At 72.0% G+C, this 192,759-nt stretch carries 174 protein-coding genes, 1 pseudogene and 3 riboswitches (1 of these 178 cut by a window edge); of the genes and pseudogenes, 69 read left to right on the top strand and 106 right to left on the bottom strand.

All coding sequences use genetic code 11. The features are described from left to right. Window positions 1–423 precede the first annotated feature (423 nt). Both KV557_RS03965 and KV557_RS03960 read right to left on the bottom strand, forming a co-directional pair. Window positions 424–924 (bottom strand): NUDIX domain-containing protein, encoded by a 501-nt coding sequence (locus KV557_RS03965; protein WP_218198181.1) that lies wholly within the window; start codon window positions 922–924, stop codon window positions 424–426. A gap of 30 nt (window positions 925–954) precedes the next feature. Further along, a complete protein-coding gene (locus KV557_RS03960) occupies window positions 955–2,307 on the bottom strand; it encodes a tetratricopeptide repeat protein (RefSeq protein WP_218198180.1) in 1,353 nt (450 codons plus the stop codon). Window positions 2,308–2,499: 192 nt separating this feature from the next. Here KV557_RS03960 and KV557_RS03955 point away from each other — a divergent pair, with 192 nt between their 5' ends. The 5 genes from KV557_RS03955 to KV557_RS03935 all read left to right on the top strand — a co-directional run bounded on the left by KV557_RS03955 (window position 2,500) and on the right by KV557_RS03935 (window position 6,576). Next, window positions 2,500–3,222: an ATP-binding protein gene (locus KV557_RS03955; RefSeq protein ID WP_218198179.1), complete on the top strand. Its 723-nt coding sequence runs from the start codon at window positions 2,500–2,502 to the stop codon at window positions 3,220–3,222. A gap of 145 nt (window positions 3,223–3,367) precedes the next feature. Further along, window positions 3,368–4,486, top strand: a complete 1,119-nt coding sequence (locus KV557_RS03950; RefSeq protein ID WP_308129757.1) for a radical SAM protein — start codon at window positions 3,368–3,370, stop codon at window positions 4,484–4,486. A gap of 2 nt (window positions 4,487–4,488) precedes the next feature. After that, complete coding sequence (locus KV557_RS03945) at window positions 4,489–4,686, top strand: hypothetical protein (protein WP_218198222.1); 198 nt, start codon at window positions 4,489–4,491, stop codon at window positions 4,684–4,686. An 84-nt stretch (window positions 4,687–4,770) separates the two neighbouring features. Next, window positions 4,771–5,616 (top strand): GNAT family N-acetyltransferase, encoded by an 846-nt coding sequence (locus KV557_RS03940; RefSeq protein ID WP_218198178.1) that lies wholly within the window; start codon window positions 4,771–4,773, stop codon window positions 5,614–5,616. A gap of 177 nt (window positions 5,617–5,793) precedes the next feature. Further along, window positions 5,794–6,576: a VOC family protein gene (locus KV557_RS03935; protein ID WP_218198177.1), complete on the top strand. Its 783-nt coding sequence runs from the start codon at window positions 5,794–5,796 to the stop codon at window positions 6,574–6,576. Window positions 6,577–6,645: 69 nt separating this feature from the next. Here KV557_RS03935 and hisF read toward each other — a convergent pair whose 3' ends face one another. From hisF to hisD, 8 genes are read right to left on the bottom strand one after another with little or no spacing between them, the layout of a single operon-like run. Further along, entirely contained in the window at window positions 6,646–7,416 is a 771-nt protein-coding gene (gene hisF, locus KV557_RS03930; protein ID WP_218198176.1) for an imidazole glycerol phosphate synthase subunit HisF, read from the bottom strand. Beyond that, a complete protein-coding gene (locus KV557_RS03925) occupies window positions 7,413–7,853 on the bottom strand; it encodes a RidA family protein (RefSeq protein ID WP_218198175.1) in 441 nt (146 codons plus the stop codon). The genes hisF and KV557_RS03925 overlap by 4 nt, the downstream gene beginning before the upstream one ends. Then, the gene (gene priA / locus KV557_RS03920; RefSeq protein ID WP_218198174.1) at window positions 7,850–8,575 is read right to left on the bottom strand and encodes a bifunctional 1-(5-phosphoribosyl)-5-((5-phosphoribosylamino)methylideneamino)imidazole-4-carboxamide isomerase/phosphoribosylanthranilate isomerase PriA; all 726 of its coding nucleotides are present in this window, start codon (window positions 8,573–8,575) and stop codon (window positions 7,850–7,852) included. Before priA ends, KV557_RS03925 begins: the two co-directional genes overlap by 4 nt. A 17-nt stretch (window positions 8,576–8,592) precedes the next feature. Next, complete coding sequence (gene hisH / locus KV557_RS03915; RefSeq protein WP_218198173.1) at window positions 8,593–9,228, bottom strand: imidazole glycerol phosphate synthase subunit HisH; 636 nt, start codon at window positions 9,226–9,228, stop codon at window positions 8,593–8,595. A 30-nt stretch (window positions 9,229–9,258) separates the two neighbouring features. Next, window positions 9,259–9,411, bottom strand: coding sequence for a hypothetical protein (locus KV557_RS03910; protein ID WP_218198221.1), 153 nt, complete (start codon window positions 9,409–9,411; stop codon window positions 9,259–9,261). Further along, window positions 9,408–10,001 carry an imidazoleglycerol-phosphate dehydratase HisB gene (gene hisB / locus KV557_RS03905; protein WP_218198172.1) on the bottom strand — a complete coding sequence of 198 codons (594 nt, stop codon included), beginning with the start codon at window positions 9,999–10,001 and terminating at the stop codon, window positions 9,408–9,410. The genes KV557_RS03910 and hisB overlap by 4 nt, the downstream gene beginning before the upstream one ends. 6 nt (window positions 10,002–10,007) lie before the next feature. Then, complete coding sequence (locus KV557_RS03900; RefSeq protein ID WP_218198171.1) at window positions 10,008–11,108, bottom strand: histidinol-phosphate transaminase; 1,101 nt, start codon at window positions 11,106–11,108, stop codon at window positions 10,008–10,010. Continuing rightward, window positions 11,105–12,412 carry a histidinol dehydrogenase gene (gene hisD / locus KV557_RS03895; RefSeq protein WP_218198170.1) on the bottom strand — a complete coding sequence of 436 codons (1,308 nt, stop codon included), beginning with the start codon at window positions 12,410–12,412 and terminating at the stop codon, window positions 11,105–11,107. Before hisD ends, KV557_RS03900 begins: the two co-directional genes overlap by 4 nt. A gap of 93 nt (window positions 12,413–12,505) precedes the next feature. Here hisD and KV557_RS03890 point away from each other — a divergent pair, with 93 nt between their 5' ends. The 3 genes from KV557_RS03890 to ybaK are packed head-to-tail and all read left to right on the top strand — an operon-like array spanning window position 12,506 to window position 15,382. Beyond that, a complete protein-coding gene (locus tag KV557_RS03890; protein ID WP_218198169.1) occupies window positions 12,506–14,080 on the top strand; it encodes an oxidoreductase in 1,575 nt (524 codons plus the stop codon). Between the two features lie 42 nt (window positions 14,081–14,122). Continuing rightward, on the top strand, window positions 14,123–14,860 hold the full coding sequence (locus KV557_RS03885; RefSeq protein WP_218198218.1) for an LON peptidase substrate-binding domain-containing protein: 738 nt from the start codon (window positions 14,123–14,125) through the stop codon (window positions 14,858–14,860). A 27-nt stretch (window positions 14,861–14,887) separates the two neighbouring features. Continuing rightward, window positions 14,888–15,382: a Cys-tRNA(Pro) deacylase gene (ybaK, locus tag KV557_RS03880; RefSeq protein WP_218198168.1), complete on the top strand. Its 495-nt coding sequence runs from the start codon at window positions 14,888–14,890 to the stop codon at window positions 15,380–15,382. A gap of 103 nt (window positions 15,383–15,485) precedes the next feature. Here the strand turns inward: ybaK and KV557_RS03875 are convergent, their stop codons facing one another. From KV557_RS03875 to KV557_RS03850, 6 genes are all read right to left on the bottom strand, one after another. After that, on the bottom strand, window positions 15,486–16,286 hold the full coding sequence (locus KV557_RS03875; protein WP_218198167.1) for a hypothetical protein: 801 nt from the start codon (window positions 16,284–16,286) through the stop codon (window positions 15,486–15,488). A 108-nt stretch (window positions 16,287–16,394) separates the two neighbouring features. Then, window positions 16,395–17,210: an ABC transporter permease gene (locus tag KV557_RS03870; protein WP_218198166.1), complete on the bottom strand. Its 816-nt coding sequence runs from the start codon at window positions 17,208–17,210 to the stop codon at window positions 16,395–16,397. Continuing rightward, on the bottom strand, window positions 17,207–18,205 hold the full coding sequence (locus KV557_RS03865) for an ABC transporter ATP-binding protein (protein WP_308129755.1): 999 nt from the start codon (window positions 18,203–18,205) through the stop codon (window positions 17,207–17,209). The genes KV557_RS03870 and KV557_RS03865 overlap by 4 nt, the downstream gene beginning before the upstream one ends. 83 nt (window positions 18,206–18,288) lie before the next feature. Next, window positions 18,289–19,569, bottom strand: coding sequence for an NYN domain-containing protein (locus KV557_RS03860; RefSeq protein ID WP_218198165.1), 1,281 nt, complete (start codon window positions 19,567–19,569; stop codon window positions 18,289–18,291). A 271-nt stretch (window positions 19,570–19,840) separates the two neighbouring features. Continuing rightward, entirely contained in the window at window positions 19,841–20,869 is a 1,029-nt protein-coding gene (locus KV557_RS03855) for an aspartate-semialdehyde dehydrogenase (protein WP_218198164.1), read from the bottom strand. Window positions 20,870–20,978: 109 nt separating this feature from the next. After that, window positions 20,979–21,881 carry a dihydrodipicolinate synthase family protein gene (locus KV557_RS03850; RefSeq protein WP_218198163.1) on the bottom strand — a complete coding sequence of 301 codons (903 nt, stop codon included), beginning with the start codon at window positions 21,879–21,881 and terminating at the stop codon, window positions 20,979–20,981. Between the two features lie 72 nt (window positions 21,882–21,953). Between KV557_RS03850 and KV557_RS03845 the strand changes: the two genes are divergently transcribed. Then, a complete protein-coding gene (locus tag KV557_RS03845) occupies window positions 21,954–22,841 on the top strand; it encodes a LysR family transcriptional regulator (RefSeq protein ID WP_218198162.1) in 888 nt (295 codons plus the stop codon). Between the two features lie 128 nt (window positions 22,842–22,969). Here KV557_RS03845 and dnaE read toward each other — a convergent pair whose 3' ends face one another. The 7 genes from dnaE to KV557_RS03810 form a co-directional block, all read right to left on the bottom strand. Beyond that, on the bottom strand, window positions 22,970–26,503 hold the full coding sequence (gene dnaE / locus KV557_RS03840) for a DNA polymerase III subunit alpha (RefSeq protein ID WP_218198161.1): 3,534 nt from the start codon (window positions 26,501–26,503) through the stop codon (window positions 22,970–22,972). A 135-nt stretch (window positions 26,504–26,638) separates the two neighbouring features. After that, window positions 26,639–27,289: a hypothetical protein gene (locus tag KV557_RS03835; RefSeq protein ID WP_256176857.1), complete on the bottom strand. Its 651-nt coding sequence runs from the start codon at window positions 27,287–27,289 to the stop codon at window positions 26,639–26,641. Window positions 27,290–27,774: 485 nt separating this feature from the next. Further along, on the bottom strand, window positions 27,775–28,632 hold the full coding sequence (locus KV557_RS03830; RefSeq protein WP_218198159.1) for a hypothetical protein: 858 nt from the start codon (window positions 28,630–28,632) through the stop codon (window positions 27,775–27,777). Beyond that, window positions 28,629–29,105, bottom strand: a complete 477-nt coding sequence (locus KV557_RS03825; protein ID WP_218198158.1) for a hypothetical protein — start codon at window positions 29,103–29,105, stop codon at window positions 28,629–28,631. Before KV557_RS03825 ends, KV557_RS03830 begins: the two co-directional genes overlap by 4 nt. Window positions 29,106–29,290: 185 nt before the next feature. Next, complete coding sequence (locus KV557_RS03820) at window positions 29,291–29,704, bottom strand: hypothetical protein (RefSeq protein ID WP_308129754.1); 414 nt, start codon at window positions 29,702–29,704, stop codon at window positions 29,291–29,293. Between the two features lie 130 nt (window positions 29,705–29,834). Continuing rightward, window positions 29,835–30,683, bottom strand: a complete 849-nt coding sequence (locus KV557_RS03815) for a helix-turn-helix domain-containing protein (protein ID WP_218198157.1) — start codon at window positions 30,681–30,683, stop codon at window positions 29,835–29,837. Next, window positions 30,680–31,264: a DUF6879 family protein gene (locus tag KV557_RS03810; protein WP_218198156.1), complete on the bottom strand. Its 585-nt coding sequence runs from the start codon at window positions 31,262–31,264 to the stop codon at window positions 30,680–30,682. Before KV557_RS03810 ends, KV557_RS03815 begins: the two co-directional genes overlap by 4 nt. Window positions 31,265–31,685: 421 nt before the next feature. Here KV557_RS03810 and KV557_RS03805 point away from each other — a divergent pair, with 421 nt between their 5' ends. Then, window positions 31,686–32,153: an NUDIX hydrolase gene (locus tag KV557_RS03805; protein WP_218198155.1), complete on the top strand. Its 468-nt coding sequence runs from the start codon at window positions 31,686–31,688 to the stop codon at window positions 32,151–32,153. 14 nt (window positions 32,154–32,167) lie between these two features. Here KV557_RS03805 and KV557_RS03800 read toward each other — a convergent pair whose 3' ends face one another. Both KV557_RS03800 and KV557_RS03795 read right to left on the bottom strand, forming a co-directional pair. Beyond that, entirely contained in the window at window positions 32,168–32,563 is a 396-nt protein-coding gene (locus KV557_RS03800; protein WP_218198154.1) for a DUF3052 domain-containing protein, read from the bottom strand. Window positions 32,564–32,574: 11 nt separating this feature from the next. Further along, entirely contained in the window at window positions 32,575–33,180 is a 606-nt protein-coding gene (locus KV557_RS03795) for a dienelactone hydrolase family protein (protein ID WP_218198153.1), read from the bottom strand. A gap of 172 nt (window positions 33,181–33,352) precedes the next feature. Between KV557_RS03795 and KV557_RS03790 the strand changes: the two genes are divergently transcribed. Next, the gene (locus KV557_RS03790) at window positions 33,353–33,985 is read left to right on the top strand and encodes a hypothetical protein (RefSeq protein WP_218198152.1); all 633 of its coding nucleotides are present in this window, start codon (window positions 33,353–33,355) and stop codon (window positions 33,983–33,985) included. Between the two features lie 35 nt (window positions 33,986–34,020). Here the strand turns inward: KV557_RS03790 and KV557_RS03785 are convergent, their stop codons facing one another. Together KV557_RS03785 and KV557_RS03780 are read right to left on the bottom strand one after the other, a co-directional pair. Then, window positions 34,021–34,890: an ABC transporter permease gene (locus KV557_RS03785; RefSeq protein ID WP_374106588.1), complete on the bottom strand. Its 870-nt coding sequence runs from the start codon at window positions 34,888–34,890 to the stop codon at window positions 34,021–34,023. Between the two features lie 41 nt (window positions 34,891–34,931). Then, window positions 34,932–37,835, bottom strand: a complete 2,904-nt coding sequence (locus KV557_RS03780; protein WP_218198151.1) for an alpha/beta fold hydrolase — start codon at window positions 37,833–37,835, stop codon at window positions 34,932–34,934. Between the two features lie 216 nt (window positions 37,836–38,051). Here KV557_RS03780 and KV557_RS03775 point away from each other — a divergent pair, with 216 nt between their 5' ends. Continuing rightward, on the top strand, window positions 38,052–39,068 hold the full coding sequence (locus KV557_RS03775; protein ID WP_308129753.1) for a mechanosensitive ion channel family protein: 1,017 nt from the start codon (window positions 38,052–38,054) through the stop codon (window positions 39,066–39,068). Between the two features lie 124 nt (window positions 39,069–39,192). Here KV557_RS03775 and KV557_RS03770 read toward each other — a convergent pair whose 3' ends face one another. The 4 genes from KV557_RS03770 to KV557_RS03755 form a co-directional block, all read right to left on the bottom strand. Further along, window positions 39,193–39,660 carry a GNAT family N-acetyltransferase gene (locus tag KV557_RS03770; RefSeq protein WP_218198149.1) on the bottom strand — a complete coding sequence of 156 codons (468 nt, stop codon included), beginning with the start codon at window positions 39,658–39,660 and terminating at the stop codon, window positions 39,193–39,195. 1 nt (window position 39,661) lies between these two features. Continuing rightward, window positions 39,662–40,600: an RluA family pseudouridine synthase gene (locus KV557_RS03765; RefSeq protein WP_218198148.1), complete on the bottom strand. Its 939-nt coding sequence runs from the start codon at window positions 40,598–40,600 to the stop codon at window positions 39,662–39,664. Between the two features lie 95 nt (window positions 40,601–40,695). Beyond that, window positions 40,696–41,403, bottom strand: a complete 708-nt coding sequence (lspA, locus tag KV557_RS03760; protein WP_308129759.1) for a signal peptidase II — start codon at window positions 41,401–41,403, stop codon at window positions 40,696–40,698. Window positions 41,404–41,554: 151 nt separating this feature from the next. After that, a complete protein-coding gene (locus KV557_RS03755) occupies window positions 41,555–42,022 on the bottom strand; it encodes a TraR/DksA family transcriptional regulator (protein ID WP_308129752.1) in 468 nt (155 codons plus the stop codon). 621 nt (window positions 42,023–42,643) lie between these two features. Between KV557_RS03755 and ileS the strand changes: the two genes are divergently transcribed. Beyond that, window positions 42,644–45,790 (top strand): isoleucine--tRNA ligase, encoded by a 3,147-nt coding sequence (ileS, locus tag KV557_RS03750; protein ID WP_218198145.1) that lies wholly within the window; start codon window positions 42,644–42,646, stop codon window positions 45,788–45,790. 178 nt (window positions 45,791–45,968) lie between these two features. Here the strand turns inward: ileS and KV557_RS03745 are convergent, their stop codons facing one another. From KV557_RS03745 to rsmH, 16 genes are all read right to left on the bottom strand, one after another. Further along, on the bottom strand, window positions 45,969–47,339 hold the full coding sequence (locus KV557_RS03745) for a DivIVA domain-containing protein (protein WP_218198144.1): 1,371 nt from the start codon (window positions 47,337–47,339) through the stop codon (window positions 45,969–45,971). 59 nt (window positions 47,340–47,398) lie between these two features. Then, complete coding sequence (locus KV557_RS03740) at window positions 47,399–47,680, bottom strand: YggT family protein (protein ID WP_218198143.1); 282 nt, start codon at window positions 47,678–47,680, stop codon at window positions 47,399–47,401. A 92-nt stretch (window positions 47,681–47,772) separates the two neighbouring features. Next, window positions 47,773–48,378 (bottom strand): cell division protein SepF, encoded by a 606-nt coding sequence (locus tag KV557_RS03735; RefSeq protein WP_218198142.1) that lies wholly within the window; start codon window positions 48,376–48,378, stop codon window positions 47,773–47,775. Between the two features lie 227 nt (window positions 48,379–48,605). Further along, complete coding sequence (locus KV557_RS03730) at window positions 48,606–49,415, bottom strand: YggS family pyridoxal phosphate-dependent enzyme (RefSeq protein ID WP_218198141.1); 810 nt, start codon at window positions 49,413–49,415, stop codon at window positions 48,606–48,608. Beyond that, window positions 49,415–50,146: a peptidoglycan editing factor PgeF gene (pgeF, locus tag KV557_RS03725; RefSeq protein ID WP_218198140.1), complete on the bottom strand. Its 732-nt coding sequence runs from the start codon at window positions 50,144–50,146 to the stop codon at window positions 49,415–49,417. Before pgeF ends, KV557_RS03730 begins: the two co-directional genes overlap by 1 nt. Beyond that, window positions 50,143–51,369, bottom strand: a complete 1,227-nt coding sequence (gene ftsZ, locus KV557_RS03720; protein ID WP_218198139.1) for a cell division protein FtsZ — start codon at window positions 51,367–51,369, stop codon at window positions 50,143–50,145. Before ftsZ ends, pgeF begins: the two co-directional genes overlap by 4 nt. Before the next feature lie 365 nt (window positions 51,370–51,734). Further along, window positions 51,735–52,511 carry a cell division protein FtsQ/DivIB gene (locus KV557_RS03715; RefSeq protein ID WP_218198138.1) on the bottom strand — a complete coding sequence of 259 codons (777 nt, stop codon included), beginning with the start codon at window positions 52,509–52,511 and terminating at the stop codon, window positions 51,735–51,737. Continuing rightward, complete coding sequence (gene murG, locus KV557_RS03710; RefSeq protein WP_218198137.1) at window positions 52,504–53,610, bottom strand: undecaprenyldiphospho-muramoylpentapeptide beta-N-acetylglucosaminyltransferase; 1,107 nt, start codon at window positions 53,608–53,610, stop codon at window positions 52,504–52,506. The genes KV557_RS03715 and murG overlap by 8 nt, the downstream gene beginning before the upstream one ends. A gap of 6 nt (window positions 53,611–53,616) precedes the next feature. Continuing rightward, window positions 53,617–54,954 (bottom strand): putative lipid II flippase FtsW, encoded by a 1,338-nt coding sequence (gene ftsW, locus KV557_RS03705; RefSeq protein WP_218198136.1) that lies wholly within the window; start codon window positions 54,952–54,954, stop codon window positions 53,617–53,619. Window positions 54,955–55,028: 74 nt separating this feature from the next. Next, window positions 55,029–56,477, bottom strand: coding sequence for a UDP-N-acetylmuramoyl-L-alanine--D-glutamate ligase (murD, locus tag KV557_RS03700; RefSeq protein ID WP_218198135.1), 1,449 nt, complete (start codon window positions 56,475–56,477; stop codon window positions 55,029–55,031). Further along, window positions 56,474–57,535, bottom strand: a complete 1,062-nt coding sequence (gene mraY / locus KV557_RS03695) for a phospho-N-acetylmuramoyl-pentapeptide-transferase (RefSeq protein ID WP_218198134.1) — start codon at window positions 57,533–57,535, stop codon at window positions 56,474–56,476. Before mraY ends, murD begins: the two co-directional genes overlap by 4 nt. Further along, on the bottom strand, window positions 57,535–58,938 hold the full coding sequence (locus KV557_RS03690) for a UDP-N-acetylmuramoyl-tripeptide--D-alanyl-D-alanine ligase (protein WP_218198133.1): 1,404 nt from the start codon (window positions 58,936–58,938) through the stop codon (window positions 57,535–57,537). Before KV557_RS03690 ends, mraY begins: the two co-directional genes overlap by 1 nt. Next, on the bottom strand, window positions 58,935–60,587 hold the full coding sequence (locus tag KV557_RS03685) for a UDP-N-acetylmuramoyl-L-alanyl-D-glutamate--2,6-diaminopimelate ligase (RefSeq protein ID WP_218198132.1): 1,653 nt from the start codon (window positions 60,585–60,587) through the stop codon (window positions 58,935–58,937). The genes KV557_RS03690 and KV557_RS03685 overlap by 4 nt, the downstream gene beginning before the upstream one ends. Before the next feature lie 6 nt (window positions 60,588–60,593). Next, complete coding sequence (locus tag KV557_RS03680; RefSeq protein ID WP_218198131.1) at window positions 60,594–62,831, bottom strand: peptidoglycan D,D-transpeptidase FtsI family protein; 2,238 nt, start codon at window positions 62,829–62,831, stop codon at window positions 60,594–60,596. A 73-nt stretch (window positions 62,832–62,904) separates the two neighbouring features. Then, window positions 62,905–63,366, bottom strand: coding sequence for a septum formation initiator family protein (locus tag KV557_RS03675; RefSeq protein ID WP_308129750.1), 462 nt, complete (start codon window positions 63,364–63,366; stop codon window positions 62,905–62,907). 156 nt (window positions 63,367–63,522) lie between these two features. Next, on the bottom strand, window positions 63,523–64,497 hold the full coding sequence (rsmH, locus tag KV557_RS03670) for a 16S rRNA (cytosine(1402)-N(4))-methyltransferase RsmH (RefSeq protein WP_218198130.1): 975 nt from the start codon (window positions 64,495–64,497) through the stop codon (window positions 63,523–63,525). A gap of 523 nt (window positions 64,498–65,020) precedes the next feature. Between rsmH and KV557_RS03665 the strand changes: the two genes are divergently transcribed. The 4 genes from KV557_RS03665 (at window position 65,021) to KV557_RS03650 (ending at window position 70,613) form a co-directional block, all read left to right on the top strand. Continuing rightward, window positions 65,021–65,563, top strand: coding sequence for a beta-class carbonic anhydrase (locus KV557_RS03665; protein ID WP_218198129.1), 543 nt, complete (start codon window positions 65,021–65,023; stop codon window positions 65,561–65,563). Between the two features lie 346 nt (window positions 65,564–65,909). Continuing rightward, window positions 65,910–66,854 (top strand): AAA family ATPase, encoded by a 945-nt coding sequence (locus tag KV557_RS03660; RefSeq protein ID WP_218198213.1) that lies wholly within the window; start codon window positions 65,910–65,912, stop codon window positions 66,852–66,854. Window position 66,855: 1 nt separating this feature from the next. Continuing rightward, window positions 66,856–68,178 carry a DUF58 domain-containing protein gene (locus KV557_RS03655; protein ID WP_308129749.1) on the top strand — a complete coding sequence of 441 codons (1,323 nt, stop codon included), beginning with the start codon at window positions 66,856–66,858 and terminating at the stop codon, window positions 68,176–68,178. Continuing rightward, window positions 68,175–70,613 (top strand): transglutaminase family protein, encoded by a 2,439-nt coding sequence (locus tag KV557_RS03650; protein ID WP_218198128.1) that lies wholly within the window; start codon window positions 68,175–68,177, stop codon window positions 70,611–70,613. The genes KV557_RS03655 and KV557_RS03650 overlap by 4 nt, the downstream gene beginning before the upstream one ends. 83 nt (window positions 70,614–70,696) lie before the next feature. Here the strand turns inward: KV557_RS03650 and KV557_RS03645 are convergent, their stop codons facing one another. The 3 genes from KV557_RS03645 to KV557_RS03635 form a co-directional block, all read right to left on the bottom strand. After that, window positions 70,697–71,086 carry a DUF3040 domain-containing protein gene (locus KV557_RS03645; protein WP_218198127.1) on the bottom strand — a complete coding sequence of 130 codons (390 nt, stop codon included), beginning with the start codon at window positions 71,084–71,086 and terminating at the stop codon, window positions 70,697–70,699. Between the two features lie 419 nt (window positions 71,087–71,505). Further along, window positions 71,506–72,258: a methyltransferase domain-containing protein gene (locus KV557_RS03640; RefSeq protein WP_256176854.1), complete on the bottom strand. Its 753-nt coding sequence runs from the start codon at window positions 72,256–72,258 to the stop codon at window positions 71,506–71,508. Between the two features lie 79 nt (window positions 72,259–72,337). Next, complete coding sequence (locus KV557_RS03635) at window positions 72,338–72,889, bottom strand: SAV_6107 family HEPN domain-containing protein (protein ID WP_218198126.1); 552 nt, start codon at window positions 72,887–72,889, stop codon at window positions 72,338–72,340. A 506-nt stretch (window positions 72,890–73,395) separates the two neighbouring features. Between KV557_RS03635 and KV557_RS03630 the strand changes: the two genes are divergently transcribed. Both KV557_RS03630 and KV557_RS03625 read left to right on the top strand, forming a co-directional pair. Continuing rightward, on the top strand, window positions 73,396–74,016 hold the full coding sequence (locus KV557_RS03630) for a DUF4126 domain-containing protein (RefSeq protein ID WP_218198125.1): 621 nt from the start codon (window positions 73,396–73,398) through the stop codon (window positions 74,014–74,016). Between the two features lie 23 nt (window positions 74,017–74,039). Then, a complete protein-coding gene (locus KV557_RS03625; RefSeq protein ID WP_218198124.1) occupies window positions 74,040–75,482 on the top strand; it encodes a phytoene desaturase family protein in 1,443 nt (480 codons plus the stop codon). 7 nt (window positions 75,483–75,489) lie between these two features. Here the strand turns inward: KV557_RS03625 and KV557_RS03620 are convergent, their stop codons facing one another. Together KV557_RS03620 and metF are read right to left on the bottom strand one after the other, a co-directional pair. Next, on the bottom strand, window positions 75,490–76,350 hold the full coding sequence (locus KV557_RS03620; RefSeq protein WP_218198123.1) for a hypothetical protein: 861 nt from the start codon (window positions 76,348–76,350) through the stop codon (window positions 75,490–75,492). A gap of 173 nt (window positions 76,351–76,523) precedes the next feature. Further along, window positions 76,524–77,438 carry a methylenetetrahydrofolate reductase [NAD(P)H] gene (gene metF, locus KV557_RS03615; protein ID WP_218198122.1) on the bottom strand — a complete coding sequence of 305 codons (915 nt, stop codon included), beginning with the start codon at window positions 77,436–77,438 and terminating at the stop codon, window positions 76,524–76,526. Window positions 77,439–77,613: 175 nt separating this feature from the next. Between metF and KV557_RS03610 the strand changes: the two genes are divergently transcribed. Next, window positions 77,614–78,720 carry a polyprenyl synthetase family protein gene (locus KV557_RS03610; protein ID WP_308129748.1) on the top strand — a complete coding sequence of 369 codons (1,107 nt, stop codon included), beginning with the start codon at window positions 77,614–77,616 and terminating at the stop codon, window positions 78,718–78,720. Window positions 78,721–78,760: 40 nt separating this feature from the next. On the opposite strand, the gene thiE is transcribed toward KV557_RS03610, so the two are convergent. From thiE to KV557_RS03595, 3 genes are read right to left on the bottom strand one after another with little or no spacing between them, the layout of a single operon-like run. After that, window positions 78,761–79,411: a thiamine phosphate synthase gene (gene thiE, locus KV557_RS03605; RefSeq protein WP_218198121.1), complete on the bottom strand. Its 651-nt coding sequence runs from the start codon at window positions 79,409–79,411 to the stop codon at window positions 78,761–78,763. After that, entirely contained in the window at window positions 79,411–79,776 is a 366-nt protein-coding gene (locus KV557_RS03600) for an Rv2175c family DNA-binding protein (protein WP_218198120.1), read from the bottom strand. Before KV557_RS03600 ends, thiE begins: the two co-directional genes overlap by 1 nt. Before the next feature lie 42 nt (window positions 79,777–79,818). Further along, the gene (locus KV557_RS03595; RefSeq protein ID WP_218198119.1) at window positions 79,819–81,015 is read right to left on the bottom strand and encodes an NAD(P)/FAD-dependent oxidoreductase; all 1,197 of its coding nucleotides are present in this window, start codon (window positions 81,013–81,015) and stop codon (window positions 79,819–79,821) included. Window positions 81,016–81,118: 103 nt separating this feature from the next. Further along, a riboswitch (TPP riboswitch) is annotated at window positions 81,119–81,231 on the top strand. 1 nt (window position 81,232) lies between these two features. On the opposite strand from KV557_RS03595, the gene thiO reads away from it, so the two are divergent. The 4 genes from thiO (at window position 81,233) to pknB (ending at window position 85,311) form a co-directional block, all read left to right on the top strand. After that, a complete protein-coding gene (gene thiO / locus KV557_RS03590) occupies window positions 81,233–82,408 on the top strand; it encodes a glycine oxidase ThiO (RefSeq protein ID WP_218198118.1) in 1,176 nt (391 codons plus the stop codon). After that, on the top strand, window positions 82,405–82,614 hold the full coding sequence (gene thiS, locus KV557_RS03585) for a sulfur carrier protein ThiS (RefSeq protein WP_218198117.1): 210 nt from the start codon (window positions 82,405–82,407) through the stop codon (window positions 82,612–82,614). The genes thiO and thiS overlap by 4 nt, the downstream gene beginning before the upstream one ends. 3 nt (window positions 82,615–82,617) lie before the next feature. Beyond that, window positions 82,618–83,436: a thiazole synthase gene (locus KV557_RS03580; protein ID WP_218198116.1), complete on the top strand. Its 819-nt coding sequence runs from the start codon at window positions 82,618–82,620 to the stop codon at window positions 83,434–83,436. Window positions 83,437–83,532: 96 nt separating this feature from the next. Next, entirely contained in the window at window positions 83,533–85,311 is a 1,779-nt protein-coding gene (gene pknB / locus KV557_RS03575) for a Stk1 family PASTA domain-containing Ser/Thr kinase (RefSeq protein ID WP_256176915.1), read from the top strand. Window positions 85,312–85,353: 42 nt separating this feature from the next. Here the strand turns inward: pknB and KV557_RS03570 are convergent, their stop codons facing one another. Further along, entirely contained in the window at window positions 85,354–85,983 is a 630-nt protein-coding gene (locus KV557_RS03570) for a sulfite oxidase-like oxidoreductase (RefSeq protein ID WP_218198114.1), read from the bottom strand. Between the two features lie 219 nt (window positions 85,984–86,202). Here KV557_RS03570 and bfr point away from each other — a divergent pair, with 219 nt between their 5' ends. Further along, window positions 86,203–86,682: a bacterioferritin gene (bfr, locus tag KV557_RS03565; RefSeq protein ID WP_218198113.1), complete on the top strand. Its 480-nt coding sequence runs from the start codon at window positions 86,203–86,205 to the stop codon at window positions 86,680–86,682. 16 nt (window positions 86,683–86,698) lie between these two features. On the opposite strand, the gene KV557_RS03560 is transcribed toward bfr, so the two are convergent. Next, window positions 86,699–86,980, bottom strand: coding sequence for a (2Fe-2S)-binding protein (locus KV557_RS03560; protein WP_218198112.1), 282 nt, complete (start codon window positions 86,978–86,980; stop codon window positions 86,699–86,701). Window positions 86,981–87,195: 215 nt separating this feature from the next. Next, window positions 87,196–88,530 (bottom strand): class II 3-deoxy-7-phosphoheptulonate synthase, encoded by a 1,335-nt coding sequence (locus KV557_RS03555; protein WP_218198111.1) that lies wholly within the window; start codon window positions 88,528–88,530, stop codon window positions 87,196–87,198. Window positions 88,531–88,835: 305 nt separating this feature from the next. Here KV557_RS03555 and KV557_RS03550 point away from each other — a divergent pair, with 305 nt between their 5' ends. Continuing rightward, on the top strand, window positions 88,836–90,794 hold the full coding sequence (locus tag KV557_RS03550; protein ID WP_218198110.1) for an anthranilate synthase family protein: 1,959 nt from the start codon (window positions 88,836–88,838) through the stop codon (window positions 90,792–90,794). Window positions 90,795–90,856: 62 nt separating this feature from the next. Here KV557_RS03550 and KV557_RS03545 read toward each other — a convergent pair whose 3' ends face one another. The 3 genes from KV557_RS03545 to KV557_RS03535 form a co-directional block, all read right to left on the bottom strand. Beyond that, on the bottom strand, window positions 90,857–91,549 hold the full coding sequence (locus KV557_RS03545; RefSeq protein WP_218198109.1) for a response regulator: 693 nt from the start codon (window positions 91,547–91,549) through the stop codon (window positions 90,857–90,859). After that, on the bottom strand, window positions 91,527–92,693 hold the full coding sequence (macS, locus tag KV557_RS03540; protein WP_218198108.1) for a MacS family sensor histidine kinase: 1,167 nt from the start codon (window positions 92,691–92,693) through the stop codon (window positions 91,527–91,529). Before macS ends, KV557_RS03545 begins: the two co-directional genes overlap by 23 nt. Window positions 92,694–92,782: 89 nt before the next feature. Then, on the bottom strand, window positions 92,783–93,619 hold the full coding sequence (locus KV557_RS03535) for a lysophospholipid acyltransferase family protein (protein WP_256176852.1): 837 nt from the start codon (window positions 93,617–93,619) through the stop codon (window positions 92,783–92,785). A gap of 247 nt (window positions 93,620–93,866) precedes the next feature. Between KV557_RS03535 and KV557_RS03530 the strand changes: the two genes are divergently transcribed. Together KV557_RS03530 and KV557_RS03525 are read left to right on the top strand one after the other, a co-directional pair. Continuing rightward, complete coding sequence (locus KV557_RS03530) at window positions 93,867–94,661, top strand: alpha/beta hydrolase (protein ID WP_218198107.1); 795 nt, start codon at window positions 93,867–93,869, stop codon at window positions 94,659–94,661. Beyond that, entirely contained in the window at window positions 94,654–95,355 is a 702-nt protein-coding gene (locus tag KV557_RS03525; RefSeq protein WP_256176851.1) for a hypothetical protein, read from the top strand. The genes KV557_RS03530 and KV557_RS03525 overlap by 8 nt, the downstream gene beginning before the upstream one ends. Here KV557_RS03525 and KV557_RS03520 read toward each other — a convergent pair. The 5 genes from KV557_RS03520 to KV557_RS03500 form a co-directional block, all read right to left on the bottom strand. Continuing rightward, a complete protein-coding gene (locus KV557_RS03520) occupies window positions 95,352–96,119 on the bottom strand; it encodes an endonuclease/exonuclease/phosphatase family protein (RefSeq protein ID WP_256176850.1) in 768 nt (255 codons plus the stop codon). The two genes, KV557_RS03525 and KV557_RS03520, sit on opposite strands and share 4 nt — an antisense overlap. Before the next feature lie 167 nt (window positions 96,120–96,286). Beyond that, window positions 96,287–97,231 carry an ROK family glucokinase gene (locus KV557_RS03515; protein WP_218198105.1) on the bottom strand — a complete coding sequence of 315 codons (945 nt, stop codon included), beginning with the start codon at window positions 97,229–97,231 and terminating at the stop codon, window positions 96,287–96,289. A gap of 192 nt (window positions 97,232–97,423) precedes the next feature. After that, the gene (locus tag KV557_RS44370) at window positions 97,424–97,810 is read right to left on the bottom strand and encodes a DUF5304 family protein (RefSeq protein WP_218198104.1); all 387 of its coding nucleotides are present in this window, start codon (window positions 97,808–97,810) and stop codon (window positions 97,424–97,426) included. A gap of 138 nt (window positions 97,811–97,948) precedes the next feature. Beyond that, on the bottom strand, window positions 97,949–99,121 hold the full coding sequence (locus KV557_RS03505; protein ID WP_218198103.1) for an ArsA family ATPase: 1,173 nt from the start codon (window positions 99,119–99,121) through the stop codon (window positions 97,949–97,951). A gap of 27 nt (window positions 99,122–99,148) precedes the next feature. Continuing rightward, complete coding sequence (locus KV557_RS03500) at window positions 99,149–99,613, bottom strand: SRPBCC family protein (RefSeq protein ID WP_218198102.1); 465 nt, start codon at window positions 99,611–99,613, stop codon at window positions 99,149–99,151. Window positions 99,614–99,947: 334 nt separating this feature from the next. Here KV557_RS03500 and KV557_RS03495 point away from each other — a divergent pair, with 334 nt between their 5' ends. Continuing rightward, window positions 99,948–101,741 carry an AMP-dependent synthetase/ligase gene (locus KV557_RS03495; protein ID WP_218198101.1) on the top strand — a complete coding sequence of 598 codons (1,794 nt, stop codon included), beginning with the start codon at window positions 99,948–99,950 and terminating at the stop codon, window positions 101,739–101,741. Between the two features lie 66 nt (window positions 101,742–101,807). On the opposite strand, the gene KV557_RS03490 is transcribed toward KV557_RS03495, so the two are convergent. Further along, window positions 101,808–102,944 (bottom strand): glycosyltransferase family 4 protein, encoded by a 1,137-nt coding sequence (locus KV557_RS03490; protein ID WP_218198100.1) that lies wholly within the window; start codon window positions 102,942–102,944, stop codon window positions 101,808–101,810. A gap of 222 nt (window positions 102,945–103,166) precedes the next feature. Between KV557_RS03490 and KV557_RS03485 the strand changes: the two genes are divergently transcribed. Further along, the gene (locus KV557_RS03485) at window positions 103,167–104,528 is read left to right on the top strand and encodes a glycosyltransferase 87 family protein (RefSeq protein WP_308129747.1); all 1,362 of its coding nucleotides are present in this window, start codon (window positions 103,167–103,169) and stop codon (window positions 104,526–104,528) included. Here the strand turns inward: KV557_RS03485 and KV557_RS03480 are convergent. From KV557_RS03480 to KV557_RS03455, 6 genes are all read right to left on the bottom strand, one after another. Further along, window positions 104,525–105,544, bottom strand: a complete 1,020-nt coding sequence (locus tag KV557_RS03480) for a hypothetical protein (RefSeq protein WP_218198099.1) — start codon at window positions 105,542–105,544, stop codon at window positions 104,525–104,527. The two genes, KV557_RS03485 and KV557_RS03480, sit on opposite strands and share 4 nt — an antisense overlap. A 173-nt stretch (window positions 105,545–105,717) precedes the next feature. Beyond that, on the bottom strand, window positions 105,718–106,764 hold the full coding sequence (locus KV557_RS03475; protein WP_218198098.1) for a C40 family peptidase: 1,047 nt from the start codon (window positions 106,762–106,764) through the stop codon (window positions 105,718–105,720). A 228-nt stretch (window positions 106,765–106,992) separates the two neighbouring features. Beyond that, window positions 106,993–108,102, bottom strand: coding sequence for a C40 family peptidase (locus tag KV557_RS03470; RefSeq protein ID WP_256176849.1), 1,110 nt, complete (start codon window positions 108,100–108,102; stop codon window positions 106,993–106,995). A gap of 61 nt (window positions 108,103–108,163) precedes the next feature. Continuing rightward, a riboswitch (cyclic di-AMP (ydaO/yuaA leader) is annotated at window positions 108,164–108,317 on the bottom strand. A gap of 351 nt (window positions 108,318–108,668) precedes the next feature. Further along, window positions 108,669–109,706, bottom strand: a complete 1,038-nt coding sequence (locus KV557_RS03465; RefSeq protein ID WP_218198096.1) for a C40 family peptidase — start codon at window positions 109,704–109,706, stop codon at window positions 108,669–108,671. Between the two features lie 211 nt (window positions 109,707–109,917). After that, window positions 109,918–111,366, bottom strand: coding sequence for an NYN domain-containing protein (locus KV557_RS03460; RefSeq protein WP_374106585.1), 1,449 nt, complete (start codon window positions 111,364–111,366; stop codon window positions 109,918–109,920). A gap of 136 nt (window positions 111,367–111,502) precedes the next feature. After that, a complete protein-coding gene (locus KV557_RS03455; RefSeq protein ID WP_218198094.1) occupies window positions 111,503–111,781 on the bottom strand; it encodes a hypothetical protein in 279 nt (92 codons plus the stop codon). Between the two features lie 202 nt (window positions 111,782–111,983). Here KV557_RS03455 and KV557_RS03450 point away from each other — a divergent pair, with 202 nt between their 5' ends. Further along, window positions 111,984–112,766 (top strand): rhomboid family intramembrane serine protease, encoded by a 783-nt coding sequence (locus KV557_RS03450; RefSeq protein ID WP_218198093.1) that lies wholly within the window; start codon window positions 111,984–111,986, stop codon window positions 112,764–112,766. Between the two features lie 41 nt (window positions 112,767–112,807). Continuing rightward, entirely contained in the window at window positions 112,808–113,089 is a 282-nt protein-coding gene (locus tag KV557_RS03445) for an Lrp/AsnC ligand binding domain-containing protein (RefSeq protein ID WP_218198092.1), read from the top strand. A 6-nt stretch (window positions 113,090–113,095) separates the two neighbouring features. Here the strand turns inward: KV557_RS03445 and KV557_RS03440 are convergent, their stop codons facing one another. The 3 genes from KV557_RS03440 to KV557_RS03430 all read right to left on the bottom strand — a co-directional run bounded on the left by KV557_RS03440 (window position 113,096) and on the right by KV557_RS03430 (window position 116,395). Continuing rightward, entirely contained in the window at window positions 113,096–114,463 is a 1,368-nt protein-coding gene (locus tag KV557_RS03440; RefSeq protein ID WP_218198091.1) for an aminotransferase class V-fold PLP-dependent enzyme, read from the bottom strand. A gap of 52 nt (window positions 114,464–114,515) precedes the next feature. Further along, window positions 114,516–114,633, bottom strand: a riboswitch (SAM riboswitch). Window positions 114,634–114,774: 141 nt separating this feature from the next. Continuing rightward, complete coding sequence (gene trpD / locus KV557_RS03435) at window positions 114,775–115,851, bottom strand: anthranilate phosphoribosyltransferase (RefSeq protein ID WP_218198090.1); 1,077 nt, start codon at window positions 115,849–115,851, stop codon at window positions 114,775–114,777. A 118-nt stretch (window positions 115,852–115,969) separates the two neighbouring features. Then, window positions 115,970–116,395, bottom strand: a complete 426-nt coding sequence (locus KV557_RS03430; RefSeq protein WP_218198089.1) for a hypothetical protein — start codon at window positions 116,393–116,395, stop codon at window positions 115,970–115,972. A 396-nt stretch (window positions 116,396–116,791) separates the two neighbouring features. Between KV557_RS03430 and ctaE the strand changes: the two genes are divergently transcribed. The 5 genes from ctaE to KV557_RS03405 all read left to right on the top strand — a co-directional run bounded on the left by ctaE (window position 116,792) and on the right by KV557_RS03405 (window position 121,601). Next, the gene (gene ctaE, locus KV557_RS03425; RefSeq protein ID WP_218198088.1) at window positions 116,792–117,412 is read left to right on the top strand and encodes an aa3-type cytochrome oxidase subunit III; all 621 of its coding nucleotides are present in this window, start codon (window positions 116,792–116,794) and stop codon (window positions 117,410–117,412) included. 187 nt (window positions 117,413–117,599) lie between these two features. Then, on the top strand, window positions 117,600–118,409 hold the full coding sequence (gene qcrC / locus KV557_RS03420) for a cytochrome bc1 complex diheme cytochrome c subunit (RefSeq protein WP_218198087.1): 810 nt from the start codon (window positions 117,600–117,602) through the stop codon (window positions 118,407–118,409). 8 nt (window positions 118,410–118,417) lie between these two features. Then, window positions 118,418–119,470 (top strand): cytochrome bc1 complex Rieske iron-sulfur subunit, encoded by a 1,053-nt coding sequence (qcrA, locus tag KV557_RS03415; RefSeq protein ID WP_256176848.1) that lies wholly within the window; start codon window positions 118,418–118,420, stop codon window positions 119,468–119,470. Next, entirely contained in the window at window positions 119,467–121,125 is a 1,659-nt protein-coding gene (qcrB, locus tag KV557_RS03410) for a cytochrome bc1 complex cytochrome b subunit (protein ID WP_218198085.1), read from the top strand. The genes qcrA and qcrB overlap by 4 nt, the downstream gene beginning before the upstream one ends. A gap of 104 nt (window positions 121,126–121,229) precedes the next feature. Next, window positions 121,230–121,601 carry a GntR family transcriptional regulator gene (locus KV557_RS03405; RefSeq protein ID WP_218198084.1) on the top strand — a complete coding sequence of 124 codons (372 nt, stop codon included), beginning with the start codon at window positions 121,230–121,232 and terminating at the stop codon, window positions 121,599–121,601. Between the two features lie 33 nt (window positions 121,602–121,634). On the opposite strand, the gene KV557_RS03400 is transcribed toward KV557_RS03405, so the two are convergent. The 4 genes from KV557_RS03400 to ctaC form a co-directional block, all read right to left on the bottom strand. After that, complete coding sequence (locus KV557_RS03400) at window positions 121,635–122,891, bottom strand: L,D-transpeptidase (RefSeq protein ID WP_218198083.1); 1,257 nt, start codon at window positions 122,889–122,891, stop codon at window positions 121,635–121,637. A gap of 170 nt (window positions 122,892–123,061) precedes the next feature. Next, on the bottom strand, window positions 123,062–123,478 hold the full coding sequence (locus KV557_RS03395; RefSeq protein ID WP_218198082.1) for a cytochrome c oxidase subunit 4: 417 nt from the start codon (window positions 123,476–123,478) through the stop codon (window positions 123,062–123,064). Then, window positions 123,478–125,253, bottom strand: a complete 1,776-nt coding sequence (gene ctaD, locus KV557_RS03390) for an aa3-type cytochrome oxidase subunit I (protein ID WP_218198081.1) — start codon at window positions 125,251–125,253, stop codon at window positions 123,478–123,480. Before ctaD ends, KV557_RS03395 begins: the two co-directional genes overlap by 1 nt. After that, window positions 125,250–126,104, bottom strand: coding sequence for an aa3-type cytochrome oxidase subunit II (gene ctaC, locus KV557_RS03385; protein WP_218198080.1), 855 nt, complete (start codon window positions 126,102–126,104; stop codon window positions 125,250–125,252). The genes ctaD and ctaC overlap by 4 nt, the downstream gene beginning before the upstream one ends. A gap of 362 nt (window positions 126,105–126,466) precedes the next feature. On the opposite strand from ctaC, the gene KV557_RS03380 reads away from it, so the two are divergent. Continuing rightward, a complete protein-coding gene (locus KV557_RS03380; RefSeq protein ID WP_308129746.1) occupies window positions 126,467–127,990 on the top strand; it encodes a cysteine desulfurase/sulfurtransferase TusA family protein in 1,524 nt (507 codons plus the stop codon). Here KV557_RS03380 and KV557_RS03375 read toward each other — a convergent pair. After that, window positions 127,983–128,960, bottom strand: coding sequence for a carbohydrate kinase family protein (locus tag KV557_RS03375; RefSeq protein WP_218198078.1), 978 nt, complete (start codon window positions 128,958–128,960; stop codon window positions 127,983–127,985). The two genes, KV557_RS03380 and KV557_RS03375, sit on opposite strands and share 8 nt — an antisense overlap. 290 nt (window positions 128,961–129,250) lie before the next feature. Between KV557_RS03375 and KV557_RS03370 the strand changes: the two genes are divergently transcribed. Beyond that, a complete protein-coding gene (locus KV557_RS03370) occupies window positions 129,251–129,460 on the top strand; it encodes a hypothetical protein (protein WP_218198077.1) in 210 nt (69 codons plus the stop codon). Between the two features lie 115 nt (window positions 129,461–129,575). Beyond that, complete coding sequence (locus KV557_RS03365) at window positions 129,576–130,280, top strand: hypothetical protein (protein WP_218198076.1); 705 nt, start codon at window positions 129,576–129,578, stop codon at window positions 130,278–130,280. 79 nt (window positions 130,281–130,359) lie between these two features. Here the strand turns inward: KV557_RS03365 and erpA are convergent, their stop codons facing one another. Beyond that, window positions 130,360–130,713, bottom strand: a complete 354-nt coding sequence (gene erpA / locus KV557_RS03360; protein ID WP_218198075.1) for an iron-sulfur cluster insertion protein ErpA — start codon at window positions 130,711–130,713, stop codon at window positions 130,360–130,362. Window positions 130,714–130,958: 245 nt separating this feature from the next. On the opposite strand from erpA, the gene KV557_RS03355 reads away from it, so the two are divergent. After that, the gene (locus KV557_RS03355) at window positions 130,959–131,819 is read left to right on the top strand and encodes a GNAT family N-acetyltransferase (RefSeq protein WP_218198074.1); all 861 of its coding nucleotides are present in this window, start codon (window positions 130,959–130,961) and stop codon (window positions 131,817–131,819) included. Window positions 131,820–131,903: 84 nt separating this feature from the next. Here KV557_RS03355 and KV557_RS03350 read toward each other — a convergent pair whose 3' ends face one another. The 3 genes from KV557_RS03350 to KV557_RS03340 all read right to left on the bottom strand — a co-directional run bounded on the left by KV557_RS03350 (window position 131,904) and on the right by KV557_RS03340 (window position 135,010). Beyond that, on the bottom strand, window positions 131,904–133,271 hold the full coding sequence (locus tag KV557_RS03350) for a pyridoxal phosphate-dependent decarboxylase family protein (protein WP_308129745.1): 1,368 nt from the start codon (window positions 133,269–133,271) through the stop codon (window positions 131,904–131,906). 221 nt (window positions 133,272–133,492) lie between these two features. Then, window positions 133,493–133,957, bottom strand: a complete 465-nt coding sequence (locus KV557_RS03345; protein ID WP_218198073.1) for an Lrp/AsnC family transcriptional regulator — start codon at window positions 133,955–133,957, stop codon at window positions 133,493–133,495. A gap of 135 nt (window positions 133,958–134,092) precedes the next feature. Beyond that, on the bottom strand, window positions 134,093–135,010 hold the full coding sequence (locus tag KV557_RS03340) for an NADP-dependent oxidoreductase (protein WP_218198072.1): 918 nt from the start codon (window positions 135,008–135,010) through the stop codon (window positions 134,093–134,095). A 191-nt stretch (window positions 135,011–135,201) separates the two neighbouring features. Here KV557_RS03340 and nadA point away from each other — a divergent pair, with 191 nt between their 5' ends. Beyond that, the gene (gene nadA / locus KV557_RS03335; RefSeq protein ID WP_374106584.1) at window positions 135,202–136,434 is read left to right on the top strand and encodes a quinolinate synthase NadA; all 1,233 of its coding nucleotides are present in this window, start codon (window positions 135,202–135,204) and stop codon (window positions 136,432–136,434) included. Window positions 136,435–136,512: 78 nt separating this feature from the next. Here nadA and pspAA read toward each other — a convergent pair whose 3' ends face one another. Together pspAA and KV557_RS03325 are read right to left on the bottom strand one after the other, a co-directional pair. Further along, the gene (gene pspAA / locus KV557_RS03330; RefSeq protein ID WP_218198071.1) at window positions 136,513–136,806 is read right to left on the bottom strand and encodes a PspA-associated protein PspAA; all 294 of its coding nucleotides are present in this window, start codon (window positions 136,804–136,806) and stop codon (window positions 136,513–136,515) included. A gap of 37 nt (window positions 136,807–136,843) precedes the next feature. Then, window positions 136,844–137,644 (bottom strand): PspA/IM30 family protein, encoded by an 801-nt coding sequence (locus KV557_RS03325; protein WP_218198070.1) that lies wholly within the window; start codon window positions 137,642–137,644, stop codon window positions 136,844–136,846. Between the two features lie 299 nt (window positions 137,645–137,943). Between KV557_RS03325 and KV557_RS03320 the strand changes: the two genes are divergently transcribed. Together KV557_RS03320 and KV557_RS03315 are read left to right on the top strand one after the other, a co-directional pair. Beyond that, a complete protein-coding gene (locus tag KV557_RS03320) occupies window positions 137,944–138,543 on the top strand; it encodes a DUF3043 domain-containing protein (protein ID WP_218198069.1) in 600 nt (199 codons plus the stop codon). 188 nt (window positions 138,544–138,731) lie between these two features. Next, on the top strand, window positions 138,732–139,472 hold the full coding sequence (locus KV557_RS03315) for a class I SAM-dependent methyltransferase (RefSeq protein WP_218198204.1): 741 nt from the start codon (window positions 138,732–138,734) through the stop codon (window positions 139,470–139,472). Between the two features lie 17 nt (window positions 139,473–139,489). On the opposite strand, the gene KV557_RS03310 is transcribed toward KV557_RS03315, so the two are convergent. After that, window positions 139,490–139,690 (bottom strand): hypothetical protein, encoded by a 201-nt coding sequence (locus KV557_RS03310; protein WP_218198068.1) that lies wholly within the window; start codon window positions 139,688–139,690, stop codon window positions 139,490–139,492. Between the two features lie 96 nt (window positions 139,691–139,786). Between KV557_RS03310 and cobU the strand changes: the two genes are divergently transcribed. From cobU to KV557_RS03275, 7 genes are all read left to right on the top strand, one after another. Then, complete coding sequence (gene cobU / locus KV557_RS03305; protein WP_218198067.1) at window positions 139,787–140,359, top strand: bifunctional adenosylcobinamide kinase/adenosylcobinamide-phosphate guanylyltransferase; 573 nt, start codon at window positions 139,787–139,789, stop codon at window positions 140,357–140,359. A 28-nt stretch (window positions 140,360–140,387) separates the two neighbouring features. Beyond that, on the top strand, window positions 140,388–141,503 hold the full coding sequence (locus KV557_RS03300) for a nicotinate-nucleotide--dimethylbenzimidazole phosphoribosyltransferase (protein ID WP_218198066.1): 1,116 nt from the start codon (window positions 140,388–140,390) through the stop codon (window positions 141,501–141,503). Between the two features lie 163 nt (window positions 141,504–141,666). Next, window positions 141,667–142,458 carry an adenosylcobinamide-GDP ribazoletransferase gene (locus tag KV557_RS03295; protein ID WP_218198065.1) on the top strand — a complete coding sequence of 264 codons (792 nt, stop codon included), beginning with the start codon at window positions 141,667–141,669 and terminating at the stop codon, window positions 142,456–142,458. 261 nt (window positions 142,459–142,719) lie between these two features. Continuing rightward, entirely contained in the window at window positions 142,720–144,222 is a 1,503-nt protein-coding gene (locus tag KV557_RS03290; RefSeq protein WP_218198064.1) for a leucyl aminopeptidase, read from the top strand. A 403-nt stretch (window positions 144,223–144,625) separates the two neighbouring features. Beyond that, window positions 144,626–146,032 carry a dihydrolipoyl dehydrogenase gene (gene lpdA, locus KV557_RS03285; protein WP_256176846.1) on the top strand — a complete coding sequence of 469 codons (1,407 nt, stop codon included), beginning with the start codon at window positions 144,626–144,628 and terminating at the stop codon, window positions 146,030–146,032. Window positions 146,033–146,088: 56 nt separating this feature from the next. Beyond that, window positions 146,089–147,855: a 2-oxoglutarate dehydrogenase, E2 component, dihydrolipoamide succinyltransferase gene (gene sucB / locus KV557_RS03280; RefSeq protein ID WP_218198062.1), complete on the top strand. Its 1,767-nt coding sequence runs from the start codon at window positions 146,089–146,091 to the stop codon at window positions 147,853–147,855. 168 nt (window positions 147,856–148,023) lie between these two features. Continuing rightward, on the top strand, window positions 148,024–148,539 hold the full coding sequence (locus KV557_RS03275; protein WP_218198061.1) for a DUF4240 domain-containing protein: 516 nt from the start codon (window positions 148,024–148,026) through the stop codon (window positions 148,537–148,539). Window positions 148,540–148,554: 15 nt separating this feature from the next. Here the strand turns inward: KV557_RS03275 and KV557_RS43990 are convergent, their stop codons facing one another. Together KV557_RS43990 and KV557_RS03265 are read right to left on the bottom strand one after the other, a co-directional pair. Continuing rightward, window positions 148,555–149,625: a DUF2510 domain-containing protein gene (locus tag KV557_RS43990; protein WP_218198060.1), complete on the bottom strand. Its 1,071-nt coding sequence runs from the start codon at window positions 149,623–149,625 to the stop codon at window positions 148,555–148,557. Between the two features lie 111 nt (window positions 149,626–149,736). Further along, the gene (locus tag KV557_RS03265) at window positions 149,737–150,234 is read right to left on the bottom strand and encodes a GNAT family N-acetyltransferase (RefSeq protein WP_218198059.1); all 498 of its coding nucleotides are present in this window, start codon (window positions 150,232–150,234) and stop codon (window positions 149,737–149,739) included. A gap of 63 nt (window positions 150,235–150,297) precedes the next feature. On the opposite strand from KV557_RS03265, the gene KV557_RS03260 reads away from it, so the two are divergent. Both KV557_RS03260 and KV557_RS03255 read left to right on the top strand, forming a co-directional pair. Continuing rightward, window positions 150,298–151,203, top strand: coding sequence for a TIGR01777 family oxidoreductase (locus tag KV557_RS03260; protein WP_218198058.1), 906 nt, complete (start codon window positions 150,298–150,300; stop codon window positions 151,201–151,203). Window positions 151,204–151,548: 345 nt separating this feature from the next. After that, complete coding sequence (locus tag KV557_RS03255) at window positions 151,549–152,880, top strand: NAD(P)/FAD-dependent oxidoreductase (protein ID WP_218198057.1); 1,332 nt, start codon at window positions 151,549–151,551, stop codon at window positions 152,878–152,880. 407 nt (window positions 152,881–153,287) lie between these two features. Here KV557_RS03255 and KV557_RS03250 read toward each other — a convergent pair whose 3' ends face one another. Continuing rightward, window positions 153,288–155,126, bottom strand: a complete 1,839-nt coding sequence (locus tag KV557_RS03250; RefSeq protein ID WP_256176845.1) for a regulator — start codon at window positions 155,124–155,126, stop codon at window positions 153,288–153,290. 310 nt (window positions 155,127–155,436) lie between these two features. On the opposite strand from KV557_RS03250, the gene KV557_RS03245 reads away from it, so the two are divergent. Beyond that, window positions 155,437–156,198: a 3-hydroxybutyrate dehydrogenase gene (locus tag KV557_RS03245; protein WP_218198056.1), complete on the top strand. Its 762-nt coding sequence runs from the start codon at window positions 155,437–155,439 to the stop codon at window positions 156,196–156,198. Window positions 156,199–157,614: 1,416 nt separating this feature from the next. Here the strand turns inward: KV557_RS03245 and KV557_RS03240 are convergent. Both KV557_RS03240 and KV557_RS03235 read right to left on the bottom strand, forming a co-directional pair. Further along, window positions 157,615–158,766 carry a damage-control phosphatase ARMT1 family protein gene (locus tag KV557_RS03240; protein WP_308129744.1) on the bottom strand — a complete coding sequence of 384 codons (1,152 nt, stop codon included), beginning with the start codon at window positions 158,764–158,766 and terminating at the stop codon, window positions 157,615–157,617. A gap of 462 nt (window positions 158,767–159,228) precedes the next feature. Next, on the bottom strand, window positions 159,229–159,492 hold the full coding sequence (locus KV557_RS03235) for a hypothetical protein (protein WP_218198055.1): 264 nt from the start codon (window positions 159,490–159,492) through the stop codon (window positions 159,229–159,231). Between the two features lie 317 nt (window positions 159,493–159,809). On the opposite strand from KV557_RS03235, the gene KV557_RS03230 reads away from it, so the two are divergent. Next, window positions 159,810–160,103 (top strand): hypothetical protein, encoded by a 294-nt coding sequence (locus tag KV557_RS03230; RefSeq protein WP_218198054.1) that lies wholly within the window; start codon window positions 159,810–159,812, stop codon window positions 160,101–160,103. A gap of 421 nt (window positions 160,104–160,524) precedes the next feature. Here KV557_RS03230 and KV557_RS03225 read toward each other — a convergent pair whose 3' ends face one another. Further along, on the bottom strand, window positions 160,525–160,671 hold the full coding sequence (locus KV557_RS03225) for a hypothetical protein (protein WP_218198053.1): 147 nt from the start codon (window positions 160,669–160,671) through the stop codon (window positions 160,525–160,527). A gap of 288 nt (window positions 160,672–160,959) precedes the next feature. Between KV557_RS03225 and KV557_RS03220 the strand changes: the two genes are divergently transcribed. The 6 genes from KV557_RS03220 to KV557_RS03195 all read left to right on the top strand — a co-directional run bounded on the left by KV557_RS03220 (window position 160,960) and on the right by KV557_RS03195 (window position 167,581). Further along, window positions 160,960–162,339: an MFS transporter gene (locus KV557_RS03220; RefSeq protein WP_218198052.1), complete on the top strand. Its 1,380-nt coding sequence runs from the start codon at window positions 160,960–160,962 to the stop codon at window positions 162,337–162,339. Window positions 162,340–162,397: 58 nt separating this feature from the next. Continuing rightward, the gene (locus tag KV557_RS03215; protein ID WP_218198051.1) at window positions 162,398–164,305 is read left to right on the top strand and encodes a helix-turn-helix domain-containing protein; all 1,908 of its coding nucleotides are present in this window, start codon (window positions 162,398–162,400) and stop codon (window positions 164,303–164,305) included. A gap of 161 nt (window positions 164,306–164,466) precedes the next feature. Then, complete coding sequence (gene lipB, locus KV557_RS03210) at window positions 164,467–165,237, top strand: lipoyl(octanoyl) transferase LipB (RefSeq protein WP_374106587.1); 771 nt, start codon at window positions 164,467–164,469, stop codon at window positions 165,235–165,237. A 144-nt stretch (window positions 165,238–165,381) separates the two neighbouring features. Continuing rightward, window positions 165,382–166,335, top strand: a complete 954-nt coding sequence (lipA, locus tag KV557_RS03205) for a lipoyl synthase (RefSeq protein WP_218198049.1) — start codon at window positions 165,382–165,384, stop codon at window positions 166,333–166,335. Window positions 166,336–166,554: 219 nt separating this feature from the next. After that, window positions 166,555–166,737, top strand: coding sequence for a hypothetical protein (locus KV557_RS03200; RefSeq protein ID WP_218198048.1), 183 nt, complete (start codon window positions 166,555–166,557; stop codon window positions 166,735–166,737). A gap of 145 nt (window positions 166,738–166,882) precedes the next feature. Beyond that, window positions 166,883–167,581, top strand: a complete 699-nt coding sequence (locus KV557_RS03195; RefSeq protein ID WP_374106586.1) for a DUF4191 domain-containing protein — start codon at window positions 166,883–166,885, stop codon at window positions 167,579–167,581. Between the two features lie 86 nt (window positions 167,582–167,667). On the opposite strand, the gene KV557_RS03190 is transcribed toward KV557_RS03195, so the two are convergent. Next, window positions 167,668–168,135 (bottom strand): RDD family protein, encoded by a 468-nt coding sequence (locus tag KV557_RS03190; RefSeq protein ID WP_218198046.1) that lies wholly within the window; start codon window positions 168,133–168,135, stop codon window positions 167,668–167,670. Between the two features lie 265 nt (window positions 168,136–168,400). On the opposite strand from KV557_RS03190, the gene glnA reads away from it, so the two are divergent. Both glnA and KV557_RS42165 read left to right on the top strand, forming a co-directional pair. Continuing rightward, a complete protein-coding gene (gene glnA / locus KV557_RS03185; protein WP_218198045.1) occupies window positions 168,401–169,813 on the top strand; it encodes a type I glutamate--ammonia ligase in 1,413 nt (470 codons plus the stop codon). 80 nt (window positions 169,814–169,893) lie between these two features. Then, window positions 169,894–170,082 carry a hypothetical protein gene (locus KV557_RS42165; RefSeq protein ID WP_256176843.1) on the top strand — a complete coding sequence of 63 codons (189 nt, stop codon included), beginning with the start codon at window positions 169,894–169,896 and terminating at the stop codon, window positions 170,080–170,082. Here KV557_RS42165 and KV557_RS03175 read toward each other — a convergent pair. Beyond that, a complete protein-coding gene (locus KV557_RS03175) occupies window positions 170,063–171,100 on the bottom strand; it encodes a PP2C family protein-serine/threonine phosphatase (RefSeq protein WP_218198044.1) in 1,038 nt (345 codons plus the stop codon). The genes KV557_RS42165 and KV557_RS03175 overlap by 20 nt on opposite strands. Before the next feature lie 326 nt (window positions 171,101–171,426). After that, complete coding sequence (locus tag KV557_RS03170; RefSeq protein ID WP_218198043.1) at window positions 171,427–172,644, bottom strand: cytochrome P450; 1,218 nt, start codon at window positions 172,642–172,644, stop codon at window positions 171,427–171,429. A 121-nt stretch (window positions 172,645–172,765) separates the two neighbouring features. On the opposite strand from KV557_RS03170, the gene KV557_RS03165 reads away from it, so the two are divergent. After that, window positions 172,766–173,122, top strand: a complete 357-nt coding sequence (locus tag KV557_RS03165; RefSeq protein ID WP_218198042.1) for an arsenate reductase family protein — start codon at window positions 172,766–172,768, stop codon at window positions 173,120–173,122. Between the two features lie 26 nt (window positions 173,123–173,148). On the opposite strand, the gene KV557_RS03160 is transcribed toward KV557_RS03165, so the two are convergent. Continuing rightward, window positions 173,149–173,619, bottom strand: coding sequence for a pyridoxamine 5'-phosphate oxidase family protein (locus tag KV557_RS03160; protein ID WP_218198041.1), 471 nt, complete (start codon window positions 173,617–173,619; stop codon window positions 173,149–173,151). A 123-nt stretch (window positions 173,620–173,742) separates the two neighbouring features. Here KV557_RS03160 and KV557_RS03155 point away from each other — a divergent pair, with 123 nt between their 5' ends. Together KV557_RS03155 and KV557_RS03150 are read left to right on the top strand one after the other, a co-directional pair. Further along, window positions 173,743–174,291: a DUF1697 domain-containing protein gene (locus KV557_RS03155; RefSeq protein ID WP_218198040.1), complete on the top strand. Its 549-nt coding sequence runs from the start codon at window positions 173,743–173,745 to the stop codon at window positions 174,289–174,291. A gap of 120 nt (window positions 174,292–174,411) precedes the next feature. Then, the gene (locus KV557_RS03150; protein ID WP_218198039.1) at window positions 174,412–174,957 is read left to right on the top strand and encodes a DUF1707 and FHA domain-containing protein; all 546 of its coding nucleotides are present in this window, start codon (window positions 174,412–174,414) and stop codon (window positions 174,955–174,957) included. 50 nt (window positions 174,958–175,007) lie between these two features. Here the strand turns inward: KV557_RS03150 and KV557_RS03145 are convergent. Next, a pseudogene (locus KV557_RS03145) lies at window positions 175,008–175,963 on the bottom strand (DUF1152 domain-containing protein). 89 nt (window positions 175,964–176,052) lie between these two features. On the opposite strand from KV557_RS03145, the gene KV557_RS03140 reads away from it, so the two are divergent. Beyond that, a complete protein-coding gene (locus KV557_RS03140; protein WP_218198038.1) occupies window positions 176,053–176,673 on the top strand; it encodes a DUF6891 domain-containing protein in 621 nt (206 codons plus the stop codon). A gap of 117 nt (window positions 176,674–176,790) precedes the next feature. Here KV557_RS03140 and KV557_RS03135 read toward each other — a convergent pair whose 3' ends face one another. Together KV557_RS03135 and KV557_RS03130 are read right to left on the bottom strand one after the other, a co-directional pair. After that, window positions 176,791–177,525 (bottom strand): hemerythrin domain-containing protein, encoded by a 735-nt coding sequence (locus KV557_RS03135; protein ID WP_218198037.1) that lies wholly within the window; start codon window positions 177,523–177,525, stop codon window positions 176,791–176,793. A gap of 282 nt (window positions 177,526–177,807) precedes the next feature. Beyond that, a complete protein-coding gene (locus KV557_RS03130) occupies window positions 177,808–178,869 on the bottom strand; it encodes an alpha/beta hydrolase (RefSeq protein ID WP_308129743.1) in 1,062 nt (353 codons plus the stop codon). A gap of 402 nt (window positions 178,870–179,271) precedes the next feature. Between KV557_RS03130 and KV557_RS03125 the strand changes: the two genes are divergently transcribed. Next, window positions 179,272–180,015, top strand: coding sequence for an SDR family oxidoreductase (locus KV557_RS03125; protein ID WP_218198036.1), 744 nt, complete (start codon window positions 179,272–179,274; stop codon window positions 180,013–180,015). Between the two features lie 11 nt (window positions 180,016–180,026). On the opposite strand, the gene KV557_RS03120 is transcribed toward KV557_RS03125, so the two are convergent. The 4 genes from KV557_RS03120 to pulA form a co-directional block, all read right to left on the bottom strand. Beyond that, window positions 180,027–180,248 carry a hypothetical protein gene (locus KV557_RS03120; protein ID WP_218198035.1) on the bottom strand — a complete coding sequence of 74 codons (222 nt, stop codon included), beginning with the start codon at window positions 180,246–180,248 and terminating at the stop codon, window positions 180,027–180,029. A 127-nt stretch (window positions 180,249–180,375) separates the two neighbouring features. After that, window positions 180,376–182,112, bottom strand: a complete 1,737-nt coding sequence (locus KV557_RS03115) for a carbohydrate-binding module family 20 domain-containing protein (RefSeq protein WP_218198034.1) — start codon at window positions 182,110–182,112, stop codon at window positions 180,376–180,378. Window positions 182,113–182,354: 242 nt separating this feature from the next. After that, the gene (locus KV557_RS03110; protein ID WP_218198033.1) at window positions 182,355–184,691 is read right to left on the bottom strand and encodes a M4 family metallopeptidase; all 2,337 of its coding nucleotides are present in this window, start codon (window positions 184,689–184,691) and stop codon (window positions 182,355–182,357) included. A 535-nt stretch (window positions 184,692–185,226) separates the two neighbouring features. Next, the gene (gene pulA, locus KV557_RS03105) at window positions 185,227–190,761 is read right to left on the bottom strand and encodes a pullulanase-type alpha-1,6-glucosidase (RefSeq protein WP_218198032.1); all 5,535 of its coding nucleotides are present in this window, start codon (window positions 190,759–190,761) and stop codon (window positions 185,227–185,229) included. 317 nt (window positions 190,762–191,078) lie between these two features. Between pulA and KV557_RS03100 the strand changes: the two genes are divergently transcribed. Beyond that, complete coding sequence (locus tag KV557_RS03100) at window positions 191,079–192,041, top strand: phosphatase PAP2 family protein (protein ID WP_218198031.1); 963 nt, start codon at window positions 191,079–191,081, stop codon at window positions 192,039–192,041. 52 nt (window positions 192,042–192,093) lie between these two features. Here the strand turns inward: KV557_RS03100 and KV557_RS03095 are convergent, their stop codons facing one another. Continuing rightward, window positions 192,094–192,759, bottom strand: the 3' end of a protein-coding gene (locus KV557_RS03095) for a bifunctional [glutamine synthetase] adenylyltransferase/[glutamine synthetase]-adenylyl-L-tyrosine phosphorylase (protein ID WP_218198030.1). Its footprint extends 2,367 nt past the window's final position; only the last 666 of its 3,033 coding nucleotides appear in the window; the start codon falls outside the window, past its right edge — the gene reads right to left on this strand; the stop codon is at window positions 192,094–192,096.

The raw sequence follows: 192,759 nt of genomic DNA, 5'->3' as shown, positions 1-192,759 counted from the left end.
CGGCTGGGGTGCAGAGATAGAGGGCGAAAAGAAAGTCTCAAAGATTGCTTGCGCGTCTCGCTGGGCGGCGAGACGCGCAAGCAATCAAGAAGAAGGCAAATGAAAGAGAAAGTGGTGCCGACCTCCTCTGACGAGGAGACCGGCATCAAAACCAGCGACACAACCAGCGAGGCGTGACAGCAGGTTGCGATGCCCCCTCGGAACACCGAGGGGGCATCGCCAAAGCAAAAGATTGCCAAAGGGACGCCAGAACATCAGAGGGGCTTTGAATCTGCTCGCCCGCCTCGCCTGGGCGGCGAGGCGGGCTCGCTTACCACCCGTAGCATCCGTCCGCCCACAAGGACGAAGAGGAATTGAAGCAGGGATGTGTTGAAGGCAGGGGCACCGAGGCACAGGAACCGTGTTGGCAAACCCAGCCTGCGACTAACCCTGCCACGAGTCGAGGGAGATGCTCGGACCGTTGTTGAGATAGCTGATCAGAGCTCCCTTGGTGGTGGAGACGAATTCCTCTGGTACAGCGTCGACGCCGACCCACGCAACTTCCGAGTGCTTGGCGGGTTCCCCGTTCGTGAGTTCACCGGACCAACGGTGGGCGGTGAAAACGACAGTCAGGAAGCCGTTGGGCGCCTCGACGCCCCGGGCCCCGTGGATGACATGGGCCAGGCGCAGGTCGTCGGGAGTGACGACGAGCCCGGTCTCCTCCTTGAGTTCGCGAACTGCCGTCTCGGTGATCGGTTCGCCGGGTTCGCTCTTACCGACGGGCAGATCCCACATGCCTTGCGCAAACTTGGCCTTGGGCCCTCGACGGAGGAGAACGACACGCCGGGCTTCGAGGTCGTGGACGATGATGGCAGCGACCAACAGGGTCATCGACTCCGTGGCGGGCTTGAGAACGGTGGTCTGATCAGTGGTCGGCTGAGCCACGTCGATCGGGTCCTTCCTGCGGTGCGGCGGTCATGTCAGTGCCTCGCGTGTGCGGCGCTCCAAGTCGATGGCTCCCGGAACACCGCGTCTACGGTAGATCGCCAGGCAGGGGCGGATTGAGGAGATCGCTTTTCTCGTCCGATCCGAGGTCATGCCATCCATGAGGTCGAGCGCGCGCCCCCAAGTCGCCACCGCCTCGTCCGCTCGGGCTTGAGCAGCCAGGCTGTCACCGAGATCTGCGTAGGTGAGGGCGTGAACGCGCTTGTACTTCTCGGCATCCCAACGGATCAGCGCAGCGCGGTGCTCCTGTTCGGTTCCTGCATGGTCTCCGAGGTCAGTCAGGGTGCGGGCCGTGTGGCTGGCGACGGTACCGGCCGCTGGGCCGGTGGCGAGTGAGAAGCTGGGCTGAGGATCGCCGTCACGGGTAAGGGCGTTCTCCGCGGCGAGGAGTGCCTTCGCTGCGGCGGGCTTGTCGCGGGTGGCAGCGAAAGCACGGGCGTGGGTGATGTGGAGAAGCGCCTCGGTCTTTCCGTCCACACGACCGACGCTTCGGGCGAGCGCGTTCTCGATCAGTGCCACACAGTGGTGGGGCTGTTTGAGGCTGAGCGCCTGGTGGGCCAGGGCACGCATCATCCATCCGGCGTGGCCGTGGGGGTCCGCCTCCACAGCAAGCTGGTAGCCAACCTGGTAGTAGTGCTGGGCCGCGCCTTCCTGGCCGAGGTCGTGGTGCTTCCACCCCGCGAGGTAGGCAAGTTCGGCGACCGCTCCGAACGCTCGACGCCGTGTGCTTTCGTCGGGAAAGCGACCGTTGAGCATCGGGGCTGCCGTGTCGGCGAGGTAGGCGGTCACGGTGGTCAGCCCGTGCCCACCGCCGAGTCGTTCATCCGCCGCGCTGAACACGGCAGTGATCTGTCGGACGACTTCGACCTCTTCCGCACCGACACGAGTCATGCCGGTCCGAGCCCGAATCAGGCGTGAGATCGGCTCGGGGTCGTAGAGCAGCGGCATGGCCACACCTGCGGTGGTGAATGCGGCAACGGCCAGGAAGGTGCGGCGCTCGACGTCTGCGCGGCCGAGGTTGGCAGCCACCTCGACCGGATCACTACTCACCGCCAAGGACTCTTCCGGGGTGGCGAAGCCGAGTTCGGCCAGCGTGATTCGGCGCCCGGAGCGGCGGGACAGCGCCTCGGCGATGTACTGGCCGACCTGCCCCGCCGGCTGTGCGCCGTTGATCCAGTGGGCCACGGCGGACTTGTTGGTGAGCAGCGTCTCGCCGTTCTCCGCACCGATTCGCCGCACGGCGCCGGCCAACGCCTCGTAGGTCCATCCGGCGGTCGAAATCGCCTCCCTGAGGCGCTGGTTGGGCTCCTTGCGCGTGGCCACGATCAATCCCCTGAGGTGGAGCCGTAAACCGCATAAACCACTCTACGTGTCGACAAGCATACCGATCGTGCTGTTCGGCCGGTTCACTGAGTGTGAGCTGCCCCGGAGCACTGCGCCCCGGCTCTCTCAAGGCGAACCGCCGAGCGGCTGCTTTACCGCCGCGCCGATCAACTCCTCAGTCTGGGAGGGCTGATGAACACCAACGACTGCACCATGCTCCCGATGCGGGAGACCTGGGAGGCGCAGCCGGCAACGGCCACAGTGCGATCCGCCCGGCTGTCGGTGGTACACACGGCTCGATCTTGGTCAGTACCGCTCTCCGAGGAGTCGCTGCGCGACGTAGAGCTGTGCGCCGCCGAGTTGATCACCAACGCCGTTGCGCACACCGGAAAGCCCTCCCGTGTCACGGTCCAGTGGACCGGCATGCGCCTGCGGGTCGAGGTCGCGGATTCGAGTCCGCGGCTTCCGGACAGGATCACCGACGAGATGTCCACCGGCGGGCGTGGGCTCCTCCTGGTGGAGGCGCTGTCGCACTCCTGGGGCTGGTACCCCGGTAGAGGCGGGCAAGGTCGTGTGGTTCGAGGTGGCGCCCGACCAGGTCGTGACGGGAGACGCACGGCTCGCCGTACTTGTCTTCGCGACTCAGGTTCACGCAGCAAAAGCCCGGGCAAAGGTCTGGGTTCGCAAGAACGAGCCGAAGGCGAAGGTCGCGCGGTGACCGCTCCCTCCACGTTGTCTCGGTACGAGATCCGCCTGATCGACTCCCAGAGCCCCCATTTCGTCCTGCTGGAGTGCTGGGGGATCTATGACCGCGAGCAGCACGAGTACGTGCGCGTTCCGGGCTCCTCGGACCGAATCAGGCGCTTCTACACCGTGTCGGCCGCCGAGGCGTACCTGCGCCACTCCGGCACCTGACGGCCTGGGTTCGTCAGGCAACCCAACTTTGGCCGGCCTCCACCCTCGTGAGACCAGTCAGAGCATCCCCGAGGACGGTCAGGTGCCCTCGGGGAGCTGCCGCCACTCGCGGCACTTCTCCGAATTGCTCAGCAGAGGAGGGAAAGTGCACAACCTCATCGCCAGTTCGTTCCTGGACGAGTACATGTTGGTACGACCCGGTAGCCGTGGCGGCCTCCGGCTGCCGCAGTCCAACTACGAAGAGCTGCGCGTTCACGACCCTGCCCAGGTGGCTCCCTCTTGGCTCTTGGACGCCGTGGGCGCGCAGTGGGCCGACCTGGAGGTCGACGGACGGCCGGCGGGCGAGTTTCTGCTCGTACGGCAGCCCTCCCAGTGGGGTTACTCCCGGGCGTCGTGGGAGATCAACCTCGGCTGCAACTACACGTGCAAGCACTGCTACCTGGGGCTCAAGGTCAACTCGGGCATGTCGTTGGCGGACAAGCTGACGTGCTTGCGGATCATGGCCGAGGCCGGTGTGCTGTGGCTCCAGATCACCGGCGGTGAGCCCACCGTGGACAAGGACTTCATCGCGTCGTACCGGGCCGCGTTCGAGCTGGGCATGATGATCACGGTCTCGACGAACGCCTCGCTGCTGTGGCGCGAGAACCTGCTTGGTCTCTTCCGGGACTGTCCGCCCTACCGGGTCACGGTGTCGATGTACGGCGCCGCGAAGGCCAGCTACGACAAACTTACGCAACGTCCGGGCGCCTGGGACCTGTTCGTCCAGGGGATGAACGCCGCCCGCCACGCCAAGCTCCCCCTGCGGATGAGCATCGTCGTCACCGAGGACAACGCGCACGAGGAACAGGCGATGATCGACCTGTGCCGGTCGTGGGGGCTGGAGTACAACGTCTTCACCAACATGACGCCGACGATCTACGGCGGCGCCGAGTCCCTGACCGCGCAGTCCAAAGAGCACCTGCGAATGCGCAAGCCGTTCGCCGGGTGCAACGCGGGCCACACCTTCTTCCACACCGACCCGCACGGTCTGGTGTCCATCTGCAAGATCGGCCGTGACGATCAGATCAGCCTGCCCACCGAGGGGATCAACGGCCTCGCCCGGCTCGGCGCCATCGCCGACCGCCTCATGCTTCGCACTGGTGGCTGCTCCGGCTGTCAGCTCTCGGGGTCGTGCACCGTGTGCCGGCCCCTGGCCAAGCACTACCAGGAGGCGAAGGCACCACTCGCAAGTTACTGCCGGCACGGAACCAAGAAAGCAGGATGAACATGACCGCTGTCGCTGTCGAAATCTCCCCGAGGCGGCCGCTGCCGGGCGACGACCTGGCTCAGCGTCTGCCGTACCTGACGCGGCCCATCCAGACCCCCGGCCGGCCCGTCACCGAGATCGCCGTCGTCGCCGACCTGGACGACGTCATGGAGTCGATCAAGTGCTCGTGCAACGCGGGCGACGACAACCCGCACTGATCACAGTCGGTCACTAACGCTCAGGCCCTGGCGCGGTTCGCATCAGGGCCTGAGCCCTGCGTGGGAGCCGAGTAGCGTGGATCCATGGGATTCCACTGGGACTGGATGTGCCCCCGTATCTCCGTGCCGTACCTGCCAACACTTGGCCCCCTTCACCCCGAAGTATTGAGCCCGGAGCTACTGGAAGACGTTTTCGCCGTCGCCGGCACCGGTGACTTTCTGCCCCATGACAAGGACCGGCGATGGTCGGACCGCAAGGACGAGTGGGTCGTGGTGGACGACATCGTCCAGGATCGGGAACGCACCCTGATCCCGACGATCACTGGCCGCGGAATCCTACGGCTCCACCTCTATGGGGCCCCCGGGCACCTGCTCGAAGCCCAGGAAACAGCAGCCAAGCTCGCCGCTCTCCACGGAGCCACGAAGGCCCGCGTCGTGTGGTTCCAGGAGCTCCCGAACGCCCTTGCCGCACCCACCCGAGTCCAACTCAGGACCTTCGACAATCCCGCTCCCGCCGTCGACGGGGTCGAGGTCTTGTCCGAGACACCCGCAGCCGTGGCGAAGACCTTCAATGCCTTTTCCGAGGAGCTGGCCGGCGAAGGGTTCGCCTTCCTGAACTCCAGGCTCGAAGCCGTAGGCCCCGTGCTGGTCGCGGTGCAGAACGGGCGGGTCGCCGGTGCCATCGGCCCGATGGAAACGATGCCCGACCCGATTGGGCGAGCTCGGCTCCTGCCCCAGTACTTCGGAGTCCTGCCGGAGTACCGAGGGCTCGGACTCGGGCGGCAACTGTGGTGGGCGGCAATGCACTGGGGTCAGGAGCACGGTGCCGACTACCAGTTGCTGCAGACCACGGCCGGTGGCGCGTCCGACCGCCTCTGTCGGAGTGAGGGGCTCATCGACCTCGGGTTCGTCTGCACCTCTGGTGTCTGAAGCCACACAGCTTGGGGAGCACAAAGGCACCCCCCGACACGCCGAACCCGCAGCTCAGCCGTGTCCCGGCTGCGGATGTCAGTGCCCGGGTGCAGACTCTCAGATGGCCGGGGAGGGGGCGTGTGCGCGCCCAGCGGAAACCGCCCCGGTCACCTCACCGTCGAAGGGGCACCACCTATGCTCACCACCGACTTTCCCACCGGCTCGCCCTGCTGGATCGACCTCGGCAGCCCGGACATCCCCGCCACCGCCGACTTCTACAACAAGGTCTTCGGCTGGACCTTCCAGTCCGCCGGCCCCGAGACGGGCGGCTACGGATTCTTCCAGCTGAACGGCAAGGCCGTCGGCGCCGTCGGCCCGCTGAACGAGGGCGACCCGTCCACCTGGACGACGTACTTCCGCGTCACCGACGCGGACGTCACCGTGAACGCCGCCGAGAAGGCCGGCGGCATGGTCCTGGTCCCGCCCATGGACGTCATGGGCGAAGGCCGCTTCGCCCAGCTCGCCGACCCGCAGGGCAGCCGGTTCGCGATCTGGCAGGCCGGCTCGACCACCGGTCTGGACGCCGTCTCCGAGGACAACACCCTGGTCTGGTCCGAGCTGCACACCACCGACCAGGACGCCGGTTTCACCTTCTACCAGACGCTGTTCGGCTGGCGGGTGGAGAACTTCGAGCCGTCCCCGGGCATGTCCTACCGGGTGATCTCCACCTCCGAGGGCGACCAGCAGGCCACCAGCTTCGGCGGCATCGCCCCGACGGTGCAGCCGAACCAGCCCCCCGCCTGGACGCCGTACTTCGCGGCCGCCGACGTGGACGCGCTGGTCGCGAAGGCGACGGCGGCCGGCGGCTCGGTGCTGATGCCCGCCGAGGACGTCCCGAACGTCGGCCGGATCGCCTGGCTGGCGGACCCGCACGGCGCGCCGTTCGCGCTGATCAAGGGCGAGCCGCGGGAGTCCTGAGCACGCAGGAGTCCTGAGCACGCGAGAGGGCCCGCCGAAACGGCGGGCCCTCCCAGCTGCCGGAAGAACTCAGCGCACCGGGTGCCCGGCCTCCCGCAACGCGTTCTTGACCTCGCCGATCCGCAGGTCGCCGAAGTGGAAGACGCTCGCGGCCAGCACCGCGTCCGCGCCCGCCTCCACGGCCGGCGCGAAGTCGGCGAGCTTGCCGGCCCCGCCGGAGGCGATCACCGGCACGGAGACGGCCTTGCGGACGGCCCGGATCATGTCCAGGTCGTAGCCGTCCTTGGTGCCGTCCGCGTCCATCGAGTTGAGCAGGATCTCGCCCGCGCCCAACTCGGCCGCGCGGCCCGCCCATTCGACCGCGTCGAGGCCGGTGCCGCGGCGCCCGCCGTGCGTCGTGACCTCGAAGCCCGACTCGGTCTCCGTACCGGGCGGGCAGCGCCGGGCGTCGACCGAAAGCACCAGCACCTGCCGCCCGAACCGCTGGGCGATCTCGCGGACCAGCTCCGGCCGGGCGATGGCCGCGGTGTTGACGCCGACCTTGTCGGCGCCGGCCCGCAGCAGCTTGTTGACGTCGTCGACGGCGCGGATGCCGCCGCCGACGGTGAGCGGGATGAACACCTGCTCGGCGGTGCGACGGACCACGTCGTAGGTGGTCTCCCGGTCGCCGGAGGAGGCGGTGATGTCGAGGAAGGTCAACTCGTCGGCGCCCTCGGCGTCGTAGAGCTTGGCCATCTCGACGGGGTCGCCGGCGTCGCGCAAGTTCTGAAAGTTGACGCCCTTGACCACCCGCCCGGCGTCCACGTCCAGACAGGGGATGACACGTACTGCGAGGGTCACGGCTGTTTGCCTTCCGGGGCTTCCAGGGTCTTTGCCAGCCCGGCACGATAGGCGTCGAGCTCGACCTCGACCATCATCCGGGAGTCGATCAGTCCCTCGACCACCACCATGGTGGCCACCGGGCGGGCGGCGGCGAAGAGTTGACGGTGGGCGCGGCCCACCTCCTCGGCGTCGCGGACGTGGGTGATGTACATCCGGGTGCGGACCACGTCGTCCGCCGTCAGACCGTACGCGGCCAGGGCCTGGAGCCCGACGCCGAACGCGGCGAGGGTCTGCCGGTACGGGTCGCCCTCGTGCTCGATCCGGCCGTCCACCCAGGCGGTGGAGCCGGCGACGTGCACGTGGTCACCCGCGGCGACCGCCCGCGAGTAGCCGAACTCGTCCTCCCAGGGGGAGAATCCGGCGACCCGGCCGCGTACGATCCGACGTTCGGTCATCCTGAAACCGCCTCCAGGGCCTCTTCGAGGGTGAACTTCTGCTCGTAGAGTGCCTTGCCCACGATGGCGCCCTCGACACCCTCGCCGACCAGACCGGCGATGGCGCGCAGGTCGTCCAGCGAGGAGACGCCGCCGGAGGCGACGACCGGGCGGTCGGTGGCGGCGCAGACGTCGCGCAGCAGCTGGAGGTTGGGGCCGGTCAGGGTGCCGTCGCGGTTGACGTCGGTGACGACGTAGCGGGCGCAGCCCTCCCGGTTGAGCCGGTCCAGCACCTCGAAGAGCTGGCCACCGTCGCGGGTCCAGCCGCGGCCGCGCAGGGTGGTGCCGACGACGTCCAGGCCGACGGCGATCTTGTCGCCGTGCTGGGCGATGGCCTTGGCGACCCACTCGGGGGCCTCCAGAGCGGCGGTGCCGAGGTTGACCCGGGTGCAGCCGGTGGCGAGCGCGTTGGCGAGCGACTCGTCGTCGCGGATGCCGCCGGACAGCTCGACCTTGATGTCGAGCGCGCCGGTGACCTCGCGCAGCAGCGCGTAGTTGGAGCCGGTGCCGAAGGCGGCGTCGAGGTCCACCAGGTGCAGCCACTCGGCGCCGGCGTTCTGCCAGGCGAGGGCGGCGGCCAGCGGCTCGCCGAAGGAGGTCTCGGTGCCGGAGGCGCCCTTGACCAGGCGGACGGCCTGGCCGTCCCGGACGTCGACGGCGGGAAGCAGTTCGAGGCGACTCATCAGTAACTCTCAGACGGTCAGAGGGTGTTGACCCAGTTGGTCAGCAGGGCGGCGCCGGCGTCACCGGACTTCTCGGGGTGGAACTGGGTGGCCCACAGCGGGCCGTTCTCGACGGCCGCGACGAACGGCTGCCCGTGCGTGGCCCAGGTGACCAGCGGGGCGTGCAGCCGGTCGCTGTGGATCTCCAGCTCCCAGTGCCGCACGCCGTAGGAGTGCACGAAGTAGAAGCGGGTCTCCGGGTCCAGTCCGGCGAACATCCGGCTGCCCTCGGGCACGTCCACGGTGTTCCAGCCCATGTGCGGGACGACCGGGGCGTCCAGCGGCTCGACGGTGCCCGGCCACTCGTCGCAGCCGGCCGTCTCCACGCCGTGCTCGACCCCCCTCTCGAAGAGGATCTGCATGCCGACGCAGATGCCCATGACCGGCCGGCCCCCGGCGAGCCGGCGGTCGATGATCCAGTCCCCGCGGACCGACTTCAGCCCGCGCATGCAGGCCTCGAAGGCGCCCACGCCGGGCACGAGCAGCCCGTCCGCGGCCATCGCGGCGTCGTAGTCGGCGGTCACGGTGACGTTGGCGCCGGTGCGCTCCAGGGCGCGCTGCGCGGAGCGGAGGTTGCCCGAGCCGTAGTCGAGGACGACGACGTTCTTGCCCATGTTCAGGTGTCCAGTCTCTCTGCTACGGGTCTAGAGGCGCATGACGCCGGCGGCCAGGCACATCACCGAGCCGAACGCGAGCACCAGGATGACGCCCTTGGGCAGCTTCTGCTTCCAGAACGAGATCACCCCGCCGGCCAGGAAGAGCCCGACGAAGAGGAGGATCATCGCGGTCTTGCTCACAGCGCACCCTTGGTCGACGGGAGGATGCCGGCCGCGCGCGGGTCGCGCTCGGAGGCGTAGCGCAGGGCCCGGGCGAGCGCCTTGAACTGGCACTCGACGATGTGGTGGGCGTTGCGGCCGTACGGCACGTGGACGTGCAGCGCTATCTGCGCCTGGGCCACGAAGGACTCCAGGATGTGCCGGGTCATCGTGGTGTCGTAGCTGCCGATCATCGGCGCCATGTTCTCCGGCTCGGTGTGCACCAGGTAGGGGCGGCCGGAGAGGTCGACGGTGACCTGGGCGAGCGACTCGTCCAGCGGCACCGTGCAGTTGCCGAAGCGGTAGATGCCGACCTTGTCGCCGAGCGCCTGCTTGAAGGCGGCACCGAGCGCGAGGGCGGTGTCCTCGATGGTGTGGTGGGTGTCGATGTGCAGGTCGCCGTCGGTCTTGACGGTGAGGTCGAACAGACCGTGGCGGCCGAGCTGGTCGAGCATGTGGTCGTAGAACCCGACGCCCGTGGAGATGTCGGTCCTGCCGGTGCCGTCGAGGTCGATCTCGACCAGGACCGAGGTCTCCTTGGTAGTGCGCTCAACGCGTCCGATACGGGACATACGGGGTTACAGCTCCTTGATCACAGTGGAAACGGCGTCCAGGAAGGCGTCGTTCTCGGCGGGGGTGCCGGCGGTGACGCGCAGCCACCCGGGGACGCCGTTGTCGCGGACCAGGACGCCCTGGTCGAGGATGGCCTGCCAGACCGCGTGGGTGTCGGCGAAGCGGCCGAACTGGACGAAGTTGGCGTCCGAGTCGGTCACCTCCAGGCCGAGCCCGCGCAGCGCGTCCACCAGCCGGTCGCGCTCCTGCTTGAGCCGGCCGACGTACCCGAGCAGGGTGTCGGTGTGCTCCAGGCAGGCCAGCGCGGTGGCCTGGGTGACGGCCGACAGGTGGTACGGCAGCCGGACCAGCTGCACCGCGTCCACCACGGCCGGGTCGGCCGCGAGGTAGCCCAGGCGCAGCCCGGCCGCGCCGAAGGCCTTGGACATGGTGCGGCTGACCACCAGGTTGGGGCGGCCCTCGATCAGGGGCAGCAGCGAAGCGCGGTGCGAGAACTCGACGTAGGCCTCGTCGACGACGACCAGGCTGGGCCGGGCGGCCTGCGCGGCCTCGTACAGCTTCAGCACGGTGTCGGCGTCCACCGCCGTGCCGGTCGGGTTGTTCGGCGAGCAGACGAAGACCACGTTCGGCCGGTGCTCGGCGATCGCGGCGAGGGCGGCGTCCACGTCGATGGTGAAGTCGTCGTTGCGCGGGCCGGAGATCCACGCGGTGCCGGTACCCCGGGAGATCAGGGCGTGCATCGAGTAGGAGGGCTCGAAGCCGAGCGCGGTGCGGCCGGGGCCGCCGAAGGTCTGGAGGAGCTGCTGGAGCACCTCGTTGGAGCCGTTGGCCGCCCAGACCTGCGCGCGCTCGACCGGGAAGCCGGTGGTACGGGCCAGGTACGCCGCCAGACCGTCGCGCAGCTCGACCGCGTCCCGGTCGGGGTAGCGGTTGAGGCCGCGGGCGGCCTCGGCGACACGCTCGGCGATCCGGGCCACCAGCTCGTCGGGGAGCGGGTACGGGTTCTCGTTGGTGTTCAGCTGGACGGGCACGTCCAACTGCGGTGCGCCGTACGGGGACTGGCCCCGCAGCTCGTCCCGGATGGGGAGGTCGTCGATACGAGTCACGAGCCGGGCACCGTCCAGTCGAAGCGAGCCTTGATGGCGTCCCCGTGACCGGGCAGGTCCTCGGCGTTCGCCAGGTTGACCACGTGCGCGGCGACGTCCGCCAGCGCGTCCCGGTCGTACTCGACGACCTGGACGCCGCGCAGGAAGGTCTGCACCGACAGGCCGGCCGAGTGGCAGGCGCAGCCGCCGGTGGGCAGCACGTGGTTGGAGCCGGCCGCGTAGTCGCCCAGCGAGACCGGGGTCCAGCGGCCGATGAAGATCGCGCCGGCGTTGCGGACCTGGGCGGCCACCGCGTGCGCGTCCCGGGTCTGGATCTCCAGGTGCTCGGCGGCGTAGGCGTTGACGACGTCAAGGCCCTGCTTCAGGTCGTCGACCAGGATGATGCCGGACTGCTTGCCGCCCAGCGCCTCGGCCACCCGCTCGCTGTGCTTGGTCCTCTCGACCTGCACGGCCAGCTCGGCCTCGACCGCGTCGGCCAGCGCCGGCGAGTCGGTGACCAGCACCGAGCCGGAGGTCGGGCCGTGCTCGGCCTGGCTGATCAGGTCGGCGGCGACGTCGCTCGGCAGCGCGCTGTCGTCGGCGAGGACGGCGATCTCGGTCGGGCCGGCCTCGGAGTCGATGCCGATCCGGCCGGCGAAGTAGCGCTTGGCGGCGGCCACGTAGATGTTGCCGGGGCCGGTGACCATGTTCACCGGCGCACACTCCTCGGTGCCGAGCGCGAACATCGCGACCGCCTGGGCACCGCCGACGGAGTACACCTCGTCCACGCCGAGCAGCGCGCAGGCCGCCAGGATGGTCGGGTGCACCCGGCCGTCGAACTCTCTCTGCGGCGGCGAGGTGACCGCGATGCCCTGGACGCCCGCCTCCTGCGCCGGCACCACATTCATCACAACGGACGACGGGTACACCGCCAGCCCGCCCGGCACGTACAGGCCGACCCGGTCCACCGGCACCCAGCGCTGGGTGACCGTTCCGCCCGGCACCACCTGCGTGGTGTGCCCGGTGCGGCGCTGGTCCGCGTGCACGGCGCGGGCCCGGCGGATCGACTCCTCCAGCGCGGCCCGCACCTTCGGGTCCAGCGTCTCCAGGGCCTCGGTCAGCTGCTCGGCCGGGACCCGGGTCGACTCCAGCCGCACGCCGTCGAAGCGCTCGGTGATCTCGATCAGCGCCGCGACCCCACGATGGCGTACGTCCTCGGCGATCGGCCGTACCTTCTCCAGGGCGGCCGCCACGTCGAACTCGGCACGGGGCAGCAGGTCACGCGGGTCGTCCAGCGAGCCGCGGAGGTCGATTCGAGAGATCACGCCACCCAGTGTAAGGAGTGGCCGGAAGCACTGGTCCCGCATTTCAGTCCGTGATACGAAGGGCGAGACGACCGGGGGACGGGGGAAACCGTGGTGGAACAGGCGCCAGAGGACTGGACGGACACCGAGCAGGAGCTCTGGGAGGCCTTCCGCCAGGGCAACGTGTTCGACTGCCGCTGCCGCGACAGTGACGAGGACGACCCCTTCGGCGACGCCGCCTGGGGCCCCGACCGCACCGTCCGCGCCGACGTGCTGGCCCGCCTGCTGCTGGCCGGGCCGACCGCGGCCCCGGGCCGGGTCTCCTCCCTGCGGATGAACGGCGTCAACGTCACCGGCGCGCTCAACCTCGCCGGCGGCCGGATCAACCAGTACGTCGAGCTGTACGGCTGCCGCTTCGACCACAAGATCCTGATCTCCGAGGCCGAGGCCAGCACCCTGCGCCTCGTCGACTGCCTGATACCGCGGATCGAGGCCTCCCGGCTGAACACCACCGGCGACCTCCACCTCGCACGCTGCCGGATACCCGAGGGCATCCGGCTCACCGACGCCAAGATCGGCACCGACCTGCTGCTCAACCAGACCGTGCTCGGCGCCGACCGGTTCGGCCGCGCGGTCTCCGCCGACGGGATGGCCGTCCACCAGGACTTCGAGGCCGACCGGATCGAGGTCCACGGCGAGCTGAGCCTGCGCACGGCCCGGATCGGCGGCCGGTTCTCCCTGCGCGGGGCCCAGTTGTACGCCGTCCCGCAGAACCGGATCTGCCTCAACGCCGTCCGGATCACCGTCGGCCACACCTGCTACCTCACCAGCTCCCCCGACGGCGGCTGGTTCGGCTCCCGCAGCTACTACGGCTCCGGCTACGGCCAGAACCCGCCCCCGGGCGCCCCCGGCACGCCGTTCCGCGCCCACGGCCAGGTGCGGCTGTCCGACGCCCGCTTCGAGGGCGCCTGCCTGATCTCCGGCGAATTCCACCTGGAGGATGACGACGAGCTCTCGCTGCGCCGCATCCACACCCCCGAACTGCGCTTCACCTGCCGGGTCCGGCCCACCGGCCCGGTCTCGCTCTCCCGCGCCCGGATCGGCAACCTCGTCGACACCCCGGACGCCTGGCCGCGCGGCAAACACCTGGGCCTCACCGGCTTCGTCTACGAGTGCCTGCGCCCCGTCGCGCCGTTCACCGTCCAGCAGCGCATCGCCTGGCTGGAGGGCTCCACGGTGGAGTACCAGCCCGAGTCCTACGAGCAGCTCGCCACCGCACTGCGCCGCGACGGCGCCGACGACGACGCCCGCGAGGTGCTGTACGCCAAGCAGCGCCGCCGCTACGCGACCCTCCCGCTGCCCGCCCGCGCCTGGGGCAGGCTCCAGGACGTCACCGTCGGCTACGGCTTCCGCCCCGGCCGGGCCGCCCTGTGGCTGCTGCTCGCCTGGGCCCTCGGCAGCATCTACTTCGCCACCCACCCGCTGGAACCGCTCAAGCACGACGAGATGCCGCACTGGAACCCGGTGCTGTACACGCTCAACCAGCTGCTGCCGATCGTCGACCTCAACCAGGGGGCCTGGAATCCGGGCGGCCTCACCCAGTGGATCTCCGCCGGCCTGGTGATCGTCGGCTGGGTGCTCGCCAGCACCGTCGTCGCCGGCGCCACGAGGATGCTCCAGCGCGGATAACCCCGTTAACCGCGCGACAAGCGCAGGGCCCGGGGAACTACGCTGTCCGCCGTGACAGAACGGCTGCCGCTCCTCCCGCTGAACATCGTGCTCTACCCGGGCCTCGTGCTGCCCCTGAACGTCTTCGAGGAGCGCTACCGCCGTCTCGTCGCCGACCTGCTCGAACACCCCGAGGACGAACCGCGCCGCTTCGGCGTGCTCGCCATCAAGGACGGCCGCGAGGTCGCCCCGGTGCGCCCCGAGGAGGGCCCGGCCGGCCCGCTCGACGGCCTCGGCACCTTCACCGGGGACCCGCTGGAGGCGATCTTCCACATCGGCTGCGTCGCCGACATCGCCTCCGTCGAGGAGCAGCCCGACGGCCGGTACGAACTCCTCGTCACCGGCACCACCCGCTTCGTGCTCCGCTCCGTCGACACCTCAGGTCCGTACCTGACCGGCGAGATCGAGCCGATCGAGGAACGCCCGGGGGAGGGCTCCGGCGCCCTCGGCTCCGAGGTCGAGCGGGCCTTCCGCGCCTACCAGAAGCGCCTCGCCGGCGCCCGCGAGGCCAGCACCGTCGGCCGCCAGGAGCTCCCGGACGACCCGCAGGTGCTCTCCTACCTGGTCGCCGCCGCCTCGGTGTTCGAGACCCCGGTCAAGCAGCAGCTGCTCGCCTGCCCCGACACCGCCCAGCGGCTGCGCACCGAGCTCGACCTGCTGCGCCGCGAGACCGCCGTCCTCACCTGGCTGCCGTCACTGCCCGCGGTCGACCTCACCCGCCAGTCGTTCAGCCCCAACTGACCCCGCCCGACCGATCCCGGAGCCCCCGTGGCGAAGAAGCCGAAGAAGGGCGGCCAGGGCACCCCCGCCACCGTCGCCCTGGAGACCGCCGCCGTCCCGTTCACCGTGCACGCCTACGAGCACGACCCGGCCGCCGCCTCCTACGGCGGCGAGGCCGCCGAGGCCATGGGCGTCCCGGCCGACCGGGTCTTCAAGACCCTGGTCGCCGACGTGGACGGCGTCCTCACCGTCGGCGTGGTCCCGGTCGCCGGCCAGCTCGACCTCAAGGCCCTCGCCGCCGCGGTCGGCGGCAAACGCGCCGCCATGGCCGACCCGGCCGCCGCCGAACGCAGCAGCGGCTACGTCCGCGGCGGCATCTCCCCCCTGAGCCAGCGCCGCCCCCTCCGCACCGTCATCGACATCGGCGCCCTGGCCCACCCCACCGTCTACGTCTCCGCCGGCCGCCGAGGCCTGGAGGTAGAGCTCACCCCCAGCGACCTCATCACCCTGACGAACGCCAAAACCGCCCCCATCGCCCGCTAGCCCTACTGACCCCGGGTCTCTCCCCAGGGGCGCGGGGAACTGCGCGAACCGGAAGGCCCCGACCCGATCTTGGACCGCCGACCTTCCGCCCCACCCCGGTCCCTCAGCGCGGTGCCTCGTCCTGCCCGTTCACCGGCGCCGGCCGCTCCCCCGCCGCATCCCCGTCCACCGAAGCCAGCTGCACGGCCCCCTCCGGAGGAGCCTGCAGCTGCCCGTACGCCCCCGCCCAGTACGGCGGCGGGTCCTCCTCCCGCTTCCCGAACGCTGCTGACAGCGCGAGCAGCACCACCATCGCCGCCATCGGCCAGGCCAGCAGCGCCCCGTGCGCCCCCAGGTCGATGTCCGCGTTGAAGTGCCCCCCGGTGCCGACCCGCCGCGCCTCCGCGATGAGGTTGTCACTCGGCCCGAGCCACCGCCCCAGCCGCCAGGCGCCGAGCGACCCGAGCAGCCCGCCGATGGCCAGCCCCGCCGCGACCGCGACGCCGCCACCCCGGCGCCGGGTGACGAGGAACGCCCCGAGCGCCGTCACGGTCCCCATCCCGAGTCCGAGCAGGACGAACACCGCGTCGGCCCCGGCCCGCTGTTCCCCCTCCGGGTCGGCGTACAGGATCCGGTCCCGGTCCACGACCAGTGGCACCTTGGGCGCCAGCCACGCCCACAGCCCGGCCATGACCAGTCCCAGCAGGATGCACGCGAGCACCGTGCCCGCCCCGAACCGCAGCTCCGGCAGGAGCCGGTGCATCGCCGAGCGCTCGGTCTGGACGGCTTCCCCGAGCTCCGCCGGGAGCGGCGGGAGCTCCCCCGCGTCCGGGGCCGGCGGCGGCGCGAACGGGTCGGCGGCGGCGTCCGGCACCGCGTGCACGTCGGCGCGGGTGGGATCCGGAGGTGTGTTCGGTACGGTCACAGGCCCCATCGTTTCACGATCGCGGCCCGGACGGGCCGCCGCCCATGGGTCCCGGCAGCGGCTCCAGGGTCCGTCCTCGAACTCCCGCCTGCCGCGCGGCGACGGACCCTAGCGCGAGACGGCCCGCCGGTACGCCCAGGTGGCGATCGCCAGCGACACGACGCCGACGCCCGCACAGACCGCGAGGTCGCCGGCCACCAGCGCCCAGTCCGGGTCGGGCGTGAACGTCCGGGCGAAGGCCTCGACGCCGTACGTGGACGGCAGCAGGTCGCGCAGCCACAGCACCGGCTGCGGCAGGTGGTCGACGGGCAGGACGCCGAGCAGCAGCGCCGCCGACATGCCGAGCTGCCCGAGCATGGTGGCGATCTCCTGCCGCGGCGCGAGCAGCCCGCAGGCGGCCCCCAGGCCGGAGAGCGCGGCCCCGGCGAGCGGGACGACGGCGAGCAACACCCACAGCTGCCCGAGCGGCAGCCCGAACATGACCGCGCCGACGGCCGCCGTCACCACCGTCCCCGGCAGCGTGAACGACGCGTACGCGCCCGCCGCGCCGAGCACCACGGACGCGGCCGGGACGGGCAGCGTCGCGTAGTGGTCGAGCCCGCCGGTGGCCCGCAGCTTCCCGAAGTACTGCGCGAGCAGGTTCAGCGCGACGAACGCCACGACCAGCACGCTCGACCCGGCGACGACCGACCGCGCCGCCGACGTCTGCCCGGAGTCCACGACGCCCCGCATCATCACCAGGATGCCGACGGACTGGAAGGTCGCCACGAACAGCAGCGGAATCCGCGCCACCCGGGCCCGGGCGAGCTGCGCCCGGTAGACGGCGGCGAGGGCGGGCAGCAGCCGGGCCGCGGGGGCGAGCGGGGCGGGCCCGCAGGTCGCGCCGGGGGCGGCGGCCTGCGGCGGCACCGAGAGCAGCGTCACTTGGCCAGTCCTCCGTGGCGGCCGCCCAGCTTGAGGTAGGCGTCCTCAAGGCTCGGGGTGGCCAGGGTGAAGTCGTCGAGGGCGGCGAAGGCCGGGCCGGTGGTGACGGCGGCGACGAGTTCGCGGGCCTGTTCGGGGGTGGTGCGGACGGTCCAGCGGCGGCCGGTGCGTTCGGCCCGTTCGGCGAGTTCGGCGACGGCGGGCACCCCGACCGGCGCCTCGTCCCGCCAGACCAGGTCGAGCCGGACGTCGCCGTCCACCAGGGCCTTCAGCCCGCCGGGGGTGTCACAGGCGATCACCCGCCCCTCGTCGATGACGGCGACCCGGTCGAGCACGGTCTCCGCCTCGATGACGTTGTGGGTGACCAGCAGCACGGTGGTGCCGCGCTCGGCCCGGCGCCGGTCGACGGCGCTCCAGACGGCGCGGCGGGCGACCGGGTCCATGCCGGTGGTGGGTTCGTCGAGGACGAGCAGCGGCCGCTCCCCCACCAGCGTGGCGGCGAGGCAGGCGAGCCGGCGCTGGCCGCCGGAGAGCTTGGCGAGCGGCCGGTGGGCGATCGGCTCCAGCCCGAGTTCGGTGAGCACGTCGGCGGCCTCGGCCCGGGCCTGGGCACGGCCGAGCCCGCGCAGCCGTCCGGTGGTCTCGGCGGCGAGGGCGACGGTCAGCTCGTCGAGGGCGGTGGATTCCTGCCCGAGGTAGCCGAGCAGGCGGGCGGCCCGTTCGGGGTGGCGGACGATGTCGTGGCCGAGGAGTTCGATCGAGCCGGCGTCGGGCCGCAGCAGCCCGGTGAGCTGACGGACGAGCGTGGACTTGCCGGCGCCGTTGGGTCCGAGCAGCCCGAAGATCTCGCCCTGCCGGACGGTCAGAGCGACTCCGTCGTTGGCCCGGATCTCGGTGGCGGCGGCGCCGCGGCCGGTGCGGTAGGTCTTCACCAGGCCGCTTACGGCACAGCACGGCAGGGGGTCCTGGGGTGCGCGCCCTGCCGTCTCGTTCACGACCGAAGACTTTACGCGCTCACACGGGCGAACCGGACAAGGGGTCCTGATCCCCGACAGCCACCTCGGGCTCGGCGCTGACCTCAGTCGTCCACGACCATCGACCCGCCCGGCACCCGGGTGGCGAGCTCCTTCCAGAACCCGGCCCGGATCGCGTACCGGTCGTGCTCGTCGATCTGGTCGTCCTTGTGCGCGAGCAGCCCGAAGCGGGCCGCGTAGCGCAGCAGTTCGCCGTCGACGCGGTGCGGGATGCGCGGGTAGTCGGGCCAGAGCGCGGTGAGCCGTTCGACGTCACCGAGGCGTTCGCTCCAGCGCCGGGCGAAGACCTGCCCGACCTCGTGAGCGTCGCCGCCGATGGAGGTGATGTCCTCCTCGCGGTCGGCCCAGCGCTGTTCCGCGGTGGTGAGCTGGGCGAGGGTGGGCAGGCTGTCCCCGGCGGTGACGGCGGGTTCGGGGACGGGCCGGTCGACCCAGCCCCGGTCGGAGGACCAGCGCAGCACGGGGCCGGTGTGCACACCGCCATTGACGCCGGCCTGCCCGCCCGCCTGGCCGTTGGCGCTGACGGACGGGAGGGCGGCGGTACGCCCGGCGAGGTCCTTGGGGGTGGGCACCACCTTGAGTGCGGCGGCGGCCGACTGCGCGCGCCCGTTCGCGGCGGGGGCGACGGGCTCGGACGCGACGGCGGCCGGGCGGGCGGGCACGGTCACCGGCACGGCCGGGGGCACCACGGCGGGGGGCGCGGCGGGCGGCGCGGCGAGGATCTTGGCGATCTCCTGGCGCGGGCCCTGTCCGGGGGCGGGGAACACGCTGGCGGTCTCGCGGAGGCTGAACGAGCCCTCGATCCACTCTCTGTCGAGCACCCGCCGCTCGTCCGCCTCGCCGACCAGGTCCTCGGACTGGTTGAAGTCTCCGTCGGCGGCCTGGAGCGCCCAGAGGTGGACGACGACGCCGTGCTCCTTGGCGGACATCATGCCGGGCAGCAGGTCGCCGTCACCGGTGATCAGCACGACGTCGGCGCAGGCCCGGTTGCGGGCGAGCTCGGAGAGTTCGGCGTGCATGGCCGCGTCCACACCCTTCTGCACCCAGCGGCCCTCGGCCCGGGTGAGGGCGCCGAGCCGGACGGTGACCCGGGGCAGCACCCGCAGCCGGCGGTGTTCGGGCATCGGGCGCCGGTCGGGGGCGGCGTCGAACCAGTAGATCCGCAGCAGCGGCAGCCCGGTCTCGGCCTCGGCGCGTTCGCGCAGCGCGGTGATCAGCGCGGTGTGGTCGACGGTGACCCGGGAGCGGGACGGGTCGCCGGCGAGCAGGCTGGCGGCGGCGCCCAGCAGGTATCCGGCATCCACCAGGACGACACAGCGATCCATCGCGCACCTCTTTCCGCTCGCCCTCGGGGTCAGGCCAGGTGGGCGCGGTACGCCCTCGATCCGGGCGTGGTGGTGAGGGGTCTCCCGCGACCGCCCGATCGTTGGCTCACCTTTTCCCCCTGGTTCGCGCGCCGAACCTCGGGAGATGTCGCGGTAACGCAACAGCCCTCTCAACGGAAAGCAAAGGCGGACCCCGTTCAACGACGGGGCCCGCCTCCGGTCACGCCCGGGCTCGCGTCCGGGTGTCAGCCCTTCAGCTCAGCCCTTCGACTCAGCCCTTCAGCTCGGCGGCGACCAGCTCGGCGAGCTGGACGGCGTTGAGCGCGGCGCCCTTGCGCAGGTTGTCGTTGGAGACGAACAGCGACAGGCCGTTCTCCACCGTCTCGTCGACCCGGATGCGGCCGACGTAGCTCGGGTCCTGACCGGCGGCCTGGAGCGGGGTGGGGATGTCGGACAGCTCGACGCCGGGGGCTCCGGCGAGCAGCTCGACGGCGCGCTCCGGGCTGATCGGGCGCTCGAAACGGGCGTTGATCTGCAGCGAGTGGCCGGAGAAGACCGGCACGCGCACGCAGGTGCCGGCGACCTTCAGGTCCGGGATGCCGAGGATCTTGCGGCTCTCGTGGCGGAGCTTCTGCTCCTCGTCGGTCTCGTTGGAGCCGTCCTCGACGATGGAGCCGGCCAGCGGCACCACGTTGAAGGCGATCGGCCGCTGGTAGACCTTGGGCTCGGGGAACTCGACGGCCGAGCCGTCGTGGGCGAGCGCGGAGGCACCGTCGACGACCTTGGCGGCCTGGTCCTGCAGCTCGGCGACACCGGCGACGCCGCTGCCGGAGACGGCCTGGTAGGTGGAGACGACCAGGGCGGCCAGGCCGGCCTCCTCGTGCAGCGGGCGCAGCACGGGCATGGCGGCCATGGTGGTGCAGTTCGGGTTGGCGATGATGCCCTTGGGCCGGTCGGCGATGGCGCCGGGGTTGACCTCGGAGACGACCAGCGGGACCTCGGGGTCGCGCCGCCAGGCGGAGGAGTTGTCGATGACGACCGCGCCGGCCGCGGCGACCTTGGGGGCGAGGGCCTTGGAGGTGGCGCCGCCGGCCGAGAAGATCACGATGTCCAGGCCGGTGTAGTCGGCCGTGGCCGCGTCCTCGACGGTGACCTCGGTGCCCTGCCAGGGCAGGGTGCGCCCGGCCGAGCGGGCCGAGGCGAACAGCCGCAGCTGCTCCACCGGAAAGCTACGCTCCGCCAGGATCTCGCGGACCACGCCGCCGACCTGGCCGGTGGCCCCGACAATGCCGATCTTCATTCCGACTACTCCTCTGGATGGTGCTGTTCACAGCCGCACTCTGCCCATCATGCCTTGTCACGCGGGCCGGGCGACCTGGTATTCCACGGTGTGAGAGGCCTCGACCCGTCTAGTGGTCCAGACCACTCACAAGTTCCGTTGCCAGCCGGTGCGCTGCGGCCACCTCGGCAGCCCCCGCCGGCAGCAACGGCAGCCGCACGTCCGCCGTGGGGATCCGCCCCTGGGCGTGCAGCACCCCCTTCACCACCGCCGGGTTCGGCGCCGCGAACGCGGCCAGCGCCAGCCCGGTCAGCCGGTGCCCCAGCGCCCGGGCCCGCACCGCGTCCCCGGCCTGCCACGCGGCGGCCAGCTCGACGAACCGGGCGGTGGCCAGATGGGCCGAGGCGAGGATGCCGCCGGCCGCGCCGAGCGCCAGCATCGACGCGAGGAAGGCGTCCTCCCCGGCCAGCACCGCGAAGCCGTCCGGGGCGGCGGCGAGCAGCTCGACGGCGGCCTGGTCGAGCCCGCCGGTCGCGTACTTGACGCCCACCACGCCGTCCACGGCGGCGAGTTCGGCCAGCGCGGCCCCCGACAGCTGCTGCCCGGTGCGGTACGGGATGTGGTAGACGATCAACGGCAGCGGGCTCGCCACGGCGAGCGCCCGGAAGTGCGCGACCGTCCCGGCCTCTCCCGGCCGCAGGAACGCCGGGACGGTGACCAGCGCCGCCGCGGCCTGCGGCACCTGCGCGCCGAGCGCGGCCAGCGACTCGGCGGTGGCCCGGGTGTCGCCGCCGTGCGCGCCGACAATCAGCTGCGCACCGCGCCCGGCACAGGCGGCGGCGCACACCTCGACCACCGCCCGCCGCTCCTCCGGGCTCAGCGCGGCGGGCTCGCCGGTCGTGCCGAGCGCGACCAGCCCGGCCGCGCCGGCATCGAGCACCTCATGGGCGAGCTTCTCCAGTGCCTCCAGCGCAACCGAGCCGTCGGCGGCGAAGGGCGTGATCAGTGGGACGTAAATACCCGCAAGTTCCATGCCCACGATCCTGCGACCCGCCGATCATCCAGGTCCAGTTCACATTTCCGACGCTTCTCGTAAGCTGAGCCGATGCTCGACGTCCGACGCCTGCGCCTGCTGCGCGAACTGGCCCACCTCGGCACCATCGCCGCCGTCGCCGAGGCGCTGTCCTTCAGCCCTTCGGCGGTGTCCCAGCAGCTGTCCGTCCTGGAGAAGGAGGCCGGCGTCCCGCTGCTGGAGCGCACCGGACGCCGGGTCGCGCTCACCCCGGCCGGGCGCAACCTGGTCCGGCACGCCGAGGCGGTGCTCGCCCGGCTGGAACAGGCGGACGCCGAACTCGCCCACGCCAAGCAGGGGTTGGCCGGCCAGCTGCGGATCGGCACCTACCCGTCGGCGGCCCGAGCGATCATCCCGGCGGTGCTCGCCGAACTCGCCGGCTGGCACCCGGGCCTGGAGCCGATGGTCACCGAGGTGGACCCGGCCGCCGTCGGGGCGGCCCTGCGCGCGGGCGAACTGGACGTCGCCCTGGTCCACGAGTACGACCTCGTCCCGGCCGACCCGGAACCCGGCCTCGCGGTGACCCGCCCGGTGTTCACCGAGCCGATGTACCTGGCCGCCCGCACGGCGGGGACGGTCGCCGAACAGCGCACCGCGCCGTGGATCCTGGCCCCGCGCGGCACGCTCTGCCACAGCATGGCCGTCCGGGCCTGCGAGTCCGCCGGATTCGCGCCGCGGATCCGGCACCAGATCGACGACTTCGCCACCGTCCTGGCCCTGGTCGCGGCAGGCCAGGGCGTCGCCCTGGTCCCCCACCTCGGCACCGCCCAGCCCCCGCCCGGCGTCGTCCTCACCCGCCTGCCCATGTACCGCCGCACCCGCGCCGCCTTCCGCGCGGGCGCCGGCTCCCACCCGGCGATCTCCGCCTTCGTCTCCGCCCTGCACACGGCAGTGCCCCCAGGCCTGGGCGGCCAGACCTGATCCGCCCCCCGTGCCCCATCCCTCCCCCAAAAGCACAAATCCCCGCGCCCCGAAAGGGGCGCGGGGAACTGCGCGAAGCGGAAGGCAACCCACCCGCACCCGGCCTCAAAGCCCGGCTGCCTCCGGCGTCACCCCGCCAGACAGCTCGGCCCGAGCAACTGCTTCAGGTCCCCGAACAACGCCGGATCCGACTTCACCCGGTGCCGGTCCAGCCGCAGCACCGTCGTCGTCCGCGAACCCTCCAGCCGCAGCCGCACCTCCGTCGTCCCCCGGTGGCTGCTCAGCACCTCGCCGAGCCGCGCGACCAGCGGCGGCGTCACCTTCACGCTCGGGATGTTGATGACGATCGGCGCCTCGGCATGCGCGTTCGACAGGTCGGGAACCGACAGCTCCATCCCCATCAGCCGCGGCACGTCCTCCCGCTTGTCGAGCTTGCCGCGCACGAACACCACGGCGTCCTCCACCAGTTGCGAGGACACCAACTGATAACTCGCCGGGAAGAACATGCAGTCGATCGAGCCGGCCAGGTCCTCGACCGTCGCGATCGCCCACGCGTTGCCCTGCTTGGTCATCTTCCGCTGCAGGCCCGAGATGATGCCGCCGATGGTGACGATCGTCCCGTCCGGCCGCTCCGCGAGGTCCGCGACCGCGCAGTCCGCCTTGTCGGCGAGCACGTGCTCGATGCCGTGCAGCGGGTGCGAGGAGACGTACAGGCCGAGCATCTCGCGCTCCTGGGTGAGCAGGAAGGCCTTGTCCCACTCCTCCTCGGAGAAGACGACGTCCAGCCCGAAGCTCGGCTCGTCGGACACGGAGTCCCCGCCGAACAGGTCGAACTGGCCCTCCGCCTCCTTCCGCTTCACCCCGACGACGTTGTCGATCATCGGCTCGAACTGCGCGCTCAGGCCCTTGCGGGTGTGCCCGAGCGAGTCGAACGAGCCCGCCTTGATCAGCGATTCGACGGTCCGCTTGTTGCAGACCACCGACTCCACCTTGTCCAGGAAGTCCGGGAAGGAGGCGAACTTCCCCTTCGCCTTTCGCGTGCGGATCATCGACTCGACCACCGGCCCACCGACGTTGCGGATGGCCGTCAGACCGAAGCGGACGGTGTCGCTGCCGTGCGGCGTGAAGTCGGAGTCCGACTCGTTGACGTCCGGCGGCAGCACCTGGATGCCCATCTTGCGGCACTCGTTGAGGTAGACCGCCGACTTGTCCTTGTCGTCCTTCACCGACGTCAGCAGGCCGGACATGTACTCGGCCGGGTAGTTCGCCTTGAGGTAGGCCGTCCAGTAGGAGACCAGCCCGTACCCGGCGGTGTGCGCTTTGTTGAACGCGTAGCCGGAGAAGGGGACCAGGACGTCCCACACCGCCTGGATGGCCGCGTCGGAGTAGCCGCGTTCGCGGCAGCCCTTCTGGAAGGGCACGAACTCGGCCTCCAGGATCTCCTTCTTCTTCTTACCCATGGCCCGGCGCAGCAGGTCTGCCTGGCCGAGCGAGTACCCGGCGAGGATCTGCGCGGCCTTCTGCACCTGCTCCTGGTAGACGATCAGGCCGTACGTCGGCCGGAGCACCTCCTCCAGGGGCTTCTCCAGCTCCGGGTGGATCGGCGTGATCTCCTGCTGGCCGTTCTTGCGCAGCGCGTAGTTCGTATGGGAGTTGACGCCCATCGGGCCCGGCCGGTACAGCGCCAGCACGGCCGAAATGTCTTCGAAGTTGTCGGGCTTCATCAGCCGCAGCAGCGAACGCATGGGGCCGCCGTCGAGCTGGAAGACGCCCAGCGTGTCGCCGCGCGCCAGCAGTTCGTAGGTCGGCTTGTCGTCCAGGGGCAGATCAAGCAGGTTGATCGTGACGCCCTTGTTCTTCTCGATCGCCTTGACGGCGTCGTCCATGATCGTCAGGTTGCGCAGGCCGAGGAAGTCCATCTTGAGAAGGCCGAGGCCCTCGCAGGTCGGATAGTCGAACTGCGTGATGGTGACGCCGTCGGTGTGCCGGGTCCAGACCGGGATGTGGTCGGTCAGCGGCTCGGCGGACATGATGACACCGGCCGCGTGCACACCGGGCTGGCGGATCAGGCCCTCGATACCGCGCGCGGTGTCGATGACCTTCTTCACGTCCGGGTCGCTCTCGTACAGCCCGCGGATCTCACCGGCCTCGCTGTAGCGCGGGTGGCTGCTGTCCGTGATGCCGGAGAGCGGGATGCCCTTGCCCATGACGTCCGGCGGCATCGCCTTGGTGATCCGGTCGCCCATCGCGTACGGGTAGCCGAGGACGCGCGAGGAGTCCTTGATGGCGGCCTTCGCCTTGATGGTGCCGTACGTGACGATCATGGCGACCTTGTCGGATCCCCACTTCTCGGTCACGTACCGGATCACGTCACCGCGCCGGCGCTCGTCGAAGTCGATGTCGACATCGGGCATGGAGATGCGCTCGGGGTTGAGGAAGCGCTCGAAGATCAGCCCGTGCGGGATGGGGTCGAGGTCGGTGATGCCCATCGCGTACGCGACCAGCGAACCGGCCGCCGAACCACGGCCGGGGCCCACCGCGATGCCCTGGCTCTTGGCCCACATGATGAAGTCCGCGACCACGAGGAAGTACGCCGGGAACCCCATCTGGATGATGGTGTCCATCTCGTACTCGGCGAGCTTCTTGTGCTCCTCGTCGTACCCGCCCGGGAAGCGCCAGTCCATGCCCTCCCAGACCTTGGACTTGAAGAAGTCCGACTCGGACTCGAAGCCCTCCGGGATCGGGAAGCGCGGCATGAGGTTCCTGAACTTGAACATGCCCTCGGTGTCGACCCGCGAGGCGACCAGCAGCTGGCTGTTGCGGCAGCCCTCCTGCCAGGCGTCCGAGGAGTCCAGCGCGTACATCTCGGCGGCCGACTTGATGTAGTAGCCGGTGCCGTCGAAGCGGAAGCGGTCCGGGTCGGAGAGGTTCTTGCCGGTCTGCACGCAGAGCAGCAGGTCGTGCGCGCCGGCGTCGGCCTCGGTGGTGTAGTGCGAGTCGTTGGTCACCACCGGGGGGATGTTCAGCTTCTTGCTGATCTCCAGCAGCCCGTCGCGGACCCGCTTCTCGATGTCGAGGCCGTGGTCCATCAGCTCCAGGAAGTAGTTGTCCTTGCCGAAGATCTCCCGGTAGTCGGCGGCGGACTTCAGCGCCTCGTCGAACTGGCCCAGCCGCAGGCGGGTCTGCACCTCGCCGGACGGGCAGCCGGTGGTGGCCATCAGACCGCCGGACAGCTCGGAGATCAGCTCCTTGTCCATCCGGGGCCACTTCACCAGCCAGCCCTCGGAGTAGGAGCGCGAGGTCAGCTTGAAGAGGTTGTGCAGGCCCTCCTTGTTACGGGCCCAGATGGTCTTGTGGGTGTAGGCACCGGACGCGGAGACGTCGTCCCGCTTCTGGTGCGGCTGGCCCCACAGGATGCGCTTGGTGTTGGACCGGGACTCCGGCGCGACGTACGCCTCGATGCCGATCACCGGGGTGATCCCGGCGGCGGTCGCCTGCTTGTGGAACTCGGCGGCGCCGTACATGTTCCCGTGGTCGGTCATCGCGACATGGGTCTGGCCCAGCCGCTCGACCTCCTTGAACATCTGCTTCAGCCGGGCGGCACCGTCCAGCATCGAGTACTCGGTGTGAACGTGCAGATGCGCGAACGGCTGGTCGCTCAAGGCGGGGCCTCCGGAGGCTCGGTGCTTGTCTGGTGGGCCGGCGAACGCGCAGGTCACAGGGGGTCCCTGGAAACAGATGTGGCCCGAACCACCTCCCGGGGTCCGGACCATCCCTCACACGTTCACGCGTCCACTCTAGCTTCCCTCTCCCCCACCGAGTCGCACCGCGGCAGCCTCCCGCACCTCCGATTCCTCCATCGGATCGTCGCGGAGGTACGCCAGCCGCTCCCTGACCTCGGCCCGTTCCGGAGCGTGCTCGACCCCCAACAAACGAGCCTCCGCCTCGCAATCCCAGAGGCACTCCACGTACACCTCGTCCACGCCAGCAGGCGCCACAGCGGCGAGCGCCTCCAGATAAGCAGCCCGCTCGTACGAGTGCGGCGTCCAGAGCCAGAACCGCCGCAACAACGAAGCCGCCCCTGCCGCCTTCGCCCCGAACCTGGCCAGCCCCCGAGCGAGAACGTCCGGCCCACACCAGTCCTGCTCCACCCAGCACCGCTCCAGCGCATCCAGCAGGACCGGCAGATCCCGCTCATCCCCGTGCTTCGGGAGCGGATCCATCGAACCCTGGCGATTCGACACCGGCTCGGCCGCGCGCTCGCCCTCGCGGATATATCCCCGTAGTGCCTCCCGCGCCTCGACCGACCCACCGAGCGCCAACAGCTCCAGCACCCCAGCGGCCCGCTCGCAGACGTCCTCACCCCCCGCCAGCAGCTCCACCACCGGCCCGACCGGCAGCGCCAGGTCCCGGATCAGCCGAGCCAGATACAAGTGCCGATGATCCACCTGCGAGTCCCACCGCCACTCCCACCGGACACACCCGTAAACCAGCTCTACAGCAGCGGCAGGGTCCTCCGCCGCCATCCGCGCACCCAGCCCGCGCCCCCGCTGCAACAACCCCGGCAACGTCCCCGCCGGCGCGTACTCGTATCTCCGCTCTACCACGCCCCCATCGTCCCTCAGCCCCCGATGCCCGGGCGTCGGGGGCTGAGGGTCACCGGTTCCGCCACCCTCTGAGCACCATGGGCCGCCGATCTTCCTCCGCCGCGACAACCCCTCGCGAGCGAGCGGCCGGATCCCACCTCCAACCGAGCACCCACAGCGCAGGAAGTCGGCCAGCCCGACTTCCCACGCCACGCAACCTGCAGGTCACGCCCACCACCCATCTCCCCTGCGGCCCCTCGCTCTCCCCGAGCGAGGGGCCGGATCCTCCGCCGCCATCCGCGCACCCCCTCGCGCTCCTTCGCGCGAGGGGCCGCCACACTGCCGTCCTACAGTGCGCCCAGCGACCGGGCCAGCTCGTCAGCCGTCGGCCGGTTGTCCGGATGCGGGTCGAGTGCGGGAGCCAGGACTCCCAGCAGCGATGGCACCGCAGTCCCTGCCCTGTTCAATGGCACTCGTCCCTCGGCAATCACGGCCCGCAGCTCGCTCAAGCTCGCGGCCTGCGGGTCAACACCAACAGCCGAGTAGTCCAGCGGCCACTGCCCACTGGCCGCCACCCACAACGACCCGCCGAGTGCATACACATCGCTCGCCGGAGTGGGCGTTGCACCACCGCCGGCCGCAAGTTCTGGCGCCTCCAGATGAGCCAGGCCGCCACTGAAAGGAGTGTTCAACTCCCCCTCCGGCAACGGACTTTCCCCCTGGGCATTGGCGAAGTCGATCAACCGAGGCCCAGTCGCCGCATGAACGCAATGCGCCGCCTGCAAGTCGCCGTGCGACCAACCGATCTCATGCAGCTCGGCAACCGCCCGACAGAAGTCCACCCCGGCTACCAGCATGCGTCCTCGCTCCTCCGCACTGGGCACCCGATCACCCCGTGCGGCCCTGAACACCTCCCACGTCGACGAGCCGTCGAACCACGGCGTCACAGTGAAAACGCCGCCGTCGACGAGAGGTACGCGAGGACTCAAAGTCCGTTGCCCGATCGCACGCAGAACGGAAACTTCGCGGCGGGGGCCGAGGGCTCGGCCCCCGCCGCTGTCGGCCGTGGCGATCTTGACCGCCAACCGCTGCCCGGCCCCGGCTGTCACCCGCCACACCTGGACACCCCGACGGTCGGTGACCAACTCGGCCTCGGCGAGGACCCCGACCCGCTCCTCCAACCCGCCTCGAATGGACTCGATCAACGGAAGCCCTCTCGCTCAGGTCTCGCGGCCCATGCCCTTACGACAGACCAGTTCAGCGCCGCCGATCGGGCAGTTGTCGACGTGCCGATCACAGGTGCCAAGACATCACGGCCATCATCGTGAGCGACGGCAATCGTCTCGGCCAGCTCCGGCGTGTCCTCCAGGAACCGCGGGTCGAGCGGCCTCACCGCTGGCTGGACCGACAAGAACGTCACTGGCGGCACTGGCAGTCGACCGCCCTGCCGACTCTCGTCGACTTCGCCCGCCCAGAACTTTCCGATCATCAGACCAACAGGCCCATAGAGATTCTTGAGAGCCCAGTGGGGCCAATCGATCTCGCGTCGCCCGGCGCCGTCGATCACCACGTTCTCGCACACCAGGTGCCCACGCGGCCGGGGCGCCAGCGAGCGCACGTACTCGGCTGCCTGGACGCCGGCTGCGAACACTGACGCTTCTATGTCGGCCAGGGCCACGCCCGGCTGGATCCGGTACGTCGTCCAGCCCGTCATCCGGTAGCGGACAGACGGACCCAAGTAGGGGCAGTGTCCACTCGTGGTCTCGACGTAGCCCGCCACTGGCTGCAATGGGCCCGTCGTACGAGCCCCGTGAAGGCGCAGAGCCCCCGCCAGGAGCGGGGGCTCTGCGCGTACCGTGCTGGTCACTCCGAAGGCTCCGGGCAAGAGTCGTCCCCGCCGCCCACCGGACCGCACTTCCACGATGCCCACACCTGCCCGGCGTCCCGATACCGATGCCACGCAGCAGTGTCGACAACGCCGCTCTCGTTGGTGAACCACACCATCGGCAACGGCCCGTACGCGTTCTCGTACTCGGCGACCCACGCCACGTCCCCCGACCCGGCATCCTCGACATGGGTAAGGGCGAAGCCGGCATGGGCGGTGGTGAACGCGATGTGCGCCGCCTTGTCACCGGCGAGCCGGTGCCAGGCGGCATCGATCGCGCCCGAGAACATCTCCGGCGCGCGATCGCCGGCCGCCAGGCGGCGCCCGGCGATCGCGAAGAACCGACCGAGCTCGTCCAACTCAGTCGTGGTAACGGTGATGGTGGTGTTCACGTACTCCTCCTGCTGTGGTCAGGTGGCTGAACCTCAACGCTCGCGGCTGCTCAGCGCATCCGCTCGTGTCGCCTGAGTCACCACGGTGGCGGAAGCCACGAACATTGGCGAGCAGATTTCTGAAGATTTCTCAGACCCACTGCTGCGCAGCTGCGCTGAGCAGTCGGCGCGCGTCCGCGTCGTACAGCGCGCTCGGCGCGAGCAGATCGAAGACCTTCCGGTACTGCACTACTTCCTCGGGCAGGGCGAGCCGCAGTTCCGCGCTGATGACCTCCACGATTACCTGCTGGTCGTCGAAGATCCAGAAGCCGTGCGCCGGCGAGACGGGCAGACGGGTACGGAAGGGCACGACACCAAGACGGAGAGCTGGCAGAGCCGTTGCCGACACCAGACGCTCGATCTGTGCGCGCATCACTCGCGCGGACGCGACGCCGTACATCAACGCGGCCTCGGTCAACAGGATGTGCCACCGCTTGCGGCCCGGCACGTACAGCACCTCCTGCCGAGCCAGGCGCGCGGCGACGGCCGCCTCGGTGTCGGGCGGGCTGTCGTTCAGCCGGGCGTGCTCGCGAAATCGTGCGGCGGCGTAGTCCGCAGTCTGCAACAGGCCGGGAATCCAACACGGTTCGAACACGCGGATGATCTCAGCCGCGGCCTCCGTCTCGGCCCACGACCGCTGAACAACGGCGTGGCCCTCCCGGAGCTGACGCCGCCACTCGGCATACCGGCTGTCCAGATCCCGCAGCAGCACCAGCAGTTCGCCGGCGGCCGCGGGGCAGCCACATGCAGCGGTCCACTCCCGGATGTCACTCGCGGTCGGTGCCTGGCGGCCGAGCTGGATCTTGGAGACCTTGCTCGGCGGCCAGCCCAACCGGCGCGCCAACGTGCGGCCGTCGATCTCGGCGGCCGCACGAATCGCGCGAAGACGTCCACCCAGCTCTTCCCGGGCCTCGTGGACGCCCTTTCTGTCAATGCTCAACGCGGCGGATGCTCCTGGACGAACTCTTGGTACGGCTGGGCGTGGTGGAACGCGGCGTCCAGCCATCGGGCGTGCTCGACGACGATAGCCGGGTCGGTGATGATCTCGGCACCCAGCAACTCCCCCACCTCCGTGAAGTGCAGGATGGCCAGCGTGTGGGAGTCGAAGAGCCAGAAGTCGCGGTCCGGCAGGCACAGGCCGTTGGCGGTTGCGCGGTCGAGGTATCGGATGTCCTCACCGGCAGTGGTGTTGCTCTCGGCGAGGTGAAGTTCGTAGCGGAGGTAGTCGGTCAACTCCGGCGGCACGACACGGACCCGCGCCACGGTCTTGCCCGCTCCGGTCTGCGTCCGCATCGTGTCGAGCCAGGGAGCGAACCAGCCCAGATCGACCGCCTCGCCGTTCAGGAACTGGTCGAACGATTCGCGCTCGTTCTCGATGTCGTAGTGCGTCCGGGTCTCCAGCCGCCGCGCGGTGTGCGCGAACCCGCTGAACAGCGCGTCGAACGCCGCACCGGTGACCAACTCGGACACGGCAGGCGCGGACTTCCGCGGCACGAACCGCTCCAGCAACTCCCGGGGCACTTCGAGAATGTCCTCGTCGTCCGCCAGGTCGCGGACATCGCCGTACGCCTCGTCCGCCGGGTCGATCTTCCAACCCTGGACTACGACGGTGTCCCGATCGGTCTCGTAGACCGCCGGGCACCCGCCCCACCGCTGTTGCTTCCAACGAACCGCAGCCGCATGGGATCCTCCTCAGGATCGTGATTTCTCAGAGTTTCTTCCCATGCCATGCCGCACCATAAGACTTGTTTCCAGCCGATCCCGAGAGATCGAGATGCCCGAATCAGTCTCCCCAGGTGCGCAGGAAGTCGGGCCGACCGACTTCCTGCGCAGGTGGAGAGAGCGAACGCCACCGGCTGGTTCGCCAACTACGCTCGGAGCTTCGTAGCCGTCTGGGCCTGCGCACGGCCCTGGACGCCCGACCACGAGGGGACCGCCGCACATGGGCAGGACTGAGTACTACAACGACCCCGACGCCCCCAAGGCCAACACCCTCATCCCTGCCAGCAACCTGCTCGTGGTCGACGACGACGGCGCCATCCTGCTCCAGCGCCGCCGCGACACCGGCCAGTGGGCCCTGCCCGGCGGCGCCCAGGACATCGGCGAAACCGCCGCCGAGTGCGCCATCCGCGAGTGCCTCGAAGAGACCGGCATCCGAGCCGAGATCACCGGATTCCTCGGCGTCTACACCAACCCGAACCACATCGTCGCCTACACCGACGGCGAGATCCGCCAGCAGTACGAGAACACCTACATCGGCCGCCCGGTCGGCGGGGAGCCGACGATCAACGACGAGGCCGACGGCGTCCGCTACATCCAGCCCGCCGACCTCGACCAGTACGACATCCACCCCAGCATGCGCCGGCAGATCGGCGACTACCTCGCCGGCACCTACCCCTACCTCGGCTGAGCCGCCACCACCGCTCAGCCCCGCAGCTCCCGCCGGATCACCAGCCGCAGCCCCGACCACACCTCGTCGATCGCGCACACCTTGTTGTCCACCAACCCCGTGGGCAGCGCGACCTCCCGCACCCCGTCCTCGTCCAGGTCGCTCACCACCCCCGAGGACTTCTTCGGCCAGGCCACCCACAGCCCCGCCGCCGGTCGCATCCGCGCACGCAGCCCGGCCAGTCCGGCCTCGTACTCGGCACGCCCGGCCGGGAACCACACACAGACGTCGAACATCGAGTCCACCACTACGGAAACGCCCTCCGGCAGCCCCGGCACCGCGAACCCCGCCGGCGCGTCCACCAGCAGCAGCGCGTCCCCGGCCCGGATGCCGAGCTTCCGCGCCGGCGGCGTCCCCGAGTACCCGGCCACGGCGGCGCCCGTCAGCCGTCCAGCTCGGACAGCTCGGCGAGGAAGTCCAGCGCGACGGCCCAGGCCCGCTCGGCGGCCTCGGCGTCGTAGTCGGCCAGGTCGGGGTCGGTGAACAGGTGCCCGGCGCCCCGGTAGCGGTGCACCTCGACGTCGGCGCCGGCCTTCCGCATCCGCAGGTACCAGGCGTTCAGCCAGTCCTCGGTCTCGAACGGATCCGGCTCCGCAACGTGCAGCTGAACCGGGATCGACGTGGCCGCGTCCTCCCGCAGATCCGACGTCCCGTGCAGGAGCAGCAGCCCGCGCGCCTTCTCGTCCGCCAGCGCAAGGTTCTGCGCGAGCGAGCCGCCGAGCGAGAACCCCGCGTACACCAGTTCCGGCACGACCCCGTCCACCGGCGCAAGCAGCGGCGCGACCGCGCCGACGGCCCGCCGCAGCAGTTCGTCACTGCCCCCGGCCTCTTCCTGGTACGCCATCCCGGCCTCGATGTCCTCGAACACAAGCCCGTCAAAAAGGTCCGGCGCGTGCACAGTGTGCCCAGCAGCACGCAACCGGTCAGCGGCAGCGTGCACGGCGGGCCGCAGCCCGTAGGCGGAGTGGAAGAGGACGATCTGGGCCACGGTCGGGTCCTTCAAATCAGAGGTCGGCTACCCACCCATGATCCCGCATCGTCACCCGCCCGCCGGTCAACGCCCGAGCAGCGACAGCCGCGTGCGGGTGATCAAGAGCCACACCCCGCCCTGCCCCTCGTTGGTCCGGGCGGAACTCCCGACAACCCCAAGGACATTCGCCATGCGCCGCACCGCCCTGACCATCGCCGTCCTCGCCCTCGGCCTGGCCGCCCCAGTCGAGGCCGCGTCGCCGGCGGGCGCCATCGGACCGCAGGTCCCGGTCAAGGGCGCGACGACCTTCTGCCTCACCCCCGCCGCCGACCAGGCCCTCAAGGCGCAGCACGTGGACCTCCGGGCCACCGCCCCGGCCACGCTGGACACCACCGGCCCGACCCCGTGCGTGAGCTTCCCGATCACCTCGGGCGCGGTCGCCCTCGACCTGATCTCCGGCGGCGCCCCGCTGGACGGCGCGATCGCCTTCGTCCGGACGACCGACGGCAGCCGCGCCGACTTCACCCACCTGTTCAGCAACGTGACCCGGCGGACCGTGACGGCCGTCGCCCGGGTGAACTACGGCCCGGCCGCCGAGATCGACTTCCTGACGTACACCGTCTCCACCGACCACGTCCGGCTCGGCCTGGACGGCATCGACGCGGCCGGCCTGCCGCTGAACCTGGCCCCGGCCGGCGCGCAGACCTTCCGGCAGGCCCTCGGTACCTCCCCGTTGGCCGCCGGTCAGCAGCTGTTCGCCGGCGACGGCCACGTCGACCTGGTGCGCAGCGTCCTCGCCGTCCCGGTCGGCCTCACCAACTGACCGACCAGGCCTACCTCCTCACGCCCGAACCACGGTCAGGACACGACGTCCTTCCGCCCGAACCCCCGGAAGGCCAGCGCAAGCAGCACCACCGCGTACGAGAGCGACAGCGAGACGCCCTGCACCATCCCGCCCCACTCCAGCTGGGGCTGCAGGGCGTCCGCCCACGCGTACTGCCAGTGCGCGGGCAGCCACTCCCGCAGGCCGCCGAGCGCCGTGACGGCGTCCAGCACCCCGGTGATGATCGACGCGAACACCGCGCCGCCCACCGCGCCCAACGGAGCATCGGTCGCCGTCGACAGCCAGAACGCCAGCGCCGCGATCACGATCTCGCTCAGGAACACGAACGCCACCGCGATCGCCAGCCGCGGCAACGCCTGCCCGGCCGACAGGCTGACGCCGGCCGGCAGCTTCAGGTCCCCCCACCCGTACGCGATCGTCCCTACGACCAGCCCGATCGCGGGCAGCATGACCACCGCGACCGCCGAGAACGCCAGCCCGACCGCGAACTTGCGCGCGAGCAACCGGGCCCTGGGCACCGGCGCGGCCAGCAGGTAGCGCAGCGAGGACCAGCTCGCCTCCGACGCCACCGTGTCGCCGCAGAACAACGCGACCGGGATCACCAGCATGAAGCCGGTGCCCACGAACAGCATCGTGGTCGCGAAGTTGGGCCCGGACGCGGTGGCCAGATCGATGAACGTCGTCCGGTCCGGACGGCTCGGAGTGCCGCCGATCTGGAACGCGGCCAGGAGGACGAACGGCATCGCCGCCAGCACTCCGCCGATGACGAGCGTGCGGCGACGCCTCAACTGCCGCATGGCCTCGACCCGCAGCGGCAGCGTCCGCCCCGCCCGGTACCCCTCGGCATGGTCCGTCGAGGCGTGATCCATCGAGTCGTGGTCCATCGGGGTGTGGTTCATCAAGGCCTGGTCCGTCGAGTCGGCACTCACGCCGCACCTCCGATCAACGACAGGAACGCGTCCTCAAGCCGCCGCTGCGGCCCGGCACTCTCCACCGGCACCCCGAGCCGCACCAGCTCGGCCACCAGCTCACTCGCCGCCAGCCCGTCCAGCCGCACCAGCAGCCCGCCCTCGACGGCCTCCGCCGAACCGACGCCGGCCAGCGCGCCCACCTTCTCGACGACCGACGCCAGTGACTCCGACGCAACTGCCTCCGCCATAACGGACCCCACCTCAACCGCCCCGGACGCGTACGAAGCGGCCACGCCGATCAGCACCAGCTCACCCGCCCCGACGATCTCACCGACGGCGCCGGCAGTAACCAACCGCCCACGATCCATGACCACCAGGTCCGTACAACTCTGCTCCACCTCGGAGAGCAGGTGGCTGGAGACGATGACGGTCCGCCCGGCCGCCGCGTACCGGATCATCACCTCGCGCATCTCACGGATCTGTGGCGGGTCGAGCCCATTGGTCGGCTCGTCCAGGATCAGCAAGTCCGGCATCCCGAGCATCGCCTGGGCGATCGCGAGCCGCTGCCGCATGCCCTGCGAGTACGTCCGCACCGCGCGGTCGAGCGCCTCGCCGAGCCCGGCGATGGCCAGCGCCTCGTCGAAGCACGCGTCCTGTTCGGGCCGCCCGGTGGCCTGCCAGTACAGCCGCAGGTTGGCCCGCCCGCTGAGGTGCGGCAGGAAGCCCGCGCCCTCGACGAACGCGCCGACGCGCGAGAGCACCGGCGCACCGGGCCGCACGAGGTGCCCGAAAATCCGGATCTCACCCACATCCGGCCGAATCAACCCCATCAACATCCGCAGTGTGGTGGTCTTGCCCGCGCCGTTCGGCCCGAGCAGGCCGAGCACCTGCCCCTGCTCGACCCGGAAGCTCAACTCCCGTACCGCGTACCGATCCGCCGAGCCCTTGTAGCGCTTGCTGAGGCCACTGATCTGCAGCGGCACGTCGCCCAGCGCCGGGTCGTACGCGGCTCCCCGCGCAGCCCGGCGTCGCCGCAGCCGCGGCAGCAGCACCAACCCAAGCGCCACCCCAACAGCGACCAGCGGCAGTACCCAGGTGCGCGCGGGCAGCGGCGCAGCCTCGGTGACGAGTTCGTCGACGGTCGGCGCGGTGAGCGCCCCGGCCACCGCCACCCGGTAGGTGGCCGGTTCGGCGGGCGACGCGTACGCCAGGTCGGTGCCGGCCAGGACGAGCCGCAGCCTGTGCCCGGCGGGGAAGGTGTGGTCGACGGCGGGCAGCGCAACGGTGACGGTCCGGCCCGCGTCCGCGCCGGTGACCCGCAGCGGGGCGGCGAGCTGCTGCGGCAGCACGGCCTTGCCGTCCGGCCCGACGTCGTACAGCTTCGCGAAGAGCACCGCGTCGGCCCGGTCGGCCTGCACCCGGACGGGCACGGTGGGCTGCCCGGTGAGGTGCAGCGGGCTGTCGAGCGGCGCGGAGTCGAAGGCGGCGTGCTGCCCGGGGAAGTCCAGCGACAGCCCGGCGCCGAGCGAGGCGGCCTGGCTGAGCGCACCGATGCCGGGCAAGGTGGAGATCCCCGGCGGGGCACCACCGGGCGGGTTCGCAAACGTCTTCTCGCCACCACCCGACGCCCCACCACTCACCGCGCCACCATTCGACGCCCCACCATTCGACGCCCCACCACCCGACGCCCCACCACCCAGCTCCACCGACCGCGATCCCGTCCCCCCGAGCCCCGGGTACCGGTCGGCCGTGGCCCCACGCAGCACGGCCTGGAACCCGGTGGAGTCGACACCGCCGGTCCGGGTGACCCGGAACGCCGGCCCGGTGTCGTTGCCACGCCCCCGCAGGTAGTGGTCGAACCAGGCCGTCACCCGGTCGTCCACCCGCGCACTGGTGTCCGTACCGCCGTCGTGTCCACCCGCGAACCAGTCCACCGCAACCGGAGCTCCGTTGGCGGCCACCGCCCGGGCGATCCGATCCCCCTGGTCGAGCGGGAACAGCGAGTCCTGCTGCCCCTGGACGACCAGGGTGGGCGCCTTGAGCTGCGCGGCCACCGAGGACGGGCTGGAGCGCTCCAGCAGCGCGACGGCCTCCGGGTCGGCGTGCCCGGCGGTGGCGACCCGGTCGTACATCTGGCAGAGCGAGTCCAGGAATCGTCCACACCCGACCGGCCCGCCCTCATCCGTCTTCGGCCCGCCGCCCTCGCGCGGCGCACCGCCGGACGGCCCGAGGTCGCCGGCCGCGCCGGTGGTGAAGAAGATCCCGGCCCACAGCTTCTTGAACACGCCGTCCGCCGCGTCGGAGCCCTGCACGCCCTGCGGGAACAGCGCGTCGGCCAGGTTCCACCAGGTGATCTGCGTGGCCACCGCATCGATCCGATGGTCGTACGCGGAAGCCAGCAGCGAGATCGCGCCGCCGTAGGAGGCGCCGGTGATGCCGACCCGGGGGTCGCCGGGGGCGTCGAGCTGCACCTCGGGCCGCTGGGCCAGCCAGTCCACCAGGTGTTTGACGTCCTCGACCTCGCGGTCGGGCGCGTTGAGGCCGATCTTCCCGCCCGAATGCCCGAAGCCACGCGCCGACCAGGTCAGCACCGCGTAGCCCTGCCGGGCGAGTTGCTGAGCGCGGTCGCGCTCGCCCTCCTTGGAGCCGCCGAAGCCGTGCGCGAGCAGGACGGCCGGGCGCGGCGTGGAGCCGGCGGTGAAGAAGGAGGTGTCCAGCTGGACCTGCTGGTCGCTGCCGGGTGTCTCGGGCATGCTGAGGAAACGATCCTCCTGATGGACCGCCTGCTCACTGCCGGACGCCACCGCCGCCGTGCCGACACCGGCGACGGCCACCAGGGCCACCACGCCGGCCAACAGCCTCCGCCGCGTCACCGTCCCGCGACCGCGCCACCGGCGCCACGCCCCACCGAACTCCATGGCCGCTGATCGTATCCGCCGTGCGAGTAGGCGTCCGATAAAGCCACCGCCCGTTTCGCCCGGTTCACCCCACTAAGCCCAGGTATCGTACGACCGACCCGCTCCCAACCTTGACCGACCCGCTCCCAACCTTGACCGACCCGCCTCCGCTCCCGACTGCCCCACCTCCAACCCCGACCGACCCGCCCCCAGCCCCTCCCGCCCGACGAGGTGCCCGTGCTCTGGCCGCTGATCACCCTGCTCGCCACCGTCGCCGCCACCCTGGCGATCGGCTGGATCGTCGACCAGGTGCTCCAGCGCATCGCCGCCGGCCACCCCGGGGCGCCGGTCTGGCCGCTGCTCCGCGGCTGCCGCATCCCGCTCCAACTCGCCATCGTCGCAGCCCTGTTGCTCGCCGCGAACCCGCTCAAGCGGATCTTCCACCTGAAGAACGACAACGGCGCGCACCACGCGATCCTCCTGCTCCTGCTCGCCTCGCTCGGCTGGCTCACCGTCCGCGTGGTCGCGGCCCTCCTGGAGGCGCTGCTCAGCCGCTACGAGACGGTCACCGACGACCCGGCCCGGGTGCAGCGGGTGCACACCCAGATCAGCATGCTGCGACGGGTGGTCAGCGCGGTCATCGTCGTCGTGACGATCGCCGTGATGCTGCTGACCTTCGCCGCGATGCGCACCATCGGCGCCAGCCTCCTCGCCTCCGCAGGCATCATCGGCATCGTGGCCGGCATCGCCGCCCAGAGCACCCTGGGCAACTTCTTCGCCGGCCTGCAGATCGCCTTCGGCGACACCGTACGGATCGGCGACACGGTGGTGGTGGACGGCCAGCAGGGCACGGTCGAGGAGATCACCCTCTCCTACCTGGTGGTCCGGCTCTGGGACTACCGCCGCCTGATCGTCCCGGTCTCCTACTTCGTCAACAGGCCCTTCGAGAACTGGACCCGCCGCCACCCCGGCCTCCTGGCCGCCGTCCTGCCCCACCTCGACCACACCACTCCGGTCGACGACCTGCGCACGGCCCTGCGCAACCGCCTCGACCACAACCCCCTGTGGGACGGCGCCGAATGGGCCCTCCACGTCACCGACACCACCCCCAGCACCATCGTCGTCCGCGCCACCATGACCGCCCGCACCCCCGACGACGCGGCCCAACTCCGCTTCGACATCCGCGAACAACTCATCGCCTACCTACGCGACGAACACCCCGAATCCCTCCCCCGCCTCCGCACCACCGACTGACTGCACAAAACCCATCCCCCGAAAGCAAAATTCCCCGCGCCCCGAAAGGGGCGCGGGGAACTGCGCGACCAGCCACCCACTCGGCCGCAGGCCCGTTCCCAACGGTTCCCACGGCCCCGAAGGGCTACAGCACTCGCGTCATCGTCCGATGCGGAATCCCGGCATCGTCATACACCGGCCCCTCCGCCACGTACCCCAGCCGCTCGTAGAACCCCAGCGCCTGCACCTGCGCATGCAGCTCCAGCTCGACGGCCCCGCGCGCGACCCCCGCCGCCTCGATCGCCCGCACCAGCTCGGCCCCGAGCCCGGTCCCCCGGGCAGCCTTCACCACCGCGAGCCGCCCCAGCAGCACCCGCCCCTCGACACCCCCGGTGAGCGCCAGCGCCTGTTCCCCGAAGATCAGCCGCCCGGTCCCGAGCGCAGCGCCGTCCGCCCCCACCGCCAGCAGGTGTTCCGACGTGGCGTCGAGCTCGTCGTACTCCAGCTCCTCCGGCACGTTCTGCTCGACGACGAACACCTCGCGCCGCACTTCCCGCACCAGCGCCAGGTCCGCCTCGCCCACCGCAACCCGGATACCGACCGCCACCGCCACCTCAGCTCTCCGCCGCGATGATGTCGAGCGCCTTCCGCAGGTCGGCCGGGTACTCGCTGGAGAACTCGACCCACTGCCCGTCCGCCGGGTGCTCGAACCCGAGCGAAACGGCGTGCAGCCACTGCCGGGTCAGCCCGAGCCGCTTGGCGAGCGTCGGGTCGGCGCCGTACGTCAGATCGCCCACGCAGGGGTGCCGCAGCGCGGACATGTGCACCCGGATCTGGTGGGTGCGGCCGGTCTCCAGCTTGACGTCAAGCAGCGACGCCGCCCGGTAGGCCTCGATCAGGTCGTAGTGCGTGACGGACGGCTTGCCCTCGCGGGTGACCGCCCACTTCCAGTCCGAGCTGGGGTGCCGTCCGATCGGCGCGTCCACGGTCCCGCTCAGCGGGTCCGGGTGCCCCTGGACGAGGGTGTGGTACCGCTTCTCGGTGATGCGGTCGTGGAACTGCCGCTTCAGGTCGGTGTACGCGCGCTCGGACTTGGCGACGACCATCAGCCCGGAGGTGCCGACGTCGAGGCGGTGCACGATGCCCTGGCGCTCGGCGGCACCCGAGGTGGAGATCCGGTAGCCGGCCGCGGCGAGCCCGCCGATGACGGTGGGGCCGGTCCAGCCGGGGCTGGGGTGCGCAGCGACGCCGACGGGCTTGTCGACGAGCACGATGTCCTCGTCGTCGTGGACGATGCGCATGCCGTCGACCGGCTCGGCGACGATCTGCACCGGGGCCGCGGGGGCGGGGATCTCGACCTCCAGCCAGGAGCCGGCGGTGACCCGGTCCGACTTGCCGGCCACGGCGCCGTCGAGCGTTACCTTGCCGTCGGCGGCCAGCTCGGCGGCCTTGGTCCGGGAGAAGCCGAACATCCGGGCGAGGGCGGCGTCGAGTCGCTCGCCCTCCAGGCCGTCGGGAACGGGGAGGCTGCGGTGCTGCGCTGCGGTACTCACCCGTACGAGTATGCCGGAAACCCGGCACGCGCCCGCCGCCGTCCCGCGCTACTCCGGCTTCTCGCCCTTTCCGGACTTCTCGCCCGTACTCACCCTTACTCGCCCTTCTCGGACTTCTCGGACTTCTCGGACTTCTCCGCCTGCTGGTGCACGGTCCCGTCCGGGTTGCTGCCCCGGAAGGAGAGCAGCACGACGAGGATCCCGCCGCAGACGATCGCCGAGTCGGCGAGGTTGAAGACCGCGAAGTGCTGGACGGAGATGAAGTCCACCACGTGCCCGCGGAAGACGCCCGGCGCACGGAACAGCCGGTCGGTGAGGTTGCCGAGCGCCCCGCCGAGCAGCAGCCCGAGTGCGATCGCCCAGGGCAGGCTGTACAGCCGGCGGGCGATCCGCCAGATCACCACGATGACGGCCGAGGCGATCATGGTGAAGACGACGGTGAGCGCCTGGCCCATGCCGAAGGCGGCGCCGGAGTTGCGGATCACCTGGAAGGTGACCACGTCGCCGATCACCTTGATCGCCGCGTGGTTCTCCAGCCGGGCGACGATCAGCAGTTTGCTGCCGAGGTCGATCAGGAACGCGAGCAGGGCGACGACCAGCAGGACGCCGACCCGCCGTCGGCCCTTGGGCGCCTCCGTCACGACCGAAGCGCCGGTCGAAGCACCGGCCGATGCACCGGCCTCGGCGCCATCAGAAGTGGGCCCAGCGGCTTCGGCGGGCTCGGCCACGGCCACCTCCACGGCATCGGCGGGGGTCGGGACGGCGTCGTCCCGGGTCTGGGGGGAACCTTGCGTACTGATGATCCGCTCCGCTACCGATGGAGCTCCCCCGGCCGGAGGTGGGGGAGGATGGGCCGGTGACGACCTGGACGCGTCCGCTGCGGACGTGTCAGGCGACGTTACGGGGTCGAGCGTACGGCAAGCCCGACCCCCCGCGCCGCGTCGGTCGACTCGTTCAGCGGCGTTCCTGCTTGGCCTTGCACTGCACGCAGAGCGTCGCCCGCGGGAAGGCCTGCATCCGGGCCTTGCCGATGGCCTGCCCGCAGGACTCGCAGACGCCGAAGCCGACGCCCTCCAGCCGGGCCAGGGCGTGCTCGGTCTGGGCGAGGCTGTCCCGGGCGTTGTTGGCGAGGGCCACCTCGCTCTCCCGCGAGATGTTCTTCGTACCGGCGTCCACCTGGTCGTCTCCGGCTCCGTCGTTGGAGTCACGCATGAGCCCGGAGATGGCGGCCTCGGCGGCGTCGATCTCGTTCTGCAGTCGCTCCAGCTCGCTGATCAGCTCGGTGTGCAGCTCGTGGACCTCCTCCGAGGTCCAGGGCTCCTCGCCGAGGCGGACCGGCAGTGTGGCCGGGTCCACGGATTCGGCGCCGCGCGGCACGGTGACGGTGTCGATGCTGGTGTTCTGCCGTGCGGTAGTGGTCACGGTCCCCTCCCCTGGATCGGCCGCCACGGCCTTGCGTGCCCGCTTGGTGGCGGTACCCGCGCCGGTTGCCTTCTCAGCCATGGCTTCGACCCCATCTACGAACGAATCGAGCCGCCGGTTCCCGGCGGCTTCCAGTGCCGGAACGATAATCCCGATCAAAACCGGTCACAACATGACATACCGGCGCCTCATCATGATCCCACCCAGCCAGCCGCCCCAATCGCCCCGCCCCGCGCGCTGCCATTCATGTGCCCAGATCACCCCCTCCTAACCACCCCCGCGCACTGGACGAACCACCGCAGCAGCACCGGACAAAACCGACTTGCGGCAGCCGATACACTGAGCCTGCAAGGCGCAGATGGGACGAGTACCGACGTACGCAGCCACCAGCGACCCGGGGACGGTGTGAGCCCGGGGGGCGTGCACGGCGGGAAGATCACCCCGGAGCCGCCGGAAGAACAGCCGCCCGCCCCGAGCGACGGCCCACTAGACCCGGCAGCAAGCCCAAACAAGAGGGCCGCACGCAGCACCGCGGCCAAGGAGGGTGGTACCGCGGGACGGCTCGCCGTCTCGTCCCTCCGTCGGATTCCGTCCACATCCGCCGGAGGTATGACGCCCGCGATGAGTACCTACAACTCCGTCCCCGCACAGGTGGATCTCCCCGCCCTGGAGCACCGGATCCTGTCCTTCTGGCAGGACAACAAGGTCTTCCAGCGCAGCCTGGAGCAGTCCGAGGGCCGTCCCGAGTGGGTCTTCTACGAGGGCCCGCCGACCGCCAACGGCATGCCCGGCGCCCACCACATCGAGGCCCGCGTCTTCAAGGACGTCTTCCCGCGCTACCGGACGATGAAGGGCTACCACGTCGCCCGCAAGGCCGGCTGGGACTGCCACGGCCTCCCGGTCGAGCTGGCCGTCGAGAAGGAGCTGGGCTTCTCCGGCAAGCAGGACATCGAGGCGTACGGCATCGCCGAGTTCAACGCCAAGTGCCGCGAGTCGGTCACCCGCCACACCGACGCCTTCTCCGAGCTGACCACCCGCATGGGGTACTGGGTCGACCTCGACGAGGCCTACCGGACGATGGACCCGTCGTACGTCCAGTCCGTCTGGTGGTCGCTCAAGCAGATCTTCGACAAGGGCCTGCTGGTCCAGGACCACCGGGTCGCCCCCTGGTGCCCGCGCTGCGGCACCGGTCTGTCCGACCACGAGCTGGCCCAGGGCTACGAGACCGTCGTCGACCCCTCGGTCTTCGTCCGCTTCCCGCTGACCGGCGGCCCGCTGGCCGGCCAGGCCGCGCTGCTGGTCTGGACGACCACCCCGTGGACCCTGGTCTCCAACACCGCCGCCGCCGTCCACCCCGAGGTCACCTACGTGGTGGCCACCGACGGCAACGAGAAGCTCGTGGTCGCCGAGCCGCTGGTGGCCAAGGCCCTCGGCGAGGGCTGGGAGACCACCGGCGAGTCCTTCACCGGCGCCGAGATGGAGCGCTGGGCCTACCGCCGCCCCTTCGACCTGGTCGAGATCGAGAACGCGCACTACGTCCTCAACGCCGACTACGTCACCACCGAGGACGGCACCGGCATCGTCCACCAGTCCCCGGCCTTCGGCGCGGACGACCTCGTGACCTGCCGCAAGTACGGCCTGCCGGTGGTCAACCCGGTGCTGGCCGACGGCACCTTCGCCCCCAAGGTCCCGCTGGTCGGCGGCCAGTTCTTCAAGAAGGCCGACGAGGCCCTGGTCGCGGACCTCAAGGAGCGCGGCCTGCTCTTCCGCCACCTCCCGTACGAGCACAGTTACCCGCACTGCTGGCGCTGCCACACCGCGCTGCTCTACTACGCGCAGCCGTCCTGGTACATCCGGACCACCGCCGTCAAGGACGCGCTGATCCGCGAGAACGAGGCCACCAACTGGTACCCGGAGACGGTCAAGCACGGCCGCTTCGGCGACTGGCTGAACAACAACATCGACTGGGCGCTCAGCCGCAACCGCTACTGGGGCACCCCGCTGCCGATCTGGCGCTGCGAGGAGGGCCACCTCACCTGCGTCGGCTCGCTGGCCGAGCTGTCCGAGCTCACCGGCACCGACCAGAGCGAGCTCGACCCGCACCGCCCGTACATCGACGCGGTCACCTTCGCCTGCCGCGAGTGCGGCGGCACGTCCACCCGGGTGCCCGAGGTGATCGACGCCTGGTACGACTCGGGCTCGATGCCGTTCGCCCAGTACGGCTACCCGTACCAGAACAAGGAGCTGTTCGAGAAGCGCTACCCGGCGCAGTTCATCTCCGAGGCGATCGACCAGACCCGCGGCTGGTTCTACACGCTGATGGCGGTCGGCACCCTGGTGTTCGACAAGAACAGCTACGAGAACGTCGTCTGCCTGGGCCACATCCTGGCCGAGGACGGCCGCAAGATGTCCAAGCACCTGGGCAACATCCTGCAGCCGATCCCGCTGATGGACCAGCACGGCGCCGACGCGGTCCGCTGGTTCATGGCGGCCGGCGGCTCGCCCTGGTCGGCCCGCCGGGTCGGCCACGGCACGATCCAGGAGGTGGTCCGCAAGACCCTCCTCACCTACTGGAACACCGTCGCCTTCCAGGCCCTGTACGCCCGCACCTCCGGCTGGGCCCCCTCGGCGAGCGACCCGGCCCCGGCCGACCGCCCGCAGCTGGACCGCTGGGTGCTCTCCGAGCTGAACACCCTGGTCCGCGAGGTGGACGAGGCCTTCGAGGCGTACGACACCCAGCGCGCCGGCAAGCTGCTCTCCGGCTTCGTCGACGACCTGTCCAACTGGTACGTCCGCCGCGGCCGCCGCCGCTTCTGGCAGGGCGACGCCGCCGCACTCGCCACCCTGCACGAGGCGCTGGAGACGGTCACCCGCCTGATGGCCCCGCTCACCCCGTTCATCACCGAGCGGGTCTGGCAGGACCTGGTCGTCCCGGTCGCGCCGGACGCCCCGGCCTCGGTGCACCTGGCCACCTGGCCGGAGGCGGACGAGACGCTGATCGACGCCGACCTCTCCCGGCACATGGCGCTGGTCCGCCGGCTGGTCGAGCTCGGCCGGGCCACCCGCGCCGAGTCCGGCGTCAAGACCCGTCAGCCGCTGTCCCGCGCGCTGATCGCCGCCCAGGGCTGGGAGGAGCTGCCCGCCGACCTGCGCGCGCAGATCGCCGAGGAGCTCAACGTCTCCACCCTGGAATCGCTGGCTGCATCGTCCCCTTCCGGGGCGGGCGGCGGCTCGCTGGTCGACACCAGCGCCAAGGCCAACTTCCGTGCGCTGGGCAAGCGCTTCGGCAAGGGCGTGCAGGACGTCGCCAAGGCGGTCGCCGCCACCGACGCCGCCCGCCTGGCCGCCGAACTGCGCGCCAACGGCGAGACCAGCGTCGAGCTGAACGGCGAGACGGTCACCCTGTCCCCGGACGAGGTGATCATCACCGAGACCCCGCGCGAGGGCTGGGCCGTCGCCAACGAGTCCGGCGCCACCGTCGCCCTCGACCTGGCCATCACTCCGGAGCTCAAGCGGCTCGGCATCGCCCGCGACGCCATCCGCCAGATCCAGGAGGCCCGGAAGAACTCCGGCCTGGACGTCGCCGACCGCATCGTCCTCCGCTGGCGCGCCACCACCGAGGAGACCGCCGAGGCCATCGCCGAACACGGCCCCCTCATCGCCGAAGAGGTGCTCGCCACCGACTTCGCCGCCGGCGCCGCCGACTGGGACTCCGAGACCTTCACCGACGAGTCCCTCGGCCTGGCCTTCCAACTCCGCAAGGCCTGACCAACCCCCACGAAGCCGCCGGAACCCCCAGGTCCCGGCGGCTTCGCCATACCCCCTTCCTCCCCTCACCCCTCACGCCCTCCCCCAATCCGGCCCCACCCCCGGACACCAAAAAGGACGCCCCCTCCCCGACCCGAAGGTCAGAAAGGGGACGCCCTCAAAAGGCCCTGCTACAACCTCAGTTGTCGCCGTCCTCGTCGATCAGGAAGCCCCGCATCGGCGCCGGCGCCTGCTGCATCGGCTGCGGCGGCTGCGGTCGGACGGCCGCCATCGGCTGGGTCATACCGGCCGGCTGCATCTGCGGAGCCCCGGTGTTGCCACCGTTCGACTGCCCGCCGAAGCTCGGCGCCGGCGAGTTCCCGCCGAACGAGCTCTGCCCACCGAAGGACGGCGAGTTACCGCCGAAGGACGGCTGGTTCCCACCGAAGCTCGGCCCGCTGCCCATCGCACTCGCACCGGCCGGAGCCATCGACGAGGCCGCCGGCGGCAGCGACGCGGTGGCGGGGATCCGCGGCGGGGCGAGCGAGTCGTCGGCCTGCGACTCCAGCTGACGGAGCTGGGTCTCCAGGTACGACTTGAGGCGCGTACGGTACTCGCGCTCGAACGCCCGCAGGTCCTCGACCTTGCGCTCCAGCGTGGCCCGCGCGGACTCCAGCGACCCCATCGCGACGCGGTGCTTCTCCTGCGCGTCCCGCTCCAGGGCGTCGGCCTTGGCCCGGGCGTCGCGCTCAAGGCCCTCGGCCCGGCTGCGCGCCTCGCCGACGATCTTGTTGGCCTCGGAACGGGCCTCGGAGATCGCCTGGTCGGCGGTCTGCTGGGCGAGCGCCAGCACACGGGCGGCGCTGTCGCCGCCGGGGCCCTGCTGCTGCATCGGGCCGCCGAGCGGGCCGCCCATCTGCTGCGGACCGCCCATGGGGCCGCCCATCGGCTGCATCTGCTGCTGGCCCATGCCCTGGCTCATGCCCTGACCCATGCCTTGGCCCATGCCCTGGCCCATCGGGTTGCCCATCTGCTGCGGGCCACCGGGGCCGCCCATGGGCTGGAGCATCTGGCCACCCATCGGCTGGACCAGCTGCTGCTGGCCGCCCATGGTCTGGTTCATCTGCTGCTGCGGGCCGCCCATCTGCTGCGGACCGCCGGGGCCGGCCGGGAGCTGCGGGGCGCCGGACGGCAGGCCGAGGGGCTGGTTGCCCATCTGCTGCTGCTGCGGACCGCCGGGACCCATCTGCTGGGGACCGCCGGGGCCCATCTGCTGCGGGCCGCCCGGGCCCTGCTGGCCGGGGACCGGCGGGCCGGATATGGCGGCCGGGACGGGCGCTCCGGGACGGGCGTCCTGCGGCGGCTCCTTCCGCATGTTGGCCTGGTTCTGCGCGGCGGCACGAGTCGCGGCGGCCAGCTTGGCGCGCAGGTCCTCGTTCTCGCGCAGAAGGCGGGTCAGCTCCGCCTCGACCTCGTCGAGGAAGGCATCGACCTCGTCCTCGTCATAGCCTTCGCGCAGGCGGACGGTCGTGAACTGCTTGTTCCGAACGTCCTCGGGGGTCAATGGCATCTCTTCACCTCAACGTGATCGTCGGCACACCGGCATCCTGTCGCATCGCTCACCTACGACTAGGGCCGCACAAGCGAGATCAGGACATACACAATGATCATCAGTACGAAGAAGGACAGGTCGAGCGCCACGCCCCCGAGACGCAACGGCGGGATGAACCGCCGAAGAAGCTTGAGCGGCGGATCCGTGACAGTGTACGTGGCCTCCAGGACCAGGACCATGGCCTTGCCGGGCCGCCACGAACGCGCGAACTGGAAGACCCAGTCCATCACCAGCCGCACAAGCAGGAACACCAGGAAGACGGTCAGGGCGTAATAGGCCACCGCCCACACGATATCCATCGCGTATCCCTCTCCCCGGTCCCGGGCCCTGGGGCCCGCTGCCTGTCGCTAACCCACTGTTGATCAGATCCACACGTAAAGTCGTGGCCGGGTCAGCTCTGGTTGAAGAACCCACCCTCGGCGATCCGAGCCTTGTCCTCCGCCGTGACATCGACGTTAGCAGGAGACAGCAGGAACACCTTCTGCGTCACGCGCTCGATACTGCCGTGCAGACCGAAGACGAGTCCAGCGGCGAAGTCTACGAGTCGCTTCGCATCAGTGTCGTCCATCTCGGTCAGATTCATGATCACCGGGGTCCCGCCACGGAACTGTTCCCCGATGGTACGGGCCTCGTTGTAGGTCCGGGGGTGCAGCGTGGTGATGCGGTAGGGCTCTCGTTCGTTCACTACCTTGGGCATGATCACCGGTGCGCTCTTCTCCAGGTTGTGGCGGCGTTCGGGTGTGATGGACGACACTGGGGCCATCCTCGGGGGCTCCTGCCGGATCGGGACCGCGGCCGGCACCGGTTGCGGGGTGATCGAGGAGACCGGGGAGGGTGCCGCGGCCGGCCGGGGGATGTCCTCCGTCCGCACCGCCCCCGTGCGAATCGGCTCGGGGTCCGCGTCGTAGTCGTCGTCGGGGTCGTACCCCTGGCCGTCGTACGTCTCGTCCTCCACGAGGCCGAGGTAGACCGCCATCTTGCGCATTGCGCCGGCCATGCTCCTGTCTCCTCCGCTTGTGGTGGACCGGCTCCGTCCCGGCGGCCGGGCCGGGCGGCCCTGCCTGCGGATTCCGCGGTCCGCCCACGACAATTCATCAGATCGACATATCGTCAGATTACGTGAGTGGGGGCCGCGGAGCTGCGATCCACGGTTCGCTAGCGCTCTGGAAAGCTGCTAGTTTCTGTCCTATTTTGTCCTGCAGTCTGATCTACTACCCGGTGACGTTACCTGAGGGGTGACCTCACTCCGAGTACCGCCGTTCCGACGCGCACATGTGTCGCTCCGGCGGCAATGGCCTGCTCAAGGTCGCCGCTCATCCCTGCGGAGACCATGGTGGCAGCAGGATGGGCCGTCCGTACGGCGGTTGCGATTTCCGCCAGTCGATCGAAGGCCCGGGCCGGATCTCCGGCGAGCGGGCCGGACAGCGGAGCGACGGTCATCACACCGTCCAGCCGCAGCCCGGGCGTGTCGGCGATGGCGTCGGCCAGCTCCACGACGTCCGCCGGGGCGACCCCGGCCCGGTGCTCGCCCTCGCCGTGCTCCTTGTCCAGCGCCACCTGCACCAGGCAACCCAGCTCCGGCCGCTCGGACTTGAGCACCGCCGCGGAGAGCGACCCGACCAGCCGCAGCCGGTCCACCGAGTGCACATGGTTCGCGTACCGGACGACCGAGCGGACCTTGTTCGTCTGCAGCTGTCCGACGAAGTGCCAGTCGAGCGGAAGGTTTCTGCACTGCTCCGCCTTGGGCGCGGCATCCTGGTCGCGGTTCTCCGCGACATCCGTCACACCCAGCGCGGCCAGCAGCGCGGTGTCCTCGGCGGGGTAGGTCTTGGTGACGACGACCAGCCTGACCTCGTCCCGGGCCCGCCCGGCCGCCGCACAGGCGTCGGCGATCCGGCGCTCGACCACGTCGAGGTTGGTGCCCAGTTCTTCGTACCGGGCCCGCTGGCCCTCCGTCAGCGTCTTGAGCCAGCCTGAATCAGGAAAGAAAGGGCCGGGGCTGCCCGGGAACGGTCCGTAGATGTCGTTCGTCATCAGTGTTCAGAGCCCAACCAGACATAGCTCGCGAGCCGGCCCGTGCGCTGCTCACGGCGATAGGAGTAGTGATCGGCGGATTCGAGGGTGCAGACCGATGATCGCACCAGCTCGGTGACACCCGCGGCGGCCAGCTGGGCCGCCACTCCCTCCGGCACGTCCAGCGCCGGCGTTCCCCACGAAGTCTCGGCAAAAGCGGCGGGCACCACCGAGGCGACTTCGGCGCGCAGTTCGGCCGGCACCTCGTAGCAGCGACCGCACACCGCGGGGCCGGTGGCGGCGACGATCCGACCGGGCTCGGCACCCAGCCCGGTCATCGCCCGGACCACCGCGGGCACCACTCCGGCCGCGAGCCCGGGCCGGCCCGCGTGGGCCGCGCCCACCACACCCGCCACCGGGTCGGCCAGCAGCACCGGGGTGCAGTCGGCTGTCAGCACCGCGAGTGCGAGCGGCCGGTCGGTGACCACCGCGTCCACCGTCGGGGCCTCCCCCATCGGCTGGCGCTCCGTCACCACTGCGACGTCCGCGCCGTGCACCTGGTTCATCCAGACCACGTCGGCCGGGTTCAGCCCGAGTTCACGGGCCGCGATCGCCCGGTTCTCCCGGACGGCCTCCGGGTCGTCCCCCACCGCACCACCGAGGTTGAGCTCCCCGTACGGCGAAGTGCTCACCCCGCCCCACCGATCGGTGAAGGCGAAGTGAGCACCGTCGCGTACCGCGCGATCGATCACTTAAGGAAGTCCGGGACGTCGAGCTCCTCGGCCGGGCTCTCCACGAACGGCTGCCGGGCCGGCTGCACCTGCGGCGGCACCGGGGCGGCGGTCGCGGTGGCCGGGGTCTCGGCCGGGCGGGACGGCGCGGCCGAGGTCTCCCCCTCCGAGCGGGACGTCACCGAGCCGATGGTCCCGTACGACGGCCGGGAGACCGGGCGGTCCGGGGTGGCCGACGGCGTGGCCGGGGTGGCGGGAGTCGACTTGACCACCGGGTCGCGGACGATGGCCGGCGGCTGCCCGCCGTCGAAGCCGGCCGCGATGACGGTGACCCGCACCTCGTCGCCGAGCGCGTCGTCGATGACCGCACCGAAGATGATGTTGGCCTCGGGGTGCGCGGCCTCGCTGACCAGCTGGGCGGACTCGTTGATCTCGAACAGGCCGAGGTCGGAGCCACCCGAGATGGAGAGCAGCACACCGCGGGCGCCGTCGATCGAGGCCTCCAGCAGCGGCGAGGAGATCGCCATCACGGCGGCCGCCTTGGCGCGGTCCTCGCCGCGGGCCGAGCCGATGCCCATGAGCGCCGAACCGGCCTCCGACATGACGGACTTGACGTCGGCGAAGTCGAGGTTGATCAGACCCGGGGTGGTGATCAGGTCGGTGATGCCCTGGACACCGGAGAGCAGGACCTGGTCGGCCGAGCGGAACGCGTCCAGCACGCTGACCTGGCGGTCCGAGATGGACAGCAGCCGGTCGTTGGGGATCACGATGAGGGTGTCGACCTCTTCGCGCAGGCTCGCGATGCCGTCCTCGGCCTGGTTGGCACGGCGCCGGCCCTCGAAAGTGAAGGGGCGGGTGACCACGCCGATGGTCAGTGCGCCGAGCGAGCGGGCGATGTTGGCGACGACGGGCGCGCCGCCCGTGCCCGTGCCACCACCCTCGCCCGCGGTGACGAAGACCATGTCGGCCCCCTTGAGGACCTCCTCGATCTCCTCGCGGTGGTCCTCGGCGGCCTTGCGGCCGACCTCGGGGTTGGCGCCGGCGCCGAGGCCCCGGGTGAGTTCACGGCCCACATCGAGCTTGACGTCGGCGTCGCTCATCAGGAGGGCCTGCGCATCGGTGTTGATCGCGATGAACTCGACGCCCTTGAGACCGACCTCGATCATCCGGTTGATGGCGTTGACACCACCGCCGCCGATGCCGACGACCTTGATGACTGCGAGGTAGTTCTGCGGTGCTGCCACGTCGAAGGCCTCTCGCCTCGAATTTCCGGGTCGGTGCGGCCCGGTGACCGGAGCCGTACCGACGGATGTCGATGGGTAGGGAGCCTGGTTTCTGACTGAATGTCCGAAATGCCGACCGCCGACCCCAACCCTAAACTTGACCTTTAGGGTTAGTCCTGTGCCTCCGTCACATCACCAGGAAACACAGTCTGGTGACACAGGACACTAGGTGGCTCCGGGCACGTGTTTCAACGAACACGCCGAGCTTCCCTTTTTCTTTTGAGCCTATGTGATCATCGACCGGCATATGAAACCGGGGTGACCACCAAGGGTCGGGCCGACACTCGAAGGCGTCAACCCCTCCCCACGGCACAGAACCTACCGGATCATCCCGACACCGCCGGCGCGTCCGGAGCACTCACGTCGTAGTTCGTACCCTTCTGATTCATCAGCGCCACCAGCACCCGGGCCTTCCGGTCGTTCTGCTCCGGACTCCCCCAGCGCACCGTCGCACCCCCGCTGAGCTGCAGTTCGATGTCGTCGTACGAGTGCACGAGCAACCCGCCCGCCCGCTGGGCGACCTCGGTCGGCAGCCCGGCGGCCACCCCCACCGCGCCCTGCACCAGCTGCGAACGGGAGATCACCCCGTCGGCGTCCTTCGCCTGCTGACTGAGCCGCAGCTCCACCACCGGGACCCCGGCCGGCGGGGCCGCCTCGGTGGCGAAGCTCACGCCGCCGGCGTCCACCTGGGTGAACTGACCGTCATCCCCCTTGACAGCGGCGACCGCCTTGCGCTGGACGACCTTCACCTGCAGTGTGTGCGGCCAGCCCCGCCAGACCTCGGCCTTGGCCACCCGCGGGATGGCCTCGACCCGGTGCTGGACGACGTCCAGGTTCACCCGGGCCAGCGGGCCGTCGCCGACCCCGCCGATCGCCTCGCGGACCTGGTCCGCCGTCAGCTTGTCGTCGGTGACCCCCTGAACGGCAACGTCGCGCACGTCCAGCACCGAGGAGAAGAAGACCAGCCAGGCCAGCCCGCCGACCACCGCGGCACCGAGCACGCTCAGCACCACGATGCCCCGCCGGGAGAGCCGGAGCCGGGGAGCGTGCTCCTCGGCCTCCAGCTCCTCCTCCAGGGGGTCGGCGAGCCGGCCGTCAGCCACGGCGGCGACCGCCGCGGGACGCCTCGATCGCCTCGTAGACCATGCCGACCAGCAGCTCGTCGGCGTCCCGGCGGCCGAACTCGGCGGCGGCCCGGCTCATGTCCCAGAGCTTCTGCGGGTCGGTGAGCACCGGCAGCACGTTCTGCAGCACCCAGTCCGGGGTCAGCTCGGCGTCGTCCACCAGCAGACCGCCGCCGGCCTTGACCATCGGCTGGGCGTTCAGCCGCTGCTCACCGTTGCCGATCGGCAGCGGGACGAAGGCGGCGGGCAGCCCGACGGCCGCCAGCTCGGCCACCGTCATGGCACCGGCCCGGCAGAGCATCAGGTCGGCGGCGGCGTAGGCCAGATCCATCCGGTCGACGTACGGCACCGGGCGGTACGGCGGCATCCCGGGGATGTCGTCCACCTGCGGCAGCTCGTTCTTCGGGCCGACCGCGTGCAGGATCTGCACGCCGTACTGCTGGAGCCGCGGGGCGATCGCGGTGACGGTCTCGTTGAGCCGGCGCGCCCCCTGGGAGCCGCCGGAGACGAGCAGGGTGGGCAGCCGCTGGTCGAGGCCGAAGTAGTGCCGGGCCTCCGGGCGGGCCGCGTTGCGGTCCAGGGTGGCGATGGTCCGGCGCAGCGGGATGCCGATGTACCGGGAGTCGCGCAGCTTGCTGTCCGGAGTGGAGACGGCGACGAAGTCGGTGTAGCGGGCGCCGATCTTGTTGGCCAGGCCCGGGCGGGCGTTGGCCTCGTGCACCACGATCGGCACGCCGGCCCGCTTGGCGGCCAGGTAGGCCGGCATCGCGACGTAGCCGCCGAAGCCGACCACGGCGTCGGCGTTGACCCGCTCGATGATCTCCTGGGCGGCCCGGACGGTGCCGCGCAGCCGGCCCGGGACGGTGATCAGCTCGGGGGTGGGCTTGCGGGGCAGCGGGACGGCCGGGATGAGCTCCAGCTGGTAGCCGCGCTCGGGCACCAGCCGGGTCTCCAGACCGCGCTCGGTGCCCAGGGCGGTGATCCCGATGGACGGGTCGTGCCTGCGGAGGGCGTCCGCGAGGGCCATGGCCGGCTCGATGTGACCGGCGGTCCCCCCGCCGGCGAGTACGACATGCACCGAAATTCACCGCTCCCTGCGTGCCGGCCCGGGGGCCGGGCGCGCTGTGGTTCGTCGTCGTGGCAGCACCCGGGCCAGTCGCTTCCTGAGCCGGGAGTTCTTGGTCCGGGCGGCCAGGGCCGCCTTCGCGCCGGAGGTGCTGCGTGCCAGGCAGAGCAGCACACCGATCGCGGACATGGCCGACAGCATGGCGGAACCGCCGTAGGAGAACAGCGGGAGCGGGACGCCCGCGATGGGCAGCAGTCCCAGCGCCGACCCCAGGTTGATCACGGCCTGCGCCGAGATCCAGGTGGTGGCGGCTCCCGCGGCGTACCTGACGAAGGGATCCTTCGTACCGATGGCCACACGGATACCCGCGTAGCCTAGTGCCGCGAAGAGACCGATCACCGACAGCGTCCCCACCAGGCCCAGTTCCTCGCCGGTCGCGGCGAAGATGAAGTCGGTGTGCGCCTCGGGCAGCTGGCCCCATTTCTCGACGCCGGCGCCGAGGCCGGTGCCGAAGCCGCCGCCGAGCGCGAACGAGTAGACGCCGTGCAGGGCCTGGAAGCAGGTTCCGTCGGGGTCGAGCTTGGTGATCCCGATGCAGCCCAGGCGTTCCGCCCGGTGCGGGACGGTGATCACCAGGGCGGTGCAGACGACGACGGCCACGCCGAGGGTGGCGACGAACAGCCGCAGCGGCGCGCCGACCATCCAGAGCAGCGCGAACAGCATGGCCACCAGGATCATCGAGGTGCCCATGTCGCCGCCGAGCATGATCAGCGCGAGCAGCAGCAGGGCGCCCGGCACCAGCGGGACGAGCAGGTGCTTCCACGAGGTGAGCGTGCCGGCCTTCTGCTTGCGGGCGAGCAGGTCGGCGCCCCAGAGCACCAGCGCGAGCTTGGCGAACTCGGAGGGCTGGAACTGGAAGAACCCGAAGTCCAGCCAGTTCTGGTTGCCGTTGATCCGCACCCCGATGCCGGGCACCGCGACCAGCGCGAGCGCGCCGATCACCCCGAACATCACCGGGTAGACGATCACCCGCAGCACCGCCACCGGGACGGCGGCGAAGCCGATCAGCAGGACCAGCCCGAGGATGGCCGCGATCAGCTGCTTGAGGAAGTAGTACTGCGCCGAGTGGTGCTGGCCCAGGGCGAGGATCTGCGAGGCCGAGAAGACCATCATCAGGCCGAGCACCACCAGCAGCAGCGTGGTGCCGACGATCAGCAGGTAGGGCGTGAGCGGCCGGTCCAGCCAGTACCTGACCCGGGCGCGGAAGGCGCTCAGGCGGCCCAGCGGACCGGCCGACTTGTACTTCGTCGTGGTGGCGGAGATCACGCGCCACGGGTCGGCGGTGCCTTCCGGCACGCCGGAATCCGCCCTGCCCTGCCCCGCCACCACTCCCCGCTCGCTCTCTTCGTACAACGCCCTCGCCGGGCCGGTCAGCTGTCCGCCAGCTCCCGGACGGCGGCGGCGAACAGGTCGCCGCGCTCACCGTAGTTGGTGAACATGTCCATCGAGGCGCAGGCCGGGGCCAGCAGCACCGTGTCACCCGGCCGGGCGAGCGACGCGGCCGTCCGGACCACCTCGGTCATCGCCATCGCGCCAGTCTGGCCCTCGGCCGCCTCGATCACCGGGACATCCGGCGCGTGTCGGGCCAGCGCCTCCCGGATCAGCGCGCGGTCCTCGCCGATCAGCACGGCCGCGCGCAGCCGCCCGGCCGCGCCCTGGACCAGGTCGTCGAAGGTCGCGCCCTTGGCCAGGCCACCGGCGATCCAGACGATCGGCCGGTAGGCGGCCAGCGAGGCCGCGGCGGCATGGGTGTTGGTGGCCTTGGAGTCGTCGATGTACGTGACCTCGCCGACCACGGCGACCTCGGCGATCCGGTGGGCGTCCGGGCGGAAGGCGCGCAGGCCCTCCCGGACGGCCTTCGGCTCGACCCCGTAGGCCCGGGCCAGCGCGGCCGCGGCGAGCGCGTTGGTGATGTTGTGCGGGGCCGGCGGGTTGACGTCCTCGACGGAGCCCAGCTCGGCGGCGTTCTTGGCCCGGTCGGGCACGAACGCGCGGTCCACCAGCAGCCCGTCCACCACGCCGAAGTTCGACGGGCCGGGCGAGCCGAGGCCGAAGCCGATCGCCCGGCAGCCCTCCTCGACGTCGGCCTCCCGGACCAGCGCCTCGGTGGCCGGGTCGGCCAGGTTGTACACGCAGGCGACGACGTTGCCCTCGTAGATCCGGCCCTTGTCGGCGGCGTACGCCTCCATCGAGCCGTGCCAGTCGAGGTGGTCGGGCGCCAGGTTGAGCACGGCCGCCGCGTACGGGCGCAGCGAGGGCGCCCAGTGCAGCTGGTAGCTGGAGAGCTCGACGGCGAGGACGTCGTACGGCTCCTCGGCGAGGACCGCGTCCAGCACCGAGACGCCGACGTTGCCGACGGCGGCGGTGCGCTTGCCGGCCGCGGTGAGGATCGAGGCGAGCATCTGGACGGTGGTGGTCTTGCCGTTGGTGCCGGTGACGGCCAGCCAGGGGGCGGGCTCGCCGGTGGCCGGCAGCGGCCGGCGCAGCCGCCAGGCCAGCTCGACGTCGCCCCAGACCGGGACGCCGGCCGCGTCGGCGGCAGCGAACAGCGGGCTGCTCGGCGCCCAGCCGGGCGAGGTGACGATCAGCTCGGTGCCCTCGGGCAGGCTGTCGCCGTCGCCGAGGCGGACCGCGATGCCCTGGGTCTCCAGCTCGGCGGCGCGGGCCGTCAGGCCGGCGCCGCTGCCGCCGTCGACCACGGTGACCCGGGCGCCGAGGCCGTGCAGGACCCGGGCGGCGCTGATGCCGGAGACGCCGAGCCCGGCAACGACGACCCTCAGTCCGTTCCACTGCGGCTCGGTCGGTTGGGGATTGGTCATCCGGTCACCCATCCCGCGTAGAAGAGACCGAGCCCGGTGGCCACGCAGAGGCCCTGGATGATCCAGAACCGGACCACGATCAGGACCTCGGTCCAGCCCTTGAGTTCGAAGTGGTGCTGCAGGGGCGCCATCTTGAAGACACGCTTGCCGGTCATCCGGAACGAGCCGACCTGGATGATCACCGACAGGGTGATGATCACGTAGAGGCCGCCGAGCAGCGCGAGCAGCAGCTCGGTGCGGGAGCAGATCGCCAGACCGGCCAGGGCGCCGCCGAGGGCGAGCGAGCCGGTGTCGCCCATAAAGATCTTGGCGGGCGAGGTGTTCCACCAGAGGAAGCCGAAGCAGGAGCCCATCAGGGCGGAGGCGACGACGGCGAGGTCCAGCGGGTCGCGGACGTCGTAGCAGTTGGCGGTCGCGGTGATCGCGTAGGCGCAGCTCTGGGTGTACTCCCAGATGCCGATGAAGGTGTACGCACCGAAGACCATCACCGACGCGCCGGTGGCCAGGCCGTCCAGGCCGTCCGTCAGGTTCACGCCGTTCGACATCGCGGCGATCATGAAGTACGCGAAGATGACGAACAGCACCGGGCCGACCGCCCACTTGAAGTCCCGGACGAAGGACAGGCTCTGCGACGCCGGGGTGAGCCCGCGATCGTCGTGGAACTGCATCGCCAGGACGGCGAATCCGAGGCCGACGATCGACTGGCCGGCCAGCTTCGCCTTGGCCCGCAGGCCGAGGGAGCGGCGCTTGACCACCTTGATGTAGTCGTCCAGGAAGCCGACCAGGCCGAGGCCGGCCGTCAGGAAGAGCACCAGCAGCCCGGAGGCGGTCGGGCTCTCGCCCGTTATCGCCTTGGTCGCGAAGTACGCGATCAACGTCGCCAGGATGAAGGCGATGCCGCCCATGGTGGGCGTGCCCTTCTTGCTGTGGTGCGCCTTGGGGCCGTCGTCGCGGATGTACTGCCCGTAGCCGTGCTTGGCGAGCAGCTTGATCAGGGCCGGGGTGCCGAGCAGCGACAGGACCAGGCCGATCATGCCGGAGAAGAGGATCTGCTTCATCACTCGGCCACACCGTCCGCGAGGAGGGTCTCGGCCACCTTCTCCAGCCCCACCGAGCGGGACGCCTTCACCAGGACCACATCCCCCGGCCGCAGCTGACTGCGCAGCAGTTCGACCGCCGCGTCCGCGTCGGACACCAGCACCGACTCCTCACCCCACGAACCTTCGTTCCTCGCGCCCAGTTCCATGCAGGCCGCCTCGCGCCCGCCGACCGCCACCAGCTTGGTGACGTCCAGCCGCACCGCGAGCCGCCCGATGGCGTCGTGCTCGGCCAGGCTCTCCTCGCCGAGCTCCCGCATCTCGCCGAGCACCGCCCAGGTGCGGCGGCGCTCCGGGCCTCGGCCCCCCATCGAGACCAGCGCCCGCAGCGCGGCCCGCATCGAGTCGGGGTTCGCGTTGTAGGCGTCGTTGACGACGGTGACACCATCGGCCCGGTCGACGACCTCCATACGCCAGCGGGACAGCGCACCCGCCTCGCCCAGGGCTGCCGCGGTGTCGTCGACGGACATCCCGAGCTCCACCGCCACCGCGGCGGCGGCGAGGGCGTTCGAGACGTGGTGCTCACCGTACAGGCGCAGCTGCACGGGCGCGGAACCGGCCGGGGTGGTGAGCGTGAACGATGGCCGTCCGGTGGAGTCCAGGCGAACGTCGGTCGCCCGGACGTGGGCCTCCGGGGATTCCCCGAACAGGACCACCTTCGCCCTGGTACGGGCGGCCATCGCGCGGACCAGGCGGTCGTCCGCGTTGAGGATCGCCGCGCCGTCCGCGGGCAACGCCTCGACCAGCTCGCCCTTGGCCTCGGCGATCGCCTCCTGGGAGCCGAACTCGCCGACGTGCGCGGTGCCGACGTTCAGCACCAGGCCGATCCCGGGCGGGGTGATCGAGGTGAGGTACTCGATGTCGCCCTTGTGCCGGGCGCCCATCTCCATGACCAGGTGCCGGGTGCCGGGCTCGACCCGCAGCGCGGTCATCGGGTGGCCGATCTCGTTGTTGAGCGAGCCGGGCGGGTAGACGGTGTCGCCGAGGCGCTGGAGCAGCTGGGCGATCAGGTCCTTGGTGCTGGTCTTGCCGGCCGAGCCGGTCAGCGCGACCACGGTGGTGGACTCGGCGCGGGCGACCACGGTGCGGGCCAGCTTGCCGAGGGCGTCCACCACACTGTCGACCAGGACGGCGGGCACGCCGACCGGGCGGGAGGCCAGCACCGCGACGGCGCCGGCCTCGACCGCGGTGGCCGCGTAGTCGTGGCCGTCCACGTGCTCGCCGACGAAGGCCGCGAAGAGGCCGCCGGGGCACACCTTCCGGGAGTCCACCTCGACCGGGCCGGTCACCGGGGTGTCGGGGTCGGCGCCGTCCAGGGTGCCTCCGACTGCTGCGGCCACCTCGGCGAGGGTCAGTGCGATCACTGCTGCTCTACTCCTCGGTCGCCCCGGGCGGCCGTGGTCTGCGTGATGGATTCGCGCAGCACCTCCCGGTCGTCGAAGGGGCGGATCTCGTCTCGTACGTACTGGCCAAGTTCGTGGCCCTTGCCGGCCACCAGCACGGTGTCGCCGACGTGCGCGCGGGCCACCGCGAGGCGGATCGCCTCGGCCCGGTCGGGGACGACCAGGACGTCGCCGCGCTCGGCCTCGGGCACCGCGGCGGCGCCAGTCAGCATGCTGGCGAGGATCGCCAGCGGGTCCTCGCTGCGCGGGTTGTCGCTGGTCAGCAGGGCGGTGTCGGCGAGCCGGGCGGCGATGGCGCCCATCGGGCCGCGCTTGTGCGGGTCGCGGTCGCCGCCGCAGCCGACGACGACGTGCAGCCGGCCCTTGGTGACCTCGCGCAGCGAGCCGAGGACGGCCTGCAGGGCGTCCGGCTTGTGCGCGTAGTCCACGACGGCGACGAACGGCTGTCCGGCGTCCACCCGCTCCAGCCGGCCCGGCACGCCGGGCACGGCGGCGACGCCGGCGACGGCCTGCTCCAGCGGCAGCCCGGCGGCGACCAGCAGGGTGATCGCGGCCAGCGCGTTGGACACGTTGAACGGTCCGGGCAGCGGGACGGCCGCGTCGGCCTCGGCGCCGTCCGGGCCGAGCACCCGGAAGGTGGAGCCGACCGGGCCGAGCTGGACGTCGACCGCGCGCCAGTCGGCCTCGGGGGCACCGGCGGCGGAGAAGGTGGTCACCGGGATCTTGGCCTCGGCGGCCAGCCGGCGCCCGTACTCGTCGTCCACGTTGACCACCCCGCGGCGGGACTTGCCGGGCTGGAAGAGCCGGGCCTTCGCCTGGAAGTAGTCCTCCATGTCCGGGTGGAAGTCGAGGTGCTCGGGCGTGAGGTTGTTGAACAGGGCGACGTCGTAGGTGACGCCGTCGGTGCGCCCGAAGACCAGGGCGTGGCTGGAGACCTCCATGGTCACCGCGTCCGCGCCGCGCTCGGCCATCACGCCGAGGATCGCGTGCAGGTCGGTGGCCTCGGGGGTGGTCCGCTCGCTCTTGATCCGCTCGGTGCCGACCCGCATCTCGACGGTGCCGATCACCCCGGGGTTGCGCCCGGCGCCGCGCAGGCCGCCCTCGACCAGGTAGGAGGTCGTGGTCTTGCCGTTGGTGCCGGTCAGCCCGATCATCAGCAGCCGCTCGGACGGGTGGCCGTAGACGGTCGCGGCGAGCTCGCCCATTCTGGCCCGCGGCCGGTCGACGACCAGCAGCGGCAGGCCGGTGCCGGCCGCCAGTTCGGCGCCGGCCGGGTCGGTGAGCAGCGCCACCGCGCCCGCCGCCGCGGCCTGGGCCGCGAAGGCCGCGCCGTGGTGGTTGGCGCCGGGGAAGGCCACGTACACGTCGCCCGGGCGCACCGCGCGGGAGTCGTGGGTGACGCCGGTCACGGCACCGCCCTCGACGGGGTCGAGGCCCAGCCGACGGGCCAGCTCGGCGAGCGGCAGGGCGGCGGCCTCGGCCGGGCGGGGCGGACTCACGGTGGTTTGATCGGGTTTCGGCACGGCGGGAAGGCTATCCGCCGAAGGGTGTCCAGGGCCAAACCGGTCCTGCGCCGCGCCGCCGTCCAGCGCGGCCCGCTCGTTCCTCATGCTTGCTCACGGCTTCCAGTCGACGGGCAGGTTGGGCGCCTCGCTGTTGCTCGGCGGGACCTGGAGGGTCTTGAGGGTGAACTCCATCACCTGCTTGAACACCGGGCCGCACAGCTGGCCGCCGAAGTGGCCGTTGACCGGGCCCTGGAGGGTACAGGAGACGGTGACCCGGGGGGCCTCGGCGGGAGCGAAGCCGATGAAGGAGGCGGTGTAGCCGTCGTAGCCGACGCCGTTGGCGGCGCCCCGGTTGGCGGTGCCGGTCTTGCCGGCGACCCGGTAGCCGGGGATGGCAGCCTTGCCGCCGGTGCCCTGCTCGTCGTCGACGACCGACTCCAGCATCTGGGTGAGGGTCTTCGCCGTCTGCTCGCTGACCACCCGGGTCTGCTCGCCGGGCGGGGTCGGGGTGTACTTGCCGTCCGGGTTGGTGGTGCCCTGGACGATGCTGGGCGCCACCCGGACGCCGCCGTTGGCGATGGTCGAGTAGACGGAGGTGGCCTGCAGCGCGTTCATCTGCAGCGGGCCCTGGCCGAAGGAGATGTTGTACTTCTCCGAGGCGACCAGGTCCTCCGGCTTCTTGAGCTTCCCGGCGGTCTCGCCGGGGAAGTTCAGGCCGGTGGGCTGGGCCACGCCGAACTTGCGCATGTAGCCGTCCAGCACCTTGTTGGCCTCGGTCTGGTCGGCGCCGAGCGTCTCGACGGCCTCGATGGTGCCGATGTTGGAGGACTTGGCCAGCACCCCGGCCAGGGTCAGGTACCAGGTGTCGTGGTCGATGTCGTCCTTGAACTGCTGCCCGGCGCGGACCAGCCGGTTGGGGACGGTGACCTTGGTGTCCCAGGTGGCCTTGCCGGAGTCCAGGACGGCGGCCATGCTCATCAGCTTGGCGGTGCTGCCCGGCTCGTACGCGTCACCCAGGGCTGCGTTGCCCAGCTGGGACTGCTTGGCGGTGCTCAGGTCGTTCGGGTTGTAGCCGGGCGCGGTGGCCATCGCGAGGACCTGGCCGGTCTTCACGTCCTGGACGACTACGTAGCCCTTCTCCGCGCCGGAGTTGGCGACCTGGTCGGTGATCGCCCGCTGGGCCGCCCACTGGATGTCCCGGTTGACGGTCAGCTTCACGTCGCTGCCGGGCACGGCGGGCTCCAGCGAGCCCCCGGCGGTGGGCACCAGCCGGCCGCCCGCCTGGGCGTAGCTGTTGTGGCCGTCCTTGCCGGCCAGCATCTTCTGGTACTGCAGCTCCAGGCCGCCGGCGCCCTCGCCCTCGCCGTTGACGAAGCCGACCAGGTTGGCGGCCAGCCCGTCCGAGGGGTAGACCCGCTTCTGGGTCTCCCGGTTGAACACCCCGGCCAGCGGGTTGGCGCACTCGTTGTCGACCCGGGTGCGCCCGCCCTGCTCGGCGGGCTTGCCGAGCAGCCGCTTCTGGGCCTGGCAGGCGCGCGAGCCGGCCTGCTTCTCCAGGCTCGACTTGAGGTCGCTGATCTGGTTCTTGGCGCTCGGGCTCCGCTGGGCGGCGAGTCGCTTGTAGCGGGTCTTGGGGGTGTGCAGGTCGGCGGCGATCTTCTCCTTGGGCACGCCGAGGATCGGCGACAGCAGCGCTGCCGCCTGCTCCGGGGCGTCCGGGATGCCGGTGGCGTCCGGGGTGAACATCACCGGGTCGGCGGTGATGTCGTACGCGTCGACGGTGGCGGCCAGCGCCACGCCGTCCGCGGACGTTATCGACCCGCGTTCGGCGGTGATCGGGATGTTCAGGTAGCGGTTGGTGTTGGCGTCGGCGGCCAGGGCGTCGGCGTCCAGCAGTTGGAGCTGGACCAGGCGGCCCGCGAACACCGAGAAGACCAGCGACATCACCACGGTGATCACCCGCAGCCGGCGGCGCGGGTCGGCCAGCCGGAGTGCCTTGGGGCGCTGCGGCGGACGGGACTTCGGACGCGGCCGGGCCGCCGCCTGGGCGCGGGCCGGCGGGCGGCCCTCGGGACTGCGCTGCTGCGGCGCGCGGGGCGTCCGGGCGGCGGCGGCCTTCACGGGCTGGCCCTTGGCGGGCTGCTTCGAGCGGGCGGGCTGCGATTTGGCTGGCTGTGGCTTTGACGTCTGCGGCTTGGCCGCCTGCCCCCGGGCGGGCTGGCCCTTCGCGGGCTGGGCCTTCCCCGCCGACTGCCCGCGCGGGGCGGCCTGGCGCGGCGCGGCGCCCTTGGCCACGGGACGGCGGCCGTTGCCGGACCCGCCGGATGACGGCTGACGCGGAGTACTCATGCGCCCACCTCGCTTCGCTCGGCAGGGGCATTCGCCCACACGCACCTTCTGATGGCTCGCTCGTTCCACTCGCTCATCGAGCTGCACCCCCAGTCGGCGCCGACGCGGCCGGGGAAGCGGCAGGCGCGCCCGGGTTGATCTGGACGACGGAGTCACCGGCCGTCGCCGTCGGCGCCGGGGCGCTCTGCTGGGCGCTCGGCGACGGCTGCTGCTTCATCGGCCACGGCTCGACCGTGGACCGCTTCACCGGCGGGCTGTCCTGCGCCGGACCGGGCTTGCCGAGCACCTTGCCACCGTTCTGCACGTCCAGGAACGCCATCCCGCCGGACGGGATCATGCCCAGCCCCGCGGCCCGCTTGGCCAGCGCGTCCGGGGCGGAGCTCTGGTCGATCTGGTGCTGGAGGCCCTGCTGCTCGTCGGTCAGCACGGTGGTCTGCTTCTGCAGCCGGGACAGCTCGAAGGAGCCCTCGTTGAGCGCCGTGTTCAGCGCCAGCAGGCCGAGCAGCCCCGCCGCCAGCAGGACCACCACCAGCACGGCGAAGGGCGTACGCCCCCGGACGGGGCGCCGCCCCGGCCGGACCGTGATCCGCGCCCTGCCCTGCCCCGGGAGTGCTCCGCTCCCCGCCCGGACCCCACCGGCCACCGGCCCCACTGCTTTCCTCCGCCCTTCGGACCGCCCCGGGACCTGTTCTCAGCCCCGCTTGTTCCGGTCCCTGATCCTCTCCGCCACCCGCAGCCGCACGGGCGCGGCACGCCGGTTCTCCTCGATCTCCGCCTCAGTGGCCAGCTCGGCACCGCGGGTGATCAGCTTGAGCCAGGGCTGGTGCTCCTCGGGGATGAACGGCAGCCCCGGCGGCGCGGTGCTGGTCGCCCCGGCGGCGAAGTACTGCTTCACCAGGCGGTCCTCCAGCGACTGGTAGGACATCACGACCATCCGCCCGCCGATCGCGAGGACGTCCAGCGCTCCCGGGATCGCCCGGTCCAGCACTTCCAGTTCGCCGTTCACCTCGATCCGCAGGGCCTGGAACGTCCGCTTGGCCGGGTTCCCGCCGGTGCGCCGGGTCGCCGCCGGGATCGCGTTGCGCACCAACTCGACCAGACGCGCGCTGGTGGTGAACGGTTCCTTCGCGCGCTCGCGCAAAATCACCGAGGCGATCTTCCCGGCGAACCGCTCCTCGCCGTAGACCTTGAGGATCCGGGCCAGGTCGCCGTGGCTGTAGGTGTTGAGCACCTCGGCCGCGCTGATCCCCCGGGTCTGGTCCATCCGCATGTCCAGCGGGGCGTCCTGGGCGTAGGCGAAGCCGCGGTCGGCCTCGTCCAGCTGCATCGAGGAGACGCCGAGGTCGAACAGGATGCCGTCCACCCGGTCGATGCCCAGGCGCTCCAGCACCTCGGGGATCTCGTCGTAGACGGCGTGCACCAGGGTGGCCCGGTCGCCGAAGGGCGCGAGCCGCTCGCCGGAGAGCTTGAGCGCCTGCGGGTCGCGGTCCACCGCGATGAGGCGGACCTCGGGGAACTGGGTGAGCAGCGCCTCGCTGTGCCCGCCGAGGCCGAGGGTGGCGTCCACCACCACGGCACCTGGCCGGGAGATCGCCGGGGCCAGCGCGTCCATGCACCGCTGCAGCATCACGGGGACGTGCTTGGGGCCCGGATCGTTGGTGGTCATGCGCGGTGGCGCCCTTCCTCGGTGCGGAGCAGCCCGACGTCCGGGAGCTCCGTCCATTCTCGCCCACCGCCCGTGGCAGACACGACGCGGCCCGTGGTCCCCGCCCGCTCAAGGGGAAGGACGTGACCGCCCGGCGCCGGGGAAGGTGCGCCAGGAGGGCACGGAGCGGGAGGAGGCCACGGGCCGCATCGACCGGAAACACCGGCCGGAGAGGCCCAGTTGACGGGCTCCGGCGGGTGTGCTCCACTGCGCCGCAACTCTATCGCCCGGGCCCCGCCAGTCAATCGTCCGCTCCGGCGCACCACCCGGGCGGCGGTACGGATCACCGCAGGTCGCGGCCGTCCGGCGGCCGGCCGGGGGCACCCGGCGGGGGCCACCGTGCCCGCTCGCGCGCCCCGGCCGGGCCCAGTCCGGGACCAGCCCGGACAAACCCGCTCGTTGTGGCTATGCGCTCGGTCACAGCGGCCTGTTCTGTAGCTCTCCACCCCACCGCGGAGACCCGAATCGCACTAACGTCTCCACCATGACAGTGACCCCCGACCGGCCCACGCCGACCGCCGCTGCCGATTCCGAAAGCCCCACCATCATCGACCGCTTCGTGGCGGCCAACCGCGAGTACGCGGTGACCTTCCGCGACGGCGGCATGGACGCCCGCCCGGTGCAGCGGATCGCCGTGGTGGCCTGCATGGACGCCCGCCTCGACCTGTTCGCGGCGCTCGGCCTCGAACTGGGCGACGCGCACGTCATCCGCAACGCCGGAGGCGTCGTCACGGACGACACCATCCGCTCCCTCACCATCAGCCAGCGCGCCCTGGGCACCCGCTCGATCGCGCTGATCCACCACACCGGCTGCGGCCTGCTCGGGCTCACCGAGGACTTCCGCCGCGAGCTGGAACTGGAGGTCGGCCAGCGCCCGCAGTGGGCGGTGGAGGCCTTCGTCGACCTGGACGGCGACGTCCGCCAGTCCATGCAGCGGGTCCGCACCTCGCCGTTCCTGCTGCACACCGACGACGTCCGCGGCTTCGTCTTCGACGTCCACACGGGTCTGCTCCGCGAAATCCACTGACTCCGGACCGTCGCCCGGCCTCCCGCCCCCTGGGTGCGTCCGGGCCCGAAGGGTGACTTCCGGCCCACCGGCAGGGGAGAATGCGCCTGCCGGTTGACCTCGAACCACCTGGGGCGGCCGGGCCGCAGGCCGCTACCCCGGCGCCGGATCCGCGACGGAACCGCCCCCGGAACGGTCGCGTCAAGCATGGGGTGGGGGCCGGCCTCGGGGTGAGGCGGGCACAGTGTGCCAGGGAGCGTAACGGGTGACGAGCTACAGCGATCAGGCCGGTCTCGGCAGTCCTTCGGGGGGCGTCCAGGGGGCGGACGGGTACCACCGGGTCGGCCTTCCCGAACTCGCCGCCGTCGTGGACCGGGTCCGCGCCAACATCGAGAGCGTGATCGAGGGCAAGCCGGAGGCCGTCCGGATCGCCCTGACCGTCCTGCTCGCCGAGGGCCACCTGCTGCTGGAGGACGTGCCGGGCGTCGGCAAGACCATGCTGGCCAAGGCGCTCGCCCGCTCGGTCGACTGCACCGTCCGCCGGATCCAGTTCACGCCCGACCTGCTGCCCTCGGACGTCACCGGCACCAACATCTACGACCAGCACCGGCGCGACTTCGAGTTCCGCCCGGGCGCGATCTTCGCCCAGATCGTGGTCGGCGACGAGATCAACCGCGCCTCGCCGAAGACCCAGTCCGCGCTGCTGGAGTCGATGGAGGAGCGTCAGGTCACCATCGACGGCACCAGCTACGAGCTGCCCTCGCCGTTCATGGTCGTGGCCACCCAGAACCCGGTCGAGATGGAGGGCACCTACCCCCTCCCGGAGGCCCAGCGGGACCGCTTCATGGCCCGGATCTCGATCGGCTACCCCAGCCCCGAGGCCGAGTTCGCGATGCTCGACGTGCACGCCGGCGCCAGCCCGCTGGCGGACCTCCAGCCGGTCGCGCACGCCGCGGACATCCTCAAGCTGATCGACCTGGTCCGCACCGTGCACATCGCCGACCCGGTCCGCCGCTACGCCGTCGACCTGGTCGGCGCCACCCGTACCAGCCACGAGCTGCGCCTCGGCGCCTCGCCGCGCGCCACCCTGCACCTGGTCCGGGCCGCCCGCGCCGCCGCCGCGCTGGACGGGCGCGACTACGTCACCCCGGACGACCTCCAGCGCCTCGCCGTCCCGGTCCTCGCGCACCGCCTGATGCCGACCGCCGAGACCCAGCTCAGCCGCCGGACCTCCGAGCAGATCGTGACCGACCTGGTCGCCCGGCTGCCGCTGCCGCGCCCGCAGGGCGGCCCGGCCGTCCGGAGGGGCTGAGGTGACGTCGGCCGACTCATCGTCGGGCCTGCGGGCCGGCCTGCACGGCCTCACCACCCGGGGCCGTTCCTTCCTCGCCGCCGGTCTCACCGCCGTGGTCTGCGCGTACCTGCTCGACCAGGACGCGCTGCTGCGGGTCGGCGTGCTGCTCGCGGCGCTGCCGCTGGCCGCCGCCCTGGTGCTGGCCAACACCCGCTACCGGGTGGCCAGCGGGCGCCGGCTGAGCCCGCGCCGGGCGATCGCCGGCCAGGAGGCACGGGTCCACCTGCGGGTCGACAACGTGTCCCGGGTGCCCACCGGGCTGCTGCTCCTGGAGGACAAGGTCCCGTACGTGCTCGGGCCGCGCCCGCGCTTCGTGCTGGACCGGGTCGAGCCGCGCGGCCACCGCGAGGTCTCCTACCGGGTCCGCTCCGACCTGCGCGGCCGCTACCCGCTCGGGCCGCTCCAGCTGCGGCTGTCCGACCCGTTCGGGATGTGCGAGGTGAATCGTTCGTTCACCGCCTCCGACGTGCTCACCGTCGTCCCCCAGGTCCAGACCCTGCCGTACGTGCGGCTGAGCGGCGAGTGGGTCGGGCAGGGCGAGAGCCGCACCCGCACCCTCGCGCTGGCCGGTGACGACGACGTGATCCTGCGCGAGTACCGGCCCGGCGACGACCTGCGCCGGGTGCACTGGAAGTCCACCGCCCGCTACGGCGAGCTGATGGTCCGCCGCGAGGAGCAGCCGCAGCGGGCCCGGGCCACCGTCCTGCTGGACACCCGGGAGGTCGCCCACCGGGGCAGCGGCCCCGCCTCCTCCTTCGAGTGGGCGGTCTCCTGCGCCGCGTCCCTCTCCGCGCACCTGCTGGAGCGCGGCTACCAGACCCAGCTGCTCACCGACACCGGCCAGTGGGTCCCCGGCCCCGGCACGGGCGGCACCAACAACGCAGCCGACGCCTCCGGGCTGATCCTGGACGCGCTCGCGGTGGCCGACCTGTCCGACGGCGGCGGGCTCTCCCGTGCCGAGGAGCCGCTGCGGGCCGGCGGCGAGGGCCTGCTGGTCGCCGTCCTCGGCGACCTGGACGAGGCGCAGGCCGCCCGGCTGGCCCGGCTGCGCAGCCGCACCGGCGGCGCGATCGCCTTCCTGCTCGACACCGGCACCTGGGCCGGTCTGCGGATGCTCGCCCCCGAGACCGGCGGCGACGAGTTCCGCGCGCGCGTCCGCCAGCTCCGCGAGGCGGGCTGGACGGTCCTGCCGGTGCGCGCCGGGGACTCCGTCCCCGACCTGTGGCGGGCCGCGGACGGCGCCAAGACCACCGCCCACTACCGAGAAGGGGCCGGCGCGTGACCACCCGGGCCAAACTGACCGTGTACTCGGCGCTGGCCACCGCCCTCGCCTCGCTCTGCCTGACCCCGCTGCTCACCACCAAGAGCTGGATCACCCACGCCTTCCTCGTGATCGCGGTGATCGCCGCGGCCGGCGCGGGCCTGCGCCGCACCCCGCTGTACCGCTGGACGGTGCCGATCGGGCAGCTGCTCGTCCTGTTCCTGATGCTGCTGATCGGCTTCGCCGGCTCCGGCTCCACGTGGGGCGGCCTGGTGCCCGGGCCGGACTCGCTGCACGCCCTCGACAAGGTGCTCTCCTCCGGCCTGGACGACATCCAGCAGTACGCCATCCCGGCCCCGCCCAACGCGGGCCTGCGGCTGATCCTGGTCGCCTCGGTCGGCCTGGTCGCCCTCGTGGTGGACACCGTCGCCGTGACGTACCGCCGCTCGGCGCTGGCCGGGCTCCCGCTGCTGGCGCTGTACTCGGTCGGCAACGGCCTGGCCGGCGAGCGCGGCAGCTGGATCTGGTTCGGCCTCGCGTCCGCGGGCTACCTGGTGCTGCTCTTCGCCGAGGGCCAGGACCGGGTCTCCCGCTGGGGCCGGGTCTTCCGCGGCACCTCGCGCGGCACCGAGAGCACCGGCGCGGTCGGCCTGGGCGGCCAGCAGGTCGGCATCCTGGCACTCGCGGTGGCCCTGCTGCTGCCCGTCTTCCTGCCGCACTGGGACTCCGGCCTGCTGCACTCCGGCCCCAGCGGCAGCGCCGGCAAGGGCGGCGGCGCGGTGACCAGCCTCGACCCGCTGGTCAGCCTGCAGGCCGAGATCACCAAGCCCACCGACACCGAGCTGCTGCGCTACACCCTGGACAGCGACATCGCCGACCAGACGTACCTGCGGACCGGCTCGCTCGACCAGTTCGACGGCACCAACTGGAAGCTCGGCTCCCCCACCGTCAGCGACCTGCCGAGCACCTTCCCCTCGCCGGAGGGCCTGCGCGACGCCAACGTCCCCCAGCTGAAGGGCGACTTCACGGTCAGCGACCGGCTGGAGAAGAGCTGGCTGCCGATGCCGTACCCGATCCAGTCGGTCCAGCTCCCCAACCGCGGCGACTGGAAGCTCGACCCGCTGACCCGCACGGTCATGCCCACCAGCGACAAGGCGATCAAGGGCCTGCACTACCAGGCCACCGCGCTGGACGTCCGGCCCACCGCCAACGACCTGCGCACCGCGCCACAGGCGCCGCAGGACATCCGGGACCGCTACACGGCCCTGCCGGCCGACCTGCCGCCGGTGGTCGCGGACAAGGCACGGTCGGTCACCGCCAAGGCGTCGACCGACTACGACAAGGCGGTCGCGCTGGCCGCCTGGTTCAACGGCCCGGATTTCAAGTACGACACCTCCGTCACCGGCGGCACCGGCAACAACGCGATCGTCAGCTTCCTGAACGAACGCCGCGGCTTCTGCGTCCACTTCGCCTCCACCATGGCGGCGATGGCCCGCACCCTGAAGATCCCGGCCCGGGTGGCCGTCGGCTTCACCCCCGGCGACGCGCAGGGCGGCAGCGTCTACTCGGTGACCGGCCGGATGTACCACGCCTGGCCCGAGCTGTACTTCGCGGGCTACGGCTGGACGCGCTTCGAGCCCACCCCGAGCCGCGGCGTGCAGCCGCGGTACACCGAGCAGGCCAGCACCGCGACCACCGCGCCCACCCAGCAACCGACCGCCGCCGCCCAGAGCGACGCGCCGGTGCCGCTGCCGTCCACCAGCAAGGACTGCGACCCGAAGCTCCGCCGGATGGGTGAGTGCGGCGGCAAGAACACCGCCGCCGGCGACACCGGGCAGGACTCCTGGCTGCTCTCCGGTCAGGTGCTCGGCACCCTGGCCGTGGTGGTCGCGCTGATCGCGCTGCTGCTCGTCCCGATGCTCTGGCGGACCGCCTTGCGCCGCCGCCGGCTCGGCGGCGGCGGGCGGCGCAGGCCCGGCGGGGCCGGCCCGGCCGAGCTCACCGACGCGCAGGTCCTGGCCGCCTGGGACGAGCTGATCGACTCCGCCTGGGACCTCGGCATCCCGCCCGACGAGTCGCGCACCCCGCGCTCGGCCGCCCGGCGGATCACCGAGACGGCGGAGCTGGACGAGAACGCGGCGGCCGCCGCCGGACGGCTGGCGCTGGCCACCGAGCGGGTGCTCTACGCCCCGTCCGGCCGGGTCACCGACGCCCCGCTGGCAGCCGACGTCCGGACCGCCCGGGCGGGCCTGCGGGCCACGGCCAGCAGGGGCGACCGGACCAGGGCGGTGCTGCTGCCACCGTCCTCGGCACAGCTGTGGTGGCGGATCTCCGACGCCGTGCTGACCGCCCGGACGGCGGTCGGTACCCAGGGCCGGCGGATGTCCGACGCGGTCACCGGGCCGGTGCGCCGGGTGTTCACCCGGCGGAAGCGGACCCAGGACCCGGAATCCTGAGCCGCGGAGCGCACGAACGCGGGGGGCGGGCAGTCGGATCGACGGCCCGCCCCCGGCGTTTCAGGCTCTGTGGGACCGTGCGCTCAGAAGCCGCCGGTCTGCTCGTCCCGACGGCGCTGCCAGCGCTGCTCCACCCGGTCCATCATCCCGGCCTTGCGGCGCGGCGCGGCGGCCGGCCGGGGGCCCGAGCCCTGGCCCGCGGGCCCGCGGCGCCAGCCCGTCACGGCGAACACCGCGCACCCGAGCATCACCAGGAACCCGACCACGCTGACCCAGATCTGGTTCGGGACGACCATGCCACCCATCAGCAGGCCGACGCCCACCACGAAGCCGGCGACGGCCAGGTACACCCGCCGGCGGGTGTAGGTGCGCAGCCCGGTTCCCTCAAGCGCCGACGCGAATTTGGGATCTTCGGCATACAGCGCTCGCTCCATCTGGTCGAGCAGTCGCTGCTCGTGCTCCGAGAGCGGCACGGAGTCCTCCTACTCGTCGGTCGCGGATGCGACCGGTCCGCCGCCCCGGTCGGGGAGGCAAGTCCAATCAGCCTTCGGGACACGCGGTCGGACGCCTGTGCGGGGGACCCGGCCCGTGTCGTCCATATGCCCCATGCATCCGGCTGTCATGCTTTCCGGCTTTACCCAGATCATACGGTCCGTGGGCCCGTTCCGGGGTGGTCTGCGCCGCGTGGGCCGGGCCACTTCGACCGGGCCCGGCCGCACCCCGATCAACGCGGCAGGGGCGGCACAAGTGCCCGATCCGGTGGAATCGGTCCGGACCTGGGGAGCTTTGTGGATCACGGCCGTGCGGCCGGGAGAAGGCGGGGAAACGAACCGCCGCCGGACGGCGTGCGAACCGTACGGCGGCGGGGTCGGCCGGATCTGCCGGGGACGGCTCAGGCCAGGGTGGCGAGCAGGTGCAGCTGGGTCGCCACGGCGTGGAAGGCGGGCTGCGCGGCGGCGGCCTCCTCCAGCTTCAGCAGCGCGTCCATCGCGCCCGGCTCGGTGTCCACGAGGACGCCGGGCACCAGGTCGGCGAAGACCCGGATGCCGTGCACCGACTGCACCTGCAGCCCGGCGCCCTCGGCGAGCCGGCCCAGCTCCTCGCCGGTGAAGCGGCGCGGCATCGGGTCGTGCTCGCCCCAGCGGCCGTCGGCGGCCGACAGCGCGGTGCGGGCCTCGGTGAAGTGGCCGGCCAGCGCGCGGGCCAGCACGGCGCCGTTGCGGTTGGCGGCCAGCAGGCTGACCAGGCCGCCCCGGCGCAGGGTGCCGGCCAGGCTGCCGAGCGCCTCGGCCGGGTCGTCCACGACCTCCAGCACGCCGTGGCAGAGCACCGCGTCCACCGTGCCGGGGGCGATCACCTCGGGCAGCGTCTGGGTGTCGCCCTGGACGGCGCGGACCAGGTCGGTGACGCCGGCCTCGGCGGCCCGCCGCTCCAGCGCGAACAGCGCGTCCGGGCTGGGGTCGACCACGGTGACCCGGTGGCCGAGCTTGGCCACCGGCACGGCGAAGTTGCCGGTGCCGCCGCCGGTGTCGACCACGTCGAGCACGGGCTGGTCCAGCTCGGCGGCCCGCTTCTCCAGGGCCGCCCGCACCACCTCCCACACCACGGCGGTACGCAGGGCGCTGCGGGGACGCGTCGGGTACAAGGCGGGACTCCTCGGCACGTGCAGATGGGTCAGGATGCCTCCACCTTAGACCGGGCGGGTGCCCCCGCTGCGCCGCCGGTCACCCCGCGAGAGGCGGGTCGTCGTTGTCCAGGGGCAGCCGTGGGGCGGGCGGGGCGGAGTGCAGGCCGAGGAGGCGCTCGACCAGGCGGAGGAAGAGGGCGGAGTTGCGGATCAGGTCGTCGGCGTCGCGGGCCGAGGCGGCGCCCCGGATCCCGGCCTCGGCGGCGGCCCGGCGGCGGGCGCCGGCGCCGTAGTAGACGGCCCATTCGGCCAGCTCGGGCGCCACCTCGGGCAGCACCTCCCAGGCGCTGCGGATCGCTTTTCGCCGGCGCGGGTTCTTCTCCGGCCGCCCGCGCACGGCGAGCACGGCCGCCACCGTGCGCAGCGCGGCCAGGTGGGCGGTGGCGTACCGCTCCAGCGGGTCCTCCAGGACGCGGGCCCGGGCGAGGGTGCGGTGTGCGTCGGCGAGCAGGTCGAGGGCGGCCGGCGGCGCGGCGATCCGGCGCAGCACGGGGTGGACGTCCCCGCCACCGGGGCGTCCGCCCGGGGAGTGCGGCAGGGCGGCGGAGTGGAGGCGGGCGGTGACGTGCTCAGGGTGACTGATGGTCATGGTCTCCCCCGTTCCGAGGCAGCGCGCGGACCGGGTGGTCCGTGCTCCCCCATCGTGAACGGGACCACTGACAATTCCGCCCGGGACCGTACGGCCCGGGCCGCCGGACCGCCGCCCCCCTCGGCGGCGGTTCCGGGCTCCCCCCGGCGACCGGCTCCCCCCCCTTGCCCCGCTCCGCCGCCCCGTGTCGGCGGTGCGCGGCGTCCGGCCGGCACCGGTGGCGGACCCTCCGCCGCCGCCCGCCGGCTCCCCATGGGCCGGTGGACGGACGGGTCCGCCGTCCCGGGAGCGGGCGCCCGACGCGCCCGGCCTCCCGGGTGCCACCACTGTGCCGTCCGGGCAGGTCGGCGGGCCATCCGCGCAGGTACTCAATCGCGGATCTGAGTATCTGTACTCAGTTCCGTCCGCCCCGCCGGGCGACGGAACCGGCGGGCCCGCCCTCCGCGTCCCGGTACGGTACGGCGAGGCCGGGCGGACCCGCCCGGCCGCTTCGAGGAGGGGAACCGATGACGATCCTGCCGCTGATCTTCACCAGCGGACTGGCCAGTGGCATCAACGCGTACGCGGTGGTGCTGCTGCTCGGGCTGCTGGGCCGGTTCGGGGGCGCGGAGTCGGTCCCACCCGTGCTGGAGCGCACCGACGTCCTGATCGCGGCGGCCGTGCTGTTCCTCCTGGAGGCGGTGGCCGACAAGATCCCGTACGTGGACAGCGTCTGGGACGTCGTCCACACCGTGATCCGGCCGATCGCGGGCGCCACCGTCGGCGCGCTGATCGCGAGCACCCACCCGGGCTCGCTCGGCGAGGTCGCGGCGGGCGCGATGGGCGGCACGACGGCGCTGGTCAGCCACCTGGTGAAGGCCTCGCTGCGGATGGCCGTCAACACCTCGCCCGAGCCGGCCAGCAACATCGCGGTGAGCCTGGCCGAGGACCTGTCGGTGGCCGGCCTGGTCACCCTGGCGATCTTCCACCCCTGGCTGGCCGCCTCGATCGCCGCCGTGCTGCTGGCGGTCGGCCTGCTGCTGGTCTGGTTCGCGATCAACAGGATCCGCGCGTTCCGGGCCCGCCGCCGCGAGCGCAAGGCCGCCCGCGCCCGGGCGGCGGAAGGGGTGTACGCCGGTCAGGCCTAGGACCAGCCATAGGATCGGGTCCCATGGCACGGATCGTCATCATCGGCGCAGGAATGAGCGGGCTCGCGGCGGCCTCCCGGCTGGCGACCCTCGGACACCGGGTGACGGTCTGCGAGGCGAGCGGCACGTACGGGGGCATGGTCGGCCGGTACGAGCGCGACGGCTTCGCCTTCGACACCGGCCCGGGCCTGCTCACCCTCCCCGCCGTCTACCGCGACCTCGCGCTGAAGACCGGCAAGGAGCCGCTGGAGCAGCTGGTCGACCTGGCCCCGGTGGACCCGGAGAGTCGGCACCTGTTCCGGGACGGCACCGGCCTCACCCTGCCCAACGCCTCGCGCGGCGGCGTCAGCCAGGCCCTGGACGCCACCTTCGGCGCCGGCTCCGGCGCCCTCTGGAACGCGGTGATGAACCGCGGCCGGACGGTCTGGGAGGCCACCCGCCGCCCGCTGCTGGAGGAGCCGCTCCCGGCCGACACCAAGCCGCTGCGCACCGACCCGTACCCCGGCCCGCCCCGGCGCGGCCTCGCCCGGCTGCGGCCGTCCGGCCGCTGGACGCTCGCCGACGTCGCCGCCCGCGAACTCGGCGGCCACCCCGGCCTGACCGCCCTGCTGCACGAACACGCGCTGCGCTTCGGCTTCGACCCGCGCACCGCCCCGGCCGGGGCCACCGTGCTGCCGTACATGGAGCAGTCCTTCGGCGTCTGGTACGTCAGGGGCGGCCTGCGCGCGCTGGCGGACGCGGTGTACCGGCGCTGTGAGCAGCGCCGGGTGGAGTTCCGCTTCGACACCCGGTTCGAGACGGTGCTCGAAAAGGACGGCCTGGTGTGCGGGATCGACACGACGGCCGGCCCGATCGAGGCGGACGTGGTGCTCTCCGCTGTGCCCGCCAAGGCGCAGAACCCCACCGAACCGGTCCCCGGCCGCGTCGTGGTGCTGCTCGCGCTGCGCGGGGAGCGCCCGGCGGGCACCGTGCACCGCACGGTCGTCCACGCGGCGGACCCGGCCGCCGAACTCGCCGGCATCTTCGGCGAGGGCGCCCCGCTCGCCGACCGCCCGACCGTCCAGGTGCTGCGCCCGGACGACCCCTCGCTGCACCCCGCGGGCCACGAGACGGCCGTCCTGACCGCGACCGCCCCGGCCGGGGGCTTCGACTGGACGGAACCCGGAGTCGCCGACCGCTTCGCCGACCGGATGATCGCCCACGCGGACGCGGCCGGCCTCGGCCTCGCCGACCGCGTGCTGTGGCGGGTGGTCCGCACCCCGGCGGACACCCGGCGCGAGACCGGCTCCCCGTTCGGCTCCGTCCCGCGCCCCGCCCTGGCCGGCGCCCACGGCACCTTCCTCCAGGCCCCGACCGAGGACGCCCCCGGCCACTACCTGATCGGCGGCGCCGCCCACCCCGGCGGCGGACTCGCCCGCGTCGGCATGTCGGCCTGCATCACGGCCAACCTGATCGGCCCGGCGTAGAGGCGCGTCAGCCCTGGTGCCAGGTGTTCTGCTGCTGGTAGCCGTAGCCGTGCTCGTAGGTCGGCTGCTGCGGGATGCCCTGCTGGTGCTGCTGCTGGTGCTGCTGGTCGGGGTGCTGCCATTGCTGCTGCTGGACGTTGGGGTCCCAGGCGGGCTGCTGTTGCTGCTGCTGGTAGCCCGCGTACTGGTCCTGCTGCTGGTAGCCGCCGTACGGGTCGGGCTGCTGCTGGTAGGTGCCGTAGCCCTGGTCGTACGCGAAGGCGGGCTGCTGCTGCGTCTGCCACTGCTGCTGGTCGTAGGACGGCTGCTGCTGCGCGGTGTCGTAGCCGGACTGGTAGGCCTCGGCGTACGGGTCCTGCGGCTGCTGCTGCTCGTAGTACCCGGGCGTGTAGACGCCGTCCGCAGCGAGCTCCTGCATCTCGAAGGCCGCGGTCTGCTCGACCTCCGGGACGGCCTCGGCGGCCGGGGCGGGCGCCGGGGGCTCCTCGACGGCGCTGACCTCGCCGATCCGCTTGTCGGCGGCCCCGACGGCGGCCACCACTGCGGCACCGCCGGTGAGCGCGCCGAGCAGCGGCACCTTGGCGAGCGGGCCGGGCAGGCTGCCGTCGGCCTTGCGCAGCGACCAGCCGCCCGTGTAGCCGCGCTTGACCGAGAGGGTGACGAAGGTCTGGCCGACCGCGAACATCGCCGCGCCGGTGCCGATCACCGGGACGGACCCGAGGACCATCCCGCCGGCCACCCCGAGGAAACCGACCAGCGCGAGGCCGCGCCAGTGCAGCGGGGCCCGGTTCTGGAGCAGCAGCTCGGCCACCAGCCAGAGCGCCACCACCGCCAACGCGGCGTACAGCAGCAGGTATCCGATGCCCATCCGCCCGCTACCTCCAGTCGCGTGCCCGCGCGCGCCGCGCGTGTGCGGCGACTGTACCGGTTCAACGGCCGGGGCACCGCATTGCGTTCCCGCAGTCCGTGACCCCGGGGGCACACGACCGAGCCCGCCACCGTCGGGACGGTGACGGGCCCGTGAACACCCGGGACGGACGCTCAGCGCCGGTGCAGGCCGAGGTTCTGGTAGATCTCCAGCGTCGCCGTCGAGTGGTTGAGCGTGATGAAGTGCAGGCCGGGCGCGCCCTCGGCGAGGAGGCGTTCGGCCATCGCGGTGGCGTGCTCCATGCCGATCGCGCGCAGCGCCGCCGGGTCGTCGATCGCCGCCCGCAGCCGGGCCTCCAGCGCGGGCGGGAAGGCCGAGCCGCTGAGCTGCGGGAAGCGCTCCAGCTGCTTGGCGTTGGTGACCGGCATGATCTCCGGGATGATCGGCGTCTCGCAGCCGGCGGCCGTCACCCGGTCGCGCAGCCGCAGGTAGTCGTCGACCTCGAAGAACATCTGGGTGATCGCGTAGTCGGCGCCCGCGCGGACCTTCGCGACGAAGTGCCGGATGTCGTCGTCCCAGTCGGTCGAGCGCGGGTGCATGTTCGGCGAGGCCGCGACGCCGACGCAGAAGTCGCCGATGCCCTTGATCAGCTCGACCAGCTCGTACGCGTAGGTGACGCCCTCCGGGTGCCTGACCCACTCGCCCATCGGGTCGCCGGGCGGGTCGCCGCGGACCGCGAGGACGTTGCGGACGCCCTGGTCGGCGTACTGGCCGATGATGTTGCGCAGCTCGGCGACGGAGTGGTCGACCGCGGTCAGGTGGGCGACCGGCGTCAGCGTGGTCTCGGTGGCGATCCGGCCGACCATGTTGACGGTGCGCTCGCGCGAGGAGCCGCCGGCGCCGTAGGTCATGCAGACGAAGTTCGGGTCGAGCGGTTCGAGCCGCCGGATGGCGTCCCAGAGCTTCTGCTCGCCGACCTCGGTACGCGGGGGCATGAACTCGAAGGAGAAGGACCGCTTTCCGGCCGCCAGCAGCTCGCGGACCGTCAACGCGCGGTCCGGCCTGGTGGAAGCGATGCCGAGTGCCATGCTGGCAGGTTATCCGGCGGTCGAAGCACGGCGACAACTCGGTTCCACGGATTGAGACAAGCAGTGGACGGCCTTCCGCTTCCGCCCCGGCGGCCCCGGCCGCCCTGCTCGCACGGGTGTTCCCGGCTGCCCCGCTACGCTTGCTGCACCCCCAGCGAACCAGCGGAGCCTCATCGTGACCTCGTCCAGCAACCGGCCGGCCAACCCCATTGACGTGGAGGACGTCCGCGCGCGCGTCAACGCCGCCCTCGCCGCGTTCATGGACGGCCAGTCCGTTCTGCTCGGCAAGATCTCGCCCCAGCTGGTGCCCGCCGCCGACGCCCTGCGCGACTTCCTGCTGGACGGCGGCAAGCGGCTGCGCCCCGCCTTCTGCTACTGGGGCTGGCGCGGCGCCGGCGGGGCGGCCGGCGGCGAGGGGATAGCCAACGCGGCGGCGGCCCTGGAGCTGCTCCAGGCGAGCGCCCTCGTCCACGACGACCTGATGGACCGCAGCGACACCCGCCGCGGCCTGCCCTCCATCCACCGCCGCTTCGAGGCGCTGCACCGCACGAGCGGCTGGCGCGGCGACCGCGAGCAGTACGGCGCCTCGGCCGCGGTCCTGCTCGGCGACCTGCTGCTGATCTGGTGCGACGAGCTGTTCCTGCGCTCCGGACTGGAGCCGGCCGCCGTCCTGGCCGCCAAGCCGGTGTTCGACCTGATGCGCACCGAGGTCATGGTCGGCCAGTACCTGGACGTGCTGGAGCCGGTGGCCGGCGACTCGGCGGACGAGGGCGCGCTGGACCGGGCGCAGACGGTGCTGCACTACAAGTCGGCGAAGTACACGATCGAGCGCCCGCTGCAGGTCGGCGCGCTGCTGGCCGGCGCCGGGCCGGACCTGGTCGAGGCGTACGGGGCGTTCGGGCTGCCGCTGGGCGAGGCGTTCCAGCTGCGGGACGACCTGCTCGGCGTCTTCGGGGACCCGGCGGTCACCGGCAAGCCGGCCGGGGACGATCTGCGCGAGGGCAAGCGCACACTGCTGGTCGCGCACGCGATGCGCGGGCTGCCGGCCGCCGACGCGCGGCACCTGGACGAGCGGCTCGGCGCGCCCGACCTGGCGACGGAGGAGGTCGCCGGGCTGCGCGAGCTGGTCGCGCGGAGCGGGGCGCCGGAGCTGGTGGAGCGCCGGATCGACGAGCTGATGCGGCAGGCGCTGGCCGCGCTGGCGGCGGCGCCGCTGGCGGACGAGCAGGCCCGCGCGGTGCTGCTGGCGCTGGCCGAGGCCGCCACCGTCCGCAAGTACTGAAGCACCGGAGTACTGGGAACGGCGGCGGCCCCGGACAGGGTCAGGCCGAGCGCAGCCGCCGGGACAGCTCGGCGGCGGCCGCCCGCGGGTCCGCCGCGGCGGTGATGGCGCGCACCACGACGATCCGGCGGGCACCGGCCGCCAGCACCTCGTCGAGGTTGCCCAGGTCGATGCCGCCGATGGCGAACCACGGCCGGTCGGTGGGCTGCTTCGCCGCGTACGAGACCAGGCCGAGGCCCGGCGCCGGGCGGCCCGGCTTGGTCGGCGTCGGCCAGACCGGGCCGGTGCAGAAGTAGTCCACACCGGGCTCGGCGATCGCCGCGTCCACCTCGGACTCGGCGTGGCAGGACCGGCCGATCAGCACGTCGTCGCCGAGGATCGCCCGGGCGGCGGGCACCGGCAGGTCGTCCTGCCCGAGGTGCAGCACGTCCGGCCGGGCCGCGTGGGCGACGTCGGCGCGGTCGTTGACCGCCAGCAGCTTGCCGTGGCGGCGGCAGGCGTCCGCGAAGACCTCCAGGGCCTCCAGTTCCTGCTTCGCTTCCAGGCCCTTGTCGCGGAGCTGGACGATGTCCACCCCTCCGGCCAGCGCCGCGTCCAGGAACTCGGCGAGGTCGCCCTGCTCCCGGCGGGCGTCGGTGCACAGGTAGAGCCGGGCGTCGGCGAACCGCTGACGCGGCGTGTCCGCCGCCATCAGATCAGCATCGCCTGGGCGCGGCGCTTGACCTCGGTGCCGCGGTTCTCCCGCAGCGCCTGGATCGGGCTGCCGGGCAGCGACGGGTCCTCGGTGAAGAGCCACTCCAGGATCTCCACGTCGCTGTACCCGCAGTCGCGCAGCACGGTCAGGGTGCCGGACAGGTGCTTGACCAGCCCCTGGCCGTCAATGAACGCCGCAGGGACCTGCAGCGACTTGTTCGGGCCCCGCCGGACGGCGATCAGGCCCCCGCTGCGGACCAGGTCGCGCACCTCGGTGACGCGCACCCCCCACTGCTCCGAGATGTCGGGCAGGTACATCCACTCGGGGACCAGGGCTTCAATCTTGCTTTCGATCTCACTCACGCCACCAGACTGCCACTTCCACAGCCCGCCGCGCACCAGCCGCTACCCCGCGACCGCCGATTTCAGCGGCACCGACGGGTCCGCCGCCCGGACCGGGTCCAGCGCGGTGCCGCGCTCGATCAGCCGCCGGCCCTGGGTGAGGTCGCGCGGGCGGTCCACGGCCAGCAGCGCGCTCGGCACGCCGTCGCGCAGCCAGAGCGCCGACCAGGACGGGTCCTGCGGTGAGCCGCGCCACAGCAGCTCGTCGCCCTCGGCGTGCCGGCCGGCGTACTGCACCATGCGGCCGAACTGCTCCGACCAGAAGTACGGCACGGGGTCGTACGGCGCGTCCGCCCCGAGGACGGAGGCGGCCACCGCCTCGCCGGACTGCAGCGCGTGGTCCCAGTGCTGGACGGCCAGCCGGGCTCCGGCGCGGACGGACGGGTAGCTGACGCAGTCGCCCGCCGCGAACACGCCCGGCAGGGTGGTGCGCAGACGCTCGTCCACCAGGACGGCGCCGGCTGCGTCCAGCTCGACGCCCGAGCCGTCCAGCCACCCGGTCGCGGGCCGGGCGCCGATGCCGACCACCACCTCGTCGGCCGGCAGGTGCGAGCCGTCCGCCAGCAGCACCGCGCCCGGCTGGACCGCGGCGACGCCGACCCCGCAGCGCAGGTCCACGCCCGCCTCGGCGTACCAGGCGGCCATCGCCGCACCGATCTCGGTCGGCAGCGCGCCGGGCACGGGCGCGGGGCCCGCCTCGACGACGGTCACCTCGCAGCCGGCCGCGCGGGCGGCGGTGGACACCTCCGCGCCGATCCAGCCCGCGCCGACCAGCACCAGGCGCAGGCCGGGCCGGAGCAGGGCGCGCAGGACCAGCGCGTCGTCCAGGGTGTGCAGCAGGTGCGCGCGCTCGGCGCCGGGCAGGGCGCGCGGGGCGGCGCCGGTGGCGATCACCAGCGCGGTGTACGGCAGGTCGCCGTCGTCGGTGTGCAGCACGCCCGGGGTGAGGCCGGTGGCGCGGCGGCCGGTGAGCAGCTCGATGCCGAGGTGCGGGAAGTCGATGTCGAGGGTGGTGGCGTCGGTCTTGCCGAGCAGGACGTCCTTGGAGAGCGGCGGCCGGTCGTACGGCGCGTGCGGCTCCTCGCCGACCAGGACGATCCGCCCCTGCCACCCGCCCCGCCGCAGCCCCAGGGCACACTGCGCCCCCGCCAGCCCGGCCCCGACGACGACCACCTGATCCGTTCCGCTCTGCTCTGCCACGTCGTCACTGTACTCAGCGGCCCCTCCACCCCTCCGACCCCGGCCGGTGCTGTCCACCCTTCGTGCACGCCTTCGGCCGGGCCAACCCCCGGAGTTAAGGTGGGGACACCATCACGGGAGCCCGGCGTACCGGGCTGAGAGGCGGGCTGACACGGCCTGCGACCGTCCGAACCTGATCCGGGTCATACCGGCGAAGGGAGAAACAGCTTTGACACGCATGGCACCAGGCGCCCACGCCGACGTGCTGGTGATCGGCGGGGGCATCATCGGCCTCGCCGTCGCCTGGCGGGCGGCGCAGCGCGGGCCGGGGAACGTCGTCGTGGTCGATCCCACCCCCGGCGGCGGGGCCGCCCGGGTCGCGGCCGGGATGCTCGCCCCGGTCACCGAACTGCAGTACGGCGAGGAGCCGCTGCTGCGCCTCGGCATGGCCTCGAACGAGCGGTACGCGGCATTCGCCGCCGAGCTCACCGAGGCGAGCGGCGGCCTGGACACCGGCTACCGGCAGTGCGGCACGCTCGCCGTCGCACTGGACTCCGACGACCGCGAGGAACTGCGCGAGCTGCACGCCTTCCACCAGCGGCTCGGCCTCAACTCGACCTGGCTGACCGGCCGGGAGGCCCGCAAGCTGGAGCCGATGCTCGCCCCCGGCGTGCGCGGCGGCCTGCACGTGGCCGACGACCACCAGGTGGACGGCCGCCGCCTGCTCAAGGCACTGCTCGCCGCCTGCGAGCGCGCGAACGTCGCGCTGCACCGCACCGAGGCCGTCGAGTTGCTGGTCGAGGACGGCCGGGCGGTCGGTGCCCGCCTCGGCACCGGCGAGACCCTGACCGCCGAGCAGGTCGTCCTCGCCGCCGGCCCGCACAGCCACCTGCTACCCGGCCTGCCGGAGGGCGTGCTCCCGGCGATCCGTCCGGTGAAGGGGCAGATCCTGCGGTTGCGGATCCCCGAGGCGTACCGGCCGTTCCTGTCCCGCAACGTCCGCGCGGTGGTGCGCGGCCGGCACCTCTACCTCGTGCCGCGCGAGGACGGCGAGCTGGTGATCGGCGCGACCACCGAGGAGCAGGGCTACGACACCACCGTCACCGCCGGCGGGGTGTACGAACTCCTGCGGGACGCCCACGAGTTGGTCCCGGGCATCACCGAACTTCCGCTGGTGGAGACCTCGGCCGGGCTGCGGCCGGGCTCGCCGGACAACGCCCCGCTGCTCGGGCCGACCGGACTCCCCGGACTGGTCGCCGCGACCGGCCACTACCGCAACGGCGTGCTGCTCGCCCCGGTGACCGCCGACCTGGTCGCCGAGTACCTGGCGACCGGTGAAGTCCCCGAGCTCGCAAGGCCGTTCGCGCCCACTCGATTCTCCCCCGCCCGCTCCACCACGAAGGCCGTCGCATGACCGACATCGCACTGACCGTCAACGGCGAGCCCCGCCAGGTGGCCGCCACGGCCACCCTCGCCGAGGTGGTGGCCACCCTCAGCAAGGCCAACTCGGGCGTCGCCGCCGCACTCAACGAGGCCGTGGTGCCGCGCAGTTCGTGGTCGGACACCCGGCTGTCGGCGGGCGACCGGATCGAGATCCTCACCGCCGTGCAGGGAGGCTGAACGATGGCCGACGACAGCTTTTCCAACGACAAGGACAGCCTCACCATCGCCGGGACGACCTTCTCCTCCCGCCTGATCATGGGCACCGGCGGCGCGCCGAGCCTGGAGATCCTGGAACAGGCGCTGCTGGTCTCCGGCACCGAGCTGACCACCGTCGCGATGCGCCGGGTCGACGCCGGCACCCAGGGCTCGGTGCTGGACGTGCTGACCCGCAACGGCATCCGCGTACTGCCCAACACGGCCGGCTGCTTCACCGCCGGGGAGGCCGTGCTGACCGCCCGGCTGGCCCGCGAGGCGCTCGGCACCGACTGGGTGAAGCTGGAGGTGATCGCCGACGAACGGACCCTCCTGCCGGACCCGATCGAGCTGCTGGACGCCGCCGAGACCCTGGTCGACGACGGCTTCACGGTGCTCCCGTACACCAACGACGACCCGGTGCTGGCCCGCAAGCTGGAGGACGTCGGCTGCGCGGCGATCATGCCGCTGGGCTCGCCGATCGGCTCCGGCCTGGGCATCCGCAACCCGCACAACTTCCAGCTGATCGTGGAGGGCGCGAACGTCCCGGTGATCCTGGACGCCGGCGCCGGCACCGCCTCCGACGTCGCGCTGGCGATGGAGCTGGGCTGCTCGGCGGTGATGCTCGCCTCCGCGGTGACCCGTGCGCAGGACCCGGTGCTGATGGCCGAGGCGATGCGGCACGCCACCGAGGCCGGCCGCCTCGCGTACCGGGCCGGCCGGATCCCGCGCCGTTTCCACGCCGAGGCCTCGTCCGCGATGGCCGGCCGGGCGGACCTGGACACCCGCGAGCGCCCGGCCTTCTAGGACTCGTTCCCGTGTCACAAGCCGGGCACAGCCGGTCCCGGGGCGATGTCCTCCGGGACCGGCGCGCGGCTACGCCACTACACTCGCCGGGTGGATATGGCGCTGCACGACCCTCTGATCGGTACCCTGCTCGACGGCCGGTACCGGGTCGAGCAGCGCATCGCGACCGGTGGGATGTCCACGGTCTACAAGGGCACCGACACCCGCCTCGACCGCGTGCTCGCACTCAAGGTGATGCACCCCGACCTCGCCGGGGACGAGGGCTTCACCGCCCGGTTCATCCGCGAGGCCAAGGCGGTCGCCCGGCTCAGCCACCCCAACGTGGTCAACGTCTTCGACCAGGGCGCCGACGGCGGGAACGTTTTTCTCGCCATGGAGTACGTGCCCGGCCGCACCCTGCGCGACCTCCTGCGCGACCGCGGCGCGCTGTCGGTCCGGGCCGCCCTGGACGTCCTGGAGCCGGTGCTCGCCGCGCTCGGCGCCGCCCACCGGGCCGGGCTGGTCCACCGGGACGTCAAGCCGGAGAACGTGCTGATCACCGACGGCGGCCTGGTCAAGGTCGCCGACTTCGGCCTGGTGCGGGTGCTCAACGCCGCCGACGGCTCGCCCACCTCGACGTCCACCGCGACCGGCGGCACCGTCATGGGCACCGTCTCCTACCTGGCGCCCGAGCAGATCCTCCCGGACGCCCCCACCGACCAGCGCGTCGACGTCTACGCCGCCGGCATCCTGCTGTACGAGATGCTCACCGGCCGGCGTCCGCACACCGGCGACAACCCCGTCCAGGTCATGTACAAGCACCTGCACGAGGACGTCCCCGCGCCGTCGCTGGCCGTCCCCTCCGTCACCCCGGCGCTGGACGCGATAGTGGTCGGCGCCTGCGCCCGCACCCCGGACGCCCGCCCGTACGACGCGGTCGAGCTGCTGGCCGCCCTCCAGCGGGTCCGCCGCACGCTCACCCCGGCCGAACTGGACGCCGAGCCGCCGGCCTCCACCCGGCCCAGCCCGCGCTACCCGACCAGCGAGCCGACCTCGGTGATCCAGCCGCTGCCCCAGCCGGCCGACCCGCCGCCGGCCGAGCGCACCAGCGTCCTGGACGTCCCGCCGGACCTGATGGACCAGCTGCTGGCCGAGCCCCGCCCGTACAACGAGCCGACCCCGGTGCGCCCGCGCCGCCCGAGCCGGCTGCGCCGGGTCCCCCGCAAGCCGCTGATCTGGGGGGCCGTGCTGGCCGCCCTGGTGCTGGTGGTCGGCGGCGCGACGTACGGGCTGTCCGAGGCGCTGTACGGGCCGGTGCCCGGGGTGCTCGGCAAGGACCGGGCCGAGGCGCAGCGGATCCTGGACAAGGAGGGCATGCACGGGCGGTTCGTCGACGCGTACAGCGAGACCGTCCCGTCCGGCCAGGTGATCTCCACCGACCCCGGGGTGGGCACCCGGGCCCGCAAGAGCGACGCCGTGACGGTGACCGTCTCCAAGGGCCCGAAGCGGATCGCCGTGCCGGACGTCACCGGCAAGCCCGCCGACCAGGCCGCGGCCGCGCTGACCGGCGCGCAGCTGGCCAAGGGCTCGGTGACCGGGACGTACAACGACACCGTCCCGGAGGGCACGGTGATCAGCAGCTCGCCGGCCGCCGGTCAGCAGGTACCGGAGAACACCCCGGTCTCGCTGGTGGTCAGCAAGGGCATGGTGCCGGTCCCGGACGTGACCGGGATGACGAAGGACGCCGCGGAGAAGGCGCTGGCGGCGGCCGGGTTCACGATGCAGACCACCGGGGTCAACCTCTTCGGCAACGGCAAGGCGACCAGCCAGTTCCCCGCGGCCGGCGAGCGCCGCCCGCAGCACACCTCGGTGATGGTCAACTTCCCGTTCATCTGAGGCGATTCGGCCACTCAAGGTGGTTCACCCGGGCAGGGCGATTCAGCGCAGCGGGCCTTCGCCGGGCTCCTCCTGGTAGGAGTAGCGCTGCTCACGCCACGGGTCGGCGAGGTTGTGGTAGCCGCGCTCCTCCCAGAAGCCGCGCCGGTCGGCCCGCATGTACTCGATCGCGCGGACCCACTTGGGGCCCTTCCAGGCGTACAGCTGCGGGACGATCAGCCGGACCGGGAAGCCGTGTTCGGCGGTCAGCGGCTCGCCGTTGCGGTGGGTGGCGAAGATCGTGCGCGGGTCGGCAAAGTCGGCCAGCCGGAGGTTGGCGCTGTAGCCGTACTCGGCCCAGACCATCACGTGGGTGACGCCGGGCTCCGGGGGCACCAGGTCGAGGAGGGCGGCGGCCGGCACGCCCGTCCACTCGTTGCCGAGCATCGAGAACTTGGTGACGCAGTGCAGGTCCGCGCGGACGGTGGTGCGGGGCAGGGCGCTGAAGGCGGCGAAGTCCCAGCTGTGCTTCTCCGCCGAGGCGGTCGCACCGAACACCTGGAGGTCCCAGGTCAGCGGCTTGAAGCGGGGGACGGGCCCGTAGTGCAGGGCGGGCCAGCCGCGCTGGGCGCGCTGCCCCGGGGGGAGCCTCGGGTCAGACGGCGGAAGCGGTTCTTGTTCGGACTGACCCATGGCTCCATGGTGACAGACGGCGGTCAGGCCCCGGTGCGCGCCCCTTTGCGTGGTCGTGCGCCCCGCTCGTACGGGCCAAGGAAGGCACCACACTCACCCAAATCGGATATTCCGACACATGTCCTAGTGAGTGTGAACTTACTGGAATTTCTTCCCATCACGGTGCCAGGATGCGCAGCGCAGGACTCACAGCAGGACGTAGCGCAGGGAGGCAGCGCCATGCAGGGCGATCCAGAGGTCATCGAGTTCCTCAACGAGCAGCTCACCGCCGAGCTGACCGCGATCAACCAGTACTTCCTGCACGCCAAGATGCAGGAGAACTTCGGCTGGACGAAGCTCGCCAAGTACACCCGGCACGAGTCCTTCGACGAGATGAAGCACGCCGAGGTGCTCACCGACCGGATCCTCTTCCTGGAGGGTCTGCCGAACTACCAGCGGCTGTTCCACGTCCGGATCGGGCAGACGGTCAAGGAGATGTTCGAGGCGGACCGCCAGATCGAGGTCGAGGCGATCGACCGGCTCAAGCGCGGGATCGTGGTGATGCGCGCCAAGAACGACGTCACCTCGGCGAACATCTTCGAGGACATCCTGGCGGACGAGGAGCACCACATCGACTACCTCGACACCCAGCTGGAGCTCCTGGAGAAGCTCGGCGAGGCGCTCTACATCGCCCAGCTGATCGAGCAGCCGGAGTCCTGAGCCCCCTCGCGGCCGGTCAGGCCGCGCGCAGCGGGACGACCGGGGCCGGACCAGGCAGGGCCGGGGCGGGCGCGGCCGGGGCGTCCGGTTCGGCCAGGCCGAGCCTGGCGGCCAGCCGGGCGGTCGGGCAGGGCCGGGCGCCGTGCTCGCCCAGCAGCGCCTGGATCCGGCGGACGCAGGACCCGCAGTCGGTGCCGGCCTTGCAGCCCTTGGCGATCTGGCGCGGGGTGTTGGCACCCGTGTCGATCGCCTTCTTCACCTGGTCCTCGGTGACCGCATGGCACATGCACACGTACATAGCGGTCTCTCCTGGGGTGGTGCGGCGCCGTTCGGCGAAACGATCTTGACTAAGGCTTGCCTTAGTTCACTGAGCCTCACCTTACCTGGCGATCCGGGCGTGAAAAAGCCCCTCCGGGCTCGGGAATCCCGAATCCGGAGGGGCCTTCGTCACATTCGGTGCCTCGGCGCCGGTGATCCTGATCCCTACTGGCCTGATCCCTACTGGCCTGATCCCTACTGGCCGCGGTACATCTCCGCCACCAGGAACGCCAGGTCCAGCGACTGGCTGCGGTTGAGCCGCGGGTCGCAGGCCGTCTCGTAGCGCTGGTGCAGGTCGTCGACCAGCACCTCGTCGCCGCCGCCGACACACTCGGTGACGTCGTCGCCGGTCAGCTCCACGTGGATGCCGCCCGGGTGGGTGCCGAGCGCGCGGTGCACCTCGAAGAAGCCCTTGACCTCGTCGAGCACGTCGTCGAAGCGGCGGGTCTTGTGGCCGCTGGAGGCCTCGAAGGTGTTGCCGTGCATCGGGTCGCAGATCCACACCGGCTGCGCGCCGGACGCGGTGACCTTCTCCACCAGGGTGGGCAGGTGGTCGCGGACCTTGCCCGCGCCCATCCGGGTGATGAAGGTGAGGCGGCCGGGCTCGCGCTCCGGGTCCAGCTTCTCGATCAGGGTCAGCGCCTCGTCGACCGAGGTGGTCGGGCCGAGCTTGACCCCGATCGGGTTGCGGATCTTCGAGGCGAACTCGATGTGCGCGTGGTCCAGCTGGCGGGTGCGCTCACCGATCCACACCATGTGGCCGGAGACGTCGTACAGCTCGCCGGTGCGCGAGTCCACGCGGGTCAGCGCGGTCTCGTAGTCAAGGATCAGCGCCTCGTGCGAGGAGTAGAACTCGACGGTCCTGAACTCCTCCGGCGCCACGCCACAGGCGTTCATGAACGCCAGGGCGTTGTCGATCTCCCGGGCGAGCTGCTCGTACCGCTGGCCGGCCGGCGAGTTGCGGACGAAGTCCTGGTTCCAGGCGTGCACCTGGCGCAGGTCCGCGTAGCCACCGGTGGTGAACGCGCGCACCAGGTTCAGCGTCGCGGCGGACGCGTTGTACATCCGCTTCAGGCGCTCCGGGTCCGGGATGCGGGACTCGGGGGTGAAGTCGAAGCCGTTCACCGAGTCGCCCCGGTAGACCGGCAGGGTCACGCCGTCGCGGGTCTCGGTCGCCTTGGAACGCGGCTTCGAGTACTGGCCGGCGATCCGGCCCACCTTCACGACCGGCACCGAGGCCGCGTACGTGAGCACGGCGGCCATCTGGAGCAGGGTCTTCAGCTTGCTGCGGATGTGCTCCGCCGAGACGCCGTCGAAGGCCTCGGCACAGTCACCGCCCTGAAGAAGGAACGCTTCCCCACGCGCCACGGCACCGAGCCGGGCGCGCAGCTGGTCGCACTCGCCGGCGAAGACGAGCGGCGGATAGGAGGCGAGCTCGGCAAGGGTCTTGCGCAGAGCCTCTTGGTCCGGCCATTCAGGCTGCTGCGCCGCGGGCAGGGACTGCCAGGTGTGGAGATCTGTCACGGTCACATCGCCAAGGCTACGGGGTGCCAACGCCGATTCGTGACCATTGCCCGAGGGGTGAGACACAACTCGGACAAAGGCGTGACCGGCCTCACCCGTCCTGCCCAATCCGCTACGCTCGGCCCATGCACGCGCCCCACACCTACTCCTGGTGGTGGGCCTCCCCCAAGGGTGGCCCACCGATCGCGCGTTCCTAGACGAACACGACGGCCGCCCCTCGGGGCGGCCGTCGGCGTATCGGCAGACGGCCCTCCGGGAGCGGAACTCCAGCACCGCACACCTGCCAGTCCACCCCGGAAGGAAGCCGCCCCGTGACCACGCCCGCCGACCTGCTCGCCCGCCTCACCGGCCCCGACGCCCCCGCCTTCGCCCTGCTGCACCGCCGCACCCCCCGGCTCGCCCCGGACACCGTCGAGGTGCTGCTGGGCACCGTCGACAGCTACGAGCGCCTCGCCGACCTGCCGGTCCGCTCCGGCGCCCCGGCCGCCGGCCCGGTCCACGACCTGCTCGCACTCGTCCCGTACCGGCAGATCCGCGAGCGCGGCTTCCAGGCGCACGACGACGGCACCCCGCTGCAGGCCCTCGCGGTGACCGAGCAGTACACCCTGCCGCTGGCCGAATTCGCCTCCGCACTACCGCAGTTGCCGGTCTCGCTGTCCGGCGGATCGTTCGACGTGGACGACGAGGCGTACGCCGCGATCGTCCGGCGGGTGATCGAGGACGAGATCGGCAACGGCGAGGGCGCCAACTTCGTGATCCGGCGCGACTTCAGTGCCACCCTCGACAACTACTCCCCCGCGCTCGCGCTCACCCTGTTCCGGCGGCTGCTCGACCAGGAGCGCGGCGCGTACTGGACGTTCCTGGTGCACACCGGGGACCGTCCTGCCGGAGGCGAGCCAGGCCGCTGTTTGGTCGGCGCCTCGCCCGAGGTGCACGTCCGGCAGAGCGGCGGCACCGTCGTGATGAACCCCATCTCCGGCACCTACCGTTATCCGGCGGGCGGCGCCGACCTCGACTCGCTGCTCCAATTCCTGCACGACCCCAAGGAGTTGGAAGAGCTCACGATGGTCGTCGACGAAGAGCTGAAGATGATGTGCACCGTCGGCGACCTCGGCGGGCAGGTGCTCGGCCCCCGGCTCAAGGAGATGTCCCACCTCGCCCACACCGAGTACGAGCTGCGCGGGCGTACCTCGCTCGACGTCCGCGAGGTGCTCAAGGAGACGATGTTCGCGGCGACCGTCACCGGCAGCCCGGTCCAGAACGCCACCCGCGTCATCAAGCGCTACGAGCGCGGCGGGCGCGGCTACTACTCCGGCGCGCTCGCCCTGATCGGCCGCTCCGCCAGCGGCGGGCAGCTGCTCGACTCCCCCATCTGCATCCGCACCGCCGACATCGACCCGGCCACCGGCCGCCTCGTCGTCCGGGTCGGCGCCACCCTCGTCCGGCACTCCGACCCGGAGTCCGAGGTCGCCGAGACCCACGCCAAGGCCGCCGGGGTGCTCACCGCGATCGGCGCCCGGACCGTACCCGCCCGGCTGCCCAGCCCGAACGGGCCCCGGCTCGGCGACGACCACCGGGTCCAGGCCGCGCTCGACGCCCGGCGCGGCGGCCTCGCGGCGTTCTGGCTGCGGATGCAGACGCCGGCCGAGGTCACCGAGCCCGTGCCGACCCTCGTGGTCGACGGCGAGGACACCTTCACCGCGATGCTCGCCCACCTGCTCACCTCGCTCGGCCACCGGGTCTCCGTCGTCCGCTACGACGAGCCCGGCCTGCGCGCACTGGTCGCCGCCCACCGCGGGCCGCTGGTGCTCGGGCCCGGGCCGGGCGACCCGGCGCTCGCCGACGACCCCAAGATGGCGCTGCTCCGGCCGATCGTGGCGGACGCGCTGGCCGCCGTCCGGGCCGGCACCCGGACGGCGCCGCTGCTCGCGGTCTGCCTCAGCCACCAGCTGCTCGCCGCCGAACTCGGGCTCGCGCTCGGGCGCAAGGCCGTCCCGTACCAGGGCGCGCAGGAGACCGTCGACCTGTTCGGCACCAAGCGCACGGTCGGCTTCTACAACACGTTCACCGCGCGCTGCTCGGACGCCGACGCGGCCCGGCTCGCCGCCGAGGGCGTCGAGGTCGCCCGGGACGCCGTCACCGGCGACGTGCACGCGCTCCGCGGCCCCGGCTTCGCCGGCCTCCAGTTCCACCCCGAGTCGGTGTTGACCCGCGAGGGCGTGGACATCGTGGCCGGGCTGCTGCGCGAGGCGACGGCCGTCCGCGGCTGACGAGGGACGACGGGATCCGGGCGGCGCCCCGCTCGGATCCCGTCGTCTCAGATCTCGTCGTCTCAGATCTCGTCGTCCAGCCCCTGCTCGATCGCGTACCGGACCAGCTCCACCCGGTTGTGCAGCTGAAGCTTCCCCAACGTGTTCTGCACGTGGTTCTGCACCGTGCGGTGCGACAGCACCAGCCGGTCGGCGATCTGGCGGTAGGACAGGCCCTTCGCCACCAGGCGCAGGACCTCGGTCTCCCGGGCGGTCAGCTGGGGGACGGCCGGGGCGGAGGCCGGGGCCGGTTCGGCGGCCAGCCGGCGGAACTCGCCGAGCACCAGGCCGGCCAGGCCCGGGGTGAAGACGGCGTCGCCGACGGCCGTTCGCCGCACCGCGTCCAGCAGCTCCTCCCGCCCGGCCGACTTGACCAGGTAGCCGGTCGCGCCGGACTTCACCGCCTCCAGCACGTCCTGGTGCTCGCCGCTCGCCGAGAGCACCAGCACCCGGACCGACGGATCGTGCGCGACCACCTGCCGGCACACCTCGGCGCCGGGCAGGGCGGGCAGGTTGAGGTCGAGCACGACCACCTGCGGCGAGCAGGCGCGGGCCCGGCGGACGGCCTCCTCGCCGTCGCCGGCGGTGGCCACCACGTCCAGCCCGGCCTCGGCGAGGTCGCGCGAGACGGCGTCGCGCCACATCGGGTGGTCGTCCACGACCATCACCCGCACCGGCCGCTCGGCCGTCGGGTCAGTCGTCGGCTGGTCGGTCATCAGAGCCCTTCCTCGGGACGCGGAGTTCGACCTCGACGCCCTCCCCGGGCGCCGAGTACAGCTCGGCGGTGCCGCCGAGGTCCAGCAGCCGGCCGCGGATCGACTGGGAGACCCCGAGCCGGCCGGCCCGCTCCGCCTCGCCGAGCCGGCCGGGGGCGAAGCCGGGCCCGTCGTCGCGGATGCTGACCGTGACGGCCTCCGGCTCGTCCTCGACCAGGATCCAGGCGTGCGCCCGCTCCCCGGCGTGCCGGCGGACGTTGTCGACGGCGGCGCCGACGGCGGCGGCCAGTTCGGCGGCGTCGGGCGCGGGCAGTACGACCGGGGTGCCCGGGGCGGAGAGGGTGATCCGCTCGTCCGCGTACGGGCGCAGCAGCGCGGTGAGGTCCCGCGGCTCCTCGGCGGCCTGCGGCGAACGCTGGGCCGGGAGCGGGCCGCCGGTCATCAACGCCCGCAGCGCGCGCTCCTGTTCGCCGGCGAGGCGGCCGAGTTCGGCGAAGTCGGCGCTGCCACCGGCGTGTTCGGCCTGCTCGGCGCCGCGGCGCTGGACCAGGGCGAGCACCTGGAGCACGCCGTCGTGGATGTCCCGGGAGAGCCGTTCGCGCTCCCGGGTGGCGGCCTCGACCTGGAGGGCGCGGGTGAGCGCGGCCTCGCTGGCGCGGGCGAGTTCGATGACGTAGCCGATGGCGCAGCCGGCCACCATCAGCAGCACGATGTTGTGGATGTTGTCGCCGGTGGGCCCGCCGTGGCCGAGGATGTTGGCCACCCCGATGACCGAGCCGACCGCGGCCGCCCAGCGCCAGCCGCCCTTGCCGGCGAAGCCGAGCACCGTCCCGGCGGCCCAGATGGTCGGCAGGGTGGGCGCGCCGTGGCTGATCCGGGCCGGGTCGTCGGTCTGGCCGCTCATCACGATGCCGGTGACGGCGAGGGCGAGGTCGGTGCCGAGGACGTACCAGGTGCAGCGCTGCGGGCCGGCGAAGGCGCGGGTGCTGGCGAGGGTCCAGAGGGTGAGCGCGCCGAGGTAGATCCAGCCCGCGACGGGGTGCAGGAAGTGCAGGTAGGAGTTGAAGTAGCGCAGCAGGGCGTAGCAGAGGGCCAGCACCCGAAAGTAGGACATGGCCCGCCAGAGCGGGAGTTCGACGGACATACCCCCCGCCGCGACCGTCCCGCCGACCGCCCCGGTTCTACCGCCGTCCGTCATCCGTCTGCCCCTCCCCTGGGCGCCCGGGTGGTCCGTCAGGCCGACCCGGTGTCCTTCTGCTCCTGCTTCGGCTCTTCGGCCGCGGCCTTCTCGGCCTCGGCCGCCTTCTCCGCTTCGGCCGCCTTCTCGGCCTCGGCCTTCTCCGCCTTGGCGGCGGCCTTGCGCTCGGCGTCGGCGCGCTTCTTGTCCTCGGCGATCTGCCGCTTGGCGGCGGTCGCGTAGACGTCGACGTACTCCTGGCCGGAGAGGCGCATGATCTCGTACATCACCTCGTCCGTCACCGAACGGAGGATGAAGCGGTCGTTCTCCATGCCGTGGTAGCGGGAGAAGTCCAGCGGGCGGCCGATCCGGATGCCGGGGCGGATACCGAAGTTCGGGACGACCTGGCCGGGCGGCTGCACCTTCTCGGTGTCGATCATCGCGACCGGGATGACCGGCGCGCCGGTGGCCAGCGCGACACGGGCCAGGCCGCCGACCTTGCCGCGGTACAGCTTGCCGTCGGGCGAGCGGGTGCCCTCGGGGTAGACGCCGAAGAGCTCGCCACGGTCCAGCACCGCGATGGCGCTGCGGATCGCGGCCTCGCCGGCGCCGCGCACGCCCGAGCGGTCCACCGGCAGCTGGCCGACGCCCTTGAAGAACGCGGCGGTCAGCCGGCCCTTGAGGCCCGGGGTGTTGAAGTACTCGGCCTTCGCGATGAAGGTGACCCGGCGTTTGATCAGCGCGGGGAAGAAGAAAGAGTCCGAGAAGGACAGGTGGTTGCTCGCGATGATCGCCGCACCTTCGGTGGGGATGTTCTCCTCACCCTCGATCCACGGCCGGAAGAAGATCCGAAGCAGTGGCGCGACGATCAACTTCATCAGTCGGTAGAACAACCCGGGCCTCCTGTATTGCGGACCGGACGATCCTAATGCCCCGTGAGCGCCGCCCGCGCCCCGCCCCGCTCGGCGGGCCGTGGCCGGGCGGTCGGCGGGGCCTTCGAGGGGGCCGTCGACCGGGTCGTCGAAGGGGCCGTCGCCGGGGGTGTACGACCCGGCGGGATGCGTGGGACGATGCGAATTCCGCAGCCTCACGTTCCAGCGTCCCCTCCCCCAGCGCCGCCCGCCCGCGAAGGAGCCCGCCATGCCGCTGCTGCCCGGTGCCGAGCCGTACCACCACCAGGGCGGACCGGTGGGGGTGCTGTTGTGCCACGGCTTCACCGGTTCGCCGCAGTCGCTGCGCCCCTGGGCGGACGAGCTGGCGGCGGCCGGGTTCACCGTCTCGCTGCCGCTGCTGCCCGGGCACGGCACCCGTTGGCAGGACATGCAGGTCACCCGGTGGGAGGACTGGTACGCGGAGGTCGAGCGCGAGCTGCTGGCGCTGGCCGACACGTGCGAGCAGGTCTTCGTCTGCGCGCTGTCGATGGGCGGCGCGCTGGCGCTGCGGCTGGCGGCGGTGCACGGCCCGGCGGTGTCCGGGCTGGTGCTGGTCAACCCGTCGGTGCGCTCGGACAACCCCGCGAGTGTGCTGCTTCCGGTGCTGCGGCACCTCGTGCCGAGCGTGCGCGGGATCGGTGACGACATCGCCAAACCCGGTGTGTCGGAGAGCGGCTACGACCGGACGCCGCTGAACGCCGCCTGGTCGCTGGGCCGGCTCTGGCGGGACGTCCGGCGCAGGCTCCCGCAGGTGACCCAGCCGGTGCTGCTGTTCCGCAGTCCGCAGGACCACGTCGTCTCGCCGGCCAACTCGGAACTGGTGCTGGCCCGGATATCCTCGACCGATGTGACGGAGCGGCTGTGCCAACGCAGCTTCCACGTCGCGACGCTGGACCACGACGCGGCGGAAATATTCACGGCGAGCCTGGACTTCATCCGACGGCTGGCTCCCGCGCACGCGGCGGGCGTCACCCGGGTCGAATCCGATGATCACCATGGCTGAAGGGCCGGAAGTGCACGAGAGCAGCACGGCGGGCGGCGGGGACGAGGCACCCCGCGAGGACGGCGCGACCGAGGACGTGACCAAGGACGGTACCGGCGGTGGTCCGGCGGCGGACGGCCCCGCCGAGCGGGACGCCGCCGCCCCGGCCGAGCCCCGGCCGCGGCGCGCGCCCGAACGCAGCCAGGCCGAGCAGGACGAGATCTTCGCGGCCCTGGTGGCCCAGTTCGACGACCCCGTCGACCTCAACAACCCGAACTGGCCGGAGATCGAGAACCTCCGCGCCCGCGGCGAGCTGAAGGGCGGCTTCAAGGACGGCGCCGACCAGCACAGCCCGGACGAGCTCGCCGACCTGGCCCCGCAGCCCCGCCCCCGGGCGGGCGGCCCGGTCCTGCCGGCCGGCGGTGCGGGCCCGCGCGACTTCGAGCTGGCCGAGGAGACGGACGAAGGCCACTACATCCCGCCGGAGCCCCCGCCGCTGCCGGCTGCCGACGTGACCGCCAAGTTCGCCTGGCTCGCGGTGCTCGGCGGCCCGGCGCTGCTGCTGTTCGACGCGGTGGTGTGGCGGGAGATCGCCGGCTGGCCGGCCTGGGTCGGGTTCACGGCCTTCCTGGCCGGCTTCGTCACCCTGGTGGTGCGGATGAAGGACCGCGACGAGGACGATCCGGAGGACCCGGACCACGGCGCGGTGGTCTAGCGGTCGTCCAGCTCCTGGCCTTCCGGCAGCTCCAGCACCGCGAGCACCGGCAGGTGGTCGGTCGCGGCCCGCAGGTCCGCCTCGGTGACACCGGGCAGCCCGTGCGGCACCCCGCAGGCGAGCACGGTGATCCCGGGCGTGGCGAAGACGGCGTCGATCCGCTGGTACGGGCGCTCCGGGACGGACGTGAACTCGCCGCCCCAGGGCGCGGCGAGGTGTCCGTCCTGGAGCCGCGAGGCCAGCAGCCGCCAGCCCGGGCCGTCCGGGTGCTCGTTGAAGTCGCCTGCCACGATGCCGAGTTCGGCGATCCCGAGCTGATCGAGCAGCAGCTCGAACTGGCCGTGGCGCTCGTCGGCGTCCAGGCTGAGGTGGCAGCTGGTGACGGTGAACGGCGCCGAGCCGGGCAGCCGCAGCAGGGCGGTGGCGAAGCCGCGGGCGTGCAGGCCGCGGGTCTTGGGCAGCAGCCGGTCGTGCACGCCGAGCACCTCGACGGCGCCGGGGCGGCCGAGCAGCAGCGGGCCGGCCGCCGTCCGGCCGCCGCCGGCGAGGACGGTCGTCCCGGTCCGCCGGGCCAGCCAGGCGGCCTGGCCCCCGGGCCGCCAGTAGCGCGGCGACTCCTGGATGCAGACCAGGTCGGGTGCGCAGGCCCGGATCACCCGGACCAGCGCCTCGCGGTCGTCGCGCAGCGAGCGGATGTTGTAGCCGAGCAGGCGCAGCCGGCGCGGGCCGGGCGCCGGCAGCGGGCCGGCGGGTGGCGTGGTCATGATCCCCCTCATGGCGTGGTCCGGGCATGATCCTGTGCGTGATCCGCACGACCGACCGTACGACAGGGCCGGGGCATGCGACGGCGGCGGCGCGTCCGGGGCTGGTCGGGGTCCGGTCGCACCGCCGCCGGCGGGCTTGAGGGGGTACTGCTCGGGGGTGCTGAGGGTCAGGCGGTGCGGGCGAGGTCGGCCGCACCGGCGATGCCGGCGGCGGAGCCCATCGAGGCCAGCACGACCTCGGCGCGCGGGCGGTGCACCCCACCGGTCAGGTAGTGCTCGAAGGCCTTGGCGACCGGGTCGAGCAGCAGGCGCCCGGAGTCGGAGACGCCGCCGCCGAGCACGAAGGCGCCCGGGTCGAAGAGCGCGGCGAGGTCGGCCATGCCGCGGCCCAGCCAGTCGGCCAGCTCGGCGTAGCACTCCAGGGCGAGCGGGTCGCCCTCCTCGGCGGCCTCGGTGATGTGGATGCCGCGGATGGTCTCGGCGACGCCGTCGTTGAGCTCCAGCATCCGCCGGCCGCGCACCGGGTCGGCGGCGGCCTTCTCCCGGCCGTAGCGGCGCAGCGAGCGCCCGGAGCCGTACTGCTCCCAGCAGCCCTTGCCGCCGCAGCCGCAGGGCAGGCCGTCGGGGACCATGTTGAGGTGGCCGATCTCGCCGGCCACGCCGAAGCGGCCGCGGTGCAGCCGGCCGTCCAGGACGATGCCGCCGCCGATGCCGGTGCCGACGGTGATCAGGACCATGTCCTCGTGGCCGGCGGCGGCGCCGAAGCGGAACTCGGCCCAGGCGGCGCAGTTGGCGTCGTTCTCGACGACGGTGTCCAGACCGGTGAGCTCCTCGATCCGGCCGCGCAGCGGCTCGTTCTCCCAGTCGATGTTGGGGGCGAAGATCACCGTGGAGCGGTCGCGGTCCACGAAGCCGGGGGCACCGACGCCGACCGCGGTGACGCCGGGGTGCTGCTCCTTGAGCTCGCGCACGGCCTGCGCGATGGCGTCGACGGCCCACTGCGGGTCGGCCGGGGTGGGCACCCTGGTCCTGGCCAGGATCTCGCCCGCCTCGTCGACCACGCCTGCCGCGATCTTGGTCCCGCCGACATCGACGCCGATGGTCAGAGCCATGTGTCCCTCAGCTATTCACTCGTTCCCGCTGGACGGAACGGTACCGCCCAACTCAGCCCCCGTACACAGCCTCGCATACATTAACCGAAGACAATCCGGGACCAACCCGGCCGTCACACTTCAAAAGTCGTACATATATTCCCGCTTCGTCACGCACGGGGATCGCGGAGTGACAGCTCAGGAGCTACGGATTCACTGCTTGGCGGACGGCCCGTCAGGGGTGTCGAGGTCGATCCGCTCGGCGGGGGCGCTCTCGCCGGCGGTCCAGCGGCGCTCGTGACCGGCCACGGCGGCACGGTAGGCGGCCAGCAGCTCGGCGCCGGCGGAGACCAGCCCGGAGCCGGCGGCGGCGAGGTGGGTGTAGACCTCCGGCTGCTGCTCGCGCAGCCGGTCGGCCAGTCCGGCCAGGGTGATCAGGGTGTCGGCGCTCGCCTCCTGGGCCTTCTGGCCGACGGTGTCGGCGAACCGGCGGACCTCGTCCACCAGCGGGCCCAGTTCCGGCCCGAACGGGTGGGCCTGCGGACCGCCCGGCTCGTCGGCGGGCCCGCTGGTCGGCTCGGTCCGGTCGGTGCTGGTCATCGCGGGGCCTCCTCTGCTGGGGCCGCACCCCGCGGCCACCGGCCCCGACGCTACCCGAGGTGCCGGGAAAGCCTTCAGCCCCGAAAGCCTTCAGCCGCGAAAGCCTCCAGCCCCGAGAGCCGTCAGCCCTTGGAGCCGTCAGCCCCGCGGCCAGAGCGCCGGGTCGGGCGCGAAGCGCACCGCGAGCGCCCCGTCGTGCAGGCCCGCGCCGGCGACGGTGCAGCGGCGCAGCGCGGACGGCAGGGTGAGCACCCGGCGGTGGGCGCCGAGGCCGACCACCAGCTCGTCGCCGCGCCGGACCAGGTCGAGGTCGGCACGGTCGGCGCCGGGCAGCACGAGGTGCCAGACCAGCAGGCCCTCCTCGGCCAGCCGGTCCTCGACCGGCCAGGGCTCGGGCGCGAGCCGCTCCGGGCCGGGCCCGTCCCCGTAGAGGCGGTCGGCGACGGCCTCCAGGGTGGCGTCGGCCTGCCCGGTGACCAGGACGGGGGCGTCGGTCGCCGCGGCCAGCTCGGTCAGCTCCTCGCGGCGGCGGCCGGCCAGCGCGGCCAGCCACGGGTCGGGCGAGTGCAGCGCGGCGTCCGGCAGCGCGCCGTGCACGACGACCGCGTCCGGCCGGTGCCCGTGCAGGGCGAGCCCGGCGCGGATCCGGCGCAGTTCCTCGTACGGGTGGCCGTCGGCCGCGGTGACCAGGCGGACGCTGGTGCCGGGCGCGGTGATCGCGGCCCGGGACTCGGCGAGCACCCCGGCGGCCCTGGACCGGCTCTCGTACAGCCAGTCGGCGGGCATCGGGACGCCGGCCAGGCCGGCCAGCAGCGGGCGCAGCGCCCGGGCGGCCTGCCGCTGCTCGGGGACGAGCCGGTCCAGGTAGCGCTCCAGCTGCTCGGGCAGGGCGAGGGCGGCGATCAGCTCGGCGGGCGGCGGGGCGAGCACCACCAGGACGTCCTGGTCGGCGGCGGGCAGGGCGCGCAGCAGGGCGATCCGGGCGATGCCGGGGAGGGCGGTCAGCTCCTCGGGGTCGAGCGGTTCGGCGCCGAGCAGGTCGAGGGCGGGCTTGAGCCGGCCGCCGAGCTCGCCGAGGGCGTGCCGGAAGGCGGCCTGCTCGTCGATCCGGGAGACGGTCAGGCCGGGCGCGTACCGGGCCGGTTCGGGCTCCAGCCGGGTGCCGAGGACGCCGTCCAGGGCCCGGTGCGGGTCGTCGGCGGCGAGCAGCCAGGTGCGGTGCCCGCGCCGGGCGGCGTGCAGGGCGGTGGCGGCGGCCACCGTGGGCGCGCCCGCGTCGCCGCTGACCAGGATGGTGCGTGTCGCCGTCATGCCGTGTCCGACCCCCGTTCCGCGCTGTCAGCCCTGGACGGGCTTCTTGCCGTCGGCGTCCTCGACGCGCTTCTTCAGTCCGGCCAGGGCGCGGTCGATGATGACCTTCTCGGCCTTGCGCTTGATCATGCCCAGCATCGGGATCTTGACGTCCACGGCGAGCTGGTACGTCACCTCGGTGCGGTCGCCGCCGCCGAGCGGGGCCAGGGTGTAGGAGCCGTCCAGCGAGCGGAGCATCTGGCTGCGCACCAGGGTCCAGCTCACCTCGCGGTCGCCGTCCCAGGTGTAGGCGAGGACGTGCTCGTCGCGGATGGCGCCGGCGTCCAGCAGCAGCCGCACCTGCGAGGCGCGGCCGTCCTCACCGGTCTCCAGGACCTCGACCTCCTTGACCTCGCCGGTCCAGGCCGGGTAGTCGGCGAAGTCGGCGATCACGGCCATGACCGTGGCCGGGGTCGCGTCGATGGTGATGCTCGACCTGGTGTGCTCCGCCATGGAATGGCCCTCCGCCTCGTCCCTCTGCCTGCCGCTCCGGCCGAGCGTGCTCGTCCGGGTGTGCCCGGAGCAGGCTATCGCGACCGGCGATCCGCTCGGCCGCACGGGCACCGGGCGGCGGACGGCCGGCGCCCGGTGGCGCCGGGGGGCGGGGCATGCTACCGGCAGGTCACCCCCGGCCTGCCGTAGGGTGCCATTCGAACGACCCGGTCACGGCCTGGTCCGACCCGGCCGGGTGTGACACTTCGAACACCGGGGCCGACCCCCCTGGTCGAAGCTGCCTACCGGGCAGTAACGTCCTGCCGTCCCGCAGCGTCGCGAACGAGGAGCAGTCTTGCTCGACTTCAGCCTTCCGGCCCTCTATCAGGTACCGAGCGGCGGTAACCTCTCCGACCTCGTGCACCAGAACGCCGAGCGGCACCCGGACGTCGCGGTGCTCAGCCGGAAGGTGGACGGCCGCTGGCAGGAGTTGACCGCGGCCCAGTTCCAGGTGGAGGTGCACGCCGCCGCGAAGGGCCTGATCGCCGCAGGCATCGCGCCCGGCGACCGGGTGGGCATCATGTCCCGCACCCGGTACGAGTGGACGCTGCTGGACTTCGCGATCTGGACGGCCGGCGCGATCACCGTGCCGGTGTACGAGACCTCCTCCGCCGAGCAGGTCGAGTGGATCCTCGGCGACTCCGGCGCGGTCGCCGTGCTCACCGAGACCGACCAGCACGCCAAGGTGGTCGAGAAGGTCCGCGGCCGGCTGCCGGAGCTGAAGCACACCTGGCAGATCGAGGGCGGCGCGATCGCCGCGCTGGCCGAGGCCGGTCAGAACGTCGAGGACGCCACCGTCGCCGAGCGCCGCTCGATCGCGACCGCCGACTCGGTCGCCACCATCGTCTACACCTCGGGCACCACCGGCCGTCCGAAGGGCTGTCAGCTGACGCACGGCAACTTCATGGCCGAGTGCGGCAACATCGTGGAGCGGCTGACCCCGCTGTTCCGCACCGGCGAGAGCTCCGTCCTGCTCTTCCTGCCGCTGGCCCACGTGCTCGGCCGGATCGCCGAGATCGCCCCGACGATGGCCCCGATCAAGCTGGGCCACGTCTCCGACATCAAGGACGTCACCGCCGAGCTGGCCGCCTTCCGGCCCACCCTCATCCTGGGCGTGCCCAGAGTGTTCGAGAAGGTCTTCAACACCGCCCGCGCCAAGGCCCAGGCCGACGGCAAGGGCAAGATCTTCGACAAGGCCGCCGACACCGCGATCGCGTACAGCCGGGCGCTGGACGCCGGCGGCGCGGGCCTGGTCCTGCGGATCAAGCACGCGATCTTCGACAAGCTCGTCTACAGCAAGCTGCGCGCCGCCCTCGGCGGCCGGGCCACCCACGCCATCTCCGGCGGCGCGCCGCTGGGCGAGCGGCTCGGCCACTTCTACCGGGGCATCGGCTTCACCGTCCTGGAGGGCTACGGCCTGACCGAGACCTGTGCGGCCACCGCCTTCAACCCGTGGGACAAGCCGAAGATCGGTACGGTCGGCCAGCCGCTGCCCGGCGCCGCCGTCCGGATCGCCGAGGACGGCGAGGTCTTCTTCAAGGGCCCGCAGGTCTTCACCGGCTACTGGAACAACCCGCAGGCCACCGCGGACACCCTCAAGGACGGCTGGATCGCCACCGGCGACCTCGGCTCGCTGGACTCCGACGGCTACCTGACCATCACCGGCCGCAAGAAGGAGATCATCGTCACCGCGGGCGGCAAGAACGTCGCCCCGGCGGTGATCGAGGACCGGATCCGGGCCCACGCGCTGGTCGGCGAGGTCATGGTGGTCGGCGACCGCAAGCCCTTCGTCGCCTGCCTGATCACCGTCGACCCGGACTTCTTCCCCAAGTGGAAGGAGCTGAACGGCAAGCCCACCACCGCGACGGTCGCCGAACTGCGCGAGGACCCGGACCTGCTGGCCGCGCTCCAGGCCGCGGTGGACGACGGCAACGCGGCCGTCTCGCACGCCGAGGCGGTCAAGAAGTTCCGCCTGCTGGACACCGAGTTCTCCGAGGAGAGCGGCCACCTCACGCCGTCCCTCAAGCTCAAGCGCAACGTCGTGCTGAAGGACTTCGCGGCCGACGTCGAGGCGATCTACCAGAAGTAGCCGTACCAGCGCTGACGCACAAGGACGGGCCCGCCCCCCTTCCCGGGGAGCGGGCCCGTCCGCACGCTAGGCGGCCAGCAGCGAGGTCAGCCGCCCGGCCAGCAGGTCCCAGCGCCACGAGCGCTCCACCCAGCGCCGTCCGGCCTCGCCCATCTGCCGCCGCAGCTCCTCGTCGTGCAGCAGCCGGACGATCCGCTCGGCCGCCGCCGCGGGCGAGCCGCCCGGCACCACGTACCCGGTCTCGCCCTCCAGCACCGCGTCCGGCGCGCCCCCGGAGTCCCCCGCGACGACCGGCAGGCCCGTCGCCGAGGCCTCCAGGTAGACGATGCCCAGGCCCTCGACGTCCAGCCCGCCGCGCCGCGTCCGGCAGGGCATCGCGAAGACGTCCCCGGCGCCGTAGTGCGCGGGCAGCTCCTCCCACGGCACCGAGCCGGTGAAGCGCACCGAAGCCCGCACGCCCCGGGCGTCCGCCAGCTTCTCCAGGTCAGCCCGGTAGGGGCCGCCGCCGACGATCAGCAGGACCGCGTCCGGCACGTCGGCCAGGATCTGCGGCATGGCCTCGATCAGGGTGTCCTGGCCCTTGCGCGGCACCAGCCGGGAGACGCACACCACCACCGGCCGGTCCGCCAGCCCCAGCCGGCGGCGGACCTCGGCGCCCCCGGACTCCGGGTGGAAGGTCGTCTCGTCCACGCCCGGCGGCAGCTGCACCATCCGGGCCGCCGCCTCCGGCCCGACCGCGCCCGCGATCCGGGAGCGGGTGTACTCGCCCAGGTACGTCAGCACGTCGGTGCCCGCGCCGATCCGGCGCAGCAGCTGCCGGGCGGCGGGCAGCTGCGCCCAGGCGGCCTCGTGCCCGTGTGTCATGCCGAGCAGCCGCCCGGCCCCGGCCCGGCGCAGCGTGGGCGCCATCAGCCCGAGCGGCGCGGCGGCGCCGAACCAGACCGAGTCGCACTTCTCCGCCCGGAGGATCTCCGCCGCCCGCCGGGTGACCCGGGGTGTGGGAACCATCACCTTCGTCCGGTCGCGGATCACCGGGAACGGCTGCTCGGCGTCGAACCGGGCCACCTCGGTGCCGTCGCGCCAGGTCGAGGCGTACACCACGACGCTCCCGGCGGGCTGACGGACGGCCATGTTGTGGACGAAGGCCTGGATGCCGCCCGGGCGGGGCGGGAAGTCGTTGGTGACGATCAAGGTTCTGTGCATCAGGCCACGGCTCGTTCGGTCGGGGGGTGCGCGGTGTACCGCTGGGTGATCCGTACGATAGGTCAACACCACGACCCGCCGGGAACGGATCCGCGCACGGCAACCGTTGGACCCCCGGGTCAGTCCTAGAACGTAGACCTGGAACGTAGACAGCCGACGGCGGCCCGGGCGTCCGTCGCACGGCGCTTCGGTGGGGACGTCCGAGACGAACGAGGGAGCGCAGTGGAGTTGGCCCCGGCCATCGAGTCCGGTTCTTCGCGCGCCCGCCCGGGCCGCCCGCTCGGCGCGCTCGCGGCGCTCGGTGCCACCTGGGTGGCCACCCGGACGGTGCTGGTGCTGCTGATGACCGGCGTGCTGAAGGGGCCCGGCGGGGACATCACCGCGGACGTCTGGCTGGTCTACCACGCCTGGTACGGCGTCCTGCAGACCGGCACCTTCCCGTTCGACGACGTGACCTGGCAGTACCCGCCCGGCGCGGCCCTGGTGATCCTGCTGCCGGGCCTGCTGCCCTGGTCGTACCTGGTCTCGTTCTGGGTGCTCTGCGGGGTCGCCGACGTCGCCGCGACGGCCCTGCTGGTCCGCACCGGCCTGCGCCGGGGCCGGGCGCTGACCGGCGCCTGGATGTGGATCGTCGGCGTGCCGCTGCTCGGCCCGATGGTCTACAACCGCTTCGACATCATCGTCACCGCGATCGCCCTGGCCGGGCTGCTCGCGCTGATCCGCCGACCGGCCATCGGCGGGTTGCTGCTGGGCCTGGGCGGGATCATCAAGATCTGGCCGCTGCTCGGCCTGATCGGCACCCCCTCCGGCCGCCGCACCCGCCGCTCCTGGACGCTCGCCGCCGCCACCGCCGTCTCGGTCGGCTTCCTGCTCGCGGCCGGGATGAACGGCGCGTTCGGCTTCCTGGCCTTCCAGAAGGAACGCGGCATCGAGGTGGAGTCGCTCGGCGCGCTGCCGCTGCACTACGCCCGGATCGCGGGGGCCTGGGACGGCAAGGTGACGATGAACTACGGCTCGCCGGAGATGCTCGGGCCGTGGGTCGGCGTCATCAGCAAGGTGATGATGGCCGGCACCGTCCTGGGCTTCGCCTGGCTGCTGCTGTGGCGCTTCACCGCCAAGCGCCGCAACGCCACCACCATGTACGACGCGGCGCTGACCGCGCTGCTCATCTTCACGGTCACCAGCCGGGTGATCAGCCCGCAGTACCTGGTCTGGCTGGTCGGCGTCGCGGCGGTCTGCCTGACCGTGCGCGGCAGCAGCCAGCGGCCGGTGGCGGTGTTGATCCTGCTGGCCTGCCCGCTGACGCTGGCCGAGTTCCCGCTGATGTTCAGCCACATCCTCGCCAGCGAACCGTCGGCCGTCACCGTGCTGAGCGCGCGCAACCTGCTGCTGCTGGCCGCCACGGTGCTCTCCTGCGTCCGCCTCTGGCGCTCCACCCGCGGCGCCGACCGGCTCCCGCCGACGGTGGTCCTGGCCAAGCCCGAGCCCGTCCCGGCCGGCGCCTACCCGGTCCGCCCGGGCATCGCCTACGAGCAGGACCTCCTCGACGGCATCGACCGCCCCAACACCCCGGCAGGCCGTTAGCCGTTCAGGGCCGCCACCTCGGCGAGCCACAGCCTGGTGAGCTCGGCCTGCCCGATGCCCAGTTCGGCGCGGAGCAGCCGGTCCAGGCGCTGGTCCCGGTCCGCCCCCTCCCCGTCGGGCGCGCCGACCGCCCGGTAGAAGGCCACCAGGCGGTCGGGGCCGTAGCGGTGGGCGATCAGCTCGCAGGCGAGCCAGGCCTGCTCGTAGGCCTGGGCGATGCCGGTCGCGCCCGCGGTGAAGTCGCGGTCGGCCGGGAGCCCCGTGGGCAGCCTGCCGGCGGCGACGTCGCGGGCCAGTTCGGGGGCGATCTGCCGCGGCTGACGGCCGGAGTCCCGGTACGCCGTCCAGTCGGCGACGCCCTCGGAGAGCCACAGCGGCGTCCAGGCGCGGGTGTCGGCCCGGGTCGCCACGTGGGTGGTCTCGTGCGTGACGACGACCTGCCGGCCGAAGTCGCTGAGCCGCCCGTACGCCTCGGGGTTGATCAGCACCCGGTCCGCCGGCGTGTGCCGGGGTGCGCCGGGAGCTGCCACGGTGACCGCCGCCATGCCCGTCCAGCCGGCCGGGTCGGCCCCCAGCAGCCGGGCGAACTGTGCTTCCGTGGCGGGCAGTTCGAGCAGGACGCGGCCGGCCCAGCCGGCGCCCCAGACCGCGCTGACCGCAGGGGCGGCCCGCTCGCCGACCGCGAGCAGCCCCGCCGGGTCGGGCCCGTCGGCCAGCCCCAGCACCAGGCAGTGCGCGCCCTGCGCGGCCTGTCCGCCCCCGAAGTCCCACAGCGCCGGCGGCCCGCTCGCGCTCTCCTCCCGCTCGACCCGCCGGCCGTCGGCCCGCGCCAGCGTGAGGCGGCGCGGATACACCACGGGGTACTCGTCGTACCCGGCGACCCGCACGGCCAGGTCGGCCGCGACGGTCAGCCGCCCGGGTCCGCCGCCCGGGGCGAGCACGAGGTTGCGGTAGCCGGCCTCGGCCAGCGGCAGCCCGGACGTCCCGGGCAGCTCCCGCGCGCGTGCGTCCAGCACCGCCGCCACCTCGGCGCGCTCGTCCGCCGCCGTCCGCCCCCGCGCGGGCACCGCGGGGGCGGCGGGCGGCAGCGACAGCTGGGCCAGCCCGCCGGCGGCGAGCAGCAGCGCGCCGCGCCGGGACAGCGCGCAGCGCCGTATCGCGGCCGGTTCGGACGGGGCCGGGGTCGGGCTCAGAGCCGGACCACCCCCGCGACCGGCATCGCGTTGACGCTCTCGTAGCGGACCTTCGCGCCCGGGTAGGGGGCGTGCACGATCACCCCGCCGCCGGCGTACATGCCGACATGGTGCATGTCCCGGTAGTAGATCACCAGGTCTCCCGGTCGTGCTTCGGAGAGGCTGACCCGCTGCCCGGCGTACGCCTGGGCCTGCGAGGTGCGCGGCAGGGTCACTCCGGCCTGCCGCCAGCTGTAGTACATCAGACCGGAGCAGTCGAACGCGCGGGGCCCGGTGGATCCGTAGAGGTACGGGGATCCGATCATCCGCACCGCCGCGGCCAGCGCCGCCGCCCCGCGCTCGGAGGCGGGCGGGGCGTCGCCGAGGTCCAGCCGGTCGGTGCCGCGGGTGGCGCGCTCCTCGGCCTCCCGGGCGTCCTGCGCGGCCATCCGGGCGCGCTCCGCGACGCCCAGGCTGTTGAGCAGCCGCTGGGCCGTGGCCAGCCGCTGCTGGATCTGCTGCTTGCTGTCGGCGAGCGAGCGCCGGGCCTGGTCCAGCTCCGCAAGCTTGGCGGAGGTCTCGGTGCGGCGCTGGTCGAGCCGGCGCTGCCGGGTGACCAGCTCGTGCAGCGTCTCGTTCTGCCGCTCGGCCGCCTGGTCGAGGGCGCGGGCCCGGGTGAGGTACCCCTCCGGGTCGCTGGAGAGCATCAGCTGGACGGTCTGCGCCATGCCGCCGCCGCGGTACTCGGCGCCGGCCACGGTGGCGAGGTCCCCGCGCAGCTGGTTGAGCTGGTCCTGGGCCACGGCGATGTCGCCCTGGAGGATGGTGGTCTCGCCCTGCAGCCGCTGCTGGGCATCCTGGGCGGCGTTGTACTTCTCCGACGCCTGCTCGGCCTCGTTGTACAGCTGCTCGACCTGGGCCTTGACGTCCTTGCGGTTCGGTGTGTCCGGCGCGCCGGGGGCGGCCTGGGCGCTGCCGCCGCTCGTCACGCCGAGGGCGGTGGTGGCGGCCGCGGTCAGTACCAGCGCACGGGCGAGCAGTTGGGAACGGCGGTGCACGAGCATGGCGGCAGCGGCTCCAATCCTGCGGCACGGACCCCGCTGCCGCACCGGACCGGGCGGCTTGTGAGCGGGAGTCCGGTGGCAGACGTTAGCGAGTCCGGGCAACCGAGTCCAAACCCCTCCCAACCCGAATATTTGACACCTAATCGGACATCAGTCCGACTTCGAGGGAAAAGCCGCAGGCCCGGCCTTCCGGGAGGAAGACCGGGCCTGCGAGGGCTTGGTCGGGGATCAGACCCGCACGATGGAGGACAGCGGCATGTTGCTGACCGCCTCGTAGCGAACGAAGGCCCCCGGCTTCGGCGCGTGCAGCACCTGGCCGTTGCCCGCGTAGATGCCGACGTGGTGGGCGTCGCCGAAGAAGATCAGCAGGTCGCCGGGCTGGGCCTGGGAGAGGTCCGTGCCGATCCGGGTGCCGGCGCCGGCCTGCGCCTGCGAGGTGCGCGGCAGGGTCGCACCGGCCTGGTCGAACGCCCAGACCATCAGGCCGGAGCAGTCGAAGGAGTTCGGACCGGTGTCGCCCCAGCCGTACGGGCTGCCGACCTTGGTGGCGGCGTACGACAGCGCGGCGGCACCGATCGAGCTGCCGGGGGCGGGCTTGGCGACCGGCGAGGAGGACGGCGACGAGGACGGCTTCGACGAGGACGACTGCGAGCCCAGGTTGGCGCGGCTGCTGTCGCGGGAGGCGCGGTCGGCGGCCTGCTGAGCGGCCTGCTGGGCGGCCTGCGCGGCGTCCGCCTTGGCCTTCGCGTCGGCGGCGGCCTTCTCCTCGGCGGCGCGGAGCGCCTGGCGCTCCTGCTCGGTCAGGGAGTTGAGCAGGTCCTGGGCGGCCTTGAGCTTGCCCTGGACCTCGTCCTTGGCGGCCTTCAGCTGGGTGGTGGTGGCGTCCAGCTCGGCGAGCTTGCCCTGGGCCTCGTTGCGGTCCTGGTCCAGCTTGCGCTGCTGGTCCTGGAGCTGCTTCAGCTGGCCCTTCTGGGTGCTGCCGGCCTGGTTCAGGGCGTCGGCCTGGCTGAGGAAGTTGTCCGGCTTGGAGGAGAGCATCAGCTGCACGGTCGGGGATATGCCCCCGTTGCGGTACTGTTCGCCGGCGATCTCGGCGAGGCCGCCCTGCAGGTCGGTCACCTGGGCCTGCTGGCGCGCCACCTGGTCCTGCAGGGTGCCGACCTGCTTCTGCAGCTCCTGCTGCTTGGCCTGGGCGGCGTCGTACTTCTCGGTCGCGACCTCGGCCTGCTGGTTGAGCTGGTCGACCTGCTCCTTGACCTGGTCCTTGGTCGGCGCCGGGTCGGCGTGGGCGCCGGACTGCGCGGAGAGCGCGACGGCTGCTGCAGCGACACCGGTCATGAAGGACACCCGGGCACGGCCGGCGGGCTTGGGACGACGATGGGACGCCACGAAGGCGGACTCCTTCTTCCTACGGCCGCCTACCGGGTGAGCTGACGGGTTCGGGCCGGAAGCATGCCCTACGACGCCTCACGGCCGTTCCACCGGCCGACCTGGCGCCGATTCACCCCGGAGGAACGTGGTTCCCCGGCTCCGCTCCACAGCGCCCCCGACTGCTGGGCTCCCCTGTCGGACAGGCGCTTCGACCTGTCCCGCTGCTTCACGAACTCGACGGAAACCACCGCCGCCACCCAGGCTGGGTGATCGACAGTGCGGTGGTTCGGGGCACGACCCTAGTAACTGAACCGTGATCCGTTCAAATCCTTGTCAGAAAAAAGACGGAAGAATTACCAAGTTCATTTGTGAATATGACTGATGGTGATCGCCGTCGTACGCAAAGCTGACCGCCTCTCACCCTGCGGCCACGAAGCACACAGGCACGAAGCGCACGGAAGCGAACGCGCCACCCCCGGGCGGAGGTGGCGCGGATCACAGGGCCTTCCACGGGCCGCGGGCGTGTCGGGGCGTCAGACCCGGCGGATGGTGTTGATCGGCATCGCGTCGGCCTTCATCACCTTGACCACATCACCGGTGTGCGGCGCGTGCACCACCATGCCGTTGCCGATGTACATCGCGACGTGGTGCCGGTCGCTGCCGTAGACGACGAGGTCGCCGGGCTGGGCCTGGTCCAGCGAAGGCACCCTGGTGCCGACGTTGCCCTGCTCCTGCGAGGTGCGGGGCAGCGAGACGCCGGCCTTCCCGTACGCCCAGAGCATCAGGCCCGAGCAGTCGAAGGTGTTCTCCCCGGTGGCGCCCCACACGTACGCCGAACCCTGCTTGCTCATCGCCTTGGCGACGGCCACGGCCGCGTACCCGCTCGCCGGCGGCAGGCTGCTGAGGTCGACCCGGTCGCTGCCGCGCGAGGCGCGGTCGTCCTGCGCCTGCTGGGCCTTCAGCGCGGCGCGCTCGGAGGCACTGAGCGAGTTCAGCAGGTCCTGCGCCGCCTTGAGCTTCGCGTTGACGTCCGCCTTGGCCTGGTTCAGGTCCTTGGTGGTCGAGTCGAGCGAGGCGAGCACCGCGGCGGCCTCGGCCTTCTCCTGGTCGAGCCGGCGCTGCTGGTCCAGCAGGCCCTTGAGCGCCTCGGTCTCGCTGGTGCTGGCCTGCTGCACGCTGGAGGCCTTGGCCAGGTAGTTGGACGGGTCGGAGGAAAGCATCAGCTGGACGGACGGGTCGATGCCGCCGGTGCGGTACTGCTCGCCCGCCACCCCGGCGAGGCCGGTCTGAAGCTGGGTCATCTGCTCCTGGCCGCGTGCCACCTGGTCCTGCAGCTGGTCGGCCTGCTTGCGCAGCTGGTCGGCCCGCTCCTTGGCGCCGTTGTACTTCTCGGCCGCCTGCTCCTGCTCCTGCTGGAGCTGGTCGATCTGCGCCTTGACGTCCGTCTTGTTCGGCTGCGGCGCGGCGTGCGCGGCGACCTGCGCGGAGAGGGCGACCGCGGTCGCCGCGGCAGCGGTGAGCACGGAGACCCGCGCGCGGCTCGGCTGCTTGGGACGGCGGTGGGAGGCCAAGGGACCGACTCCTTCTTCCATCGGCCTCACCTGATCGGGTGAGAATCCGGAAAATAGGTTTGCCGCCTGACCCTAGTGAAGATCTAGGCGTTCCGCCACTCCCCCAAAGGGTTGAACCCCTAACCCCCGGAGTGACTTCACCTAATCCCCACATCACCGCAAACCGGACGCTGACCAGGCATCATCCGGACCGAACCGCGGTCCCGCCAGGTCAGGGCCGCGCCAGCCGGTTCAGCAGCAGCACCGAAGCCACGGGGCGCGCGCCGGCCTTCCGCACGCCCTCCGCAACCTCCCGGTCGGTGGAGACCACCACCACCGGACGCCCCTGCGGCTCCGCCCGCACCAAGCGGCGGATCAGCTCGTCCGCCGTCTCCCCGGTCCGGCTGAACCGCACCCGGACCCCGCGCGGCGGCGCCATGATGACCGGCACGTCCAGGTCCTGCCCGTCGAACACACAGGTGACCTCCGCCTGGGTGCGCTGGGCCAGCATCGCCAGCCCGCCCAGCAGCCGGATCCGCTGCTGCTCCAGCGGCAGCGTCGGATAGCCGGTCTTGGTCACGTTGTAGCCGTCCACCACCAGGTGCACCTGCGGGATCGCCAGCAGCTGGTCCAGCAGTGCCGGATCGTCCTCCGCCAGCCCGCGCCGGGCCACGTCGTGCGGAGAGGCCGCGCCCGGCACGACCGCCTCCACCAGATCCGCCGGGCGGATCTGCGACACCGGCAGCGCCAGCTCCCGCTGGAGCCCCTGCGCCGACTGCAGCATGGTGTCCAGCAGCAGCCGCAGCCGCATGTCCTCGACGCTGCGCCCCTCGCGGGCCGACCGGCGGCCCTGCTCGGCGGCGTTCTCCAGCTCGCTGACCCGGTGCCGCAGCCGCCGCGCCTCGCTCTCGGCCGCGCTCCGCTCGGCCGCAGCCTGCGCCCGCAGCCCCTCCAGCTCCCCGGCCAGCCGACGGGCCTCGGCCTGCGCCCGACGGGTGTCGCTCTCCAGCGAACGCACCTTCTTGCGGAGCGAGTCGGCCTCCCGGCGAACGTGCTCCGACTCGGCCCGCTGCCGCTCCAGGTCCGCCCGCGCGGCGGCCCGCACCTCGGACAGCTCCGCCTGCAGCTTCTCCGCCAGCCGGGTCGCCTCCGCCGCCGCCCCCTCGGCGCCGGCCCGCTCGGCCTCCTCGCCCGCCTCGGCGACCAGCCGGCTCCAGCCCGCCGGCCGCACCAGGTAGGCGGCGGCCGCGACGTCCATCGGATCGGCGGCGCCGGGGACGCTGCCCGACTCCAGCGCCTTCACCAGATCCGGCTGGCCCAGCCGCAGCCGCTCCGCTATCCGCACCCGAAAGGCAGGCTCGGACTCCAGCGCCGCGGCCAGCGCGGTGGCCGCGTACTTGGCCCGCCGGGCCGGGGTGAACTTGGCGTACTGACGGAGGCTCTGCGGCAGCTCGCCCGGCGGCAGTCCGCCGAGCGCGTCCGCCGCCAGGCCGACCACGCGCCGGCGCACGCCCTCGGGCAGCGGCCGGTCGAGCTTCTCGACCGGGCGGCCGGCCGCCTCGTCGGACTCGGACGCAGCGGTCCCGACGACGGTCTCCGCCGCCTCAGCGGCCGGCGCCTGCCCGTCCGCAGCGGGCTGCCGCCCCTGCGGTTCGGCGGGCTCCCTCGCTGCGTCCACCACGTCCTCGGCTCCGATCCTGGTCCAACGGGCGCGGCCCGGCGGCCGCCGCCCTGTCGTCACGCTCCGTGCGTCTTGTCTGTATTGTCCCGTGCGGTGGACGGCCGCGCCGTGCACCGTCCACCGCACCGGCGGGGCATCAACCCTGCTCGGCCGCGACCGCTGTATCCTCTGCCCCCGGACCCTCGGCACCCGGACGGGCGACCAGCTCGACCTGGTCCACCGCGTTGCACCAGCGGCAGCGCACCGACTCGATCGTCTCGCTCAGCACCTCGATCTCCTCGACCTTGGACTCGCCGGCCAGGTCGAAGTGCAGGAACTCGGTCACCCGCGCGGTGCGGGTCACGTCGAAGCGGGTGAGGTTGCTGCACAGGGTGCAGCGCCAGCGCGTCTCGGCGGTCAGGGCGGGGACGGTCATCGGGGGTCCTCTCGGGTGGTCCCTGCGTGGGCTAGGCGCTCCCCCCGGAGCCCCGGCGTCGGCGGCGGGAGGCGGGAATGCCCGCCCCAAGCCTATTGCCTGGGGCAACCATCGCGGCCACCGGTTCGAGGGATCGTGATCGCTGCTCCACCTGCCGTACAGCGCGGTGTCACACACCGCGGCCCGAGGGATGCTTGGCCGCATGGCGCTCGCGGCCTCCGGCCACACCGACACGCAGGACGGCGGCCCGGCCGCGCCCGCACCGGCGGTCACCTACGCCCTGATCGCGGTCAACACCCTGGTCTTCCTGCTCGGCCCGGCCGCCGGACTCAACCCGCTGTACGGCACCGGGCCGGCCCGGGCCTGCGCCGAGCAGCGGTACGAGCAGCGCTGGGGCGCCGTCCCCGCCGAGCTGCTGGCCGGGCGCCCGCTGACCGCCGAACAGCTGGCCGAGGCCCCGGACCCGCTCCCCGGCTGCCCGGCCGCCCCCACCCCGGGCAAGCACCCGGCGCTCTCCGTCCTCAGCGGGCTCTTCCTGCACGCCGGCTGGCTGCACCTGTCCGGCAACCTGCTCTTCCTCTATGTCTTCGGCCCCACCGTCGAACGGCGCCTCGGCCGGGCCCGGTTCGTCCTCTTCTACCTGGCCGCCGGCAGCCTGGCCACGTACGGCTTCGCCCTCGCCGAGGCGCACTCGGCGGACTCGACCCGGGTGCTGATCGGCGCCTCCGGCGCGATCTCCGCCGTCCTCGGCGCCTATCTGCGCTTCCACCCGCGCTCCCGGGTGACCACGCTCGTCCCGCTGCTCCTCTTCCTTCCGCTGCGCTTCCCGGCCTGGCTGGTGCTCGGCCTCTGGTTCGCCCTGCAGTGGTGGTCGGTGCACTCGGCCGGCCCGGGGGTCGCCTACCTGGTCCACGTCATCGGCTTCTCGGCGGGCTTCCTCTACGCCTGCACGGTGGTCAGCCACCCCCCGCGACGACCCGGCTGACGCCCGATACGCTGGCGGCACCCCACAAAGGAGCCCGAACAGTGATCACCGCCATCGTCCTGATCAAGACCAGTGTCGACCGCATCCCGGAGATCGCCGAGGCCATCGCGGCCATCGAGGGCGTCAGCGAGGTGTACTCGGTGACCGGCGGCTACGACCTGGTGGCGATGGTGCGGGTGCGCAAGCACGACGACCTGGCCGAGGTCATCCCGGGCCGGCTGAACAAGGTCCCGGGCGTGGCCCACACCGAGACCCAGATCGCCTTCCGCACCTACTCCCAGCACGACCTGGAGGCCGCGTTCGCACTCGGCCTGGACGAGTAGGACCGGTCAGCCCTCCCGGCGCGTGTCGACGACGCAACGGCCGCCCTCGTTGCGGTAGTTCCACGCCGCACCGTCCGTGACCAGCTCGCGGACGGCGGTCAGGAAGCGGTCGATGTGCTCGTCCGGCGTCCCGGCGCCGAAGCTCACCCGGATCGCGTTGAGGCTGCGCTCGCCCGGCAGCGACGGCTCGGGCGCGCCACACGTCGAGACAACAGCCGGCGCGTCGTCACTCAGCAGCGTCCGCACCAGCGGGTGCGCGCAGAACAGGCCGTCCCGCACCCCGATGCCGTACTCGGCGGAGAGCGCGGCCGAGAAGTGCGAGCTGTTCCAGCCCTGGACGACGAAGGACAGCACGCCCACCCGCGCCGCGTCTGCGCCGAACAGGCTCAGCACCTTGACCTGCGGGATCTCCGCCAGCCCCGCCTTCAGCCGGGCGATCAGCGCCTGCTCGCGGGTCTCCAGCGCGTCGAAACCGGCCTCGGACAGCGCCCGGCAGGCCGAGGCGATCGCGTAGGCGCCGATCACGTTCGGCGAGCCGGCCTCGTGCCGGGCCGGGCCGGTGTGCCAGGCGACGGCCACCGAGCCGTCGGTCTCCCGGGCCACCGTCCGGGTCGCCCCGCCGCCGGCCAGGTACGGCTCGGCCGCGTCCAGCCAGTCCGCCCGGCCGGCCAGCACCCCGGCGCCGAACGGCGCGTAGATCTTGTGGCCGGAGAAGGCGATCCAGTCGACGTCCAGCTCGGCCACCGAGACCCGGTGGTGCGGGGCGAGCTGCGCGGCGTCCAGCACGACCCGGGCCCCGTGCCGGTGCGCGGTCGCGGTCAGCTCGGCGACCGGCCACAGCTCCCCGGTGACGTTGGAGGCGCCGGTGACGCAGAGCAGCTTGGGGCCCTCGGGCGCCTCGGCGAGCGCGGCGTCCAGCGCGGCGACGGCCTCGGCGTGCGAGCGCGGCGCGCGCAGGTAGGTGACGCTGAGCCCGGCGTGGGCCCAGGGCAGCAGCGAGGCGTGGTGCTCGGTCTCGAAGGCGAACACCCGGGTGCCCGCCGGGACAGCGCCGGCGAGCAGGTTGAGCGAGTCGGTGGTGGCGCGGGTGAAGACCACCTGGTCGCCCTCGCGCAGGCCGAGGAACTCCGCGACGGTCCGGCGGCTCTGCTCGAACAGGTCGGTGGACAGCTGGGAGAGGTACCCGGCGCCGCGGTGCACGCTGCCGTAGTAGGGGACGTACGCGGCGACGTCGTCCCACACCCGCTGGAGCGCCGGGGAGCTCGCCGCGTAGTCGAGCGCCGCGTAGCCGACCTTCGCGCCGCTGGCGAGTGGGACCTGGACGTCGTGGCCGAGAACGGCGAGCGGGGCGCAGATTTCGATGGCGACAGACATGAGGATGCACTCCTTCGGAGGTCGAGGGACCCCGGGAGTGCTAGTCATCGGGCGTCCGCGCTTGCCGCGCAGACGGAATGCCACGCGACCCGGTCCTCACCCAGGGCACCCCGCCACGGACGGAGGGTTGCCGGACAGCAAGCTGGGGCTTGGTGCTGTCACTCATGACCTGGCGAAGACTCTAGGTCGCACCCACTCGATGGTCAAACAGACATCCACCATCCGGACTGTGTGCTCGCCCGCTCGGACCCGGTGCCTCGGGGCGCTGAAGAGCCCGTACCGGCGCTCCGGCACGGGCCCCAACTACCGCTTCACCCCCGGCTGGTGGCCTCCGACCAGCGCCGCAGCAGCTCCTGCGCCGCGCCCGAGTCAACTGCCGCCGCGGCCCGCTCCATGCCGGCTGCCAGCTGCTCGGCGAGCGGCGCCCCGGTCAGGTCCAGCGCAACCAGCGCCGCCGCCGTGTTCAGCAGGACGGCGTCCCGCACCGGCCCGCGCTCCCCGGCCAGCAGCCGGCGGGCCACCTCGGCGTTGTACGAGGCGTCCGCCCCGCGCAGCGCCTCGATGCCGACGAGCTCGATGCCGACGTCCCGCGGGTCGAAGACGGTCTCGGTGACGATCCCGTCCCGTACGACCCACACCCGCGAGGTGGTGGTGATGGTCAGCTCGTCCAGGCCGTCGTCGCCGCGGAACACCAGCGCGCTGGAGCCCCGCCGCGCGAGCACCCCGGCGATCAGCCCGGCGAGCCGCGTGTCGAAGCAGCCGATCGCGTGCGCGGTCACCTTCGCCGGGTTGGTCAGCGGGCCGAGGATGTTGAACGCGGTCGGCACCCCGAGGTCGCGCCGGGCGGTCGCGGCGTGCCGCATCGACGGGTGGAACCTGGCCGCGAAGCAGAAGGTGAGCCCCACCTCCTCGGCCACCTCGGCCACCCGCCGGGCCGACAGGTCCAGGCTGATGCCGAGCTTCTCCAGCACGTCCGAGGACCCGCTGGCCGAGGAGGACGCCCGGTTGCCGTGCTTGACCACCTTGGCGCCGGCCGCCGCAGCGACGATCGCCGACATCGTGGAGATGTTGACGGTCTTGGCGCGGTCGCCGCCGGTGCCGACGATGTCCACCGCCGGGCCGGGGATGTCCAGCGGCTCGGCGTGCGCGTACATCGCGTCGACCAGACCGGTGATCTCGTCGACCGTCTCGCCCTTGGCCCGCAGCGCGACCATGAAGCCGGCCACCTGGACGGGGGACGCCTCGCCGCTCATGATCCGGTCCATCGCCCACGCGGTGGCCGAGCGGTCGAGGTCCTCCCCCTTCAACAGTGCCGCCAGGATGTCCGGCCAGGTGCGGACCACCTGCGCGGGGTCGGTACCACCGTTCGCAGGGTTCACGTTCGCCATGGCTGACTCCAGCTGTTGTCGGTTCCCCACACGAGGGGACGTCCGTACGGACGGAGTCAGCCTATCGAGCGGCGGGGTACCCCCAGCCTTGTCTTCTCTAGTACTGAGACGGCGCAGCTCAACGGGCGGCGGGCGCGCGCTTGGCGAGGCGCGCCCGCAGCAGGATGGCCACCGCCTCGGCCAGCGCCACCGGGTCCACCGGGCGCGAGATCGCCGCGTCGGCCCGGCTCCAGGCGGCCAGCCAGGAGTCCTGCGGCCGGCCGATCAGCACCAGCACGGGCGGGCAGCCGTAGATCTCGTCCTTGAGCTGCCGCCCGAGCCCGAGCCCGCCGGCCGGCACGGCCTCGCCGTCCAGGATGCAGAGGTCCACGCCGCCCTTTTCGAGCGCCTTCAGCACCGCGGGGGTGGTCGCGCACTCCAGGTAGGACAGCTCCGGAAGATCCTCGGCGGGTCGGCGGCCGAGCGCCGTCAGCACCTGCTCGCGGGTGTTGCGGTCGTCGCTGTAGACGAGGACGGTGAGCGTCTCGTCGGTCGTGTACGCCATGGGCCCTGCTCCCTCAAGTGTGATCCGGACCACGTTCGCCTGATCCGGATGCTACTCCCGATCACCCCCGTCGAGGCCCCCCTCGCGCACGTTGCTTCTCAAGCCGCCGCGCCCAGGGCTCACCCACCCGGAGGACGGCCCGTCACCCGGGCTCTCGCAGTCCACCCGTACGGCCGACACGCCGCCTCCTCCCCTACCTCCGGCGACTCCGCCGACCGTGCAACGACACGCAGGGCAACGGGGTCGTAGGGCCCTCCGAGGAACCATCAGAAAAGGGACACCTGGCTGCTCAGGTGCCGTCCGGGCACCCCACCGCCCCCCAAGCGGGCATACCGCACGCACCGGACACTCCGAGGGACACCCCCCGGCGTGAAGACGGAATAAGGGACCGACATAATGTCCGTCGTGGCGACAGCAACAGCAGTAGAAACCGGGCACGCGCACGGATCGGTCAACCGGCCGAACATGGTCAGCGTCGGAACGATCGTCTGGCTCAGTTCCGAGTTGATGTTCTTCGCGGCCCTCTTCGCGATGTACTTCACGCTCCGCTCCGTCAAGGGGCCGGAGTTCTGGACCGAGAAGGCACACGCGCTCAACGTGCCCTTCTCCTCGGTCAACACCACGGTCCTGGTGCTCTCCTCGCTGACCTGCCAGCTCGGCGTGTTCGCCGCCGAGCGCGGGGACGTGAAGAAGCTCCGCTCGTGGTTCATCATCACCTTCATGATGGGCGCGATCTTCATCGGCGGTCAGATCTTCGAGTACACCGAGCTGGTCAAGAAGGACGGCCTCTCGCTGTCCTCCGACCCGTACGGCACGGTGTTCTACCTGACCACCGGCTTCCACGGTCTGCACGTGACGGGTGGTCTGATCGCCTTCCTGCTGGTCCTGGGACGGACGTACGCAGCCAAGCGCTTCACGCACGAGCAGGCCACCGCCGCCATCGTGGTGTCGTACTACTGGCACTTCGTCGATGTCGTGTGGATCGGCCTGTTCGCGACCATCTACCTGATCAAGTAACCAGCTGATCAGGTCGCTGGCCACCGGCTCCGGCCCCGCCCTCACCGGCGCAGGGCCGCTTCTGCCGGTGGCGACGCTCCCAACCGACCGACCGCGCGCGCAGCCCTAGACAGGCAGCCTCGTGCCGGCCAGACCGGCCGCCGGGTGCACCCACCAGTCGACCAGATCCTGACACCGGGGTTATTCCGTGAAAAAGCTCTCCGCACGACGGCGCCACCCACTGGCGGCGCTGGTCGTCCTACTTCTCGCCCTGGCGGCAACCGGGGGGCTGTACGCCGCGTTCGCGCCCGCCGACAAGGCGCAGGCCGACGTCGCCGCGCAGTCGCTCGCGATCGATGAGGGCAAGAAGCTCTTCGCCGTGGGCTGCTCCTCCTGCCACGGCCTGAACGGCCAGGGCAGCAGCGCCGGTCCGAGCCTGGTCGGCGTCGGCTCCGCCTCCGTGGACTTCCAGGTCGGCACCGGTCGCATGCCGGCCCAGCAGCCCGGCGCCCAGGTGCCGAGCAAGCAGAACATCTACTCGCAGGCGGAGATCGACCAGCTCGCCGCCTTCGTGGCCTCGCTCGGCCCCGGCCCGGTGACGCCGACCAAGGAGCAGTACACCTCGACCAACCCGGACGACATCTCCAAGGGTGGCGAGCTGTTCCGCACCAACTGCGCCCAGTGCCACAACTTCGCCGGCCAGGGTGGTGCCCTGACCAAGGGCAAGTACGCCCCGTCGCTGGAGGGCGCGGACGCCAAGCACATCTACGAGGCCATGCAGACCGGCCCGCAGAACATGCCGTCGTTCCCGGACACCACCATGCCCGAGGAGCAGAAGAAGCAGATCGTGGCCTTCGTCCGCCACACCAACTCCGATGAGCCCAACCCCGGTGGTCTCACGCTCGGCAGCCTCGGTCCGGTGACCGAGGGTCTGTTCGGCTGGATCTTCGGACTCGGCACGCTCATCGCGGTCGCGATCTGGGTCGCCGCCCACACCACCAAGGCCAAGAAGTCATGAGCCACGACATGTCAGAAGAGAAGCTTCCGGAGTCCCACGGCGCCGCCGGCGAGGTGGCCGACCACGTCGACCCGTTCGCCGACCCGGGCCTGCCGGCCCACGAGCCCCGTCGCACCGACATCGACGAGCGGGCCGCCAAGCGCGCCGAGCGTCAGGTCTCGCTGATGTTCGTGCTCTCGATGCTCGCCACCGTCGGCTTCATCGCCTCGTACGTGGCCATCGACCCGGACAAGATCGTCTACATCTTCCCGCTCGGTCACGTCAGCGCGCTGAACTTCGCGCTCGGCCTGACCCTGGGCGTCGCGCTGTTCCTGATCGGCGCGGGCGCGGTCCACTGGGCCCGCACCCTGATGTCGGACGTCGAGATGCCGGCCGAGCGTCACCCGATCGAGGCCGACGACGAGGTCCGCGCGGACGTCATCCAGCAGTTCAAGACCGGCGCCGCCGAGTCCGGCTTCGGCCGCCGCAAGATGATCCGCAACACCCTCATCGGCTCGATGGCGCTGGTCCCGCTCTCCGGCGTGGTCCTGCTCCGCGACCTCGGGCCGCTGCCCGAGAAGAAGCTGAAGGAGACGGGCTGGAAGGAGGCGACTCCGGCCAAGCCCGTGCAGCTCATCAACATGAGCACCAACACGCCGATGACGGCCGCCGACATCGCCGTCGGCTCGCTGACCTTCGCCATGCCCGAGGGCCTGCACGTCCACGACGAGGACTTCCAGCAGCGGATCGCCAAGGACGCCCTGATGCTGGTGCGTATCGCGCCGGACGACATCAAGGACGACAAGTCCCGGGAGAAGGGCTTCGACGGCATCCTCGCCTACTCGAAGATCTGCACCCACGTCGGCTGCCCGATCAGCCTCTACGAGCAGCAGACCCACCACGCGCTCTGCCCCTGCCACCAGTCGACCTTCGACCTGTCGGACGGCGCGCGCGTCATCTTCGGCCCGGCCGGCCACCCGCTGCCGCAGCTGAAGATCACCACTGACGAGAAGGGCTTCCTGGTCGCCACCGGCGACTTCCAGGAGCCCGTCGGCCCGAGCTACTGGGAGCGTGCTCGATGAGTAGCGCGAGCAGCACCACCTCCGGTGCCACCAAGCCCGCCAGCACGCGCGCCAACCCCGCCAACAAGTGGGAGGCTGCGGCTGACTGGACGGACGGCCGGCTGGGGATCTACTCCCTCGCCAAGGCCAACCTGCGGAAGATCTTCCCGGACCACTGGTCCTTCATGCTGGGCGAGATCTGCCTCTACACGTTCATCATCATCATCCTGACCGGTGTCTACCTGACGCTGTTCTTCAAGCCCTCGATGGGCGAGGTCATCTACAACGGCTCGTACGTCCCGCTCAAGGGCATCTCGATGTCCGAGGCGTACGCGTCGACCCTCGACATCAGCTTCGAGGTCCGCGGCGGTCTGCTGATCCGTCAGATCCACCACTGGGCCGCCCTGGTCTTCGTGGCCGCGATGCTCGTGCACATGATGCGTGTGTTCTTCACCGGCGCGTTCCGCAAGCCGCGTGAGGTCAACTGGGTCTTCGGCTTCCTGCTGCTGGTCCTGGGCATGTTCGACGGCTTCTTCGGCTACTCGCTGCCGGACGACCTGCTGTCGGGTACCGGTATCCGCTTCATGGAAGGCGCGATCCTCGCCGTCCCGGTGATCGGCACCTACATCCAGATGTTCCTGTACGGGGGCGAGTTCCCCGGCCACGACATCATCCCGCGGTTCTTCACCATCCACGTGCTGCTGATCCCGGGCATCATGCTCGGCCTGCTGGTGGCGCACCTGATCCTGGTCTTCTACCACAAGCACACCCAGTGGGCGGGGCCCGGGAAGACCGAGAAGAACGTCGTCGGCATGCCGCTCATGCCGGTCTACATGGCCAAGGCCGGTGGCTTCTTCTTCCTGGTGTTCGGCCTCATCGCGGTCATCTCGGCGATCGCCTCGATCAACCCGATCTGGGCTTACGGCCCGTACCGTCCCGACCAGGTGTCGACCGACGCCCAGCCGGACTGGTACATGGGCTTCTCCGAGGGCCTGATCCGTGTCATGCCGGGCTGGGAGATCAGCCTGTGGGGCCACACTCTCAACCTGGGTGTGTTCGTCCCGCTGATGATCTTCCCGCTGGTCCTGGTCGCGATCGCGGTCTACCCGTTCATCGAGGGCTGGATCACCGGTGACAAGCGCGAGCACCACATCCTGGACCGCCCGCGCAACGCTCCGGTCCGCACCGCGCTCGGCGCCGCCTGGATCAGCCTGTACCTGGTGCTGCTGATCGGTGGTGGCAACGACCTGTTCGCCACCCACCTGCACCTGTCGCTCAACGACATCACGTACTTCGTCCGCATCGGCTTCTTCGTGGTGCCGGTCATCACCTTCATCGTCACCAAGCGCTGGTGCCTCGGCCTCCAGCGCCGGGACAAGGAGAAGGTGCTGCACGGCCGCGAGACGGGTGTCATCAAGCGCCTGCCGCACGGTGAGTTCGTCGAGGTGCACGCCCAGCTGCCGCAGAAGGACCTGTACAAGCTCACCGCTCACGAGCAGGTCCAGCCGGTCCAGCTGCCGGCCCAGACGGACGAGAACGGCGTGGCCGGCAAGGCCGGCATCTTCACCCGTACCCGGGCCAAGCTGTCCCGCGGCTTCTACGGCGAGGGCAGCCAGATCCCCAAGCCCACCGCCGAGGAGCACCACGAGATCACCAGCGGCCACGGCCACCACTGATCCCGTACGCACCGCAGCGTCACACCCGAGGGCCGCTGACCAGAGTTCTTCTGGTCGGCGGCCCTCGGGCTTTCCCGTCCCGCCCCGCGTCCTCAGGAGCTCCCGTGCAGCTGTCCGTCGACCCCGCCGCCGCCACTCCCCCGTACGAGCAGATCCGGGCCCAGATCGCCGAGCAGGCCCGGTCCGGCGAGCTGCCGACCGGGCTGCGGCTGCCCACTGTCCGGGCCCTGGCCGAGGAGCTGGGACTGGCCGCCGGGACGGTCGCCCGCGCCTACCGGGAGCTGGAGGCGGACGGTGTGGTGGAGACGCACGGCCGGCGCGGCACGCTGATCGCCGCGGCCGGCGACACCGCGCACCGCCTGGCCGCGGCCGCCGCCACCGAGTACGCCGAGCGGGTGCGCCGGCTCGGGCTGCCGGCCGCGGACGCCCTGGCCGCCGTGGACACCGCCCTGCGGCTCGCCTACGACAAGAGCTGACGAGGAGAGCTGACGGGGGCCCGGGGCGCCTGCTCAGACCTCCGGGCGGATCATCCCGGTGGCAGGGGCCTGGGAGGACGGGACGGTGGTGCTGACGGGCTGTCCGAGGGCGCTGTGCTTGACCCAGTCCGCCCACGAGAGGTTCCAGTCCCCGAAGCCGTTCCCGAAGGGCTCCATCTTGGCGCCGCGGCTGTTGACCACCGTCACCAGGTCCCCCACCCGGGTGTTGTCGTAGAACCAGTGGGCGTTCTCGGTGCTCATGCCGGTGCACCCGTGGCTGACGTTCTCGATGCCCTGCGAGCCGACCGACCAGGGCGCCGCGTGGACGTACTCGCCGCTCCAGGTCACCCGGGTGGCCCACTCGACGTTCAGGTCGTAGGAATCCGAGGTGCCTGCCGCTATGCCGATCGTCTCGCCGTTCATCCGGACCGAGCGCTCCTGGCCGAGTACCACCTTGACGCCATTGCGGGTGTCGAAGCCGGGCCTGCCGGTGGTCACCGGGATGGTCCGGATCACCTGGCCGGCGCGCTTCAGGGTGAGCTCGTGGGCGGCCGCGTCGATCACCGACTCGACGCGCTCGCCGATCCGCAGTTTCAGGCTGCTGCGGTCGCCGCCGTAGAGGCCGTCGGCGATCCGGGTGCCGGTGCCGTCGAAGGCCAGGCCGACGGTGGTGCCGACCGGCCAGTACTCCTCCGGGCGGAAGTGCAGGTTCTTGTCGTCCACCCAGTACCAGGCGCCGGTGACGGCGGGCTGGGAGGTGACGGTCAGGGCCCGCTCGACCTCCTGACGGGCCTGCGGGTCCTTCACGGCCTCGGAGAGCTGCACGGTGAGCGGCTGGCCGACCCCGTAGACGCCGCTGCCGGAGGAGTCCGGGCCGAGCTTGGCGTTGAGCACCCGCTGGGCGGCGATGGTGTTGAAGCTCTGGGTGGTCTCGCCCCGGCCGCCCTTGCCGTCGTCGGCGGCGATCCGGACGGTGTAGTTGGCGGAGGCCTTCAGCCGGCCGGTGGTCTGCCAGCTGCGCTGGTCCTCGGCGAGCTTGCCGGCCACCACCCGGCCGTCCGGGCCGACCACGGTGACGTCGGTCAGCCGGCTGCCGGGCACGGCGGTCACGGTGACGGACTGGGTGGGATCGACCTTGCCCTCGGCCGAGAGGTGGACGAGCCGGGCCGCGTCGACCCGATGGGGGCCGGTGGGCTCGTCGCCGCCGAACGAGCAGGCAGCGAGCGGGGTCAGCACTGCGAGGGCCAGCGAGATGCCGCCGAGACCCGCGATTCCGCGCCTGTCGGCCATGACCGCCTCCGAGGGTTCGCACGATTGATCAGATCGTAGGAACGCCCTCCGGGGAAGCGACATCCGAGCGACCCCGCGTTCACCCGGGTGAGTGAGTTGCTCACCCCGGGGACGCAACAGGGCCGGGCCTCCCGTTGCGGGAGGCCCGGCCCTGTTGCTAGGGGTCGAACCTACTGGTTCTGGTTCTCGCCCCGGTAGAACTCGAAGACCCAGCCGAAGAGGCCGATCAGGATGATGGGCGCGGCCCAGAACATCAGCCACCAGCCGAAGATCACGCCCATGAAGGCGAGCGCGCCACCGAGCGCCAGCGAGAGCGGCTGCCAGCTGTGCGGGGCGAAGAAGCCCAGATCACCGGCGTCGTCCGCGACCTCGGCCTCGGGGTTGTCACCCGCGCCGCTGTCCGCCCGGCGGGCGGTGAAGGCGAGGTAGTACCCGATGAAGGCGCACAGGGCGAAGGCGAGGAACAGCGCGGTGGTACCGGCCGCCTCGATCCCATGGTCCGAGTGGTTGGTCCACAGGCCGTAGGTGATCGCCATCGCGAGGACGAAGACCGACAGGCCGAGGAAGATCTTTCCCTGTTCCTTCATCAGGCGTCGCCTTCCTTCTTGCCCTTGCCCAGCTGCGGCGCGTCGTACTTCGCCGGGGTCACACCGGCGAGGTGCTTGGCCGGCTCACCGTGGTTCTCCAGGTAGTCCAGCGCGGCGATCTCCGGGTAGTGGAGGTCGAAGGCCGGGGATTCGGAGCGGATCCGGGGCAGGGTGAGGAAGTTGTGCCGCGGTGGCGGGCAGGAGGTCGCCCACTCCAGCGAGCGGCCGTAGCCCCACGGGTCGTCCGCCTCGACCTTCTCGCCGTACTTGGCGGTCTTCCAGACGTTGTAGAGGAACGGCAGGATCGACATGCCGAGCACGAACGAACCGACGGTCGAGACCGTGTTCAGCGTGGTGAAGCCGTCCGAGGCCAGGTAGTCGGCGTAGCGGCGGGGCATGCCCTCCGCACCGAGCCAGTGCTGCACCAGGAAGGTGGTGTGGAAGCCGAAGAACAGCGTCCAGAAGGTGATCTTGCCGAGGCGCTCGTCCAGCATCTTGCCGGTCATCTTCGGCCACCAGAAGTGGAAGCCGGCGAACATCGCGAAGACGACGGTGCCGAAGACCACGTAGTGGAAGTGGGCGACGACGAAGTACGAGTCCGAGACGTGGAAGTCGATCGGCGGGGAGGCCAGCAGAACACCGGTCAGACCACCGAAGAGGAAGGTGACCAGGAAGCCGACCGTCCAGAGCATCGGCGTCTCGAAGCTCAGCGAGCCCTTCCACATGGTGCCGACCCAGTTGAAGAACTTCACACCGGTCGGGACCGCGATGAGGAAGGTCATGAAGGAGAAGAACGGCAGCAGCACCTGGCCGGTGACGTACATGTGGTGCGCCCACACCGTCACGGACAGACCGGCGATCGCGATGGTGGCCGCGATCAGGCCGGAGTAACCGAACATCGGCTTGCGGCTGAAGACCGGGATGATCTCCGACACGATGCCGAAGAACGGCAGCGCGATGATGTACACCTCGGGGTGGCCGAAGAACCAGAACAGGTGCTGCCAGAGCAGCGACCCGCCGTTGACCGGGTCGAACACGTGCGCCCCGAACTTGCGGTCCGCCTCCAGGGCGAACAGCGCGGCGGCCAGCACCGGGAAGGCCAGCAGGATCAGCACTGCGGTCAGCAGGACGTTCCAGCAGAAGATCGACATCCGGAACATCGTCATGCCGGGCGCGCGCATGCAGATGATGGTGGTGATGAAGTTGACCGCACCGAGGATCGTGCCGAAGCCGGAGAAGGCCAGACCCATGATCCACATGTCACCGCCGACACCCGGCGAGTGCACGGCGTCCGACAGCGGCGAGTAGGCGAACCAGCCGAAGCTGGCGGCACCGTTCGGGGTGAGGAAGCCGCTCACGGCGATGACCGAACCGAAGAGGTACAGCCAGTACGCGAACATGTTCAGACGCGGGAACGCCACGTCCGGGGCGCCGATCTGCAGCGGCATGATCCAGTTCGCGAAACCGGCGAACAGCGGCGTCGCGAACATCAGCAGCATGATCGTGCCGTGCATCGTGAACGCCTGGTTGAACTGCTCGTTCGACAGGATCTGGGTCCCGGGACGAGCCAGCTCGGCACGCATGACCAGGGCGAGGATGCCACCGATCAGGAAGAAGGCGAACGACGTGCCCAGGTACAGGGTGCCGATCGTCTTGTGGTCAGTGGTGGTCAGCCACTTGATGATGGTCGAACCCGGCTTCCGGGTCCGCTGCGCCCCGACCGTGACGGCCCCGGCGCCCCCGCCGGCCGCGGCGGGCTCGTTGAGGATGGTCACTTCGCTTCACTTCCCATGGAGATGACGCCGGAGGGCACCGCGCCGTTCTGGCCCTTGGCCCGGAGCTCCGCCAGGTGCTTGTCGTAGTCGGCGCGGTCGACGACCTTGACGTTGAACAGCATGCGCGAGTGGTAGGTGCCGCAGAGCTCGGCGCACTTGCCCATGTACTCGCCCTTGACGGTCGGGGTGACCTCGAACTTGTTCACCACGCCCGGCACGACGTCCATCTTCATCATGAAGTTGACGGGCCAGAAGTCGTGGATGACGTCACGCGAGGTGAGACGGAACTGCACCGTCTCGTTGACCGGCAGCCAGAGCGTGGGCGCGTCCTTGGGGGTGCCCACCTCGTACGCGGCGTCCTTGTTGGCCGGGTCGGGGTTCTCGGTGTTCTCGTAGTTGAACGCCCAGCTCCACTGGAAGCCGACCACGTTGACGACGTGCTGCGGCTTCTCGGAGACGGCGGTCAGCTTCGACTCGTCGCGGGCGACGAAGTAGAAGAGCACCGACACGATGATGATGGGGACCGCGGTGTAGAGCGCCTCGATGGGCACGTTGTACCGGGTCTGCGGAGGAACCTCCACGCCGGTGCGGCTGCGCCGGTGGAAGATCACGCTCCAGATGATCAGACCCCACATCAGTACGCCGACCACCAGCGCCGCGATCCAGGACCCCTGCCACATCTGGAGGACCATGGGTCCTTCCTTGGTGACGGGGCTCGGGAGGCCAAGCCTGGGGAGGTCGTTGGCCGAGCAGCCGGTGGCGGTCGCGATGACGAGGCCCAGTGCCAGCGCCTGAGGCAGCTTCCGCCGCATCGTGCGCCGCGGCGAGCGGTCGGAGCCGTTGGGACTCACGTAGCGCCTTCCCGAAGTCTCGCCCGCCTTCGCGTCGCCCCGCGGAGGATTGTGAGCCTCCCCGGCGACCCGTCCACGGGCACGGTTTGAATGCTTATGCGGGCCAAACCCTACTCCAGCCTTATGCGCTCCTGACGGGCAGCCCCCGGTAACGCGCCGCCCGGTCGCCCGATCAGGCCCGGCAAGGGCTGCGCCGCAGGTCATCGCAGGCATTCGAGGTCCGTACGCCCGATCGGGGGATGACCTCGGGCAAGGCGGGTGACGGTCCGTCGGACGCGGACGAAACGGACATTCGGGATGATCGACTGACGGTCGGTGAGCCCCGTCGCGGCGCCCGAACACGCGCGGGAGTGTCGTTAAATGTGACCGTGTACTTCGACGTGGCTTCGACGGCGCCGCTCCACCCCGTCGCGCGGCAGGCGCTGACCGCCGCGCTGGACGAGGGGTGGGCCGATCCGGCGCGACTGTACCGGTCCGGGCGGCAGGCCCGGATGCTGCTGGACGCCGCCCGCGAGACGGTGGCCGAGGTGCTCGGCGCCCGGGCGGACGAGATCTCCTTCACCGCGAGCGGCACACAGGCCGTCCAGCTCGGCATGCTGGGCGCGCTGGCCGGGAACCGGCGGCGCGGCGGGCACTTGGTGCACTCGGCGGTGGAGCACTCCAGCGTGCTGCACGTCGCCGACCGGCACGAGATGGCCGGCGGCACTGTCTCGGTGGTGCCGGTGGACCGGACCGGGCGGGTCTCGGCGGACGGCTTCGCCGGGCTGCTCCGGACGGACACCGCGCTGGCCGCGCTGCAGAGCGCCAACCACGAAGTGGGCACCGTCCAGCCGGTGGAGGAGGTCGCCGCGCTCTGCCGGGAGGCCCAGGTCCCGCTGCTGGTCGACGCCGCCCAGAGCGCCGGCCGGGTGGACGTCCCGGCCGGCTGGTCGCTGCTGACCGCGAGCGCGCACAAGTGGGGCGGGCCGCCCGGGGTCGGGGTGCTGGCGGTGCGCAAGGGCGTCCGGTACGCCTCGCCGCTGCCGGCCGACGAGCGCGAGGGCGGCCGGGTGCCCGGCTACGTCAACGTCCCGGCGATCGTGGCCGCTGCCGCCTCGCTGCGGGCCGTCCGGGCCGAGGCCGAGCGGGAGAACGCCCGGCTGCACGTGCTGGTCGAGCGGATCCGGGCCCAGGTGCCGCAGCTGGTGCCCGAGGTGGAGGTGGTCGGCGACCCGGTGCGGCGACTGCCGCACATCGTCACCTTCTCCTGCCTGTACGTGGACGGCGAGGTGCTGCTCACCGAGCTGGACCGGGCCGGCTTCGCGGTCTCCTCCGGCTCGTCGTGCACCTCGTCCACGCTGACGCCCAGCCATGTGCTGGCCGCGATGGGGGTGCTCACCGAGGGGAACATCCGGGTCTCGCTCCCGTACGGGACGGCCGAGGCGGACGTCGAACGCTTCCTGACCGTCCTGCCGGAGCTGGTGGCGGGCGTCCGGGCGCCGCTCGGGCTCGACCTGCCGGCCCCGAAGGCCACCGTCGAGACACCGCCCCGAGCCGAAGGACGTGCCGGTGCCGAAAACGATGAGCGACAAGCGACCGACGAAGGAGGGAGTGCCGGAGAGAAGAGCGTCGGCGCCGGATCCGAGAGCCCGGAGGCGAGCGGGCGAGTCACAGTCATTGATGCTCTGGGCAAGCGCTGCCCGCTGCCGGTGATCGAGCTGGCGAAGCGGATCGGCGAGGTGCCGGAGGGCGGGACGGTCGCGGTGCTCTCGGACGACGAGGCGGCCCGGCTGGACATCCCGGCCTGGTGCGAGATGCGCGGGCAGGAGTACGCGGGCGAGGCCCCGGCCGCCGACTTCGGCGGCGACCGGGGCTCGGCCTACCTCGTCGTCCGGCGGACTACTTGACCAGGTGCGCGCGGATGTCGGCCGCGGCCTCGGCGCCGTAGGCGTCCTCGAAGCGCTTCAGGAAGCCGGCCGGGCGCAGCTCGTACTCCTGGGTGCCGACGGTCTCGATGACCAGGGTGGCGAGCATGCAGCCGAGCTGGGCCGCGCGCTCCAGGTCCAGCCCCCAGGAGAGGCCGGACAGGAAGCCGGCCCGGAAGGCGTCGCCGACGCCGGTCGGGTCGACCTTGCCCTCCTCGGGGGCGCAAGCGACCAGGATGGAGGGCTCGCCCTTGCGGTCGATCCGGACGCCCTTGCTGCCGAGGGTGGTGATCCGGGTGCCGACCCGGGTGAGGATCTCGTCGGCGTCCCAGCCGGTCTTGGTCTCGATCAGCGCGGCCTCGTACTCGTTGGTGAACAGGTACGCGGCGCCGTCGACGATCTCGCGGATGTCCTCGCCCTCCAGGCGGGCCAGCTGCTGGGAGGGGTCGGCCGCGAAGGCGTAGCCGCGGGTGCGGCACTCCTGGGTGTGGCGGACCATGCCCTGCGGGTCGTCGGCGCCGATCAGCACGAGGTCCAGGCCGCCGACGCGGTCGGCGATCGGCTTCAGCTCGATGTGGCGGGCCTCGGCCATGGCCCCGGTGTAGAACGAGGCGATCTGGTTGTGGTCCTCGTCCGTGGTGCACATGAACCGGGCGGTGTGCCGGGTCTCCGAGATGTGGACGGAGTGGCAGTCCACGTTGTTGCGCTCCAGCCAGCTGCGGTACTCGGCGAAGTCCGCCCCGGCCGCGCCGACCAGGATCGGGCGGAGTCCGAGCACGCCCATGCCGAACGCGATGTTCGGGGCGACGCCACCGCGGCGGATGTCCAGGGTGTCGACCAGGAAGGACAGCGACACGGTGTGCAGCTGCTCGGCGACGAGCTGGTCGGCGAACCGACCGGGGAACGTCATCAGATGGTCGGTGGCGATCGAGCCGGCGACGGCGATACGCACGGGAGGTCTCCTCAGGATGGCGGCAGGGCCATGGGCAAGCACGGATGAACCCATTCACGGTACCGGTCGGAGGCAAGGCGACAGCAAGAGTGCCGGAAATGGCACGACCGGCCCGCGAACGTGTACTACCTCCGGGTAGCACTGGTGGGGGCCGGAACGTCGGCCTAGGGTCGGCGACAGGGGGCCCTGCCGCACCCGGCGGGCCGCCTTCGCCCTGCCCGAATGGCGGGCCTTTCTCGGTGACCGTGGCAGTGCGGCCACGGCACGACAGTGGATCGGAGCGGTGCCCGATGATGCCCAGTCACCCCTCGCTTCCCGTGCTGCGCGGCGACGCGGACGGCGAGACGCTCGACGCGCTGGTGAACTCCTCCCGGCGGCTGCGGCGGTTCTGGCCGCTGCTGGCGACCGGCCCGGAGCCGGCCGCCCCCGTGCGGGCGGGCTTCCGCGTGCCGTCCGGTGCGCAGCGGCTGGTCGCCGGCATGGCCGAGTACGGCATCTGAGCGGGGCCGCGGACTTCTGCGGGAGCCGGACGGAACCGGATCCGTCCGGGCCACGTCACATCCGCGCGGAGCGGCCGTTGAGGCGGCGCCGCTGAGCCCTCGGGAGGATGTGCAGATGGAGCAGGAGAGGATGCCGCGCGGTCGGCAAGCGGTGGCACTGGCGGGTCTGGTGCTGGCGGCGGCCGTGACGGTGGCCGGGTGCAACGGGGACGGCAAGTCCTCCTCGGAGGCGGCGGCCACGGCGTCGGCCTCGGTGTCGGGCTCCCCGGTGGCGCCGACGCCGTCCGGCAACCCGTCCGCGGACGCGTCAGCCACCGGGTCCGCCACCGCGCCGACGGCGGGAGCGTCCAACGGGGCGGACATGCCGAGCCAGGCCCCGAAGCCCGCCGGTACCGCCCCCGGCTCGGTGCCGCCGGCCCCGGCGCAGCCGTCGGGGGCCACTCCCCCGGGCCCCGGGATCGCGGTCGGCGAGCCGAACCCGGCCGGGGCGACGCCGGCCGCGCGCCCGGCGATCACCTACCGGGTGGACGGCACCAACAAGCTGACCGTCTACTTCTACGGCGGGGTCTGCCAGAAGTACGCGCTGAAGGCGGACGAGTCGCACGCGGGCCGGGTGGACATCCTGGTCACGGTGGCGGCGCCGATGCAGCCCGGGCAGGTGTGCAGCGAGCTGGCCAAGCGGCAGACGGTGACGGCCGATCTGCGCCAGCCTCTTGCCGGGCGGACGGTGACGGATCTGTCCAGCGGCCACGAGCTCCCGCTGGAGGCCGACCCGCACATGGGCCCGGACCCGGTCAGCCCGGACGTCGCCGGTCGGTGACGGCCGGGGACGGGAACGGCGAAGGCGGCCCCGGGGTGATCCCCGGGGCCGCCTTCGCCGTCGTTGCTCAGCCGAATGCTTAGCTGAACGAGTCGCCGCAGGCGCAGGAGCCGGTGGCGTTCGGGTTGTCGATCGTGAAGCCCTGCTTCTCGATGGTGTCGACGAAGTCGACGGTGGCGCCGCCCAGGTACGGGGCGCTCATCCGGTCGGTGACGACCTTCACACCGTTGAAGTCCTTGATCACGTCGCCGTCGAGCGAGCGCTCGTCGAAGAACAGCTGGTAACGCAGGCCGGAGCAGCCGCCGGGCTGGACGGCGACGCGCAGCGCGAGGTCGTCGCGGCCTTCCTGCTCCAGCAGGGCCTTGACCTTGCCCGCGGCGGCATCGGTGAGGAGGATGCCACTCTCTACGGTGGTCTCGTCCTGGACGGTCATCTGCTTTCTCCCGGTCTTTGACGACGGTTTGCCGCCAGTGCCAACCAACGGCCGTCCGGATTCATTTCCCGGACGGCGGCGGTTTCTGCGGCCTCTCGGCGGCGGAATTTCCTTGGGCCGGGTGTGCCACCCGCGTCCCCTACGCTCCCCATGCTCGCACAACCCGCATGGCTCGGTCACCGCCCGAGGCGCCGAACCGGGCGAACCCGCCGCACGGCGGCCCGGCGGGCGCCAGGATGGTGGGCATGATCCTGCGCCAGGTCAGGGACACCGCCGCCGACGCGGAGGCCGTCCAGGAGCTCTCCCTCGCCTCGTTCGCCGGTCCGGACGACCACGACCGGGCAGCGGCGCCGACGCCGGTGCAGCTGGCCCGTACGAGACACCTGGCCCGCACCGACCCCCAGGGCTGTTGGCTGGCGGAGAGCGGCGGAGAGGCGGTCGGCGCCGTGCTGTCGATGCGCCGGGAAGGGCTGTGGATGCCGTCGCTGTTCGTGGTCCGGCCGCAGGCGCAGGGCAAGGGCGTCGGACGGCTGCTGCTGGAGCGGGCGGCGGCGCACGGGCGGGGCTGCCTGCGCGGGATGGTCTGCGTGTTGCAGTCCCCGGCGGCGGCCCGCCGCTACCGGCTGGCCGGGTTCACGCTGCACCCGGCGATGCGGCTGAGCGGGCGGGTGGACCGGGCCGGGCTGATCGATCCCGGGGACATCCCGGTGCACCGCGGCAACGCGACCCACCGGCACCTGCTGGACTCGGTGGACCGGCGGCTGCGCGGCTCCGCCCACGGGCCGGACCACGAGCTGATGCTGGGCCACTTCGAGGAGTTGCTGATCGCCGACTCGCTGGCCGGCAGCGGCTACTGCTACCGGGACGGAGGTGAGGTGAAGCTGCTGGCCGCCACCACCAAGCGGATCGCCGCCCGGCTGCTGCGCGAGGCGCTGGCCCGGGTGCCGGAAGGGGTGCCGGCGCGGGTGGACTTCCTGACCGCCGAGCAGGAGTGGGCACTCGACGTCGGCCTGGAGGTCGGGCTCACGCCGGAGCCGCAGGGGTACGTCGGACTGCACGGGATGAAGCCGCCGGCGCCGTACCTGCCGAGCGGGGCCTTCCTGTAGCGCGGCGCCGACGCGGCGGCCCCCGCCGAACCCGGCGGGGGCCGTACGTCACGCTTGAGCCCAGGCTGGTGCCCGGGCTGTTGCTCAGGCCATGGTGTCCAGGATCTCCCGGACCATCTCCATCGTGGTGCCCGGGTGCAGGAAGGCGAAGCGGGCGACCGTCTCGCCGTCCCAGCCGGTGGGGGTGACGAAGCCGATCTGGTCCGCGAGCAGCTGCTGCGACCAGCGGTAGTAGTCGTCGTTGGTCCAGCCCGTGCGGCGGAAGCAGACGGCGGAGAGCTGCGGGTCGAACAGCAGCTCCAGGTGCCCGGTCTCGCGGATCAGCTGCGCGGTGTCCTGCGCCAGCTTGAGGCCGGTCTCGATGGCGTCCGTGTACGCCTGGGTGCCGTGCACGGCGAGCGAGAACCAGAGCGGCAGGCCGCGGGCGCGCCGGGTCAGGTGGTAGGCGTAGTCGGTGGGGTTCCACTCGTCGCCCTCGGTGTGCAGGACGTCGAGGTAGGAGGCGTCCTGGGTGTGCACGGCGCGGGCGAGCTGCGGATTGCGGTAGATCAGCGCGGCGCAGTCGAACGGGGCGAACAGCCACTTGTGCGGGTCCACCACGAAGGAGTCGGCGTGCTCGATGCCGTTGTAGCGGGCGCGGACCGAGGGGGCGAACAGGCCCGCGCCGCCGTAGGCGCCGTCCACGTGGAACCACAGGCCGCGCTCGCGGGTGACCTCGGAGAGGCCCTGGAGGTCGTCGACGATGCCCTCGTTGGTGGTGCCGGCGGTGCCGACGACGGCGATCACCGTCTCAGGGTTGGGGTCGGCGGCCAGGGCGGCGCGCAGCGCCTCGCCGGTGAACCGCCGGTCGACGGTCGGGACCTTGAATGCCTCGACGCCGATGATGTTGAAGGTGTTCTTGACCGAGGAGTGCACCTGGTCGGCGACGGCTATTCGAAGCCGCGCCTCCGGGCCGACGCCGAGCTTGCGGCGGGCGGTGTCGCGGGCGACCACCAGGGCGGACAGGTTGCCCGCCGAGCCGCCGGAGACGAAGGTGCCGCCGGCCGTCCCGGGCAGGCCGGCGCGGTCCGCGATCAGGCGCAGCACCTGGTTCTCGGCGGCGATCGCACCGGCCGCCTCCAGCCAGGAGATGCCCTGGAGCGAGGCGCAGGAGACGACCATGTCGAACAGCAGCGCGGCCTTGGTGGGGGCGCACGGGATGAAGGACAGGTAGCGCGGGCTGTCGGCGGAGATGACCGCGCGGGACAGCTCGTGGTCGTAGAGCTTGAGCACGTCGGCCGGGTTGTTGCCGTCCGGGTTCAGCAGGCCGGCCAGCTGGGCACGCAGGTGCTCGCCGTCACCGGGGTGGTCGAGCGGGACGGGGTCGTACTGCAGCCGCTCCCGCATGTAGTCGAAAACCAGGTCGACCAGGTCGTTGTCGGGCCGGTGCATGCGGTCGGGTGCTGCGGACACGGCTGTCCCTCTCGGCTGTGGGGTGTCGGGGGGATCCGGCGCGGCGGGAGCGTTCACCGCGCTGACCGGACGTGATCAGCCTAGGCAGCGGAGGGGGTGTGCCGCGCGTCGGAACGCGGCTGGTCAGGCAGGTTTCGAGCGTCTTCGGGCGGGCTCGCGCAGGATTCCTGCGTGGCTGGCGGGGTGGGCCGGACGGGTGGGCTGACCGGGCTGGGAGGGGGTCAGCCGATCAGCTGCGAGAGGACCACGGAGGAGCGGCTGCGCTGGACGCCGGGCTCCTTGCGGATGCGCTCGATGACGGCCTCCAGGTGGCGCATGTCGGCGGCCCGCAGGTGCACCAGGGCGTCCGGGTCGCCGGTGACCGTCCAGGCGGCGACCACCTCGGGGAACTGGCGCAGGCTGGCCAGGATCTCCTCGGGGGCGGTCCGCTCGCGGCAGTAGACCTCGACGAAGGCCTCGGTCTGCCAGCCGAGCACCGCCGGGTCGAGCACCACGGTGAAGCCGCGCACCACCCCGCGCGCCCGTAGCCGGTCGATCCGGCGGCGGACGGCGGTGGCGGAGAGGTTCACCTGGAGGCCTATCTCGGCGTACGAGGCGCGGCCGTCGCTGCTGAGGCGGGCGAGGAGCAGCCGGTCGGTCTCGTCCAGGTCGGCCCCGACCACCTCGTGCGCTCGGCTGCTGGTCATCGGTGCGGGGCTCCACGGTCGTGCGGGGATCGGTGGGGAGTGACGGCAGTGGCCTCTGCCGAAACGGTTCGGCACCATTCTGGCGGATGACAGGAGCGAGTCCACCGCTGGCAGATGACGGCCGGTGGTCGGACGTCAGTCCACCAGGAGGACGATCTTGCCCCGGGTGCGGCCCTCGGCGCTGAGCGCCTGGGCGGAGGCGGCCTGGGCGAGCGGGAAGGTGGAGGCGACGGTGACGGTGAGCCGGCCCTCGTCGGCGAGCGCGGCCAGTTCGGCGAGCCCGGCCGCGTCCGGGCGGACCCAGACGTACTGGCCGCCGAGCGCCTTCACCCCGTAGTCGGTGATCGAGGCGATCCGGGCCGGGTCGGCGACCAGTCCGGCCGAGACCTGGACGGCGCCGCGGCCGACCAGGTCGAGGGCCGCGTCCACGCCGCCCGGGGCGAGCGCCCGGACGCGGTCGGCCAGGCCCTCGCCGTAGCTGACCGGCTCGGCCCCGAGGCCGCGCAGGTAGTCGTGGTTGCGCTCGCCCGCGGTGCCGATCACCCGTGCGCCGCGGGCCCGCGCGAGCTGGACGGCCAGGTGCCCGACCCCGCCGGCCGCCGCGTGCACCAGCAGGGTCTCCCCTGCCTTCAGGCCGATCGCCTTGATGCGGGCGGTGAGCCCGGCGAGCGGCAGGCCGCCGGCCTGTGCCCAGTCGAGCGCGGCCGGCTTGCGCGCGAGGGTGCGGACGGGCGCGGCGACCAGCTCGGCGTAGGTACCGTGCTCGACGGCGTCCTTGCGGACGTAGCCGTAGACCTCGTCGCCGGGCGCAAACTCGGTGACCCCGCCGCCGACGGCGCGGACCACGCCGGCCGCGTCCCAGCCCATGACCAGCGGGAAGTGCGCGTCCAGCAGGCCGTCCAGGGCGCCCTCGCGGACCTTCCAGTCCACCGGGTTCACCCCGGCCGCCCGGACTTCCACCAGGACCGAGTCGGGCCCGACCTTGGGGTCGGGCAGATCGGTGTACTCGACCACGTCGGGGCCGCCGTACCGGTTGATCGCGATTGCTTTCATGGCCCCAGCCATACCCCTGCACACTCGGATATCGATTCGGCCACACCAGGAAGCATCCGTTCCGGCGAGCGGTTCTCGTCACATCGACAGGATGGCCATCGTCACTTTGACGCTAACCGGTTAGAATAGATAGCGTCAGATAGACGAAAAGGCTTCACCGCTTGATCGGCCGCACAGAAGGGCACCCGCCCGTGACCACCACCATCACCGAGACCTACGGCGTCGACCCCACTCCGACGCCGCTCGCTCTGCTGCTGCTCGGCCGCGAGGCCGACCCGAACAGCGAGCGCGGCGTCGAGTGCCCCGGTGACCTCCCCCCGGCCTCCGACCCGGACCTCGTCGAGCGCGCCCGCGCGGCCAAGGCCGCACTCGGCGACCGCGTCTTCATCCTGGGCCACCACTACCAGCGCGACGAGGTGATCGAGTTCGCCGACGTCACCGGCGACTCCTTCAAGCTCGCCCGGGACGCGGCGGCCCGCCCGGAGGCCGAGTACATCGTCTTCTGCGGCGTGCACTTCATGGCCGAGTCCGCGGACATCCTCACCACCGAGGACCAGCGGGTCGTCCTCCCCGACCTCGCGGCCGGCTGCTCGATGGCCGACATGGCCACCGCCGAGCAGGTCGCCGAGTGCTGGGACGTGCTGACCGACGCCGGCATAGCCGATGTGACCGTCCCGGTCTCGTACATGAACTCCTCCGCCGACATCAAGGCCTTCACCGGCAAGCACGGCGGCACCATCTGCACCTCCTCCAACGCCAAGCGCGCCCTGGAGTGGGCCTTCGAAGAAGGGGCGGCGCGAAGCGCCTCGAGCGAGGGTGGTGGTGGGCGACGGGTGGGAGAGAAGGTGCTCTTCCTGCCCGACCAGCACCTCGGCCGCAACACCGCGGTGCGCGAGATGGGCTTCTCGCTGGACGACTGCGTCCTGTACAACCCGCACAAGCCGAACGGCGGCCTGACCGCCGAGCAGCTGCGGAACGCCAAGATGATCCTGTGGCGCGGCCACTGCTCGGTGCACGGCCGGTTCAGCCTGGACTCGGTGAACGACGTCCGCGAGCGCATCCCCGGCGTCACCGTCCTGGTGCACCCCGAGTGCAAGCACGAGGTCGTCACCGCCGCCGACATGGTCGGCTCGACCGAGTACATCATCAAGGCCCTGGACGCCGCCGAGCCCGGCTCCAAGTGGGCCATCGGCACCGAGCTGAACCTGGTCCGCCGGCTCGCCAAGGCGCACCCGGACAAGGAGATCGTCTTCCTGGACAAGACGGTCTGCTTCTGCTCGACCATGAACCGGATCGACCTGCCGCACCTGGTCTGGGCGCTGGAGTCGCTGGTCGAGGGCCGGGTGCCGAACGTGATCACCGTCGACCCGGAGACCGAGAAGTACGCCAAGGCGGCGCTGGACCGGATGCTGGCCCTGCCGTAAGGCGGCCGGTACGCGAAAGGGCGGGCCCCCTCCGGGTGGAGGGGGCCCGCCCTTTCGTCTGGCAGCGCGGCGCGGAGGCTATTCCGGGTATCCCGGGATGACGCCCTCGTCGTCGGCCATCAGCAGCGCGCGGACCTCGTCGATCGTCGCCTCGGCGGCCGGCAGGATCAGCTCGGACGGCTCCAGCGACTCGTCCGGCAGTCGGGTGCCGTACTGCTTCACCGCATCCAGCAGCTTGCCGTACGCGCGACGGAAGAGCTCCTCGTCCCCCGAGTCCACTGCGGTGACGAGCTCGGCGTCCAGCTCGTTGAGCAGGTTCAGGTGGTCGTCGCCGACCTCGAACTGCCCCTCACCCATGACCCTCATGATCATGCCGTGCGTCTCCCTGGTTCGTGGGGTGGAGCTCAGGTCACTTGTTGTAGTTGATGCGCGGGGTGTCCTGCTGCGGGTGGGCGTCCTGCGGCTTGCCCTGCTCGATCGCGGCCGGACCGGACGGCGAACCGCCGGAGAGCTCGGCCTTCATCCGGGCCAGCTCCAGCTCGACGTCCGAACCGCCGGCGACCCGCTCCAGCTCCGCCTCGATGTCGTCCTTGCGGCCGAGACCGCTGGCGTCGTCGAGCGCGCCGGAGGCCAGCAGCTCGTCGATCGCGCCGGCCCGGGCCTGCATCTGCGCGGTCTTGTCCTCGGCCCGCTGGATGGCCAGGCCGACGTCGCCCATCTCCTCCGAGATCCCGGAGAAGGACTCGGCGATGCGGGTCTGCGCCTGGGCGGCGGTGTAGGTGGCCTTGATGGTCTCCTTCTTGGTGCGGAAGGCATCCACCTTGGCCTGCAGCCGCTGGGAGGCGAGCGTGAGCTTCTCCTCCTCGCCCTGGAGCGCCTGGTACTGCGTCTCCAGGTCGGTGATCTGGGACTGCATGTTGGCCTTGCGGGTCAGCGCCTCGCGCGCGAGATCCTCACGGCCCAGGGACAGCGCCTTGCGGCCCTGGTCCTCGTACTTCGCGGACTGCTGCTGGAGCTGGGTCAGCTGGAGTTCCAGGCGCTTGCGCGAGGTCGCGACGTCCGCGACACCACGCCGTACCTTCTGCAGCAGTTCGAGCTGCTTCTGGTAGGAGTAGTCGAGCGTCTCACGGGGATCCTCCGCCCGATCCAAGGCCTTGTTCGCCTTGGAGCGGAAGATCAACCCCATACGCTTCATGATTCCGTCGCTCATGGGCCTCGGGTGCCCCCTTCTCCGGCCTGCGGTCTCTATCTCGTTACCAGACACGACGAGTGTATGTGCAGCGAGCCCGTCGCCGCAGTCCACCTGCCTGCAACAAGACTGCTACAGCGACGCGCCCCACTCCTCATCCCCGGGGTGGATCCGGCTCTCATCCCCCCCATCCTCCATCCGACTGATCCCCTACGGGAAGGGCCCGGAAAACCCCATCGGGGCTCCCACCTCCCGGATCGATATGCGTTTGGGTCCGAGGCCACCCCGAGAAGCCCGTCCGCACCCCGTACGCTGGGGGTGTGTTCCGACGCCGTTCAGATGATGCCGCCGCCTCCGCCGCCGTGCTGGAGAAGCAGGACGAGACGACCCAGGCCCGCGACCCGCAGGCCAAGAAGGGCCGCCCCACCCCCAAGCGCAGTGAGGCCGAGGCCAACCGGCGTACCCGGGTGACGGTGCCCAAGGACCGCAAGGAGGCCGCCCGCCAGGCCCGCGAGCGGATGCGCTCCGAGCGCGAGAAGCAGCGCACCGCGCTGCTGGAGGGCGACGAGCGCCACCTGCCGCCCCGCGACAAGGGCCCGGTGCGCAAGTTCGCCCGCGACTACGTGGACTCCCGCTGGTCGCTGTCCGAGTTCTTCCTCCCGGCCGCCGTGCTGATCCTGGTGCTCAGTATCGTCAAGGTGCCGGCCCTCCAGCTGCTCTCCACGCTGCTGTTCCTGCTGTTCTTCGTGCTGGTCGCGCTGGACTTCGTCCGCCTCGGCTTCGGCCTGCGCAAGCAGCTCGCCGAGCGCTTCGAGAACCAGAACACCCGCGGTGCGGTCGCCTACGGCCTGATGCGCATCCTGCAGATGCGCCGGCTGCGACTGCCCAAGCCGCAGGTGCGTCGCGGGGAGAGGCCCTGACCGCCGAACCGGTGGACTCCGGCTGGGCCCCACCGTCCTGGGAGGGGCCCGGCCTGTACGCGCTGCCGGGCCAGGGCGACGGCGGGCACGACCGGCTCGGCCAGGACCGGCCCGGGCAGGAACGGTTCGGCCAGGAACGGCGGCTTCCCTCCCGCAGCGGTTCCTTCGCCGGCGGCACCGGTGCCTGGCTGGACCGTCTCGGCGGACTGCGCAACTTCGTCCGGCAGGAACTGGTCGCCCGGCAGCTCGCCGAGCAGTTGGCCGGCCGCACCTCCCAGCGCGTCCTCGACATCGGCTGCGGCCAGGGCACCCAGGCGCTGCGCCTGGCCCGGGCCGGCCACTACGTCACCGGCATAGACTCCGACCCGGTCGCGCTCGGCGTCGCCCAGGGGGCGCTGGCCGAGGAGCCGGCCGAGGTCCGCGACCGGATGCAGCTGCTCAGCGGTGACGGCCACCAGTGCGGGCGCTGGTTCGGCCCGCGCAGCTTCGACGTCGTGCTCTGCCACGGCGTCCTGATGTACCTGCCCGACCCGGACCCGATGATCGCCTCGCTGGCCCGGCTGCTGGCGCCCGGCGGGCTGCTCTCGCTGCTGGTCCGCAACCGCGACGCGCTCGCCCTGCGGCCCGCCGCCGCCGGGGACTGGCGGGCCGCCCTGCACGCCTTCGAGAGCGACCGCTACTACAACCGGCTCGGGCTGGCCGCCCGCGCCGACCGGCTCGCCGACCTCTCCGTCACCCTCTCCGAGGTGTCGGTGCCCCTGAAGCACTGGTACGGCGTCCGGGTCTTCACCGACAACGCGCCCGACGACGCGGCACCGCCGGTGGACGGGCGGCAGCTGGCCCAGCTCCTGGAGGCCGAGGACCGGGCCGGCCGCACCAACCCCTACCGGCAGGTCGCCGCGCTGCTGCACGTGATCGGGGCCAAGTAGGCCCACTGGATGGGGAGTTACTCCTCGTGCAGGCTCATCGAGTAGATCACCCGGTCGTCCTCCAGCAGGACCGCGGTGTCGACGCCGTCCTCCGCGAGCTGCTTCCAGGTCTCCCCGATCCAGGTCTCGGCGTCCCCCTGGCCGGCGAACTCCTCCTGGCCGACGCTCGTCGTCGGCTCGGTGCCGTCCGCCCTCTCGTACCGCCACGTCCAGACCATGCCCGGCTCCTCCCACTGACGACGCTGCCTGTGTGCTGCGCACCTTAGCCTGCCCGGCCCGATCTTCCGTATGCCTGGTCGGGCAGGATGGGCCGCATGGCGACCCACCCCGCACCCACCCGCACGCTCCTCCTCGGCGGGGCGCGCTCCGGCAAGTCCACCAAGGCCGAGCAGCTGCTCGCCGGCCACCCGGACGTCCTCTATGTGGCCACCGGCGGCACCCGGGACGGCGACGCCGAGTGGGCCCAGCGGGTCGCCCTGCACCGCGAGCGGCGGCCGGCGAGCTGGCGCACCGCCGAGACCTGCGACCTGGAGACCGTGCTGGCGGACACCGCCGATCCGGCGCCGGTGCTCGTCGACTGCCTGGCGCTGTGGCTGACGTCGGCGATGGACGAGTGCGGCGCCTGGGACGACGCGGTCTGGGCCGACGGTGGCGAGGCCGCAGTGCAGCGGCGTTGCGAGGCGCTGGCGGCGGCCTGGGAGCGGACGGGCCGTCAGGTGGTCGCGGTGAGCAACGAGGTCGGCATGGGCGTCGTCCCGGCCACCGCCGCCGGCCGCCGCTTCCGCGACACCCTGGGCCGGCTCAACATGGCCGTGGCGGACGCCTCGGAGCGTGTGCTGCTGGTCGTGGCCGGGCAGGTTCTGACGGTCAAGCCAGCCGCAGGCTGAACACCGGCGGCGTGTAGCCTTCCCACCGATGGACACGACCGTGGATCTCGATACGTTCTCCTCGCTCGTCGAGCGCCCCGACGAGAGCGCCCGGCGGGCCGCCGACGAGCGCTGGCAGGCAGCCGGCCGGCCGCGCGGCGGGCTCGGCAAGCTGGAGGAGCTTGGCAGCTGGCTGTCGTCCGTGCAGGGGCGCTCCCCGGTGCGGCCGGTGTCGGCCCCCAAGGTGCTGCTGTTCGCCGCCGACCACGGAGTGGCGGCGCTCGGGGTGTCCCGGCTGCCCGCCAAGAGCGGCACCGCGGCCCGGGTGCGGGCGGTGCTCGACGGCACCGCGCCGGTCGCCCGGCTGGCCCGGCGCTACGGCGCCGACGTGCGGATCGTCGACGTCGCGGTGGACGCCGACCCGGCGGACTTCCCGGACGAGGTGGTCGCCCACCGTATCCGCCGCGGTTCCGGCCGGATCGACATCGAGGACGCCCTCACCCCCGAGGAGACCGTCCGGGCCTTCCGGGCCGGCATGGCCGTCGCCGACGAGGAGGCCGACGCGGGCACCGACCTGGTGCTGCTCGGGGACCTCGGAGTCGCCTCCACCACCGTCGCCGCGGTGCTGGTCGGCGCGCTCTGCGGGACGGACGCCGCCGCGGTGACCGGGCGCGGCTCGGGGATCGACGACCGGGTGTGGATGGTCAAGTGCGCGACCATCCGGGACTCGCTGCGGCGGGCCCGGCCGGTGCTCGGCGACCAGCTGGCGCTGCTCGGCGCCACCGGCGGGGCTGACTTCGCGGCGATCACCGGTTTCCTGCTGCAGGCCGCGGTGCGGAAGCTTCCCGTGGTGCTGGACGGGGTCGTCTCGGCCGCCTGTGCGCTGGTCGCGCAGCGGATCGCGTTCCGGGCGCCGGAGTGGTGGCGGGCCGGGCAGTCCAGCGGGGAACCGGCGCAGGCGAAGGCGTACGACCGGCTCACGCTGACGCCGCTGCAGGACCAGGGGATCACCATGGGCGAGGGCGTCGGCGCGCTGCTGGCGCTGCCGCTGCTCCAGGCCGCTGGGGACGCCCTCGCGGAGGAGGCGCCGCAGCCGTACGTGCCGCCGGCACCGAAGGAGCAGCCGAAGCTGCCGTCGGCGGCGGATCTGCTGCGGCGGCTGTAGCAGGGCATCGGCAACTGGCTGTCGGGGCGCGGCTTCGGGCCGTGGCCTTCTGTCTCGCGCAGTTCCCCGCGCCCCTTTCGGGGCGCCGGGAGCTGCGCGATTTCGGTTCCCGCGTCCCGGTCGGGGCGTGGGTGGTCTCTTCGGCTACGGAGGAAGTGACGTCGTGTCGGACGACCGTGAACGGGCCACGTGGGGCGAGGGGTTGCGGTTCGCGTTCGGGACCTTGTCCGTTCTGCGGGTGCGGGTCGACCGATGGGACCGGGCCGCCGGGGGGCGGGCCATGGTGGCGGCCCCCGTTGTAGGGGTGGTGCTGGGCGGGATCGCGGCCGGGGCAGGGGCCCTGGTGGCGTGGCGGGCCGGCGGGCTGCTCGGGGCGGTGGCGGCGGTGGGGGTGCTCGCCGCGCTGACCAGGGGGTTGCACCTGGACGGCCTCGCGGACGTCGCCGACGGGCTGGGCAGCGGGAAGCCGGCCGAGGATGCGCTGCGCATCATGAAGCAGTCCGACATCGGCCCGTTCGGCGTCCTGACCCTCGTGCTCGCGCTGCTGGCCCAGATCGCCGCGCTGGCCGAGCAGTTCGACGCCTCCACCGGGCGCGGGGCGCTCGCGGTGCTCGCCTCGGCGGTGGCCGCGCGGTGTGCGCTCGCCTGGGGGTGCCTGCGGTCGGTGCCGCCCGCCCGGCCGGGCGGGCTCGGCGCGATGGTGGCGAGCACGGTGACGCCCGGGGCGGCCGTCGCCGGGACGGCCGCCGCGGCGCTCGCACTGGCCGCCCTCGGCGCACTTGACGGTTCGCCCGCTCTCCGCCTCCCGGCGGCCGTTGCGCTCGGCACCGGCTGTGCCTGGCTGCTGCTGCGGCGTTGCGTACGACGGTTCGGCGGGATCACCGGGGACGTGCTCGGCGCGATGGCCGAGACCGCGGCGACCGGCACGTTGTTCGCCCTGGCGTTGCTCGGCTGACACCGGGCGGCGCGTGATCCCACCATGCGGACTACCATGCGGGGAGCACCGCAGCCCTGCACCGTCGCAGGTCCTGCCCGCCCGGCGCGTACCGAGGAGCCGGGACCTCTGGTGTGCGCGGCCGCGACGTGCGGGTGCGCGCAGCCAGGGGGCCCGGACCCGGCCCGCGCTGGCGGGACGGCCGTGACGCCCGCCGGGCTGCGCCGGCGCGGCAGCCTCGCCGCGACCGGCCGTGGACCGCGAAAGAACAGGACGCATTACGTGACTGCATTGTCTGTGAGCACCTCCTCCGCCGCCTCGCTGCGCGCGGACGCCCTGGTGATCGGTGTCGCCAAGGGCCCCAAGGGCATCGTGCCGGCCCCCGGCGCCGAGGCCGTGAACGAGGCGTTCGAGGGCAAGCTGGCCGAGGTCCTCACCACCCTGGGCGCCACCGGTGCCGAGGGCGAGGCCGTCAAGGTGCCCTCCCCCGCCGGCCTGAAGGCCGCGCTCGTGCTCGCGGTCGGCCTCGGCGAGGCGGCCGAGGACGGCTATGGACTGGAGGCGCTGCGTCGCGCCGCCGGTGTCGCCGCCCGCACCCTGGCCGGCACCAAGAAGGCCGCGCTGGCGCTGCCGGCCGAGTCCGCGGACGAGGTCGAGGCGGTCGCGCTGGGCGGCCTGCTCGGCTCGTACGCCTTCGGCACCTACAAGGCCGACGGCAACGGCAAGGAGCCGGTCGGCGAGCTGGTCGTGCTGGCCCCGCGCAAGGGCAGCAAGGACGCCAAGGCCGCCGTCGAGCGCGCCGTCGCCGTCGGCGAGGAGATGAACCGCGCCCGCGACCTGGTCAACACCGCGCCGAACGACCTGAACCCGAAGAGCTTCGCCGCGATCGCCCAGGCGGCCGGCAAGGAGCACGGCCTCAAGGTCGAGGTGCTGGACGAGAAGGCGCTGACCAAGGGCGGCTTCGGCGGCCTGCTGGGCGTCGGTGGCGGCTCGGCCAACCCGCCGCGGCTGGTGAAGGTGGCGTACACCCACCCGAAGGCCAAGGCCACGCTGGCGTTCGTCGGCAAGGGCATCACCTACGACTCGGGCGGCATCTCGCTGAAGCCGGCCGGCCACAACGAGACCATGAAGTGCGACATGGCCGGCGCCGCCGCCGTGTTCGCCGCCGTGGTCGCGGCCAAGCGCCTCGGCCTGGCCGTCAACGTCACCGGCTGGCTGGCGCTGGCCGAGAACATGCCGTCCGGCACCGCCACCCGCCCGGGTGACGTGCTGCGCATGTACGGCGGCAAGACCGTCGAGGTGCTGAACACCGACGCCGAGGGCCGCCTGGTGCTGGCCGACGCGATCGTGCGGGCCGGCGAGGAGAACCCGGACGTCATCGTCGACGTGGCCACCCTGACCGGCGCCATGGTGATGGCCCTGGGCAACCGCACCTTCGGCGTGATGTCCAACAACGACGAGCTGCGCGAGACCCTGCACGCCATCGCGGGCGAGGCGGGCGAGCAGTCCTGGCCGATGCCGCTGCCGGCCGACCTGCGCAAGGGCATGACCGAGTCGACCATCGCCGACCTGTCCAACATGGGCGAGCGGATGGGCGGCGGCCTGGTGGCCGGTCTGTTCCTGAAGGAGTTCGTGGCCGAGGGCGCCACCTGGGCGCACCTGGACATCGCCGGTCCGGCGTTCCACGAGGGCGCGCCGTTCGGCTACACCCCGAAGGGCGGCACCGCGAGCGCGGTGCGCACCCTGGTCCGCTACGCCGAGCAGACGGCGGCGGCCAAGGCCTGATCCGGGCCGCAGGGCCCGACCCGGCACCCGCTCCGACGGGGGCCCGGCGCGTGTTCGCCGGGCCCCCGTCGGCGTTCCCGGTGGGTTACCCGCTGGTAGGGCTCCGCCCGACCCCGCACCCCTGTTCGCTGCGGGCGAAACTTTGTTCCACACTGCGGAAGAGGCCGCGCCCGGGGTGGGCGCCGACGCCCGTCCGGCAGCTGTCAACCCGGCGTTGAGCTGCGATGATGCCCTTCCGTCCGGGGTCTTCCCGCCCCGGTGACCGCCCTCCGGGACACCCCTGGGGCGGACCCGGACATCAGCCACCGCGAACAAGTGCGAAGATGTATTTCCGGCACGACTGGGCGCCCCACAAAGGCTTCCGACCCACCGGACCGCGACCGGCCCGGCGATCCACACCCCATTGCATGGAGGACGTGACGTGGCGAACGACGCCAGCACCGTTTTCGACGTAGTCATTCTCGGAGGCGGAAGCGGCGGTTACGCCGCGGCGCTCCGCGCCGCTCAGCTGGGCCTGAGCGTTGCCCTGGTCGAGAAGGGTGAGCTGGGCGGCACCTGCCTCCACCGCGGCTGCATTCCGACCAAGGCGCTCCTGCACGCGGCGGAGATCGCCGACGAGACGAAGGAGGCCGCCGAGTTCGGCGTGCTGGCCACCTTCCAGGGCATCGACATCAACGGCGTCCACAAGTACAAGGACGACGTCATCGCCGGCCTGTACAAGGGCCTGCAGGGCCTGGTGGCCTCCCGCAAGGTGACCTTCATCCAGGGCGAGGGCAAGCTCTCCTCGCAGACCTCGGTGGACGTCAACGGCCGGCGCATCGAGGGCCGCCACATCGTCCTCGCCACCGGCTCCGTGCCGCGCTCGATCCCGGGCCTGGAGATCGACGGCAACCGGGTCATCTCCTCGGACCACGCGCTCAAGCTCGACCGCATCCCGAAGTCGGCCATCATCCTGGGCGGCGGCGTGATCGGCGTCGAGTTCGCCTCGGTCTGGAAGTCCTTCGGCGTCGACGTCACCATCGTCGAGGCGCTGCCGCACCTCGTCCCGCTGGAGGACGAGAACTCGTCCAAGCTGCTGGAGCGCGCGTTCCGCAAGCGCGGCATCAAGTTCGAGCTGAAGGCCCGCTTCTCGGGCGTCGAGTACACCGAGGCCGGTGTCCGCGTCTCCACCGAGAACGGCAAGCAGATCGACGCCGACCTGCTGCTCGTCGCCATCGGCCGCGGCCCGGTCTCGGCCGGCCTCGGCTACGAGGAGAACGGCGTCGCGATGGACCGCGGCTACGTCCTGGTCGACGAGTACATGCGCACCAACGTGCCCACCATCTCGGCCGTCGGCGACCTCGCCCCGACCCTGCAGCTGGCCCACGTCGGCTTCGCCGAGGGCATCCTGGTCGCCGAGCGCCTGGCCGGCCTCAAGCCGGTGCCGATCGACTACGACGGCGTCCCGCGCGTGACCTACTCCAACCCCGAGGTGGCCTCCGTCGGCATCTCCGAGGCCAAGGCCGTCGAGCTGTACGGCAAGGAGAAGGTCGTCACCCTCAAGTACAACCTGGCCGGCAACGGCAAGAGCAAGATCCTGAAGACCGCCGGCGAGATCAAGCTCGTCCAGGTCAAGGACGGCGCCGTGGTCGGCGTCCACATGGTCGGCGCCCGGATGGGCGAGCAGGTCGGCGAGGCTCAGCTGATCTACAACTGGGAGGCCCTGCCGGCCGAGGTCGCGCAGCTCATCCACGCGCACCCGACCCAGTCCGAGGCCCTGGGCGAGGCGCACCTGGCGCTGGCCGGCAAGCCGCTGCACGCGCACGACTGATCACGCCCCCACCCCCCATTTCCAGTACGCAAGACTTGATAGGAGTCGCTGAAACCATGGCGGTCTCAGTAACACTGCCCGCGCTGGGCGAGAGCGTTTCCGAGGGCACTGTCACCCGTTGGCTGAAGGCCGAGGGTGAGCGTGTCGAGGTCGACGAGCCGCTGCTCGAGGTCTCGACCGACAAGGTCGACACCGAGATCCCGGCGCCGGCCTCCGGCATCCTGGCCTCGATCAAGGTCGCCGAGGACGAGACCGTCGAGGTGGGCGCCGAGCTGGCGATCATCGACGACGGCACCGGCGCCCCGGTCGCCGCTCCGGCCCCGGCCGCCGCTGCCGCTCCGGTCGCCGCCCCGGCCCCGGTGGCCGAGGCTCCGGCCGCTCCGGCCCCGGTTGCTGCTCCGGCTCCGGCCGCTGCTGCCGCTCCGGCCCCGACCGCCGACGCCACCCCGGTCCTGCTGCCCGCGCTGGGCGAGTCGGTCACCGAGGGCACCGTCACCCGCTGGCTGAAGGCCGAGGGTGAGACGGTCGAGATCGACGAGCCACTGCTCGAGGTCTCGACGGACAAGGTCGACACCGAGATCCCGTCGCCGGTCGCCGGCGTCGTCGTCAAGATCCTGGTCGGCGAGGACGAGACCGCCGAGGTCGGCGCCCAGCTCGCGCTGATCGGTGTCCCGGGTGCCGCCGCTGCCGCTCCGGCCCCGGTTGCCGCTCCGGCTCCGGCTCCGGTTGCCGCTCCGGCCCCGGCTGCCCCGGCCCCCGTCGCCCCGGCTGCTCCGGTCGCGCCGGCCGCCCCGGCTCCGGCCCCGGTCGCCGCTGCTCCGGCCCCGGCCGCCCCGGCCCCGGTTGCCGCTCCGGCCCCGGTCGCCCCGGCTGCTCCGGCCGCTCCGGTGGCCGACGCCGGTGACGCCTACGTCACCCCGCTGGTGCGCAAGCTCGCCGCCGAGCACAACGTCGCGCTGTCGGCCGTTGCCGGCACCGGTGTCGGCGGCCGCATCCGCAAGCAGGACGTCATCGCCGCCGCGGAGGCCGCCAAGGCCGTTCCGGCCCCGGTCGCCGCTGCCGCCCCGGCCGCCGCGCCGAAGGCCGCCGCCGCGCCGTCCGCCCTGCGCGGCCAGACGGTCAAGATGACCCGCATGCGCAAGGTCATCGGCGACAACATGATGAAGGCCCTGCACGAGCAGGCCCAGCTGACCAGCGTGGTCGAGGTGGACGTCACCAAGATCATGTCGCTGCGCGGCAAGGCCAAGGACGCCTTCCTCGCCCGCGAGGGCGTGAAGCTGTCCCCGATGCCGTTCTTCGTCAAGGCCGCCGCCCAGGCGCTGAAGACCCACGCGGTCATCAACGCCCGGATCAACGAGGCCGAGGGCACCATCACCTACTTCGACACCGAGAACATCGGTATCGCGGTGGACTCCGAGAAGGGTCTGATGACCCCGGTCATCAAGGGTGCGGGCGACCTCAACATCGCCGGTATCTCCAAGAAGACCGCCGAGCTGGCCACCAAGGTCCGCGACAGCAAGATCACCCCGGACGAGCTGTCCGGCGCCACCTTCACCATCAGCAACACCGGCTCGCGCGGTGCGCTGTTCGACACCGTGATCGTGCCGCCGAACCAGGCCGCCATCCTGGGCATCGGCGCCACCGTCAAGCGCCCGGTCGTCATCGAGTCCGACGGCGGCACCGCCATCGGCATCCGCGACATGACCTACCTGTCGCTCTCCTACGACCACCGCCTGGTGGACGGCGCCGACGCCGCCCGCTACCTGGTCGCGGTCAAGGAGATCCTGGAGGCCGGCGAGTTCGAGGTCGAGCTCGGCCTCTGACCCACGCGGTCGCGGCTTGACCGTGACTTGGTCGTACGGAACCCCGCGTCGTCCTCGGACGGCGCGGGGTTCCGCCGTTCCCGCCGGGGTTCTTTGCTCAGGTGTCACCAGCGTTTCGCCGGGCCATGGCATGCGCGGAGGCGGGTGAACGGGGATGCTGGAGCGGTGATGGACGAGACCGACTTCTGGCAGATCATCGACGAGACCCGGGACGCCGCCGAGGGCGACCCCGACGAGCAGGCCGACCGGCTGGTGGAACGCCTCGTCCAGCTGACCCCGGACGACGTGATCGACTTCGCCCGGCTGTTCGAGGCCCGGTTCCAGCGCGCCCACCGGTACGACCTGTGGGGCGCCGCCTACCTGCTGCTCGACGGCGCCTCCGAGGACACCTTCGACTTCTTCCGGTGCTGGCTGATCGGCCAGGGCCGGGACGTCTTCGAGGGCGGCCTGCACGAGCCGGACGACCTGGCGGACCTGCTGCCCGAGTTCGACGACGAGGAGGACGGCGAGGCCGAGGACCTCGGCTACGCCGCCGACGAGGCGTACGAGCAGCTGACCGGGCTGCCGCTGCCCGAGGTGGGCGGGCGGCAGGCCGGCCGTCCGTCCGGGGCGTCGCTGGACTTCGACGACCCGGACGTCATGGCGAAACGCTTCCCCAAGCTCTGGGAGCGCTACGGGGACTGATCGGCCCGGCGCCGGTCAGGTCGTGCTGCCGGTGCCGGCGCTGCCGTCCTGCTTGATGCCCTTGAGGATCTGGTCCAGCACCGAGGCGTCGGGCGCGGCCGGGTCGTCGTCCACGCCGCCCTCGAACACCACGAACCCGCCGCCCTTGGCCGGGACGGCGGCCAGCAGGACGTAGCCCTGGGTGCCGTCCGACGTGCGGATGTGCCAGCGGGAGGCGTAGCCGAGGACGCCCGCGACGGTGACGTAGCCGGAGCCTGAGTCGGTGTGCGAGGTGATCCCGGTGAAGATCGCGCCCGCGTAGCCGGGCATCGTGGCCTCGGCGGCGTTCTTGGCGGTGGTGCCCTGGACGGTGTCCTTCTGGACCGAGAACTGGCCGCGGATGCAGGAGTTGCCGTCCGGGCAGGTGTAGCGGCCGACGCCGAGGAAGACCGTCGCCTTCGTGCCGTTGGTCGTCGCGTCCCAGCCGTCGAAGACCGGGACGGTGATCGCGTGCTGGGCGTCCGGCACGGTGCTCTTGAGGGCCGGCGCGGGCTTGGGCGCGGGCAGGGTCGGCGTCGGCACCGTGGTGGGCAGGGTGTAGGTCGGGCTGGGGGCGGGACTCTCGCTCCGGGTGACGGTGACCGTCGGGTTCGGCGACGGATCGGCCGACGGGGAGCCGCTGTTGAGCATCAGGGCGAGGATCACGCCGCCCACGGCGAGCACCCCGAGCCCGATGCCGACGACCACGCCCGGCTTCACCCCGCCGCCCGGCTTGGCCGGCGGCGGGTAGCCGTAGCCGGGCACCGGGGCTGCCGGGTAGCCGTAGCCCGGGGCCTGGCCGCCCGGGTAGCCGTAGCCGGCGGCCTCGTGCGGGCTGCCGTAGCCGGCGGCGTCCTGCGGGGCGCCGTAGCCGTACCCGGGCGGGGTCGGGGCCGGCGGTCCCGGGGGCTGCCAGCCCTGGGTCGGGGCGTCGGCGAGCTGGGCCGCGCCGCCCTGGAGCGGGCGGACGTCACTGGTCCAGGCGGTGCCGTCCCACCAGCGCTCGTGGCCGGCCGTGCCGTCCGCACCGGGTACCGGGTACCACCCGGGAGGCGTCGAGTTGCTCACGGGCGTACGGTACCCGGCGGGATGCCGTCGCAGACAGGGCGGGCGGGTCACGACTCTGCACCATCCGCACACATCTGACGTTGCGTCAGATGTGCGCGAGTGGTGAGCGGGTCAGCCGGCCAGGGGGCGGGCCATCAGGATGTCGTCGACGTATGTCCCGTCGATCAGGAACTCCTCGGAGAGCGAGCCCTCGACGACGAAGCCGCAGCTCTCGTAGAGGCGGCGGGCCGGGGCGTTCCAGCCGAGCACCCGCAGGGTCACCTTGCGCGCGCCCCCGGCCTTCGCGGCCTGGCAGGCGGCCTCGACGAGCTTCCGGCCGACGCCCCGGCCGCGGACCGAGGTGTCGACGCCCAGGCCCTGGATCTGGCGGACGTGCCGGTTACTGGCCAGCGGGGTGGCCGGGACCTGGCGGACGTAGCCGACGATGCGGCCGTCGACGAGGGCGAGCAGGAACTGGTCCGGGGTGTGGCGCTCGTCGAACACGCCGTCCTCCTCGGACGGCTCCGGGGAGACGTCGGACAGCGTGGACCAGGCGGCGCGATTGAGGACGGCGAGTGCGCGCTCGTCCTCGGCCAGAGCCGGGCGGATGATCAGATCGTCGTCGTGCATGCGCGTCAGCCTAATGAGCCGCGTGCAAACATCCCAGAGGTTAAAGACTGCAAGGATAGGCGCATGCGCATCGCTGTCACAGGCTCCACGGGATTGATCGGTTCGGCGCTCGTCCGCTCCCTGCTGGCGGACGGCCACGAGGTGGTCCGGCTGGTCCGGCACCGCTCCAGGACGGGCCCGCAGCCCGACGGCAGCACGGCGATCGGCTGGAACCCGCTGCTCGGCCAGGTGGACCGGGACGGGCTGGCCGGCGTCGACGCGGTGGTGCACCTGGCCGGCGCCGGGGTCGGCGACCACCGCTGGACGGACGCCTACAAGCGGGAGATCCGGGAGAGCCGGGTGCTCGGCACCGAGACCCTGGCGGTCGCGCTGGCCGAACTCAAGGAGCCGCCCCGGGTTCTCGTCAGCGCCTCCGCCGTCGGCGTGTACGGGCAGACCGGCGACCGCGTGATCGACGAGGACTCCCCCCTCGGCGGCGACTTCCTCGCCGAGGTCTGCGTGGAGTGGGAGGCCGCCGCCCGGCCGGCCGAGCGGGCCGGGATCCGGGTGGTCCACCCGCGCACCGGGCTGGTGCTGTCCGCCTCCGGCGGGGCCGGCGGGCGCCTGTTCCCGCTCTTCCGGCTCGGCCTGGGCGGGCGGCTCGGCGACGGGCAGCAGTACTGGAGTTACATCTCGCTGGCCGACGAGGTCGCCGCGCTGCGCTTCCTGATCGACCGGGAGGACCTCACCGGCGCGTTCAACCTCACGGCGCCGGAGCCGGTGACCAACGCCGAACTGACCGCGGCCCTCGGGCGGGTGCTCGGGCGGCCGACGCCGTTCCCCGTCCCCGAGGCGGTGCTGAAGGTGGTGCTGGGCGAGCTGGCGGTCGAGGTCGTCGGCAGCCACCGGGTGGTGCCGCGGCGGCTGTTGGACGCCGGGTTCCGCTTCGCGCACCCGGATGTGGACGCGGCGGTGCGTGCGGCGCTCTGAAGGCTTTGGGGCGTAGCCCGGCTACGGCATTCGCCCTGGCCAGGGGCATATGCCGGGCGGGGGTCGGACGGGCCCCGGGAGGGGCTCCGGGAGGGGGCGCACGGGAGCACACGGTGGGCGCGTTGCACGCCCCCGGTGACCGTACGCGCCCGCCGACCCCCGAACCCGGCCGCCGCGGCGCACAGTCCGTGACCGCGCCCCCGCCCGACCCCTTCCGGGCACCGGATCCGGTCCGATGCGCTTGTCTGATGCTCACACTGACTGGGCATCACATCGTCGGACCGTGTCCCGGCACCCCGCTGCCTGCGTCGGCCGGAGCCCCGGGACCAGGGAGGGAGCACGCCAGTGCCCACGTACGACTTCACTCGCCGCGCCCGCCGACCGTCCGACCCGGACGTCGTCGTGGTGGGCGCCGGACTCGCGGGCCTCGCCGCCGCCCGCGCGCTCACCGGCCAGGGCCTCACCGTTCAGCTCCTGGAGAGCACCGACCGGATCGGCGGCCGCATGGCCACCCGCGAGCTGGATGGATTCCGGCTCGACGACGGCAGCCATCTGCTCAACACCGCCTTCCCCGAACTACGCCGCGCGCTCGACCTCGACCGCCTGGACCTGCGCCCGCTCGCGCCCGGCGTACTCGTGCACAGCGCCGGCCGCCGCTACCGCGCCGGGGACCCGCAGCTGACCGCCGCCCGGCAGGCCGCCACCCGGGCGCCGCTCGGCAGTCCGCTGGACAAGGCCCGGCTCGGCAGCTGGCTCGGCCGGCTCGCCGCCACCCCGGCCACCCGGCTCCAGGCCCGCCCGGAGACCACCACCGCCCGCGCGCTCACCGGCCACGGGCTCGCGCCGCGCACCGTCGACGGCTTCCTGCGGCCGCTGCTCAGCGCCCTGCTCAGCGATCCGGCCCTCGGCACCAGCAGCCGGATCGCCGAACTGGTGCTGCGCAGCTATGCCCGCGGCCGGCTCTGTCTGCCCGCCGGCGGCATCGCGACCGTGCCGGCCCAGCTGGCCGCCGCGCTGCCCGCCGGCGCCGTGCGCACCGGGGTGCGGGTCACCGCGATCGCGGCCGACGGCGTGGAGACGGCCGAGCACGGCCGGATCGGCGCACAGGCCGTCATCGTCGCCACCGACGCCCGCTCCGCCGTCGAACTCCTGCCGGGGCTGCGACTGCCGGACTTCCACCCCGTCACCACCTTCTTCCACGCGGCCGACCGCGCCCCGCTGGGCGAGGCCGTCCTGCTGCTGGACGCCGACCGGCCCGGCGGCCACCCGCCGCTGGTCTCGCACTCGCTGGTGCTCAGCGAGCTGCACGCCTCGTACGCCCCGGCCGGGCAGGCGCTGATCGTGACCACCGTGCTCGGGCGGCGCGTCTTCGACGCGAGCGGCCCGGCCGGGTTGGAACCCGCCGTCCGGGCCCGGCTCGCCGAGCTGTACGGGACGCCGACCCGGGGCTGGCAGTTCCTGAGCGTCCGGCACGTCCCGGACGCGCTGCCCGCCATGCCGCCGCCGCACAACCCGCGGCGCCCGGTGCGGATGCTGGCCGGGCTGTACGTGGCCGGCGACCACCGGGACACCAGTACCGTCCAGGGCGCGCTGGTCTCCGGGCGGCGGGCGGCGCAGGCGGTGCTGCGCGACCTGGGCCTGCCGACCGGCGTCCGGGAGGCTGAGGAGGCGGCCTGAGGCCGGGCTGTGGCGGCCTGAGGCCGGGCTGTGGCGGCCTGAGGCCGGGCGCTGTGGCTCCCTGAGGCCGGGCGCCGTGGCTACCTGAGTGCGGGCCGCGGCTCCCTGGAACACGCGGCCGGTCTGCCGGAGCGACGGACCGACACCGCGCCAGGATGCCGACATGACCGCTATCCGGATGGTTTACCCCGCGCGGCCTCGGATGGTTGACCTTGTTCGGCCGGTTGCGCGGTGAGCGCCGCCGTCCAGCCGGTGACGCTGGCAGCCGCGGGTGCGGGCCGAGAGCTGGTGAGCGCGCGGCCCGCTTCTGGTGTCTGGACGGGTGGTCGGATCGCCGCTGCCTGGCGGGGTGTTCAGACCGCCGCCGTCCGGCGCGGTGTTCAGATCGCCCCCGTCCGGCGCGATGCTCAGATCACCCCCGCCTGGCGGGCCGTTTCCTCGAAGGCGCGGGCCACCGGGCTGCCCCGGTAGGGGGTCAGGCGGCGGTGGAAGTCCCGGACGTACTCCAGCGAGCGGGCCGAGCGCATCTCCGCCGCCGCCCGCAGCGCGTCGGTGGCCATGGTGCAGGCCTCGTCGAGGTCCCCCATGCCGAGCCGGGCGGTGGCCAGCACCAGGCGGCAGAAGATCCGGCTGCGGGCGTAGGCGGGCGAGCGCAGCCGCAGCGACTTCTCGGCGTGCTGGGCGGAGGTGCGCCACTGCTGGAGGTCGCGGTAGCAGTGGGCGAACTCGTCGGACAGCTGGGCCTCGTCGAAGTACCGTGCCCAGGAGGGCAGTTCGTCGCCCGCGCGGGCCGCGGCCAGGGACCGTTCGGACCGCACCAGGGCGGTGGTGCAGGCGCGGACGTCGCCCAGCAGGCCGTGCCCGCGCGCCTCGGCGGCGTGCAGCAGCGCCTGGACGACGGGCGGCACGGCGGTGCCCACGCCCTGCTGGGCGACCCGGGCCAGCTGGACCGCCTCCCGGCCGTGGCCGAGGTGCACGGCCTGCTGGCTCATCGTCACCAGCACGTACCCGCCGAGGGCGCGGTCGCCGGCCGCCTGGGAGAGGCGCAGCGCCTGGACGAAGTAGCGCTGGGCGAGGCCGTGGGCGGCGATGTCGAAGGACGTCCAGCCGGCCAGCCTGGTCAGGTCGGCGACCGCGCCGAACAGGGCGCGGCCGATCTGCTCGCCGTACCGGCCGCGCAGCATCGGCTCGGCCTCGCTCTCCAGGTAGCGGACCAGGGCCTGGCGGGCGTGGCCGCCGCCGTAGGCGTGGTCGAGCGCGCGGAAGAGGTCGCCGACGGCGCGGATGGCGGCGATGTCGCCGCGGCCGACGCGCAGGGCTGGGCGCTGCTCGCGGGTCGGGTCGGCGTACGGCGGCTCGACGGCGGCGGGCGGGCGGCGGCTCTGGGTGGGGACGCGGCCGAGGGCGGCTGCCGAACCTGGTGCCGTGGCCGGTCCGGTGCCCGCCGTCGTACGTGCCCCGGGCGCGCCCGGGGCCTGGAGGCGCGCCGGGCCCATGGGGGACGGGCTCACGGGGGTCGTGCCGGGCGCGTTCGTGGGTGGTCCGGCCGGCGGGCCGGTGGCGGCGTCCGGGCGGGCCAGGGTGGAGCCGTCCCGGGCGACCCGCTCGTCGGTGCGGCCGATCAGCCAGTCCCGGCTGGGGACGACCAGGCCGGCCGGGGTGAAGGCGATCCGGCGCAGCTCGGACTGCGGACCGTTGTCCTTGCGCCACATGCTCGCCACGATGTCCACCGCCTCCTGCGGGGTCTCGGCGAACTCCAGGCCCGCGTAGACCGGGGCGCAGGCGTCCAGGCCGAGGTCCTGGGCGGTGAGGCGGCGGCCGAGGCGGCGGGTGAACACCTCGGCGATCAGCGCCGGGGTGGCGCCGCGCGGCTGCTGGCCGCGCAGCCAGCGGGTGACCGAGGTCTTGTCGTAGCGCAGGTCGAGGCCGTGCTCCAGGCCGAGTTGGTCGACCCGGCGGGCCAGGCCGGCGTGCGAGAAGCCGGCCTCCTCGATCAGCGCGGCCAGTTGGCCGTTCTGCGGGGCCGGACCGGAATGGCCGGAGCCTGTTGCGGTGGGCGCGGGAACGGCGGACGGACGCCGGTCGGGGGTGGCCTGCTCGGGCAGCCGCAGCTCGTCGGCGGCCGGGGCGTGGGCGGTCAGGGCGTCAGGGGCGTCCGGAAGGGCCCGGCCGATCGGACCTCGGTGCTGGTCGAGCGGGTCGAGCGGTCCGTACGCCGGGCTGTCGGTTGCAGGCCGTTGGGGCATAGTCAGTCAACACCTCTCGGACGCCGCACCGGGCTCTACCAGCACTTCGGCTGCCTGTGGCGGCGCCCCCTGTCGGGAATCGGCGTGAATGTAGCGAGCATTCGGGCGCTATGGGTGGATCTGACCGAGCAATCCTCCGAACGGGTGAAGCAACCGCGCCCATTGTGGGGAAGCCGGGACAGGATGGGTTTGGCCTTCCGGGGTCGAACCGTCGAGCGATCGTCATAGCGGTGACCACCACAGTCCACCAGGATGCTGTAGCGGCCCGCCACATGGGAGCCGAGCCGCCGGATTCCTACCGTTCTCGCCCATGGACACCTCTTCAGCCCGCCCGCTCGACGGCCGCACGGCCCTGGTCACCGGGGCCGCCTCGGGCATCGGCCGGGCCTGCGCCGAGACCTTCGCCGAGGCCGGCGCCCGGGTCTACGTCGTCGACCTCGCGGCCGGCCCGGCCCGGGAGCTCGCGGAGCGGATCGGCGGACTCGCCGTCGTCACGGACCTCGCCGACCCGGAGGCCGTCGAGGCGCTGCCGGCCGACGCCGACATCGTGGTCAACAACGCCGGCCTCCAACACGTCGCCCCCGTGCACGAGTTCCCGCCCGACCGCTTCACCATGATCCAACGCGTCATGGTCGAGGCCCCGTTCCGCATCCTGCGCCGCACCCTCCCGCACATGTACGAGCAGGAGTGGGGCCGGATCATCAACATCTCCTCCGTCCATGGCCTGCGCGCCAGCGCCTTCAAGTCCGCCTACGTGACCGCCAAGCACGCCCTGGAGGGCCTGAGCAAGACCGTTGCCCTGGAGGCCGCGCCCCATGGTGTCACCAGCAACTGCATCAACCCCGGGTACGTCCGAACTCCCTTGGTGGAGAACCAGATCGCCGCCCAGGCCCTGGCCCACGGCATCCGCGAGGACGAGGTGGTGGACCACATCATGCTCGACCGCACGGCCATCAAACGCCTCATCGAACCGACGGAGGTGGCTCAACTGGCCCTCTGGCTCTGCACCCCGCACGCCTCCTACATCACGGGGGCGAGCCTCCCGGTCGACGGGGGGTGGACGGCGCACTGAGGGGCCATCGCGACAGAATCAACCATCCTGCCCGGGGCCGCTGATCCAAGTGATCGTTCAGGAAGGTCCGAACCTGTCGCCACCGCTCCCTGCCCTCGGACGAGTTCGGCTCGTCATCTGTGATCGACACGTTGGGCACAGAGTTCCGTTCCATTCCGTGGGGTGGCCGCTCGGGCTGTCCACAGAGCGGTGCGAGCGCGCGTGGCACCTCTGGCCGCCACGGAAGCTCCACACCCGACTGCCGCAGATCGCTTCCCAAGGCCCGCGCAAGCACCGCAGATACCCGGTCGAGGCACGGGGTCGCGGCACTCCGCACACTCGGCGTATCGAGCTGTAGAAGGGCACTCTTGGGCGCGGGAGGGCGGCATCTTGTGTTCCAGCCGGTAGCGGAGCACGGCCGCCGGTGAGTGCACAGGGGCAGGCAGACCCGACAGCAGGGCTTGGGCCAGGTCAGCCGGGGTACTGCCACGCTCCAACCACTGGACGACCAAGGGCGCCAGCTTCTCTGCTTCGGTTTGCCCCAGACGCAGGCGGGGCTCGGGCCGGATCACTCGGAACAGCGTGGCCACCGCTTCTCGCACCTGTTCATCCGGCACGACAGGCAACCGTTCCGAGCTCTCGGGGACTTCCCCACATTCCCCCGTATCGCTTTCATCGGCCGGATTCGCGGGGAGGGAGGTTTCTTGGTTCCGGTTCTTTACAACAGGGAAGCCTGCACGCCCGGTAGCCGGTTCACCGGACGCCGGACGGGTGGCAGCCGGTGGCCTCAGCCGCGGAGTGTCGTAGACGTGGGCCTCGCTGCGGAGAGTGCCGTCGGGCATGCGGATCGTCTCGACCCGGTAGAAGCCGGCGTCGGTGAGTTCCTTGAGGGCCTTGCGGATTGCTCCTCGGCCCTGGGGGCTGGTGTCGGCCATGTGCCGACCGTCCTCGCGCCAACCGTCGGGGCGGGAGAGGAGATCCGCGAGGAGGCCGCGGGCGGTGTAGCTCAGTCGCCGGTACTGCAGGACGGCGTTGGGCAGCACGGTGAAGTGACGTACGTGTTCTGTACGATGGACGCGCATCGGGAGTTCCTGCTCCTGGTGCCTGGCCCCGGGGTGTTGGTAGCACCGCCGGGGTCGCCTGTTTTCTGTTGGATTACGGAACGTACCACGCCACGCGCCGGGGCAACTCCCTTTTACAGCAACGGCGTTTGTCGCATTTACTGCTGAGCGTGGATCGACCGCGACTGACCTCTCTGGTCTGGCCGTGCCCCTCTCGGTTGACTCTCAACGGCGTCACACCTCTTCGGGTGTGACGCCGTCGGCGCTTGGCTGCCCGGCGCGGTCGCCAGTATTCGTCAGCCTGACGCAAATTTGCCGCCAGGTGACCCCTCCGGCCGACGACGGCAGAGCGAGACCACCCACGTACGTGTTGCGGCTATCGGCGGAGATCGACCTGGACGACGGCGTGGCGGCCGTTGGTCCGCCAAGGAGTCCCCGAGCTGTCGAGCCGGGTGACGGTGGCGGCGTCGACACCGACGATCACGTCCGATTTCAGCGTCCGCAGGGCCGTGACAGACGACGGAAAGTGGCTGGTCGTCTCGGTGAAGGGGGCCGTCGGCGGCCAGAGTTGGTCGCCGACCAGGCGGCGGTAGTTGAGGTCGCCCTTGAGAATCGTCATCGCCGCACCGGTGAACTCGGTCCAGAGGTCGGCGGGCATGTCGTGGAATGGCAGTGGCGCGCAGAAGAACGGGTGCGTTCGGACCACGAGCGCGCCGCCGTTCATCGCGTGCCACAGCCGCCTGCCCACCGCCGCCGCGGTCTCCGAGGGCGCGGTGCGCAGGCGTTCGACCGAGGCGAGGACGTCGGCCATCGTCGCGTCCGACACGTAGTACGGCTGCGGCTTCACGTACAGGACGGCCTGAGCCGCCAGGCCGCTGTTCAGGAGGTGGTCGATCAGCACCAGGTCCGGCAGCAGTTCCCGGCCGGCGTTGTCCGCGACGACGCAGACCCGTCCGCCCCTGGTGCGCTCCAGCTCTGCCCAGAGAAGTGCGCTCTCGTCAGCGACCAGATCGGATGTGGTCTGCCCGCCGGCCTCCGCGGTGATCTGGAAGCTGAGGTCCGCGCGGTTGCCCCACAGGGCGGACGACAGCAGCGCCTCCGCCCGCCGAGTGTCCGGCAGGTCGTCGAGCTTGCCCAGAGCGGCCAGCTCGTCGTCCACCGCCGTCCCGGCAAGCTCGGCGTTCTTGAACGGAGCGAACGGGTCGATCCCCTGCCAAACATCAGGCCCGAAGTAGCCGATGGCGTCGAGCAGTCGGCGGTAGAAGTAGCTCTCCGCCCACAGGAACGGCACCTCACCCCAAGGCCGACCCCACAGTCCCTCTCCCCACTCCAGCCACTGAGCGTGGTCATGGGCGCTCTCCGCCGGCGGTTCGAGGACTCCGGTGGTGCTTTCCGCCAGAAGGCGCTTCACCGCTGCTCGCTCGGCGGGGCCGTACGGCATTGCGTCGAGAACCTGCTGGACGAGTTTCGGGTGGCGCTCGTGGAATACGCCCCAGGCGAAGGACCCGGGGACATCGCTGCAGATCACGGGTGCGGATGGCACGTGGGGGCTCGTCTCTCTCGTCAGTGGCGGGCGGTTGGGCCGCTGGTAGCCTCGCCGGCTGAGCCAACGAGACCGCCGATCCGTGGCCACCGCGGACGACCAGGCGGGCTCAAGGCCCCCGGCTGTGGGGGCCGGGTAGCGCGCCGCCGGCTCTTCGGGGCCTCCGTCCAGCCGTCGGCGCGCGCTAGCAGTGTGAATGAATCATCCACTCAATTCATTCAGAGTTGGGAGAAGAGCGACACGTGAGGACCAGCGCCGTTGGTTTGCTGTTGGCGGGTACCGTCGCCGTGATTGCGGTGGTCGGTTACTGCCAGCACCGTGGGCGTGCTGAGGTGATCCACCCATGACTCCCGCCCGTGACAACGGTCCTAGGCACACCGGCACGCGGGCGGGACACCCGGTAGCCGGGAGACCGCGCCGAGAGCGTCGCGGTCTCCCGGCCCCTCGTCACCGCAGCGGGATGAGGTCGAGGGCGACCATGTCGATCAGCTGCCGCAGTCCGCTGTGGAAGACGTCGTGGTCGGTGACCACGTCGAGAACGGAGTCCGTATGCCCGGCCAGGAACGGGAACCGCTCGGGCGGCAGCGCCGCCAGCCCCTCGCGGGTCCTCTGCCGGGTGGCTGCGGTGTTGGCGTGGTCCACGAAGGCGGCGCAGCCGAGGGTGAACAGGTGGAGCCTGCGGTAGGCGGCGGTGGAGTTGGCGGGTGTCATCCCGGCGCGCTCGCCGGCCGCCAGGACGGGTTCGGTGAGGCGGGCGAGCAGCTGCTCGCCGAGCCAGGGCCGGGCGCCTCACCCGGCTGCCCACCGCGGCCTACGACCCCGCTCGGGTCACCGACTCGATCGTCAGGTTCGGTCCCGCCCTGAACGACTACCGCACCCCCGACGGCGGCCTCGACCACGAACGGTACTGGCCCGCCGCCGACGCCACCCGTGCCGCCTGGACCCGCGCCGGACTGCGTCCGGACCCCGTCGCCGCCGCCCTGCGCCTGCTCGGTTGCGCATGAGGTGAGGCCATCCAGCCCGCCACCGTGAACGGGCGTCCGTTGTTCGGCGGCACGCTGCGGGAGATCAACAGCGGCGCGCGCATCCACTACGACGAGGCCGTGCGGGAGGTCCCCGGCCTCTTCGACCAGCACCGCATCGCCCAACTCGCGTTCAACACGTGGTTCCTGGCCCCCGAGTCCGGCGGCGAGACCCGGCTGTGGCGCCGCCGCTGGCAGCCCGAGGACGAGCAGCACCGCATCTCCTACGGCTTCGACCTCGTCACCCGGTCGATCTCGAGCCCGGAGTTCGCGCACTACGAGCTGCCCGTCGCCGCATAGGCCTCGAACACGATGCCGGCCTCCCTGGCGAGGCTCAGGGCCAGCTCCATGGCCCCCGGGCCTCGCACAGTGGCGCCCTTGAGGTGTGCGGCGCCTCCAACGTCGATCAGCGTGCAGTTGTCGAAGCTGACACCAGGCTGAACGACGACGTTGGCGAACCGGGCTCCCGTGAGATCACACTTCTCGAATCGAACATCGCGGAGCCGAGGGATTCTTCAGGCGAGACGTTGCCTGAGTCATGGAGGTCACCTCACTGTAGCTGCCGGGGCGGATGAGGCGAACGCTAGCAGCCAACTGGCATAGCGAGAAACGCAGTTGAAATTACAGGTGCGGTGAAGTCCTGTAGCAATTCGGACTGCCTGAAACCAAGAATTGCCCTCTTCCCGGACTCCTGGAAGGGGCGATTCTTTGCGTCGAGAGATCAGCCGGCCTGATCAACGCCCTGCTCGGCCTCCAGCCTGGTCGGCTCGCCCTGGAGGACCACCGCACGGTCGCGGGGCAAGGTCTCGTTCACGGCGAGGCTGGTCTTCGCGTCCTCGCGCCACTGGGCGACCTCACTCCGTTTCACAGTCACTCACAGTCGTGGCAGCCCGGGACTCGAACCAGCACCGAGTCAGCACGGGAGGGGTGATGAGGGATGGTCGGAGGTGCGTCCAGGTCAGCACCAAGTCAGCACCGGTCTTGCGAAGGCCCGCACCGAGCCAGGTCAACCAACCGGCTCGACGGCTCGCCCCACGGGGTGCATGGTCTTCACATCCACACCGATGCATCCGAGTATGTGGTTCGCCAACATAGGCCCCCGGCCTGGGAGTTCCTACCTTGTGGCGACACCGTCCCCCATCCGGAAGTGGTGACCATGGACTCCTCCGCCGCACCCAGAAGCACGAAAGGCTCGCTGCCACGAGTTGTGGCAGCGAGCCTTATCGGAACGACCATAGAATGGTACGACTACTTCGTCTACGGAACGTCTGCGGCATTGGTGTTCGGGAAGGTGTTCTTTCCGAACAGTGATCCGCTGACGGGGACGTTGTTGTCGTTCCTCACCTACGCGATCGGGTTTGCGGCGCGGCCGCTTGGGGCTCTGGTCTTCGGGCACTTCGGGGATCGGGTCGGGCGGAAGAAGCTGCTCGTGGTGAGCCTGCTGTTGATGGGTGGGTCGACCACTCTGATCGGGGTGTTGCCGACGTACAACACCGCAGGGGTCGCGGCGCCGGTGTTGCTGACCGTGTTGCGGTTGGTGCAGGGGTTCGCGCTCGGTGGGGAGTGGGGCGGGGCTGTGCTGCTGGTGTCGGAGCACGGGGATCGGCGGCGGCGGGGGTTCTGGGCTTCGTGGCCGCAGGGTGGGGCGCCGGCGGGGAATCTGTTGGCGGCGGGGGTGCTGTCGTTGATGACGGCGGTGCAGTCGGACGACGCGTTCCTGTCGTGGGGGTGGCGGGTGCCGTTCCTGCTGTCGGCGGCGCTGGTGGGGGTCGGGATGTGGATCCGGCTCGCGGTGGACGAATCGCCGTTGTTCCAACGGGCTTTGGCGGCACAGACGGCGAGGAAGGTGAATGAACAGCCGCCGCTGGTGGGCGTGCTGCGGCATCACTGGCGGGAGGTGCTGGTGGCCATGGGCGCGCGCATGGCGGAGAACATCTCGTACTACGTGATGACCACCTTCGTGCTGACGTACGCCGTCACGCATGTGCACTTCTCGAAGCAGACGGCGCTGAACGCGGTCTTGATCGCCTCCGCAATCCAGTTCGCGCTGATCCCCGCGTTCGGGGCACTGTCGGACCGGGTCGGGCGCAAGCCGGTGTACCTGGTGGGCGCGGCCGGGGTCGGGGTCTGGGCGTTCGTCTTCTTCGGGATGGTGGATACGAAGTCGTTCGGGTCGCTGGTCGTCGCGGTGACCGTCGGGCTGGTCTTCCACAGTGCGATGTACGCGCCCCAAGCGGCCTTCTTCTCCGAGATGTTCGCCACCCGGATGCGGTACTCGGGCGCCTCGATCGGTGCCCAGTTCTCCTCGGTGGCTGCGGGCGCACCGGCTCCGCTGATCGCGACCGCGCTGCTCAAGGACTACGGCAGCGCCACGCCGATCTCGGTGTACGTCGCGATCGCGGCCGTGATCACGGTGCTTGCGGTGCTGTGTGCGCGGGAGACCAAGGGGCAGGACCTCGCGCAGATGGAGGGAGAGGTGGAAGGGGAGGTCGGGACGGAGGCCGTCGACGCGGTCGGAAAGCCCGCCACCACCTGACGGGCGAGCCGCTACCATCGCGCTCTCTCGGACCCGACGCCGATTGGCGGCACGCACCATGAACGACCCGCACTCCAGCGCCGCGCCCGCGCTCCGGCGGTTGCTCGACCTTCTCGCCTCCGGCGCCGCCACCGAGGACTTCGCCGACGTCCTGGCCGACGCCCGCCGTCAGGGGGCGCCGGCCGCGGTGCTCGCCGAGATCGACGACGCGACGTGGCAGGCCCTGCGGGTGCACCGCACGTTGCGTCAACACCGCCGCCGAGAAGCCGAGTTGACGGCCCTGTTCGACACCGCCGGAGACCTCGCCGCCTCCCGGGACCTGGACACCGTGCTCCAGGCGATCGTCCGCCGGGCCCGGATGCTCCTCGGCACCGACACCGCCTACCTGACCCTGCCGGACGAGGCCGCCGGCGACACCTACATGCGGGTCACCGACGGCTCGGTCTCCGTCCTCTTCCAGACCCTGCGGCTCAGCCTCGGCGACGGCCTCGGCGGCCTGGTCGCGCAGGCCGCCCGCCCGTACGCGACCCCCGACTACCGCACCGACGACCGCTTCCACCACACCGGCACCATCGACGCGGGCGTGCTCGACGAGGGCCTGGTGGCGATCATCGGGGTGCCGCTGCTGCTCGGCGGGCAGGTCATCGGCGTGCTGTTCGCCGCCGACCGCTCGCCGCGCGCCTTCTCCCCCGACGAGGTCGCGCTGCTCTGCACTCTGGCCGCGCACGCCGCGATCGCCCTGGACACCGCCAAGTCGCTGGCCGACACCCGGGCCGCGCTCGCCGAGCTCAACACCGCCAACGAGCTGGTCCGGGCCCACTCCGCCGCCGTCCAGCGCGCCGAGCGCGCCCACGACCGGCTCACCGACCTCGTCCTGCGCGGCGCCGAGGTGCCGGACGTCGCCGCCGCCGTTGCGACCCTTCTGGGCGGTGAGATAGCGGTCCTGGACGCCGAGGGCGAGCCGCTGGCCGGACGGTCCGCGCCCGCCGCCGAGCTGGCCGAGGCGGTCGCCGCCTCCCGGGCCGAGGGCCGGTCCGTCCGGCACCGGGACCTCTGGGTCTGTGCGGTGCTGGCCGGGCAGGACGCGCTCGGCGCGATGGTGCTGCGCGGCCGGCCCGAGCTGGACGACGCCGACCGGCGGCTGTTCGAGCGCGCCGGCGTGGTGACCGCGCTGCTCCTGCTGCTGCGTCGCTCGGTGGCCGAGACCGAGAACCGGGTCCGCGGCGAGCTGCTCACCGACCTGCTGACCACCCCCGACCGCGACCCGGCCGGGCTCACCGCGCGGGGGCGCCGGCTCGGTGTCGACCTCGGCCGCCCGCACCTCGTGCTGGTCGCCGAACCGGCCGGCGCCCCCGGCCCGGCCGCCACCGACCGCACCCGGCTGGCCGGGGCGGCCGGGCGGTACCTGTTCGGCACCCGGGGCATCAGCGCCGAGCACGGCGAGGCCGTGGTCCTGCTGGTGCCGGAGGCCGGTGATCCCGAGGAGGCCGCCCGCCGGGCTGCCGAACGCCTGGCCAGGCTCGCCGGGTTCCCGGTGACCGTCGGCACCGGCCGCCCGGCCGCCGATCCGTCCGCCATCGCCGCCTCGTACGCCGAGGGCCTGCGCTGCCTGCGGGCACTACGGGTTCTCGGCCGCGCCGGGGAGGGCGCCTCGGCGCAGGCGCTCGGCTTCCTCGGGGTGCTGCTCGGCGACGGGCACGACGTGGACGGCTTCGTCGGCGCGACGCTCGGACCGCTGCTGGACTACGACGCCCGGCGCGGCACCGAGCTGGTCCGCACCCTGCGCGCGTACTTCGACTGCGGCGGCAGCCTGACCCGGGCCAAGGACGAGCTGCACGTCCACGTGAACACCGTCGTCCAGCGGCTGGACCGGGTCGAGGTGCTGCTCGGGCGGGACTGGAACCAGCCGGAGCGGTCGCTGGAGTTGCAGCTGGCGTTGCGGTTGCAGTTGCTGTCGGGTGGGTGAGCGGTCGCGTACGGGTGCCTGAGCCGTCGCGTGCGGGCGCCTGAGCTGCTGAGTCCGGACGGCTGAACGGCACGCCGCGGCCGGGGCGTACAGTGGCGAGGTTGGTCTCGAACGCCTGGCAAGGAGCGGCAGCGGTGAGCGAGAACGTGCGTTTCGTTCAAATGGGCATAGGTGAGCGCACCGTGCCCTACCAGGAGGCCTGGGAGGAGCAGCAGCGGCTGCACGCGCTGCGGGTCGCGGACGAGATCCCCGACACCGTACTGCTGCTGGAGCACCAGTCCGTGTACACGATGGGCAAGCGCACCAACCCCGCCGACCTGCCGCTGGACGGCACACCGGTGGTCGAGGTCAACCGGGGCGGGGAGATCACGTGGCACGGCCCCGGTCAGCTGGTCGGCTACCCGATCGTCAAACTGCCCGACCCGATCGACGTCATCGCGTACGTCCGCCGCCTTGAGGAGGCGCTGATCCGGGCGAGCGCCGAGTTCGGTGTGGGAACCACCCGGGTCGAGGGCCGCAGCGGGGTCTGGGTCCTGGGCGAGACCATCCCGGACGCGGTGGTGGATCCGACCCAGGTGGTGGACATCGGCAAGCTCACCCTGCGGATGGGCCTGCCGCTGGGGATCGACCCGCGGCTGGCCGGCCCCGAGTACGCGCCGTCCAATGCCGGGCAGCGCGGTGACGACCGCAAGCTCGCCGCGATCGGCGTGCGGGTCGCCCGCGGGGTGACCATGCACGGCTTCTCGCTCAACTGCGCCCAGGACATGACCTTCTTCGACAAGATCGTGCCGTGCGGCATCCGGGACGCGGGGGTCACCTCGCTCTCCAACGAGCTGAACCGCGGCCTCTCCGTCGGCGAGGCGCTGCCGGTGGTCGAGCGGCATCTGGCGGACGTGCTCGCCGAGCTGCCCGAGCCGGCGCTCAGCCGCTGAATCCCGTGCCGTTGCAGTCCCACTCCGGGGAATCTACTTGCCGGTAGCTCTGTTGCCCTGCGATTGCAGGGCGGCAGGCCCGGCGAAGGCCGTACAACCACAGGCGTACCCTGGGGGTACCCCGTCTAGTTCTAGGAGTCGCACGTGTCCGCTGTCGCACCCGACGGCAGGAAGCTGCTCCGCCTGGAGGTCCGCAACAGCGAGACCCCCATCGAGCGGAAGCCCGAGTGGATCAAGACCCGCGCGAAGATGGGCCCGGAGTACAACGCCCTCCAGTCGCTGGTGAAGAAGGAGGGGCTGCACACCGTCTGCCAGGAGGCCGGCTGCCCCAACATCTTCGAGTGCTGGGAGGACCGCGAGGCGACCTTCCTCATCGGCGGTGACCAGTGCACCCGCCGCTGCGATTTCTGCCAGATCGACACCGGCAAGCCCGCCGAGTTCGACCGGGACGAGCCGCGCCGGGTCGCCGAGTCCATCGTCACCATGGACCTGAACTACGCCACCATCACCGGCGTCGCCCGCGACGACCTGCCGGACGGTGGCGCGTGGCTGTACGCCGAGACGGTGCGCCAGGTGCACGAGATGACGGCCGGCCGGACGGGCGGCCGCACCGGCGTCGAGCTGCTGATCCCCGACTTCAACGCGGTGCCCGAACAGCTGGCCGAGGTCTTCTCCTCCCGCCCCGAGGTGCTCGCGCACAACGTCGAGACGGTGCCGCGGATCTTCAAGCGGATCCGCCCGGCGTTCCGCTACGAGCGCTCGCTGGACGTCATCACCCAGGCCCGCGCGGCCGGGCTGGTGACCAAGTCCAACCTGATCCTGGGCATGGGCGAGACCCGTGAGGAGGTCAGCCAGGCGCTGGCCGACCTGGTCGGCGCGGGCTGCGAGCTGATCACCATCACCCAGTACCTGCGGCCGTCGCTGCGCCACCACCCGGTCGAGCGCTGGGTGAAGCCGCACGAGTTCGTCGAGCTCCAGCAGGAGGCCGAGGAGCTGGGCTTCGCCGGGGTCATGTCGGGCCCGCTGGTGCGTTCGTCGTACCGGGCCGGGCGGCTGTACCGGCAGGCGCTGGAGCGGCGCGAGCAGGCCTCGGTCTGACGTTCTCGGCGCACGTTCCAAGCGCTTCTCGGCGCACGTTCTGGGCACTCCTCGGCGCTCAGCGGCGCTTTTCAGCCACGCGAAAGGGCGGAGCCTCGGCTCCGCCCTTTGGTTTCACCATGCTTTGACTGGCCGGTCACGGACTGGTAACACGGAGTGGTGACGATGGACTCGTTGCGATCGTTCGATTCTTCTCAGCCACGAGAGGAGCTGTTCCGTATGCGGATCCGGTCGGTGGGGGTTGCCCTGCGGTTCGCCGAGAGCGTTCTGATGGCCGGCGGCCAGCGGCACGCCCGGCGCAACGCCTGGGCGGCGGTCTGCGAGAACCGCAGGTACGCGGCGGACCGTCGGCACGACGCCCTGGCGGCCGGGACGGTGACGGGGAAGTCCGCGCGGCCCTGAGAGCGCCGGCCCCAAGAGCACCAGCGCCCGGAGCACCAGCACCCGGAGCGCCGGTCGCTGTGCGCAACAGTGCGCAGGCACACGGGTTACGGTTCGGGGCGAACGGGTACCCGGGCTTGGATATCCCGTACCCGTGCCACGTACCATGAGCGTTATGGCGAGGGAAACATCCGAAAACCCCGGGCGGCTGAAGCAGATCCGTCTGGCGTACACCATGACCAAGAAGGTCGACACCAAGATCGGCCTGATCATCGCCGGCGTCGGCCTGCTGACCTTCGGCGTGTTCCTCGCCATCGGCTTCGCAATCGACCACCCCGTCTATCTGGGCATCCTGGGCTTCATCGTGGCCTTCCTGGCCATGGCGATCGTCTTCGGGCGCCGGGCCGAGCGCGCCGCGTTCGGGCAGATGGAGGGGCAGCCGGGCGCCGTCGCGGCGGTGCTGAACAACATCAAGCGCGGCTGGAGCGCGAGCTCCACCCCGGTGGCGGTCACCCGTAACCAGGACGCGGTCTACCGCGCCGTGGGCCGGGCCGGCATCGCGCTGATCGGCGAGGGCAACCCGAACCGGGTGCGCCAGCTGCTGGCCTCCGAGAAGAAGAAGATGGCCCGTGTGGTCGGCGACGTGCCGGTGCACGACATCGTGGTGGGCAACGGCGAGGGCGAGATCCCGCTGAAGAAGCTGCAGATCCACCTGATGCGCCTGCCCCGCGCCATCACCCCGGCCCAGGTCACCGAGACCAACGACCGTCTGCGCGCGCTGGGCGACCTGCTCTCCAAGGCGCCGATTCCCAAGGGCCCGATGCCCAAGGGTGCCCGGATGCCCAAGGGTGGCCAGGCCCGCTAATCCCCCTGTCGATACGGAACGGCCCCGCCGCGGAACTTCTGCGGCGGGGCCGTTCGGCGTTTCGGTGCACTACATGCTGCGGTGCGCTACATCCGGACCTCGACGGTGCCGACCGCCTTGTCGTGCAGGCCGCGGGTGTCGCGGTCCCAGACCAGCGGCGGCACCAGCAGGCAGAGCAGCAGGGTGCGCAACATCACCTGCGGGATGGTCGCGCGGGTGCCGTCCAGCCGGACCACCCGGAGTCCGAACAGCCGCTTGCCGACCGTCGTGCCGGTGGTGGCGAGCAGCAGCGCGGTGACGCCGAAGAACAGCGGCGTCGTCCACAGGTTGGCCGAGGCCGGGGTGCCCTTGGCGATCAGCCCGTAGGCGACCAGGGAGACCAGCCAGCCGTCCACGAACAGGGCGCCGATCCGGCGGCCGGGGCCGGCGATCGAGCCGGGGCCCTCCTGGGGCAGTCCGAGGCGCTCACCGCGGTAGCCGAAGTCGGTGCCCATCTTCTCGGCGGCCGCCTTCGGGCCGTCGATCCACGATCCCAACGCTTCTCTGGTGTCCACGAATCCACACTAACCGGGCGGCACGTCCGCGCCGCCACCGGCTCCCCCCGTCGTCCACGACCGGGTGAATCCCGATTCCCGGGCCCTCCCCAGTGGTCCAGACCACTTCGCGAGCGCCGAGCTGGTGGGCGGGGTGTTTTGCCCCGGACCGTACATCTTTGCCACCCGTTCGGTGGCCGTGGTTAACATCTAGGAAACGAGCGGGTCACCGGTCGGAAACGGACCGTTCCTAGGGTGAGCCGCATTCGCACGCCGAGGAGGATGTATGTTCAACAACGCCGCCGAAGTGAAGCAGTTCATCCAGGACAACGACGTCAAGTTCGTCGATGTCCGGTTCTGCGACCTGCCGGGCGTCATGCAGCACTTCTCCGTCCCTGCGGCGACCTTCGACCCGTCCGAGACCCTGATGTTCGACGGCTCGTCGATCCGCGGCTTCCAGGCCATCCACGAGTCCGACATGGCTCTCGTCGCGGACCTCGCCACGGCGCGGCTCGATCCTTTCCGGACCGAGAAGCACCTCAACATCAACTTCTTCATCCAGGACCCGGTCACCGGCGAGGCCTACAGCCGCGACCCGCGCAACGTCGCCAAGAAGGCCGAGGCCTACCTCGCGTCCTCCGGCATCGCCGACACCGCGTTCTTCGGGCCCGAGGCCGAGTTCTACGTCTTCGACTCGGTGCGGTTCGAGACCAGCGCCAACGCGTCCTTCTACCACATCGACTCCGAGGCCGGCGCCTGGAACACCGGTGCCGCCGAGGGCGACGTGCGCGGCTACAAGGTCAAGTACAAGGGCGGCTACTTCCCGATCCCGCCGGTGGACCACTTCGCCGACCTGCGCGCCGAGATGTCGCTGGAGCTGGCCAAGTCCGGCCTGGAGGTGGAGCGCCAGCACCACGAGGTCGGCACGGCCGGCCAGGCGGAGATCAACTACAAGTTCAACACCCTGCTGCACGCCGCCGACGACCTGATGCTGTTCAAGTACATCATCAAGAACGTCGCCTGGCGGAACGGCAAGACGGCGACCTTCATGCCGAAGCCGATCTTCGGCGACAACGGCTCGGGCATGCACGTCCACCAGTCGCTGTGGAGCGAGGGCTCGCCGCTCTTCTACGACGAGCAGGGTTACGCCGGCCTCTCCGACACCGCCCGCTACTACATCGGCGGCCTGCTCCGGCACGCCCCCTCGCTGCTCGCCTTCACCAACCCGTCGGTGAACTCCTACCACCGCCTGGTGCCGGGCTTCGAGGCGCCGGTCAACCTGGTCTACTCGCAGCGCAACCGCTCGGCCGCGATCCGCATCCCGATCACCGGCTCCAACGCCAAGGCCAAGCGCATCGAGTTCCGCGCGCCGGACCCGTCCTCCAACCCCTACCTGGCCTTCTCGGCGATGCTGATGGCCGGCCTCGACGGCATCCGCAACAAGATCGAGCCGCTGGAGCCGGTCGACAAGGACCTCTACGAGCTGGCCCCCGAGGAGCACGCCAACGTCCCGCAGGTGCCCTCCTCCCTCCCGGCCGTCCTGGAGGCCCTGGAGGCCGACCACGAGTACCTCCTCGCGGGCAACGTCTTCACCCCGGACCTGATCGAGACCTGGATCGACTTCAAGCGCACCAACGAGATCGCCCCGATCGCCCTCCGCCCCCACCCGCACGAGTTCGAGCTGTACTACGACCTGTAGGCCGCAGCCCGCTTCGCCGAAGCCCCCGTCCCGGTAAATCGCTTGCCGGGGCGGGGGCTTCGAGGTGTTGGATCGGCGGTATGGGGAGCAGACGGCAGGGTGGCGTGACGCCGACGGTGTACGTGTCGGTGGACGTGGAGGCGGACGGGCCGATTCCGGGGCCGTACTCGATGGTCAGTTTCGGGGCGGTCGTGGCGGTGCTGTTCGCCGACCTGCTGGAGTGGGGCGGCCTGCCGGAGCGGGACGGCGCTACGGCTCCTCGGGGGTGAGGGCGAGGATGGCGAGGTCGTCGGCGAGGAGGCCGGCGTACTCGTGGACGTCCTGGGCGAGGAAGGTGACCACGCGGTCGGGGGACGTCGTGCCGAGGGCGGCGAGGCGGGGGGCCAGCGGGTAGAAGGCGCCGGTGGCGTCGCGGGCCTCGCTCACGCCGTCGGTGTAGAGCAGGAGGGTGTGGCCCGGGGGCAGGGCGACGGCGGTGGGCTTGCTGCGCTCGTCGGCGGGGCCGAGGTGGCCGAGGCCGAGCGGGAGCTCGTCCGGGCAGGCCACCGAGGTGATGGCGCGGTCGGCGAGCAGCAGCGGGGTGGTGTGGCCGCGGTTGACGATCTCCACGCAGTCGGAGCCCGGCCGGTACTGGAGCAGGACGGCGGTGACGAACAGCTCGTCGTCGCCGCGGTCGGCGGCGTCCCGCAGCACCGCGCGGTCCAGCTGGTCGGCGATCTCGACCAGGCCCGGGGTGTCGTGCGCGGTCGCCCGGAAGGCGCCGAGCACGTCCGCGACCGTCCGGACCGCGCCGAGGCCCTTGCCGCGGACGTCGCCGAGCAGCACCCGGACGCCGAAGCGGGTGTCGCACACCTCGTACAGGTCGCCGCCGACCAGCACCTCGGCCTGGGCCGGGCGGTACAGGCCGGCCACCCGCAGGCCGCCCGCCCGGTCCGGGACCGGGCGCAGCACCGTGCGCTGGAGGGTCTCGGCGACCGTGCGGGCGTGCAGGAGGTTGCGGTTCTGCCGGGTCCGCTGCCAGGACAGGGCGGTGCCCATGATCCCGGAGAGCAGGGTGGCGATGTACACCCAGACGTGGTGCTGCTCGTTGATGTGGCCGGCGCGCAGGGCCAGGGCGAGCTGGAGGGCGAGGGAGCCGACGGTGGTGCCGGCGGTCAGGGCCGGGCCGTAGCTGAACGCGGCGACCACGGGCAGCGCGGTGAGCAGGAACCCGGCGGCGACCGCGTCCGGGACGACCGCCTCGGCGGCCAGGTCGAGCACCAGCAGCACGACCGGAAGCCAGGGCACCCACCGCGGCACCCTGGGTTCCACGGCCGCCGGAAACGGCGGGCGGGTCGCTGCGGGCACGGCGGGAACCTCCTGGCGCACCGGCCGGAATGACCGGTTCGTCCCTCCATGCTCCACTACCGACAGGCGCTACCACGAACGGCCGAACGTCCCGGATGCGGCTGGTCAGGGCCGATCCGCGGAGGGTGACCGGCCCTGGGGCGAGCCGACGGAGGGTGACCGGCCCTGGGGCGAACCGGCGGAGGGTGACCGGCCCTGGGGCGAACCGGCGGAGGGTGACCGGCCCTGGGGCGAACCGGCGGAGGGTGACCGGCCCTGGGGGTGAGCTAGCGGACCACGACCGGCAGCGTCTCGTAGCCGCGCAGGACCAGACGGTCACGGCGGATCGGCACGCCGGCCGGGGCGAGCCGGGGGAAGCGGCCCAGCAGGGCCGGCACGGCGACCTCGGCCTCCAGGCGGGCCAGCTGGGAGCCCAGGCAGTAGTGCTGGCCGGCGCCGAAGCTGAGCGGCTGGCTGCCGGTGCGGTTCGGGTCGAACACCTCGGGGCGGTGGTAGCGGGCCGGGTCGTGGTTGGCCGCGCCGAGCAGGACGAGCACCATGCTGCCGGGCGGCGCGGGCAGGTCGTCGACGGCGACGCCCTCGGTGAGCGCGATCCGGGTGGTCAGCTGGACCGGCGAGTCGTAGCGCAGCACCTCCTCGGTGAAGCCGGCCGGGTCGAGCGTGCCGGTGCGCAGGGCGGCCGTCACGTCGGGGTGGCGGAAGAGCAGGGCGAGGCCGTTGCCGAGCAGGTTGGTGGTGGTCTCGAAGCCGGCCACCAGCAGCAGCACGAGGTTGGCCAGCAGCTCCCGGCCGGAGAGGCGCTCCGGGTCGTCGGCGGCGATCCGGGCGAGGTCGGTGACCAGGTCGTCCTGCGGGTGAGCGAGGCGCCGGGCGGCGAGCTCGGTGAAGTAGCCGGACAGTTCGTCGGCGGCCGCGTCGGCGGCGCCGAGTTCGGCCAGGTCCTGGACGAACTCCAGGGCGACGGTGAGGTCCCCGGCGAGGGCGCGGAAGCGGTAGCGATCCTGCTCGGGCACGCCGAGGAGTTCGCAGATCACGCCGACCGGCAGCCGGAAGGCGAAGGCGTCCATGAAGTCGACCGCCGAGCCGTCGGACCCGGCCTCCGCCATCTCGTCGAGCAGCGTGGCGACGGCCGCCTCGACGGCCGGCCGCAGCGCGGCGACCCGGCGGGCGGTGAACACCGAGGCGATCAGCGAGCGGACCCGGGCGTGGTCGGGCGCGTTGCGCTCCAGAATCGAGCCGCCGAACAACGCCAGCGAGGAGTGCTCGACGAACTCCGGGGCCGGCCCGGACTGCATCTCGGCCGTCGCGACGCCGAAGCCGGCGGTGCGCAGCACCTTGTCGGCGGTGCCGTGGCCGAGGGCCAGGAGCGTGTCCGGCCCGGCGGACGCCGCGGTGCCCAGCTCGTGCGCCCGCGCGTACAGCGGGTACGGATCCGCCCGGCCCTCGCTGGTCAGCAGCTGCTCGATGATCGCCGTGCCGTCCATCCGGTGCTCCCCTCTCACTGTGGTGTCTCCCGGTTCGTGAACCACCAATGGGCGGGCGGGAGTTCCCGCTCCGCCCGGGGTTCGTCCCGGCCGGGGTGGCCCGCTCGGTAGGCTGGCGGGCATGGAGATCTGGATCAACCCGCGCTGCGGCAAGTGCCGGGCGGCCCTCGGCGAGCTGGAAGCCGCCGGGGCCGAGTACACCGTGCGGCGCTACCTGGAGGACCCGCCGACCGCGGCCGAGCTGGAGCAGGTGCTGGAGCGCCTGGGCCTGGAGCCGTGGGACATCACGCGGATCGACGAGCAGGTGGCGAAGGACCTCGGGATGAAGCAGTGGACCCGGGAGCCGGGCGACCGGGCGCGCTGGATCGCGGCGATGGCCGAGCACCCGGTCCTGATCCAGCGCCCGATCATCACCGCGGACGACGGGCACGCCGTCGTGGCCCGGACGCCCGAGGCGCTCAAGTCCGTTCTGCCGTAACAGTTTTGCCTTGACGGGCGGGTCGGTCAGTGGAGCCGGATGCGCTCCACCGGCCGACCCGGGTGCCAGTTGAAGACCCAGAGGTGGCCGTCCTCCAGGCCGGTGTGCACCACCTGTTCCAGCTCCAGCCGGAACGCGTGGAACGGGCCGGGCGGCGGCTCGGGCAGATCGGCGACGTAGGCGGCGAGTTCGGCCTCGTCGGTGATCTCCACCGCCCGGCCGGCGAGCTTGGAGTCACCGCTCGCCATGGTCTCATCCCCCGGATGGGAGTGCAGGGCGAAGCGGCCGTCGCGCCGGAGATCGCGCGCCTTGACCGAGCCGTACATCGACCCGAGCATCGCGTCGGCGCCGATGAAGTCCACCTCGGTGCCGCTCACCCGGGGCGATCCGTCCTTGCGCAGCGTTGCCAGGACGTGGTGCTTGTTGGCCTCGAACCGGGCCCGTACGAGGGGCGCGAGATCGGGTGCCTCCTGCTCGAAATCCTGCCAGGTAGCCATGGCGCCAGTGTGGCATCGTGCACTGACAATCGCCGGGCGCTGACCGCGCTGACAACCGCCGGGCGCCGGCAACCACCCGCCCGCTGCCACGGCACTGTCGGTGGCCGGTGCCAGACTGGCGGGGTGACCACCACGACCACGTACATCGCGTTCCTGCGGGCCATCAACGTCGGCGGCCGGACGGTGAAGATGGAGCGCCTGCGCGCGCTCTTCGCCGAGCTGGGGCTGGGGGGCGTCCGTTCGTACATCCAGAGCGGCAACGTCTTCTTCACCACCGACGAGGCCGACCGCGCCGCGCTCACCCTGCGCATCGAGCAGCACCTGGAGGAGGAGCTGGGCTACCCCGTCCCGGTCCTGTTGCGGACGGTCGACGAGGTGGCGGAGCTGCTGGCCGCCGAGCCGTTCCGGGGCATCGAGGTGACGCCCGACATCCGACTGGTCATCGCCTTCCTCTCCGAGCCCCTGCCCGCGGACCTCGCGATCCCGTACACCTCGCCGAAGGGCGACCACGAAGTGATCGGCGCCGACGCGGGCGCCGCGTACGTCGTGATCCATCTGCGGAACGGCAAGTGGGTCACCGGCGAGCTGTTCGGCAAGGCCTACGCGGGGTCGGTCACCTCCCGGTTCCTGCACACCACCAAGAAGATCCTGGCGGCGGCCAGGAAATCCTGACCCGCAGACGGTGGAACCGCGGAGGCGGTCCGCGTGTCCTGAGGTGGGGGACGTCCTCGAACTGGGACGACGGCAGCCGGAATCTGGACAGCCGGGCACGGCGGCGCCGACAATCAGGACATGACGCCTCCTGAGATCCGGACGTACGCAGTCCGGCCGTCCGAGGCCGAGCGGGACCAGGCGCTCGGGGTGCTGCGGGACGGCGCGAGCAGCGGCCGCCTGTCGCACGAGACCTTCCTCGGCCGGATGGAGCTCGTCCTGCATGCCACCAGCCGCGCCGAGCTGGACGCGGCGATGGCCGATCTCCCGACCGGGAACCCGCTGGAGCGATTCCTGCTGCGGACGGTGGGCCGGATCTCCGGGTTCGGGGAGCGGCTCGGCCGGGCCTGGCGCACCGAGCGGCTGCCGGGCCTGAACCTGCCGCAGGCCGGGGCAGGGCAGTTGACGATCGGTCGGATCCCCGGCTCCGGACTGCGGCTGCACGACGCCTCGGTGTCCCGGCACCACGCCGAGCTGCGGCACGAGGGCGGCGGCTGGGTGCTGTACGACCTCGGCTCGACCAACGGCACGCACGTGAACGGGCACCGGATCGCCGGCGGGGTGCGGGTGCACCCCGGCGACCAGGTGCGGTTCGGCAACCTGGAGTTCCGGCTCGCGAACGGCTGACCTCGCTGACCCGGGGGCCCGGGACCCGCGCGGTCAGGGCAGGAACAAGGTCAGTGCGGGAACTGCCGGGGCGGGCGCTGCCGCGCCAGGCCGTCCCGGAACTCCTCGATGACGGTGCTGATCTGCCGCATCAGCACCGTGTGCTCGATCCGGTCCAGGTAGCGGTGCTCGGCGGCCGGCGCCTCGACCGTGACGCCGAAGTAGAGCGTCATCAGCGGATTGACGAAGAGTTCGCCGCCGTTGGTCCGCTCGGTGAAGCGGACGTCGCCGAACTCGCCGCGCAGCGCCGCCGCCACCGAGCCGTTGACGATGCTGGGGTGCTCGGGGAAGGCGGCCCTGGCGTGCTCGACGGCGTCCAGATAGAGCACGCCCTCCCGGCTCCCGCTCGGGATGGAGAAGGCGCCGAGGTAGCCGCCGGCCCGGTCGAGGGCGGCCAGGTTCTCCAGCACCAGCGAGTGGTTGACGCCGTGGTAGGCGTCGATGCCGAAGCCCAGGCAGGCCGCTCCGGGACGCCGGTGAGCCCGGCGACCGCGGCGAGGCTGGCCATGTCCTCCTCGGGCGTGCCGAGCCCGGACTCGTCGCCGCGCATCAGGATGTCGGTGCCGCCGTCGACCAGCAGGACCGTGTCGACGCCCAGGTGGCCGGTGAGCGCCCGGTAGGCCTCGCGCAGCGGCCGGACGCCGACCGACGGGAAGGCCCAGACGGTGTCGGGCATGCGGTGCAGGTGCAGCCAGCGGGCCAGGGTGCGCTCCGGGAAGTAGCCCTCGGGGGCGGCGGTTTCGGGGCTGTTCCGGGCCACGTCCGGCTCCAGCCAGACGTCGGCGGGCAGGCCGTAGAGGTGGGTGAAGGAGAGGTTGGCCAGGTGCACCTCCTTGCCGGCCGCGCGCAGGGCGAGGGCGAGCGGCAGCCCGGCGTAGACGTCGAGGCCGCCGCCGGCGCCCGCGACGAGGATACGGTCGGCGGCCAGCAGCCGTGTGATCAGCGGAGGTTGAAGCAGAGAAGTCACCGGCGGACGGTAGCACCGGCCGCCGTCGGGCGGCGTCGAGTGGTGCCGGCTCCGGTCCCGATGTCAGTGGCGGGTGGGAGGATGCGGGCATGACCCAGGAGACGTCGCTCACCCCCGAGGTACTGCGCGAAGCCCAGGAGCGGGCCCGCGAGTTGATCCGGTGCGGCTTCCAGGAGCCGGACGAGATAGCCGAGTCCCTGGTCGAAGTCCTCGACGACCAGGGGCTGACGGAGGAGGAGGCGGAGCTGATCGTCGCTCCGCTCTGGGAGGAACGGCTGGCCGAGCAGGCGGCCTGGCCGGACACCACGGACGTCGACCGGCTGGAGGCGGCCTTCGACGCGCTGGAGGAAGAGGGCATCGTCGCCGCGATGGACTTCACCTGCTGCGCGAGCTGCGGCTACGCGGAGATCGGCGGCGAGGCCGACGAGGACTCGCGCGGGTTCGTCTTCTTCCACCAGCAGGACACCGAACGGGCTGCCGCCGGGCAGGGCCTGATGCTGCGCTACGGCGGGTTCCGGACGGCGGACGAGCCGGACGGGCCGCATGGGACGGACGGGCCGGACGGCTCGGCGGAGCGGCGGACGGTCGAGATCGGGCGGGCGGTGGCGGCCGCCCTGACCGCAGCGGGCCTGCCGGTGGAGTGGGACGGCTCGCCGGAGACGTCGATCCTGGTCGCTCCGCTGGAGTGGCTCAACCGCCTGCCCGAATAGCCGTCGAGCAGCCGATGAACAGCCCACGAGCAGCCGCCGGGGAAGCGGTGGGCGGCGGGCATATGCCCGAGGCCCGTGCCACGCGCGTAGATCGACGGCCCGCGAAAGGCCCCCCGGTCAGTCGGTGACGACCCCCAGGTCGCCCGCCGGCCCCCACAGCGGCGAGGTGCAGCGCTGGTACGTCGACTGCCAGTGCGGCCAGCTGCGCGCCACGTCGTCGTCGCACTCGGCGAGCAGCCGCTCGACCACCGCCGGCTCCACGCCGTCCAGCAGCCAGGCCAGCGCGTCGGCCGTGCCCGGGCCGTTCGCGGCGCGCAGCAGGTCCAGCAGCTCGCCCAGCCCGCCGAGCCGCGAGTTCGCGGGGAACACCAGATCCATCCGCGGCAGCAACTGCCGCTCCTCGATCCGCAGGTGGGTCTCCAGCCGGGCCGCCAGGTCCTCGATCGCGTACGCCACCGGCCAGACGCTGCCGGTGTCCCGGCTGGCGATCCGGACCAGGGTGGTGACCCGGGTGAACGAGTGGTCGAGATTGTGGTGGTCCGCCTCCAGCCAGTTGAGCAGCAGCCGCAGCTCGGGCGCGAAGCGGCGCACGATCGGCCAGATCCGGGTGTCCTGCTGCTCGTGATGGCAGGTCAGCATCGCGGTCACGAAGTCCCAGTGCCGCAGCAGCGCCTCGCCCTTGTCGTCCTCGCCGGGCTGGAGCAGCCGCAGCGCGTTGGGCAGCCGGGCGAGGTCCCGGCGCAGCGCGGCGTGCACCAGCCGCAGTCCGGCGAAGCGGATCGCCGCCGGATCCTCGTCCTCGGCCCGCTCGGGTGCGGAAGGGGACGGCTGGGGCAGCAGGTGGATCGGCATGGCACTCTCTTCACGAATCGGCAGGGCGTGCGGGTCACGGCCTCCGGAAGGCGGCCCCATTCACAGTGCGCACAGTCGATCAGAGGTGAATCAATGTCCGATTGACGCGCAGGTCACAGCCGTTTCGGCGGCCGGACGCAACACTTTGCGGCGCCTGTCCCGTGTGTCCGTGCGAGGGCGCGCACCGCGCGCCGAACCGACAGCAGGCCCGAATAGACCGCCGCCGGTGCCGGGGAACACTCTCGTGTCCCCCGGCACCGGCGGTTCGCGATCAGGCGGGGCTCAGTCGGACGCCGGGCCCGCCAGGTTCTTGGTCAGCCACTGCAGCGTGTCCGGGATCATCTTCTTGAAGTCCGAGGTCAGGTGCTTGCCGCCGGGCTGCTCGTAGTAGTCGATGGCCAGCGGCGGGGTGGCCTTGGCGACCCAGGCCTTGACCAGCTTGCTCTCGTACGGGTTGGCGCCGCCCGCCGTGACCATCATCTTGACGTCGGCCTTGCCCTGGTTGACCAGGAGGTCCGGGTCGTTGGCCTGGCGCTCGGCCTCGTGCCCCTTCCAGAGGTGCGAGTCCGGGACGAAGTAGCCGTCGATCGGGACGGCGGCCTTGTACACGTCCGGGTGCTGGAGGGCGAGCTTGGCGCTGCAGAAGCCGCCCGTGGAGGCGCCCATCACGCCCCAGCTGTCGCGGCCCTTCAGGGTGCGGAAGTTGGCGCGGACCCAGTCCGGGATGTCCTGGGCCATCCAGGTGCCCATCTTGGGCTGGCCCGGGATGTCGGAGCAGTCCAGCGCGTTGTTCTCGTCGCTGTTGAAGTTCTGCACCGGCATGATCATGATGAACGGGTGGGCCTTGCCCTCCTTGACCAGCTGCTCGTCCGCCTCCTGGATCGGCAGCTGGTTGTCGGTCCAGGTGTTGTAGCCGTTGCTCTGGCCGCCCGCGTAGAGGGTGAGCACCGGGAAGCCGGTCTTGGCGTACTTGGGGTCGTTGTACTCGGGCGGCAGCCAGACCCAGACCTGGCCGGTGACGCCGGACTTCGGGCCGGTCACCTTGGTCATCATGATCGGGCCGGCGGCGGTGTCCCGGGCCTTGGTGAGGGTGGCGTTCGGGCCGGTGGGCATCTGCACCTTGCCGCCCGAGGCCGCGGCCGAGGTGCTGGGCGCTGCGCTGGTGCCGTCGGCGGCCGGGCTGGCCGGGACGGCGGCGGTGCCGGTCGCGCTCGGGGTGGCGTCGGCCTTGGCGCTGTCCCCCTTCCCGCCGCCGGAACTCCCGCAGGCCGCGAGCGAGGCGGCCAGGGTGAGCACGGCGGCGCCGGTCAGAACGGCACGGGAACGGGACGACTGCCTTAGCACGGTGAGGACTCTCCGACCGATCTCACGCCCGGTCCGGGTGGCCGGGCGGCGGCCCCCGGGTGGGGCCGGACAGACCCGGGGCGCGGCGAGGCGCGGTCCCCGGAACGGCGGCGCGCCGTCCCTCGCGGTGGCGCGCCGTCCTGCGATCTTATGACGTGGGCCGGGGCGGGCCGGTTGCGCGTCGGCCACCGGGAATCCAATGTTTGTTCGCAGTCAGGTAAAGGCCTTCACCTGCCCCCGCCGATCGGCGGACGCCGGACGGCGGGGGGCACATTGGCCCGCCGTCCGAGCGGCCGGAACTTTGGGCTCTTCCACCAGTGACGCGCCGCCCGGACATCCGGAACGATCGGCTCACACCCCGAGACCGGGCCCCGAGACCGACCGACCACCGAGGAGACCGTCATGCCCCAGCAGATCGCCGTCGTGACCGGAGCCGGGACCGGGGTGGGCCGGGCCGTCGCGGTCGAGCTGGCCGCGGCCGGCTGGCAGCTGGTGCTGGCCGGGCGGCGGGCCGAGCCGCTGCGGGAGACGGCCCGGCTGAGCGGCGCCCAGGCCGCCGTGGTGCCCACCGACGTCACCGACCCGGCGGCGGTGGACGCGCTGTTCGCCGCGGCCGCCGAGCGCTTCGGCCGGGTGGACCTGCTGTTCAACAACGCGGGCAGCTTCGGCCCGGCCGTCCCGGTGGACGAGCTGGCGGTGGACGCCTGGCGGGCGGTGGTCGACCTCAACCTGACCGGCGCCTTCCTCTGCGCCCGGGCCGCCTTCGCGCTCATGAAGGCGCAGGACCCGCAGGGCGGCCGGATCATCAACAACGGCTCGATCTCGGCGCACGTCCCGCGCCCGCACTCGATCGCGTACACCGCGACCAAGCACGCCGTCACCGGGCTGACCAAGTCCCTGTCGCTGGACGGCCGCCCGTACCGGATCGCCTGCGGGCAGATCGACATCGGCAACGCGGCCACCGACATGACGGCGGCGATGAGCGCCGGCGTGCGGCAGGCGGACGGGCGGATCGCGCCGGAGCCGACCATGGACGTGGCCGACGTGGCGCGCACCGTGCGGCACATGGCCTCGCTGCCGCTGGAGGCGAACGTGCAGTTCGCGACGGTGATGGCGACCACGATGCCGTACATCGGGCGCGGCTGAACCCTGCGAGGTCACTCGTCGTGCGAGTAGCGGTAGCGGTGCACGCCGCCGTCCTCGTCCAGCCGGTAGACGCTGGTGGTGGGCCAGTACTCGCCGCTCTCGGCGGCGGGCAGCTGGGCCCGCAGGACCATCCGCAGCGAGGGCGGCGGGGCGGCGGCGTTGACGCGCTTGCGGTGGCCGTCCCAGCGGCCGCCGCACAGTTCGAGGTCGAGGACGACGGGGGTGGTTCCCATCCCGCGATGGTGACAGCGCGGCTCCGCCGGACGGGGTTTAGAACGGCGCAGCCACCCACAGGGAGGACCCCCGTCACGCCAGGCTGACGAGGGTCCTCGGACCGGCAGGCCGTACAACTGGCAGGCGCTACGGCCGCCAGGTGTCGTTCAGCGCGACCGTCCCCGAGCCGGGCACCGTCGCCGTCCGGTTGGCACCGGACTCCCAGGTCACCGCCCCGCTCGCGTCCTTGCGGACGTACTTGTACTGGAAGGACGTGCCGGCCGGCAGCGAGAGCGCGAGCGACCAGACCGGGTAGCCGGCCGAGGAGAGCGGCAGCGCCTTGGCCGGGTCCCAGCCGCCCAGCGCGGGGTTGTCGCCGACGACGTAGACGTTCTGGCCGTACGACGTCGTCGCGTTGACGTTGAACGAGGCGCCGGTGACGTTCGTCCCGCTCGCGACGTACAGCGCGACCGCGTCGCCCGCGCCGACCGTCGCGGTGAACTGCCCGTTCGCGCCGACCTGGTACGTCGGGCCGGTGCACCCGCCGCCCGGCTGCGGGTCGCCGTGCTGGACGTCGCAGTAGGTGCCGACGGGCAGGCCGGTCTGGAAGGTCTGGGTGATCGCGCCGCTCTCGTGGTTGATGGCGACGTAGCCCTGGTTGCCGCGGCCGAAGGCGATCGCGTTGTTGCCGTTGGACCACCAGTTGGTGACGCCGGTGCCCGCGACCGCGTTGCGGAAGCCGACCATGTTGGCGATCTGCCGCCAGGCGTGGGTGCAGTTCCAGCCGTCCTGGTAGCAGGCCTTGACGGTGCCGCCGTTGGGCGGGCCGTCGTCCTTGTTGGTGAAGCTGTAGCCGGAGTGGACGTTCGGGGAGCCGTAGGGCGAGGCGAGCAGGAAGACGTTGGCCAGCGTGTAGGTGTTGCCGTAGGTGTAGTTGAGGGTGGAGCCGTTGCGCTCGGTGTCCCAGTTGTCGATGAAGCTGCGGGCCTGGTCGCTCGGCAGGTAGCCCCAGGAGGCGCCCCAGCCGTTGAGGTTGGCGAGCTTGTCGCTGGTGAAGATGCGCTTGAGGTCGGTGCCGACCCGGAACTCGTCGACGTCGCCGTTGCCGGTGTACTCGGACGGCTGGATCGGCTCGCCGGCGCCGTAGATGACCTCCTGCACCCAGTAGGCGTTGGGGTTGGCCGTCCTGGCCTTGATCGCGGCCAGGTCGGTGGCGGCCATGTGCTTGGCGGCGTCGATCCGGTAGCCGTCCACGCCGAGTGAGGCCAGGTCGTCCAGGTAGTGCGCGATGGTCTGCTGGACGGACGCGCTGCCGGTGTCCAGGTCGGCGAGGTTGACCAGCTCGCAGTCCTGCACGTTGGTGCGGTCCTGGTAGTTGGTGACCGGCTGGCGGCAGGTGTGGAAGTCCTGGTCCTGGTAGGTGCCGGGGTAGTTGTACTTGGTGTAGACGGTGCCGCCGGTGCCCGTGCCGGAGCCGGCCGTCATGTGGTTGAACACCGCGTCGGCGATCACCTTGACCCCGGCCGCGTGGCAGGTGTCGATCATGTTCTTGAAGGACGTGCGGTCGCCGAGCCGCCCGGCGATCTGGTAGCTGACCGGCTGGTAGGAGGTCCACCACTGCGGGCCCTGGATGTGCTCCTGGGGTGGCGACACCTCGACGAAGCCGTAGCCCTTCGGGCCGAGCGTGGAGGTGCAGGCCTGGGCGACGGAGTCGAAGCGCCACTCGAAGAGGGTGGCGGTGACGTCCTTTCCGTTGTTGGCGGGCGGGGAGGCCTGGGCGGCGGGGCTGCCGAGGCTCGCGGTGAGCGAGAGCGCGAGCGCCGCCGAGGCGGCGAGCGCTCCGGCCGCGCGGGCAGGCCGGCGGGTGGGGGCGGTGGTGACCACGTCGTCTCCTGGGGGTGGCTGGGGTGGGGGCAGCCGGGGTGAATCTGCAGGAAGTTTCTGTAACTTGCCGGAAACTTGCAGCGAACTTAGAGCCGCTAGGAGACACCGTCAAGACAAAGGGAGAAACGTTTCCGCATCAGTATCCGAATCAGTCTCAGCGGAGCACGACAAGGGCCCGGCAGCCGTGGCTGCCGGGCCCTCACCTGTCCTCGTTCACCGGGCCGCCGAGGCCCCGCCCGGGGTCAGCCGGTCTGGATCGAGGTGTCGTCGATCACGAAGCTCGTCTGCAGCGAGGCGTCCTCGGTGCCGGTGAACTTCAGCGTGACACTCTGGCCCGCGTAGGCCGAGAGGTCGAAGGTCCGCTGCTGGTAACCGGCCGCGGCGTCCACGTTGGAGTACGTCTTCAGCGTGGTCCCGTTCACCGACACGGTCAGCTTGTCGTACGGCGTCGTGCCCGTCTCGGCCGTGTCGACGTGCAGCCAGAAGCTCAGCGTCGCCTTGCAGCCCGCCGGGATCGTCACCGTCTGCGACAGCGTGTCCGTGTGCGCCGACCCGTACCCGTCCAGCCACGCCTTCCAGCTACCGCTGTGCGCCGCCTGCGACGCACTGTTGTCGATCACACCCGACGACGCCGTCCACGGCGCCGCCGAACCCGTCTCGAAACCCGGGTTGCCCAGCAGCTGCGCCGGCGTGCAGCCGCCGCCACCACCGGAGACGCTCCAGCTGAAGCCGGCGGTGGCCGTCTTGCCGGCCGCGTCGGTGACCGTGACGGTCACGTTGTAGCTGCCGGCGGCGGAGGCGGTGCCCGAGATCACGCCGGTCGAGGAGTTGATCGACAGGCCGGTCGGCAGGCCGGTGGCGGCGTAGGAGAGCGGCGCGGTGCCGCCGGTGGCCTTGACCTGCAGGTTCACCGAGCCGTTCAGTGCGGTGGACTGGCTGCCCGGGTTGGTGACGCTGACGCCGCCCGGGTTCGGGGGCACCTGGCCGACGCTGACGGCCGCCCACGCGACGCCGACCTGGTAGACCTCGGTGCTGTTCGCGCCGTAGAGGTCAGTGGCCGCGTTGATGGTCGCGGTGCGGGCGGCGGCGTAGTCGGTGGTCGAGGTCATGTACGCGGTCAGCGCCTTGTACCAGACCTGAAGCGCCTTGTCCCGGCCGATGCCGGCGACGGTGACGCCGTTGGCCGTCGGGCTGTCGTAGTTGAAGCCGTTGATGGTCTTCGCGCCGCTGCCCTCGGACAGCAGGTAGAAGAAGTGGTTGGCGACGCCGGACGAGTAGTGCACGTCCAGGTTGCCGACGCCCGAGTACCAGGAGTCGGCCGAGGAGCCGTCCTTGGAGGGCTTGTCCATGTAGCGCAGCGGCGTGCCGTTGCCGTTGAGGTTGATGAGCTCGCCGATCCAGTAGTTCGGCGGGTTCGAGGGCAGGTTGGCGTACCACTCGACGCCGGTGCCCATGATGTCGGAGGTCGCCTCGTTGAGGCCGCCGGACTCGCCCGAGTAGGTCAGGTTGGCGGTGGCGGCGGTGACGCCGTGGCTCATCTCGTGGCCGGAGACGTCGATCTCGGTGAGCGGGTGGGTGTTGCTCGCGCCGTCACCGTAGGTCATGCAGAAGCAGGAGTCGTCCCAGAACGCGTTGGTGTAGTTGCTGTCGTAGTGGACGCGGCTGAACGCGCCGACCCCGTCGTTGCGGATGCCGAGGCGGTTGAAGGTGTTCTTGTAGTAGTCCCAGGTGGCGGCGGCGCCGTACTGCGCGTCGACGGCGGCCGACTCCGGGTTGCTGGCCTGCCCGTTGCCCCAGGTGTCGGTCGACTTGGTGAACAGCGAGCCGTTGCCGGAGGTGCCGTTGCTCATGTTCGTCGTGTACTGGCCGCCGCGGGTGGCGTCCTTGAGCTGGAACTGGCCGCCGCTGTTCGTCGTGGTCAGCGGCACGGTGCCGACGAACACGCCGGTGCCGGTGCCGGTCTTGATGCCCTCGGACTTGCTGATCACGTCGCCGGTGGTGGCGTCGGTGACGACGTGCAGCTTGCTCGGGGTGCCGTCCGGCTCCTGGCCGTCGAGGACGGTCTCGTAGGCGAGCCGCGGGGTGCCGTCGGCGGCCCAGACGACCAGGCGCGGGGCGCTCGCCACGGAGGCGTCGTTCTGGGCGGCGATGGCGGCGGCCTCGGCCTTGGGGGCGGCCAGTGCGGGGGTGGTGTTCACGCCGACCAGCTCGGCCTGGCTCGCCCTGGTCACGCCCTTGGTGGCGCCGGTGGCGTCCTGGTGGACGATCAGGTCACCGCCGAGGACGGGCAGTCCGGCGTAGGTGCGCTCGTACCGGAAGTGGCGGGCGCCGTCCGCGTCCTGGACGACGTCCTTGGTGACCAGCTTCTCCTGGTCGCCCAGGCCGATGCTCCGGGCGAGGCCGGCGGCCTGCTGGTTCGCGGAGGAGATCAGCTGCGCACGGGCGGAGAGCTGCTGGGCGACGGCCGACGGTGCGTCGGGGCTGGACGCCTGTGCGATGACCGGCATGCCGGTCACCAGGAGCGCGGTGGTGGCGGCCATGACAACCGCCGCCTTCCGGGCGTGAGCGTAGCGGGACATGCGGACTCCTTAACCGACCGGCGCGGGTTCGCGCACGGTGGAGGGCGACCTGGGCCGCAGGGTTGCGGCGCAGTGGGGGCCCCTGTCGGCGGTGTGCGACGGGGGTGCGGTAGCGGTGCTCACAGAGTCGATGCAGAGGGGGACTGCACGGCCGCGACGGAGGATTGGGGGACCCTCGCCTGCAGCCGGAGGAATCGTGGCAGTAAATGAGTCGTCAATGACAGATGCATGCCACGGTTTGGCCGATTCATATCCGCACGCCACTGTGATCGAATGCTTCAACCCCGTGACAGGTAAAGACACTTGCAACAATGGTTTTCATGACCGCCCGGCGATTCGGACGCCCCGCAGCGGCATTGACCAGCACTCAGGGCACCACCGAGGCCTCCCACTCGAGGCGCAGCGCCGACGAGGCACGACACGTCACCTTTCCGGCCGTGCCACCGACCGATTCCGGCCATCCGGACGCCGGACGCACCCGGGCCCCGCACCGCCTCAACGGCGGCACGGGGCCCGAGAGTTCAGGTGGCGGCCGTCAGCCCTGGACGAACACCGCCACGGTGCGGCCGGGCACGGTGAAGGTGCCGGTCGCGGCGTCGAAGCCGGACTGCTTGACCACCGGGTCGGCGCCGCCCGCCTGGACCGGGTGCAGGGCCTGGGCCGTCCCCTTCAGGGCCGCCACGGTCTGGCTCTGCGCGGTGGGCGTGGCATTGAAGATCACAGTGACGCCCTTCTCGGCGCCGGCCAGCCCGGTGCCGTCCAGGTGCAGGGTGATCACCCCGGGCATCTCGCCGGCGGCGCCGGAGAGCGGGTAGGACAGCCGCTGCTGGACGTCGGCCAGGGTGGGCAGGGAGAACAGCGGCGACGACTGCTTGATCCGCAGGAACTCCTGGAACTGCGCGGTGGTCGCACGGATCTCGGCCGAGCCCACGGTCAGCTTCGGGTTGGCCAGCAGGGACTGCGCGGTCGGCCACATCTCCTTGTTGTCGGCCGCCATCGGCAGGCCGCGGCCCCAGCCGTTGCCCTGAGCCGCCCCCGACGATGGATCGGGCCAGTGGATGGCGTTGAACCAGTCGCCCGAGTCGTAGGAGTTGGCGTCCAGCGACTTGGAGCGCAGCAGGTCGCTGCCGGCCTGGGCAAAGCCCGCGCCCTGGGTGAGCGCGGTGAGCGAGAGCCCGAGCGCCTGCATCCGGGCCCGGTCGGCGGGCGCGGTGCCGGTCGGCAGCTTGTACGCGAGCGCGTCGAACAGGTCGGTGTTGTCGTGGGCGTCCACGTACTCCACCGCCTCGCCCGGCTTGGCCGCGTACCCGGTCGGGGCGCCGTTGTAGTCGACCTGGGCGCCGGTGACGGCCTTCCCCGAGCTGTCGGTGAAGGAGTAGCCGGCCAGGTTGCCGGTCAGCCCGACCTTCAACTGGTCCATCTGGTGAAGGAGTCGGGCCTTCTGCTGGTCCGGGGTGCCGTTGCCGGGCGAGCCGTTCGGGTCGGTGTACAGGCCCGAGGCGAAGCCCTGCTGCGGCGCGGAGCCGAGCATGAAGTTGCCGCCGCGGGCGGCGTCCCGGAGCCGGTCGTCGAAGGTGGCGATGCCGGTGCCGGCCATGTTGGCCTGGGTGGCCTGCTCGAACCGGGCGTTGTTGGCGACGACGCCGAAGTTCCACCCTTCTCCGTAGAGGAAGATGTTCCTGCCGTCGACGCCGTCCGAGTCCGGTGTCATCTTCCGCAGCGCGGCCTGCACGTCCAGCATGGTGGACTTTGGGTCCAGGCCCATCAGGTCGAAGCGGAAGCCGTCCACCTTGTACTCGCGGGCCCAGGTGGTCACCGAGTCGACGACGAGCCGGTTCATCATGGCGTGCTCGGGCGCGGTGTCCGCGCAGCAACTGTCCGCGGTCACCTTGCCGTTGGCGTCCAGGCGCTGGTAGTAGCCGGGCACCACCTTGTCCAGCACCGAGTGCTCGGCCTGGCCGCCGGCGGCGGTGTGGTTGTAGACGACGTCCAGCACGACCCGCAGCCCGGCCTCGTGCATCGCCTGCACCATCTGCCGGAACTGCACGGTGCGGACGGTGCCGTTGGGGTCGGTGGCGTACGAGCCCTCGGGCACGTTGTAGTGCAGCGGGTCGTACCCCCAGTTGTAGGCGTCGTCGGCGGCGACGGCGGCCACGCACTCCTGCTGCTTCGGGCTGTCCGGGGGAAGCGACTTGAGGTCGCAGGCGGGCAGCTTCTGGTCGGCCCGGTTCTCGTGGATGGTCGCGATGTCGAAGGTCGGCAGCAGGTGGACGGTGGTCACCCCGGCCTTGGCGAGGTCCCGCAGGTGCTGCATGCCGGCCGAGTTGGACTCGGTGAACGCCAGGTAGGTGCCGCGCTCGGCGGCCGGGACGGTGGTGTCCTCCACCGAGAAGTCCCGGACGTGCAGCTCCTGGATCTGCTGCTGCGCGGGCGGGACGGCCTTCGGGACGTTCTGGTCCTCCCAGCCCTTCGGCTTGAGCTCCTTGGCGTCGAGGTCGGCCACCAGGCTGCGCTTGGAGTCGGTGGACAGCGCCACCGAGTACGGGTCGGTGACGGTGTTGACGACCACCTGCTGCACCGAGGGCGCCCAGACCTTCACCTGGTACAGGTAGTACTTGCCGTCCAACTCGCCCTTGTCACGGACGACTTCCCACACGCCGGTCTCGTCGTCCGGCTTCAGCGGCAGCGTCTTCGGGGTGCCCCCGGTCGCGCTGTCGAAGACCTGGACGGACACCTCCTGCGCGGTCGGCGCCCACACCGACAGCGCCACCTTGCCGTCGTAGTAGGCCGGGCCGAAGTCCACCCGGCCGGTGCGACGCGCGTACAAGTCGTCCAGCACACCGGGGATTTGCACGCCCGTGGCGGCCAACACCGCACCGCTGGGCAGGTGTTCGGTGAACAGCAACTGGCTGCGCAGCGCGGCCGGGACGCGGCCGGTGTCCCGGGCGTCCACAGTGAAGGCCCGATAGCCCGCCAGGTGCGGGAACTTGGCCTTCTGCGCGTCGGTCAGCCCGCCCTGGACGGCGTTGAGCCGGATCCACTTGCCGGGCTTGGTCAGCACGCCCTTGTCCGCGCGGATGCCGCCCTCGGGGTCGTACACCAGCTGGGCGCTGGTGCCGCCGGCGAGGGCCGGGTCGCTCGCGCCGTAGTTCGCCGGGACGACGACGGTCTTCGCGTCGATCCACTGGGCCTTGGCCGTGCCGAGGTCCAACTGCGAGGAGTCGGCGGCGTTCTGGGGCAGCAGGTAGCCCTCCCGGCCACCGAGGATCCAGACCTCGTGTCCGTTGACGGCGAGGTCCAGCGACTGGTCGTTGGGGAGGTCCTTGTCGTTGCCGTTGTGCAGGATGTAGCTGAGGCTGGTCGCGCCGGGGGCGAGCGGCACCTCGAGGACGGCTCCGAAGGCGTCGCGGCGCACCGGCATCAGCGGCTTGCCCCAGTCGGTGGGGTTGGCCGCGCCGGTCCAGTCGTGCAGGCCCCAGCCGTCGTAGTTTCCGTCGGCCCGGTTGTAGTGGATGACCGCAGTGTTTGCGGGCTGAGTGTTCGCGGGGCCCGGGTTGGTGGTGCGGACGGTCGGGTCGCCCTGCTTGAGCCAGACCTCGCCGCTGGTGCCGACATCGAGGTGGCGGTCGGCGTCCACGTCCTTGACGCCGTCCTTCTCGACGATGAACCCGACGTCGGAGGCGCCCGGCTTCAGCTTCACGTACGCGAAGGCGCCGTACGCGTCCCGGCCGGTGAAGCCGTGCCCGGCCGGCCACTGGGTGGCCTCGCCGTCGGCGAGGTCGCCCCAGGCGTAGAGGTTCCACCCGTCGTAGTTGCCGTCGGGCCGGTTGTAGTGCACGACGGCGTACGGGCGGGCGGTGGCGGTGGGCACCGGCGTGGGCGCGGGGGTGCCGGTGGTGAAGCTGCCCGTGGCGGAGCGCAGATGGCCGCTGGAGTCCTGCACGACGGCCTTGTACCGAACGACCGTGCCGGGTGCGACCGCGCCCAGGTCCTGGGTGACGGCGTACTTCCCGGTGTCGGCGGTGCCCAGGGTCTGCCAGGGCCCGTTGCCGATCTGGGCGGCGAAGGTGACGCGGTCGAAGCCGCCGCCGTCGACCTTGGCACCGATGGTGACGAGCCCGGTCGACCCGTCCGCGGGAGGCTGGACCGCGATCTGCGGCGCGGCGGCGACCGGGGCGAGCTTCGAGCCCGCCCGGAACACGACCGAGGAGAGCGCCGGCACGGTCACGGTCACCTTGCGGTCCGCGCCGCTGGTCACCCGCTCCCCCGCCGCCGGGTAGATCCGGTCGAAGCCCATGCCGGCCGAGAAGGTGTCCAGGGTGACGGTCTTCGCCTCGCCGGCGTTGTTGACCGCGACCAGGTACTCGACCTGCTGCCCGGCGTCGATCCGGGAGAACGCGTACACGCCCGCGCCGTCGGCGGCGTACCGCTCGATCTGGGCGCCGTCGGCGAGCGCCGGGTTCTCGCGGCGCAGCTTCGCCAGCGCGGCGACGCCCTGGTAGAGCTCGCCGCCCTGCCCGTACCGGTCGGCCGGGCCGGAGGCGCCGCCGAGCACGCGGTCGGCGTTGTACGACGGGGTCTTCGAGGCGAACATGTCCTGCCGGGCGTCCTTGTCGCCGCCCGCGCCGGTGAAGCCCTGCTCGTCGCCGTAGTAGACGACGGGCTGGCCGCGGGTGAGGAACTGCAGCTCGCTGCCGAGCCGGTCCTTCTTCAGCAGGGTGGCCTCGTCGGCGCCCGGGTTGTCGGCGAGCAGGAAGGAGCCGAACCGGCCCATGTCGTGGTTGCCGAGGAAGGTCGGCAACTCGTACGCGTCGGTGTCGGCGCTGGTGTAGCGGTAGTCCTGGCCGTAGACGTCGGCGAGGTTCTTCGCCGGGCCGCCCTGCGAGACGTACGAACGGGCGGCGCCCTGGAACGGGAAGTCGAGCGTGGCCTGGAGCTTGCCCTTGGTGACGTAGGGCGAGGTGACCGCAGGGTCGCCGGAGTAGACCTCGCCGAACATGAAGAACTTCCTGTTGCCCTGCTTGGCGGCGAAGTCCTTGAGCGCGGGCGCCCACTGCTGCCAGAACGCCATGTTGACGTGCTTGACGGTGTCGATCCGGAAGCCGTCGACGCCGGCGTCCTTGACCCACTGCTCGTAGACCTTCTCGAAGCCCTTCACCACCCGGGGGTTCTGGGTGTCGAGGTCGTCGAGGCCGTTGAAGTCGCCCTCGGTGGCGGACTCGCCGACGAAGGTCGAGTCACCGCGGTTGTGGTAGAGCGCGGGGTCGTTGAGCCAGGACGGGCTCTTCGCGGTGGCGTCGGCCGGGGTTCGGAAGACCGGGGTGTAGGGGAAGGAGTCCTTGGTGATCTTCGGCCAGGGGGCGCCGCTGTCGGCGATCGCGGTCTCGTCGACCGGGTTGCCGTCCGCGTCGAGCGTCGGGTAAGCACCGATCGAGCGGTAGGTGTGCTGCTGCTCCGCGTAGTCGATGACGTCGGCGGTGTGGTTGGTGATGACGTCGAAGAAGACCTTGATGCCGCGGGCGTGGGCCTTGGCTATCAGCTCCTTCAGCTGCTCGTTGGTGCCGAAGTGCGGGTCGACCTGGGTGAAGTCGGTGATCCAGTACCCGTGGTAGCCGGCCGATGCGTCGGCGCCGGTGCCCTGCACCGGCTTGTTCTTGAAGATCGGGGCCATCCAGATCGCGGTGGTGCCGAGGTTCTGGATGTAGTCGAGCTTCTGGATCAGGCCGGCCAGGTCGCCGCCGTGGTAGAAGCCCTTGTCGGCGGGGTCGAAGCCGTTGTCCAGCCGCCCGCCGGTACTGCCATCCGGGAGTTTGGCTCCGGTGTCGTTGGCGGTGTCGCCGTTGGCGAAGCGGTCGGGCAGGACGAAGTAGTACTGCTCGCGGGTGAGGTCGTGCCGCCCGGCGGTGGCCGCCAGCGCGGCGTCCGAGGGAGGCGCGGGCGGGGCGGCGGCGAGAGCCGCGGGAGCGCTGCCGAGGGTGGCGGCGGTCAGCGCGGCGGCCAGCAGGACGGCCGTGCGGCCGGGTCTGCGTCGGGGGGTGCTCCGCCGGGGGCGGAGCCGGACATCGGCCACTGAGGGCTCCCTTAGGGGAAGGGGCGATCGATTTCCTGGAAGCTAGCGGGCTGCAATATGTTTCAGCAAGATGCAGAAAGCGTTTCGTGCCGGGAAAGTCCTCGCCTGCGAACCGTCCAGGCCACCCCGATGCCGCACCCAGGACACGGCGGCCTGACAATAGGACGTATGCCCGTCCCACCGGTAAGCACCAGACCCGATCGCACCCCCTACCCCGGTGGGAGCCGCCCCCTAGCCCTGAAGGGGGACAGCCGGTGAAGAATCCACTTCCAGAGGATGAGCAGACGGCTACGGGACGTCTGGCAGACTTCTCGTCCATGGGGGAACCGACCGAGATCCAGCAAGCCGGCGCGGGGCGCGCCGACACGGCGCACGGTGGTTCCGGAGCACGCCCGGCCTCGTCCGGCCGCCTGCCCGACGGAGCCACCCTGGCCGCGCAGTCCCGCACCGCGGCGCTGCGCAACCGCATCCGCGAGCAGCGCCGCTCCCCGGCCCGGCCGCGGATCTGGTTCGAGCTCGCCCTGATCGGGATCAGCTACTGGATCTACTCGATCGTCCGCAACGCCGTCCCGGAACAGGCGTCGACGGCCCAGCAGCACGCGCGCTGGATCTGGGACTTCGAGCAGTCCGTCGGCATCGCCGTCGAGCGCTCGGTCAACCACGGCGTGGACAGCGTCGGGTGGCTCATCACGGGGATGAACTACTACTACGCGACGCTGCACTTCGTCATCACGATCGGCGTACTGGTCTGGCTCTACCGCCGTCACCCCGGCCGCTACGTGGCGGCCCGCACCGTGCTGTTCGTCACCACCGCGATCGCCCTGGTCGGCTTCTACTTCTTCCCGCTGGCCCCGCCCCGGCTGATGACCGACGGCGGGTTCATCGACACCGTGAAGACCCACGGCACCTGGGGCTCGATGGCCTCCGGGCCCGCCGCGCACGTCTCCAACCAGTACGCGGCGATGCCCTCGATGCACATCGGCTGGTCGATGTGGTGCGGCCTGGCGATCTTCTTCCTGGCCGAGCGCACGTGGGTCCGGGCGCTCGGCCTGCTCTACCCGGTGGCCACCCTGACGGTCATCGTCTCGACCGCCAACCACTTCTGGATGGACGCCGTCGGCGGCGAGCTCTGCCTGCTGGTGGGCTTCCTCTCCGCCCGCTGGCTGTACCACTCCTGGGTCTACAAACTGCCCCAGGTACCCGCCCGGGAGGCGGCGGAGGAGCCGATCACCGTCCCGGAGCAGTGGAGCGAGCCCGCGGTCAGCACCGCGCGGCGATAACAGACGCTGACCAAGAGGGGCCCCGACCGGGGCCCCTTTCGCGTGTGGGGGTTCACCCGTAGAACAGCCGCTCCACCACCGCCCGGGCCCGCCGGGTCGTCCGCCGGTAGTCGTCCACCAGCTCCCCGCTGTGCCCGGCCCCGTACCCGAGGTACCGGGCCACCCCGGCCAGCTCTCTGGCCTCCCCGGGGAAGCTGTCCCCTGGCCGGCCGCGCACCAGCATCACCGCCGCGCGCACCCGGGAGGCGAGCACCCACGCGGCGTCCAGCACCGCCACGTCCTCCCGCCCGACCAGCCCGGCCTCCGCCGCCGCGGCCAGCGCGGCCCTGGTCCGGGTGGTGCGCAGCGCGGGCAGCTCGTGCCCGTGCTGGAGCTGGAGCAGTTGGACGGTCCACTCCACGTCCGCCAGCCCGCCCCGGCCGATCTTGGTGTGCGTGGTCGGGTCGGCCCCGCGCGGCAGCCGCTCCGCCTCGATCCGCGCCTTGATCCGGCGGATCTCCAGCAGGTCCCGCTCCGGCACCCCGATGCCGGGGTAGCGCAGCGGGTCGATCAGCAACCGGAACCGCGTGCCCAGGTCCTCGTCCCCGGCCACCGGCTCGGCGCGCAGCAGCGCCTGGCTCTCCCAGGCGTGCGACCAGCGCCGGTAGTACGCCGCGTACGAGGCGAGGGTGCGCACCAGCGGGCCGCTGCGCCCCTCGGGCCGCAGGTCGGCGTCGAC

It is taken from the genome of Kitasatospora aureofaciens, assembly GCF_019192735.1.
Taxonomy (GTDB): Bacteria; Actinomycetota; Actinomycetes; order Streptomycetales; family Streptomycetaceae; genus Kitasatospora; species Kitasatospora aureofaciens_A.
The sequence above is the reverse complement of the archived record's forward strand: the minus strand, read 5'-3'. Positions and strand labels throughout refer to the sequence as shown.

Coding starts and splice junctions, on each gene's coding strand:
- KV557_RS03630 (WP_218198125.1), top strand. CDS start 73,396: ATGACGATCCTGCCGCTGATCTTCACCAGCGGACTGGCCAGTGGCATC.
- KV557_RS44370 (WP_218198104.1), bottom strand. CDS start 97,810: ATGACCAGCACCGACCGGACCGAGCCGACCAGCGGGCCCGCCGACGAG.
- KV557_RS03365 (WP_218198076.1), top strand. CDS start 129,576: ATGGAGCAGGAGAGGATGCCGCGCGGTCGGCAAGCGGTGGCACTGGCG.
- KV557_RS03450 (WP_218198093.1), top strand. CDS start 111,984: ATGGCGCTCGCGGCCTCCGGCCACACCGACACGCAGGACGGCGGCCCG.
- KV557_RS03275 (WP_218198061.1), top strand. CDS start 148,024: ATGGACGAGACCGACTTCTGGCAGATCATCGACGAGACCCGGGACGCC.
- macS (WP_218198108.1), bottom strand. CDS start 92,693: ATGTCCGTCGAACTCCCGCTCTGGCGGGCCATGTCCTACTTTCGGGTG.
- KV557_RS03625 (WP_218198124.1), top strand. CDS start 74,040: ATGGCACGGATCGTCATCATCGGCGCAGGAATGAGCGGGCTCGCGGCG.
- KV557_RS03140 (WP_218198038.1), top strand. CDS start 176,053: ATGACCCAGGAGACGTCGCTCACCCCCGAGGTACTGCGCGAAGCCCAG.
- KV557_RS03430 (WP_218198089.1), bottom strand. CDS start 116,395: ATGGCGTACACGACCGACGAGACGCTCACCGTCCTCGTCTACAGCGAC.
- pknB (WP_256176915.1), top strand. CDS start 83,533: ATGGCGCTGCACGACCCTCTGATCGGTACCCTGCTCGACGGCCGGTAC.
- KV557_RS03370 (WP_218198077.1), top strand. CDS start 129,251: ATGATGCCCAGTCACCCCTCGCTTCCCGTGCTGCGCGGCGACGCGGAC.
- KV557_RS03200 (WP_218198048.1), top strand. CDS start 166,555: ATGCGGATCCGGTCGGTGGGGGTTGCCCTGCGGTTCGCCGAGAGCGTT.
- KV557_RS03500 (WP_218198102.1), bottom strand. CDS start 99,613: ATGGCGGAGCACACCAGGTCGAGCATCACCATCGACGCGACCCCGGCC.
- bfr (WP_218198113.1), top strand. CDS start 86,203: ATGCAGGGCGATCCAGAGGTCATCGAGTTCCTCAACGAGCAGCTCACC.
- KV557_RS03325 (WP_218198070.1), bottom strand. CDS start 137,644: ATGAGCGACGGAATCATGAAGCGTATGGGGTTGATCTTCCGCTCCAAG.
- KV557_RS03515 (WP_218198105.1), bottom strand. CDS start 97,231: ATGGCTCTGACCATCGGCGTCGATGTCGGCGGGACCAAGATCGCGGCA.
- KV557_RS03355 (WP_218198074.1), top strand. CDS start 130,959: ATGATCCTGCGCCAGGTCAGGGACACCGCCGCCGACGCGGAGGCCGTC.
- priA (WP_218198174.1), bottom strand. CDS start 8,575: ATGAGTCGCCTCGAACTGCTTCCCGCCGTCGACGTCCGGGACGGCCAG.
- KV557_RS03250 (WP_256176845.1), bottom strand. CDS start 155,126: ATGCCCCAACGGCCTGCAACCGACAGCCCGGCGTACGGACCGCTCGAC.
- KV557_RS03520 (WP_256176850.1), bottom strand. CDS start 96,119: ATGACCACGCCACCCGCCGGCCCGCTGCCGGCGCCCGGCCCGCGCCGG.
- ileS (WP_218198145.1), top strand. CDS start 42,644: ATGAGTACCTACAACTCCGTCCCCGCACAGGTGGATCTCCCCGCCCTG.
- KV557_RS03680 (WP_218198131.1), bottom strand. CDS start 62,831: ATGAGTACTCCGCGTCAGCCGTCATCCGGCGGGTCCGGCAACGGCCGC.
- KV557_RS03525 (WP_256176851.1), top strand. CDS start 94,654: ATGGCTGAAGGGCCGGAAGTGCACGAGAGCAGCACGGCGGGCGGCGGG.
- KV557_RS42165 (WP_256176843.1), top strand. CDS start 169,894: ATGGGGAGCAGACGGCAGGGTGGCGTGACGCCGACGGTGTACGTGTCG.
- KV557_RS03215 (WP_218198051.1), top strand. CDS start 162,398: ATGAACGACCCGCACTCCAGCGCCGCGCCCGCGCTCCGGCGGTTGCTC.
- KV557_RS03110 (WP_218198033.1), bottom strand. CDS start 184,691: ATGTCCCGCTACGCTCACGCCCGGAAGGCGGCGGTTGTCATGGCCGCC.
- KV557_RS03785 (WP_374106588.1), bottom strand. CDS start 34,890: ATGGACCACGACTCGATGGATCACGCCTCGACGGACCATGCCGAGGGG.
- KV557_RS03345 (WP_218198073.1), bottom strand. CDS start 133,957: ATGACCAGCAGCCGAGCGCACGAGGTGGTCGGGGCCGACCTGGACGAG.
- KV557_RS03735 (WP_218198142.1), bottom strand. CDS start 48,378: ATGGCCGGCGCAATGCGCAAGATGGCGGTCTACCTCGGCCTCGTGGAG.
- KV557_RS03845 (WP_218198162.1), top strand. CDS start 21,954: ATGCTCGACGTCCGACGCCTGCGCCTGCTGCGCGAACTGGCCCACCTC.
- KV557_RS03945 (WP_218198222.1), top strand. CDS start 4,489: ATGACCGCTGTCGCTGTCGAAATCTCCCCGAGGCGGCCGCTGCCGGGC.
- KV557_RS03955 (WP_218198179.1), top strand. CDS start 2,500: ATGAACACCAACGACTGCACCATGCTCCCGATGCGGGAGACCTGGGAG.
- pspAA (WP_218198071.1), bottom strand. CDS start 136,806: ATGATCATGAGGGTCATGGGTGAGGGGCAGTTCGAGGTCGGCGACGAC.
- rsmH (WP_218198130.1), bottom strand. CDS start 64,497: ATGACCACCAACGATCCGGGCCCCAAGCACGTCCCCGTGATGCTGCAG.
- metF (WP_218198122.1), bottom strand. CDS start 77,438: ATGGCACTCGGCATCGCTTCCACCAGGCCGGACCGCGCGTTGACGGTC.
- KV557_RS03165 (WP_218198042.1), top strand. CDS start 172,766: ATGGAGATCTGGATCAACCCGCGCTGCGGCAAGTGCCGGGCGGCCCTC.
- KV557_RS03935 (WP_218198177.1), top strand. CDS start 5,794: ATGCTCACCACCGACTTTCCCACCGGCTCGCCCTGCTGGATCGACCTC.
- KV557_RS03570 (WP_218198114.1), bottom strand. CDS start 85,983: ATGGGTCAGTCCGAACAAGAACCGCTTCCGCCGTCTGACCCGAGGCTC.
- KV557_RS03685 (WP_218198132.1), bottom strand. CDS start 60,587: ATGAGGAACGAGCGGGCCGCGCTGGACGGCGGCGCGGCGCAGGACCGG.
- erpA (WP_218198075.1), bottom strand. CDS start 130,713: ATGACCGTCCAGGACGAGACCACCGTAGAGAGTGGCATCCTCCTCACC.
- glnA (WP_218198045.1), top strand. CDS start 168,401: ATGTTCAACAACGCCGCCGAAGTGAAGCAGTTCATCCAGGACAACGAC.
- KV557_RS03665 (WP_218198129.1), top strand. CDS start 65,021: ATGACAGTGACCCCCGACCGGCCCACGCCGACCGCCGCTGCCGATTCC.
- KV557_RS03475 (WP_218198098.1), bottom strand. CDS start 106,764: ATGCTCGTGCACCGCCGTTCCCAACTGCTCGCCCGTGCGCTGGTACTG.
- murD (WP_218198135.1), bottom strand. CDS start 56,477: ATGACCAATCCCCAACCGACCGAGCCGCAGTGGAACGGACTGAGGGTC.
- KV557_RS03395 (WP_218198082.1), bottom strand. CDS start 123,478: ATGAAGGAACAGGGAAAGATCTTCCTCGGCCTGTCGGTCTTCGTCCTC.
- hisH (WP_218198173.1), bottom strand. CDS start 9,228: ATGGGCAAGAACGTCGTCGTCCTCGACTACGGCTCGGGCAACCTCCGC.
- KV557_RS03790 (WP_218198152.1), top strand. CDS start 33,353: ATGCGCCGCACCGCCCTGACCATCGCCGTCCTCGCCCTCGGCCTGGCC.
- KV557_RS03780 (WP_218198151.1), bottom strand. CDS start 37,835: ATGGAGTTCGGTGGGGCGTGGCGCCGGTGGCGCGGTCGCGGGACGGTG.
- KV557_RS03490 (WP_218198100.1), bottom strand. CDS start 102,944: ATGCACAGAACCTTGATCGTCACCAACGACTTCCCGCCCCGCCCGGGC.
- trpD (WP_218198090.1), bottom strand. CDS start 115,851: ATGGCGAACGTGAACCCTGCGAACGGTGGTACCGACCCCGCGCAGGTG.
- mraY (WP_218198134.1), bottom strand. CDS start 57,535: ATGAAGCAGATCCTCTTCTCCGGCATGATCGGCCTGGTCCTGTCGCTG.
- KV557_RS03730 (WP_218198141.1), bottom strand. CDS start 49,415: ATGACGAACGACATCTACGGACCGTTCCCGGGCAGCCCCGGCCCTTTC.
- KV557_RS03170 (WP_218198043.1), bottom strand. CDS start 172,644: ATGGACGGCACGGCGATCATCGAGCAGCTGCTGACCAGCGAGGGCCGG.
- KV557_RS03150 (WP_218198039.1), top strand. CDS start 174,412: ATGACGCCTCCTGAGATCCGGACGTACGCAGTCCGGCCGTCCGAGGCC.
- KV557_RS03100 (WP_218198031.1), top strand. CDS start 191,079: ATGGGGGAACCGACCGAGATCCAGCAAGCCGGCGCGGGGCGCGCCGAC.
- qcrB (WP_218198085.1), top strand. CDS start 119,467: ATGAGTAGCGCGAGCAGCACCACCTCCGGTGCCACCAAGCCCGCCAGC.
- KV557_RS03400 (WP_218198083.1), bottom strand. CDS start 122,891: ATGGCCGACAGGCGCGGAATCGCGGGTCTCGGCGGCATCTCGCTGGCC.
- KV557_RS03740 (WP_218198143.1), bottom strand. CDS start 47,680: ATGGATATCGTGTGGGCGGTGGCCTATTACGCCCTGACCGTCTTCCTG.
- thiS (WP_218198117.1), top strand. CDS start 82,405: ATGACCGACATCGCACTGACCGTCAACGGCGAGCCCCGCCAGGTGGCC.
- KV557_RS03745 (WP_218198144.1), bottom strand. CDS start 47,339: ATGCCATTGACCCCCGAGGACGTTCGGAACAAGCAGTTCACGACCGTC.
- KV557_RS03300 (WP_218198066.1), top strand. CDS start 140,388: ATGGACACGACCGTGGATCTCGATACGTTCTCCTCGCTCGTCGAGCGC.
- KV557_RS03245 (WP_218198056.1), top strand. CDS start 155,437: ATGGACACCTCTTCAGCCCGCCCGCTCGACGGCCGCACGGCCCTGGTC.
- KV557_RS03925 (WP_218198175.1), bottom strand. CDS start 7,853: ATGACCGAACGTCGGATCGTACGCGGCCGGGTCGCCGGATTCTCCCCC.
- KV557_RS03265 (WP_218198059.1), bottom strand. CDS start 150,234: ATGCACGACGACGATCTGATCATCCGCCCGGCTCTGGCCGAGGACGAG.
- qcrA (WP_256176848.1), top strand. CDS start 118,418: ATGTCAGAAGAGAAGCTTCCGGAGTCCCACGGCGCCGCCGGCGAGGTG.
- KV557_RS03120 (WP_218198035.1), bottom strand. CDS start 180,248: ATGGGAACCACCCCCGTCGTCCTCGACCTCGAACTGTGCGGCGGCCGC.
- KV557_RS03135 (WP_218198037.1), bottom strand. CDS start 177,525: ATGCCGATCCACCTGCTGCCCCAGCCGTCCCCTTCCGCACCCGAGCGG.
- KV557_RS03160 (WP_218198041.1), bottom strand. CDS start 173,619: ATGGCTACCTGGCAGGATTTCGAGCAGGAGGCACCCGATCTCGCGCCC.
- KV557_RS03340 (WP_218198072.1), bottom strand. CDS start 135,010: ATGAAAGCAATCGCGATCAACCGGTACGGCGGCCCCGACGTGGTCGAG.
- KV557_RS03940 (WP_218198178.1), top strand. CDS start 4,771: ATGGGATTCCACTGGGACTGGATGTGCCCCCGTATCTCCGTGCCGTAC.
- KV557_RS03855 (WP_218198164.1), bottom strand. CDS start 20,869: ATGAAGATCGGCATTGTCGGGGCCACCGGCCAGGTCGGCGGCGTGGTC.
- cobU (WP_218198067.1), top strand. CDS start 139,787: ATGGCGACCCACCCCGCACCCACCCGCACGCTCCTCCTCGGCGGGGCG.
- KV557_RS03195 (WP_374106586.1), top strand. CDS start 166,883: ATGAGCGTTATGGCGAGGGAAACATCCGAAAACCCCGGGCGGCTGAAG.
- lipB (WP_374106587.1), top strand. CDS start 164,467: ATGGGCATAGGTGAGCGCACCGTGCCCTACCAGGAGGCCTGGGAGGAG.
- KV557_RS03530 (WP_218198107.1), top strand. CDS start 93,867: ATGCCGCTGCTGCCCGGTGCCGAGCCGTACCACCACCAGGGCGGACCG.
- KV557_RS03125 (WP_218198036.1), top strand. CDS start 179,272: ATGCCCCAGCAGATCGCCGTCGTGACCGGAGCCGGGACCGGGGTGGGC.
- KV557_RS03560 (WP_218198112.1), bottom strand. CDS start 86,980: ATGTACGTGTGCATGTGCCATGCGGTCACCGAGGACCAGGTGAAGAAG.
- KV557_RS03850 (WP_218198163.1), bottom strand. CDS start 21,881: ATGGAACTTGCGGGTATTTACGTCCCACTGATCACGCCCTTCGCCGCC.
- thiO (WP_218198118.1), top strand. CDS start 81,233: ATGGCACCAGGCGCCCACGCCGACGTGCTGGTGATCGGCGGGGGCATC.
- sucB (WP_218198062.1), top strand. CDS start 146,089: ATGGCGGTCTCAGTAACACTGCCCGCGCTGGGCGAGAGCGTTTCCGAG.
- KV557_RS03620 (WP_218198123.1), bottom strand. CDS start 76,350: ATGGGCATCGGATACCTGCTGCTGTACGCCGCGTTGGCGGTGGTGGCG.
- KV557_RS03635 (WP_218198126.1), bottom strand. CDS start 72,889: ATGACCATCAGTCACCCTGAGCACGTCACCGCCCGCCTCCACTCCGCC.
- KV557_RS03235 (WP_218198055.1), bottom strand. CDS start 159,492: ATGACACCCGCCAACTCCACCGCCGCCTACCGCAGGCTCCACCTGTTC.
- KV557_RS03310 (WP_218198068.1), bottom strand. CDS start 139,690: ATGGTCTGGACGTGGCGGTACGAGAGGGCGGACGGCACCGAGCCGACG.
- KV557_RS03580 (WP_218198116.1), top strand. CDS start 82,618: ATGGCCGACGACAGCTTTTCCAACGACAAGGACAGCCTCACCATCGCC.
- KV557_RS03505 (WP_218198103.1), bottom strand. CDS start 99,121: ATGACGGCGACACGCACCATCCTGGTCAGCGGCGACGCGGGCGCGCCC.
- KV557_RS03455 (WP_218198094.1), bottom strand. CDS start 111,781: ATGACCGTCCCCGCCCTGACCGCCGAGACGCGCTGGCGCTGCACCCTG.
- KV557_RS03440 (WP_218198091.1), bottom strand. CDS start 114,463: ATGTCTGTCGCCATCGAAATCTGCGCCCCGCTCGCCGTTCTCGGCCAC.
- KV557_RS03545 (WP_218198109.1), bottom strand. CDS start 91,549: ATGACCGACCAGCCGACGACTGACCCGACGGCCGAGCGGCCGGTGCGG.
- KV557_RS03470 (WP_256176849.1), bottom strand. CDS start 108,102: ATGACCGGTGTCGCTGCAGCAGCCGTCGCGCTCTCCGCGCAGTCCGGC.
- KV557_RS03805 (WP_218198155.1), top strand. CDS start 31,686: ATGGGCAGGACTGAGTACTACAACGACCCCGACGCCCCCAAGGCCAAC.
- KV557_RS03220 (WP_218198052.1), top strand. CDS start 160,960: ATGGACTCCTCCGCCGCACCCAGAAGCACGAAAGGCTCGCTGCCACGA.
- hisB (WP_218198172.1), bottom strand. CDS start 10,001: ATGTCCCGTATCGGACGCGTTGAGCGCACTACCAAGGAGACCTCGGTC.
- KV557_RS03860 (WP_218198165.1), bottom strand. CDS start 19,569: ATGGATCGCTGTGTCGTCCTGGTGGATGCCGGATACCTGCTGGGCGCC.
- thiE (WP_218198121.1), bottom strand. CDS start 79,411: ATGGCGGCGGACACGCCGCGTCAGCGGTTCGCCGACGCCCGGCTCTAC.
- KV557_RS03260 (WP_218198058.1), top strand. CDS start 150,298: ATGCGCATCGCTGTCACAGGCTCCACGGGATTGATCGGTTCGGCGCTC.
- ctaE (WP_218198088.1), top strand. CDS start 116,792: ATGTCCGTCGTGGCGACAGCAACAGCAGTAGAAACCGGGCACGCGCAC.